Annotated in this window: 224 protein-coding genes, 6 tRNA genes and 3 pseudogenes (1 of these 233 running past the window's edge); 85 read left to right on the forward strand and 148 right to left on the reverse strand. The window is 60.4% G+C overall.

Features of this window, described 5'->3' with window-relative positions; genetic code table 11:
* From RS9916_RS15360 to RS9916_RS11820, 3 genes are all read right to left on the reverse strand, one after another.
* Positions 1-10,864 (reverse strand): hypothetical protein (locus tag RS9916_RS15360; protein WP_304412090.1); only part of this gene is annotated, 10,864 nt, incomplete at its 3' end.
* 238 nt (positions 10,865-11,102) lie between these two features.
* Positions 11,103-11,459 carry a DUF6447 family protein gene (locus RS9916_RS11815; RefSeq protein ID WP_007099665.1) on the reverse strand — a complete coding sequence of 119 codons (357 nt, stop codon included), beginning with the start codon at positions 11,457-11,459 and terminating at the stop codon, positions 11,103-11,105.
* Positions 11,456-12,325 (reverse strand): phytanoyl-CoA dioxygenase family protein, encoded by an 870-nt coding sequence (locus RS9916_RS11820; protein ID WP_007099666.1) that lies wholly within the window; start codon positions 12,323-12,325, stop codon positions 11,456-11,458. Before RS9916_RS11820 ends, RS9916_RS11815 begins: the two co-directional genes overlap by 4 nt.
* Before the next feature lie 66 nt (positions 12,326-12,391).
* Here RS9916_RS11820 and RS9916_RS11825 point away from each other — a divergent pair, with 66 nt between their 5' ends.
* On the forward strand, positions 12,392-14,335 hold the full coding sequence (locus RS9916_RS11825) for a hypothetical protein (protein ID WP_007099667.1): 1,944 nt from the start codon (positions 12,392-12,394) through the stop codon (positions 14,333-14,335).
* Here RS9916_RS11825 and RS9916_RS11830 read toward each other — a convergent pair.
* On the reverse strand, positions 14,317-14,580 hold the full coding sequence (locus RS9916_RS11830; protein WP_007099668.1) for a Nif11-like leader peptide family natural product precursor: 264 nt from the start codon (positions 14,578-14,580) through the stop codon (positions 14,317-14,319). The genes RS9916_RS11825 and RS9916_RS11830 overlap by 19 nt on opposite strands.
* A gap of 86 nt (positions 14,581-14,666) precedes the next feature.
* Here RS9916_RS11830 and RS9916_RS11835 point away from each other — a divergent pair, with 86 nt between their 5' ends.
* The 5 genes from RS9916_RS11835 to RS9916_RS11855 all read left to right on the forward strand — a co-directional run bounded on the left by RS9916_RS11835 (position 14,667) and on the right by RS9916_RS11855 (position 20,383).
* Entirely contained in the window at positions 14,667-15,581 is a 915-nt protein-coding gene (locus RS9916_RS11835) for a glycosyltransferase family 2 protein (protein WP_007099669.1), read from the forward strand.
* A gap of 22 nt (positions 15,582-15,603) precedes the next feature.
* Positions 15,604-16,941 (forward strand): histidine--tRNA ligase, encoded by a 1,338-nt coding sequence (gene hisS / locus RS9916_RS11840; protein ID WP_007099670.1) that lies wholly within the window; start codon positions 15,604-15,606, stop codon positions 16,939-16,941.
* A 19-nt stretch (positions 16,942-16,960) separates the two neighbouring features.
* Positions 16,961-17,833, forward strand: coding sequence for a glycosyltransferase family A protein (locus RS9916_RS13605; protein ID WP_007099671.1), 873 nt, complete (start codon positions 16,961-16,963; stop codon positions 17,831-17,833).
* Between the two features lie 5 nt (positions 17,834-17,838).
* Positions 17,839-19,284, forward strand: a complete 1,446-nt coding sequence (locus RS9916_RS11850) for a nucleotide sugar dehydrogenase (protein ID WP_007099672.1) — start codon at positions 17,839-17,841, stop codon at positions 19,282-19,284.
* Between the two features lie 64 nt (positions 19,285-19,348).
* On the forward strand, positions 19,349-20,383 hold the full coding sequence (locus tag RS9916_RS11855; protein ID WP_007099673.1) for an NAD-dependent epimerase: 1,035 nt from the start codon (positions 19,349-19,351) through the stop codon (positions 20,381-20,383).
* A gap of 9 nt (positions 20,384-20,392) precedes the next feature.
* Here RS9916_RS11855 and RS9916_RS11860 read toward each other — a convergent pair whose 3' ends face one another.
* The 7 genes from RS9916_RS11860 to RS9916_RS11885 all read right to left on the reverse strand — a co-directional run bounded on the left by RS9916_RS11860 (position 20,393) and on the right by RS9916_RS11885 (position 23,394).
* Complete coding sequence (locus RS9916_RS11860; RefSeq protein WP_007099674.1) at positions 20,393-20,857, reverse strand: hypothetical protein; 465 nt, start codon at positions 20,855-20,857, stop codon at positions 20,393-20,395.
* A gap of 178 nt (positions 20,858-21,035) precedes the next feature.
* Positions 21,036-21,236, reverse strand: coding sequence for a photosystem II reaction center protein J (locus RS9916_RS11865; RefSeq protein ID WP_006042408.1), 201 nt, complete (start codon positions 21,234-21,236; stop codon positions 21,036-21,038).
* 12 nt (positions 21,237-21,248) lie between these two features.
* The gene (locus tag RS9916_RS11870; protein ID WP_007099675.1) at positions 21,249-21,368 is read right to left on the reverse strand and encodes a photosystem II reaction center protein L; all 120 of its coding nucleotides are present in this window, start codon (positions 21,366-21,368) and stop codon (positions 21,249-21,251) included.
* A 23-nt stretch (positions 21,369-21,391) separates the two neighbouring features.
* Positions 21,392-21,529 carry a cytochrome b559 subunit beta gene (gene psbF / locus RS9916_RS13980; protein WP_007099676.1) on the reverse strand — a complete coding sequence of 46 codons (138 nt, stop codon included), beginning with the start codon at positions 21,527-21,529 and terminating at the stop codon, positions 21,392-21,394.
* A gap of 3 nt (positions 21,530-21,532) precedes the next feature.
* Positions 21,533-21,781 (reverse strand): cytochrome b559 subunit alpha, encoded by a 249-nt coding sequence (gene psbE, locus RS9916_RS11875; protein WP_007099677.1) that lies wholly within the window; start codon positions 21,779-21,781, stop codon positions 21,533-21,535.
* A gap of 102 nt (positions 21,782-21,883) precedes the next feature.
* Positions 21,884-22,876 carry a photosynthesis system II assembly factor Ycf48 gene (locus tag RS9916_RS11880; protein WP_038024606.1) on the reverse strand — a complete coding sequence of 331 codons (993 nt, stop codon included), beginning with the start codon at positions 22,874-22,876 and terminating at the stop codon, positions 21,884-21,886.
* Positions 22,877-22,932: 56 nt separating this feature from the next.
* Positions 22,933-23,394: a rubredoxin gene (locus RS9916_RS11885; RefSeq protein ID WP_038024608.1), complete on the reverse strand. Its 462-nt coding sequence runs from the start codon at positions 23,392-23,394 to the stop codon at positions 22,933-22,935.
* An 86-nt stretch (positions 23,395-23,480) separates the two neighbouring features.
* Between RS9916_RS11885 and RS9916_RS11890 the strand changes: the two genes are divergently transcribed.
* The 3 genes from RS9916_RS11890 to RS9916_RS11900 are packed head-to-tail and all read left to right on the forward strand — an operon-like array spanning position 23,481 to position 25,181.
* On the forward strand, positions 23,481-23,843 hold the full coding sequence (locus tag RS9916_RS11890; protein ID WP_038023768.1) for an NAD(P)H-quinone oxidoreductase subunit 3: 363 nt from the start codon (positions 23,481-23,483) through the stop codon (positions 23,841-23,843).
* A 4-nt stretch (positions 23,844-23,847) separates the two neighbouring features.
* Positions 23,848-24,615 (forward strand): NADH dehydrogenase subunit K, encoded by a 768-nt coding sequence (locus RS9916_RS11895; RefSeq protein WP_007099681.1) that lies wholly within the window; start codon positions 23,848-23,850, stop codon positions 24,613-24,615.
* An 11-nt stretch (positions 24,616-24,626) separates the two neighbouring features.
* Positions 24,627-25,181 carry an NAD(P)H-quinone oxidoreductase subunit J gene (locus RS9916_RS11900; RefSeq protein ID WP_007099682.1) on the forward strand — a complete coding sequence of 185 codons (555 nt, stop codon included), beginning with the start codon at positions 24,627-24,629 and terminating at the stop codon, positions 25,179-25,181.
* A 73-nt stretch (positions 25,182-25,254) separates the two neighbouring features.
* Here the strand turns inward: RS9916_RS11900 and yvcK are convergent, their stop codons facing one another.
* Positions 25,255-26,589: a gluconeogenesis factor YvcK family protein gene (gene yvcK, locus RS9916_RS11905; RefSeq protein WP_038023771.1), complete on the reverse strand. Its 1,335-nt coding sequence runs from the start codon at positions 26,587-26,589 to the stop codon at positions 25,255-25,257.
* Between the two features lie 275 nt (positions 26,590-26,864).
* Here yvcK and RS9916_RS11910 point away from each other — a divergent pair, with 275 nt between their 5' ends.
* Both RS9916_RS11910 and RS9916_RS11915 read left to right on the forward strand, forming a co-directional pair.
* On the forward strand, positions 26,865-27,608 hold the full coding sequence (locus tag RS9916_RS11910; protein WP_038024609.1) for an ABC transporter ATP-binding protein: 744 nt from the start codon (positions 26,865-26,867) through the stop codon (positions 27,606-27,608).
* 5 nt (positions 27,609-27,613) lie between these two features.
* The gene (locus RS9916_RS11915; protein WP_198003428.1) at positions 27,614-28,504 is read left to right on the forward strand and encodes an MlaD family protein; all 891 of its coding nucleotides are present in this window, start codon (positions 27,614-27,616) and stop codon (positions 28,502-28,504) included.
* Positions 28,505-28,584: 80 nt separating this feature from the next.
* Here the strand turns inward: RS9916_RS11915 and RS9916_RS11920 are convergent, their stop codons facing one another.
* Entirely contained in the window at positions 28,585-30,777 is a 2,193-nt protein-coding gene (locus tag RS9916_RS11920; protein WP_038024611.1) for a putative cobaltochelatase, read from the reverse strand.
* Between the two features lie 21 nt (positions 30,778-30,798).
* Between RS9916_RS11920 and folK the strand changes: the two genes are divergently transcribed.
* Entirely contained in the window at positions 30,799-31,299 is a 501-nt protein-coding gene (gene folK / locus RS9916_RS11925) for a 2-amino-4-hydroxy-6-hydroxymethyldihydropteridine diphosphokinase (protein ID WP_007099687.1), read from the forward strand.
* Here the strand turns inward: folK and RS9916_RS11930 are convergent.
* Positions 31,296-33,071: an ATP-binding cassette domain-containing protein gene (locus RS9916_RS11930; RefSeq protein ID WP_156777547.1), complete on the reverse strand. Its 1,776-nt coding sequence runs from the start codon at positions 33,069-33,071 to the stop codon at positions 31,296-31,298. The genes folK and RS9916_RS11930 overlap by 4 nt on opposite strands.
* A gap of 71 nt (positions 33,072-33,142) precedes the next feature.
* On the opposite strand from RS9916_RS11930, the gene RS9916_RS11935 reads away from it, so the two are divergent.
* Both RS9916_RS11935 and RS9916_RS11940 read left to right on the forward strand, forming a co-directional pair.
* Entirely contained in the window at positions 33,143-33,703 is a 561-nt protein-coding gene (locus tag RS9916_RS11935) for an NUDIX hydrolase (RefSeq protein ID WP_038024613.1), read from the forward strand.
* Positions 33,704-33,714: 11 nt separating this feature from the next.
* Positions 33,715-35,193: an FAD-binding domain-containing protein gene (locus RS9916_RS11940; RefSeq protein WP_007099690.1), complete on the forward strand. Its 1,479-nt coding sequence runs from the start codon at positions 33,715-33,717 to the stop codon at positions 35,191-35,193.
* Between the two features lie 21 nt (positions 35,194-35,214).
* On the opposite strand, the gene RS9916_RS11945 is transcribed toward RS9916_RS11940, so the two are convergent.
* From RS9916_RS11945 to RS9916_RS11970, 6 genes are all read right to left on the reverse strand, one after another.
* Positions 35,215-35,643: a hypothetical protein gene (locus RS9916_RS11945; protein WP_232199589.1), complete on the reverse strand. Its 429-nt coding sequence runs from the start codon at positions 35,641-35,643 to the stop codon at positions 35,215-35,217.
* A gap of 122 nt (positions 35,644-35,765) precedes the next feature.
* Complete coding sequence (locus RS9916_RS13610; RefSeq protein WP_007099692.1) at positions 35,766-37,964, reverse strand: C2 family cysteine protease; 2,199 nt, start codon at positions 37,962-37,964, stop codon at positions 35,766-35,768.
* Between the two features lie 300 nt (positions 37,965-38,264).
* The gene (locus RS9916_RS13615; RefSeq protein WP_007099693.1) at positions 38,265-40,520 is read right to left on the reverse strand and encodes a C2 family cysteine protease; all 2,256 of its coding nucleotides are present in this window, start codon (positions 40,518-40,520) and stop codon (positions 38,265-38,267) included.
* Between the two features lie 261 nt (positions 40,521-40,781).
* The gene (locus RS9916_RS13620; RefSeq protein ID WP_007099694.1) at positions 40,782-42,971 is read right to left on the reverse strand and encodes a C2 family cysteine protease; all 2,190 of its coding nucleotides are present in this window, start codon (positions 42,969-42,971) and stop codon (positions 40,782-40,784) included.
* 310 nt (positions 42,972-43,281) lie between these two features.
* Entirely contained in the window at positions 43,282-44,496 is a 1,215-nt protein-coding gene (locus RS9916_RS11965; RefSeq protein ID WP_007099695.1) for a DegT/DnrJ/EryC1/StrS aminotransferase family protein, read from the reverse strand.
* Positions 44,497-44,506: 10 nt separating this feature from the next.
* Positions 44,507-45,112 carry a thioredoxin family protein gene (locus RS9916_RS11970; RefSeq protein WP_156777548.1) on the reverse strand — a complete coding sequence of 202 codons (606 nt, stop codon included), beginning with the start codon at positions 45,110-45,112 and terminating at the stop codon, positions 44,507-44,509.
* Between RS9916_RS11970 and RS9916_RS11975 the strand changes: the two genes are divergently transcribed.
* Positions 45,111-45,722 (forward strand): hypothetical protein, encoded by a 612-nt coding sequence (locus RS9916_RS11975; RefSeq protein WP_232199590.1) that lies wholly within the window; start codon positions 45,111-45,113, stop codon positions 45,720-45,722. The genes RS9916_RS11970 and RS9916_RS11975 overlap by 2 nt on opposite strands.
* On the opposite strand, the gene RS9916_RS11980 is transcribed toward RS9916_RS11975, so the two are convergent.
* Together RS9916_RS11980 and RS9916_RS11985 are read right to left on the reverse strand one after the other, a co-directional pair.
* Positions 45,665-46,108, reverse strand: coding sequence for a hypothetical protein (locus RS9916_RS11980; RefSeq protein ID WP_007099698.1), 444 nt, complete (start codon positions 46,106-46,108; stop codon positions 45,665-45,667). The two genes, RS9916_RS11975 and RS9916_RS11980, sit on opposite strands and share 58 nt — an antisense overlap.
* A gap of 7 nt (positions 46,109-46,115) precedes the next feature.
* Positions 46,116-47,081, reverse strand: coding sequence for an FAD-binding domain-containing protein (locus RS9916_RS11985; protein ID WP_007099699.1), 966 nt, complete (start codon positions 47,079-47,081; stop codon positions 46,116-46,118).
* A 112-nt stretch (positions 47,082-47,193) separates the two neighbouring features.
* On the opposite strand from RS9916_RS11985, the gene fabI reads away from it, so the two are divergent.
* From fabI to RS9916_RS12005, 4 genes are all read left to right on the forward strand, one after another.
* Positions 47,194-47,976, forward strand: a complete 783-nt coding sequence (gene fabI, locus RS9916_RS11990) for an enoyl-ACP reductase FabI (protein ID WP_007099700.1) — start codon at positions 47,194-47,196, stop codon at positions 47,974-47,976.
* A gap of 91 nt (positions 47,977-48,067) precedes the next feature.
* Entirely contained in the window at positions 48,068-48,670 is a 603-nt protein-coding gene (gene hisB / locus RS9916_RS11995; protein ID WP_007099702.1) for an imidazoleglycerol-phosphate dehydratase HisB, read from the forward strand.
* A gap of 55 nt (positions 48,671-48,725) precedes the next feature.
* Complete coding sequence (locus tag RS9916_RS12000) at positions 48,726-50,243, forward strand: carotenoid oxygenase family protein (RefSeq protein WP_007099703.1); 1,518 nt, start codon at positions 48,726-48,728, stop codon at positions 50,241-50,243.
* 73 nt (positions 50,244-50,316) lie between these two features.
* Positions 50,317-51,054, forward strand: coding sequence for an SIMPL domain-containing protein (locus RS9916_RS12005; protein ID WP_007099704.1), 738 nt, complete (start codon positions 50,317-50,319; stop codon positions 51,052-51,054).
* Positions 51,055-51,068: 14 nt separating this feature from the next.
* Here RS9916_RS12005 and RS9916_RS12010 read toward each other — a convergent pair whose 3' ends face one another.
* The 6 genes from RS9916_RS12010 to RS9916_RS12035 all read right to left on the reverse strand — a co-directional run bounded on the left by RS9916_RS12010 (position 51,069) and on the right by RS9916_RS12035 (position 58,102).
* Positions 51,069-52,637: a BCCT family transporter gene (locus RS9916_RS12010; protein WP_007099705.1), complete on the reverse strand. Its 1,569-nt coding sequence runs from the start codon at positions 52,635-52,637 to the stop codon at positions 51,069-51,071.
* A gap of 30 nt (positions 52,638-52,667) precedes the next feature.
* A complete protein-coding gene (locus RS9916_RS12015; RefSeq protein ID WP_007099706.1) occupies positions 52,668-53,855 on the reverse strand; it encodes an FAD-dependent oxidoreductase in 1,188 nt (395 codons plus the stop codon).
* A complete protein-coding gene (locus RS9916_RS12020) occupies positions 53,852-54,907 on the reverse strand; it encodes a Glu/Leu/Phe/Val dehydrogenase dimerization domain-containing protein (protein ID WP_007099707.1) in 1,056 nt (351 codons plus the stop codon). Before RS9916_RS12020 ends, RS9916_RS12015 begins: the two co-directional genes overlap by 4 nt.
* Entirely contained in the window at positions 54,907-55,944 is a 1,038-nt protein-coding gene (locus RS9916_RS12025; protein ID WP_007099708.1) for a hypothetical protein, read from the reverse strand. The genes RS9916_RS12020 and RS9916_RS12025 overlap by 1 nt, the downstream gene beginning before the upstream one ends.
* Before the next feature lie 75 nt (positions 55,945-56,019).
* Positions 56,020-56,607, reverse strand: coding sequence for an RdgB/HAM1 family non-canonical purine NTP pyrophosphatase (gene rdgB, locus RS9916_RS12030; RefSeq protein ID WP_007099709.1), 588 nt, complete (start codon positions 56,605-56,607; stop codon positions 56,020-56,022).
* Between the two features lie 34 nt (positions 56,608-56,641).
* Positions 56,642-58,102 carry a phosphoglucomutase/phosphomannomutase family protein gene (locus tag RS9916_RS12035; RefSeq protein ID WP_007099710.1) on the reverse strand — a complete coding sequence of 487 codons (1,461 nt, stop codon included), beginning with the start codon at positions 58,100-58,102 and terminating at the stop codon, positions 56,642-56,644.
* 65 nt (positions 58,103-58,167) lie between these two features.
* Here RS9916_RS12035 and RS9916_RS12040 point away from each other — a divergent pair, with 65 nt between their 5' ends.
* Entirely contained in the window at positions 58,168-59,661 is a 1,494-nt protein-coding gene (locus RS9916_RS12040; RefSeq protein ID WP_007099711.1) for a TM0106 family RecB-like putative nuclease, read from the forward strand.
* A gap of 36 nt (positions 59,662-59,697) precedes the next feature.
* On the opposite strand, the gene RS9916_RS12045 is transcribed toward RS9916_RS12040, so the two are convergent.
* Positions 59,698-60,540 (reverse strand): folate-binding protein YgfZ, encoded by an 843-nt coding sequence (locus tag RS9916_RS12045; protein WP_007099712.1) that lies wholly within the window; start codon positions 60,538-60,540, stop codon positions 59,698-59,700.
* Positions 60,537-61,094: an orotate phosphoribosyltransferase gene (gene pyrE / locus RS9916_RS12050; RefSeq protein ID WP_007099713.1), complete on the reverse strand. Its 558-nt coding sequence runs from the start codon at positions 61,092-61,094 to the stop codon at positions 60,537-60,539. Before pyrE ends, RS9916_RS12045 begins: the two co-directional genes overlap by 4 nt.
* Positions 61,095-61,178: 84 nt before the next feature.
* On the opposite strand from pyrE, the gene RS9916_RS12055 reads away from it, so the two are divergent.
* The 4 genes from RS9916_RS12055 (at position 61,179) to RS9916_RS12065 (ending at position 64,165) form a co-directional block, all read left to right on the forward strand.
* Entirely contained in the window at positions 61,179-61,685 is a 507-nt protein-coding gene (locus RS9916_RS12055) for a hypothetical protein (protein ID WP_007099714.1), read from the forward strand.
* A gap of 13 nt (positions 61,686-61,698) precedes the next feature.
* A tRNA-Ile gene (locus RS9916_RS14625) sits at positions 61,699-61,771 on the forward strand.
* Positions 61,772-61,784: 13 nt separating this feature from the next.
* Positions 61,785-63,101: a hemolysin family protein gene (locus RS9916_RS12060; protein WP_007099715.1), complete on the forward strand. Its 1,317-nt coding sequence runs from the start codon at positions 61,785-61,787 to the stop codon at positions 63,099-63,101.
* A gap of 59 nt (positions 63,102-63,160) precedes the next feature.
* Complete coding sequence (locus tag RS9916_RS12065; protein ID WP_007099716.1) at positions 63,161-64,165, forward strand: Gfo/Idh/MocA family protein; 1,005 nt, start codon at positions 63,161-63,163, stop codon at positions 64,163-64,165.
* Positions 64,166-64,198: 33 nt separating this feature from the next.
* Here RS9916_RS12065 and RS9916_RS12070 read toward each other — a convergent pair whose 3' ends face one another.
* Positions 64,199-67,411: a glycoside hydrolase family 15 protein gene (locus tag RS9916_RS12070; RefSeq protein WP_007099717.1), complete on the reverse strand. Its 3,213-nt coding sequence runs from the start codon at positions 67,409-67,411 to the stop codon at positions 64,199-64,201.
* Positions 67,412-67,460: 49 nt separating this feature from the next.
* On the opposite strand from RS9916_RS12070, the gene RS9916_RS12075 reads away from it, so the two are divergent.
* Positions 67,461-68,195 carry a WecB/TagA/CpsF family glycosyltransferase gene (locus tag RS9916_RS12075; RefSeq protein WP_038024624.1) on the forward strand — a complete coding sequence of 245 codons (735 nt, stop codon included), beginning with the start codon at positions 67,461-67,463 and terminating at the stop codon, positions 68,193-68,195.
* A gap of 123 nt (positions 68,196-68,318) precedes the next feature.
* Here RS9916_RS12075 and RS9916_RS12080 read toward each other — a convergent pair whose 3' ends face one another.
* Positions 68,319-68,462, reverse strand: coding sequence for a photosystem II reaction center protein K (locus RS9916_RS12080; protein ID WP_007099719.1), 144 nt, complete (start codon positions 68,460-68,462; stop codon positions 68,319-68,321).
* Between the two features lie 31 nt (positions 68,463-68,493).
* Positions 68,494-69,612, reverse strand: a complete 1,119-nt coding sequence (tgt, locus tag RS9916_RS12085; RefSeq protein ID WP_038024625.1) for a tRNA guanosine(34) transglycosylase Tgt — start codon at positions 69,610-69,612, stop codon at positions 68,494-68,496.
* A 73-nt stretch (positions 69,613-69,685) separates the two neighbouring features.
* Here tgt and cobS point away from each other — a divergent pair, with 73 nt between their 5' ends.
* Positions 69,686-70,477, forward strand: a complete 792-nt coding sequence (gene cobS, locus RS9916_RS12090) for an adenosylcobinamide-GDP ribazoletransferase (protein WP_007099721.1) — start codon at positions 69,686-69,688, stop codon at positions 70,475-70,477.
* Here cobS and RS9916_RS12095 read toward each other — a convergent pair.
* On the reverse strand, positions 70,422-71,570 hold the full coding sequence (locus RS9916_RS12095) for a sensor histidine kinase KdpD (protein WP_007099722.1): 1,149 nt from the start codon (positions 71,568-71,570) through the stop codon (positions 70,422-70,424). The genes cobS and RS9916_RS12095 overlap by 56 nt on opposite strands.
* Before the next feature lie 351 nt (positions 71,571-71,921).
* Between RS9916_RS12095 and RS9916_RS12100 the strand changes: the two genes are divergently transcribed.
* Positions 71,922-72,290 carry a DUF3155 domain-containing protein gene (locus RS9916_RS12100; protein WP_007099724.1) on the forward strand — a complete coding sequence of 123 codons (369 nt, stop codon included), beginning with the start codon at positions 71,922-71,924 and terminating at the stop codon, positions 72,288-72,290.
* A gap of 30 nt (positions 72,291-72,320) precedes the next feature.
* On the opposite strand, the gene RS9916_RS12105 is transcribed toward RS9916_RS12100, so the two are convergent.
* On the reverse strand, positions 72,321-72,956 hold the full coding sequence (locus tag RS9916_RS12105) for an alpha/beta hydrolase (RefSeq protein WP_007099725.1): 636 nt from the start codon (positions 72,954-72,956) through the stop codon (positions 72,321-72,323).
* A gap of 58 nt (positions 72,957-73,014) precedes the next feature.
* On the opposite strand from RS9916_RS12105, the gene purH reads away from it, so the two are divergent.
* Positions 73,015-74,577, forward strand: coding sequence for a bifunctional phosphoribosylaminoimidazolecarboxamide formyltransferase/IMP cyclohydrolase (gene purH / locus RS9916_RS12110; protein ID WP_007099726.1), 1,563 nt, complete (start codon positions 73,015-73,017; stop codon positions 74,575-74,577).
* A 54-nt stretch (positions 74,578-74,631) separates the two neighbouring features.
* Positions 74,632-75,090 carry a DUF4079 domain-containing protein gene (locus RS9916_RS12115; protein WP_007099727.1) on the forward strand — a complete coding sequence of 153 codons (459 nt, stop codon included), beginning with the start codon at positions 74,632-74,634 and terminating at the stop codon, positions 75,088-75,090.
* Between the two features lie 60 nt (positions 75,091-75,150).
* Here the strand turns inward: RS9916_RS12115 and RS9916_RS12120 are convergent, their stop codons facing one another.
* From RS9916_RS12120 to sfsA, 4 genes are all read right to left on the reverse strand, one after another.
* On the reverse strand, positions 75,151-75,789 hold the full coding sequence (locus RS9916_RS12120) for a DUF1997 domain-containing protein (RefSeq protein WP_007099728.1): 639 nt from the start codon (positions 75,787-75,789) through the stop codon (positions 75,151-75,153).
* Positions 75,790-75,851: 62 nt separating this feature from the next.
* Entirely contained in the window at positions 75,852-77,048 is a 1,197-nt protein-coding gene (locus RS9916_RS12125; protein ID WP_007099730.1) for a 4-hydroxy-3-methylbut-2-enyl diphosphate reductase, read from the reverse strand.
* 133 nt (positions 77,049-77,181) lie between these two features.
* The gene (locus RS9916_RS12130; RefSeq protein WP_007099731.1) at positions 77,182-78,696 is read right to left on the reverse strand and encodes an ammonium transporter; all 1,515 of its coding nucleotides are present in this window, start codon (positions 78,694-78,696) and stop codon (positions 77,182-77,184) included.
* 108 nt (positions 78,697-78,804) lie between these two features.
* The gene (gene sfsA, locus RS9916_RS12135; RefSeq protein WP_050752341.1) at positions 78,805-79,593 is read right to left on the reverse strand and encodes a DNA/RNA nuclease SfsA; all 789 of its coding nucleotides are present in this window, start codon (positions 79,591-79,593) and stop codon (positions 78,805-78,807) included.
* A 112-nt stretch (positions 79,594-79,705) separates the two neighbouring features.
* On the opposite strand from sfsA, the gene murJ reads away from it, so the two are divergent.
* The gene (gene murJ / locus RS9916_RS12140; protein WP_007099733.1) at positions 79,706-81,313 is read left to right on the forward strand and encodes a murein biosynthesis integral membrane protein MurJ; all 1,608 of its coding nucleotides are present in this window, start codon (positions 79,706-79,708) and stop codon (positions 81,311-81,313) included.
* Here the strand turns inward: murJ and RS9916_RS12145 are convergent.
* From RS9916_RS12145 to RS9916_RS12155, 3 genes are read right to left on the reverse strand one after another with little or no spacing between them, the layout of a single operon-like run.
* Entirely contained in the window at positions 81,300-81,563 is a 264-nt protein-coding gene (locus RS9916_RS12145) for a hypothetical protein (protein WP_007099734.1), read from the reverse strand. The two genes, murJ and RS9916_RS12145, sit on opposite strands and share 14 nt — an antisense overlap.
* Before the next feature lie 25 nt (positions 81,564-81,588).
* Complete coding sequence (locus tag RS9916_RS12150) at positions 81,589-81,879, reverse strand: DUF3181 family protein (RefSeq protein ID WP_007099735.1); 291 nt, start codon at positions 81,877-81,879, stop codon at positions 81,589-81,591.
* Positions 81,876-82,157: a hypothetical protein gene (locus RS9916_RS12155; protein ID WP_007099736.1), complete on the reverse strand. Its 282-nt coding sequence runs from the start codon at positions 82,155-82,157 to the stop codon at positions 81,876-81,878. The genes RS9916_RS12150 and RS9916_RS12155 overlap by 4 nt, the downstream gene beginning before the upstream one ends.
* A gap of 94 nt (positions 82,158-82,251) precedes the next feature.
* Between RS9916_RS12155 and RS9916_RS12160 the strand changes: the two genes are divergently transcribed.
* From RS9916_RS12160 to RS9916_RS12190, 7 genes are all read left to right on the forward strand, one after another.
* Positions 82,252-82,325, forward strand: a tRNA-Arg gene (locus RS9916_RS12160).
* A 94-nt stretch (positions 82,326-82,419) separates the two neighbouring features.
* Entirely contained in the window at positions 82,420-83,712 is a 1,293-nt protein-coding gene (glyA, locus tag RS9916_RS12165; protein ID WP_007099737.1) for a serine hydroxymethyltransferase, read from the forward strand.
* A 90-nt stretch (positions 83,713-83,802) separates the two neighbouring features.
* A complete protein-coding gene (locus RS9916_RS12170) occupies positions 83,803-84,954 on the forward strand; it encodes an MraY family glycosyltransferase (RefSeq protein ID WP_007099738.1) in 1,152 nt (383 codons plus the stop codon).
* Positions 84,947-86,227, forward strand: coding sequence for a competence/damage-inducible protein A (locus tag RS9916_RS12175; protein ID WP_007099739.1), 1,281 nt, complete (start codon positions 84,947-84,949; stop codon positions 86,225-86,227). The genes RS9916_RS12170 and RS9916_RS12175 overlap by 8 nt, the downstream gene beginning before the upstream one ends.
* Before the next feature lie 39 nt (positions 86,228-86,266).
* A complete protein-coding gene (leuC, locus tag RS9916_RS12180; RefSeq protein ID WP_007099740.1) occupies positions 86,267-87,682 on the forward strand; it encodes a 3-isopropylmalate dehydratase large subunit in 1,416 nt (471 codons plus the stop codon).
* 53 nt (positions 87,683-87,735) lie between these two features.
* On the forward strand, positions 87,736-88,353 hold the full coding sequence (locus tag RS9916_RS12185; RefSeq protein ID WP_007099741.1) for a 3-isopropylmalate dehydratase small subunit 2: 618 nt from the start codon (positions 87,736-87,738) through the stop codon (positions 88,351-88,353).
* A 59-nt stretch (positions 88,354-88,412) separates the two neighbouring features.
* The gene (locus RS9916_RS12190) at positions 88,413-88,874 is read left to right on the forward strand and encodes a pentapeptide repeat-containing protein (RefSeq protein WP_038024628.1); all 462 of its coding nucleotides are present in this window, start codon (positions 88,413-88,415) and stop codon (positions 88,872-88,874) included.
* Between the two features lie 29 nt (positions 88,875-88,903).
* Here RS9916_RS12190 and RS9916_RS12195 read toward each other — a convergent pair whose 3' ends face one another.
* Positions 88,904-92,053, reverse strand: coding sequence for a DUF3769 domain-containing protein (locus tag RS9916_RS12195; protein WP_007099743.1), 3,150 nt, complete (start codon positions 92,051-92,053; stop codon positions 88,904-88,906).
* Positions 92,054-92,160: 107 nt separating this feature from the next.
* Complete coding sequence (locus RS9916_RS12200) at positions 92,161-92,280, reverse strand: photosystem II reaction center protein I (protein WP_006042333.1); 120 nt, start codon at positions 92,278-92,280, stop codon at positions 92,161-92,163.
* On the opposite strand from RS9916_RS12200, the gene RS9916_RS12205 reads away from it, so the two are divergent.
* On the forward strand, positions 92,279-95,404 hold the full coding sequence (locus tag RS9916_RS12205) for an alpha-mannosidase (protein ID WP_007099744.1): 3,126 nt from the start codon (positions 92,279-92,281) through the stop codon (positions 95,402-95,404). The genes RS9916_RS12200 and RS9916_RS12205 overlap by 2 nt on opposite strands.
* On the opposite strand, the gene psbN is transcribed toward RS9916_RS12205, so the two are convergent.
* On the reverse strand, positions 95,392-95,532 hold the full coding sequence (psbN, locus tag RS9916_RS12210) for a photosystem II reaction center protein PsbN (RefSeq protein ID WP_007099745.1): 141 nt from the start codon (positions 95,530-95,532) through the stop codon (positions 95,392-95,394). The two genes, RS9916_RS12205 and psbN, sit on opposite strands and share 13 nt — an antisense overlap.
* An 85-nt stretch (positions 95,533-95,617) precedes the next feature.
* Between psbN and psbH the strand changes: the two genes are divergently transcribed.
* The 4 genes from psbH to RS9916_RS12230 are packed head-to-tail and all read left to right on the forward strand — an operon-like array spanning position 95,618 to position 96,962.
* A complete protein-coding gene (gene psbH / locus RS9916_RS12215; protein ID WP_007099746.1) occupies positions 95,618-95,818 on the forward strand; it encodes a photosystem II reaction center phosphoprotein PsbH in 201 nt (66 codons plus the stop codon).
* A 9-nt stretch (positions 95,819-95,827) separates the two neighbouring features.
* Positions 95,828-96,088, forward strand: a complete 261-nt coding sequence (locus RS9916_RS12220) for a TatA/E family twin arginine-targeting protein translocase (protein ID WP_007099747.1) — start codon at positions 95,828-95,830, stop codon at positions 96,086-96,088.
* On the forward strand, positions 96,088-96,708 hold the full coding sequence (gene pth / locus RS9916_RS12225) for an aminoacyl-tRNA hydrolase (RefSeq protein WP_007099748.1): 621 nt from the start codon (positions 96,088-96,090) through the stop codon (positions 96,706-96,708). The genes RS9916_RS12220 and pth overlap by 1 nt, the downstream gene beginning before the upstream one ends.
* Positions 96,705-96,962 (forward strand): DUF3146 family protein, encoded by a 258-nt coding sequence (locus RS9916_RS12230; protein ID WP_007099749.1) that lies wholly within the window; start codon positions 96,705-96,707, stop codon positions 96,960-96,962. Before pth ends, RS9916_RS12230 begins: the two co-directional genes overlap by 4 nt.
* Here RS9916_RS12230 and RS9916_RS12235 read toward each other — a convergent pair.
* From RS9916_RS12235 to rph, 4 genes are all read right to left on the reverse strand, one after another.
* Positions 96,940-97,383 (reverse strand): hypothetical protein, encoded by a 444-nt coding sequence (locus RS9916_RS12235; RefSeq protein ID WP_007099750.1) that lies wholly within the window; start codon positions 97,381-97,383, stop codon positions 96,940-96,942. The two genes, RS9916_RS12230 and RS9916_RS12235, sit on opposite strands and share 23 nt — an antisense overlap.
* Before the next feature lie 25 nt (positions 97,384-97,408).
* Entirely contained in the window at positions 97,409-98,617 is a 1,209-nt protein-coding gene (locus tag RS9916_RS12240) for a DUF3084 domain-containing protein (RefSeq protein WP_007099751.1), read from the reverse strand.
* A 61-nt stretch (positions 98,618-98,678) separates the two neighbouring features.
* Positions 98,679-99,353 (reverse strand): global nitrogen regulator NtcA, encoded by a 675-nt coding sequence (ntcA, locus tag RS9916_RS12245; protein ID WP_007099752.1) that lies wholly within the window; start codon positions 99,351-99,353, stop codon positions 98,679-98,681.
* 114 nt (positions 99,354-99,467) lie between these two features.
* Positions 99,468-100,235 (reverse strand): ribonuclease PH, encoded by a 768-nt coding sequence (gene rph, locus RS9916_RS12250; RefSeq protein WP_007099753.1) that lies wholly within the window; start codon positions 100,233-100,235, stop codon positions 99,468-99,470.
* Between the two features lie 190 nt (positions 100,236-100,425).
* On the opposite strand from rph, the gene RS9916_RS12255 reads away from it, so the two are divergent.
* Both RS9916_RS12255 and dcd read left to right on the forward strand, forming a co-directional pair.
* On the forward strand, positions 100,426-101,034 hold the full coding sequence (locus tag RS9916_RS12255) for a cob(I)yrinic acid a,c-diamide adenosyltransferase (protein ID WP_007099754.1): 609 nt from the start codon (positions 100,426-100,428) through the stop codon (positions 101,032-101,034).
* On the forward strand, positions 101,034-101,627 hold the full coding sequence (dcd, locus tag RS9916_RS12260) for a dCTP deaminase (RefSeq protein ID WP_007099755.1): 594 nt from the start codon (positions 101,034-101,036) through the stop codon (positions 101,625-101,627). The genes RS9916_RS12255 and dcd overlap by 1 nt, the downstream gene beginning before the upstream one ends.
* A gap of 38 nt (positions 101,628-101,665) precedes the next feature.
* Here the strand turns inward: dcd and thyX are convergent, their stop codons facing one another.
* Entirely contained in the window at positions 101,666-102,391 is a 726-nt protein-coding gene (gene thyX, locus RS9916_RS12265) for an FAD-dependent thymidylate synthase (RefSeq protein ID WP_007099756.1), read from the reverse strand.
* 51 nt (positions 102,392-102,442) lie between these two features.
* Positions 102,443-103,003, reverse strand: coding sequence for a thioredoxin domain-containing protein (locus tag RS9916_RS12270; protein ID WP_038024632.1), 561 nt, complete (start codon positions 103,001-103,003; stop codon positions 102,443-102,445).
* A 95-nt stretch (positions 103,004-103,098) separates the two neighbouring features.
* Here RS9916_RS12270 and RS9916_RS12275 point away from each other — a divergent pair, with 95 nt between their 5' ends.
* A complete protein-coding gene (locus RS9916_RS12275) occupies positions 103,099-103,596 on the forward strand; it encodes a hypothetical protein (protein WP_007099758.1) in 498 nt (165 codons plus the stop codon).
* A gap of 30 nt (positions 103,597-103,626) precedes the next feature.
* Here the strand turns inward: RS9916_RS12275 and RS9916_RS12280 are convergent, their stop codons facing one another.
* The gene (locus tag RS9916_RS12280) at positions 103,627-105,663 is read right to left on the reverse strand and encodes a lytic transglycosylase domain-containing protein (protein ID WP_007099759.1); all 2,037 of its coding nucleotides are present in this window, start codon (positions 105,661-105,663) and stop codon (positions 103,627-103,629) included.
* A gap of 62 nt (positions 105,664-105,725) precedes the next feature.
* Here RS9916_RS12280 and RS9916_RS12285 point away from each other — a divergent pair, with 62 nt between their 5' ends.
* The gene (locus tag RS9916_RS12285) at positions 105,726-105,893 is read left to right on the forward strand and encodes a hypothetical protein (protein ID WP_232199591.1); all 168 of its coding nucleotides are present in this window, start codon (positions 105,726-105,728) and stop codon (positions 105,891-105,893) included.
* A 137-nt stretch (positions 105,894-106,030) separates the two neighbouring features.
* Positions 106,031-107,428 (forward strand): phosphoglucosamine mutase, encoded by a 1,398-nt coding sequence (gene glmM, locus RS9916_RS12290; RefSeq protein WP_007099762.1) that lies wholly within the window; start codon positions 106,031-106,033, stop codon positions 107,426-107,428.
* Here the strand turns inward: glmM and RS9916_RS12295 are convergent.
* From RS9916_RS12295 to RS9916_RS12310, 4 genes are read right to left on the reverse strand one after another with little or no spacing between them, the layout of a single operon-like run.
* Entirely contained in the window at positions 107,415-108,359 is a 945-nt protein-coding gene (locus RS9916_RS12295) for a BadF/BadG/BcrA/BcrD ATPase family protein (RefSeq protein WP_007099763.1), read from the reverse strand. The two genes, glmM and RS9916_RS12295, sit on opposite strands and share 14 nt — an antisense overlap.
* Entirely contained in the window at positions 108,353-109,669 is a 1,317-nt protein-coding gene (locus RS9916_RS12300; protein ID WP_007099764.1) for an IctB family putative bicarbonate transporter, read from the reverse strand. Before RS9916_RS12300 ends, RS9916_RS12295 begins: the two co-directional genes overlap by 7 nt.
* Before the next feature lie 12 nt (positions 109,670-109,681).
* Positions 109,682-110,389, reverse strand: coding sequence for a tRNA (guanosine(46)-N7)-methyltransferase TrmB (trmB, locus tag RS9916_RS12305; protein WP_007099765.1), 708 nt, complete (start codon positions 110,387-110,389; stop codon positions 109,682-109,684).
* A gap of 3 nt (positions 110,390-110,392) precedes the next feature.
* Entirely contained in the window at positions 110,393-111,676 is a 1,284-nt protein-coding gene (locus RS9916_RS12310) for an FIST N-terminal domain-containing protein (protein WP_007099766.1), read from the reverse strand.
* Positions 111,677-111,745: 69 nt separating this feature from the next.
* On the opposite strand from RS9916_RS12310, the gene RS9916_RS12315 reads away from it, so the two are divergent.
* A complete protein-coding gene (locus RS9916_RS12315; RefSeq protein WP_007099767.1) occupies positions 111,746-112,357 on the forward strand; it encodes a DUF3177 family protein in 612 nt (203 codons plus the stop codon).
* Complete coding sequence (locus RS9916_RS12320) at positions 112,347-112,655, forward strand: hypothetical protein (RefSeq protein ID WP_007099768.1); 309 nt, start codon at positions 112,347-112,349, stop codon at positions 112,653-112,655. The genes RS9916_RS12315 and RS9916_RS12320 overlap by 11 nt, the downstream gene beginning before the upstream one ends.
* Before the next feature lie 15 nt (positions 112,656-112,670).
* Here RS9916_RS12320 and ileS read toward each other — a convergent pair whose 3' ends face one another.
* Both ileS and RS9916_RS15420 read right to left on the reverse strand, forming a co-directional pair.
* Complete coding sequence (ileS, locus tag RS9916_RS12325) at positions 112,671-115,607, reverse strand: isoleucine--tRNA ligase (RefSeq protein ID WP_007099769.1); 2,937 nt, start codon at positions 115,605-115,607, stop codon at positions 112,671-112,673.
* A 25-nt stretch (positions 115,608-115,632) separates the two neighbouring features.
* A complete protein-coding gene (locus RS9916_RS15420; protein ID WP_007099770.1) occupies positions 115,633-116,454 on the reverse strand; it encodes a Ycf66 family protein in 822 nt (273 codons plus the stop codon).
* Positions 116,455-116,511: 57 nt separating this feature from the next.
* Here RS9916_RS15420 and RS9916_RS12335 point away from each other — a divergent pair.
* Positions 116,512-116,593, forward strand: a tRNA-Leu gene (locus RS9916_RS12335).
* Positions 116,594-116,649: 56 nt separating this feature from the next.
* Entirely contained in the window at positions 116,650-117,675 is a 1,026-nt protein-coding gene (gene crtR / locus RS9916_RS12340; protein WP_007099771.1) for a beta-carotene hydroxylase, read from the forward strand.
* A 53-nt stretch (positions 117,676-117,728) separates the two neighbouring features.
* Here crtR and gatC read toward each other — a convergent pair whose 3' ends face one another.
* The 10 genes from gatC to RS9916_RS12380 all read right to left on the reverse strand — a co-directional run bounded on the left by gatC (position 117,729) and on the right by RS9916_RS12380 (position 126,171).
* Entirely contained in the window at positions 117,729-118,022 is a 294-nt protein-coding gene (gene gatC, locus RS9916_RS12345; protein ID WP_007099772.1) for an Asp-tRNA(Asn)/Glu-tRNA(Gln) amidotransferase subunit GatC, read from the reverse strand.
* Positions 118,019-118,807, reverse strand: a complete 789-nt coding sequence (locus RS9916_RS12350; RefSeq protein WP_007099773.1) for a creatininase family protein — start codon at positions 118,805-118,807, stop codon at positions 118,019-118,021. Before RS9916_RS12350 ends, gatC begins: the two co-directional genes overlap by 4 nt.
* A 57-nt stretch (positions 118,808-118,864) precedes the next feature.
* Positions 118,865-119,008 carry a hypothetical protein gene (locus tag RS9916_RS14975; RefSeq protein WP_007099774.1) on the reverse strand — a complete coding sequence of 48 codons (144 nt, stop codon included), beginning with the start codon at positions 119,006-119,008 and terminating at the stop codon, positions 118,865-118,867.
* A 74-nt stretch (positions 119,009-119,082) separates the two neighbouring features.
* A complete protein-coding gene (locus RS9916_RS12355) occupies positions 119,083-119,808 on the reverse strand; it encodes a queuosine precursor transporter (RefSeq protein ID WP_007099775.1) in 726 nt (241 codons plus the stop codon).
* Positions 119,809-119,819: 11 nt separating this feature from the next.
* Positions 119,820-120,638 carry a VanW family protein gene (locus RS9916_RS12360; protein ID WP_156777549.1) on the reverse strand — a complete coding sequence of 273 codons (819 nt, stop codon included), beginning with the start codon at positions 120,636-120,638 and terminating at the stop codon, positions 119,820-119,822.
* A gap of 554 nt (positions 120,639-121,192) precedes the next feature.
* Positions 121,193-121,588 (reverse strand): hypothetical protein, encoded by a 396-nt coding sequence (locus RS9916_RS12365; protein WP_198003429.1) that lies wholly within the window; start codon positions 121,586-121,588, stop codon positions 121,193-121,195.
* Between the two features lie 314 nt (positions 121,589-121,902).
* Positions 121,903-123,105, reverse strand: coding sequence for a hypothetical protein (locus RS9916_RS12370; RefSeq protein ID WP_038023799.1), 1,203 nt, complete (start codon positions 123,103-123,105; stop codon positions 121,903-121,905).
* Between the two features lie 1,003 nt (positions 123,106-124,108).
* Positions 124,109-124,567, reverse strand: coding sequence for a hypothetical protein (locus tag RS9916_RS12375; protein ID WP_232199592.1), 459 nt, complete (start codon positions 124,565-124,567; stop codon positions 124,109-124,111).
* 368 nt (positions 124,568-124,935) lie between these two features.
* Positions 124,936-125,433 (reverse strand): hypothetical protein, encoded by a 498-nt coding sequence (locus tag RS9916_RS14630; protein ID WP_007099781.1) that lies wholly within the window; start codon positions 125,431-125,433, stop codon positions 124,936-124,938.
* Positions 125,434-125,922: 489 nt separating this feature from the next.
* On the reverse strand, positions 125,923-126,171 hold the full coding sequence (locus RS9916_RS12380) for a hypothetical protein (RefSeq protein WP_038023802.1): 249 nt from the start codon (positions 126,169-126,171) through the stop codon (positions 125,923-125,925).
* A gap of 152 nt (positions 126,172-126,323) precedes the next feature.
* Between RS9916_RS12380 and RS9916_RS12385 the strand changes: the two genes are divergently transcribed.
* Positions 126,324-126,680, forward strand: a complete 357-nt coding sequence (locus RS9916_RS12385) for a hypothetical protein (protein WP_007099783.1) — start codon at positions 126,324-126,326, stop codon at positions 126,678-126,680.
* 298 nt (positions 126,681-126,978) lie between these two features.
* Here RS9916_RS12385 and RS9916_RS12390 read toward each other — a convergent pair whose 3' ends face one another.
* On the reverse strand, positions 126,979-128,349 hold the full coding sequence (locus RS9916_RS12390; protein ID WP_232199593.1) for a DUF6165 family protein: 1,371 nt from the start codon (positions 128,347-128,349) through the stop codon (positions 126,979-126,981).
* A 36-nt stretch (positions 128,350-128,385) separates the two neighbouring features.
* Positions 128,386-128,955: pseudogene (locus tag RS9916_RS15425) on the reverse strand (tetratricopeptide repeat protein); the annotation flags it as partial.
* Between RS9916_RS15425 and RS9916_RS15220 the strand changes: the two are divergent.
* The 6 genes and pseudogenes from RS9916_RS15220 (at position 128,878) to RS9916_RS12410 (ending at position 133,682) form a co-directional block, all read left to right on the forward strand.
* Positions 128,878-129,126 (forward strand): hypothetical protein, encoded by a 249-nt coding sequence (locus RS9916_RS15220; protein ID WP_232199595.1) that lies wholly within the window; start codon positions 128,878-128,880, stop codon positions 129,124-129,126. The pseudogene RS9916_RS15425 and the gene RS9916_RS15220 sit on opposite strands and share 78 nt — an antisense overlap.
* 994 nt (positions 129,127-130,120) lie before the next feature.
* Positions 130,121-130,435, forward strand: a pseudogene (locus tag RS9916_RS12395) (DNA-3-methyladenine glycosylase); the annotation flags it as partial.
* Between the two features lie 229 nt (positions 130,436-130,664).
* A complete protein-coding gene (locus RS9916_RS12400) occupies positions 130,665-131,687 on the forward strand; it encodes a site-specific integrase (RefSeq protein ID WP_007099786.1) in 1,023 nt (340 codons plus the stop codon).
* A gap of 318 nt (positions 131,688-132,005) precedes the next feature.
* Complete coding sequence (locus tag RS9916_RS12405) at positions 132,006-132,548, forward strand: hypothetical protein (protein ID WP_007099787.1); 543 nt, start codon at positions 132,006-132,008, stop codon at positions 132,546-132,548.
* Between the two features lie 169 nt (positions 132,549-132,717).
* The gene (locus tag RS9916_RS14980) at positions 132,718-132,873 is read left to right on the forward strand and encodes a hypothetical protein (RefSeq protein ID WP_007099788.1); all 156 of its coding nucleotides are present in this window, start codon (positions 132,718-132,720) and stop codon (positions 132,871-132,873) included.
* 23 nt (positions 132,874-132,896) lie between these two features.
* Entirely contained in the window at positions 132,897-133,682 is a 786-nt protein-coding gene (locus RS9916_RS12410) for a transposase (RefSeq protein WP_038023805.1), read from the forward strand.
* A 226-nt stretch (positions 133,683-133,908) separates the two neighbouring features.
* Here the strand turns inward: RS9916_RS12410 and RS9916_RS12415 are convergent, their stop codons facing one another.
* Positions 133,909-134,163 (reverse strand): Nif11-like leader peptide family natural product precursor, encoded by a 255-nt coding sequence (locus RS9916_RS12415; RefSeq protein ID WP_007099790.1) that lies wholly within the window; start codon positions 134,161-134,163, stop codon positions 133,909-133,911.
* Between the two features lie 61 nt (positions 134,164-134,224).
* Between RS9916_RS12415 and RS9916_RS12420 the strand changes: the two genes are divergently transcribed.
* Both RS9916_RS12420 and RS9916_RS12425 read left to right on the forward strand, forming a co-directional pair.
* Positions 134,225-134,893 carry a DNA-3-methyladenine glycosylase gene (locus RS9916_RS12420; protein WP_083773068.1) on the forward strand — a complete coding sequence of 223 codons (669 nt, stop codon included), beginning with the start codon at positions 134,225-134,227 and terminating at the stop codon, positions 134,891-134,893.
* Complete coding sequence (locus RS9916_RS12425; protein WP_007099792.1) at positions 134,890-135,936, forward strand: aspartate carbamoyltransferase catalytic subunit; 1,047 nt, start codon at positions 134,890-134,892, stop codon at positions 135,934-135,936. Before RS9916_RS12420 ends, RS9916_RS12425 begins: the two co-directional genes overlap by 4 nt.
* Here the strand turns inward: RS9916_RS12425 and RS9916_RS12430 are convergent.
* The 6 genes from RS9916_RS12430 to RS9916_RS12450 form a co-directional block, all read right to left on the reverse strand.
* Complete coding sequence (locus RS9916_RS12430) at positions 135,879-137,387, reverse strand: NAD(P)/FAD-dependent oxidoreductase (RefSeq protein WP_007099793.1); 1,509 nt, start codon at positions 137,385-137,387, stop codon at positions 135,879-135,881. The genes RS9916_RS12425 and RS9916_RS12430 overlap by 58 nt on opposite strands.
* A 113-nt stretch (positions 137,388-137,500) precedes the next feature.
* A complete protein-coding gene (locus RS9916_RS12435; protein ID WP_007099794.1) occupies positions 137,501-137,842 on the reverse strand; it encodes a DUF565 domain-containing protein in 342 nt (113 codons plus the stop codon).
* Positions 137,843-138,058: 216 nt separating this feature from the next.
* Positions 138,059-138,259, reverse strand: a complete 201-nt coding sequence (locus RS9916_RS12440) for a hypothetical protein (RefSeq protein WP_007099795.1) — start codon at positions 138,257-138,259, stop codon at positions 138,059-138,061.
* Between the two features lie 43 nt (positions 138,260-138,302).
* Positions 138,303-138,428: a hypothetical protein gene (locus RS9916_RS15325; protein WP_007099796.1), complete on the reverse strand. Its 126-nt coding sequence runs from the start codon at positions 138,426-138,428 to the stop codon at positions 138,303-138,305.
* A gap of 23 nt (positions 138,429-138,451) precedes the next feature.
* A complete protein-coding gene (locus tag RS9916_RS12445) occupies positions 138,452-138,613 on the reverse strand; it encodes a PCP reductase family protein (protein WP_007099797.1) in 162 nt (53 codons plus the stop codon).
* Positions 138,614-138,635: 22 nt separating this feature from the next.
* Positions 138,636-138,708 (reverse strand) — tRNA-Ala (locus RS9916_RS12450).
* Positions 138,709-138,770: 62 nt separating this feature from the next.
* Here RS9916_RS12450 and RS9916_RS12455 point away from each other — a divergent pair.
* Complete coding sequence (locus tag RS9916_RS12455) at positions 138,771-138,983, forward strand: DUF2555 domain-containing protein (RefSeq protein ID WP_007099798.1); 213 nt, start codon at positions 138,771-138,773, stop codon at positions 138,981-138,983.
* The gene (coaBC, locus tag RS9916_RS12460; RefSeq protein WP_007099799.1) at positions 138,973-140,235 is read left to right on the forward strand and encodes a bifunctional phosphopantothenoylcysteine decarboxylase/phosphopantothenate--cysteine ligase CoaBC; all 1,263 of its coding nucleotides are present in this window, start codon (positions 138,973-138,975) and stop codon (positions 140,233-140,235) included. Before RS9916_RS12455 ends, coaBC begins: the two co-directional genes overlap by 11 nt.
* Here coaBC and RS9916_RS12465 read toward each other — a convergent pair.
* Complete coding sequence (locus RS9916_RS12465) at positions 140,232-140,555, reverse strand: hypothetical protein (RefSeq protein WP_007099800.1); 324 nt, start codon at positions 140,553-140,555, stop codon at positions 140,232-140,234. The two genes, coaBC and RS9916_RS12465, sit on opposite strands and share 4 nt — an antisense overlap.
* 111 nt (positions 140,556-140,666) lie before the next feature.
* Between RS9916_RS12465 and psbO the strand changes: the two genes are divergently transcribed.
* From psbO to RS9916_RS12490, 5 genes are all read left to right on the forward strand, one after another.
* On the forward strand, positions 140,667-141,488 hold the full coding sequence (gene psbO / locus RS9916_RS12470; RefSeq protein ID WP_007099801.1) for a photosystem II manganese-stabilizing polypeptide: 822 nt from the start codon (positions 140,667-140,669) through the stop codon (positions 141,486-141,488).
* Between the two features lie 98 nt (positions 141,489-141,586).
* Positions 141,587-142,747, forward strand: coding sequence for a sulfate adenylyltransferase (gene sat, locus RS9916_RS12475; RefSeq protein WP_007099802.1), 1,161 nt, complete (start codon positions 141,587-141,589; stop codon positions 142,745-142,747).
* 47 nt (positions 142,748-142,794) lie between these two features.
* Complete coding sequence (gene ftsH, locus RS9916_RS12480) at positions 142,795-144,642, forward strand: ATP-dependent zinc metalloprotease FtsH (protein ID WP_007099803.1); 1,848 nt, start codon at positions 142,795-142,797, stop codon at positions 144,640-144,642.
* Entirely contained in the window at positions 144,626-145,303 is a 678-nt protein-coding gene (locus tag RS9916_RS12485) for a bifunctional 4-hydroxy-2-oxoglutarate aldolase/2-dehydro-3-deoxy-phosphogluconate aldolase (protein WP_007099804.1), read from the forward strand. Before ftsH ends, RS9916_RS12485 begins: the two co-directional genes overlap by 17 nt.
* 39 nt (positions 145,304-145,342) lie before the next feature.
* Positions 145,343-146,005, forward strand: a complete 663-nt coding sequence (locus RS9916_RS12490; protein WP_007099805.1) for a hypothetical protein — start codon at positions 145,343-145,345, stop codon at positions 146,003-146,005.
* Between the two features lie 50 nt (positions 146,006-146,055).
* On the opposite strand, the gene aroC is transcribed toward RS9916_RS12490, so the two are convergent.
* From aroC to RS9916_RS12535, 9 genes and pseudogenes are all read right to left on the reverse strand, one after another.
* On the reverse strand, positions 146,056-147,144 hold the full coding sequence (gene aroC / locus RS9916_RS12495; protein ID WP_007099807.1) for a chorismate synthase: 1,089 nt from the start codon (positions 147,142-147,144) through the stop codon (positions 146,056-146,058).
* Between the two features lie 61 nt (positions 147,145-147,205).
* Positions 147,206-147,706, reverse strand: coding sequence for a cupin domain-containing protein (locus RS9916_RS12500; RefSeq protein ID WP_007099808.1), 501 nt, complete (start codon positions 147,704-147,706; stop codon positions 147,206-147,208).
* Between the two features lie 281 nt (positions 147,707-147,987).
* Complete coding sequence (locus tag RS9916_RS12505; protein WP_007099809.1) at positions 147,988-148,764, reverse strand: SDR family NAD(P)-dependent oxidoreductase; 777 nt, start codon at positions 148,762-148,764, stop codon at positions 147,988-147,990.
* A 108-nt stretch (positions 148,765-148,872) separates the two neighbouring features.
* Positions 148,873-149,952, reverse strand: coding sequence for a photosystem II q(b) protein (gene psbA, locus RS9916_RS12510; protein WP_007098908.1), 1,080 nt, complete (start codon positions 149,950-149,952; stop codon positions 148,873-148,875).
* A gap of 154 nt (positions 149,953-150,106) precedes the next feature.
* The gene (locus RS9916_RS12515; protein ID WP_038024641.1) at positions 150,107-151,636 is read right to left on the reverse strand and encodes a bifunctional orotidine-5'-phosphate decarboxylase/orotate phosphoribosyltransferase; all 1,530 of its coding nucleotides are present in this window, start codon (positions 151,634-151,636) and stop codon (positions 150,107-150,109) included.
* A gap of 71 nt (positions 151,637-151,707) precedes the next feature.
* Positions 151,708-152,220: an FUSC family protein gene (locus RS9916_RS12520; protein WP_007099811.1), complete on the reverse strand. Its 513-nt coding sequence runs from the start codon at positions 152,218-152,220 to the stop codon at positions 151,708-151,710.
* Positions 152,221-152,742 (reverse strand): hypothetical protein, encoded by a 522-nt coding sequence (locus RS9916_RS12525; protein WP_156777554.1) that lies wholly within the window; start codon positions 152,740-152,742, stop codon positions 152,221-152,223.
* A gap of 126 nt (positions 152,743-152,868) precedes the next feature.
* Positions 152,869-153,195: pseudogene (locus RS9916_RS12530) on the reverse strand (photosystem II q(b) protein); the annotation flags it as partial.
* Positions 153,188-154,429 (reverse strand): HEAT repeat domain-containing protein, encoded by a 1,242-nt coding sequence (locus RS9916_RS12535; protein WP_007099814.1) that lies wholly within the window; start codon positions 154,427-154,429, stop codon positions 153,188-153,190. The pseudogene RS9916_RS12530 and the gene RS9916_RS12535, both read right to left, overlap by 8 nt.
* A gap of 93 nt (positions 154,430-154,522) precedes the next feature.
* Here RS9916_RS12535 and RS9916_RS14640 point away from each other — a divergent pair, with 93 nt between their 5' ends.
* A complete protein-coding gene (locus RS9916_RS14640) occupies positions 154,523-154,786 on the forward strand; it encodes a hypothetical protein (RefSeq protein ID WP_007099815.1) in 264 nt (87 codons plus the stop codon).
* Positions 154,787-155,101: 315 nt separating this feature from the next.
* Here RS9916_RS14640 and RS9916_RS13995 read toward each other — a convergent pair whose 3' ends face one another.
* The gene (locus RS9916_RS13995; protein ID WP_007099816.1) at positions 155,102-156,052 is read right to left on the reverse strand and encodes a helix-turn-helix domain-containing protein; all 951 of its coding nucleotides are present in this window, start codon (positions 156,050-156,052) and stop codon (positions 155,102-155,104) included.
* Positions 156,052-157,080: a helix-turn-helix domain-containing protein gene (locus RS9916_RS12545; protein ID WP_007099817.1), complete on the reverse strand. Its 1,029-nt coding sequence runs from the start codon at positions 157,078-157,080 to the stop codon at positions 156,052-156,054. Before RS9916_RS12545 ends, RS9916_RS13995 begins: the two co-directional genes overlap by 1 nt.
* A gap of 333 nt (positions 157,081-157,413) precedes the next feature.
* Between RS9916_RS12545 and RS9916_RS14000 the strand changes: the two genes are divergently transcribed.
* Positions 157,414-157,737 (forward strand): Nif11-like leader peptide family natural product precursor, encoded by a 324-nt coding sequence (locus tag RS9916_RS14000; protein WP_007099818.1) that lies wholly within the window; start codon positions 157,414-157,416, stop codon positions 157,735-157,737.
* On the opposite strand, the gene RS9916_RS14005 is transcribed toward RS9916_RS14000, so the two are convergent.
* Positions 157,734-158,102, reverse strand: a complete 369-nt coding sequence (locus RS9916_RS14005) for a DUF2237 domain-containing protein (RefSeq protein WP_071961583.1) — start codon at positions 158,100-158,102, stop codon at positions 157,734-157,736. The genes RS9916_RS14000 and RS9916_RS14005 overlap by 4 nt on opposite strands.
* Positions 158,103-158,343: 241 nt before the next feature.
* A complete protein-coding gene (gene psbA, locus RS9916_RS12550) occupies positions 158,344-159,423 on the reverse strand; it encodes a photosystem II q(b) protein (protein WP_007098908.1) in 1,080 nt (359 codons plus the stop codon).
* Between the two features lie 220 nt (positions 159,424-159,643).
* Between psbA (RS9916_RS12550) and RS9916_RS12555 the strand changes: the two genes are divergently transcribed.
* Positions 159,644-161,251: a photosystem II high light acclimation radical SAM protein gene (locus RS9916_RS12555; RefSeq protein ID WP_007099820.1), complete on the forward strand. Its 1,608-nt coding sequence runs from the start codon at positions 159,644-159,646 to the stop codon at positions 161,249-161,251.
* Here the strand turns inward: RS9916_RS12555 and RS9916_RS12560 are convergent.
* The 3 genes from RS9916_RS12560 to RS9916_RS12570 form a co-directional block, all read right to left on the reverse strand.
* A complete protein-coding gene (locus RS9916_RS12560; RefSeq protein WP_007099821.1) occupies positions 161,215-161,958 on the reverse strand; it encodes a CPBP family intramembrane glutamic endopeptidase in 744 nt (247 codons plus the stop codon). The two genes, RS9916_RS12555 and RS9916_RS12560, sit on opposite strands and share 37 nt — an antisense overlap.
* A 107-nt stretch (positions 161,959-162,065) precedes the next feature.
* A complete protein-coding gene (gene clpS / locus RS9916_RS12565) occupies positions 162,066-162,380 on the reverse strand; it encodes an ATP-dependent Clp protease adapter ClpS (protein ID WP_007099822.1) in 315 nt (104 codons plus the stop codon).
* A gap of 88 nt (positions 162,381-162,468) precedes the next feature.
* On the reverse strand, positions 162,469-163,695 hold the full coding sequence (locus RS9916_RS12570; RefSeq protein WP_007099823.1) for an LL-diaminopimelate aminotransferase: 1,227 nt from the start codon (positions 163,693-163,695) through the stop codon (positions 162,469-162,471).
* A 97-nt stretch (positions 163,696-163,792) separates the two neighbouring features.
* Here RS9916_RS12570 and RS9916_RS12575 point away from each other — a divergent pair, with 97 nt between their 5' ends.
* The 3 genes from RS9916_RS12575 to RS9916_RS12585 all read left to right on the forward strand — a co-directional run bounded on the left by RS9916_RS12575 (position 163,793) and on the right by RS9916_RS12585 (position 169,334).
* A complete protein-coding gene (locus RS9916_RS12575; protein ID WP_038024644.1) occupies positions 163,793-166,441 on the forward strand; it encodes a TIGR03960 family B12-binding radical SAM protein in 2,649 nt (882 codons plus the stop codon).
* Between the two features lie 279 nt (positions 166,442-166,720).
* On the forward strand, positions 166,721-168,739 hold the full coding sequence (locus RS9916_RS12580; protein WP_007099826.1) for an Rne/Rng family ribonuclease: 2,019 nt from the start codon (positions 166,721-166,723) through the stop codon (positions 168,737-168,739).
* 13 nt (positions 168,740-168,752) lie between these two features.
* Entirely contained in the window at positions 168,753-169,334 is a 582-nt protein-coding gene (locus RS9916_RS12585; protein WP_007099827.1) for a ribonuclease HII, read from the forward strand.
* A 2-nt stretch (positions 169,335-169,336) separates the two neighbouring features.
* On the opposite strand, the gene RS9916_RS12590 is transcribed toward RS9916_RS12585, so the two are convergent.
* The gene (locus RS9916_RS12590; protein WP_007099828.1) at positions 169,337-169,879 is read right to left on the reverse strand and encodes a DUF1997 domain-containing protein; all 543 of its coding nucleotides are present in this window, start codon (positions 169,877-169,879) and stop codon (positions 169,337-169,339) included.
* A 29-nt stretch (positions 169,880-169,908) separates the two neighbouring features.
* Between RS9916_RS12590 and pheA the strand changes: the two genes are divergently transcribed.
* On the forward strand, positions 169,909-170,751 hold the full coding sequence (pheA, locus tag RS9916_RS12595) for a prephenate dehydratase (protein WP_007099829.1): 843 nt from the start codon (positions 169,909-169,911) through the stop codon (positions 170,749-170,751).
* Here pheA and RS9916_RS12600 read toward each other — a convergent pair.
* From RS9916_RS12600 to RS9916_RS12645, 10 genes are all read right to left on the reverse strand, one after another.
* Positions 170,721-171,287: a phosphoribosyltransferase gene (locus RS9916_RS12600; RefSeq protein WP_007099830.1), complete on the reverse strand. Its 567-nt coding sequence runs from the start codon at positions 171,285-171,287 to the stop codon at positions 170,721-170,723. The two genes, pheA and RS9916_RS12600, sit on opposite strands and share 31 nt — an antisense overlap.
* Positions 171,284-172,237, reverse strand: a complete 954-nt coding sequence (locus tag RS9916_RS12605; RefSeq protein ID WP_007099831.1) for a methyltransferase domain-containing protein — start codon at positions 172,235-172,237, stop codon at positions 171,284-171,286. The genes RS9916_RS12600 and RS9916_RS12605 overlap by 4 nt, the downstream gene beginning before the upstream one ends.
* Positions 172,237-172,887, reverse strand: coding sequence for an LON peptidase substrate-binding domain-containing protein (locus RS9916_RS12610; protein WP_038024646.1), 651 nt, complete (start codon positions 172,885-172,887; stop codon positions 172,237-172,239). Before RS9916_RS12610 ends, RS9916_RS12605 begins: the two co-directional genes overlap by 1 nt.
* 57 nt (positions 172,888-172,944) lie before the next feature.
* The gene (gene rpsJ, locus RS9916_RS12615; protein ID WP_006042265.1) at positions 172,945-173,265 is read right to left on the reverse strand and encodes a 30S ribosomal protein S10; all 321 of its coding nucleotides are present in this window, start codon (positions 173,263-173,265) and stop codon (positions 172,945-172,947) included.
* 150 nt (positions 173,266-173,415) lie between these two features.
* On the reverse strand, positions 173,416-174,615 hold the full coding sequence (gene tuf / locus RS9916_RS12620; RefSeq protein WP_007099833.1) for an elongation factor Tu: 1,200 nt from the start codon (positions 174,613-174,615) through the stop codon (positions 173,416-173,418).
* Positions 174,616-174,657: 42 nt separating this feature from the next.
* On the reverse strand, positions 174,658-176,733 hold the full coding sequence (gene fusA, locus RS9916_RS12625; RefSeq protein WP_007099834.1) for an elongation factor G: 2,076 nt from the start codon (positions 176,731-176,733) through the stop codon (positions 174,658-174,660).
* An 87-nt stretch (positions 176,734-176,820) separates the two neighbouring features.
* Complete coding sequence (rpsG, locus tag RS9916_RS12630) at positions 176,821-177,291, reverse strand: 30S ribosomal protein S7 (protein ID WP_007099835.1); 471 nt, start codon at positions 177,289-177,291, stop codon at positions 176,821-176,823.
* A 74-nt stretch (positions 177,292-177,365) separates the two neighbouring features.
* Positions 177,366-177,740, reverse strand: coding sequence for a 30S ribosomal protein S12 (rpsL, locus tag RS9916_RS12635; protein ID WP_007099836.1), 375 nt, complete (start codon positions 177,738-177,740; stop codon positions 177,366-177,368).
* A gap of 75 nt (positions 177,741-177,815) precedes the next feature.
* Positions 177,816-178,142 (reverse strand): hypothetical protein, encoded by a 327-nt coding sequence (locus RS9916_RS12640; protein ID WP_007099837.1) that lies wholly within the window; start codon positions 178,140-178,142, stop codon positions 177,816-177,818.
* A gap of 27 nt (positions 178,143-178,169) precedes the next feature.
* Positions 178,170-179,864, reverse strand: a complete 1,695-nt coding sequence (locus RS9916_RS12645; protein ID WP_007099838.1) for a phosphodiester glycosidase family protein — start codon at positions 179,862-179,864, stop codon at positions 178,170-178,172.
* 113 nt (positions 179,865-179,977) lie between these two features.
* On the opposite strand from RS9916_RS12645, the gene gltB reads away from it, so the two are divergent.
* Positions 179,978-184,576, forward strand: coding sequence for a glutamate synthase large subunit (gltB, locus tag RS9916_RS12650; protein WP_038023812.1), 4,599 nt, complete (start codon positions 179,978-179,980; stop codon positions 184,574-184,576).
* A 15-nt stretch (positions 184,577-184,591) separates the two neighbouring features.
* Positions 184,592-184,900 (forward strand): YciI family protein, encoded by a 309-nt coding sequence (locus RS9916_RS12655; RefSeq protein WP_007099841.1) that lies wholly within the window; start codon positions 184,592-184,594, stop codon positions 184,898-184,900.
* Between the two features lie 10 nt (positions 184,901-184,910).
* Here the strand turns inward: RS9916_RS12655 and lipA are convergent, their stop codons facing one another.
* The gene (lipA, locus tag RS9916_RS12660) at positions 184,911-185,780 is read right to left on the reverse strand and encodes a lipoyl synthase (protein ID WP_038024647.1); all 870 of its coding nucleotides are present in this window, start codon (positions 185,778-185,780) and stop codon (positions 184,911-184,913) included.
* A gap of 27 nt (positions 185,781-185,807) precedes the next feature.
* On the opposite strand from lipA, the gene RS9916_RS12665 reads away from it, so the two are divergent.
* Positions 185,808-185,881: transfer RNA gene (locus RS9916_RS12665), tRNA-Pro, on the forward strand.
* A gap of 63 nt (positions 185,882-185,944) precedes the next feature.
* Here RS9916_RS12665 and cobJ read toward each other — a convergent pair.
* Both cobJ and RS9916_RS12675 read right to left on the reverse strand, forming a co-directional pair.
* On the reverse strand, positions 185,945-187,711 hold the full coding sequence (cobJ, locus tag RS9916_RS12670) for a precorrin-3B C(17)-methyltransferase (RefSeq protein ID WP_007099843.1): 1,767 nt from the start codon (positions 187,709-187,711) through the stop codon (positions 185,945-185,947).
* Positions 187,712-187,830: 119 nt separating this feature from the next.
* Positions 187,831-189,216 (reverse strand): hypothetical protein, encoded by a 1,386-nt coding sequence (locus RS9916_RS12675; protein WP_007099844.1) that lies wholly within the window; start codon positions 189,214-189,216, stop codon positions 187,831-187,833.
* 418 nt (positions 189,217-189,634) lie between these two features.
* Between RS9916_RS12675 and psaA the strand changes: the two genes are divergently transcribed.
* Positions 189,635-191,938 (forward strand): photosystem I core protein PsaA, encoded by a 2,304-nt coding sequence (gene psaA, locus RS9916_RS12680; RefSeq protein ID WP_007099846.1) that lies wholly within the window; start codon positions 189,635-189,637, stop codon positions 191,936-191,938.
* A gap of 22 nt (positions 191,939-191,960) precedes the next feature.
* Positions 191,961-194,174: a photosystem I core protein PsaB gene (psaB, locus tag RS9916_RS12685; RefSeq protein WP_007099847.1), complete on the forward strand. Its 2,214-nt coding sequence runs from the start codon at positions 191,961-191,963 to the stop codon at positions 194,172-194,174.
* Between the two features lie 447 nt (positions 194,175-194,621).
* On the opposite strand, the gene RS9916_RS12690 is transcribed toward psaB, so the two are convergent.
* The 4 genes from RS9916_RS12690 to RS9916_RS12705 all read right to left on the reverse strand — a co-directional run bounded on the left by RS9916_RS12690 (position 194,622) and on the right by RS9916_RS12705 (position 199,593).
* On the reverse strand, positions 194,622-195,587 hold the full coding sequence (locus RS9916_RS12690; RefSeq protein WP_007099848.1) for a hypothetical protein: 966 nt from the start codon (positions 195,585-195,587) through the stop codon (positions 194,622-194,624).
* An 87-nt stretch (positions 195,588-195,674) separates the two neighbouring features.
* The gene (locus RS9916_RS12695) at positions 195,675-198,812 is read right to left on the reverse strand and encodes an efflux RND transporter permease subunit (protein ID WP_038023817.1); all 3,138 of its coding nucleotides are present in this window, start codon (positions 198,810-198,812) and stop codon (positions 195,675-195,677) included.
* A gap of 126 nt (positions 198,813-198,938) precedes the next feature.
* On the reverse strand, positions 198,939-199,430 hold the full coding sequence (locus RS9916_RS12700) for a photosystem I reaction center protein subunit XI (protein ID WP_007099850.1): 492 nt from the start codon (positions 199,428-199,430) through the stop codon (positions 198,939-198,941).
* 46 nt (positions 199,431-199,476) lie between these two features.
* Positions 199,477-199,593: a photosystem I reaction center subunit VIII gene (locus RS9916_RS12705; RefSeq protein ID WP_007099851.1), complete on the reverse strand. Its 117-nt coding sequence runs from the start codon at positions 199,591-199,593 to the stop codon at positions 199,477-199,479.
* Positions 199,594-199,711: 118 nt separating this feature from the next.
* Here RS9916_RS12705 and RS9916_RS12710 point away from each other — a divergent pair, with 118 nt between their 5' ends.
* Complete coding sequence (locus tag RS9916_RS12710; protein WP_007099852.1) at positions 199,712-200,182, forward strand: HEAT repeat domain-containing protein; 471 nt, start codon at positions 199,712-199,714, stop codon at positions 200,180-200,182.
* 46 nt (positions 200,183-200,228) lie between these two features.
* Here RS9916_RS12710 and RS9916_RS12715 read toward each other — a convergent pair whose 3' ends face one another.
* The 3 genes from RS9916_RS12715 to RS9916_RS12725 form a co-directional block, all read right to left on the reverse strand.
* Positions 200,229-201,188 (reverse strand): glycosyltransferase family 2 protein, encoded by a 960-nt coding sequence (locus RS9916_RS12715; protein ID WP_007099853.1) that lies wholly within the window; start codon positions 201,186-201,188, stop codon positions 200,229-200,231.
* Between the two features lie 65 nt (positions 201,189-201,253).
* Complete coding sequence (locus RS9916_RS12720; protein WP_007099854.1) at positions 201,254-201,877, reverse strand: hypothetical protein; 624 nt, start codon at positions 201,875-201,877, stop codon at positions 201,254-201,256.
* 33 nt (positions 201,878-201,910) lie between these two features.
* Entirely contained in the window at positions 201,911-202,642 is a 732-nt protein-coding gene (locus tag RS9916_RS12725) for a C40 family peptidase (RefSeq protein ID WP_007099855.1), read from the reverse strand.
* A 17-nt stretch (positions 202,643-202,659) separates the two neighbouring features.
* Between RS9916_RS12725 and RS9916_RS12730 the strand changes: the two genes are divergently transcribed.
* On the forward strand, positions 202,660-203,553 hold the full coding sequence (locus tag RS9916_RS12730) for a serine hydrolase (protein WP_007099856.1): 894 nt from the start codon (positions 202,660-202,662) through the stop codon (positions 203,551-203,553).
* Between the two features lie 222 nt (positions 203,554-203,775).
* Here the strand turns inward: RS9916_RS12730 and RS9916_RS12735 are convergent, their stop codons facing one another.
* From RS9916_RS12735 to alr, 3 genes are all read right to left on the reverse strand, one after another.
* Positions 203,776-204,060 (reverse strand): hypothetical protein, encoded by a 285-nt coding sequence (locus RS9916_RS12735; protein ID WP_156777555.1) that lies wholly within the window; start codon positions 204,058-204,060, stop codon positions 203,776-203,778.
* Between the two features lie 192 nt (positions 204,061-204,252).
* A tRNA-Ser gene (locus RS9916_RS12740) sits at positions 204,253-204,341 on the reverse strand.
* Positions 204,342-204,410: 69 nt separating this feature from the next.
* The gene (gene alr, locus RS9916_RS12745; protein WP_038024648.1) at positions 204,411-205,592 is read right to left on the reverse strand and encodes an alanine racemase; all 1,182 of its coding nucleotides are present in this window, start codon (positions 205,590-205,592) and stop codon (positions 204,411-204,413) included.
* Between the two features lie 73 nt (positions 205,593-205,665).
* Between alr and RS9916_RS12750 the strand changes: the two genes are divergently transcribed.
* Positions 205,666-206,166 carry an HNH endonuclease gene (locus RS9916_RS12750; RefSeq protein WP_007099859.1) on the forward strand — a complete coding sequence of 167 codons (501 nt, stop codon included), beginning with the start codon at positions 205,666-205,668 and terminating at the stop codon, positions 206,164-206,166.
* 13 nt (positions 206,167-206,179) lie between these two features.
* On the opposite strand, the gene prfA is transcribed toward RS9916_RS12750, so the two are convergent.
* The 30 genes from prfA to rplC all read right to left on the reverse strand — a co-directional run bounded on the left by prfA (position 206,180) and on the right by rplC (position 222,772).
* Positions 206,180-207,274 carry a peptide chain release factor 1 gene (gene prfA, locus RS9916_RS12755; RefSeq protein ID WP_007099860.1) on the reverse strand — a complete coding sequence of 365 codons (1,095 nt, stop codon included), beginning with the start codon at positions 207,272-207,274 and terminating at the stop codon, positions 206,180-206,182.
* Between the two features lie 103 nt (positions 207,275-207,377).
* Positions 207,378-207,605, reverse strand: coding sequence for a 50S ribosomal protein L31 (gene rpmE / locus RS9916_RS12760; protein WP_007099861.1), 228 nt, complete (start codon positions 207,603-207,605; stop codon positions 207,378-207,380).
* An 8-nt stretch (positions 207,606-207,613) separates the two neighbouring features.
* Positions 207,614-208,018 carry a 30S ribosomal protein S9 gene (gene rpsI, locus RS9916_RS12765; RefSeq protein ID WP_007099862.1) on the reverse strand — a complete coding sequence of 135 codons (405 nt, stop codon included), beginning with the start codon at positions 208,016-208,018 and terminating at the stop codon, positions 207,614-207,616.
* The gene (gene rplM / locus RS9916_RS12770) at positions 208,015-208,467 is read right to left on the reverse strand and encodes a 50S ribosomal protein L13 (protein WP_038023820.1); all 453 of its coding nucleotides are present in this window, start codon (positions 208,465-208,467) and stop codon (positions 208,015-208,017) included. The genes rpsI and rplM overlap by 4 nt, the downstream gene beginning before the upstream one ends.
* Before the next feature lie 193 nt (positions 208,468-208,660).
* Complete coding sequence (gene truA / locus RS9916_RS12775; protein WP_038023822.1) at positions 208,661-209,536, reverse strand: tRNA pseudouridine(38-40) synthase TruA; 876 nt, start codon at positions 209,534-209,536, stop codon at positions 208,661-208,663.
* A 13-nt stretch (positions 209,537-209,549) separates the two neighbouring features.
* Positions 209,550-209,900, reverse strand: coding sequence for a 50S ribosomal protein L17 (gene rplQ, locus RS9916_RS12780; RefSeq protein WP_007099865.1), 351 nt, complete (start codon positions 209,898-209,900; stop codon positions 209,550-209,552).
* A 36-nt stretch (positions 209,901-209,936) separates the two neighbouring features.
* Positions 209,937-210,875: a DNA-directed RNA polymerase subunit alpha gene (locus RS9916_RS12785; protein WP_007099866.1), complete on the reverse strand. Its 939-nt coding sequence runs from the start codon at positions 210,873-210,875 to the stop codon at positions 209,937-209,939.
* Positions 210,876-210,920: 45 nt separating this feature from the next.
* Positions 210,921-211,313 (reverse strand): 30S ribosomal protein S11, encoded by a 393-nt coding sequence (gene rpsK / locus RS9916_RS12790; RefSeq protein ID WP_007099867.1) that lies wholly within the window; start codon positions 211,311-211,313, stop codon positions 210,921-210,923.
* A 77-nt stretch (positions 211,314-211,390) separates the two neighbouring features.
* The gene (gene rpsM / locus RS9916_RS12795; RefSeq protein WP_007099868.1) at positions 211,391-211,756 is read right to left on the reverse strand and encodes a 30S ribosomal protein S13; all 366 of its coding nucleotides are present in this window, start codon (positions 211,754-211,756) and stop codon (positions 211,391-211,393) included.
* 87 nt (positions 211,757-211,843) lie between these two features.
* Positions 211,844-211,957, reverse strand: a complete 114-nt coding sequence (gene rpmJ / locus RS9916_RS14010) for a 50S ribosomal protein L36 (protein WP_007099869.1) — start codon at positions 211,955-211,957, stop codon at positions 211,844-211,846.
* 51 nt (positions 211,958-212,008) lie between these two features.
* The gene (locus tag RS9916_RS12800) at positions 212,009-212,566 is read right to left on the reverse strand and encodes an adenylate kinase (protein ID WP_007099870.1); all 558 of its coding nucleotides are present in this window, start codon (positions 212,564-212,566) and stop codon (positions 212,009-212,011) included.
* 96 nt (positions 212,567-212,662) lie between these two features.
* On the reverse strand, positions 212,663-213,970 hold the full coding sequence (gene secY / locus RS9916_RS12805; RefSeq protein WP_007099871.1) for a preprotein translocase subunit SecY: 1,308 nt from the start codon (positions 213,968-213,970) through the stop codon (positions 212,663-212,665).
* Positions 213,971-214,080: 110 nt separating this feature from the next.
* Positions 214,081-214,533: a 50S ribosomal protein L15 gene (rplO, locus tag RS9916_RS12810; RefSeq protein ID WP_007099872.1), complete on the reverse strand. Its 453-nt coding sequence runs from the start codon at positions 214,531-214,533 to the stop codon at positions 214,081-214,083.
* Positions 214,534-214,539: 6 nt separating this feature from the next.
* Positions 214,540-215,184: a 30S ribosomal protein S5 gene (rpsE, locus tag RS9916_RS12815; RefSeq protein WP_007099873.1), complete on the reverse strand. Its 645-nt coding sequence runs from the start codon at positions 215,182-215,184 to the stop codon at positions 214,540-214,542.
* Between the two features lie 13 nt (positions 215,185-215,197).
* Positions 215,198-215,566 carry a 50S ribosomal protein L18 gene (rplR, locus tag RS9916_RS12820; RefSeq protein WP_007099874.1) on the reverse strand — a complete coding sequence of 123 codons (369 nt, stop codon included), beginning with the start codon at positions 215,564-215,566 and terminating at the stop codon, positions 215,198-215,200.
* Positions 215,567-215,599: 33 nt separating this feature from the next.
* Positions 215,600-216,139, reverse strand: coding sequence for a 50S ribosomal protein L6 (gene rplF / locus RS9916_RS12825; RefSeq protein WP_007099875.1), 540 nt, complete (start codon positions 216,137-216,139; stop codon positions 215,600-215,602).
* Between the two features lie 15 nt (positions 216,140-216,154).
* On the reverse strand, positions 216,155-216,556 hold the full coding sequence (rpsH, locus tag RS9916_RS12830) for a 30S ribosomal protein S8 (protein ID WP_007099876.1): 402 nt from the start codon (positions 216,554-216,556) through the stop codon (positions 216,155-216,157).
* A gap of 19 nt (positions 216,557-216,575) precedes the next feature.
* Positions 216,576-217,115, reverse strand: a complete 540-nt coding sequence (gene rplE / locus RS9916_RS12835) for a 50S ribosomal protein L5 (protein WP_007099877.1) — start codon at positions 217,113-217,115, stop codon at positions 216,576-216,578.
* 47 nt (positions 217,116-217,162) lie between these two features.
* Positions 217,163-217,519, reverse strand: coding sequence for a 50S ribosomal protein L24 (rplX, locus tag RS9916_RS12840; RefSeq protein ID WP_007099878.1), 357 nt, complete (start codon positions 217,517-217,519; stop codon positions 217,163-217,165).
* Between the two features lies 1 nt (position 217,520).
* Positions 217,521-217,886, reverse strand: a complete 366-nt coding sequence (gene rplN, locus RS9916_RS12845; RefSeq protein ID WP_007099879.1) for a 50S ribosomal protein L14 — start codon at positions 217,884-217,886, stop codon at positions 217,521-217,523.
* On the reverse strand, positions 217,883-218,149 hold the full coding sequence (rpsQ, locus tag RS9916_RS12850) for a 30S ribosomal protein S17 (protein WP_007099880.1): 267 nt from the start codon (positions 218,147-218,149) through the stop codon (positions 217,883-217,885). The genes rplN and rpsQ overlap by 4 nt, the downstream gene beginning before the upstream one ends.
* A 19-nt stretch (positions 218,150-218,168) precedes the next feature.
* Complete coding sequence (gene rpmC, locus RS9916_RS12855; RefSeq protein ID WP_038023827.1) at positions 218,169-218,378, reverse strand: 50S ribosomal protein L29; 210 nt, start codon at positions 218,376-218,378, stop codon at positions 218,169-218,171.
* A gap of 3 nt (positions 218,379-218,381) precedes the next feature.
* Positions 218,382-218,858 carry a 50S ribosomal protein L16 gene (rplP, locus tag RS9916_RS12860; protein ID WP_007099882.1) on the reverse strand — a complete coding sequence of 159 codons (477 nt, stop codon included), beginning with the start codon at positions 218,856-218,858 and terminating at the stop codon, positions 218,382-218,384.
* Positions 218,859-218,874: 16 nt separating this feature from the next.
* Complete coding sequence (gene rpsC / locus RS9916_RS12865; protein ID WP_007099883.1) at positions 218,875-219,606, reverse strand: 30S ribosomal protein S3; 732 nt, start codon at positions 219,604-219,606, stop codon at positions 218,875-218,877.
* A 19-nt stretch (positions 219,607-219,625) separates the two neighbouring features.
* On the reverse strand, positions 219,626-219,991 hold the full coding sequence (gene rplV / locus RS9916_RS12870; RefSeq protein ID WP_007099884.1) for a 50S ribosomal protein L22: 366 nt from the start codon (positions 219,989-219,991) through the stop codon (positions 219,626-219,628).
* 4 nt (positions 219,992-219,995) lie between these two features.
* A complete protein-coding gene (gene rpsS / locus RS9916_RS12875) occupies positions 219,996-220,271 on the reverse strand; it encodes a 30S ribosomal protein S19 (RefSeq protein WP_006854824.1) in 276 nt (91 codons plus the stop codon).
* A gap of 35 nt (positions 220,272-220,306) precedes the next feature.
* Positions 220,307-221,170 carry a 50S ribosomal protein L2 gene (rplB, locus tag RS9916_RS12880; protein WP_007099885.1) on the reverse strand — a complete coding sequence of 288 codons (864 nt, stop codon included), beginning with the start codon at positions 221,168-221,170 and terminating at the stop codon, positions 220,307-220,309.
* 15 nt (positions 221,171-221,185) lie between these two features.
* Positions 221,186-221,488 carry a 50S ribosomal protein L23 gene (locus RS9916_RS12885; RefSeq protein WP_007099886.1) on the reverse strand — a complete coding sequence of 101 codons (303 nt, stop codon included), beginning with the start codon at positions 221,486-221,488 and terminating at the stop codon, positions 221,186-221,188.
* Positions 221,481-222,116: a 50S ribosomal protein L4 gene (gene rplD, locus RS9916_RS12890; RefSeq protein ID WP_007099887.1), complete on the reverse strand. Its 636-nt coding sequence runs from the start codon at positions 222,114-222,116 to the stop codon at positions 221,481-221,483. The genes RS9916_RS12885 and rplD overlap by 8 nt, the downstream gene beginning before the upstream one ends.
* Positions 222,116-222,772 (reverse strand): 50S ribosomal protein L3, encoded by a 657-nt coding sequence (gene rplC / locus RS9916_RS12895; RefSeq protein WP_007099888.1) that lies wholly within the window; start codon positions 222,770-222,772, stop codon positions 222,116-222,118. The genes rplD and rplC overlap by 1 nt, the downstream gene beginning before the upstream one ends.
* Before the next feature lie 371 nt (positions 222,773-223,143).
* On the opposite strand from rplC, the gene RS9916_RS12900 reads away from it, so the two are divergent.
* The 3 genes in view from RS9916_RS12900 to RS9916_RS12910 are tightly spaced (at most 47 nt apart) and all read left to right on the forward strand, a layout consistent with a single transcriptional unit that may run on beyond the window.
* Positions 223,144-223,605: an NAD(P)H-quinone oxidoreductase subunit N gene (locus RS9916_RS12900; protein ID WP_007099889.1), complete on the forward strand. Its 462-nt coding sequence runs from the start codon at positions 223,144-223,146 to the stop codon at positions 223,603-223,605.
* Between the two features lie 10 nt (positions 223,606-223,615).
* Positions 223,616-224,674: an LdpA C-terminal domain-containing domain gene (locus RS9916_RS12905; protein ID WP_007099890.1), complete on the forward strand. Its 1,059-nt coding sequence runs from the start codon at positions 223,616-223,618 to the stop codon at positions 224,672-224,674.
* A 47-nt stretch (positions 224,675-224,721) separates the two neighbouring features.
* Positions 224,722-224,877: the beginning of an AAA family ATPase gene (locus RS9916_RS12910; protein WP_038023830.1), read on the forward strand. 1,521 nt of this gene lie beyond the right edge of the window; the window shows 156 of its 1,677 coding nt (coding positions 1-156); its start codon is at positions 224,722-224,724; the stop codon falls past the right edge of the window.

Consider the following 224,877-nt stretch of genomic DNA (forward strand, 5'->3'; position numbering starts at 1 on the left):
TGGACTGGAGGAGAAGGCCGTGGGAGCCAGCGCCAGCGCCAGCAGCACCGACTGAGCCCATGGATGAGGAGGCGTTAGCGGCAGTGCCACCGCCGGTGACGATGGTGAGTGTGTCGGGGACCAGGAAGTTGATGGAGCCGGAGCTGCCGCCTTTACCGCCTTTGCCGCCCATGCCAAAGGTGGCGGATGCCGCGAATTTGGCCTCGCCTTGGGCGGATGCGGAGTTGGTGACGGAGCCACCGGCACCACCACCACCACCGACGGATTGCGCAAAGAAACCGATGGACCCAGCACCTGAGGTGGCGACGTTTCCAGAGATGGAGCCGTTGATGTCACCGGAGCTACCACCACCGCCACCGATGGCGCCTTTGCCGACAACAGCACCAAGGGTGAAGGAGGAATTGGCGGTTTTGTTGCCAGTTCCTGCAGCGACGTTGGAGGTGACCGAACCACCCTGACCACCACCACCACCGATGGATTGGAGGAGAACGCCGTAGGAGGTGTCGCCTTTGGTGATGAAGGTGCCATCGGCGTAGAAGTTGACGCCGGAGGCGTTACCACCGCCACCGCCAGTGCCACCGATGGCAAAGGAGGCGTTGAGGTTGCCGCCAGCGGAGGCGTTGTTCACCGAGCCGCCGGCACCGCCGCCACCACCGATGGATTGGAGGAAGACGGCATGGGCGTTATCGCCCTGGGTTTGGATCTGTAGATCGGCGATTTGTGCAGCGGAGCCGAGGGAAACGGAACCAGCGGAACCGCCGCCGCCGGCGTCACCACCGGAGGTGTAACCACCACCGAGGGAGAAGGAGGTGTTGGAGGTGGTTGTGGCGGAATTGGAGCCGATGACACGACCGCCGGATCCACCACCACCACCGATGGACTGGAGGAGAAGGCCGTGGGAGCCAGCGCCAGCGCCAGCAGCACCGACTGAGCCCATGGATGAGGAGGCGTTAGCGGCAGTGCCACCGCCGGTGACGATGGTGAGTGTGTCGGGGACCAGGAAGTTGATGGAGCCGGAGCTGCCGCCATCACCGCCTTTGCCGCCCATGCCAAAGGTGGCGGATGCCGCGAATTTGGCCTCGCCTTGGGCGGATGCGGAGTTGGTGACGGAGCCACCGGCACCACCACCACCACCGACGGATTGCGCAAAGAAACCGATGGACCCAGCACCTGAGGTGGCGACGTTTCCAGAGATGGAGCCGTTGATATCACCGGAGCGACCACCGCCGCCACCGATGGCGCCTTCGCCGACAACGGCACCAAGGGTGAAGGAGGAATTGGCGGTCTTGTTGCCAGTTCCTGCAGCGACGTTGGAGGTGACCGAACCACCCTGACCACCACCACCACCGATGGATTGGAGGAGAACGCCGTAGGAGGTGTCGCCTTTGGTGATGAAGGTGCCATCGGCGTAGAAGTTGACGCCGGAGGCGTTACCACCGCCACCGCCAGTGCCACCGATGGCAAAGGAGGCGTTGAGGTTGCCGCCAGCGGAGGCGTTATTCACCGAGCCGCCGGCACCGCCACCACCACCGATGGATTGGAGGAAGACGGCGTGAGCGTTATCGCCCTGGGTTTGGATCTGTAGATCGGCGATCTGCGAGGCGCGACCGAGGGAGACGGAACCAGCGGAACCGCCGCCGCCGGCGTCACCACCGGAGGTGTAACCACCACCGAGGGAGAAGGAGGTGTTGGAGGTGGTTGTGGCGGAATTGGAGCCGATGACACGACCGCCGGATCCACCACCACCACCGATGGACTGGAGGAGAAGGCCGTGGGAGCCAGCGCCAGCGCCAGCAGCACCGACTGAGCCCATGGATGAGGAGGCGTTAGCGGCAGTGCCACCGCCGGTGACGATGGTGAGTGTGTCGGGGACAAGGAAGTTGATGGAGCCGGAGCTGCCGCCTTTACCGCCTTTGCCGCCCATGCCAAAGGTGGCGGATGCCGCGAATTTGGCCTCGCCTTGGGCGGATGCGGAGTTGGTGACGGAGCCACCGGCACCACCGCCACCACCGACGGATTGCGCAAAGAAACCGATGGACCCAGCACCTGAGGTGGCGACGTTTCCAGAGATGGAGCCGTTGATATCACCGGAGCGACCACCGCCGCCACCGATGGCGCCTTTGCCGACAACGGCACCAAGGGTGAAGGAGGAATTGGCGGTTTTGTTGCCAGTTCCTGCAGCGACGTTGGAGGTGACCGAACCACCCTGACCACCACCACCACCGATGGATTGGAGGAGAACGCCGTAGGAGGTGTCGCCTTTGGTGATGAAGGTGCCATCGGCGTAGAAGTTGACGCCGGAGGCGTTACCACCGCCACCGCCAGTGCCACCGATGGCAAAGGAGGCGTTGAGGTTGCCGCCAGCGGAGGCGTTATTCACCGAGCCGCCGGCACCGCCACCACCACCGAGGGACTGGAGGAAGACGGCGTGAGCGTTATCGCCCTGGGTTTGGATCTGTAGATCGGCGATCTGCGAGGCGCGACCGAGGGAGACGGAACCAGCGGAACCGCCGCCGCCGCCGTCACCACCGGAGGTGTAACCACCACCGAGGGAGAAGGAGGTGTTGGAGGTGGTTGTGGCGGAATTGGAGCCGATAACACGACCGCCGGATCCACCGCCACCGCCGATGGACTGGAGGAGCAGGCCGTGGGAGCCAGCGCCAGCGCCAGCAGCACCGACTGAGCCCATGGATGAGGAGGCGTTAGCAGCGGTGCCACCGCCGGTGACGATGGTGAGTGTTTTGGGGACAAGGAAGTTGATGGAGCCGGAGCTGCCGCCTTTACCGCCTTTGCCGCCCATGCCAAGGGTGGCGGATGCCGCGAACTTGGCCTCGCCTTGGGCGGATGCGGAGTTGGTGACGGAGCCACCGGCACCACCGCCACCGCCGACGGATTGCGCAAAGAAACCGATGGAACCAGCACCAGCGGTTGCAATCGAGCCGGCAATGGAGCCGTTGATATCACCGGAGCGACCACCGCCGCCACCGATGGCGCCTTTGCCGACAACGGCACCAAGGGTGAAGGAGGAATTGGCGGTTTTGTTGCCAGTCCCTGCAGCGACGTTAGAGGTGACCGAACCGCCCTGACCACCACCACCACCGATGGATTGGAGGAGAACGCCGTAGGAGGTGTCGCCTTTGGTGATGAAGGTGCCATCGGCGTAGAAGTTGACGCCAGAGGAGGAACCACCGGAGCCGCCGGTGCCACCGATGGAGAAGGAGGCGTTGAGGTTGCCGCCGGAGGAGGCGTTATTCACCGAGCCGCCGGCACCGCCACCACCACCGATGGATTGGAGGAAGACGGCATGGGCGTTATCGCCCTGGGTTTGGATCTGTAGATCGGCGATTTGTGCAGCGGAGCCGAGGGAAACGGAACCAGCGGAACCGCCGCCACCGGCGTCTCCGCCTGATGAGCCGGAACCACCAAAAGAAAATGAAGAATTGGAGACCGATGTTGTGACGTTGCTGCCGATGATGGAACCCCCAGCACCACCACCACCACCGATGGATTGGAGGAGAAGACCGTGGGCACCTGTGCCCTGTGTTGTCACTTTCAGTGGTTTCGGTACCAAGAAGGAGACCGCACCACCATCACCACCACCACCGCCTTTGCCCCCAAATCCGAAGGTGGCAGAACCAGCGACGCTTACATTCCCGGAAACGGAAGCAGAATCCATCACAGAGCCTCCAGCGCCGCCCCCGCCGCCTACTGACTGGGCTTTGAATCCAAGGGAAGCCTCTCCAAAGGTCGAGATTGAACCGGATAGTGATCCGCTGACGTCGCCGGCAGAACCGCCTCCACCGCCTTTCCCGCCGACGCCTACAGAGATGCCGAAGGCGAAATTGGAGTTCGCACTACTGGCTGATGCCGAAGCGTTCGATGTCACCGAACCCCCAGCACCACCACCACCACCAATCGACTGAATCAAAACACCGTGCGAAGAGTGTCCTGTGGTGATGAACGTGCCATCAGTGAACATTTCGACATTGCCGCCATCGCCACCGTCACCACCCCTGCCTCCCATACCAAAGGCCACAGACAAGTTGCCTCCAGAAGAGCTGTTGTTGGTATTGGAGCCAATACCACCACCACCACCAAGGGACTGAATAAATAGTCCGGTGGCGTTATCGCCACGCGTTCTAATTGTGAGATCGGCAATGTCTGTAGCGCTGCCAAAGCTCACAGATCCACCTCGGCCACCGCCGCCGCCTTTGCCACCAACGGATGCAGACGCGCCGAAATTGAAGGAGGAATTCGCTTTAGTTGTAACTGTGTTTTCGGATTTGACTTCGCCAGCATTACCACCACCACCACCAAGACTCTGAACAGTGATTCCAGTGGAGGAATCCTTGAGGGTGTCAACTGTGATGGGAGATAGAGCATTGAAAATGACATTGCCTCCATCACCGCCCTTTCCTCCATCACCGCCGAGTGCGACGGACAAGGAGCCTGAGAATTTGCCGCCGCCACTTGCGGATGATTTTGAGATGGTGGAACCACCAATACCGCCACCGCCACCAACGGATTGCACATAAATGCCGTCAGATGCTTGACCTTTGGTCAAGATGGAGCCTCCGAATCCGACATTTACATCGCCGGCATTTCCGCCGCCACCACCTTCACCGCCAGTGCCTAATGAAACGCCCAGAGTGAAGGTGGAATCCTTCTCCTTTGAATCGCTCGATTTTTGATCAGGAGCACTGGAGTCAGATTGGGAAACACTACTTCCGCCTGTTCCACCACCACCTCCAATGGATTGAGCGATGAAACCGCGGGAATTGGCACCCCGAGTCTCGATGTTGGCGAGGGTGTTAACAATCACATTGCCTGCATCTCCGCCAGCGCCTCCCTGTGCTCCAAGAGCAAAAGTCACGCTTAATGAACCACCTTTGTTTTCACTACTAGCGCCGCCACCAGTTCCACCACCTCCGCCAACGGATTGGGCGAGAAAGCCTTCTGAATTATTGCCAATCGTTAGGATAGTCAGTTCAAATGGATTGCTAGCACTTGTCCCAACTGTAACGAGTCCAGAATTGCCTCCGGTTGCGCCTACTCCAGATTCATTAACGCCACCTCCAAATGTGTATTTGGATTTGCTTTTGTTGATGCTATTGCTGCTTGAGGCACCGCCTGAGCCACCACCACCTCCAATCGACTGGGCAACAAAACCTTTGGCTAATTCGCCGAATGTAGTAATCGTTAGTCCATTGCCGGTGCTGTCAGAGTTGACAGTTACGTTGCCTGCTACGCCACCACTTCCTCCATCTCCACCAAGGCCAACTTCTGCACTGCCTTGAATTGATTTATCGCCTTTGAGTGAGGCTGTGGCTGATAATGATTCAGAGCTACCTCCTGCGCCACCACCACCACCGATGGATTGGGCAAAGAAGCCATAGGCAAAATCGCCATGGGTTTTAATCTTTCCTGAAACGTTCACAAGAACATTTCCAGATCGACCTCCTTCTCCTCCCTCCCCGGAGATATTTGCTCCCAAGGTGACAGGGCTTCCTTCTTTGGAAATTGATGCTGCGTAGCTGCTGCTGCTACCACCGGTGCCGCCACCGCCACCAACGGATTGCGCTAGTAATCCATAAGAAAAATCACCACTGATGATGTTGCCGTTGGAGTCGACGTATCCAGTTGTGATATCGCTGCTGGATGTAACCGTGACATTGCCGCCACTGCTACCGGCGCCACCGGACCCGCCAAGATTGACGCTGCCACCAACGCTGACAGATTTTCCAGTGCTAACAGTGCCCTGAAGGTTTAGAGAGCTGCCGCCCGAGCCGCCGCCTCCGCCGATGGATTGAGCAACAATTCCACTTGCATGGTTTCCAAAGGTTTGAATGGTTTGTGCTGTGTTGAACACTGATACTGAACCTGCTGATCCGCCTGAACCACCAGTACCTCCGATGCTCACTGCTGCATTGACTGCTGTTTTTTTGCTGCCACCAAGTTGCCCGTTGACAGTGCTTCCACCTGCGCCACCGCCTCCTCCAACTGATTGAGCAAAGATGCCATAGGCGAAATCGCCATAAATATTATTTTCTCCATTCTCAACGTAATTAGTTCCAGTAAAAATATTTCCGCTATTCGTGATCGTGACGTCTCCTGAATTCGCCCCGCTTGCTCCTTTACCGCCAACATTGGCCCCAACGTTGGCAGCTACACCACTCTCTGAAGCTGCTAATTGAGCATTGATGACACGACCGCCGGATCCACCGCCACCGCCAAGTGACTGAGCATAAATACCGGCACTGTTATTGCCAATTGTTTTGATGACGCCAGAGTTTTTGATGCTGACATCGCCAGAGGTTCCGCCTTCTCCTCCATTCCCGCCAAGGCTTACGCCAACGTTGGCACCGACGGATCCACTGGTCGAAAGTGCACCCTGAATTGATATAGCTTCTCCGCCTGAGCCGCCACCACCTCCAACCGACTGGGCATAGATGCCGTAAGAGTTGTTGCCGTAAAGAGCGGAAAGACGGTCGTCAGTGATTCCCGTCGTGATATCGGCTGTATTGCTGACGGTCACGTTGCCAGCGCTGCCTCCTTTCCCGCCGCCCCCGCCTAAGTTCACACCAGCGCTGACAGCATTGCCGCCACCTGCACCCTGCAAGTTCACGGTGCTGCCCCCTGCACCACCGCCGCCTCCGATGGATTGAGCTAGGAGTCCGGTAGAGAAATCTCCACGCGTTTTTATTGAACCACCCGTGTTGTCAATGCTCACATTTCCAGCCGTATTTCCTGATCCAGCTCCTCCGCCAATATTGACACCGGCGTTGACTGCCGCAGTTTTGCCGACGCTGACTTGTGCTGAAAGTGTGCTGCCACCATCTCCACCACCACCGCCGACCGATTGTGCATAAATGCCATACGCGTAATTACCTTTCAGCTCGTAACCCGTATCGTTAGATTTAATAGTGCCTGTTTCAATATTGGCGGCATTAATTACTTTCACATTGCCAGATGTTCCTCCGCTGCCACCTTTTCCCCCAATATTCGCAGCCATATTGACGGTTGCTGTTCCGCCGCCGCCTAGTTGAATGTTTGTAGCGCTTCCTCCCGAGCCACCGCTTCCTCCGAGTGACTGTACGTAGATGCCTGCAGATGAATCACCGATGGTTTGAATCCTGCTGCCGGAGTTGGTGATGGTGACATTTCCAGCTGTTGCTCCCGCTCCAGCTGTTCCCCCAATTTGAGCGCCAGCATTAACTGCTGCACTGCCACCAAGAGAAAGGCTTCCTGATAATGAGTTGCCACCATTGCCTCCACTACCACCTACTGATTGGGCAAAGATTGCAGCTGAGTTGCTACCGACTGTGCTCAGATTTGAGCTGTTGGTAACGGTGACATTTCCCCCTGATGACCCGGCACCGCCTGATCCACCAATGGTGGCACCAAGGCTTACGGCACCTGTGCCACCGCCCTGGAGGGTCAAAGACATTGCTGACCCCCCGGTTCCACCACCACCGCCTAGGGACTGGGCAAAAATGGCTGAGGCATAGCTCTCGCCGAAGGTGCTAATTGATTCGCCTGATGAACTAACGGTTACATCGCCACCGGTACCTCCCGACTCTCCTTGCCCCCCAATTGTGGCTGCGGCATTGACGCCAGCAGTGCCACCCATGCCGACACTTCCACTAATGGAACTACCGCCACTTCCACCACCACCACCAAGCGATTGCGCAAAGATCCCATAAGACAAGAATCCTTCGGTTTGAATTGAGCTGGCTGAATTCACAGTGACGGAACCAGCGCTTCCACCTCCGCCACCATTACCGCCAACTGCTGCTGTTGCAGTTACACCAGCGGTACCACCTATGCTCCCCTGAAGGCTGAATGTTCCTCCGCCTGAGCCGCCTCCACCGCCAATTGATTGAGCCAAGATGCCAGCGGATTGGTCGCCTTTTGTGATGATTTGACCGCCTTTGGTGGTGACACTGACAGGACCTGAGTTTCCGCCCTTACCACCTTCGCCTCCGACACTGCCTCCGAGAGTGACACCAGCTGTTCCTCCTCCCCCCAATTGTGCGTTGACTGTTGATCCACCCTGGCCACCACCACCACCGACGGATTGAGCAAAGATGCCTTGTGACAGGTTGCCCAATGTCAGGATTTGATCTTCTGGTCTCAAATTGGCTGTAACGCTGACCGAACCGCCTTGTCCGCCTCCACCACCTTTTCCGCCAACAGCAAAGTTGGCGCTAACACCAGCAACACCACCTGCCGCAAGACTCATGGTTGTTGAGGATCCTCCAGCACCACCACCGCCACCAAGTGATTGAGCAAGGATGCCGGGGGAGTAGTCGACTGGGTTGTCTTTTGTGTTTGCGAGACCTGTCTGGATCGAACCGTCGCTGTAGCTGAGTTCCACGGAACGACCATCTCCCCCGCCCTCACCCTTGCCGCCTACTGCCACTGCTGACCCAATACTGGCGACTGGGTTGATGGACCCTGCTCCACTAACGGTTGAGCCGCCGGATCCACCACCACCACCAATGGATTGAATCAAGATTCCCGGTGAATATCCCCGGTTGGTGGTGATATTTCCCGAAATATCACCGATTGCTTGCCCCCCAGATCCGCCTGAAGCTCCATCGCCACCAAGGCCCACGCTTGCTGATACACCAAGTGAGGCAGTCATTGATATCGTGCTGCCGCCTGCTCCACCACCTCCACCAATGCTGGTGATACTGACGCCAGGTGAATTTTCAGCCTCTGTTGTAATGCTGCCCGAGAAGGTAGCTGAGGCTCTGTTGCCTTGACCCCCACCAGCTCCGCTACCACCAACTGATGTAGTTACGGCAATTCCCCCGGCAGCTGCGCCGGCAGCCGATCCACCTGAGCCACCACCACCACCGATGCTCACCACATTCAGTCCAGGAGATTGAAATCCCTTTGTCCTGATATTTCCAGCAGCCACGACATCTACAGTGCCTGCGTTTGCGCCTGTACCACCATCGCCTCCGACGTTGATAGAAACGCTAGCGACAGACGGTCCAGAAGCACTCTTTGTGCTGCCGCCTGATCCACCACCACCGCCAATACTTGTTGCAGTAATACCAGGCGAGTACTTTCCAGTTGTCGTGATATCTGCATTGAAAGGATTACCACTTTCGCCAACTTTCACAGTGCCGCCTAAGCCCCCAGATCCACCTTTGCCCCCAATGGTCAAGTTCACACTGATCAATCCACCGCCACCGCCAGCGCTGTTTGCACTGCCGCCATTGCCACCGCCACCACCAATTGCTTGCACGAGTAGGCCAGGGGAGCTCACGCCGCTTGTGCTGATAGTGACTGCGTCTGAACCCGTTGGTGAATTCACAACGGCGGTGCCGCCAACTCCACCTCCACCACCATCCCCACCAACAGCCACGCTGATATCGCCTGCGGAATTGGCGTCGCCACCATTGCCACCACCACCACCGATGGACTGCACAATCACACCAGGAGCGTAGTCCTGGAAAGTGGTGATAGATCCTTTGCTCAAGTTTGCGGTTGCTATGCCTCCGTTTCCACCTGGACCCCCTTTCGCGCCGAACGTGATGAAGCCAGAATTGGTACCTGCACTTCCGCCACCACCGCCAATGCTTTGAACAAGAATTCCTGAAGAAAGTGATCCTTTCTCCTTTGATCCGGTGGTGATACTTCCTCCTGAGAAATTGATAGTCGCATTTCCGGCATTTCCACCAGCTCCTGCTTCTGATGAGGTCCCGAGGGTAATTGCAGAAATATTGCTGCCGATTGCACCACCACCACCACCGATGGATTGAACGATGATGCCTTGAGAATTGTTCCCGCTGGTATTAATCGTGCCTGCCGACATGGAGGCCTCTGCAGATGCCCCGTCACCGCCCTTACCACCTTTGGAACCTCCAAGGTTGGCTAGCGAAATTTGGCCTGGGACTGAACCACCACCACCACCAACGCTTTGGGCGTTGATGCCAGGCATATTGTCTCCGACTGTCGTAATTGAACCGCTATTGCTGGCCTGAACATTGCCGGCAGCTCCGCCCGAGCCACCAAGGCCGCCCCAGGTGACGATCACCCCCCCTGTTCCTGACTGACCACCCTGGCCACCAACAGATTGAACAAGGATGCCGGCGCCGCCCGACCCGCCACTGTTGGACACGCTAATGGTGCCGGCATTGCTACCGGTTGCGAGGCCTGAAACGCCTCCAGTTCCTCCAGCTCCACCTGAGCCGAAGGTCCCGCTACCTCCGTTGCCTGCCGTGCCACCTGTGTTTTGAGATAACACGCCAATGGCGGCAGCGTTGCCGCCGCCTGAGCGGTTTGTGACAGAGACAGTGGCACCATTTTGAATGGTGATGCTTGCTTTTTGGTTGACGGAGCTACCGCCTGCTCCACCTGGTCCTCCACTCGCCAGGCCTGCGCCTGCTCCGTCACCTCCCTCACCGGAGACGGCGGATGCTTGAACACCTGCAACAGTGCTATTGCTTGAAGTATTGATCGAGACAGAACCACCGCTGGAGAAGGTGACTTGAACATTGCCGGGGGAGCCTCCTGTGCCGCCGGCTCCACCGTTGCCAACCGAACCGCCACCGGTACCGCCCTTTCCACCAAAGGATTTTGACCCAACTTGTGAGCTATTCGACCCTGTAACGGTCTGGGTGATGTTGGGGCCTTGTCCTCCCGAGCCACCAGTGCGTCCCGTGGTACTCCATGGGTCGTAGTTTGGTTGCGAGCCTGTCTTGCCGGTGCCTTGGAGTAAGGGTTCCGATGGAGGTGAGTTGTAGGTCCCAGACGTGACGCCCGTCTGGGCAAGAACACTCGTCGTTCGTCCCGCCATCAAAAGGAAGGCGGGCAGAAGCGCTAGGGCTGACGAGGTCTTGCGGTTCACGACATTTTGCGACCAATACAAAATAATGTTTTGTTTTTTTTTGGCAACCCTCAGTCGCGCAATTGAAACGTTGTCGAATAGTCCCTCAGTGCTGTTGCATTGGCCTCTCTAATTTCCGGAGGTTGATGCCAAAGCTTAGCCTCTGGGTCCCAGTCATAAAAAAGTCCACCCCATCAAGCTGGGGTGGACTTTTGAGATTGAAATTGTTTCTTGAAACTAGTCTAATTGCAGCTGACGATCAGGCAGCTTCTACTTCCTCAGATGCTGAATTGTCTTCCTGGTTAGGGATCCAAGGTTTGAATCCTTCGCCTTCACCTTCTCCTTCGGCAATTGGTTCGATGCCTGCGTTCTGAATGATTTGGCCCAGGGCGGCTGTCAGGCTTTGCTGTGCGGCAGCGAGCTGACGCATCCGGAAGCGATGCTCGTTGAGTTCGTTCTCCGAACGAATCAGATCGTTGAGCAGATTGATGGCTTCAGGAGGCAGTGCCTGCATGGGATAGACCCGGCCATCGAAGGTCAGGGTCTGTTGGTTGGCAGTGGTCCCCTGCTCTTCGGAACCGTTGGATTCCTGTTGATCCTGATCGAAATCGCTCATGCCTTTTGGGAGGTGTGCGAAGAGTGTATGGGGAATTTTGCGGATGGTCTGCTTCTGATCCAGGGATTGTGATACCCGGGAACAGGATCTCCTTCTTTCATCCCTGCAAAACAGGATTGATGAAGGCCTTGTCGCAGGAGTTGCACTTGACTGCGCAGGGATGTTGGGGCATGGGCCATCGATGGGTTGAGGCTTAAGACTCCTTCTCCGCAGCCGTAGACGGCCACAAAGGCGAGGCGTTGTTCAGCTGCCCGATGGCCTTGGCTGCCATGCAGGGTCCATCCATCGTGAAAACTGCAATCGCCCGGTTGAAGCCCCAGGGTGGTGAGGTGTTGCCACGTGTCGTCCTGCTGCCACTGTCTTTCGTAGTGCTTGTAGTGGCTTAGGGCACTCCCCCCTTCCAGCAGATGACAGCAGGCATGGGGCGTTTGCCAATACTCCAAAGGAGCATCGTCGATGCCCGTGATTGGGGTCAGCGGAATCCATAAGGTGAGGAACGTGCACCCTTCCACCGGTATGAATAGGGCGTCTTGATGCCAAGGGGTGTGTTCGCTGCCTGGAGGTTTGAAGTAGGTCTGATCCCTCAACAACCAGATCTGGTCGCTCTGTAGCAGATTCGCTGCTAGTTGGGCCGGCTCCTCTTCCAAAAGCCATTGCTCCAACTCGGCGTGTTGTTTCCAGAGATTTTCGCGGAAATCCCAGTGTTGGCCGAACTCCAGCACGCTGGTTTCCAAACCGCTGCTGGTGGGGCTGGCCTGGGAGTCTGCGTTCGGTGAGGCCAGCAGCGCAGCGATCTTGGCGAGCTTGCTGCGTGTACAAAAGCCAGTCGCGAGGCCTTGCAATCCTCCGAGGCCCGCGCGGGTCACTGTCGCCTGAGGCAAGACTGTCTCCCGCTGTGGCTGCCATCATGTCGCCCCAGAAGTTCTTTTGGTATGCGGGCGACCTGGCAGAGCTTTTGGACAGATGACTCCCCGATCGAGGAGTTGTTCTCGACGTTGTCGCCCTCAACATTTCAACGCCAGTTTCTCCAAGGGCTGACACCGGTGGATGCACCGGCCATCGGTTTGGAGGTTTCTAAACGGGGGCTTCGCCGCCGCCCCCATCTGGCTGCCTGGGTGCTGAATGGGCGCGTCCAACGTTGGACCAACGTTCTGCAACCGTTGCTTCGCGCGGATGGCCGCTTTGCTTCTGGTCTGCAGATCTGCGATCTGTTGCCCTTTTTGCAGGCTCAGGATTTGTTCCGTCCCGAGGCTTGGTTGGAACTGACGCAGCCGCCACGCCGTCAAGCCGGCCAATCATTTTTGCTGTTTCGTCAAACCCTTCAGGCACTCCCACCAGCAAAACTCAGGCAACAGCTCGAAGCCTTGCATGGGCAGCTGACGCCGTCGTTGCAGCAACGTCTACCCCTTCCCGATGCGGGCTGGTGGTCGGCACTGGATGCGTTGCCTCTGGCTGGCGTTGAGCAGCTCGGCCTTGATCTGGATCCACAAGGCAGTGGTTGGCGTTTTCTGTTTGCAGTCAGCGACCAAGAGGCGCTATTGGAAGCCATTACCTTCCCAGTCGCCCTGCGTGCTGGGCTTGAGGTCTTTCCTTTGGCCTTGGCGCTGGATAGTCGTCATTCCATTCAGGAGCGCTATGCCCTGGAGGTGTTTCCCCGTTATCGCCACATGCACACCATCGTTGGCTACCCCGGTGAGGTGCCTGCCGATGCGAGTCAATGGCCCGTCTGGCCGGTTCATGAGGCTCTACTGCCAGCCCGTCGTTTGCAGCAGTTGATGCAGGCCTCGGTGCATGTGCCATCGGTGAGCTACGGCTCGAACCACTTGGCGCTGCGTGGAGGTCTCAGTCACCAGAAAGTCGTTGTGGAAGCCGGCATTCCCGTGGATCACAAGGCCTATCTCGGGGTGATGGTCACGGGCAGCAAGGCAGCCTCCGAGCGCAGAAGCCCCTTTGAGTGCGCCATCGCGTGCCTTGCTGGAGCGAGCGATGGTTGGTGTGGGTTCGCCCTCAGTCCCGGTGCTTCCGATCAGTGGGTGCCGCTGGCTTGCCTCACCTTGCTGGCGCCATGGCGGGACGATGCCCGCTTACGAGTGGCTTATGCCAAGCAGGTTGACCAGCTCGAATCGCTGCTTGGGGAGCCCCGGCCGGTGGGGTACAGCCATCAGACACCGCCTGATCTCGATAGTTCCATCTGGTTGCGTCGCTGTCTGTTGGCCTTGCAGCGTCCATCGACCGAGGCCTTGGATCAGTTCCTGGCGGAGGGTTGGGTTGATGGCCACGGCATTCGCACCTACAGCGATTCACAAGCCATCGCTGATTTCATCCACCGTCCTGCGGAGGAGTTGAGCGGTTGGTGTTCCCTTCACGACTGTGTGCTCGCGAACTGGGCAGCGGACCCAGCTCTTCCTCAGGCTGCCCAGGCATTGCAGCAGTTGCGCGATCGTCTCCAGCGGCAGAAGTTTGGCGCTTATTGGTGGCCTCTTGATGCGTTGGTGTTGAGCCTGATGCCACGGGGTTCGCTTCCGCGCGGCGTGATCGAGGCTTGCCTTAACCAAAGTCTGTCTCCCGCGGTTGCAGCCGTGATGCCTGAGGCGGAACGCGAGCGAGTGCTCCGCTTCTCGCGGGCGTTGATGCTGCTCCGTCACGGCAAGGCGGAGGAACAGCAGGAAGGTCATGCCGTGTTGGAGGCGTTGATTGACAGCCCCGAGGCGTTCCGAAACATCTTGATGATGCAGTTGCCCGAGCCAGAGTGCACGGATCCCACGACGCAGACGGCCTGGAGGTGGAACGGTCCGATGGAAGGATGCCTGGCACCGGATCCTCTGGGATATCTGGCGGCAGCCCTGGTGGTGTCGGTTCAGGAGCGGTCGAGATAGGCCTGGAAGTCCTGCATATCGAACAGATCGTCGAGGCCTCCTTCGACCAGCAGATCAAGCTCGTCGTCACTCATGGCCAGGATCTGTTCGGCTTGGGCGCGCAGTAAATCAGCCGCGCGCAACTGAAATCCCTCCTTGGCTGCCAGCTGCAGCACCCCCTGGAGGTCGAGTTGGCTGAGCTGTTCCTGCAGATCGGGGTTCTGCTCCACCTTCGCGAGGAACGACTCCAGATCCTGAAGGGCCATGCTGTTACAGGCAGAGGCAATGCCAAGGATCCTGCCATCGCTTCGAAAAAATACCCATAGGATCAGTCCAATCTTGTTGTGGGCGCGTGCATATCCATTTTCTGATTCCTTGCTACGGCGGTCAGATCTCGGAAGCCACTTTCACCAGTTTTGTGCGCTTCATTGCTCGCGCACCGCAGTGGGGATTGGAGTGGAGCCTTGACACGCTCGTCAATGAAAGTTTGATCCCGCGGGGCCGCAATGCTCTGGTCGCGCGGGCGATGCACAACCCGCGTGCCACCCATTTGATGTTCCTGGATGCCGACATTGGCTTTGATCCGGAATACATCCTGATGCTGCTTCAGGAAGATGTTGATGTGATTGGTGGTGGCTATCCGAAAAAGAGCCTCCCCATCGATTACGTCATCAATCCCATCGGCGATGGGGAAGCCGATGACGGCAAGGCGGAGGTGGAACGCATTGGCACCGGTTTTCTGCTGTTGAAGCGTGATGTGTTTCAGCGCATGGCTGATGCCATGCCTGAGTTGAAATACATGGACGATTGCGGTCTGGATCCGTCCATCAACGAGCACCTCTACGCCTATTTCGAGTGCGGCCTGTTTGGCGAGAAGGTGTTTATGAGCGAAGACTGGTTGTTCTGTAACCGCTGGCGTGCGCTGGGTGGGCGCATCTTCATCTCCAAGCGTTTTGCTCTCACCCATGTGGGCAGCTATGCCTTCTCTGAGGCTGCTCAGGCAGATCTGCTCACCCGTCTTAGTGCGCAGTTGATGGCGCCAGCGGCCACGGCTGCAACGTCACCGTTGAGCTCTCCTTCGGCATCCAATGCCAGCTCCGAGACCGCTGAGAAGCCTGCAAGTCGGAGCACCAAGGCCAAGCCAGCCGCCAAAACGGTCAAGGCCAAGCGTCCTGCGGCTCGGACCAAGTCCGCACCCAAGTCGACGCCAAAACCTGCTGGTCGCACCACCCGACGCAAGGGTGCAGACAGTCCACCGGCAAACTGATCGGGTTGTTCCGACCGTTGCCATGACGCAACTGCAAAGCCTGCGCGGCATGGTGGATCTGCTGCCTGAGCAGACATGCCGTTGGCAAGCGGTGGAAGCGGTGGCCCGTGTGCATTTCCAGCGCTGGGGTTGTCGCGAGATTCGCACTCCACTGCTGGAGGTCACCGAGCTGTTCGCACGGGGCATCGGTGAAGCCACCGATGTGGTGGGCAAGGAGATGTACACCTTTCAGGATCGTGGCGATCGCTCCTGCACGCTGCGGCCGGAAGGCACGGCATCGGTGGTGAGGTCTGCCCTGCAGAACGGACTGCTGTCCCAGGGGGCTCAGCGTCTTTGGTATGGCGGCCCGATGTTTCGCTACGAGCGTCCTCAGGCGGGGCGCCAGCGTCAGTTTCACCAGATTGGTGTGGAGTGGTTGGGGGTTTCTTCTGCTGCCAGCGATGCCGAAGTGATTGCCTTGGCATGGGACCTTCTCGCTGATCTGGGTGTTGAAGGATTGGCGCTGGAAATCAACAGCCTGGGCACGCCTGACGATCGCCTGGCCTACCGCACCTGTTTGGTGGAGTGGTTGGAAGCGCGGCGCGACCAACTCGACGCTGACTCGCAGCAGCGATTGAGCACCAATCCCCTGCGCATTCTCGATAGCAAACATCCCCAGACCAAGGCCTTGCTGGAGGAGGCACCCTTGCTGGAGCAAAGCCTGGCGCCCGAGAGCTTGGCGCGTCATCAGGCTGTGCTGCAGGCGTTGGATGCATTGGCGATTCCGTATCAGTGCAATCCGCGTCTGGTGCGCGGCCTTGATTACTACGGCCATACGGCTTTTGAAATCACCAGTGATCAGCTGGGCGCCCAGGCCACGGTGTGCGGCGGCGGCCGTTACGACGGGCTGGTGCAACAACTGGGTGGTGCTGCGACCCCAGCCATCGGTTGGGCTTTGGGGATGGAGCGCTTGCTGCTGGTATTGGAAGCGGCGGCCACAGCCAATCCCGATGGACGCGCTGCTCAACTCGTTCAGGCTGCCACCCCCGATGTGTATGTGGTGAATCGCGGCGAGCAGGCGCTTCAGGCGGCTCTGGTCTTGACGCGCCAGTTGCGCTCTTGTGGCTTGGCGGTGGAGCGGGATGAATCCGGTTCGGCTTTCGGGAAGCAGTTCAAGCGTGCCGATCGGAGCGGTGCGGCCTTTGCCTTGGTGCTTGGTGATGAAGAGGCGGAGCGAGGTGTGGTGCGGATCAAGCCCTTAAAGGCTGTCCCTGATGCTGATGGCCTTGCTGATCAGCAGGACAGGAGCCTCAACGATCTTCCCGCTCTGGTCGAGGCGCTGAAAAAAGGTGCTAACTCTGTTGCGACATCAGGTGATTGAGCATGCCCTGGAGGTGTGAGTGACTGCCGCAGCTGAGGCAGCCAACGCGGTTGCCGCGATCGGCCCCCGTGGCGCTGCGGTGATCACGCCTTACTACAAGGAATCTCTCGAGGTGCTCGAGCGCTGCCATCGCAGTTGCCTCAATCAGCAGGGGGGGTGGCCTCTTCGGCACGTGATGGTCGCCGATGGTCATCCTCAGGCTGCGATCGAGGGTTGGGATGTGGACCACATCTGCTTGCCCAAAGCCCACGGGGACAACGGCAACACCCCTCGTTGCATTGGGGCGATCTCCGCCATCAACCAGGGCTACTGGCCGATTCTGTTTCTCGATGCCGATAACTGGTTTCAGCCTTGGCACTTGGAGACGGTGGTTGCCTTGTATCAGCGTCATCCCACGGCCGATGTGCTGGCGATGGGGCGGGAATGTGCTCTGCCCGATGGCACCCCAATTCCAGGAATCCCGGAGGAAGACCTGGAACATCGCCACGTCGACACCTCCTGTTATGTCTTCTATCCCTCTGCGTTTCGGGTGCTGCCCCTTTGGGGGATGATGCCCACGTATCTCGGCCCGATTTGTGACCGTTTCATTCGTGAAGCGATTACGAACTATGGTCTGGTCCTTGCTGGAACCCACCATCCCAGCGTTGTGTTCACTGCCCACTACAGCTGGGCTTACCGGGCGATTGATTGTCCTGTCCCCGGCGATGTCCACGACGTCGATTGGGCCAGGCTCTGGGGTCATTTCGATCCCGCCGAGATCTACCGCCGTACCGGCATCCTCTCAGCCCTGACGACCCCCTCGCGCGCACCGGGTTCCATCGGAACGAGTGGCCAGGGATCCAGTCTCAGCGGCCCCCGCTTGCATCCGTCAACCTCTTCCATCGCCTCCTGATTTCCGTGACAGCCATTCGCTCCATTTGCTGCATCGGTGCCGGCTATGTCGGTGGGCCGACCATGGCGGTGATTGCGGATCGATGCCCGGAGCTGCAGGTCACGGTGGTAGATCTCAATGAGCAGCGCATCGCGGCCTGGAACGACGCTGACCTCAGCAAGCTGCCGGTCTATGAGCCTGGTCTCGATGCCGTGGTGGGCCGTGCCCGGGGCCGCAATCTCACCTTCTCCACGGCGGTGGATGAGGCGATCGCGGCTGCCGACATGGTGTTCATTTCCGTGAACACCCCCACGAAGACCAAAGGCTTGGGTGCAGGCCAGGCCAGTGACCTGCGTTGGGTTGAAGCGTGTGCTCGTCAGGTGGCCAAGGTCGCCACGGGGCACACGATTGTTGTGGAGAAAAGCACCCTGCCGGTGCGCACTGCCCAGGCGATCAAGGAGATTCTGGCGGCGGCCCAGGGGGAAGGCTCTTCTGACCGAAGCTTCGCTGTGCTTTCCAATCCCGAGTTTCTGGCGGAAGGCACGGCCATCAGCGACCTCGAAGGGCCCGACCGGGTGCTGATCGGTGGTGAGGATGCGGCTGCGATTGACGCCTTGGCTTCGGTCTATGCCCATTGGGTTCCTCAGGACAAGATTCTGCGCACCAACCTCTGGAGCAGTGAACTCTCCAAGCTGACGGCAAACGCCTTTCTGGCCCAGCGGATCAGTTCGATCAATTCCATTGCCGCCTTCTGCGAAGCCACCGGAGCGGATGTGCGGGAGGTAGCAAGGGCGATCGGCACCGACAGTCGGATCGGTCCGAAATTTCTTCAGGCCGGCCCTGGCTTTGGTGGCAGCTGTTTCCAGAAAGACATCCTCAATCTTGTCTATCTCTGCCGGCATTTCGGCCTGCCTGAGGTGGCCGATTACTGGGAGAGCGTGGTGGCTCTCAACACCTGGCAACAGCACCGCATTTCCCGCTTGGTGGTGCAGAAGCTCTTTGGCACTGTGACCGGGAAGCGTTTGGCTGTGCTCGGGTTTGCCTTCAAGGCCGACACCAACGACACCCGCGAAGCCCCGGCGATCCGCATTTGCCGCGATCTGTTGGAGGAGGGGGCCCAGCTCGCCATCCACGACCCCAAGGTGGAAAGCGGTCAGATCGCCCGGGACCTGCAACAGGAGGCCAGCGCTGTGCCCGACCCCAAGGCAGGACCCTCCAGGGCAGCCCTCAGCGGCGAGGGCACCTGGTGGAAGGGGGCCGATGTGGCGGCCACCGTGGCGGGTGCTGATGCGGTATTGATCCTCACCGAATGGCAGCACTATCGCCAGCTCGACTGGTCTGCGCTTGCGCCGCTGATGCGTCAGCCGGCTTGGATTTTCGATGCCCGCTCGGTGGTTGATCCTGCGGCTGTTGCGGCAGCTGGTCTGCAACTCTGGCGTGTGGGTGACGGCGGCGATCCGGTCTCCGGCTGATCGTTTGCACTCCGCTTCTGATCACTGCATTTCCCCCTTGGTTTCTTCTTTGCGCTGATTCGCGATGACTGACACCCGCTCCCGCCCGATTCTGGTCACTGGTGCTGCCGGGTTTATCGGTGCGGCTCTGTGCCAGCGCTTGCTGCAGCGCGGCGATCAGGTGATTGGAATCGACAATCTCAACACCTATTACGACCCTGCTCTGAAGCAGGCCCGCTTGGAGGCGATTGACGCCATGGCGCCCTCTGGCGCTTGGCGCTTCGAGCAGATCGCCTTGGAGGACGGTGATGCTTTGCTGGCTTTGTTTGCCGCTGAGCGGCCCAGGGTTGTGGTGAATCTGGCTGCTCAGGCGGGTGTGCGTTATTCCCTAGAGAACCCTGCGGCGTATATCCAGAGCAATCTGGTGGGGTTTGGCCACATCCTCGAAGGCTGCCGGCATCACGGCGTGGAGAACCTCGTTTACGCCTCCAGCAGCTCTGTGTATGGCGGCAATCGCAATTTGCCGTTTGATGAGCGCCAACCGGTCAACCATCCGGTGAGCCTTTACGCCGCCAGCAAGAAGGCCAACGAATTGATGGCGCACACCTACAGCCATCTCTATGGCCTTCCGGCGACGGGACTGCGCTTTTTCACGGTTTACGGGCCTTGGGGCCGGCCCGACATGGCACCGATGCTGTTCGCCAAGGCGATCCTGGCCGGGAAGCCGATTCGCGTGTTTAACCACGGCCAGATGCAGCGTGATTTCACCTATATCGATGACATTGTCGAGGGGGTGTTGCGCTGCTGCGACAAGCCGGCGACGGCGAATCCTGACTTCGACCCCCTGGCCCCCGATCCCGCCACGGCCGCGGCACCGCATCGGGTGTTCAACATCGGCAACAGCCAGCCGACCCCGCTATTGCGTTTCATCGAGGTCATGGAGCAGGCCCTCGGGCGCGAGGCCATCAAGGATTTCCAGCCCATGCAGCCCGGTGATGTGGTGGCGACTGCCGCGAACACTGCTGCTTTGGAGGAGTGGGTTGGTTTCAAGCCGTCAACTCCGATTGAAACCGGTGTGCAGCGTTTTGCGGATTGGTATCGCGCTTTTTACGGCGTTTGAGACTCGCGTTCAGTCATAAAACCGTTTGCCGTCATCACGCTTGATCTGATTGCGGCGTGCTGCACGCCGGGTGAATTCACTCACCGTGGGGTTAGCGGCCGTGGGATCCACATGGGCGACCTGTTCCCAGAGATCCCTTGGAGCCCAGCGCACGCTGTGTTCGACTCGGTCGTGTTTGGTGATGTGGCACCAACGGCTCTGGCCGCAGAGGGGGCAGAACAGCTCCTCAAGCCACTCATCGCTGAGCACTAAGACGGGATAGGCATTAATGACGAGCTGAGCGCGTTTGGCTGACATCCCGCGCTGCTCCAGTTGCTCGGGCTGGAGCAAGTGCAAGTAGTACTTTTTGCCGTTGCCTTCGATGCGTTGCTCGGGGTGTCTTGGACAGAACAAGGCCCTTCGCTTAGGTCTGCGATTGCGTCGCGGGCGTGGTGTCTGCGTGGCTTCATTGGCAGCAGCTTGGCTCTCCTGCATTCATCCAAGTGCTGATGTGCGGAATTTTATGCCTCTCTCGGTTCCTCAATGCAGCATGCAAGGAGATAGGTCAGCGGATTGATGCGCCTTCCGCCTCCATTCGCTGGGCTTCTGGTGGCAATGAAAAAGCCCTCTGACCGCTGGCCAGAGGGCTTTCCTTCAAACATTCATTCCTGAATCAGGCAGAACCGACGCCGGTGTAGGAGCCGTAGAAGAACAGGCCCACCACGAACAGAACGGCCATGCCGCCAGCAGTGGCCACCAGCCAGAGGGGAAGGGTGCCTTCTGTCCAGCGGGAACGCCAAGCAACAGCTGGGCGACCGTCGGGAAGGCGGTCGGGAATTCGACCGTCAGGAAGATTGGATTTCTTGCCGCTCATGATTCAGATCCCTCAGTTGAAGAAGTAGCTGGAGAACAGGATCCCGCAGGTGGCAACAAACAAGATGCCGAGATAAAGACTGGTGCGGTTCAGCTCAACCGGAAGAGAGTTGGGGTTTTGATTGCGCTCCATGGTTTTTCAGCAGGTGATTGGGATCAGCGACGGATGAACTGCATGGCGGCAAGAGCGCCAATGAAGAACACAGTGGGTACGCCCAGGGTGTGCAGAGCAAGCCAGCGCACCGTAAAAATCGGGTAATTACGCGGCGTGGACGTGGAGGGTGATTGGGTCATGGTTTATTTCAGGCGAACATCGAGTTGATCTTTGCCTTCGTAGCGCTGGCTCAAGACAGGAGCTTTGGTCTCAGCGGCCTGGAAGTAAGCATCCGGGCGGGGAGTGCCAAAGGCGTCGTAGGCCAAGCCTGTGGAGACAAACAGGAAGCCGGCGAGGAAGATCGCAGGCAGGGTCACAGCGTGGATCACCCAGTAGCGGATGCTGGTAATGATCTCAAAAAACGGGCGTTCCCCGGTGGAGCCGGCAGCCATGGCTTCGGGCGTATCAGCTTGGCGATCCTAATGGTCGGGGCTGAATCTCCGGGGATCGGAGACCGTCTTGGTTACACAGAGTTGTGGGCAGAGGTGGGCTGATCAGCTCACCCAGCGCAGCAGGATGCCCCGCTCACCCAGCAGGAATCCCTTGCCATCCACCAGCTCAAAACGGGTGAAGTTGCTGGGTTGTTCGCTGCCTACGGGATCCTTCAGCCAGCTGTCGCCACCGTCATTGCTCACCAGCAGGGTGCCGTTGCCACCGGCAGCCCAGAGCGATCCATCAGGGGTCCAGGCCAGATCCAGGTACCCGTAGCCATTGGTGATCGGCACGATGGGCTTGCTCCAGCTTTCGTTGTTGCTGGCGTCGTCGTTCAGGCGAATCTGGGCACCGCGGGCCAGCATCCACAGACGACCATCCGGTTGGTAGCCAATGCTCTGCAGGCGCTGGCTGCTCACCCGTTGATGCACTTGCCAGACCGATTGACCTGGATCCCAGCTGGCGTAAAAGTTGCCCAGGCTGCTGACGCTGACGTAGCGACCGTCATCGCTGCGGCGAAGATCACGGACTGCTCCTGCCGCATCTGTCACCTTTGCGTCCCAGCTGCCGCCACCATCTGAGGTGCTGTAGACCGCGCCCACATTGGTGGCGAGTTCGGCGCTGTCACGGCCCAGTGCGGTGATCAGATAAGGCTCGCCAGGAAGCTTGGTGTCGAGGAACAGCCGGGTCCAGTTGTTGCCGCCGTCGGTGGTGTGCATCAGCAGGCCGGGCTGACCAGCGATCCAGCCATCTTGGCCGTCAAAGTCGATGCTGATCAGGCGGAAGTTTTCTTCTTCTGGCAGATCAAGGCTGCGCTCACTCCAGGAGGAGCCGCCGTCGCTGGTTTCCAGAATCATTCGATTGCTGCCCACCAGGAAGCCGTGATTGGCGTCGGTAAACGCCACATCCAGGGGGTTCGACTGGGTGTCGAGGTCAATGGCTTGCCAGGGGCTGGTGGTTGCCGCCGGCAGGCGGGTAGCCACGCATCCGCCCAGGCTGAGGCCCAGGCAGGCCACCAGCAGCAGCTGGAGGAAGGGTTTAAGCAGGCGCTTCATGGAATTGAGCATCGGTGGGCGTAAGTGGTGCAGCACGGGGAAGCGTGCGACGGGGTTCAGCGCAGGGAATAAAGGGACAGGAAAAAGGCGAAGCCCAGGGCCAGGCTGCCGAAGATCAGCACGTTCTTCTGACCTGGAGTGAGGCGGTTCACGCCGAGGCCGTAGTCGAGATTTTCTTCAAAGCCACTGGCTTTGGTGGCGGGGCCAATATCACGGAATGCGCCAACGCGGCTACGGCATACCGGGCAACGAAAGCTGATGGCATCCAGCTCTTCAAAAGCTGTGCCTGAAACAATTCCCAGCTTCTTCACCCCTTCAGCGGGGTCGTAGACGTAACCACAACTGCGGCACTCAAAGCGGTGGGTGCGGGGATCGCTGCTGGGTTCTGCCTCGGTTCCGTCTTCTGCGGGGGAGTCGGCGCTTTCGACCGCGACGGGTTGCTCTTCAGCGGAGGGTTGAACCTCCGCCTGCTTCTGCGGAAGACCGGCTTGCTCCGATCCTGCGATCTCGTCGGTCACCACTTAATAAACAGGTCTGGCAACTCTATCGGGGGCGCCAGAAGGTGGTGGTGAATGCCAGACTGCCCTCCAGGTCGGGCTTCTCCATGTTCGCGCTGCCGGGTTATGACGCCTTTCTGGGTTTTCTGCTGATCGCAGCAGCGGTTCCAGCACTGGCGTTGATCACCAACAAACTCCTCGCTCCTCGCAGTCAGCAGGGTGAGCGTGAGATCACCTACGAGTCGGGCATGGAGCCCATTGGCGGTGCTTGGATTCAGTTCAACATCCGCTACTACATGTTTGCGTTGGTCTTCGTCATCTTCGATGTGGAGACTGTCTTTCTGTATCCCTGGGCCGTGGCGTTCCATCGCCTCGGTCTTCTGGCCTTCATCGAGGCCCTGATCTTTATCGCCATCCTCGTCGTGGCCCTGGCCTACGCCTGGCGCAAGGGCGCCCTCGAGTGGAGCTGAGCTGATGTCTGAATCAATCTCCCCGTCAATTTCCGCCGTTCGCGATCTGCGCGGTGCCAGTTGTGGACCGGTGGCAGGCGCTGCTGAAGGTGCACCTGCCGTTACCACTGATCTGAGTGAGAACGTGATTCTCACCAGCCTGGATGACCTTCACAACTGGGCCCGTCTGAGCAGCCTTTGGCCCCTGCTCTACGGCACGGCCTGTTGCTTCATCGAATTTGCGGCGCTGATTGGATCACGCTTCGACTTTGACCGGTTTGGTCTGGTTCCGCGCAGTTCCCCCCGTCAGGCCGATCTGTTGATCGTGGCTGGAACGGTCACGATGAAGATGGCGCCAGCGCTTGTGCGTCTCTATGAGCAGATGCCTGAGCCCAAATATGTAATCGCCATGGGTGCTTGCACGATCACCGGAGGGATGTTCAGTGCCGATTCCACTACTGCTGTTCGGGGCGTCGACAAGCTGATTCCCGTCGATCTGTACCTCCCCGGATGCCCTCCCCGTCCAGAGGCCATTTTTGATGCGGTGATCAAGCTGCGCAAAAAGGTCTCCAATGAGTCGGTCAGCGATCGGCGCCAGCTGCAACAGACCCATCGCTATTGCACCGTCAAGCACGCCATGACGCCTGTCGAGCCGATTGTCACCGGTGCTTATTTGCAGGCGGAGACGCAGATCGCAGCTTTGAAGCCTGGTGCTGGACTGGCGATGCCGTCCTTGTCCGATACCGCCAACACCGCTGCCGAGCCAGCGTCAACTGACTCCTCCGCATCTTGAGCTGATTCGTCATGAGTGAGACCCCGAAAGCTTCGGCTCAAAAGCCTGCCGACGACAATTTGCCCGCAGCTCCTGAGCGCGGCCCTGTGAGCCAGTGGCTTCAGCAACAGGGCTTTGACCATGAGCTGTTGCCAGCCGACCATCTGGGTGTGGAAACCATCGGAGTCGATCCTGTATTCCTTCCAGTGATTGCCGCAGCACTCAAAGGAAACGGCTTCGATTACCTCCAGTGCCAAGGCGGTTACGACGAAGGTCCTGGCGCTCACCTGGTTTGCTTTTATCACCTCGTCGCCATGGCAGAAGTGACGGAGGGCAAGACCGACGCTGTGCGCGAAGTGCGAGTGAAGGTGTTCCTGCCCCGAGATGGAGAACCTTCTCTCCCCAGTCTCTACGGTCTGTTCCGTGGTGCTGATTGGCAAGAGCGAGAAACGTTCGACATGTTTGGCATCCGCTTCGATGGACACCCCCATCCCAAGCGTCTGCTCATGCCTGAAGATTGGAAGGGGTGGCCACTGCGCAAAGACTATGTGCAGCCTGATTTCTATGAAATGCAGGACGCCTATTAAGGCCTCAGCCTTGTGAGTGATGCGCCCGTGATCATTCGGTCACGGGTTTTTTGATCGTATTCATTCGCTTTGTTCAGCTGGCGAGCGACTGTTTGTCGGTTTTGTGTCTTCGGTAGAAGCGCATCACGCCTAAAGCGAGGCTCCTGGGGTCGTGCCTGAGGGTGGCGGTTGGGCGGCTGCCTTGCAGCGGGGCTTCCATTACCTCATACCCCTCTTGTTGCAAATCGCGGCGGTTGCAGATCACGGGCTCGGCCCCGCGCGATCGGTAATGGGAAATGAGAGGCGAATCGGGGAGTTCTTCCTGGGCGAGAACGGCTGTGAATAGACGCTTGCTGACCCCAAGGCTGGCCAGCTGAGCCTCGATTGCCCGCAGGTGACCACTCACGTCCAGTCCATCGGTCTCACCCGGCTGGGTCATCAAGTTGCAGATGTAGAGCCGGGGCGCTCGGCTGCGTTGGATGGCGGTCACCAGCTCCGGCACCAGCAAATTCGGGAGCAGAGAGGTGTAGAGACTTCCGGGCCCAAGGAGGATGAGATCGGCGTGAGCGATCGCTTCGAGCGCGCGCGGTAGGGCCGGCGGTTGTTCTGGAAGGCAGCCAAGTCGAACGATCGGGCTCGGAGCATGGCCGATGGCTGATTCCCCCTCAATGCGCTGACCGTTTTCCAGTTCGGCCCACAGCCGCACATCCACGTTCGTGGCCGGCACCACCTGGCCCTGCACCGCCAGCACCCGACTGGACGCGGTAATCGCTGTTTCCAGGCTGCCGGTGATGGCCGTGAGCGCTGAGAGGAACAGGTTGCCGAAGCTGTGGCCCTCGAGCCCGCCGCCCGCTGCGAAGCGGTATTGAAACAACCGCGTCAGCAGGGGCTCTTCGGTGGAGAGGGCGGCAAGGCAGTTGCGGATGTCGCCTGGAGGTAGCACTCCCAGCTCACGGCGCAGAACGCCACTGCTGCCACCGTCATCTGCCACGGTGACGATGGCGGTGATGTTGGAGCTGTAGCGCTTCAGGCCGCTCAGCAAGGTGGAGAGGCCTGTGCCTCCGCCGATGGCCACGATGTTGGGGCCACGGTTCAGACGACTTTTGGCCCGCAGTGCATCCACCAGCACGGTGTCTTTTTCTGGTGCTAAAGCCTGTTGGATCGACCCGAAGCTGCGGCTTTGGCCCCAGAGCAGCAGGCCGATGCCAATCAGCACCACCAGTGGGCCAGTGATGCCCCGCGGCAGCACCCGTGTGATCCAGCCCAGTGACTCCTGGATGGCCCACAGGGTCCAGTAGATCGGTTGCAAGTCGGCCCATACGGCAGCGCCCAGCAGGGCGAGTACTAGGCCGATGCCGGAGGTGAGCAGCCAGCGCTTCACCACGAGCCCGGGTTGCAGCCAGCGCACGGCTCGGCGAGAGCGATCCATCAGATCCCGTTGCCGCTCAGCCTGAAGCGTGCGCAGGTGATCGCGACGACTGCGGCGTCGCGACCTGGGCTGGGGCGGAGGGGGCGACGAACTCAACGGCTGGGCAGCTTTGGCGGTGTCACGGGAACTGTACGGAAGTTGCCCAGATCCACCACCCCTCTTGCAAAACCATGCAGGATGGGCATGAAGCCCTGCGAAACGATCGCGTGCAGAGCCTTGCGGCCCCATCCACTCCATCTGCGCTAACGCCGGTCGTTGAGATGCGTGATCTCACCATGCAGTGGGGACCTCGTCCCGTGCTCGATCGCGTCAATTTGAGGATGGAGCCGGGAGAGCGGTTGGCGGTGGTGGGGCCTTCCGGAGCCGGTAAGTCGACGGTGCTGCGCCTGTTGGCAGGTCTGCAGATGCCCACCTCTGGTGCACTGTCGTTGTTTGGCGAACCCCAGCAGTACCTGCGCCTTGATCAGCGCCATCCCCAGGATGTGCGTCTGGTGTTTCAGAACCCAGCCCTCTTGGCGTCGCTCACGGTGGAGGAGAACGTGGGTTTTCTCCTGATGCGCCTTGGGCGCTTCAAGCCCCGTCAGATCCGGGAACGGGTGATGGCCTGTCTGGAAGCAGTGGGCCTTCACGATGTTGCTGACAAGTATCCCGGTCAGCTCAGTGGCGGCATGCAGAAGCGCGTCAGCTTTGCCCGCGCTTTGATTGATGATCCCGACCGGGGTGAAGCCGCCATGCCGCTCATGCTCTACGACGAGCCCACGGCCGGACTTGATCCGGTGGCCTGCACCCGGATCGAAGATTTAATTGTCAAGACCACGGAGGTAGCGAAGGGCTGCTCCGTTGTGGTGAGCCATGTGCACAGCACGATTGAGCGCACCGCTGAACGTGTGGTGCTGCTCTACGGCGGGCAGCTGCGGTGGGATGGGTCGATCGATGACTATCGCCGTACTGACAATCCTTATGTCCAACAGTTCAGGACCGGTAACCTGCACGGACCGATGCAACCCAACGATCACTAATTGCTATGCGTCGCAGTGTTAGGGAAGCAATCGTCGGTTTCTCCATCGTTGGAGCGTTGGTTGGCTTTACCGGCACGATGCTGTGGCTGCGCGGGGAGCGACTGGGGGCAGAAACCTGGACCGTGACGGCCAACTTTGCTGATGCTGCTGGTTTGGCGGAACGCTCGCCGGTCACCTATCGGGGCATCGTCGTGGGTGTGGTCAAGAAGGTGACGGTGACCCCGGCTGCTGTGCAGGCCGTGCTTGAGCTGGATAACGAGGATCTGCTGCTGCCGATGCCGGTCACGGCCTCGGTTGGATCGGGTTCGCTGCTCGGTGGGGATGCGCAGGTCAACTTGATCAGTGGTGGCAATGCGGGCTCGATCACTGCTTCGACGCCTGGTCCCAAAACCTCCCGCTGCCAGGCCGCGGCTGTGCTCTGCGCCGGTGCCACCATTCGCGGTCAGGAGGCTCCAAGCCTCGACACGGTCACGGCCACGATGCAGCGTCTGCTCCAAGAGGCCGAGGACCAGAAGCTGGTCTCCAGTCTGGTGAATTCCTCCAAGCAGTTCGATGCGGTGGCCAAGGAAGCCAAGACTGTGCTCGAACAGTTGGGGGTGGAATTGGACCGGGCCTCTCCAGCTATCACCAATCTCAATGCCGCGACGGCGGAAGCGGCCCGGGCCGCGACCCACATCAGCAACATCTCCGCTGCGCTTGATAATCCCCAAACGGTGTCGGACCTGAAGCAGACCGTGTCCAATGCCCGTTCTCTCACCCAGCGCTTCGATGCGGTGGGTGGAGACATTCAAAAGCTCACCGATGATCCTGAGTTCATGAAGGCGATTCGCGATGTGGGGATCGGCTTGGGAGCCTTTTTCGAAGAGCTGTATCCGGCCAAGACCAGCAAGCCTTAAAAGGCCATGGCTTTCAGGCTTGTGGCACGGTATGGTTCCGCTGCCGCGTCGTAGACGTCACGCTCTCGTGCTCATGACGCCTAGGTCACTGTGTTGATGGCTTCCATGGCGATGGCCGCAATGGCTTGGTCGCTGGCTTTCGGCAGCTGCACATATTTGCCCCCTGCTGATTCGGCCAGATCTTTGCCCATGCCGCTGCCAATGAACTTGCGCTCGGTATCAATCACCAGCAGCTTGATGCCCAGCATCCGGTAGCGAGAGGCCACATCCAGCACTTCCTGTTTGAGGTCGGGTTTGTCCTCGCCCTCCAGTTCGGGTTGGCCCAGCGACGTGCTCAGGGGCACATTGCCGCGCCCGTCGGTGATCGCCACCACCACCACTTGCCCCAGATCCCCTGTGGCAAGGGCGTTGGCACCCACGCGCGCGGCCTGGGTGAGGCCATGGGCCAGGGGTGATCCGCCGCCGCAGGGCATCGATTCCAGCCGCCGCCGGGCGGCTGTGATCGAGCGCGTGGGGGGCAGCAGCACTTCAGCCTGATCGCCACGGAAGGGGATCAGGGCCACTTCGTCCCGGTTCTCATAGGCCTCGGTGAGCAATCGGATCACGGCCCCTTTGGCGCTTTGCATCCGGTTGAGCGCCATTGATCCGCTCGCATCCACCAGGAAAATCACTAAGGCGCCGGACTGGCGTTGCAGCAGCTTGGCCCGCAAATCCGACTCCTCCACGATCACGGAACGCTCGGGCTGACGAGCCCGGCGTGCTTTTTGGTAAGGCGCCGCAGCACGAAGGGTTGCGTCAACCGCAATCCGGCGCACCGGACCGCGGGGAAGAATCGGTTTCACATAACGGCCGCGGCTGTCGCTCAGCACCACCGAGCGGCTGCCGCTGTTGCCACTCTTGGCCTTGGCCGATGAGAAGAGCAGTAGGTCGGGATCGATCGCCACCGATTCCGGGTCGAGCATGAACTCCTCCGGCACGGAGGGAGGGGCTTCGTCCTGATCGGCTTCGTCGTCATCGTTGTCTTGCTCGTTGTCGCTGTTGTCGTCGTTGTTGTCTTCGGGTTGCTCGTTGTCGTCCTCGCCGGACCCCTCCGGCGGTGGTGGTTGATTGTCAGGTTCCTGTTCACCGGATTGGGGCGGTGGGGGTGGATTTTGGTCTTGCGGCGGTGGCGGCTCCATCTGCTCGTCTTGGGGTGGCAGTTGCAGAGCCCGAGGAGCGATCACCAAGCGCACCGCGACCTGAAGGTCGTCCGCTTCCACCCGGTCGCGGCCACTCAGGGCGGCATGGGCCTTGGCGACTCGCACCGCATAGAGCTCGGAGCGGTGTCCTTCCACGCCGCCGCGGATCGCTTCGGTCACCAGGTATTCGATCTGCTCAGTGCTGATCTGCACATCCGGAAGCCATTGACGGGCCAGCAGCAGCTGAGTCGCGAGGGCTTCGGTTTCCTCACCCCACTTGTCGGCGAAGCTGCGGCTGCACTGACCGTGAGACAGCACTGCTTCAGTGATCTCCACGCGTTGCTCGACGCTCACCAGCTGATCGGCCGATAGGGCGATGGCGAAGCGATCGAGCAGGTGATCGCGCACGGCGCCCTCTTCGGGGTTGTAGGTGGCGATCAGTAGGGGGCGGCAGGGGTGGCTCAGGCTCAGGCCTTCCCGTTCCACCTGGTTTTCACCGCTGCCGACGGCTGCCAGCATCAAATTGACGATGCCGTCATCGAGCAGGTTCAACTCATCGACGTAGAGCACACCGCGGTGGGCTTCCGCCAGCAGTCCTGGTTGGAACACGGCTGCGCCGCTGGAGAGGGAGGCCGCCACATCGACAGCCCCCACCAACCGGTCTTCCGTGATTCCGAGGGGCACCTGCACAAACGGAGCCGGCAGCACCTTGGTGGGTGGAAGCGCGTCGCTTCCGGTGGCATCGGCGTTGTCCCCCAGCGCCGCGATGCGCCGGCGCGCGTTGTCGTCCCATTCCTCCGGCCGCTGCGGGTCGAGGTTGCGCCCATGGCTCGGTGGCCCCTCGCCACGATCCACATCGAGGACGTCGATGGGGGGCAGTAGTGCATGCAGGCCCCTGGCCAGCACGGATTTGCCGGTGCCCCGGCCACCGGCAATGATCACGCCGCCGAGGCCAGGATCCACAGCGGCCAGCAGCAGGGCCAGCTTGAGGGTGCCATGGCCAGTGATCGCTGCCAGGGGAAAGGCGCGGCTGGCCTGATCCCGGGCCGCACTCCCTGCGACGCCATTCGCTGCGGCCACCCCTCCTGACACCATGAACGTTTCCAGGTCCTTTGCGTGAGCGCCAGTCTCGCTGATCAACCCCGTTGCTTGGCAGTGGCTCTGGGCGCCAATTTGCCCAGTCCGGCGGGTAACCCACGGCAAACCCTGGTGATGGTGCGCCCACGCCTCGAACAATTGTTCAGGGATTGGGCTTGTGAAACAGCGCGTTGCCGCTGGTCGCCGTTGTTTGACACCGTTCCGGTGGGAGGCCCGATCGATCAACCCAGCTATCTCAATGCTGTGGTACTGGTGGACGGTCTTCAGCGAGAGCCGCAGCAAGACGCCGCTCTGGCGCTACTTCAAGCTCTGCATCAGCTTGAGCGGGAGTACGGACGCGATCGGGGTAAGGAGCAGCGATGGGGGCCCCGCACCCTGGATCTGGATTTCCTGTTTTGGGATGAGTTGCGTTTCGATCACCCCCATCTGGTGCTCCCCCATCCCCGGCTCCATCTGCGCAGCTTCGTGCTGGAGCCCTTGCTGGCAGCGATGCAGGGATCTGCGGATTGGTCGCTTTAGACGTGTTCCGCTGCCTTGGCTTCTCCATCGCGGCCTGGGAGCGTGATCACCTGATCGGCCTGGGCCAGCAGCACGGGATCGTGGCTGCTGACCAGGACCAGGCGCTTCTGGGCGCGTTCATGGATCACGGTCCTCACGCGTTCAGCTGCAGCGGCATCGAGGAAGGCGGTGGGTTCATCCAGCACCTCCACAGGTTTGTCGCGCAGCCAGGCCCGCAGGAGTCCCAGGCGATGAATCTCTCCGCCCGAGAACGGGTCCTGCGCCAGCGCCATGGGGGCGTCCAGGCCGCCATCGCGTTGCAAGAGGTGGTCTAAGCCAAGTCGCTCGAGCCAAGGGAGGAGACGGGTGTCGTCGAGCTGGCCACCGAGCAGCAGGTTGTCGTGAAGGCTGGCTTCAAACAGCACGGCGTTCTGAGGGGCGTAGGCAATCAATTGGTGCAGCTGTTGTGCACCTGCCAGACCGGCCAGCTCCCAGATTTGATCTCCCTGCTGGATCGACCACCGGCTGTCGCTTTCTTTCAGCAGGCCGCAGAGCTGATCCAGGCAACTGGTTTTCCCGCAACCCGAAGGTCCCGTGATCGCGATCAGGCGCCCTGGTTCAAGCTGCACGCTGGAGCCAGGCGTTGTCTCGTCTGGAGTTGTCTGGGTTTCGCTCTGTTGGCCTGCGCCGAGATCGCGCCAGTGGAACAGGTCCCAAGGGGATGCGCTCAGATGTTCAAGCTCTTGCTCCGATAAGGCCACACCACTGGGTTTGTCAGAAACGGGTTGCAACTGCTCCCGTCGCCGCCGCAGGGCTTCGTAGCCCGGCAAGTTGCCGAGGCAGAGGCGGCGAGCTTGCACCACTGCACTGAGGGACACTCCGGCGCGGTAAGCCAACACCAGGGTGGTGGTAAGCACGTCGGCCTTGAGCCCATCACCCTGCAGCAGCATCCAGAGGCCGGCGATGGCCACCACCAGGGTGTCGCGCCAGGCGGTGTAGCCGGCGCGCCGGCGCACCCGTTCCCGCAGCAGCCAGCGTCCTTCGGCCGTTTCCTTGGCAAAGCGTTCCAGGAGCCAAGGCTCCGCAGCCGCTGCACGCACCGCCTTCAGGCCATGCAGTCCATCCCCCACCGTGCGCTGCAGGGCGGCATTCAGGCGACTCTGAATGCGTCCAAGGCTCCAGCTGCCGGAGCGTTGCAGCAGGGCGGCGACGGCTGTGGCCACCAGCGCAAGCAACAGGGGCCAGGCGGCCGCGCGCCCCACCACCAACACGCTGGTGAGGTAGATCCCCAAGGCCAGCAGTGCCTGTCCCATGCGCACCGCCTGATCCAGGCCCAGGGCTGTGCGATTGATGTCGACCATTAACAGGGCCAGCAGATCGCCCCGGCCGATTTGCTCCAGTTGGGCGGCGGAGGCGGCGAAGACGCGATGCAGCAGTTGTTGACGCAGTCGATCGGTAAACCCTGAGCGCAGTCGTTCACGACTGATGGCGACTCGCGCCTGAATCAGGCCGCGCAGCAGGATTAACCCCACCAGCACAGCCAGGCTGGTGGCCAGGGGCCAGGTCTCTGCCAGGGGTAGAGCGACGGTTGAAGATGTGCCCGCGCCCAGGAGCAGGGAGACGGCGAGTCCGAGTCCGGCGATGTCGAGCAGGCTGCTCATGGTGCTGAGCAAACTCAACAGGGCCAGATGGCGCCATCCGGCTTCCACAGCCAAGGCCTTCAGCAACTGCACTTGCTTCTGGCGGGGCAGCAGGCGTGGTGGGCTCGGGGTCGGGGTCCGGGAAGTGTTCACGCCTGCGTTGGGAGACACAAACGATCCTGCACTCCAGCCGCCATGCTGGTCGCCTTTGCTGCCCTGCCCCCATGGCTCCGCTGCCACCCCCTGAGCGGTTCCAGTTGCTGGAGACGATTGAAAGCGTGGATTCGCGCAAGATTCGCTTCGAGCGCAATCGCATCAAGTTGCCGATGGGCGTGGAAGGCACCTTCGGCATCATTCGCCATCCCGGGGCCTCATTGGCGGTGCCGATCACCGACGACGGCCAGGTCGTCCTCCTACGTCAGTACCGCTTTGCCGTGCAGGCCCGCTTGCTGGAATTCCCCGCTGGCACCCTCGAAGACGGCGAGGATCCGCTCGAATCGATGCAGCGCGAGTTGGGTGAAGAGGCGGGCTACAGCGCGTCCCGTTGGGATGCACTCGGCCCGATGCTGCCGTGTCCTGGCTACTCCGATGAGGTGATTCATTGCTTCCTGGCTCGGGAGCTCACGCCGTTGGAGAACCCACCTGCCGGTGATGACGATGAAGACCTTGAGGTGGTGCAGATGAGCCCCGCCGAGCTCGATGCAGCCCTGGCATCCGGTGAGGAATGGCTGGATGGCAAGAGCGTCACCGCTTGGTTCCGGGCCAAGCAGTTGTTGGGTCTTTGAGTTGCACCGTCATGAACGCTTCTCGCACCCTCTTCTGGCATCGCCGCGATCTGCGCCTGGCTGACAACAAGGGCTTGCAGGCTGCAGCGGCCCTGGGTTCTGCCGTCACCGGTGTGTATGTGCTGGATCCGGCGATCATCACGCCGCCACACCATTTGCCGCCGATGGCGCCGGCGCGCCTTTGGTTTTTGGTGGAAACCCTGCGCGAGCTTCAGCAGCGTTGGCGGGATGCGGGGAGTCGCCTGATCGTGGTGGCTGGGGATCCGGTGGCGGTGCTGCCGCGCTTGGCAGCCCTTTTGGAAGCACCCACTCTGGTGTGGAGCCGGGATGTGGAGCCCTATGCCCGCGAGCGGGACCGTCAGGTGGCCAAGGCGCTTCAGGCCGATGGCCGCAAGGTGCTGGTGGATTGGGATCAGCTGCTGGTGGCGCCTGAATTGCTGAAGACCGGTGGCGGTGATCCTTACCGGGTGTATGGCCCTTTCCTGCGCAACTGGCGTGGTCAGGTGGAGCGCACCGAGCCGAGCACAGTTGAAGCTCCCACTGGCTTGTGTGACCTCGAGTCGGAGCAGCTCGAAGCGATCAGCAGTGGCGCAGGAGACCTGGGTCGACTTTGCGCCGAAGGCCAGCGCGAACTGGAGCGGCTGCAGGTTGAGCACGGTTTCCGCGGGATGGAGCTGTGCCCATGCCGACCGGGTGAGGCCGCGGCGGCGGAGCAGTTGGCCACCTTTGTTGATGGGCCGCTCTTGGCCTATGAGCCCGATCGCAATTTCCCTGGAGTAGTGGGTACCTCTTACCTCAGTGCTGCCTTGAGTGTGGGCACATTGAGTCCGCGCCAGGCCTGGTGTGCTGCGCAGGAGATGAAAGGTCTTGCGCGCAGTGATGAGCAGCGCCAGGCCATCACGGTGTGGGAGCAGGAGCTCGGTTGGCGCGAGTTCTATCAGCAGGCGCTGTTTCACTTTCCTGAGCTGGCAAACGGGCCCTACCGCGACCAGTGGCGCCGATTCCCCTGGGAGAACAACGAGGACTGGTTTGATTTCTGGAAAGACGGCCAGACCGGCATGCCGATCATTGATGCGGCGATGCGTCAGCTCAATGAAACCGGTTGGATGCACAACCGTTGCCGCATGATCGTGGCCTCGTATCTGGTCAAAGACCTGATCTGCGACTGGCGCTGGGGTGAGCGTGCCTTCATGGAGTTGGAGGTGGATGGCGATCTAGCCGCCAACAACGGTGGTTGGCAGTGGAGTGCCAGCAGCGGTATGGATCCCAAGCCCCTGCGCATCTTTAATCCCGCCACTCAGGCGTCGAAGTTCGATGCGGACGGTGATTACATCCGCCGCTGGGTGCCGGAGCTTCGGCATGTGAACACCAAGGATTTGCTCAGTGGTGAGATCGCGGCACTTGAGCGTCGTGGCTATCCCGAGCTCCTGGTGAATCACAAAACGCAGCAGGCACGTTTTAAGGCGCTTTACGCCACGATTCGCAGCTGAATCCTGACCTCTGGATGTCTGCTATCTGCGTACGGGTACGTCCGTGGTTGTTTCCAGCATGCAGGCTTGGCCATCGACCATGAGCTGCAAGGTCACGGTGAGGGGATGTGTTGTGTTGGTCTGAATCGGTCGATGCTCAATGGTGTTGAACCGGTTCAGAGGGCTCAGGTCGGGCTGTTTATGCCATCTGAGCGGATGGGACTGTTCGTTTTGACTCCAGCTGGCTCCTAGTACTTCAGCGTTGTGGGGATTAAGGGTGGTGTTGTGCAAGCGGAGTTCCACGTGCAGCACATGGGTGTGATCGGTTGGCTCCGGATTTGGGGCTTGGTGTTCTCCAGGAGGAAGGGCGTTGTCTTGAACGATGGGTATTGGGCTTACCCAAGCCTGCAAGTCAGGGGTGACATTGCCATCGGAGCAGGTAATCGCAGCGTCTGGTGAGGAGAACTTCATGGCCATGGTCAGGATTGAAAGGAGAGCAAGTGGGATGAATGTCATGTGCATCTTTCTCCTTGGCTAAAAGAAAGAAAAGGAGGCGCGATGGCCTCCTTGTATTGGTTTGCCTTGTGCGTGATTCAGCTCAGGCTGTAGCGGATGTCCGCACCGAGTTGTCTGAGTTGAAGGTGGGTCAGGCTGAGGTGTTGGTTGTCCCAGGGATTGCGGATGTCAAATCTCCCAGTCTCAGCGTCATAGCCCACAATCGAGTAGGCGTGGCCTTGCACGCCAGAGCTGATATTGGTGGGGCCACTTCCAGAGCCTGTGGCTAAGCCGTTGAATCCTCGAACGGTCACGACGCGATCGCTGTTCACATAATTGATCAGCTCAGCATTACTGACTCCGTTAATGCCGGTGAGGTTCACAGCTTCTGATGTCGCGCTCAACCCTGTGATGTGGGTAATTGCAGTCGCAGAGTTGCCGCCGCTGATGCCTGCGTAGGAGTTGCGCCCGTTTTGGCTGATTCGACCTGATTCGTTCACCTGGGCATAAGCCTTCTCAGCAAGGGCGACCCACAGCTCATTGTTGTCAGCGACCACATTTTGGACTCCATTATCGCCGCCTGAGTTGGCATAGAGGTAGCGATCTGTCGCTGATGTGGCCATCATGCTATCGACGGTCACGTAATCGACTTTGCCGTTGGTGTAGAAGCGAACGCTATAGGTGCCATCGCCATTGTCGGTGAACATGTCTTGAATCATTTCGGCCTTGTCATTGGCCGTGCCAGCAAGAGCAGAGAGGAAATAGCAGCTTCCCACCCCTCCCTGATCGATGTCATCGGCGCTCACTCCGTCCACAAACAGGCTGCCTCCAGCTTGGGTGTACTCGCCAGCAGCCACGGGCCTGTCAAGCCCAAGCATGTGTTTGCCGATTAGAAGATTCAGGTCTTGAGTGCTGGAGCCGGCTTCGAGGTCGCCGAGATCAGTCACGATGCTGTCGGAGCCTGTATACCAAGCATTGCTGTCATCGTGGAACAGCACCTTTTCAGACAAAACTGCGAGATCAGAGCGCATTGTGCCGCTGAAAATGTTGTGGAATTGGCGTAGATCGGTTAGCTCAGTATTGGTGACAGACCCATAGTCTCCAGCACTTTTAAGAATGCCGATGATGTCGTTGCGCCCGAAGTCGCCGTCGTATTTGATGGAATTCAGTGCGGCATTCTTGACGCTGCTGTCATCGATCCAGGCTTCGACGATTTGTTCGAAGCAGTCGGCCTGGCGGCTGATGTTGAAGTTGAAGGCTGTTGCGCCATTGTTGTTCCAGAATGAGGTGTTGTAGCTGTAGATCCGGCTGGTGTAGTGGCCTTCATTGAGGAAGGTGCTGATGTTTTCGTCTTGGGTGCCTGAGTTGTTAGACCAGCTGACTAGTGATCCGCTTTCGTTGTAAAGGGCAAGGCCGACATTGGCTCCTAAGTTGGAGAGAGAGAGGTCGTAATTGCCTGCTTTCCCGGCATAGAAAGAGAAGTAATCGTTGGAGTCACGATTTCTGCCACTGCCATAGCCAATCGTTCCGATCACCTCTTTGTCGTCGCGATAGGCCACTGTGCCGATGTCGGCTGCATTGTTCTTGCTGTCGGTGATGTCGTATCCGCTGCCCTCATGAGCTGAAAAGCCGCTGCCCCAGGTGAAGTTGTAGAGGGTTTCTGTGCCTGCAGATTGATCGCGATCAAAGCGTTCTTCTGCCAGCAAATTGTTCACCTCAGCGCGTTCGCCGAGATGGGAGAGAAACTCTGGATCAATGTCAAGGATTCCCGGCATTGGGATGAAGCCAATCGCATCTTCTGAATCGCCCGTGAGTGGATCCAGTTGTTGTGGTGCCGTGTTGAGGCCAATGGAATTGGTTTGATCGAGATTGAGTGGATCAGTAGGAGCTGCGTGTTGTGCGCTGCTGATCGCGCGGCCATCAGGATGGCCTCCGGTCAGCTGATCGATTGGTGTTTGAACGCTGAGCCTTTGGCCCAAGTCGTGCATTGGCTCGGCTGTGCCTGTGAGTGCGTCGTTGTTGCTGCCTGGGTTGACGCCGCGTTGAGTGGGTTGGGCGTTGTGGCCCTGTGGCAGGGCGCTGTGACGTTGAATTCTTTCTGCGCCGTTGGTCTGACCAGCTTCATCCCAGGGAGAGATCAGGGTGTCTTCGCTGAGGGGGTTGATGGCGCCTGGGGTGAGCGGATCGTTGCTCTGGCCCAGGCCGTAGGAGGTGGCCTCGGATCCGGCGACGCGTTGATAAGCGTTGCCGGCATCGAAGTTGTTGTTGAGTTTTCCGTCGAGGTTGAATTCGAGCATGGGAGGGAAGAATGAGTGTGGAAGATCTGGGCTGGGTGTGTGACCTCTGTTGCTCAGTGTTCCCGCTCTGCTTGTTGAGCTTGATGACCAGGATCACGGCTCGCTGTGATTTTGATCACAGGTTGATGCGTGGTGATTTGTGCTTTGTTGATCGGTCGTTAATTCGTGTGCTTTGTCCTTGATGATTCGCCGTCGTTGATAGACGTGAAAAAAGGTGGCCTAAGCCACCTTTTTGTTTCTTCTGTTTTTTGCGGCTTGATTGGTATAGAACAGGAGGTCGAATGACCTCCTGTTATCGATTTAGGTATTGGAATAGTTGACAGTGCCTCCCAGGTTCCGAAGTTGGTTGTAGGTCAGGCTGAGGTCGAAGTTGCCCCAGGGATTCTGAATGTTGAATCGCTGTGTGGCGGCGTTGTATCCGACAATTGCATAGACGTGGCCTTGCACTGCTGAGCCAATGTTTGTGCTGCTGGTGCTCTTCCAGTCGATGGATCCGTCGCCGTCATCATCGGTGGAAGCGTTGCCGTTGAAGCCGTCAATAGTGACGATATTGTCGCCATTCACAAGATTGATCAGCTCGTTCTTGGTGAGCCCTGCATCCCAGCTAAAGGGATTCCACCAGGTTGATTCAACGAGGCGCTCTTGTGTTGTGTTGAGTCCGGTGATGTGGGTCGTGGTGGCGTCGGCCCAGCCCCAGCTGATCCCCTCATTCCATTGGCGCCCATAACGGTTGGTGCTTTCCTCTTGGCCGAGGCGTCCTGACTCGTTCAGTTGGGCATAGGCTTTCTCGGCAAGGGCGACCCAGAGCTCGTTGTTATCGGCAACCTGCTGCTTTCCTGCCGCTCCATCATCGGCATACATGTATCGACCATTGGAGTCGGTCGCCATCATGTTGTCGACAGTGACGTAATCAGCCTGGCCGTTTGTGTAGAAGCGGACGCTATAAGTGCCGTCGCCATTGTCTTCGAACATGTCGCGGATGATGCTTGGCTTCTCATGGGCTGTACTGGCTAATGGAGCCAGCAAGTAACAGTCTCCGGTTTGTCCTTGGTCGATATCTGTGAAGCTCACTCCATCCATGAATAGGCTTCCTCCAGCTTGTGTGTAGCTGCCAGCCACATTTCCAGAACTGTTGCTATGGATCATGGGTCTGTCGGTGCCCAGCATGTGCTTGCCGATCAGCAGGTTGAGGTTCTGAGTGCTGGTGCCCGCTTCTAGGTTGCCAAGTGAATTGCGAATGCTGTCGTAGCCGGTGTACCAGGCGTTGCTGTCATCGCCAAAGATCACTTTTTTGGAGAGGCCTGCGATGTCGGCACGCATTGTACCGCTGAACATATTGTGTATTTGGCGTAGATCGGTTAGTTCCGTGCTGCTAACGGAGTCGTAATCGCCGGCACTCTTGAGAATTCCGACCATGTCATTGCGACCAAAGTCGTTGTCATATTTGATCGAGTTGAGCGCCGCATTCTTGACGCTGCTGTCGTCGATCCAGGTTTCTATATCTTGTTCGAAAATGTCGGCCTGGCGGCTAATGTTTAGATCGAAGGCGGTGGCGCCGTTGTTGTTGGAAGCTGCGCTGTTGTGGCTGTAAACGAGACTGGTGTACCAGCCCTCATTCAGGAAGGTGCTGATGCTTTCGTCCTGGGTGCCACTTTTGTTGGAGTAGCTCATCAAGGAGCCGCTCTCGTTGTAAAGGGCCAGTCCTACGTTGGCGCTGAGCAGAGAGAGGGAGAGGTCATACGTGCCGCTCTTGCCGGCATAGAAGGAGAAGTAATCGTTGCGGTCGCGATAGCCATTGCTGGTGTAGCCGACGGTGCCAAGCACGTTCTTGTCATCGCGGTATGCAACGGTCCCGAGCTCTGCGGCGTTGCTGCGGCTGTCGGTGATGTCATAGCCGCTGCCCTCGTTGGCGCTATACCCGCTTCCAGTGGTGAAGTTGTAGAAGGTTTCTTTGCCGCCGGTTTGATCGCGATTGAAGCGTTCCTCTGCGAGCAGATCGTTGACTTCTTGGCGTTCTCCTAGATAAGAAATCAGCTCATCGCTAACCCAGTCCGCAGACAGGGTTTCTCCGATGGGTATGTAGGCAAATCCTGCTTGGGATTGATGGGATGTTCCAGTAATGGGATCTGATGTTTTGCCCTTTGGATTCCCGGCGCTTTGTTCGAATTGCTTTTGGGTGTCGATGGCAGCATCAAGAGTTACTTCCGCTGCGGGCAGTTGTCGATCTGCTTCGAGAACTGTGCCGGTGAGGGCGTCTGTGGTGTTGTGATTCCCGCTGTCCTTGCCGGGGTTGACGCCGCGTTGGGTGGCTTGGGCATTGTGGCCTTGCGGCAGTGCACCATTGCGCTTGATACCTTCTGCGTTGCTGGCCTGGCCAGCCTCGTCCCAGGGCGAAAGCAACTCGTCTTCGCTTAAGGGGTTGATTGCGCCTGGGGTGAGCGGATCGTTGCTCTGGTCGAGGCCGTACGAGGTGGTATCGGATCCGGCGACGCGTTGATAAGCGTCGCCAGCATCGAAGGTGTTGTTGAGCTTGCCGTCGAGGTTGAATTCGAGCATGGGAGGAAAGGTTGAGTGATGGAGATAGTCAGGGAATGAACCTCTGATGCACTCAGCGTTTCCGTTTTCCCGGTTGGTTTTGATGATTTGGATTTAGTGCGGCTGTGATTCTGGTCACAGGGTTTTTGTGGTGCTCTGGTTGCCGGTAATGGCGTTTTGCGTTGCTCGGTGTGCTGGGCTGTCCGTTGCTTGCAGTTTTTATGGACAAAAAAGGTGGCCGAAGCCACCTTTGTGTTGGTTGTGTTGGGCTGATGGCTGAATTCAGCTGTTGCTCCAGCTGAACTGTGCGCCCAGACTGATCAATTGTGCATGGGTCAGTGTGGAATGGTTTCGGTCATAGGGATTGCGAATGGTGTATTGGCCTGTGGTGGCGTTGTAGCCCGTGATGGTGCGAGCGTGACCGCCCCATCCTGCAGCGACGACACGGTTGCTGTTAACGAGGGTTTGCAGCTCCGAAGAGCTCACATTGGTTGCGCCGACGCCTGAGGCGCTTGCATTGCCCCAGCTGGAATTGAGTCCAGTGATATGGGTAATCGCGTCGGTGGTGAACCCCCAGCTGATGCCTTCATTACCGGCAATGCCGTAGCGGTTTGTCGCTTCTTCTTGATTAAGGCGACCCGACTCATTTAGTTGTGCATAGGCTTTTTCAGCCAGGGCAACCCAGAGTTCGTTGTTGTCGGCCACGAGGGCGTTGGTTGCGGTGCCATCGCCAGCATCAGCATGGAGATAGGTGCCATCGGCTCTGGTCGCCATCATGCTGTCGACGGTGACGTAATCAGTCTGTCCGTTGGTGTAGAAGCGAACGCTGTAGGTGCCGTCGCCGTTGTCAGTGAACATATCCTCGATGATCGACTCTTTTTTGTCGGCGGTGCCGGCAAGAGCGGAGAGGAAATAACAGGAGCCTGTCGCTCCTTGGTCGATGTCACCGGCATCAATACCGTCAACAAAGAGGCTGCCTCCAGCTTGGGTGTAGCTGCCGGTGTGAATCATCGGCCTGTCGGTGCCCAGCATGTGCTTGCCAATCAGTAGATTGAGATTCTGGGTGCTAGTGCCGGCTTCCAGATTGCCGAGTTCATTGCGAATGCTGTCGTAGCCGGTGTACCAGGCATTGCTGGCATCGCCAAAGACCACTTTTTTCGAGAGGCCGGCAATGTCAGCGCGCATGGTGCCGCTGAATATGTTGTGGAATTGCTGTAGATCGGTCAGCTCTGTATTGGTGACAGATCCATAGTCGCCAGCACTTTTAAGGATGCCGACGGTATCATTGCGATCAAACAAATTGTCATATTTGATCGAGTTGAGGACGGCATTCTTGACGCTGTTGTCATTAATCAAGCAGTTAGTGATTTGTTCAAAGCAGTCGGCCTGGCGGCTGATGTCGAGGTTGAAGGCTGTTGCGCCGTTGTTGTTCCAGAATGAGGTGTTGTAGCTGTAGATGCGGCTGGTGTAGTGGCCTTCATTGAGGAAGGTGCTGATGTTTTCATCCTGGGTGCCAGACTTGTTCGACCAGGTGACCAGTGATCCGCTGTCGTTGTAGAGAGCGAGGCCGACATTGGCTCCTAAGTTGGAGAGGGAGAGGTCGTAAGTGCCCGATTTGCCGGCGTAGAAGGAGAAGTAATCGTTGTAGTCACGATTGCTGCCGCTGCCATAGCCAATCGTTCCGATCACCTCTTTGTCGTCGCGATAGGCCACGGTGCCGATGTCGGCTGCATTGGTGCGGCTGTCGGTGATGTCGTATCCGCTGCCTTCATTAGCTGAAAAGCCGCTGCCCCAGGTGAAGTTGTAGTGGGTTTCGGTGCCTGCAGATTGATCGCGATCAAAGCGTTCTTCTGCGAGCAGATTGCTCACCTCCGCGCGTTCGCCGAGATAGGAGAGGAGATCTGCATCAAATGCGGTGATCTCCGGCAATGGCATGAAGCCAAAGGATCCGGCCTGCGTCTCGCCTGTGAGTGGATCCAGTTGTTGGGGTGAAGTGTTGAGATCAGCTGGATTGGCTTGATCGAGCTGGAGTAGATCAGCGAGAGCTGTCTGTTGTGCGCTGCTGATGGCGCTGCCGTCTTGATGGCCTCCGGTGAGCTGATCGATGGGTGCTGTCTCGCTGAGCCGTTGGGCCAGTCTTTGCCCTTGCTGGGCGGCGCTAGAGAAAGCGTCGTTGTCGTTGTGATCGCCGCTGGTGCTGGTGGGGTTGACGCCGCGTTGGGTGGCTGGGTCATTGTGCCCTTGCGGCAGTGCACCATTGCGCTTGATACCTTCTGCGTTGCTGGGCTGGCCTGCGTCTTCCCAGGGGGAGATCAGTGTGTCCTCTGTGAGGGGGTTGATGGCGCCTGGAGTGAGCGGATCGTTGCTCTGGCCTAGGCCGTAGGAGGTGGCCTCGGATCCGGCGACGCGTTGATAAGCGTTGCCGGCATCGAAGTTGTTGTTCAGTTTGCCGTCGAGGTTGAATTCGAGCATGGAAGGGAAGAGTGAGTGTGCGAGATCTTGGTCGTTGTGTGACCTCTGTCACGCAGTGTTCCCGCTCTGCTTATGGGGCTTGATGACCAGGATCACGGCTCGCTGTGATCTTGGTCACAGACTTATTGGTGGTGATCTGTGTTTTGTTGGCCGGCCGTTGATTGGTACGCTTTCGCCTTGATTGTTTGCCATCTTTGGTTGACATGAAAAAAGGTGGCCAAGGCCACCTTTTTTGATGCGGTGAGGCTGATCCTGCGAGCAAGGATCAAGTGCAGACCGGTGCCATGTCCTCGATCAGAGTTGGCTGCCCTCAGGCCACCAGCTGATTGTTGACATTTGGACTGAGAAGTTGTTTGAGCACATGGATCACCTGGTCCTGCTGCTCTTCGCTCAGCTCGGGAAAAATTGGCAGGCTCAGCACCTCGCTGCAGAGACGTTCGGTGATGGGAAGGCCGCTAGGAGCCGTGGAGAGGTCGGCATAGGCCGGCTGCCGATGGATGGGGATTGGGTAATAGATGATCGTGTTTACCCCATGTTCCTGGAGGTACTGCTTGAGCCAATCACGGCAACGGCTGCTCGGTAAGCCGAAGTTGCTTGGGCTATCCGAGCAGGACCCCGCGCAATTGGCTTGTCCCTCGGGGCAGAGCTTGACGCGTACCACGAACTGGTTCCATCCATGGCCCACGGCTGCACTAGCAGCGGGATCAGGCAATTGAATGCCGGGGAGCCCGTCGAGCGCTTCGAGGTAGCGGCTGGCAATGGCGCTGCGTTTCTCGACCCAGGTGGTGAGATGCGGCAGTTTCACATTCAGCACGGCAGCCTGCAGTGCATCGAGGCGGCTGTTGTAGCCGAGCTCGGTGTGGAGGTAGCGACGGGGCATGCCGTGCACGGCGAGCTCGCGCATGGACTGCGCCACCGCTGGATCGTGACAAGTGACGGCGCCACCATCACCCGCACCGCCAAGGTTTTTAGTAGGGAAGAAGCTGAAGCAGCCCACATCGCCCCAGCTGCCGACGGGTTTGCCATTCCAGCTGGCACCGGTGGCCTGGGCGCAGTCCTCAACGACCTTGAGGTTATGGCGTTGGGCGATCGCCATCAGTGCATCCATGTCCACAGGGCGCCCGAAGAGATGCACCGGGATCATCGCTTTGGTCGCTGGAGTGATCGCCGCCTCGATCAGGTTGAGATCGATCAGGTAGGTGAGGGGATCCACCTCCACAAATACCGGGGTGGCCCCCACGGCGCTGATGGCTTCGGCCGTTGCAAAAAAGCTGAAGGAGGCTGTGATCACCTCATCGCCAGGTCCGATGCCTAGGGCGCGTAGGGCCAGGATCAGCGCATCGGTGCCGCTGTTGCAGCCCACGGCATGGGGCGTGCCCACGCTGGCCGCAAAAGCTGTTTCAAACGTCTGAATTTCGTTGCCGCCGATGTACTGGCCGCTGCGCAGCACGCGCAGGACAGCGTGATCAAGCTCCTGCCCCAAATCGGCAAGCTGCTGACTGAGACTGAAGGGAGGCACCTGCATGAAGGGAACCTTAAGCCGTCTCTCCGAACCATCGCGGTTCCTGGCCGGGATGCCATTTGATGTTGCAGCCAATCGACGGCTGCTGCTCCATGTCTGGGTCGTCGCCCTTGAGTACTGCTTCAAGGGCCGCGCGCAGGTCGTGGCCATCAACGGGCAAGCCATTCCCTGGTCGGCTTCCATCCAGCTGGCCGCGATAGCGCAGGGTTTGGGTTCCCTCGCCGTCAGGGGCAAACAGATAAAACTCGGGAGTGCAGGCGGCCCGTAGGGCTTTGGCCAGGGTTTGCTGTTGGTCGAGCAGATACGGGAAGCGCCAACCGTTGCGCTGGGCCTGGTCGGCCAGTGCTTCAGGACCGTCCTGTGGATGGGTGATCCAGCTGTTACTGGCCACACCCAGCAGGGTCACACGGGCGCTGTAGTCGCGGTCGATCCGGCTCAGCTCGTCCTCAATGTGCTTCACGAACGGGCAGTGGCTGCAGAGCAGCATCAGCACTAATGGCCGATCCGGTAGGTGCTGGCTCCCTATGCAGTCGCGATCGCTGGTGCCCGAGGCCATTGGTAGGGCGAACTCCGGCAGTGGACTTCGCAGCGGAAGCATGGTGGAGGGTGTCAAAACCATGAAACAGCTCCGTGATGCCCACAGCATGGGTAAGCCCTTGCTGACGTGTGTTGTGCCTCTGCGCCTCGACAAAGCACGCCGATGGATTGGGCTTGGCCTCGTGCTGGTGCTGAGTGGTTGCCAAAACGCGTCAGGGCCGCAGCCCAGTTGGAAGGTGTTTGCTTTGCAGCGTCAGCAACCTCACGACGGCCTGGCAGTGGTCAATCAGCCCGATGGTTTTGGTCTGCACATCTACCTCGAGACCGATACGAGCAACCCTCAGCAGTGCAAGCCCCGATGGTTGCCGGACCCTGCTCGCCTTTTTAACGGCAATGGCACCCACCCCTTTTCCTCCGGTGTGGCCACGCGTGAGGAGTTCTTTGCTGCTGTGGGGCGCGATGCGGTGCGTCAGGTCCTGGAGAAGGAGCTGAAAGCGTTGTGTGCAGCGCGGGCACCACAAGCCCAGTGGCAGTGGACGGAACCGCCGAGAGAGGCGTCAGAGGTGACGCCCGTGCAATTACCGGCCCTTGAAGAGCGGCATCTGCTCACCGATCCAGGAGAGGAGAAAGCGCGTCAGGAGGCGCTGCTGACAAATCCCTCCCAGACCACGGATTCCGCTTCGCGCCAGTAACGGCTGAATCGCCCGAGACGGGGTGGGCGCGGGAGTTTCACGAACGGTTCAGGGTCGACCAGCTCGAGAGGGAGCTGCGCCTCAATGGCATCGGCGATCCGTTCCAGACGGGGATCGACAGGGGTACTGCTGACGATGCCATCGGCGTTGTGGCGGTTGGCGAACGCCACCACTTCGGCAGCCACATCGCCTTTGCGCAGGGTCAGAGGCAGTGCCAGGGCGCTCTCGTAAAGGAAGCCGATGCGTTTGCGACTGATGCTGGCGTCTTGAATCCAGGCACTGTCGAATACGAACAGGGCTGGGGCTTGGGGCCAGGCCAGCAGGGCTGGGTTGCGGGGGCCCAGGGCCTCGTCATGAACCCAGATGATCGGACGTTGAAAGGACATCGGGGCGTCAGCGTTTGGGGCGGGCGGTGGCGGATGAGGGACGGGCAAAGGCGGCGCCGCTGCTCCGCTGGCGTTGGTTGCCTGCGTTGCTTCGCCCGCGTCCGCGCGTTGCGCCGGTGTCGCGGATGGCGGCTTGGGGGGCAAAGAGCTGGTTCTCGAGTTGTTCGTAGCTCCCCTCAAACGGACAACAGCCCGCGCTGGGGCAATCCGTGCAGAACCGGCCTTTGCTGTACCGCTCCAGGTTGTCGCGGTTGAAGAAATAGGGCTTGTGGCTGAAGCTGCTCGCCACCCATTGCCAACTCAGGTGGTTGCTGGCTGGGTCGCCATCGAGCAGATGCTCAAGGAACCAGTCGGCCCCGGCTTTCCAGTGCACCCGTCGCCAATGCACCACGTAGGCGGCCATCCACATGCGGGCATGGTTGTGCAGCCAGCCGTGGGTCACCAGCTCTCGCTGGAACGCATCCATGCAGGCCAGGCCGGTGTTGCCCTCTCGAATGTCGGTGGGAAGGCTGCGGGCGTAGGAGGCGGGGTCGTGGCCGGTATTGAGTGCTTCCTGGTCGTCGTTGATGCCGTCGCCGAGATCACTCCACATCCGTTGCCAGAAATCTCTCCAGCCCAATTCGTTGATCAATTTGGCGCCGTCATCGCGGCGCTGATGGCGCTCGTTCAGTTGGGCGAAGACGGCATCGCGCACTTCAGCCAGGGTGAGCACTCCATGGCGGATCCAGGGTGAGAGCCCTGTGACGGCACCATCCAGATGATTGCGGCTGCGGCCGTAGCGCTTGGCTTCGACCCTCTTGAGTTGGTGTTCGGCTGCGGTGCGGCCTCCTTGGAGCGGGCTCAGCTCGCCCTCTGCTTCAGGGAACTGGGTTTCAAGCAGCTGGGCGAGGGCCTGGCGGTCGTCGAAATCGCGGGACAGGTCCCCCGGTGCCGGATCCCACGCCAGCGGTGGGGGAACGGGTTGCTCAAGCACCGAACGGAGGGACTACGGAAGAGCCGCCACTCTGACGTTTGGCGCTGGAAAGTGCGAAACCGCGCGGCGTGGGGGAGAATCACCCGAATTGTTATCCCGCGGGAACGGCTCGATGCTTCTCGATCTCACCGGCAAGAAGATCCTCGTCACCGGCATTGCCAACAACCGCTCGATTGCCTGGGGCATCGCCCAACAACTCAAAGCAGCTGGCGCTGAGCTGGGCATCACCTATCTCCCCGACGACAAAGGCCGTTTCGAAGCCAAGGTGCGTGAGCTCACCGCTCCCCTGGAACCCAGCCTGTTTCTGCCCCTCAACGTGCAGGACGCCGCCCAGATGGAATCGGTGTTCTCCGAGATCAAGGAGAAGTGGGGTGTGCTCGACGGCCTCGTTCACTGCTTGGCCTTTGCCGGCAAGGAAGAACTGATCGGCGACTACAGCGCCACCACCGCTGCAGGGTTTGCTCGTGCCCTTGAGATCAGTGCCTACTCCCTGGCGCCTCTCTGTGCCCACGCCAAGCCCCTGTTCAGCGAGAAGGCGGGTGTGGTGACCCTCACCTATCTGGGCGCTGAGCGCGCCATCCCCAACTACAACGTCATGGGTGTGGCCAAGGCGGCTCTAGAAGCGTCTGTCCGTTATCTGGCCGCAGAACTGGGCCCCGACAAGCAGGTGCGTGTGAATGCCATCAGCGCCGGCCCGATCCGCACCTTGGCCAGCTCTGCCATCGGCGGCATTCTCGACATGATCCACAACGTGGAGGAAAAAGCCCCTTTGCGTCGCACGGTGACCCAAACCGAAGTGGGCGGGACCGCTGCATTCCTGCTCAGTGACCTGGCGAGCGGTATTTCAGGCCAGACCATCTACGTCGATTCCGGCTACTGCATCAACGGCATGTGATCTCTGGCGGTGTTCCCCGCTGGTGTCCGGGCGTCCGTTCGGCATGATCGGTCTGTTGTGACTGAGTCAGCGCCCCGGGCGCCCGTGAACCATGCGCACAGGTGAGATCCATCGCGCCACCGGCGAAACCGATGTGCGGGTCAGGCTGGATCTCGATGGCACGGGGCAATGCCACGCCGTCACCGGAGTGCCGTTTCTCGACCACATGCTGCATCAGATCAGCAGCCACGGTCTGATCGATCTGCACATTGATGCCACGGGTGACACCCATATCGACGACCACCACACCAATGAGGATGTGGGCATCGCTGTGGGACAGGCCCTGTCCCAGGCCCTTGGCGACCGGCGCGGCATTCATCGCTTCGGTCATTTCGTGGCGCCTTTGGATGAGGCTTTGGTGCAGGTGGCCCTTGATTGCTCCGGCCGCCCTCACCTCAGCTTTGGCCTTCAGATTCCAAGCCAGAAAATCGGCACGTATGACACCGAACTGGTGAAGGAGTTTTTTGTGGCGGTGGCCAATAACTCCGGTCTCACCCTCCACATTCGTCAGCTCGATGGGGTGAATTCTCATCACATCGTCGAGGCTTGCTTTAAAGCGTTCGCTCGGGCGCTGCGCATGGCCACGGAAATCGACCCGCGCCGTGCTGGAACAGTGCCCAGCAGTAAGGGGGTGTTGGAGCAGGCCGGCAGCTGAACCCAAACAGCTGTCCACGCCGGACGCGCTTCACACTCCGTTACGAGAGGATGGGATGGTTGTCGCCCGCTCCACTGTGACCGTTGCATCCGCACCGACCCGCTTCAACCGCGCGGATTGGGCCAGCGCCTTCCGCAACGTTGAGCAGGAACTCAGTCAGGTGCCGGTGCGCGTGGCCAGCGGCACCGTTCCGGTTGAGCTGGAGGGATGCCTTTACCGCAACGGCCCTGGTCGTCTGGAGCGTGGTGGCCAGTCGGTGCATCACCCGTTTGACGGTGACGGCATGATCACCGCGGTGCAGTTTGCGGCTGGAGAAGCGCGCTGCAGCAACCGCTTCGTGCGCACCGAAGGCTGGGAGGCGGAGGAGCAAGCCGGCCGTTTTCTCTATCGCGGTGTGTTCGGCACCCAGAAGCCGGGCGGCGCAATGGCTAACGCCTTTGACTTACGCCTCAAGAACATCGCCAACACTCATGTCGTGCGGCTTGGGGATCAGTTGTTGGCGCTCTGGGAGGCCGCCGAACCGCATGCGCTTGATCCCGCCAGCCTGGAAACGCGCGGCCTATCGCGACTGGATGGGGTGCTGAGCAAAGGCGAAGCGTTCAGTGCTCACCCGCGTTTTGATCCAGGCCATCACGGCAGCCCGCGCATGGTCACCTTTGGGGTCAAGACGGGCCCCCGCAGCACCATCCGCCTGATGGAGTTCGCCACTGAAGACGACGCGGCCGCCGGGATCCGTGCAGGTGATCTGCTTTGCGACCGTCGCGACAGCTTCAACGGCTTTGCCTTCTTGCATGATTTCGCCATCACTCCCAACTGGGCGGTGTTCCTGCAGAACGCTGTGGCGTTTAACCCCTTGCCTTTCGTGATGGGCCAGAAGGGGGCGGCGCAGTGCTTGGCTTCGAAGCCTGGTGGCCAGGCCATGTTCTGGTTGGTGCCTCGCGATTCCGGTGCCCATGCCGGCGAAGAACCTCGCTTAGTGCCGGCTCCCGAGGGTTTCGTGTTCCACCACGTGAATGCCTGGGAAGAGAACGGGGCCCTGGTGATCGACAGCATTCACTACAGCGATTTCCCTTCCATCGGCCCTGATGTGGATTTCCGCGCTGTGGATTTCGACAGCATTCCTGAGGGGCTACTCAAGCGTTGCAGCATTGATCTGGCCAGTGGTCAATGCAGCACAGAACTGCTCGGGGAGCGCTGTTGCGAATTCGCCATGGTGAACCCTGCGGAGCAAGGCCTCAAGGCCCGCTACGCCTGGATGGCCGTTGCCGAGCGGGAGCAGGGCAATGATCCGTTGCAAGCGATCCAGAAGCGTGATGCGCAGACCGGCGCTACCAGGGTGTGGAGTGCGGCCCCGCGCGGTTTTGTGAGCGAGCCAATTGTGGTGGCGCGCCTTGGCGGCACGGCGGAAGATGACGGCTGGGTGCTGGTGCCGGTGTGGAACGGTGCCCGAGAAGCCACGGATCTGGTGATCCTGCGTGCTGATGATCTCAGTGAGCAGGCGGTGCTGGAGCTGCCGCTGGCGATTCCCCATGGCCTGCATGGCAGTTGGGTAGCTGGGCCGGTCATGGTTTGACGCAGGCCGGTCACGGTTGAGGAAGGTTTTGCCCTTCGGGCTCGTCAGCATGGAAGCCTGAAGCAAGATCGATGTGACGACCTCCAACCGTGAAGCGGCCAAGCCTCGGCTGCGCTCCCTATCCTTCGTTGCTGGCGCATTAATGGCACCTGTGGCTCTCGCCTCCAGCCTGTTGCCAGCAGCTCCTGCTTGGGCTTCGCAACGGACCTGCGGAGGCACGTTGCTGCAAATGCAGGTGCAGGAACGGGGCACCACCAGAAGCGATCGTTTCCGTTTCCGTTTGGGCCTTGAAGCGGAGGCCCGCACCAAGGCTGCGGCGATGGATCTGCTCAATGAGCGTCTGGATCAGACCCGTCTTGATGTCAAGGCCCTGGCTATGGGGCAGCTCACCATCCCTGCGCCCCGCAGCTACACCATCGGCGGAGGTAGCGCCGGACCTCGAAGGGAACGCGCCAGCACCAGTCTCAGTGGTGAGGTCAGTCGTGCCAACTACGACGCACTCATTCAGCTGGCGGGTCGCCTCCCCGCCGTGCGCTTGCACAGCATGACCTCGCTGGCCTCCAGCACCGGTTCAGCTTCCTTGGCGGATCAGTTGCTCGAGCAGGCCTTAGAGACGGGCCGCCGTCGGGCGAAGGCCACGGCGCGTGCCTTGGGGTTGCGTCGTGTTGATCTGCTGCGTATCGATCAACGCAGTGGGGGGTATCAGCCGATCGCAATGGCTGCACAGATGGGAGCCCGCAGTTTCAAGCCTGGTGAGGCGCCGAAGCCAAGCCAGTCGGTGCGCCTCGACTTGGATTATTGCTTGAACTAATCAGCCTGAACTGATCAGGGAGTGGACTGCCCGCGCTGCCATTCTTTCCAGGCCAGGCGTGGTGCGGTCCAAAGCGTCACCAGCACCAGTGGGGTCACGGGTACAGCGGCAATCACGATGAACGCTTGCAGCGCATTGATGGATGTTGGATCGGTGAGGCTGGTGCCGATGCGCAACAACACCAAGGTGAGTGTCCCGATCATCAAGGCCCAGAACAGCCGGAGGGGTGCAGGCGGCTCGTTTCTGCTGCTGACAACCATCGCGGCGGCGTAGCTCATGGAGTCGGCGCTGGTGCACATAAACAGGACCACCAGAACCAATCCGATTGGAATCAGAAGCCAAGACAGGGGCAGACCACCAAGGATGGTGAGCAATGTGGACGCTGCGGCATTGATCCCGTCGGTCTCTAAGGCACCAGTGATGTCTGCTCCGTTCAGATCGAGATACATGCCGGTGCCACCAACCAGGGTGAACCAGAGGTTGGTAACCAGTGGGCAGAGGATGGCGACCGCCAGCACCAGTTCCCTGATGCTCCGACCGCGACTCACCCCTGCAGTGAAAAGACCCATCAAGGGGGCATAGCCCAAAAACCAGCCCCAGTAGAAGACGGTCCACCAATCGAGCCAGATACCTGTCTCCTTCGTGCGAGGTAACAGGGCCATTTGGGGTAGGTGGGTGATGTAGGTGACAAGACCACCGAAGAAATGCTGGATCAACCAAATCCCTGGTCCGAGTAGTAAGAGACCAGCGGCCAGGGCAATGGTCAGCCAGACGTTGAGTTCAGACAGCCATTTGATTCCTTTTTGAATTCCACTGACTGTGGATATGGCAAACACAGTCGTTAGCAGTACGACAACGAGGGATTGAAGTCCCGCGCTGTTGGTCATCCCAGGTAGTTGTCCTGCAGCATCACTGAGTTGGAGGGAGAGGAATCCCAATGGACCAACTGTTCCTGCGATTGCGGCAACAACTGAAAGCCCGTCTGCAATGTCGCCGATGGGTCCATCCACCCAGCTGTGGGGCAGCACATTGACAAGAAGGGTTCGAGGGCGAAGTGGCTCACCCTTCTTTTCCAAGATTGAGAACGTGATGGTGGTCGTTGTGGCGACAAGGGCCCAGGCCAGAAATCCCCAGTGCAAAAAACTCACGGCGAGAGCTGGATCCACCGCCGCCGCTGTTTTTCCTTTCACACCCATCACTTCAAAGACAGGTGACGGTTCGATGAAGTGAAAAAGCGGTTCTGCCGCTGACCAAAACACACCACCGCCGGCGAGCAGAGTGCAGATCAAGACCGCACACCAATCGAACATTTTCAGGCTCGGTTTGGCGTCGTTGCCGCCAAGTCGCACTTTGCCGACGGGACTTAAGGCGATCACAATCGCAACCACGAAGAGCAGCGCCACCATCCACTGCCAAATTCCGCCGAGAAGGCTTCCGATGATGGCTTTCCCTTCGCTGGTGAAGTCTTTGGCCAGATTGAGATCAATGGCGGCTAAAACAAGGAAGGCCAGCAGTGGTCCAGCACCGACCCAAAGCGGTGGTTGCTTCCACCAAGGACGAGGATTGGAAGGGGATCCGGACATAACGTCTTTTCTGACAGCAGTTTTTTGATTTCAGGCACGCACTGCTGGACGCTTGTGGCTCCAGCAGCTCAGATTGACGCCTGGCTGTTCACCACAGGCCAGACGGGCCAGAGAGTCTCCGATCAGCGGAGCAAATTTGAAGGATTGCCCTGACCCGCCACAAAACAGGCTCAACTGCGGTGTGATCCGATCGAGCACGAAGTTCACATCGCTGGTCATCGAGTAAGGACTGATGACGGTCTCAACCCGTTCTTGAACGCCTTCGAGTTCGTTGAAGAGGAAGGTGTCGAGCAGTTCCACCAAGCGAGCCGGTGGTTCGCTAACCATGGCGTTGGGCTCAGCAACCCGCAGGTCTTTGGGAGCCCAGTCGATCCCGCATTTGATGCGGGGGCGACCATCGCTGGTGGTGCTTAAGACGGGGAAGCCGTAGTAGAGCCCGCCGTCATCGCCTCGTTCTTGCTGGAAGCAGAACCACTGGGGATAGCGATCCGCCAGGGCTGGATCGACGGTGTAGTGGGCCCAAAGCATGGGCCATACCTCCAGTTTTGGTGCGAGGCCCAGGGGGGCAAGCAGCAGCTGACTCCAGATCCCGCAGGCCACCACCAGTTGATCAGCGGCGATGTGATGCCCGTTCTCGAGGGTGACGCCCCCACCATCCGCATCCAGTTGTTGAACGCTGGTGTGCTCAATCAGCTGGTGTCCTGCGTTGCGGGCAGAACGGATCCAGTGGGCCACCACCTTGTCGCTGCGCACCGCTCCGGCGGTGGGTTCGAACAGGCCGGTGAAGTCAGCCTTGGGTTTGAGGGGGAAACGGTCTGCGATCTGCTCGGCATTCAGCGCTTCGTAGGGAATGCCTTGGTCGTCCATCACACGCCGGGCGCCTGGAATCGACCCTTCGATCGTTTCTTCATCCCAGCTTTCGCCGTAGAAGAGCAACCCATGGGTCTCGCGCAGCTGTTCCCCGGCCTGGCTTTCTTCCTCCCGCCAAAGGCGATTCGCCTCCTGGGCAAGACGGCACAACACGGGATCGGAATACATTTCCCGGAACATCCGGGTCTCTCCGTAGCTGCTGGCCCCGGCGTGGGCCAGGGTGCGTGCTTCCAGCAACACCACATCGGAAACGCCGCGTTTGGCCAGGGCCGCTGCGCAGCTGAGGCCTGCCATGCCTCCGCCCACGATCACGACGCGGGCATGGGTGGGGAGTGATGAAGAAGTCATGACGCGTCGTTGAAGCTCAGGCCAATGGGGTCCGTTCCGCTATCTGCGGCAACACTGTCGAGGGCATCGCCCACGGAGACGCCTTCGTGGCGTTGCGTGAGGTACTCGTTGGCTCTGCTGCGGACTTCCTTGCGCACGAAGGCGTACACGTCATCGGCTTGCGCGGTGCGCCAGGCATCGGGCGAGAAGCGTTCAATCGAGTCAGCGATCACCGCTCCCGCATTGACCAACGGGTCGGGGAGTACAGGAATGTTCCGGGCTCGCAGCGTTTCAGCCAACTGCGGGTCTTGGAAGGGGGCGTTCGCGGCTGGCACCACGGCTTTGGTGCGCAGGGCCTTCGTCATCGAGGCATCCAGCAATCCAGAGATCGAACAGGGCAGCAGCAAGTCCACATCCACCTCCCACCACGGGCAGTCCTCCGGCAGCGGTGTTGCCCCTTTGAAGCCAGCCCGTTCACGGCTGAGGTCAACGGTGAAGACGGTCCAACCGTGATCCGCCAATGTGCGCGCCACGGTGCCTCCCACGGCACCGCAGCCGTGCACCAAGGCGCGGCCAGGCTCGGCATCAGCCAGGTCATGGCCCAGCACAGCTTCCACAGCGCCCAGGGTGCCGTGGGCTGTTGCGGCACTGGCATCGACCGGACTGCCCACTGCTGCCAGCACGTGGGGAGTTAACGCCGTAAGGCGTTCCATGTCTTCGAGGCTGGTGTTCAGATCACAGCCGGTGATCATGGCCCCATCAAGGGACTCCAGCAGTTCGGCGGTGACGCTGATCAGCTCGTCTTTGACGGCTTCTGGATCTGCCGCGCGGGCCACGATTTTGCCGCCGGCAAACCCGGTGCCGTAGAGGTCATGTTTGTGGGTCATCAACCCAGCCAGACGCTGACCATCGGCAATGCAGGCTGCATCGCTTGGGTAGTTGAGCAACCGCAGGCCGCCGTTGGCCGGCCGTTTGGCGTCGGTGTCTTCTCCGACGACGAACACGGACAAGTGTTCGGAGACGTGCTCAGCCAGCACCGACACCGCCGGCGTGGAGGCGTGTGTTGATGTCATCAGGCGACCCGTTCCATCATCTGGTGGTGTTCGACGTAATCGAGACTCCACTCACTGGGCGCATCGGCGATGCGTTGTTCGAGCCGTTGGTAGACCGTGTCCGCAGCCTGGTCTCCGGCGGAACTGGCGAAGCTGTGGCGGCTCCAGCTGCGGATGGTGGCCATCAGCCCCGCTGCGAACGTGGCTGTATTGCCGTCCTCATCCCAGCGACGGCGATAGGGACACTTCACATACACCGTGCGTTCATCGACCAGTCGCAGGCCGTTGCGATAGGCCGGCGAATCGCTGTCCTTCAGCGGCGCCATGAACTCTGACGGCGACTTGTAGAAGTTATTCACCGTGCCGTTGCGGTATTGCTCCTCGCTGATCAGCCCCTCATCGGCCATGCCGCGCCAAATCTGGTGCAGCTGGTCGTGCACGTTGCGGGTTTCACCGCCGTTGTGACCGAGGTAAAGGCCCTGTTCATCCCGTGACAGATTCACAGTGAGCAGGCGTCCGCCCACCTGCAGCTCGCGGCTGCGCAGCTCAAGGATGTGATTCCAGTCCTTCATGGCCTGCGCGGTGAAGCGCTCCAGCGCCTCTGCGTCGTTGGAGGCCAACACGTGGGTGTGCGTGTTGAGCGGCCCAGGTGAGGCACTCAGCCAGTGCATGGCCGTGGCGGAAAAGCCAAAACTGACCGTGCCAGGAGCCACCGATGGCTCATAGAAGCTGCGGGCACTCACCAGAACCGTCGGTTTCGGCGCTCGAGGGATCTGCAGGGCCAGGTTCTCCGCCAGGGCGACGTTGTCGTTGCTCGGCAGGTCATTGCCGATCAGCGTCAGATGGGCATCGGGCTGATTGGCATGCAGGCGGTCCAGCACCTGATGCCAGAGCCCAACGGCAGTACCGCCGTCGGCGGCGCCGTAATCAATCAACACGTGGCTGCTTTGGGCAGCCAGGTTGTCCACACAAGTCAAGGCCCAGTCGGAGGCGGCTTCAATGCAGAGCAGAGCGCCTTCGGTCTGTGCGCTGTAACCCGTGGTCATGGCGATGGCCATAGACCTCGTCAGCGTCTGAAGGCACCGTACAGCTCACTCCTCTGCTTGGCAGGGGATTGCAGTTTCTGTTGTGAATTAAGACCCCGCGAGCAACTGGTGCAGCTGCGGCTCCAGCAACGTGAAGGCGCGGCCGCGGTGGCCATGGGATTTTTTGCGTTCCCGGTCCATCTCGGCGAAGGTTTGCCCTGTGCCAAGCACTTCGAAAATCGGGTCGTAGCCGAAGCCCTCAGCTCCCCGTGGCGTTGTGGTGATCACGCCATCGCAGCGTCCTTCCACTTCCACCAGCACGGAGCCATCAGGAGCGGCGATGCAGAGAGCTGCGCTGAAGTAAGCGCTGCGGTTGTCGGTGTCCCCCAGTTCCTGGAGCAGACGGGCGATCCGGGCGGGATCGCTTTCGGCGTAGCGGGCGGAAAACACACCGGGTGCCCCGTCCAGGGCGTCCACACTCAGTCCGGAATCGTCGGCCAGGGCCCAGTGGCCCGTGGCTGCAGCCACGGCCCTTGCCTTGATGCGAGCGTTCTCCGCGAAGGTCAGGCCGGTCTCCTCCACCTCCATGCCCTCAGGTTGAGGTTTCATCGTGAGCGGCAGATGCTCAAGCAGACCCGCAAATTCGCGGATCTTGCCGGCGTTGCCGCTGGCGATCACCAGAGTGCGTGCGCTCATCGGGTTACAGGGTCAGGGGGGATGCGGTTGCTGTTCAGATCGACGTGGCGAGGGCTTGGGCCCAGCTCAGCACTTCAGCGACCCGCTCGGCGTTGGGTGCTTCGCAGTAGAGGCGCAGCAAGGGCTCGGTGCCTGAGAAACGCAGCATCAACCAGTGGCTCGGGCCGAGCCGCAGCTTCACGCCATCGGTGGTGATCACCTCTTGCACCACACTCCCGGCGATCTCCCTCGGGGGTTGCTGGGCCAGCAGTTGTTCCAGCCGGTGGCGCGTGGCCATGTCGGGCAAGCGCAGGTCGACCCGGTCGTAATGGCTGCTTCCCCCGCAACGCTGTTGCAAGGCACTGACTCTGGCGCCCAGGGGTTGGCCGCCCTCGACCAAGGCCTCCAGCACCAGGAGAGCAGCAAACAGGGCATCCCGCTCAGGCAGGTGCATGCCAAACCCGACGCCGCCGGACTCCTCTCCGCCAATCAGCACCTCGCCTTCGAGCATTTCGGAGGCGATGTATTTGAAGCCCACCGGCAGCTCGAGCACCTCGCGGCCGAGGTCTTCGGCCACCAGGCGCATCAGATCGGAGCCGCTCACGGTTTTGACCACCGATCCAGGCAGCTGGCGAGCCCTGGCTAAGTGGTCGATCAGCAGTGGCATCAGCTGCTGTGTGCTGCAGAAGGTGCCGCTTTCATCCACCGCTGCGATCCGGTCACCGTCGCCGTCGAAGACCAGCCCGACCGCTGGCTGGCCGGAGGAGCCTGCCGCTTTCACTGCGGTGATCAGCTCTTGGAGGTAAGGCGCCAGGGGCTCCGGTGGATTGCCGCCGAACAGCGGATCGCGATCACTGCGGATCTCTCGCACCGGGCCGGAGATTCCGCCCAGAAGCTCAGCCATGCAGCCGGCAGCGGAGCCATGCATGGGATCCACAATCACTTGCAGTCCCATGGCCTCGAGTCCGCGCCGTAGACCGTCGAGGTCGAGCTTGGACCGGAGTCCGTTGAGGTGCTCCAGGCGGGCATCAAAGCGTTCCGTTTCCCCTTCGATCGGTGGGGTCACACCTGCTGCGGCAAGGCGCTGCTCCACAGCGGCGGTGAAGTCCCCTTCCACCGATCCACCGAATGGTCCTTTGATCTTCAGACCCAGCCATTCCGGAGGGTTATGGCTGGCGGTGATCACCAGGGCGCCGAGTGCTTGCCGTTCCACGACTGCCCAACTGCAGGCGGGGGTAGGCACGGGGGTACTGGCGAGCAGCGGCTGGAGACCACAGCCGCGCACGGCCGCGGCAATCGCCTCCGCCAACTCTGGGGCGAGGAAGCGGCGGTCGTAACCGATCACCACGGTGTTGCTGGTGTTGCCGGCTGCGGCTCGATGGGCCAGCTCCTGTGCAGAAGCGGCGGCGACGGTGAGCAGTCGCTCCACCGTGATGTCAACGCCGAGAATGCCCCGCCAGCCATCGGTGCCGAACTTGATGGCGGTGGCAGCCAGAGGCAGGGGAGCTGAAGCCATGGACTGCAGGCGGAAGGCCGGATGTCAGTTCAGGATCTAGCAGCCGGCCGGCGTACCGTCGGACGATGGGTGACACCCCTTCTGCTGACAAGCCGCTCACGGACCGTCTGCTGCGCAGTTGGGTGCGTTGTCGACGCCGTGCCTGGCTGGATGTGCACGGTGATCCTGATGCTCGGATTTACACCGCCCATCGCACCCTGCAGCTCGATGATCAGCAGCGCAGCTTTGTGGCCCTGCTGCCCCAGAAACCGGCTGCTGGTTTGGCGGGGCTTGCCGATGGGGCGCAAGGCGTCGTGGGTGTGCGCTTGCGTGGCGAGGGGCCTGAGGGCTTGCGCCTCGAAGCGCACCCAGCCTTGTTGCAGCGTGTCAAAGGGCAGAGTCGTTGGGGTGCTTTTGCCTATCGCCCTGTGCTGGCTCGGCAGGGCCGGCGGCTCACCCGTGAACACCGTTTTCCCCTGGCTCTGGCAGGACGGCTGTTGGCCGATTTGCAACAAGCCCCTGTGCCAGAGGCACTGGCTGTGGCGGGTGCTGGGCGCCGTGTGGACAAAGAACGGTTGCCCCTGAATGCGGCACTGGATAAACAGCTGAACGATGCCTTGGGCAAGCTGGCGGGCGATCTGCGCCGCTCCCAGCCCCCTGCCCTGGCGGCTGACCGCCGCAAATGCACGCTCTGCAGCTGGCGAGGGCTGTGCAATGCCGAGGCGGCAGCGGCTGGCCATCTCAGTGAGGTCAGTGGCATTGGTGCGAAGCGCCGCGAAATGCTGCAGGACTTGGGCATCCAGGGCCTGAAGGAGCTGGCTGCTGCTGATCCCACTCGCCTGGCGGGTCAACTTGAACGCTTCGGGGAACAGCACGGCGCCATGGCTGCGCCCCTGGTGGCTCAGGCCCGGGCTCAGAGGGATGGACTCGTGGAGCGTCTGGATCCGGCTTCAGCCTTGCCCGAACTCGAGTCGGCCAAGGGGGTGTTGCTTTACGACATCGAATCGGACCCCGATGCCCGCGATGACTTCCTGCATGGCTTTGTGGTCTTGCCCCGAGCTGTCGATGGCCGTTGGCAGTTGAGTCAGGCCCGCTATCACCCTCTGCTGGTGCTCCAGGAGCACGGCGACTCTGCGTGCTGGCAGCGCTTAAGGCGATTTCTGCGCCACTACCCCGACTGGCCGATTCTTCATTACGGCGAGACCGAGTCGCTGGCCTTGAAACGTATGGCCCAACGGCAGGGGGCCAGTGATCGGGAACGGGCTGCCCTGCAGCGGCGACTGGTGGATGTCCATGCCCGTGTTCGCCGCCATTGGCGCTTGCCGCTGAACAGCTACGGCCTCAAAGCGGTGGCGGCCTGGCTCGGGTTTCAGTGGCGCCAGCGCAGCGTTGATGGGGCGCGGGCCCTGCTTTGGTGGCGGCAGTGGCGAGGGTCCGGGCCTCTGGATCGGGGCCATCACCAAACCCTGCGTTGGATCTTCACTTACAACGAAGACGATGGCCTGGCGACCTGGGCCGTGGCGGCCTGGTTGTTGGCGCAAGACACAACGAAGGGGGGATTGCAGCCCCCGCAGTCCTGACGCACCATCGACGCCTGGGTTGGCGGATGGATTGGGTTAGCTGCAGTCGCGGTAGGCCGGTGGCTGATGCACGTTGACCTCTGTCTCTTGTGGTCCCCAGGTCAGGGTTGGATGGTCGAGACAACCGCGTCGAACCAAGGCCAGGCCTTGCAGGCATTGCCCTGTTTTTTGGCTTGATGTGATCACGCCAGCCCGCTCGCCTGCGACATGGAGCGTGTCTCCGGCTTGCGGGAGAGGGGTGTTGCCGTCCTGTTGCGGGATGGTCCAGCAGCGCAGCTTCTGCTTCACCCCATCGCGGGAGACGAGCTTGGCCACGGTCTCCTGGCCCAAATAGCAGCCTTTCTCCAGACTGACCCAATCGGCAAGGCCCAACTCCAGAGGATTGGTTTCGCCATTCAGTTCCTGGCTGCTCAGGGGCAGTCCATGGCTGATGCGCCATTGCTCCAATTGCTCTGGATCGGCGACAGGCAATGCAGCCCATGGGTCGGGCAGAGGGTGGCTGGCGGGCCACACCACGTCGTCCTGCCATTGCAACGGCTCGGGTGCGGGCTGTAGGCGCTGCACGCGTCGTTGGGGCTCTGCAGCGTTGACTTTCACGCGGTCCGCCGGAAAGATCACCCGGTCAAAGCCTTCCAAGACGGCGTCCGCATCGCCGCAGAGCACCAACACATCGGCTCCTTCGCCATCAAGGCGCACTTCCAGGAGTGCGCGCACGCGGCCTGTCGCTGTGAGCCAGCAGGTGTGAATCAGGCTCTGTTCGGGGGCCTGTTCGATCGCGGCACTGGTTTGACCATGCAGAAATTGGCGCGTTCCTCCACCCGTCAGCCGCAGGAGCGGAAACCTGGCATCCCAGAGCAGCTCATCAACCGCTGCGCTCATGCCGAGAGCTCCTTGGCGCGTGCCGCCACTTCGCTGAGCCTGAACAAACTCACCAACTCCAGGCCGGCGGCATCCATGGCTTCCTGGCCCCCTTCCTCCCGGTCCACGATCGTCACCACCCGTTCGACGCGGTAGCCGGCCTCTTTCAGCTGATTCACGGCCTTGATCGATGAGCCACCGGTGGTGACGACGTCTTCCAGCACCGTGACGCGAGACCCCGTGGGGGGTAGAGGGCCTTCCAGCCAAGCTCCGGTGCCGTGGCCCTTGGCCTGTTTACGCACAATCAGGGCATCCAGATCGCGCCCGGCCTGGGCCGCTGCCATGGCGACACCACTCACCAGGGGATCCGCCCCAAGCGTGAGTCCGCCGACGGCGACGGAATCGGCTTCAACCAACGCCAACATCGCTGGGCTGAGCAGGGCCAGACCACTGCCGCTCAGTGCCACGGGCTTGCAGTTCACGTAGTGATCACTGCTGCGTCCTGAAGCGAGGGTGAAGGTGCCATGGCGATAGCACTCAGTGGCCAGGCGGTTCAACAGGGTGTCGCGACTCATGGTGAGGGCTGGTCTCGCGCGGATCTTCTGCCTAGTTTGCGCTCAGCTGGGTCCCGGGTTGTGTCGCGCCTTCTTCACTCCTCTGTGGTGCTGTCGCTTTTAGCGCTAGGCGGCCTGCCGCTGCAGGCATTCGCCCGCCCGGTGGTTTGCACCACCAGCCTCGAGGCGCCTGGGTCATCGAGCGCTACAGGACCTGTGGAGGTCACCCGCTGTGGTCCGGTGGAGCGCACCGACACCTTGGTTGAAAATCGTTTTTACACCTGGACCGCGCCCTATGCCCGCGGTGTTGATGTGATCCATCAGGTCACTGACCTGCTGGGGATCGCCATGGCTGGTCCTGAGGGGAATCGGTTGATGGGTCTGGGGTTCCCCGACCAGACGATCATTTGGGACGGTTCTGCGGTGGAGAACACCACCAACGCCTTGCTGGAAGAGCAAAGTGCTCCCATCCCTTGGCGCACGGTGGATATTCTCAGTGGTTTTGACAGCAGCCTGGCCAGTGATGGATCGGCGGTGATCGCTCCTGTGGTGGTGGAGACGGAGGTTGAGCAGGTCGAGACCTTTGGTGCCCCGGTGCGCGGCCTGTGGTAAACCCTGTTGCGAAGGGGGTCTAGCAATCTGGTGAATGCAGCGAACTCATAATTCGCCTAAGGCGAGTTCGATCCTCGCGACCCCCATTCACACCGTCTGATGCGCATCCTGCTGCTGCTTGTGTTGCTGGTCCTGCCGGCATTCTTCGCAGCGGTGGAGGTCGCTTTGCTGCGCCTTCGCACCAGCCGCGTGCGCGTTCTGGATGAGCAAGGTGTGCCCGGTGCTGACGCTGTGCATCGTCTGCAGCGGCGAATGCGCCGGGCCTTGTTGATGTCGCAGTTGGGCACCGTCCTCTCGCTGCTGGCTTTGGGGTGGGCTGGCAGTGGTGTGGCCCGGGACTGGTTGCAGACCCATGCATCTGCAGACGGCCTCTGGTGGGACCTCGCCTGGTTTCTGTTGCTCGTGCTGCTCACCACCCTGGTGGCGGGGGTGCTCCCCAGGGCTTGGGTGTTGAGTTCTCCGGAACGGGCGGCGCTCACCCTGGCACCTGTGCTGGAAGCGGTGATGCGGGTGCTGCGCCCCCTTCTGTCGGTCTTGGGTGGTGTGGCATCTCTTCTGCTTCAGCTGCTGGGTTTGCCGGCCCGCTGGGATTCGCTCGGTTCGCCACTCACCGCCGGGGAGCTGGAGACCCTGATTGAGAGCGGTGGCGTCACCGGTCTGCGTCCGGATGAACGCAACATCCTCGAAGGGGTGTTTGCCCTCCGGGACACCCAGGTGCGCGAAGTGATGGTTCCGCGTTCCGGCATGGTCACCTTGCCGGTGGATGTGCGCTTCGCCGAACTGATGGAAGCGGTGCACAGCACCCGCCATGCCCGTTTTCCGGTGATCGGTCAGTCCCTGGATGATGTGCGGGGTGTCCTTGATCTGCGCTTGCTGGCGGAACCGATCGCCCGTGGCCTGCTGGACGAGAGCTCGCCCTTGGAGCCCTATCTGATTCCGGCGGAACGGGTGCTGGAGACCAGCACCTTGGCTGAGCTGCTTGCGCTGATCCGCAACGGTCATCCCCTGTTGCTGGTGGTGGATGAGCACGGTGGGACCGAGGGTTTGGTCACTGCCGCTGATCTCACAGGAGAGATCGTGGGTGAAGAACCGGAGCCGGACTCCGAAATTCCCGATTTGGAAGCGCTTCCGCAAACCCCCGGTAGTTGGCTGGTCGCGGGTGATCTGGAGATCTTTGAACTCAACCGTCAGCTGGGTTTGGAGCTGCCGGAAGCTGCCGAGCACCACACCTTGGCGGGCTTCCTGCTGGAGCGGTTGCAGCACATCCCATCCGAAGGAGAGGCGTTGCGACACCTTGGCCTTCAATTTGAAATTGTGGCGATGGATGGCCCGCGGATTCGCCGGGTGCTTTTGATCACCCCAGAAGAGACATCGGCCGTGCCCGAGGATCACAATCCTGAGATTTCGGACGTCTAGCCGCCGCTTGGTGGTCAGATGATCCCTGATAATCAGCCCAGACCCCCTTTCACCTACCGATGACCGATCCAATGGTGCCGGTGAAGGTGGGTGTGATTGGCATCGGCAACATGGGCTGGCATCACGCCAGGGTGCTGAGCCTGCTGAAAGATGCGGATCTGGTGGGAGTCGCTGATCCTGATCCTGAACGGGGGCAATTGGCCACCGAGCAATTTGATTGCCGTTGGTTTGCCGATTACCGGGACATGCTCGCGGAGGTCGAGGCGGTGTGCATTGCGGTGCCGACCCTGTTGCACCACCCCGTTGGTCTGGCCTGCCTGGATGCTGGCCTGCATGTGCTGATTGAAAAGCCGATCGCTGCCAGCCAGGAAGAGGCTTCATCCCTGATTGCCGCCGCAAACCGTAACGGCCGCTTGCTGCAGGTGGGCCATATCGAACGCTTCAATCCAGCCTTCAGAGAGCTCACCAAAGTGGTGGCCAACGAAGAAGTTGTGGTGCTGGAAGCTCGCCGCCACAGCCCCCATGCCGATCGCGCCAACGATGTGTCGGTGGTGCTCGATCTGATGATCCACGACCTCGACCTGGTGCTTGAGCTGGCTCAGGCGCCGGTGGTGAGCCTGGCGGCTGCCGGCGGTCGCACGGCTGATGGTCCGATCGACTACGTCAACGCCACGCTTGGGTTTGCCAACGGTGTGGTGGCCAGCCTCACCGCGAGCAAGATGAGCCACCGCAAGATCCGCAGTCTCAGTGCCCACTGCCGATCCAGCCTTGTCGAGACCGATTTCCTCAACCACAACCTGCATATTCATCGCAGGGCGCATGAGTGGTATTCCGCTGACCATGGTGAGTTGCTGTATCGCAACGACGGCTTCATCGAGGAAGTGAGCACCACTTCGATCGAGCCCCTCTATGCCGAGCTCGAGCATTTTCTGCAGTGTGTGCGGGGTCGTGAAACCCCGGCAGTGGACGGCCTGCAAGCCTCCCGGGCTCTCAAGCTGGCTGATTTGATCGAGCACGCCGTTGAGCACCCTGGGATCGGAGTGCCTCTCAACGATCCGATCTGACTGGGTGCCCGATCCTGAAAGGGCACGGGGTCGTCAGACCAGTCCTTCCTGTTCCGCCAGTTCCCGCAGCGCGACGATTTGCCATTGGCGGCATTGGGCTGGTGAAGAGCGATAGAACCGATCCCAGGCCGCCGCCTTGTGGTCGCCGTAGCAAGCGGGATCCTGATCCGGGTGGGTGAGCCCCCAGCCGACCCGCACGGCGTGGCCAATCACCACATCCAGGGCAATGTCGTCGTCGAACTGCACGTCAGGGTTGGCTGCTGTGAAGGCCATCAGTGACAGCAGGCACTCGCTGCAGAGCTGACGGTATTCCGGTGCATTGATCCGGCCGAGCAAGTGCTCAACCTGCGTCGCAAAGTTGCGTTCACCCGGTGTTTTCTCCAGCAACAGTGCGCTGGTCAGGCGGTTGCGCCGTTCCAGCTTGTCGCCGATCACCAGGCCGCGGCAGTGCTGAAGCAGAGACCAGATGCCGGCGTGGAAGTCCTTGGGGACCCGTTGTAGGGACCCGAGGCGGATGCGGTGCTGGAGCCAGTCGCCCCCGCTGGGTTGCTCATCGAGAGGCGCTGGCACCGTCCACTGCACTGAGCCGCTCAGGTGCAGTTGCTCATGACGTTGAAGGGAGGCTCTGGCGTGTTCCAGGTCGGCGAGCACGGTCCGTAGGCGCAGGCCGAGGGTGTGGGGTGGTTCGCAGCAGAGTGCTTCGAAGGCTTCGTCCTGGCTGCAGCGACGCTCTGCTGCCAGTTCGGAGGTGAGCAGCAGCAGCAGTTGCCCGAGCTGGAGGGTGAGGGTGCCTTTGAGCAGCTGGGGCTGTCGTCTGGCCAGGCCATCGAGGGCCAACAGCAGCTCTTGCTGGAGACTGCTTTCGCGGGCATCGGAGCCGCAGGTTCGGCGGATCAGAGAGGCGATCGAGCCGCTGCCCAAAGGCTGGCTGAGGCTGGAGTCGGTGGTGTAGTTGCGGCCCACCACCACGGTCTTCTGGCGCGCCAGCAGGTCGATCAGCGCATCTTCCAGCTGAGGGTGCACCAGGCCCAGCACGCCGGCGCACCGGCGCACCACATTCCAGTCCTGTTGCTGAAGGCCGCGGCGATAGATCTCCTCCGCCAGCACCCGTAGGCCGATCGTGGTGCTGCCAGGTCCCTCCAGTCGAGGCTGCCCCCCGAGGCGACGTTGCAGCAGTTCCAGCACTTCGGCTTGCTCCCGCAATGACGCACTGGTCCAGAGCCGTTGACACAGTTCGCTGACGGAGATGTCGTCGAGTTCCTGTTCCTGGGCTGCTGTCAGATCCGCGAGATCGGTGGAGTCCCGCAGCAGGCGGGTTGGATCAATGTCGGCCTCAGCGCTCTTGCCGTCGACTGCGGGGTTTGCAGGCGCTTCAGGAAGGTCCACCCATTGGCCTTGCTGGGCGAGTTCATCGAGTGGTGCGCACTGCACGTCAATGCCATCGATGAGCCCGTGATTCAGTTGCTCGGCGAGGGCCATCACTGTGTCGGGTGCCCGCTCAAAGACCGCTTCCGGGATGGGAATCAGCAGCAACGGAGCGCCGGCTCCACGCCAGTGGCGCTGCAGGAGGTGCAATTCATTGAGCACGGTCTCCACCAACTGGCTCGGGTCATCCGCGAGATAGAAGGTGTCGTCTTCCAGCACGGCCGGAGGGAAGGCCAGCTGGTGCTCGCCATGGCGATAGAAGCGGGCGGTGACCGCCGATTCCATCCGGATCGGTGGATATCCGCTCAGGCCAAGCCCCCCATTGGCGCCCAAGGGGCGTAGCCGCTGCCTGAGGCAGGCGGATGGTTGAACGCGCACCCTCCCGGTCTCCGGATCGGTGACGGGGATGCCCCGATCCCGCATCACCTGAGCCTGCTGCGCATTGGCTGGCACCAGGGCCACCAGCACCTGATCGGCGCCTGGCATGGCCGGCAAGCGCCGACCGCAGGGGTCCAGGTCCTCTGGCAGAAGCAGACCGCTCAGGAGCATCTCCCCCAACCAGGAGAGGCTCTGGGTCCAGAGCAGCGGCACATTGTCGTTGGCATGGCGTTGCTGGCTTCCCGGCTGGTCGCGTTCCGCTTCCAGGGCCTCTTGCGGCACCACATAGAGCTCTGGATACAGCTGCTCACCGTTTTGCTCTACCGCCAGTGGTTTCAGCCGTTCCTGCCAATGGCGGGCGTCGTTCCAGCGTTCCTCGCAGCAGGCGGTGAGCAGTTCGTAGGCCAGAAACAGGGGCCATTCCGATTCGATTCCCTCGAAGGTGGCTAGCTCATCCCGTTCGTAATGCAGCCGGCTGACGTCTTCCACCACGGTCTGGTGGCCGTCACGGAGGAAACGTTTGTAGCCATAGGGTCCGCCGAGTTCGCGGCGAACCCGTTCAAGGGTGCGGGCGACCAGCTGGGGATCCTCAACGGCCCAGGCGGGATAGCCGACGACCGACAGACAGGCACTATCGGCTTCCTTGCTGGCTGACTCCCGGGGCAGCAGTCCCTGCAGGGCGCGACGCAGGCGCACGAGGGATCCCTGGGGAATCACAACGCGCATACTGCCGTTCCCGTGAGCGCCAAACAGATCGAGGTCTTCCAGTGCTTCCAGAGCGGCTTTGGCCATGCCGATAGAGCTGGCATTGCGCTCTGGGAGGCCGTGGTTGCCTTTGTCGCCGCGCTCCCAGATGCCGTAATCGGGAATGCGATACGCCCGGGCCACGTAATACACGAGGTTCTGCACGAAATCGGCTTCGTGGCGGCTGCTCACCACCGTCAGCCCACCGCGGGTGAGCTGGGCCAGCTGCAGCAAAAACAATGAGGTCGCATCCAGCTGGAGATGGCCCCAGCCGTTGTCGGGCACCACCGTGTCCCCGCTCGCCGTGTCGTATTTGGCGTGGAGTGCGTCGAGGGGATGGAACGTGGTTTTGAACCGCTCCACCTTGTGGGCCTGGCGCATCATTGCGTTGAGCAATCCACGCATCAGGGCCAGGACGCGCTGCTCCAGTTCCCAGGAGCGGGGTGTGGTTTGGCCGAAATGCCGTCGGTGGGCAAGGGCGAGCCCCCAGACGCACTGGATCGAGTAAACGCAATCGCGAACCCAGGCATCGCCGTAATTGCCATGCACCGTGTGGGCCGTGCTGGCGGGGAGCAGGCCGGTGATCGGATGCTGGCGACTCAGCACCACCCGCGCGATCGCGTCATCCAACTGCAGCAGTAGGTCCTGCTGCTCCTGGTCTGAGCGTGCATCGGTAGGGCTGGGTTGCGTCAGAACCATGACCTCCTGGCCGACCGGCCTTAAATTCTCCCCTGTTGCCGGAACTCGGATGGACGTCCTCAGTACCGATCCGTGTGATCAACGGCGTTATCGGGTGCTGGGGGTCGGTGTTGATGCCTGCAGGGATGTGACGGCTGCGGCCATTGGCCTGCATGCGCGGGGAGGCGGCCAGATCGTCACGCTCAATGCGGAAATGACGATGACGGCACGAGCCAATCCGCAGTTGGGCGAGGCGATTGCCGCCGCTGACTTGGTGATCCCCGATGGGGCGGGTGTGGTCTGGGCCTTGTCACGCCAAGGGGTGAAGGTGCGACGCAGCCCCGGCATTGAGTTGGCTCGTGATCTACTCAGCTACGCCGAAAGTCATGGTTGGACGGTGGCGCTGATCGGTGCAGCACCCGAAGTGATGGAGCGTTTGCGTCAGCGGCTGGCCAAGGAGCTTCCTGCCCTGCGCCTGACGATGACGGAGCACGGTTATCAGTTTGCTGAAGCCTGGCCAGGGATCGAAGCACAGTTGCATGCTCAGAAGCCCGACTTGGTGCTGCTGGCCCTGGGTGTGCCACGCCAGGAGACCTGGGCTCTGCGCGTCCGTCAGGGGCAGCCTGGGCTCTGGATGGGTGTGGGTGGAAGCTTTGATGTTTGGGCTGGTGTAAAAGAGAGGGCTCCCCAGTGGATGAGTCGTTTCCAGGTGGAATGGCTCTACCGATTGGTGCAGGAGCCCAGCCGTTGGCGTCGGATGTTGTCGCTGCCAGCGTTCGCTTGGGCGGTGCTCCGCCGCGGCTAGTTGACGCTGCCTTTCGCTTCCATGCAGGCAGCGCAAAAAAAAATCCCGCCCACTGGCAGAACCAGCTGGACAGGAGGTGGAAATCGAGTTGTGAATCGGCGCTTGGTCCGATGCTTGAAGGCTTCAGCGGAAGCCGACGGATGCCTGCCAAACGAAGGCGAGAAGCAGGAAGAAGACAGGAATGATCGGCAGGATGTCGACAAGCGGACCGAAGGCTTGATAAGCCTCGGGCAGTTGGGCCAGAAGATCGAGTGTGGTGGCGGCCATCCCGGGGATGTCTAGGTTCGTTGAGCGGACGCTACCACGTGTGATGGGCCGGCGACTCCGGATCCCAGGGAGCGAAATCCTCTGAAAAACAGCCGTCTTGAATCGCTTGCCGCATGGCGGTGGTGAAGCGGATCAGATGGGTGAGGTTGTGCAGGCTGAGCAGCGTCAGTCCCAGCAGTTCTTCACTGCGGATCAGGTGATGCAAATACGCCCTGGTGTGGCCTTTACAGGCCACGCAGCTGCAGCTGGGATCCAAGGGCGTGTGGTCGTGGCGGAAGCGGGCATTGCGCAGATTCCAGCGTTCGCCTCCCACAAGGGCGGTGCCATGCCGTCCGAGGCGTGTTGGCAGCACACAGTCGAAGAGGTCGATGCCGTTCGCGACAGCCACGGCCATCTCCCGCAGCGTCCCAATCCCCATGAGGTAGCGGGGGCGATCACTGGGGAGCAACGGGGTCACCTGGCGAACGATGCGGTGCATCTCCTCCACGGGTTCGCCCACGCTCACGCCGCCAATGGCGATGCCAGGCAGGTCGAAATCCGCGGTCGTGCGTGCGCTCAGGTCGCGGAGATGGGGGTAGCAGCCACCTTGAACGATGCCAAACAGAGCTTGATCCGATTTGGTGTGGGCGTCGGCACATCGGGCGAGCCAGGCGTGGGTCCGCCGGCAGGCCTCTTCGACGTCGTTTTCCGTGGCTGGATAGGGAGGGCACTGGTCAAAGGCCATGGCCACATCGGCCCCAAGGGCCATTTGGATCTCCATCGATTTCTCCGGCGTCAGCAGGATGCGACTGCCGTCCCGGGGGTTACGGAAATCCACGCCGTGGTCGTCGATGCGATTGAGGTCCCCCAGGCTGAACACCTGGAAGCCGCCAGAGTCGGTCAGCATCGGGCCGTCCCAGCCCATAAATCGATGCAGGCCACCGGCATCAGCCACCACCTGCTCACCCGGTTGCAAATGCAGGTGATAGGTGTTCGAGAGCACCATCTGGGCGCCTGTCTGCGCCAATTGTTCAGTGGTCACCCCTTTGACGGTGCCGAGGGTGCCCACGGGCATGAATCGCGGCGTGGTCACCGGACCATGGGGTGTGTGAAAGCAGCCACAGCGCGCTTGGGTGTGGCTGCAGTGGGCGTCGATCTGAAAACGGAACACGGGCCAAACCGGGGCCATCCCTGACCCTACGGTGAGCTGGATCCCCAGCTCCGGTGCTGCACCGCTCCCGCCGATGGCCGTCGCCCCGTCCTGGTTGCGCGATCTCGCCGGAGCTTGGGTGTTTTATTCCGTGTTGCCGGCTTGGCCGCGGCTTCAGCCAGGATTTCAGCGCATCGCTCGCTTTGCGCCCTGGATTGGTCTGGTGATCGCCGCGTTGCAGATCGCTGTTTGGCTGTTGCTCCAGGGCCTGGGGTGGCCCCTGCTGGCCACGGTGCCGGTGTTGATCGCCCTGGAGGCCTGGGTCACCGGGGGATTGCATCTCGATGGTGTGATGGACACCGCTGATGGCCTTGCAGCCGGAGCCTCCCGCCGACTGGAAGCCATGGAGGACAGCCGTGTCGGGGCCAGTGGTGTGCAGGCATTGGCTTTCGTGCTGCTGCTGCAAATGGGTGCGTTGTTTTGCCTGGCAGAGCGAGTCCCGATGGGGATGCCTTGGGTGTTGGCCGCGGTGGGCTTTTTGAGCCGTTGCTCTCCTCTCTGGGCTGTGGTCCGTTTTCCCTATCTAAAACAAGATGGAACGGCTGGATTTCACCGGGAGGGAGCACGGGGCTGGCGGGAGGCTCGGCCTTCGTTGCTGGTGATTGTGGTGACCCTGACGGTGGTAGTCGCCGTCGGTCAGGGGGTCTTGTTGGGCGTGATGCTCCTGGTTGGCCTGGCCTCCGGTCTTGTCGTCGCTGAGGTGCTTGGACGCCGCTTGGGTGGGCACACCGGTGACAGCTACGGGGCTTGCGTGGTCTGGACCGCAACCCTCATGTTGGTGTTGCTGGCGCTGCTGCAGCCTCTGGCTGTGTCGTTGGCAAGGTGATCACAAACGCATTGCCCTGATCAGGAAGTGCGGGATCCAGATCGGCGGGACGATTCGCGAGGGCTAGCGTCCCGCCCCGCTCTTCGGCCAGTTGGCGTCCCAGGGCCAGTCCGAGGCCACTGCCGCTGCGGTCCTGGCTGCTCGTTCCACGGACCCCTCGTTCGAAAATTCGCTCCCGTTCTTCGACTGGAATCGGAGGGCCTCCATCCCAGAGGCACAGTCCCTGGTCGAACAAGAGCAGCCCAAGGGGAGCCCCTGAGGGGCTGTAGCGAAAAGCGTTCTCCATCAAGTTGGCCAGAATTTCGGCCACCACGGCGTCTGCGGCAGGCCGTGGTTGTTGCATCCACGTTGGCCACTGATCAGGGCCATGCCATGCCCGTCCCTGCAGGGCTGCTGTGGCGGCTGCTCTCTCAGCCAGTGGTGTCAAGAGCTCTTGCAGGGTGATTGGGGGCTGATCAGGAAGGACGGGCGGCAGTAACAGTGGAGTGGATGTGTCGCTGATCAAGCGATTCGTGGGATGACCGATGCGGTCGAGAGCGTTGACATAGCGATCCAGTTGCCCCTGCTCCTGCAGCAGGTTTTCCACGAGAGCCCGGTGGTCGCTGTCAGGGCCAAGGCGGCGGAGCAGGAGCTGGGCATAGGTGCGGAGGGCTGCCAGCGGGTTGCGCAACTGGTGCACCATCAGATTGAGCTGAAGGCGTTGCTGCTCCAGTTGCTCCAGCAGCCGGGTTCGCTCCAGATCAAGGCTGAGGCACTGGGCCATTGCACTGGCACTGGCCTGCAGACGTTGATCGAGGTCCTGACTCCATCTGTGATCGCTCTGGCGTTCAGCGCGGAGGGCGCCCAGCAAGACGTTGCCTTCCCGCAGGGGGTACCAACGACGTTCCGGGCAGGGAGTCCGGAGTGTGGGGTCTGCTTGGGCAGCCGGTAGCGGCGGGGCGGTATCGGGCCATTGGTCCACCATCACAAGGCTGGCGGCTTCATCGTGTTGTCCCTGGGCTGCGTACAGCACGACATGGGTCAGACAGCCCGCTGTGCCGAGGCTTTCGAGCTGTTGACGCACCAGTTGCAGAAAACGTTCCGTCAGCTGCATGGCGTCAATGGTGGCCTTCGATACAGACGCCCTCCAGGCTTGCCTTCTGCCAGGGGCTTGAAAAATTGGGAAAAAGTCTTAAGATCTGACCAACGACCGATAGCACGACGCCCTCGAGGCGGCTTTGCGTCACTGTCGAGCCGGCTTTGCTTGCATTTTCCGCAAAAGCAAGGCTACAGCAGAGGTTGAACACAACTCGTCTCTGTCGACGCCGATATTTTCGGTGGTGGTTTGTCACGTGTCTATGTGTGGGGTGGGGATTCCCGCACTGCTAGTCGCTCTGGCTGCTGACGTCTGGACTTTTGTCCTGCTCTTTGCTCCCTCTATCGCCCTCACAGGGTCTCCTTAATCATGTCAAAGAAGCGCAAGCGGATCAGCCGCCGCCGTTTGGCGGGACAGCGGGTCCTCGCCCATGTGCCCACCTACCATCTCGAAACTGGTGAACACAAGCCGGTGACGGCAGCGCGTCGCTATTTGGCAGAAGGCTGCATCACCCCACCAGCCTTGCTGCGTGTGCGTCGCAATGAGCACACCACTGATCATTTCTTCTGGGGCGAAAAGGGCCTGTTCAGCGCCCAATACGCCGAGGAAAATCATTTCCTCTTCCCTTCCCTGCGCTCCATCGTTGACAACGTCGGCGAAGAGGTGATTTTCGAAGGCCTGGAGCTGGCCTCCGACGATTGGGAGGAAATGGAAGAGTACGAATACGCGTTCGTCTGAAGCCGCCCTTTGGCGATTCGCCTCAGAGAGTCAGCCCTCACGCCCGGCTTGTTCAAGCCAGGTGTTGAGGGCTTTGCTGATGACGGAAAACACGCTCTCTGGAATCGTGTGGCCGCCGTCGAAGGTTGTAAGGCTCACGTCCGCACGTCCGCTGGATAGGCGACGTTGGATTTCTTCGGCGGCACTGCAAGGCACCACCTCGTCTTGGCGGCCGTGGATCAGTAGCACCGGAGGCCGTTCTGCCGGTGCGCTCCAGTGGGGATGGGGGTAGCCGCTGCAGGCGATCAGACCGGCAAGGGGTAAGTCGCAGCCGGTGGACAGGGCCATGGCGGCTCCTTGGGAGAACCCCAGCACCACAGTGCGGTTCAGGGCAACTCCCTCATCCTCCAGTGCCGTCAGCCGGCTGCGTAAGGCAGCCTCGGCGCTGGGGACGGTATCCCAGTCGGCTGGGAAGAGGCCATACCACTGACGTCCCACGCCCTGTGGATGAGGCTCCGGTGCCGGTAAGGCCACCAACTCCAGGGGGAGCTGCGTTCGCTTGGCCAAGGTCTCGCCCAGCATCAACAGATCATCAGCATCCGCACCCCAGCCATGCAGCAGCACCAGGCGCCCCCGAGGGTCTGCGTCGGGCTGAAGGCGAAGAGGGGCTGGAGCGGCTGAAGGCATCGGAGCTGCCGGAGCGTTGCTGCGTAGGTTGGCTCAGGACCGATCTTGCTGCGATCTCATGGCACCTTTCGCGCTGCTGAGTGTCTCCAACAAAACGGGCCTGGTGCCTTTAGCGGAGGCTTTGCATCGTCAGCATGGCTATCAGCTGTTGTCCAGCGGCGGTACGGCCAAGGTGCTTCAAGAGGCCGGCTTGCCTGTGACCAAGGTGGCGGAACACACAGGAGCACCTGAGATCCTGGGAGGACGCGTCAAGACGCTGCATCCACGGGTGCACGGCGGCATCCTGGCCAAGCGTGAAGACGCCTCCCATCGCGCCGATCTCGAGCAGCAGCACATTCCGCTGATTGACCTGGTGGTGGTCAATCTCTATCCCTTCAGGGAAACGGTGGCTCGGCCCGATGTCACCTGGGATCAGGCGATCGAAAATATTGATATCGGTGGTCCGGCCATGGTGCGGGCTGCAGCCAAAAACCACGCTGATGTGGCGGTGCTCACCAGCCCGGATCAGTACGACCACGTTTTAGAAGCGCTGCAAGGCTCCGGTGGGGGCGTGCCGGCTGATCTGCGTCGTCAGCTCGCTCTGGAGGCGTTTCAGCACACCGCTGCCTATGACACGGCGATCAGCACCTGGATGGGGGCTCAGGTGGAGACCGATGCCGCTCCTTGGCTGGATGCCGTGCCCCTTCGCCAGACCTTGCGCTACGGCGAGAACCCTCACCAGCAAGCCCGTTGGTACAGCCAGCCCAAGCAGGGTTGGGGCGGGGCGCTTCAGCTCCAAGGCAAGGAGTTGAGCACCAACAATCTGCTCGACCTCGAGGCGGCACTGGCCACGGTGCGGGAATTTGGTTTCGGCGTGGATGGTCGCCACCCTGCTCAGCAACCAGCGGCTGTGGTGGTGAAGCACACCAACCCTTGCGGTGTGGCCGTGGGTGATGGTGTGGCCCACGCGCTCACCAGGGCCCTCGATGCTGACCGGGTCAGCGCGTTTGGCGGCATCGTGGCCATCAATGGGGAGGTGGATGCGGCCGCGGCCCGGGAACTCACCAGCCTGTTCCTGGAGTGCGTGGTGGCTCCGGGATTCACGGCCGAAGCCCGCGAACTGCTGGCTGCTAAGGCCAATCTGCGCTTACTGGAACTCGCTCCGGCTGCGATTGACGCTGCAGGCCACAACCACGTGCGCAGCATCCTCGGCGGTGTGCTGGTTCAGGACCTCGATGATCAGCCCATTGATCCCACCAGCTGGACTGTTGCCACCCAGCGCCCTCCGACGGATCAGGAACGCGCTGACTTGCAATTCGCCTGGCAACTGGTGCGCCATGTGCGTTCCAACGCCATCGTGGTGGCCAAGGGTGGCCAGAGCTTGGGCGTTGGCGCTGGGCAGATGAACCGTGTGGGCTCGGCCCGCCTGGCTCTCGAGGCGGCTGGCGATCAGGTCAAAGGGGCTGTGCTGGCCAGTGATGGCTTTTTCCCGTTTGACGACACGGTGCGTTTGGCGGCCAGCCATGGCATCACCGCTGTGATTCACCCCGGCGGCAGCATGCGCGATGCCGATTCGATCAAGGCCTGTGATGAGCTCGGCCTGGCGATGCTGCTCACCGGTCGCCGTCATTTTCTGCACTGAGCAGCCGCTTGGAGGGGCGTGGTTCTAGCCTCCTTCAACGCAACGCTTCCTCTGATGCTGGCCGTCCTTCCTTTCAGCCTTAATTTTGTACATCCCTTGATGATGTTGATGCTGCTGGCCGCCGGTGGCTACGCCATGTTCTTGGGCATCAAGGCCAAGAAGGTGCGTACAGGCACCCCGGAGCAGCGTAAAGCTCTGATCCCCGGCAAGTTTGCTCAGCGTCACTACCTCTGGGGAAGTGCCGTATTGGCCGTGATGGTGTTCGGCACCCTTGGAGGTATGGCCGTCACTTACCTCAACAATGGCAAGCTTTTCGTTGGCCCTCACCTGCTGGTGGGCCTGGCGATGACCGGGATGATTGCAGCAGCAGCATCTCTTTCTCCGCTGATGCAGCAAGGCAATCTGATTGCCCGTAAGGCCCATGTGGGTCTGAACATGGGCATGCTCACCTTGTTCCTTTGGCAGGCCGTCAGCGGCTTCGAGATCGTCAACAAGATCTGGACCAACCGCTGACGCTGCTGGGGGCGATCACACCTGGCGCCTCAGACATCTTGATGCGAAAAAGGGCGGTGTTTAGAACGCCGCCCTTTTTCGTGCTGGGCAAGCAAGGCCATGGGTGGCATGGAAGTCTTCCTGCACTTTCCAGGTCAGCCGACGGGAGATCTGGCGAACGATTTGACGCAGCAGGTGGTCGCCGCTGGATTGCACCAGCCCCTCAGGGAGCATGGTGATCACTTTGGGGAGCTTGATCCAGACCGACAGGTCGAGGTCCCAGCTCACGCTTGTGGAGGGGCTTGCATTGCCACTGTCGTCTCTTCCGGTTGGTTGCTCCTCGAGGCGCAGCGATGCCTGGAAGTCCACGTCGTAAAGCGCATTGATGCCATCGTTGCGTCCAGGCACTGGCTCGGTGGTGATGGCATAGGTGCCTTGCTGCTGGGGCAAGAGACGCAGGCCGATGGTGGGCTCCACTTCAAAGCCGAAATTGCCAAACCGGCCGAGGCGCAGGGCATAGGCCTGAGCATCGAGCACGTCGACGTCCATGGGTTTGGCGCAACGCCGGAACCACCCCTCATGCCGATCGAGATAGGCACCCACCTCACGCGTGGTGGCGCGCATCTCCATCTGATCCGAGAAATGGCTGCTGTAGCAGCGGATCTGCGGGTCGTCGCTGTGGCGCAGGGAATCGGCTGGATGTCTCGTCAAGAGCAGCACGGATGGAGGTCCCTCTCCGGGGACAATCCCCGCATGTCAACCAATGTAAAGGGGGCTGGGGGTCAGGATTCGCTCAGGCCGATCAGTCGCTGAATCACGTGCTCCACGACCCGATCAGGGGTGGAGGCACCCGAGGTGATGCCGACATTGACGGGACCTGCTGGCAGGAAATCGGCTTCGCGGATCAAGTCTTGGCCCAGGGGTTTGTGCTCGATGCTGTTATCGGCCCCGATCCGCTCTGGAGTGTCGATGTGGAAGGAGCGGATGCCGCGACTCACGGCGATTTCCTGCAGGTGGGTCGTGTTGGAGGAGTTGTAGCCGCCGATCACCACCATCAGATCGAGGGGTTCGTCCACGAGGGAGAACATCGCGTCCTGGCGCTCCTGGGTGGCGTCACAGATGGTGTTGAACGCCAGGAAGTGTTCGTTGAGGGCGGTGGGGCCGTATTTGCTCAGCATCGTCCGCTCGAACAGGCGGCCGATTTCCTCGGTTTCACTCTTGAGCATGGTGGTCTGGTTCGCCACTCCCAGGCGTTCGAGGTCGCGGTCGGGATCGAACCCCTGCGAACAGGCATGGGCGAATTTGGTCATGAAGGTCTCACGATCTCCATTGCCCAGGATGTAGTCGGCCACCATTTGGGCCTCCTTGAGGTCGAGCACCACGAGGTAGGTGCCGGCGAAGGAGCTGGTGGCGAGGGTTTCCTCGTGCTTGACCTTGCCGTGAATGATCGAGGTGACCGTCTGTTTTTTGTGCTTCTCCACGGTGGTCCACACCTTGGACACCCAAGGGCAGGTGGTGTCCACGATGTGGCAGCCGCGTTCGTTGAGGAGCTGCATCTCCTGCACAGTGGCTCCGAAGGCGGGAAGGATCACCACATCCCCTGAGGTGACGCCGGAGAAGTCTTTGACGCCTTGATCAACGGCGATGAACTCCACGTCCATCTCCCGCAGGTGGTCATTCACAGAAGGGTTGTGAATGATCTCGTTGGTGATCCAGATGCGTTCATCCGGATAGTGCTTACGGGTTTCGTAGGCCATGGCCACAGCCCGCTCGACGCCCCAGCAGAAGCCGAAAGCCTCGGCGAGGCGAACGTTGAGCCGCCCATGGGTGAGGCGATAGTCGTTGTCGCGAATTGAGCCGATCAGACCGCTCTGATAGGCCTGCTCCAGGCTGCCGGCAACTTCTTCTGCGCGGCCGAATCCACGCCGGTTGTAGCGATCGGAATGGTGCAGCGAGCGCTTAAAGGCGTGGGTATCCATATCCGGCAAAGCAGTGGGATGACTCTATGGGCAGCCCCTGCAGGTTGACGCGCGGGGGCAACAGGGCAAAAAAAAGTCCGGCCGATGGGGCCGGACTTGAGAGGAGCTGATCGGAAACGCGGGACGCGTTGGTTCAGCTGTTGGTGGTGGCGAAGTCGGGATAGGCCTCCATGCCGTGCTCACCGATGTCGAGACCTTCGATCTCTTCTTTTTCGGTGACGCGGATGCCACCGAAGAGAGCGCCGATCACAGACCAGGCGATGAAGCAGGTGACGAGGGTCCAGATGGCGTAAGCAGCACAGCCAAGGGCCTGGATCCCCAGCTGGGAGAAACCACCACCGTTGAACAGGCCAATGCCCACGGAGAATTCGTCAGGAGCCATGCCCTTGACACCCCAGAGGCCGATCACGATCGTGCCCCAGACACCGCACACACCGTGCACAGAGAAGGCACCCACGGGGTCATCGATGCCAGCTGAATCGAGGGCCGAAACGGCAAACACCACGATGATGCCGCCGACAAGGCCAGCGACCCAAGCGCCAACCATGGTCAGGTTGCCGCAACCTGCGGTCACGCTCACCAAGCCGGCAAGGATGCCATTGATGATCATGGTGAGGTCGGGCTTGCCCGATGTGATCGTGGAGATCACGGTGGCGCCGATGGCGCCGCCTGCAGCGGCCAGAGAGGTGGTGACAGCCACGTAAGCCACGTATTGGTCCATTGCCAGCTCGGAGCCGGGGTTGAAGCCGTACCAACCGATCCAGAGGATCAAAGCGCCAAGGGTGGCGATGGCCATGTTGTGGCCAGGGATCGCCTGTGGGCGACCGTCAACGAATTTGCCGATGCGGGGGCCAAGCAGCATGGCGCCGACCAGACCAGCCCAAGCGCCCACGGAGTGAACGATGGAGGAACCGGCGAAATCGATGAAGCCGAGGCTGTCGAGCCAGCCGCCATTCCACTGCCAGGAACCGGAGATTGGGTAGATGAAAGCGGTGAGAACCAGGGCGAAGATCACGAATTCGCCGAATTTCACGCGCTCTGCAACCAAGCCGGACACGATCGTTGCAGCAGTTCCAGCGAAGGCAGCCTGGAAGAGGAAATCGACAGCTGGCACAAGCTGAACACAATCGTCAGCTTTGTCGGCTGCTGCACAAGCGATGGCTTCAGTGGCTGAAGGATCGAAGAACAGACCTTTGAAATACAGCCACCCATCAACCACAGAGCCGCCGTACATCAGCGAGTAGCCGATGAACCAATACGCCGTCACCGCAAGGGCGAACACGAACAGGTTTTTGGCGAGGATGTTGACGGCGTTTTTCTGACGGCACATGCCGGCTTCGACCATGGCGAAGCCAGCGTTCATGAAGATCACCAGAATGGTGGCGATCAACAACCAGAGGTTGTCGGCAAGGAAGCTGGTGAGTTGAAGACCAGTCAGATCTTCGAGTTTGGCGCTTTGCGCGTGGGCAGCAAGGTTGAACAGGCCCAGGCCTGCGAAAGCAACCGGAACGCAAGCGAGCCAGGTTAGTGAGCGATTGGTTCGAAAGCCGCGGATGCTTTTAAGGAGGAGCATGGGGCCCTCCAGGAGGCTTGCTTCCTGGAGACGCGGCTTGCTCCGCCTGGAAGGCGAATGCAGAGCAGATGTCATGAAAGAAGAGCAGGGCTGCAAAGACGTTCTCCGTGGTGTTCGGATGAAGTCGTCGGCACTAAGGGTGACCAATGATCTGCCTGGGTCAATGTTCGCGTTGTTACAAAGTCAAGGATTAGATGCAGAAAATGGGTTGTTTGACGCATTCGTGGATGGCTTGACTGGTCGAAGTCCTTGCCAACGCACTTGATCTACTTCGAAGCTGAAGCAGCAGGGCAGCACTTCCACACCCGCATCCAGGGCTTCGCGGAACAGTTCTCCGTAGCGGGGGTCGGCGCTGTCGCCGGGAGCAAAAGCGGCCACATCCGGTCTGCTCAGGCACGGGACGAGCACCGCGCGAGCGTCCGGCAGTACATCCATCAGCTCCTGCAGGTGCTTCTGTCCCCGTTCGGTCACGGTGTCGGGGAACAGTGCCAGATCACCATCGGTCCAGGTGGTGTTTTTAACCTCTAAGTAAATGGGCCTGGGATCTTTGGCGTTTTCTGGGGGCTGCAGCAGCAGGTCGATCCGGCTTTTTCTGTCTCTCCCGTAGGTCACTTCGGCCCGAATCGAGGCGATGTCACCCAGTTGCTCCTGGAGGCATCCGGCTTCGACCGTTGCTCGGATCAGGCGATTGGGCAGGGCGGTGTTGATGCCAACCCAGCACGGTGATCCGTCAGCACCGGTGACCTCCGCTTGCTCCCAGGTCCAGGCCAGCTTGCGGGTGGGAGAGGGCGCATGGCGCAGCCGTACACGCTGACCGGGGATCAACACGCCAGTCATTGGTCCGGTGTTGGCGCAGTGCGCCGTTACTTCACTGCCGTCGTTGAGGCGCACGTCAGCCAGAAAGCGTTTGTAGCGCTTGAGCAGCACCCCTTCATGCAGGGGTTCGAACTGAAGCAGGGAAAGACCGGACATGAGGGGCCGTGGGCGGGCCAGAGATGGTGGCCATGGTGGCCCCTGGGGGCTTCCCAATGGCGTCAGTCGGTTGAGAATGCAGCCCATCTCTGAGTCGGCTTGCTGTTCCGCCATGGCGAGATCCCTCAAGCGCATCGCCCTGGTGGTGACCTACGGCACGTTGCTCAGCAAGCTGGGCGGTCTGGTGCGCCAGCTCGTGATCGCTGCAGCGTTCGGGGTCGGTGCGGCCTACGACGCCTACAACTACGCCTATGTGTTGCCGGGTTTTCTGCTGATCCTGTTGGGAGGCATTAACGGACCCTTCCACAGCGCCATGGTCAGCGTGCTCAGCCGGCGGCCCAAAGAGGAAGGGGCACACATCCTCTCCACCCTCAACACCATGGTCAGCGCGGTGTTGCTGCTGGTGACCCTGATCCTGGTGCTGGCCGCTGATCCTTTGATCACGTTGGTGGGGCCTGGTCTTTCATCTGAGCTTCACCACAACGCTGTGATCCAACTGCAGGTGATGGCGCCGATGGCGCTTCTGGCGGGGCTGATCGGCCTTGGTTTCGGCTCCCTCAATGCGGCGGATGAGTTCTGGATTCCGGCGATTTCGCCGTTGATGTCGAGTCTGGCCTTGATCCTTGGGGTGTGCTTGCTCTGGTGGCAGCTCGGCCCTTCGATTGCTGCGCCCCAGTCGGCCATCGTTGGCGGGGTGGTGTTGGCCCTGGCCACTCTGGTGGGGGCCCTGCTGCAGTGGTTGCTGCAGTTGCCGGCCCTGGTGAAGCAGGGTCTGGCGAGGCTCCAGTTGGTGTGGGATTGGCGCCATCCCGGGGTGCAGGAGGTGTGGCAGGTGATGGGTCCTGCCACCCTCTCCTCGGGGATGTTGCAGATCAATGTGTTCACCGATCTGTTTTTTGCCTCCGGAATCCTTGGGGCGGCGGCAGGCCTGGGTTACGCCAACTTGTTGGTGCAGACCCCTTTGGGGCTGATCTCCAACGCCCTGCTGGTGCCGTTGTTGCCCACGTTTGCCCGGCTCACAGGGCCAGACGATCGTCCGGCTTTGGTGGCTCGGATTCGTCAGGGCTTGATGCTTTCCACCGCCAGCATGCTGCCGCTGGGAGCCCTATTTGTGGCACTGGGAGCCCCGATTGTCTCCTTGGTATACGCGCGTGGTGCCTTCGATCAGCAGGCGGTGCAGTTGGTCACCGGACTTTTGATGGCCTATGGCGTTGGTATGCCTGCCTACCTCGGTCGGGATGTGTTGGTGCGGGTGTTCTATGCCCTGGGAGATGGCACGACTCCTTTCCGCCTCTCGATGGCAGGCATCGGCATGAATGTGTTGTTCGACTGGCTGCTGGTGGGTGGCCCTACCCCCTGGGGCCCTCAGATGCCCTTCAACTTCGGTGCTCCGGGGCTGGTGCTGGCCACGGTGGCGATCAATCTGATCACCTGTCTGGCGTTGTTGATCGCCTTGCAAGGGCGTCTCAAAGGATTGCCTCTGCGTTCTTGGGCTGTTGATGCGCTGCGCTTGCTGCTGGCGGCGCTCCTGTCTGGGCTGGCGGCCTGGGCTCTCAGCACCTGGATCGCCTGGCCGCTTGATTTGCTCGGTCGACTTCTCCAGGTGGGTCTGTCATCAGCCCTGGGGCTGCTGTTGTTTGTGGGGATTGGCCGCAGCCTTGGGGTGCCGGAGGTGGAGGAGCTGACGGGCACCTTCACTCGGCGATTCAGTCGTCGCTGAGGATCACATTGCGGTCTTCCCGCACCTGAATGGGCAGCTCGAGTTGCTGGCGGCCCACGACTTGGGGACCCTGCACCGACAGGATCCGGGCTTCAATTCCAAATTCCTTGAACGCGTTCTCCAGCTCCTGGATCAACGCCTTCTCCACCTGCGCCTCGGCGTCGACCACCTTGCCGATCAAGCGCTCCCCGAGCTTGCCGATGCGTTGACGCATCACCTCGCGGGCATTGGTGACCTCGATGATCAGCACGGGGGCTCCCGGGTTGGCTGCAACCTTATCGGCAGTGCTCCTCGAGGATCTCCTCGAGATCACGAAGTTGAACAGCCGGGATCAGGCGGGCCAGCGGCAGTTTCGTGCTGCCACCTCCGAGGGGCACTTGAAGTGCTTCTAGGGACTGACGTGCTGCGATGGCCGCACCTTGGTCGATGCGGGCGCTGCATTCAATGGCCAGGGGTTCGGCTAGGCCAGCATCCCCCAGATACAGGTGCCAACCGGCCACCTGCAGGAACAGGCGGTCGCTGATGGCGGCGCTGAGATCGCGCAGTTCTGCGGCATCGAGACTCATGGTTGATCGCTCGGCGTGCTGGTCACTGGTGTTGTGGCTCGTTCCTCTGGCCCCGGACGTTGCACGATCACGCTGATCAGTTGCACCACCAAGACGGCAAGCCAGGCTTCCGTGATCCAGGCGAGGTGGTTCCAGGGGTGACGCATGCCCTGCACAAACCAGAGGCCGCTGTTGACGGCGGCAAAAACCCCCGCATGCAGCGTGCAATTCACGATCCGATTGAAGTGTCGATAGATCGGGTCTTCGGGGTTAGCCGGGCCGTACCAGCGGATGGGCATCGGGCAGCGTCTACGCAATGCCTTGATTGTGGCGGCCGGTTGCCCCAAACAGTTGACGTTGGGTCCCTCGATAAGGTCAGATAGTCAGGTGCAGGCGCTTGTAGCTCAGCGGATTAGAGCATCTGACTACGGATCAGAGGGTCGGGAGTTCGAATCTCTCCAGGCGCGCTTTTCAACTGTCCTTCGGGGCAGTTTTTTTTTGCCCGGCTTCGGGGTGAGACGAAGTCATTTCCTACGATTCATCAACAGCAGGCCTTCTTTCATGTCTGACCGCGCTTCCGCACCGATCAACGCCGCTCTGGCCGATGCCGATCCCGCGATCGCTGCCCTGATCGGGCAGGAGCAGAACCGTCAGGAAACCCATCTTGAGCTGATTGCGTCCGAGAACTTTGCGTCCCGGGCTGTGATGCAGGCCCAGGGCTCCGTGCTCACCAACAAATACGCCGAAGGCCTTCCTCACAAGCGCTACTACGGCGGCTGTGAGCATGTGGATGCGATCGAGGAACTGGCGATCGAACGGGCCAAGGAGTTGTTTGGTGCCGCATGGGCCAATGTGCAGCCGCATAGCGGTGCGCAGGCCAACTTCGCTGTGTTTCTGGCGTTGCTCCAGCCCGGCGACACGATCATGGGGATGGACCTCAGCCACGGGGGGCATCTCACCCACGGATCTCCTGTCAACGTCAGCGGCAAATGGTTCAACGTCGTGCAATACGGCGTCGATCAGGCGACCCAGCGCCTCGACATGGAGGCCATCCGCAAGCTCGCGCTCGAGCACAAGCCCAAGTTGATCGTCTGCGGTTATTCCGCTTACCCCCGCACGATCGATTTCCCGGCCTTCCGTGCCATCGCCGATGAGGTGGGTGCGTATCTGTTGGCCGACATGGCTCACATTGCTGGACTGGTCGCTGCGGGTGTCCATCCCAGCCCTGTGCCTCACTGCGATGTGGTCACCACCACCACCCACAAGACGCTGCGCGGTCCTCGCGGTGGCCTGATCCTCTGCCGTGACGCTGAGTTCGCCAAGCGCTTTGACAAGGCTGTGTTCCCTGGAACACAGGGTGGTCCGCTTGAGCACGTGATTGCGGCCAAAGCTGTGGCCTTTGGAGAAGCGTTGACCGACGACTTCAAGGCCTACAGCCGTCAGGTTGTGGCCAACGCCCAGGCCTTGGCCAAGCAGATTCAGGCCCGCGGCATCGACGTGGTCAGTGGTGGCACCGATAACCATGTGGTGCTGCTGGATCTGCGCAGCATTGGCATGACCGGCAAGGTCGCTGACCTGCTGGTGAGTGACGTCAACATCACGGCCAACAAAAACACCGTGCCCTTCGACCCAGAGTCGCCTTTTGTGACCAGTGGTCTGCGTCTCGGCACTGCTGCACTCACCACCCGTGGGTTTGATACCGCAGCGTTTGCTGAAGTGGCGGATGTGATTGCTGATCGGCTTCTCAATCCCAACGACGATGCCGTTCAGGCCCGTTGCAAGGAGCGCGTGCTCACCCTCTGCAGTCGCTTCCCGCTCTATGCAGGCGCAGCGGCTGTTCCGGCGCTTGCCTGACTGTCCCACTGCGGGCTGGAACTCCGGATTCAGCCTGCCTAGATTGGATTGCATTCACCCGATCTGGGTGCATCCTCACCGGAGTCTTCTGTGATCCTCGCGAGCCATCCACTCGCCGTGGCCGTGATCACGTTGTCGATCGCAGCGGGGATCACCACGTTGGTGGTTCCCCTCGTGCGCACTCTTGGCCTGCGGATGGGGCTGACGGATCAACCGGATTCCCGCAAGCAGCACACCACGCCGATGGTGCGCCTGGGCGGGGTGGGCATGGTGCTGGGCTTCTGTGGGGCTCTTGCCTTGACCTGGGCAGTCGGTGGTTTCGGGGTCTTGGCTCCGGATCGCGATCAATTGATCTGGACCACCCTGGCCGGGTCCCTCTGTTTTTTCATCATCGGCTTGGCTGATGATCTCTTCGCTCTGTCCCCGTGGCCCCGCTTGGCCGGACAAGTGGCGGTGGCCATGGTGGTGTGGTCCCAAGGCGTGCGCATTGGGGCTGTTGATTTCCCTTGGCTGAGTGATGCTTCTTCAGTCCTTGTCCTGCCAGACCTGCTGAGCCTCGCTGCCACGGTGATCTGGCTGGTGGGGATCACCAATGCGATCAACTGGCTGGATGGGCTCGATGGCCTTGCCGCTGGTGTGGCAGGCATTGCCGCAGTTGGACTGCTGTCCGTGAGTTTCTCCCTGAACCAGCCTGCTGCCGGTTTACTGGCGGCGGCTCTGGCAGGAACCTGCTTCGGCTTTTTGCGCCACAACTTCAATCCCGCCCGCATCTTCATGGGAGATGGCGGTTCCTATTTCCTTGGGTTCACCCTGGCGGCGGTCAGCATCGTTGGCCCTGCTAAAGGCCTCACCACCGTCAGCCTGTTGCTGCCATTGCTGATCCTTTCGTTGCCCCTGGCAGACATGTCCGCCGTGATCATGGGCCGGCTCAGTGATGGCCATTCACCCTTCTATCCTGATCGCCGCCACTTGCACCACCGCCTGCTGCGTGCCGGTTTCAGCCACAGGCGCACGGTGCTGTTGATCTACGTGTTTACGCAGTGGCTGGCGGCTCTCGCCATGGTGGTGGCCAATGTGGAGCTTCGTTTCCTTTGGCTGGCTTTAGCCACCGCGATCCTGGTGGGCACGGTGGTGGTTCTCCGCCGCCGCCAGATGGTCGAAACGGCGCGTAAAGCAGAGCGCCGTCGCCTCAAGGCAGAGCAGAAGTCGCGTCGTTCGCCCATTCCCCAAAACCATGCTTGAACCGGCCGAGAGCCGTGGCGTTGAGCTGCTCTGTGTCGGTACGGAGCTTCTCCTGGGCAACATCCTGAATGGAAACGCCCGTTGGATCGGGGAACGGTTGGCAGGCCTCGGCTTGCCCCATTACCGCCAGTCGGTGCTGGGGGATAACCGCGAGCGTTTGATCGCGTTCGTGCGGGAGGCGGCTCAGCGCTCCCGCGTGTTGATCACCACCGGTGGTCTCGGACCCACCCCAGATGACCTCACCACGGAAGCCATCGCTGCAGCCTTCGGCGTCCCTATGGAGGAACGGCCTGAGGTGTGGGCCGACATCCTCGCCAAATCGCGCAGTCGAGGACGAGAACCCTCCCCCAGCACCCGTCGCCAGGCCTTGCTCCCGCAGGGGGCCCAGGTGCTGCCCAACCCAACCGGCACTGCGCCAGGCATGATTTGGTCGCCTCAGCCCGGGTTCACCCTGCTCACGTTTCCTGGTGTTCCCAGCGAAATGCGGGCGATGTGGGATGTCACCGCAGGGCCTTGGTTGCAGAACTCTGGCCTTGCTAGCGGTGTGTTCACCAGCCGGCAGCTGCATTTCTGGGGTATCGGTGAGTCCACGCTCGCCGAGCAAATTGAGGATTTGTTGGCTGGGAGCAATCCCACCGTGGCTCCCTATGCCGGGGGTGGCGAGGTGATGCTGCGGCTCACCGCATGTGCCGATACCCCTGAGGAAGGGAGGGAGCTTCTCAAGCCGGTGGAAGTCGACTTGCGGCGCCGATTCGGTCAACGTTGTTTTGGTGCTGATGCCGACACGCTGGCTTCTGTGGTGATCGAGCAGTTGCGCCGTTGTGGCCAGACCGTGGCCGTCGCGGAGTCCTGCACTGGTGGTGGACTGGGCGCAGCTCTGACGGCGGTGCCGGGCTCGTCTGATGTGGTGCTGGGCGGTGTCATCGCCTATGCCAATGCGATCAAGCAGGCCTTGCTGGGCGTGCCGGCTGCACTGCTTGAGCAGCATGGGGCCGTGAGTGATCCCGTGGCGGAAGCCATGGCGGAGGGAGTCCGTCGCTGCACCAGCGCCGACTGGGGCGTGGCGATTACAGGCATTGCTGGCCCTGGGGGCGGATCGGAGGAGAAGCCTGTTGGGTTAGTGCATCTGGCCGTTGCTGGCCCCGATGGCTGTTTTGCGCAAGCGCGGCGCTACGGCGACAGCCGTGGTCGTGAGTGGGTGCGCAGGCTCAGTGCCGGAGATGCTTTGGATCAGTTGCGCCTGCGTCTTCAGACCCCGATGGAGGGCAGCTGAGGCTGGCGCGTAGGGTGAACGGCTGATCACTTGGCCGGAATGAGCAGCGGCACGCTTTACGACAAGGTCTGGGATTTGCACCGTGTCGCAGATCTCCCCGGTGGGTCCACCCAGCTGCTGATCGGTCTGCACCTCATTCACGAGGTCACCAGTCCGCAGGCTTTTGCCGCCCTCGAGGACAAGGGGCTGCCGGTGCGTTGCCCAGAGCGGACGGTGGCCACCGTGGATCACATCGTGCCCACCACCAGCCAGGCCCGCCCGTTCGCCGATCCTCTGGCGGAGGAAATGCTCAGCACGTTGGAACGCAACTGTGAGCGCCATGGCATCACCCTTCATGGTCTGGGCAGCGGCCGTCAGGGCATCGTGCATGTGATTGCTCCTGAGCTTGGGCTGACCCAGCCGGGAATGACCGTGGCCTGCGGTGACTCCCACACGTCGACCCATGGCGCCTTTGGTGCGATTGCCTTCGGCATCGGTACCAGCCAGGTGCGCGATGTGCTCGCCAGTCAGAGCCTGGCGATGAACAAGCTCAAGGTGCGGCGTCTCTGGTTCGACAACCAGCTCAGTGCCGGTGTGTTCGCCAAAGACCTCATCCTTCACGTGATCCGCACGCTGGGGGTGAAGGCAGGGGTGGGTCATGCCTATGAGTTCGCCGGTCCGGCGATTGAGGCGCTGTCCATGGAGGAGCGCATGACCCTCTGCAACATGGCGATTGAGGGTGGGGCCCGCTGCGGCTACGTCAATCCCGATCAGGTCACTTTCGATTACCTGGCGGGCCGCCCGGAAGCGCCGAGTGGCGAGGCTTGGGAGCGGGCTGTGCAGTGGTGGCATGCGTTGGCCTCAGATTCTGATGCTCACTTCGACGATGAAGTGCGCTTTGACGCTGCTGCGATTGCCCCAACCGTCACCTGGGGGATCACCCCTGGGCAGGGCATCGGTGTTGATGAAACGGTCCCCACGCCTGAGCAGTTGGATCCCTCCGATCGTCCGATCGCGGAGGAGGCCTACCGCTATATGGACCTTGCCCCCGGCTCAGCCATTGCCGGTGTTCCTGTGGATGTGTGTTTCATCGGCAGTTGCACCAACGGCCGTCTCAGTGATCTGCAGGCGGCGGCCAGCGTGGCTCGAGGCAGGCAAGTGGCGTCTGGCATCAAGGCGTTCGTCGTGCCTGGATCGGAGCAGGTGGCGCGTGCCGCCGAAGCCGAGGGCCTGGACAAGGTCTTCCGCGCTGCAGGTTTCGAATGGCGTGAACCCGGCTGTTCGATGTGTTTGGCCATGAACCCTGATCGCCTTGAGGGGCGTCAGATCAGTGCCAGCTCCAGCAATCGCAATTTCAAAGGTCGCCAGGGTTCGGCCAGTGGTCGCACCTTGCTGATGAGTCCAGCGATGGTGGCTGCTGCCGCGATCGAAGGCAGTGTCACCGACGTGCGCTGCTTGGCGCCGCTTGAGGGCTGAACCAGCCTGTTGTTGCTCTCGTTGTTCCTTTTCAAGACCGTTCCACTGCAGCCATGACCCAGACCGGCCCTTTCCCCCAGGGAGCGATCACCAGCGTCAGTGGGCGGGCCTTTGCCCTGCGCGGTGACGACATCGACACCGATCGCATCATTCCGGCTCGTTTCCTGAAGTGCGTCAGTTTTGACGCCCTGGGTGCCCAAGCCTTCGCTGATGACCGCAAGGAACTGGATGGAGCGCATCCCTTCGACCAACCGGCCCATGCCGGCGCATCGATTTTGGTGGTGAATGGAAACTTCGGCTGTGGTTCCAGCCGTGAGCATGCTCCCCAGGCGCTGATGCGTTGGGGCATTCGTGCCGTGGTGGGTGTCAGTTTTGCCGAGATCTTTCATGGCAACTGCCTGGCTCTGGGCATTCCCTGCGCCACGGCGTCACCAGAACAGATCCTTGCGTTGCAGGATGCGGTCTCGCAGGATCCAAGCGTTGCGTGGACCCTTGATCTTCAGGCCCGTCAGTGCCGCAGTGAGGGATCCGGATCCTGGGATGTCGGCTTTGATGCTGGTGCTCTCGAGATGCTGCTCAGCGGTCGCTGGGATGCCACATCTCAGCTGGTGTCGCGGGATGCTGAGTTGAAACAGACAATGGCGGCCTTGCCGTATCTGAACGGGTTCTGAGCCTGCTGGCGGCAGACACTTGCTGCAGTGTCTAAGACGGAGATAGAGGCGTGCGTCTGATGGCCCGTTCCCGACTCTCTTCTTCTGCCCTCGGGCTGCTCGCCCTTTGCATCGGTGCGGCCTCACCGATGGCAAGGGCTGTGCCACTCACGATCGAGATTGATCCGGTTCTGCAGCTGCAGTCCACCGGTCAGTGCCGAGGCTGTGATTTGCGAGGCGCTGATCTGCGCGGGGCCCATCTCATTGGGGTGGATTTACGCGAAGCGGATCTCCGGGATGCTCAGCTTGGGGATGCGAACCTCGAAGGGGCTGACCTCAGTGGCGCTCGCATGGAAGGTGCCGATCTTCAGCGGGCAGTGCTCAGCAATGCAGAACTGGCGGGTACGGATCTACGCCGCGCCGATCTGCGCGATGCGGTGGTGATCAATGCGTATGCGCCTGACGTGCGTACAGAAGGGATGCAGTACGCCGGTTCCGATCTCACCGGTAGCCACCTGATTTACGGCGGCGGGGCGGATTGAGGCATCCGCCATCGCAATCCGCTTGGTGATCAGAACAGCCGTTGATCGAGGGCGTTGTTGGGGTTGGAGGGTGAGTAAGGCACAAATGGCACACCGGTGCCGGTGAAGTTGAAGTCGTTGAGGCGGAAGCGAAAGCCGCCAATGCCTTCGTAAGGGTTGTAGTAGAACCCGAAGTCATACGAGCGTCGTTGCCAGCGCAACTCGATGTTGGAGTTGATCACGTTGCCGTAGTAATCGGAATTCGGGTCGACGTTGATCGCGACACCGGCATTGATCAGGAGAGGTCCTGCAAGTTGTTGGGTGAGTCCCACGCCCACGGTGCCCAGATCGATGGCTTGGTCGAAATCAAAGGGGCTGGAGCCTTGCTTGAGCGTGCCACCACCGGTGAGTGAGAGCTGGGTGTAATCCAGGAAGGGTTTGCTGAAGGTGCCCAGGGTCAACGTGGGCCCCCCGCTGAGGGAGATGCTGTTCTGCTGGGTCCCATTGCCATAGGCCGCGAGCAAGGTGTTCACGTTGCTGTTCAGCGTCAGGCCGGGCACGATGGCCACAGGGGAGTAGCGGTAGGCCGCTTCCGGTGTGAGTGGCGCCGGCTTCCCGCGCCAAAGGGGGAAGCTGCTGTTCACTGAGGCGTAGACATTCGCCCTCCAGAGGTCGGCGAGGTTTTCGCTTTCGAAGGTTTCAGCCTGGTAGTTGCCGACGCCGACGCGCCAGAGATAGTCGTTGGCCAGCTGACCCCACTGCCAGGCGCCTTTCTGTTCGGCGAAGCCGCCGAAGGCTGAATACACATCGGTCTGGCCGAGGGATCCATTCCACGTGCGGTAGCGGTAGGCGCCGAACAGGCGCGTTTTGACATTCCCTAGCCAGGGAAGGCCGACGGCATTCTTCAGTTCGCCCCAGTAGCGACTGCCATTGTCCAAATTGTCGGGATTCAAGGTGCTGATGTCTGCATTGAGACTGGTCTTCCAACCCCAAACGCGACCGGAGAGTTCGGCCTCCAGGCCAAAGGCATCGCCCGCGCTGATGGGTTGGGTCACGGTGCCGCTGCCCACCGCGCTGCCGGGGGCGATGTAACTGTTGGTTTGGCCATCAATCGCTCGCTGCACCAGCACCTGAGGTTGCAGATCGAACTGGAAATTGCTGCTCAGTTGGATCGGCTTGAGATTGCGACCGATAAAGAAACCATTGCGGTCGTCGTTGTCGATGCCGAGCACCCAGCGGTTCTCGACTTCTTCCTGCTTCTGGATGCGCTGACTGCGGCTGACGTTGATCGGCAAGCGTTCTTCCACGATCAGTTGATTGCGCCGTGCCTTGATCAGGATGTCGCCGTTGGGCTCCTGGGTGGCCACCACATCTTCGGCATCAATGCGGGTCTGGGCTGGGGTATAGGGGTCGTTGGTGAAACCCATACGATCGGCGCTCCAGCCATCCGGGGTCAGACGGATGCGGGCCGCTTGGAAACGCCATCGACTGATCTCGCCGGTCACCAGTTGGGCCCGACCGAGCCCCTTGAGCTGGGACGGTTGCAGGGTTCCGTAGTCGTTCTCCTCCTCGATGGTCTGTTCACGGGTTTCCTGCTTGCGCTGACCACCACCAGGCACCCCAAGTCGGCGCTCAATCGTCAGTGTTTGCTGGAACTGAATGCTGCTGATGCGCTGATCGATGGCTGCGATGGCCTTGGCTCGCAGGTCTTCCTGTTCGGCCAGTGAGAGGGTCGACTCTGTTGTGAGTCCGAGCGGTTCCTGCTGGCGAGTCGTGGTCTGAACGGGCAGACGGTCACCACCGAGGCTTCCGTACTCGAGCGCTTCACTGAGGGTCCGTTTGGGCTTGCGATTCGCGCGGTCAGGGTCAGGACAGCCGAGCGGCGGCGGAACATCGCTGGGTGTTGCCTGTGCCGGATCAGTCCCCCAGCGATAGCGAGCTCCGATGAGGTAGGCATTGCTGCCCTCACGCACGCCGCTGTAGGTGCCAAAGGCACCAGAGCGATGGTGGATGCGCCCCACCAACGACAAGCGCTTCGAGACCGCCGCTTCAAGCTCGAAGCCCAGGTAATTGAGGAACTGGGCGTAGTTCTCCCGGTACGTGCGCTCGTAATTGCTGTTGGCGGTGAAGTAGCTCACCCCTTCCACGACGCCGAGACTTAGCCAGGGCTGCATCCATAGCCGGGCCCCGATGCCGACGATGCCTTCGCCGAAGCTCTGTTGGGGAGTGTTGGCATAAGGGACGGATTGATTGAAAGCTCCGCCGGGTTGTTCGTAGGCCTGGTGGCCAAACAGATTGCCTTCCACTTCGATGGCCAGCGGTCCGGCTTTCCAGATCCGCTTTTGCACAGTCACGCCCGAGAGGTACTCCGGTCGCATGCGCCCATTGAAGAAAAACGTGTCCCCGAAGTTGGAGTCGATGCTTTGTCCGCCCCAGACCGTGGCAGCCCAGGGGTGTGGATGCCACTCCGGGATCGGTGGTAACACCGGGGGACAGGCCATCTCCAGATGGTGTTCCGAATCGGCATTGACTGGGCCTGGAACGACCCACTCGCTCGAAGCGGGTTGCTCCAAACTCCAGAATCCCCCCTGATCGCCTTGGGGACTGATGCGTTCGGCCGTACTGCCAGCCAGTTCGATCTGAAGTGCGGTCGGGAAGCCAAGCCCTGAGCTCTCCAGGGTTGGCAATGGTGCGATGTCTCCAGCTCGGTTGCTGCGCTGGGAGCGGTTCGAAGGATCGAGATCGAGGGCAGCCGTGTCGAGATCAAGGACGCCATAGACGTCTTCGAAGACTCCTTCGTTCTGGATCAGGCTGAAGCGCAGGCTTCCCGCTTGGAAATACTGGGACCCTTTGCGGTAGCGAACACTGCCTCGAGCCGCAAACGTGTTGAAGCTGGAGTCGAACTCGATTCGATCCGCCTGCAACAGACCACCATTAATCCTGGCGGTGACATTGCCCTCAGCCACGAAGAGGTTTCGCTGACCGTCGAAAACCTGACGATCCGCCTTCAGCTGGATCGCGACAGGTGCATCAAAAGCTTTGGTCGCTTTGGACCGACTACCGCTATTGCGTTCACGCTCTGGTGAGAGGGACGGGCCTGAATCACCGGCGACCGCCTGCTCAGCCGTGACGAGCATCAACGCTGCAGCCCCGATCGAAATCAGGCTGGGGCGTAGAGGCTTGGCGAATCGACCTGGCAAGCGATCTCTCCTGAGGCCGCTGATCTTGCCATGGTGTGAAGGCTGGTTTGATCAGGCGCTGACCAGTGTTCGGCGTGACCGACAGCTCTGGATCAGCGCACCAGGATTCAATCTTCGAGATCCTTCCGGCTGGGGGTGCGGCTGGGATCGCTAGCCAGGAAGCCAAACACGAAGATCCCGAGGAAGAAGAAGACGACCGAATAAACGGAGATCTTGAGGGCGAGCATGGAGACCGACCGGCGTCAGGGACAGCGCCATCATCCTATGGGGCAATGTTTGGAAGACACGATGCAGAACCGTCTTCAGGCCCGGCGATCGGAGTGGATTGAAACGTTTCGCAGTCGCGCGCGCCTGGATCTGCTGCCGCAGTGGTCTTGCATGGATGCTCCTGAGCGGGGTTCGGCCCTTGCGGACCCCTGGGCCCAGATCCATCGCCCTGACTGGGCCAAGCGTGGTTTGCTCAGTTGGCCGCGAGGTGGAATCTGGAAGCGTTTGCGGCTGCAACTTCCCTGTCCGGAGGCCTGGTGCCATTCCGCCTGCGGACAGGAGCGATTGGTGCTCAGTTGGTGGGCAGACCAGGTGCGCCTGTGGGTCGATGGGGTGCTCGTGCACGAAGGCGACCTGTTCGACACGCGTTGTCGCTGGCCTCTGCCCCCCTCTTGGCGCCAGGGGCAGGCATTGGATCTGGTGCTTGAACTGCGCAGTCCCTGCCATGACGACGGCGCCCTGATTACCAGCGATGTGGTGCGCGAACCGTTGACGGCTGCTGATGATCCGGAGCAGTTGCTGTTGCCCGAAGCGCTCGATCTGGCGCTGCCATCGCTGGATGCCCTGCCTGAGGCCTGGCTTGTCCTGGATCCGGATTCTTCCCAGGCCATCGAAGCGGTGGGCGACTTTCTTGCGTCCAGGCCTGCTGCGGCTGGTGAGGTCCATTGGGTTGGTCATGCCCACCTCGACCTGGCCTGGCTCTGGCCTGTGGCTGACACCTGGCAGGCGGCCGAACGCACCTTCCGATCAGCGCTTGATCTGATGGAGCGCTTCCCGCCATTGCGTTTTGCCCACTCGACGCCGGCGCTCTACGCCTGGATGGAGCGCTTCCGGCCAGCGCTGTGGTCGCGCCTGCAGTCAGCCAGTGATGCGGGGCGATGGGAGCCGATTAATGGGCCGTGGGTGGAGAGCGATTGTGTTCTGGTCAGCACGGCCTCGCTCTGGCAACAGTTTTCGATCGGTCAGGCTTTTAGCCGCAGGGCTTTTCCGCAATGGCGCCATGAGCTGGCCTGGTTGCCCGACAGCTTTGGCTTTGCAGCGGGACTGCCTGCTGTGGCGGTGGCGGAGGGGGTGCGCTGGTTCTGCACGCACAAGTTGGCTTGGAATGCCGGTGTTCCGTTCCCCCATCGTTTGTTCCGCTGGCGCAGTCGGGGTGGAGCCGAGCTCAAGGCGCTGATGTTGCCACCGATCGGCACCAGCGCTGAACCGGCAGCCATTGAGGCGGAGCAGCGAGCGTTTCGTCTGGCGACGGGGATGGCCAAAGCCCTTTGGACCCCAGGTGTGGGGGATCACGGAGGTGGACCGACCGCTGAGATGCTCGAGCAGATGGGCCTCTGGGAGGACCACCCCCAGGTCACACCGCGACGCCCGTCCACGGTGAGGGCCTATTTGGATGCACTGGAGCCGTCCGTCGCCACCCTTCCGGTGTGGCGGGATGAGCTTTATCTCGATCTGCATCGCGCCTGTGCGACCAGCCGTCCGGATCAGAAGCGCCACAACCGCAGCCTGGAGCGTCTGTTGCGTGAGGCGGATCTCACCACTGCTTTGCTTCGCCTGGGTGATCCCGCTGGGGTCCCTGAGGTCGCGGACTGGACCACCCTGCTGTTTCATCAGTTTCACGACATCCTCCCCGGGACCTCCATCCCTGAGGTGTTCGACCAGGCGGAACCGCTTTGGCGCCGATCACGCCGCTCGGCCTCAGCGCTGCGCAATCGTCAGTTGACCCAGCTCTTGGGTAACAGGCAAGTGGATCAATGGGCCTGGATCGGACTGCAGCCGTTGGCGCGCTGGTCCCCGGTGTTGCGTTTGCCGCGAGGGGAGTGGGCGTCTCAGGGGCAAGGCCTGGCGGTGCAGACGGCCAACCAGGGCGGCACCTGGGTGCAGCTGCCGGAACAGCACGGTGTGGCGTCGCTTCCTTTGGAACGCCGCCCATCCTCTGAACAGCGCACCGCTGTCTCGGCCCCCGCTGTTCGAGGCGCCGTAACGCTCAGCACGACGGCAGATGGTGGTCTTGTGTTGACCAACAAGCATCTGTCGGTTGAGCTGGGAGCAGCCGGCGTCGTGCAGCTCTGGGATGGAGCGGGTCGGCCCCAGCTTCAGGCTCCGATCGCCCTCTCGCGCTTTCGTGACCATGGCGAGTTCTGGGATGCCTGGGACCTGCCGGCGGACTATCGCGACCATCCCCTGCCGGTGCAGTGGGATGCGGCGTCGCTGGACGTCGTGGAGACGGGGCCATTGGTGGCACGGGTGCTCATGCGTGCCCGCGTTGGCGAGAGTTGCGTTCGGTTGGATTGTCAGCTGCGGGCCGACAGTCCTTGGCTGGAGCTCACCTGCAGCGTGGCCTGGCGCCAGACCCATGAGCTGTTGCGGCTGGAGGTGCCTCTGGCTCAGACGGCGATCCGCTGGGCTGCCGACACCAGCGGTGGTGTGATCACCCGTCCTGCGCGGGCTTGCACTCCTGGGGAACAGATGCGCTGGGAAGTGCCAGTGATTTCTTGGTGTGCCACCGAGGTTGCTTCGCCTGGCGGAGGGCTGGCCTTGTTGCTCGACGGGCCTCAGGGGGTTGATGCGACCCCAGACCGACTCGGGGTCTCCCTGGTGCGGGGGGCGACGTGGCCCGATCCTGGGGCCGATCGTGGTTGGCACCGTCAGCGCCTGGCTTTGATGCCTGCCTCTCAAGGGTGGTGCCGCGGAGGCATCCCTCAGGCGGCCATCGCCTTTCGTGAGCCCGGCTGGTGGGGGCCTGCCGGGCTCGCTGAGGCCCAACAATGGCTTCCGCCCCTGCCGGACGGCCTGGTGCCGGTGGCTGTGGAGACGCCCCGAGATGCTGATCGGAGCTTCAACCCTTCAAAGGGTTTGCGTCTGCGTGTGCTCAATCCGGGGGGGCGCCGTCAGCAATGGGGCCCCCCGGGGTGGGTGATCTCTCGACTCGCGGAAGCTGTTAATTGGCAAACAGCTGCTGATCCCAAAGGCACAGCCGATCGCGGTTGCGCCTGTGCAGCGCAAGGGATCGTCTTCAGTCCCGGAGAACTGGTGGAAGTGGTGCTGACTCCGCTTGAGGGAGACGTCGATCAGTCGTCGTGATCGTCGAAGGGATCATCGAGTTTCTTGGAGGGCGGGCCAAAAGCGGTGTAAACGCCGAATCCTGTGAGGCCGAGCAACACAGCCAGAACGGCAATAGCAACAGACAGTGCTGGTGAGGAGGTTTCCATCACATCTCTCGACAGGTTCGGCCTTATCAGGACCAGGACCCCTACAGTATCCAGACCGAACCTGAACCGAGAACCAAGCGCCGCTATGGCTCAACGCACTCGTCTGGGAGATCTCCTCCGTCCCCTCAACTCCGAGTACGGCAAGGTTGTGCCTGGCTGGGGAACCACTCCGGTGATGGGCATTTTCATGGCCCTCTTCCTGGTCTTCCTGCTGGTGATCCTCCAGCTGTACAACAAGTCCCTGATCCTCGAGGGCATCAACGTCAACTGGAACGGCCTCGGCTGAAGCTGATTCATGAACGTTTTCGGGATCGGCCTTCCTGAGATGGCCGTTATTGGCGCTGTGGCCCTGCTGGTGTTTGGGCCCAAGCGCCTCCCCGAGCTCGGTCGCACATTGGGCAAGACTCTCAAGGGTTTTCAGGCGGCCTCTAAGGAGTTCGAGCGTGAAATCAACAAAGCGATGGCAGAGCCTGAGCTGAAGGGTGATGAACCAGAGGTTCTCCCTGCAGAGGCTTCGTCTGCGCCGTCACAGGTGCCCCCCAACGAAGAGGGCTGATGCAGAGCGGTGATCTCCGCTTGCTGGTGGGGCTCGGCAATCCTGGTCAGCGCTATGCCGGCACGCGCCACAACGTGGGGTTTATGGCCCTGGAAGCCTTGGCTTCTGGCGAGTCTGCTCGCTTCAAGGCGATGGCCAAGCTGCAAGGGGAGTTGGCGGAAGTCGGTGTGGGCAGCAATCGCCTCAGGTTGCTGATGCCCCAGACCTTTATGAATGAGAGTGGTCGTTCGATTCGGGCTGCTCTCGACTGGTTTGATCTCTCCTCAGATCAGGTATTGGTGCTTGTCGATGACATGGACCTTCCGTTGGGGCGGCTGCGGTTGCGTGCCAAAGGAAGTGCCGGTGGCCATAACGGGCTCAAGAGCACGATTCAGCATCTGGGAACCCAGGAGTTCGCGCGCTTACGGATTGGTATTGGGGCTCCCGGTCGATCGGCGGAGGAGCGTCGTGCTCGCACGGTGTCCCATGTGTTGGGCAGTTTTCATCAGGCGGAGCAGTCCCTGCTCAAGGACGTGTTGGATGAAGTGTTGCGGGGTGTCGATCTGATTCAGCGTCAAGGCTTGGAGCGGGCAGGCAACCGCCTCAATGGACTGAATCTGGCTCCGGAGGAGCCTGCGTGACCCCTCTCCCAGTTACCACGGCCCATCTGCGCGTGCTGAGGCAGAGCTTCCAGGACAAGTGCCTGGAAGGTGAAGTCAGTGCCGGTGGCTTCAACTGGCAGTTTTGCTGGACATTCGAAGGGGGCGAACTCACGGTGGAGCCTTCGTTAGGCCGGGCGTTGATCCAGGACGCCCTGCTGCGGTTTTTGGTGAAGGCCGACTATCACCTGGAAGCAGGAGGCGATTACACCTTCACCGTGCGGGCACGGTTCTGAGTCCAGGTCCTTGTTGGGGAGGATGGCTCCAGGTCAAGGGATGAGGGAGCTGATCTTCCAGCAAGACCAGCGCCGCGATGCCGTCCAATTCGCCGGGGGGGAGCTGGAGGCCCTTGGGCAAGAACCGCCGCCACCCGCGAGCGGGCCAGATTTGCCAGTAACGGTCTCTGGCGCGCAGGGTCGTGCCCGCTTCCTTCACGATGCGCATTGGAGCGAGGTGTTGGAGTTGCTGCTGCCATGCCTTGCTGGAGGTGCCATCGCCGATCACCAAAGCTTCCAGGGGTGTGTGTTGGTGCCACCGCTCCAGTTGGGTGCGAGTGTCGTCTGCAAGCACCACGAGGGCATCTTTGATTTCACCCTGGCTGCAGTCAGCCAGCACAAGGCCGCATTTGCTGCGACCGGGATCAACTGCAGCGACCATGCCGCGAAGGGGTGGCTGAGTTCGCTCAGTTACGGCGTTCATTGATGCGCGCTTGGGGAATGGTGCCGACCGGCTCGATCCGCACGATCACCGGATCTGCGGTGTCGCTGCGTTGATTGGCAATCACCTTCAGTTCGATGCGAGAGGGAGAACGACGCAGCAGCGTGCTGCCGAGTTGGTTCAGGGCATTGGTATCGAACTGCAAGCCTTGCACCAGCGACCCGCGTCGCTGCGCTTCAGCGAGAGCCGATGCCAGCAGTAGGTTGAGGCGGTTGCGCACGGCTTCGCTGTTGGTTTCATCCCGTTCCAGCGCGGTTCGGGCCAGCACCGCATCGCGTTGCACCACGGTGGTGTTAGGTCTGACTTCCGGGAAGGCGTAGACCACTTCCTCTCCCAGCAACACATTGGCTGCCGAGCGGATGTTCACAACCCAGGTTCCCGGCTTTGTGATGGTGGACTCGAGGCGCTGGATGTCATTGCGGGGCACCAACAGGATCTGGCGGTCGGGGGTTTCCCCAGGGAGCACGCGTTGGTAGGCCTGGAGATTGGCTTCCCGCAGCAATTGGTCGATCACCTGTTTGGCCTGGTTGGGACGATCCAAACGGAGCGTGGCGGTCGCTAAGGGCTGGCCGCTGCTGAGCACCACATTGCCGAGGCGCAGAGCGAGTCGCTGCTGTTCCAATTCGCGCAGTTCGGCTTCGCCCTTGCTGATGCGTGATCGCACGTCGGCCAGCTCGTTCTCTGTGCGCTGGATTTCTGCATCGCGGGCCTGGACATCCCGGCTGAGGCGCTGTCGCTCAGCTTCAAGCCGTTGCCGTTCTTTCTGCAGGGGCACCAGGGTTTGGCGCAGTGCATCGGCTTTCGCTTTGGCTGTTGTGAGATCCAGGCGGGCCTGCTCACTTTCCCGCTGGGCTTGGGAGAGAGAGCGGGCTGCTCCGGCCTGGGCTTCACGGCTGCGTTCCAGTTCGCTGCGGCTGATGCGCAATTTCTCTTGAAGCGCATTGAGCTCAAACAGACCGACCCGCAGTTGACGACTCACCAGCAGCAGCAATCCCAGCGAGAGCGCTGAAATCAGGCTGCCGGTCAGCACTGTGATCACCACAGCGGTGCTGCGGGGGCGAAGGCCCAACAGGCTGAGGCGCGCCTTTCCAACGCTGGACCCCAGACGATCGCCCAGGGTGGAGAGGACTCCACCAAGGACAAGCAGGATCAGGATCAGCAGCCAGCCGGTCAACGTCGTTCAGCGGTCGGGAAACGCTCAGGCCAACCGGCGACCATTGTCACCTGAAGATCCCTCAGCTGAACTTTTTGGCCAGCGCGATCGGATCCAACACCGTGATTTTTTTGCGGTCAATCTCCACCAGCCCGGCGTTGCGGAGATCGCCCAGCAGGCGAGTGATGGTGACGCGAGTCGAACCGATGGCTTCGGCGATCGCTTGATGGGACAGGCGCAGATCGATGGTGATCCCGCGATCGCCTGGCACGCCGAAATCTCTGCAGAGCACCAGTAGAAAACTCACCAGTCGCGACGACATGTCGCGGTGGGTGAGGGTCTCGATCATCGTTTCGGTCTGCAGAATCCGGCTGGAGAGGCCCTGCAATAACAGCAACCCCACACTCGCGTCCGCTTCGATCGCCTGACGTACGGATGCGGCGGGGGCTGTCAACATCTCCACGCGGGTGAAGGCCACGGAGTGATAGAAGCGATCGGAGCGATGGCCGGTCAGCAACGACAGCACACCGAACAGGCTGTTTTCCCGCAGCAGCGCCACGGTGATCTCTTCCCCTGACTCGTAAACCCGCGACAGGCGCACAGCACCGCGACGGATCAGGTACACCCGCTCTGCAGGATCTCCAGGGAAGAAGATCGTTTTATTGCGCTCCACCATTTCCGAGGTAGCGCCATCCAGTCCACGGATCACATCCAGGAGGGTGCGCTCCTTCTTCTCGGGGGTGTTCACCAGGGTCATCGGTCCCGGTACTGGAGTAACGGTACGGCTGAAGCCGTGCATGACTCCCGGCATGGATGGCTTTGCAGGTGACTGGAAGTTACGGATCAGTTCCGTAGTGCCGTGTAGCAACCATCACGAAATCGAGCGATTACGGAGCGCCTGGCGCTGGCTGTCCATCAACTGCTGCAGGCCTGGTTCAGCCAGATCCAGCAGGCCATTGAGTTCGCTACGGCTGAAGGCTGCTCCCTCGGCAGTGCCCTGGATCTCCAGCAGATGCTGGTGCTCGTCCATCACCACATTCAGATCCACATCCGCACGGCTGTCTTCGCTGTAGTCCAGATCGAGCAGTGGGGCGCTGTTCACCAGGCCCACCGAGACGGCGGCCACCTGCTTGGTGATGGGTTGGCGCGTCACCAGTCCCTGCGCCAGCAGTTGGTCGCAGGCGTGCTTCAGCGCGACCCAGGCCCCTGTGATGGATGCGGTGCGCGTGCCTGCATCGGCTTGGATCACGTCGCAGTCGATCAACAGGGTGTTTTCTCCCAGGGCTTCCATGTCGATGCAGGCCCGCAGGCTGCGGCCGATCAGCCGCTGGATTTCCTGGGTTCGCCCCGAGAGCTTGAGCAGTTCCCGGTTTTGGCGCTCGGGGGTGGAACCCGGCAACAGGCGGTATTCGGCACTCAGCCAGCCTTTGCCTTGTCCTTTCCGCCAGCGGGGCACGCCCTCCTGGTGACAGACGCTGCAGAGCACGGCCGTGCGCCCCGTGCGCACGATCAGGGAGCTTATGGCGAAGCCCATCGGATCCCAGTTGATGGCAAAGGGGCGAAGGTCTGCGGCGCTGCGGCCGTCGTTGCGCTCCTCGCCAGGCGTTGAGTGGGTGCCGCTGCTGCTGAGGCTGGTCATGGCGTTGTGGGGCGCAGGCGTGAATGGTCTGAGCCTGGCAGGGGCCGTTTGCCGGTTTCCACAGCCGCATGGGGAGAGAAGGGTGTCGGTCGACACCGTGACACCAGGGATAGTGTCAAAAGGCTTGTGAACTGATCCGGCGGCGCTAGGTTTGAATCCAGCGGGTCACCCCCGGACGCACGAGCTCTTGATGACAGCAAGCCTCAGCACCAGTCACCGTCCCGGCGAGGTCCGCAGCGCAGATCACCGGACACTGGAGCGTGCAGGTCTGCATCCTCTGCCTCAGCTGCCAGCTCGCCCTCCCCTGCATCTGGTGTCTCCAGAGGGGCAGCTGCAGGTGCATACCGCTCCCTATCGGGGCAGCTTTGCTTCCGTTTTGAGCCAGGCCCTGCGTGCTGCAGGTCTCGGCAGCCGGGTGATGGTGGTGCAGTTTCTCAAGGGAGGGGTGGCTCAGGGGCCTGATCGCCGCCTCACCCTTTGTGGCCGGCTCCAGTGGTTGCGGCCTGATGTTGCTTGCTGTCTGGCCGAGCCCGCTTCGGAACAGGAGCCAGACACCCTGGCTGCAGTTCAGGCCCTCTGGGCTGAGTGCCGTTCCCAGCTCCTGAATGGTGAGCTGGATCAGCTGGTGATGGATGAACTTGGGCTCGCTGTGGCCCTTGGCTACCTCGATGAGCAGGACGTGCGCAGCACCCTGGAGCAGCGGCCAGGATCGATGGATGTGATTGTCACGGGGCCTGCCATCCCAGACTCTCTGATGGACATGGCTGACCAAGTCACCGAATTGCGCCGGGGTTTCTAATGCTCAAGAACGACCGCTGGATCACCGAGCAGGCCAATGCCGGAATGCTGGAGCCGTTCCAGTCGGGACTGGTGCGTCACCTTGATCCTGAGCAGCGGCAGCATCCTGTTCTCAGTTTTGGTTGCTCGTCGTATGGGTACGACCTGCGCCTGTCACCCCAGGAATTCCTGATCTTTAAGCACGTGCCCGGCACGGTGATGAATCCCAAGCGATTCAATCCCGCCAACCTCGAGCCCACCGAGCTGCATCGCGACGAAGACGGCGACTACTTCATCCTTCCGGCCCATTCCTATGGCCTCGGTGTGGCCCTGGAAAAAATGAAGGTGCCGCCCAACATCACGGTGATCTGTCTCGGCAAGAGCACCTATGCCCGTCTCGGCATCATTGTGAATACAACGCCTGCTGAAGCCAGCTGGGAGGGGCATCTCACCCTGGAGTTCAGTAACAGCTCCGGTGCTGACTGCCGCATCTATGCCAACGAAGGCATCTGTCAGTTGCTGTTTTTTGAGGGTGATCCCTGCGACACCACTTACAGCGACCGTCAAGGCAAATACCAGCATCAGCCCGAACGGGTGACCCTGGCTCGGGTTTAACGCAACCTCGGCAAACCAATCGGATCGATTCGCTTGGCTCAGGGAGCCAAGCGCGCTTTGTGCAACCTGGTTTTTTCATACCAAGCAGCGAATTCAGGCGCCCAGCTCTGCAGGTGGGGCCACATCAGGTCGCATAACTCGCGAATTTCCTGCTGGGCATCGAGCTTGGCCCGCAGATCCATGAAGTGCAGAAAGGCCCGCAGGCTGAAGCTCACCACGAAATGCTGGCGATAGTCGAAGGGAAGAATGCCTCGGGCATGCTCTTCTGCGAAGCCGGCATTGAGCAGGTCGCGGTAGCGCTCCGCTGCCTGCTGACAATGGGCGAGATCCTGTTGGCGTAGTTCTTCGCTGTAGAGATATTTCTTGCCCTGGCGATCGCTGTAGGTGCCCACGGGGCGCAGGTAGAAGACCTCTTCAAGAGGCAATTCACCGTTGGCTGCGCGGCAGATCCGCTCGCCCGTGTAGCGCATCGACTGCACATCGAAGCTCACCCCCACGCGGTGGGTGCGGGCTTGCTGCATCACGGAATGGGGAAACCAGCCCACGTTGAGAACGATCTGGGCGTGCTCGAGCGGCCCGTAATGGCCTCGCTCACCGGCGAGGAGGCGCTTGACGCAGATCTCGCCTGCCTTGGTTTCATCAGGCCATTGCTCACGGTCCCCCGCGACGAATCCCTCGCTGTAGTCCTGATGCATGCCGGCATACACGCACTGCTGGGGGTTGGGTGTGGCGGCAATCAGGTCGACCCGGAAGCGGGGATCCATGGCGTTGCGACGTGTGGGTTGACGGGTGTGGGCTGATCATGCCCGGATCCTTCAGCCGTGGCTGCGCGGACCGGCACTGGTTGGCGTGGCTGTAGCAATGCCATCGCCGTCTTCGAGACGGCTGACGCTGCCGATGCCGGCGAATTGAGGCAAGGGCGTATTGGCAATCAGGGCCGTGCTCAGGGCTTCCAGTTGTTGGGGTGTGCGCACGCCGAGGGAGCGACCGCGCAGGCTGCCATCGGCAGCGAACAGATTCAGTTGCGGGATGCCGTTGACCTCATAACGGTCAATCAGGTCTTGCCACTGGGGGTTGTCGATGTTGACCAGCACCACATCCATCTGGCCGTTGGTGCGGCGTTCGGTTTCGAGCATGGCGGGGGCCATCTCCCGGCAGGCTTCACACCAGTCGGCATAGAACTCGAGCATGGTGGGTTTCTGATTGCTCAGGGCGACTTCTGGGGCCAGAGAGCGCCGGGCCAATTGGTCCATCGGTGATTCAGCCGATAGGCCATTGCGCAGCAGGAAGAGCACCACCGCCAACACCAGCGCCGTCACCACCAACAGGCCTTTCTGGAGCCCGCTGAGACTGCTGGAGGCACTGTTTGCAGGCATGCCGCAGATCAAAGATGAGTCGTCACTCTGGCAGGCCTGCACGGCTGGCGTTGCTAGCGTTTTTTTAGGCACTACTGCTGCTGCAACTGCTGCTGATGCCGCTGCTGAGATTTCTGTTGTTGCCTTTCCGCGCGCCGTTGGTGCTGCTGCTGTTTGCGGTGGCCACGGTGATGGGGAACCACTGGACGGTGTTTCAGCAGCAGCTGTTGCAGAGCAATGGCCTTGATGCGCCTGTGTTCTGGACCGTTGAGGTGTTGCAGGCCCTGGTGGTGGTGGTGGTCTGCACCATGCCGGATCTGTTGCTGCGTCAGATCTCGATGCTGATGGCCTCGAGTCGGGTGTTCAGCCTGGTGGTGACGCTGCTGTTGGTGATCACCAGCGGCCTCTATTTGCTTCAGCTGAAGCTGCTGGCGGATGTGTTGATCCTGGCGTCGGCAGTGCTGTTGGCTCGGCTTGATCTCACACGCATCCGGGTGGTGCCTTCGCCACAGGTGATGGCGTTCTGGATGGCTGTGATTGTGTTGGCTGGGATCTGGCTTGGCCACAACCTGCCGATTCCCCTGCTGATGCAGCCGGCATCCGTTCCGATCTGATCCCGAAGGATCAGTCGCCGACGACATCACTCAGCCGGAGCAGGGTGCTTCTTCGGCGTGGAGGTAGGCCCAGAGATTCCCGAGCACTTTTTTGGTGTAGATCCGCGTCTCGGGGTAAGGAATCCGTTCGGCCCAGAGCTCAGGGTCCTGCTGCAGTTCTGGTGTGCGCCAACCGCCAGCTGCACCGGGGCCGGCGTTGTAGCTCGCCACCGTGAGCCAGGGATTGCCATCCCATTGCCTCAGCAACTGCTGGAGATAGAGGGCTCCCAGTTGGGTGTTGATGTCAGGGTTGGTGATCTCTGTTGCGCTGAGGGGGTGGCCCGCCACTTCGGCAGCGGTGGCAGGCATCAGCTGCATCAGTCCCTGCGCACCCACCGGAGATTGCACTCCTGGGGAGTAGCGCGATTCCTGTTTGGCGATCGCCCGCAGAAGGGCTTCATGCACCACCGCCTCGTCGCTGGCCGATGTGAACGCGTCCCCGAACGGCCTTGGGTGCTGCTGCTGATGCAGCGCAAAGCGGGTGCTGCAGGCTTCACCCACCAGCCGCAGACTGCTGCGCCATAGGGAATCGAGTCCGCGCCAGGCATTGCCTGTTGCCAACAGCAGCTGACCGTCGGTGATGCGTTCCGTCGGGCTGGGCTCTGCCGTCAGGCGGTCGGGATTGAGAGGTGCTTGCTGGCGGCTGTGCCACGTCTCGCGCGCGTCTTGGACCATCCCCAGTCGCCAGAGCTGGTCGACGACGGGATCGCCGCTGTTGAGAGGTTGCCAACTCGATGGTGGTGGGGGCAGTGGAGTGGCTTGCGCCAGTGGGGGCAGGGTGGATTCCCCCAGCCGAACGGCAGCGCGCCAGCTGTAGTAACCGGGTGGGTGTTGGGTCAGCAGCGCCCGCCATTGGTTCTCAGCATCCTGTGGCCGGCCCTGTTTGGCTGCGCTGAAACCGTGCCAGAACCGTTGTCGTGCTGCCAGTGGCTCAGGCAGCGTGTCGTGGGGGAGTGCCGCGAGCCAGGTCTCTGCCTCAGCCCAGCGGCCCGCCAGCAGATCAGCGCGGGCCAGATCCCACTGCAGCTGCCAGCTGGCGGGATGATCGGGCCAGCGGTTGAACACGCTGGCGGCCGTGCGCTGACCCAGCCGCACCTGGGCGGCTGCCACATCGGCGGAGTGCTTGCGCAGGGGTTCGGGCAGCTGGGCCAGCAAGGCCTGATCGGGCTGGAGAGGTTCGCTGAGCAGTCGCGCGGCCTCCAATGTGGTGCCGCTGACGGGTGGGTTGGCCGTGCGGGCCATGCGCACCAGCACTGTTTCCCCCAGGTGCCGTTGGGCTGCGTCGCCCCGCAGCAAGGAACGGCCGATGGCGACGGCTGTGGCCGGAGCTGGCGGTGCAGCCTGTAGGCAGTCGAGTCCCCTCTGCCCATCCCCGAGACGGGCGAGGGCCAGCGCCAGGTGCTGACGGTGAGTGGTGCTTGTGCTGGCTGTGGGCGCGCAGGCGGCCCGGATCACCGCAACTGCCCCTGGATGGGCGGCGCCCCAGCGGGCCAGGTGCATGGCCTGTTGCGCGTGCACGGCCTTCTCAAGAGTGGCCGGATGGGCTGGATGGTGTTTCAGCAGCCAGCGTTGGAGTGCGCTGTTTTCGCTGGAGAGTTGATAAGCAGCATCAGCGCTGAGTGGGTGGTGTGGGAATCGGGCGAGCAAGGCTCGCCAATGGCCATCAGCACTCTGCGCCTCACCCAGTTGGTCAGCTGTGCGGGCTTGCTGCACCAGCACTGCTGCTGCCACCTGCGCCTGCCCCCAGGCTTGACCCTGCAGCAGTCGCTGTCGCCGCCCAGGGGAGTCGCGGTCGCTGGCGGCCAGCAGCAAGGCGGCGTCGCGCCGCTCGGATGGGTCCCAACTCCAGCGGTAACGCCTCCAAAGTTCGGCCGGAGTGGCGGCTGGCGTCAGGGGTGGCTGCTTCCACTGCTGCAGCCACCGTTGGGCGACCACGATGATTCCCAGGCTGCCGATCACTGTCCCGGTGAGCAGCAGCAGTCCGCGGGAAGGACGCACAGGCAAGCCGTAGGCAAAGACTGCTGTCATTCTGTTGGGCGGCCAGCAGCATCGGTATGGCGAGACTGAAGCGAGCAGGAGGTCCTGGTCAGATGCAGCAACGTCGCTGCGGCCTCTCCTGGCTTGTGTTGCTGTTGGTCTGGGGGTGTCGCTGGCTTTGGCCGTTGGTCTGGCTGCCGGGCTGGGTGGTGGTGCTAATCGCCATCTGGGCCGTCCTGGAGTTGGTCGCACTGCTGCTGGCTCCGCGGCGCTGGAGCTGACCGCTTTGGGGCTGTCCGCTTTGGAACTGTCCGCTTTGGAACTGACCGCCTTGAAACTGTGCGTTTGGGGGTTCCCTGGTTTGCAAAGACTGCTTGAGCAGTCCGACTAACCTCCTGCTCTCTCCACTGCTTTGTTGATGGCCGACCACGCCACACCGCCCCTGGGGATTCCCCACCACCCGTCTCAGGCGGCCTTTGGCACCGATGGTCTGCGCGGCCGCGTGGGCTCAGCCATCACCCCGGCCTTAGCGCTGCAGGTGGGGTATTGGTGTGGTCGTGTGTTCCCCCGTGAGGGGCCCGTCTTGATCGGCATGGATTCCCGCAGCAGTGGCGCCATGGTGATGGCGGCTCTGACTGCTGGCCTCACAGCCGCTGGCCGTGAGGTGTGGACCCTCGGGCTGTGTGCCACCCCCGCGGTGCCGCTGTTGATCCGCCAGTGCGGTGCTGCCGGTGGTCTGATGGTGTCTGCCAGTCACAATCCGCCCCACGACAACGGCATCAAGGTGTTCGGTGCCGATGGAAATAAGGTGCGCCCTGAGCTGCAGCGGTCGATTGAGGCTGGGCTCAGAGGCGAGGCTGCTGAGGCTGAGGCGGCGATGACGACGGCCTGTGCACCGGCCCATCACCGTCCTGAGCTGCTCTGCCATTACCGCGATGCGCTGCTGGCCAGCGTGCCCGGTCAGGGGCTGAGCGGCGTCAAGGTGGTGCTGGATCTCTGTTGGGGCTCTGCCACTGCTCTCGGCGCCGAGGTGTTTCAGGCCTTGGGCGCTGATCTCACCGTGTTGCACGGTGAACCGGATGGCAGCCGAATCAACGTGGGATGCGGTTCCACCCACCTCGCCCCTCTGCGGGAGGCGGTGGTCAACAGCGGCGCCGAGATGGGGTTCGCCTTTGACGGTGATGCGGATCGGATGCTCGCCGTGGATGGACAGGGCCGGGTGGTGGATGGTGACCACGTGCTGTTCCTCTGGGGTTCAGCGCTGCAGGAGCAGGGGGCGCTGCCGGATCAGCGACTGGTGGCCACGGTGATGTCCAACCTGGGCTTTGAACGGGCCTGGCAGGCACGTGGCGGCGTCCTTGAGCGCACGCCGGTGGGGGATCAGCATGTGCATGCCGCCATGGTGAGCAGTGGTGCTGCCCTGGGTGGTGAGCAGTCCGGCCACATCCTGTCGTCCGCCTATGGGCTGGCTGGTGATGGCGTGCTCACGGCGCTGCAGATCGCCACGCTTTGCCACCAGCGTCAGCTCAGCCTTGGCGCTTGGCGGGATGAGAGTTTCCAGTCCTATCCCCAGAAGCTGGTGAATGTCACCGTGGCCGACAAGGGCCGCCGCACCGGCTGGGAGGCCTGTGAGCCCCTCACCCATGCGGTGAGCGATGCGGAAGCCGCCATGGCCGGCAGCGGCCGTGTGTTGGTACGGGCCAGTGGTACGGAACCGCTGCTGCGCGTGATGGTGGAAGCGGCCGAGCAGACCGATGTCGACCACTGGAGTCAGCACCTGGCCCAGCTGGCGGATCAGCATCTCAACGCTGCTTGATCAGGCCTCTGGCCAGACTCAGGGCGCCATCACAGGCATCCCCGCCGTGGTCACTCCAGTGCCAGTGGCCCAGCTGCTGGTCGAGTTGATCGCTCACCAGATCGCGTAACCCTTGCAGGTGGGTGATCGCTCCCCCTTGGGCGCTGATTGCAGGTGCTTGGAGCGAGAGGGCTTGGGCCACTGTGGTCACAGCTTCGGCCAGGGCGGTGGCGGAGCGGGCTAACACCTCCAGAGCCTGGGTATCGCCACGGGTGGCTTCGGCATGCACCAACGGGGCAAGCCGTGCCAGAGCGGCCACATCCAGCGCCGATCCAGCCGCCAGGGCTTTGACCTCTGCGGGACTGGTGCAGCCCAGGGCGTCCCAGAGTTGGCGTCGCAAGGGTGTCTCCGCAATCCGCCCATCGGCCATGCGCAGGCTGAGCTGCAACCCCTGATGGCCGATGTCGAAGGCTGAGCCGGCGCCGTCCAGACGCCATCCCCAGCCTCCGCACCGGTGCTCCCGGCCGGTCTGATCCCGTCCAAGGCAGATCATCCCGGTGCCACTGATCAGCGCGATGCCGGCGCCGGCTGGGAAGGCGCCATGCAGGGCGGTGCGTTCATCGCCGGTCACCAGCGTCTGGGTGGCGGGGAGATCCAGGACTTTGCTGAGGAGGCGCTGACCGCGTTGTTGCAGTGTTGTGCCGTGTTCAATGCCGCTGGCTCCGACGACCGCCGCGTCAAGGCGGCTGTTCAGGGGCAGTCCGGCCGCCTGCAGGGCGGCATCCAGGCTGGAGCGCAGCGCGGCTTGAAATCGCGCTTCACCCTCCGCAGCATCCAGGTGGCAGACACCACTGCCGTCGCCTTCGCCCTGAGTGGTGTCGTCCTCGGGCTCGACCCGCAGCAGGCGGCAGCGGGTGTGAGTCTGCCCGGCATCGAATCCACCGATCAGCATGGTTGATACTCAGGTGATCGCTCGAGCGGTTGGGCCAGGGTGGCCAAACAGAACAGACCAATCACCTGCACTTCGGGCCGGAAGAAGATGGTGTCGGTGGCACCTTGCACCAGCAGGCCGGCGATCGCGGCCAGGCAGGCCAGTCGTTGCAGTTGCAGTGGTCCCTCACCCTTCAGTCCTGCCAAGCCCTGGCGCAGGCTGCTCCAGGCCAGGCCAAGGCAGGCGATCAGACCGGGGATGCCGGTCTCCACAAGGATCTCGAGAGGCACCGAGTAGGCGCTCAGGGCATTGAAACGGGGCTGTTGGTAGAGCGGATAAATGCTGTTGAAGGCGTTGTTGCCAGGGCCGATACCTAGCCAGGGGCGGTCTTGCACCATCGCCAGCGCCGACATCCAGACGTTGATCCGAAAGTTGTTGGAACTATCGCCCCTGCCGGCCAACAGGCTGGCGACGCGGGTGCGCACCGGCTCCACCTGGGTGACGGCGATGGCGATCAAGGCCACACCAAGCACCAAGAGGGCGAGAGGGACCAGACGGCGCCAAAGCGGCGGCCAGTGGCGAATGCTGCGCAGCACCACCAGCAGCACCACCACGCCCAAGGCTGCGAGCATTCCCAGCCAGCCCCCACGGCTGTAGCTGAACAGGGTGGATACAGCCCCGAGCAGCAGGCTCGCCCCGGCGAACAGGCGTTGTCCCCACCCCTGCCAGCGCAGCAGGGCCACCAGGGCAAGGGGCAGCAGTGGCACCAGATAGCCCGCCAACAGGTTGGGGTTGCCGAGGGGGCCATAGACGCGGATCGTGCCCTCCGCCACGGAATTGGGATCGGCCCAGCCCGCCAGTTCTTCCGTCGGCCCGTAGAGCTGTCGCAGTGCGATCACACTGCTTAAGAGGCCCCCACTGAGCAGTGCCGCCACCAGACGATCCCACCACTGGGGGCGCTGCAGCAGCAGTTGGCGCAGCAAGGCATAGATCCCTAAGTAACTGAGCAGCTTGATCAGTCCCTTGGCCGCGGCGACTGGGACCGGCGAAAAGCCCGTGGCCAGCGTGGCGATTGCTAGGTAGAGCAGAAGCCATCCACTGATGGCCCCGATCCGGCTTGGCGGGGTGATCAGGGCCCAGAGCAGCCAGAGGGCACCGCAGGCGGTCACCACCAGGGCAAGGCCCGGTCTGCTGATGACCGGCAGGGTTGCGAGCAGGCCCATCAACACTAGGCAGGCCACGGCCTGCAGGCGCCGTTGCTGGGGCTGGGAGCTGGGAATCAGGCCCTGCCAGCGCAGTAGCAGCGGAGCCTCGGCAACCGCATCAGCCATCGGCGTGCGCCCTCACGGTGTGGGTGTGTTCTCCGCCGGATTATCGACCCGTTCCCAGCGTTGTTCGAGATCTGCAACGGATGGCAGTGGTGTGGTGTTGCGTTGGTACAGCACTCGGTAGACGGGAAGCTCCTGGTCGAGCACGTAGCGCTCCCGTTCTGTTTGCACTGGCAAGGGACTGGGGCCCCGCCAGGGCCGGGGGTCAGCCTCGGGTCGCTCGAAGCAGCCACTCAGTTCGGTGAGGGCCACCATCGGCTCGATCACTTCCAGCACATCGCTCTGCATGAACAGCTCTCGCCCTGGTTGCAAGGCCGCGGCAATGGCCAGCAACAGCGCGGGTTGCAGCACTCTGCGCTTCTGGTGGCGCTTTTTGAACCAAGGGTCAGGGAACTGGATTGAGACTCGCTGCAGGCGGTCTGGTGGCAGGGCTTCCATCCATCCCTGCACGCTCACGTTGGCGTTGCAGAACAGGAAATGAAGGTTCTGCATCTCCCGTGCATCGCGGTCACGCTGTGCCGCTGCCACCAAGGGCCGGCGAATCTCGACGCCAAGGTGGTTCCACTCGGGTTGCACGTCTGCCAGGGCTAGCAGAAACTGACCGCGGGCCGAGCCGATGTCGAGATGAATCGGTCGGTTGGGATCGTCGAACAGCGCCTCGGGACCGGGCAGCTCCAGGGGCAGCTGGAAGAAGCGGCTGAGGGGATTGACGTGCTGGCGCAAGGGTCAGGCGTTGGGGTCAACCTCTGAGATTGCCAGGGGGGCATGGCGCAGAAGGCCCCAACAGGCGGTGTAGCCGTGCAAGTGGGTGCTGCCGGCGAGGGGGCCCACTTCTCCGTTGCAGAAGGCTCCAGCGATCGGAAGATCAGGGATCACCGATCGGGCGATGGCCACATCCCCATCGGGGCATCCATACAGGCCCTCTCCTCTGCCCAGGCAGGCAAACAAAAGGCCGAAATGGGGTTCTTCGCCGCAGCGGTCCCGGGCATCGCACAGCAGCTGACGGGCTTCCTGGCGGGAGGCATCGGCTTCCCGCAGCTGAAACTGCACGTTCTGTCCCACCCGGATGCGTTCGGCCACGGCCACAGCTCCATTGCGCGGATCCACCCCGATCAGATTGCGCACCAGAAAGGCGCTGCGGGGTTCTGGGGTTCCGCTGGGGCCCATCAGCAGAGCCTGCCGTTCAACACCGAGGAACAGGGAGTCTTTGACGGCCTCGCGCTCGTCTTCGTTGAGCTCGGCCAGGACCCGTTGCAGGCACTCCACGGGGGTATTGCGCTTTTGATCGTGGCTGAGCTCCAGCAGCACATTGCGCTCGGCCTGTTCGATGGCAAACACTGGGCCGATGGGCTTGCAGCCTTGTGCCACGGCGGGCTCCAAGGTCCAGTCTCCGCCGATGGCCAGGCCCACCACCCCACTGGCCACGTTCTGGCCTTGCAGCAGAGACCCGTGGGGGGCTGCATGGGGTGCTGCGATGCCTCCAAGGCAGGGGGCGGAGGGGAAGGCGTAGTCGAGTCCACTGATCAAATCAGTGATGCCGCTGCTGGTGGGGTCGATCAAGACCACCAGCGATCGCAATTGGGAGGGATCCAGCCCCAGCCATTGCTGCCATTGTTCGTTGGAGCCGTCGAGGTCGGGCAGCTGATTGGTGTCAACGGCAAAGGGTTGCAGCACCGCCCCCGGCAGATTCAGCAGCGTCACGCTCAGAGCTGGGGTCTGCTCCAGCTCATGGGCTTCTCCGTTGCGGTCAGTGCCGACCACGCCACCCACGATGCAGCCGAGCCAGTGCTCCGCGTGCAGGGTCGCCTGCAGCAGGGGCAGCAGCCTGGGTAGATCGCTGGCGAAATGACTCGAAACGAAGACCAGGGCCAGATCGGCGCTCCCCTTGCCAAGCACGGCGCTGACCTCCTGGACGGCCGCATCCAAGGAGGTCTGACTGGACAGGGCTGTACGACAGCGGGCCTGCGCCTGGCGCGAGCGGAACCAGTTGAACGGCTGAAACGGCCCCATGGCTGGACCTTACCAACCCTGGCGGAACCGGCGCGGGCGTCGATAATGACGCCGACTTGAACCGCGCTGGTGCCTGACCTTCCCTATCGCAGCCTGGTGTGGCTGACCTATCGCCTCGGGGCCACCTTCGCGCTGGGTCTTCCCTTGGTGTTGTTGGTGTGGGCCTCCGTTCGGAGGGAGACGGCGATCTCCCGGCTGATGGGCATCTACTGGAAGGTGGCGAGCCTGCTGGTGATCACCCTGCTGCTACTAACCGATCAGCGGCCTCTGGGCTACGTCACCGCGTTGGTGGCTCCGGTGCTGATGACGGTCAGCGTCTGGTTCTGGGTGGATCTCAACGAGGAGCTGGCTGATCGACCCTTGCGGCAACCGTTGGTGCTGACGGTGCGCTTGTGGCGCTGGGCCCTGAGCGGTTTTTCCGTGATCGCTGCCGGCATGGCGATTAGCAGCCTGTCGTGTGTCTCAGCCGTCGAAGGTGCCGATTGCAAGGCCTGGCTGGAGGCTCCTCAGGGGCTTCATCTGGTGCTGGAGGGGCTGTTTGATTTCCTGTTTGGCGGCGACTGGAATGAGGCCGTGGCTGCCTTCCTTGGTTATGTGATGTTGGTGGCCTACGCCGTTGGTCTGCTCCAGTGGCTGTTGATTCGTCTTCCCCGTCAGGGGCGTGTGGCCGGTGAATTCTGAGCAGCTGCAGGCCCTCGAATCGATTAGTCGCGATCACCCCGACCGGGTGGTGCGACTGGAGGGTTCTGTGCGCCTCGAGAGCGGATCCGAGGAACCTCTCGAACTGCTGATCTTCCGCGGGTTCAGCAGTTGCATCACCCATCCCACAGCTTTCGATCCTGATCAGAGTGTGCTGCCGCATGGCGCGACGATTGAGAACGCTTACCTGCTCCAGGGGCCGCTTAATCCCGCTGCAGAGCAGCTGCTGATGGGACCAGTGCCCGTTCAACAGCTGCTCGACCCCAACGCCTGGGGGTGAACTGAGGTCGTTGGTTCAGCGGCGCTCCAGCACCGCCACGCAACGCCCGCAGAGATCGGGATGGTCACTGTGCTGACCAATATCGGTTTCGTAATGCCAGCAGCGCTCGCATTTCTGGCCGCGGGATCGGGCCACCTCGATGGCCGCCAGTGGGCTGTCTTCGCTGGCGAGCACTTCGGCCCAGGGTTCGCCGCCCAGCTGCAGTTGCGACACCAGCAGCCAGTCATGCAGTCCATCCACCTCGGAATGGCCGTGCTCCTGCAGCCAGTTCACCGCCTTCTGCAGCTCTGGATCGCGCACGTCGATGCGCACGGCAGCCTCCAAGGAGGCACCGAGCTCTCGCTTGCCCCGGCAATCCTCCAGCACGCGGTTCACGGCACTGCGCAGGTCCCGCAGTTGTTGCATCGGCGCATTGAGGCTTTCGTTCCGCCAGTTGTCCGGCACCGTGGGCCAGCCGCGGCGGAACACGGAGGGTTCTGCCACCGGGTAGGGAAGGTTCTGCCAGATGTCTTCTGCCATGTGGCAAAGCACTGGGGCGATCGCGCCCGCCAGACGCTCGATGATCAGGGCCATCACCGTTTGGCAGCTGCGCCGGCGCCTGTCGTTGGGTGCGCTGACGTAAAGCCTGTCCTTGGCGATGTCGAGGTAGAAGTTGGAGAGATCGCTGACGCAGTAGTTCTGCAGTAGTTGGAAGAAGCGGAAGAATTCGTAGTTGTCGAAGGCTTCGGAAATGCTGTCGAGCACCACAGCGGTGCGCTGCAGCATCCAGCGATCCAATAGGGGCAGGTCCTCGATGGCAACGGCATCGCGAGCGGGATCGAAGTCGTGGAGATTGCCCAGTAGGTACCGCGCGGTGTTGCGCACCTTGCGGTAGACGTCTGCCAGTTGGCTCAGGATGCCGGCACCGATCGGCACATCAGCGGAGTAGTCGACGGAGCTCACCCACAACCGCAGCACATCAGCGCCGTAGGGGGGCTCCTGCTTTTGGTTCTTGCCGCCTTCGATGATCACCATCGGATCAACGACGTTGCCCAGCGATTTGCTCATCTTGCGGCCCTTTTCATCCAGGGCGAAGCCATGGGTGAGCACGGTGCGGTAAGGCGCGTGACCGTTGACTGCGACGGACGTGAGCAGGGAGCTTTGGAACCAGCCGCGGTGCTGGTCGGAGCCTTCCAGGTAGAGATCTGCTGGATAGCTGAGGCCATCCCGCTTGCTGGCGACTCCCGCCCAGCTCGAGCCGGAGTCAAACCACACGTCCATCGTGTCGGTGCCTTTGCGCCATTGATCGGCTTCGGCCTGATGGCTGGGAGGCAACAGTTCGGACTCGTCTTTCTCCCACCACACGTCGGCCCCGTGTTGGGCGATCAGGGCCTGAATATGGGCGATTGAGTCGGCATTGAGCAGCACGTCGCCACTGCTGCGGTGGTAGAAGACGGGAATGGGTACGCCCCAGGTGCGCTGGCGGGAAATGCACCAGTCGCCCCGCTCACTCACCATCGACTCAATGCGGTTGCGACCTGAAGCCGGCAGCCAGTTGACCTGGTCAATGGCCTCGAGGGCTTCGCTTCGGAACCCCTCCACGGAGGCGAACCATTGCTCAGTGGCGCGGAAGATCGTGGGCTTCTTGGTGCGCCAGTCGTAGGGGTAGCGGTGGCCATAGCTCTCGTGCTTGAGCAGGGCCCCGGATTGCTCCAATGCCTCCACGATTGTGGGATTGGCATCTTTGAGCACGTTCAGACCGACAAACGGCCCGGCTTCATCGGTGAGGGTGCCGGCTTCATCCACCGGGCAGAGCACAGGTAGGCCGTGCTTGCGGCCGGTGTTGAAGTCGTCGACGCCGTGGCCGGGGGCGGTGTGCACCAGGCCGGTGCCCGATTCGGTGGTGATGTACTCCCCACCAACCACAACCGGGCTCTCTCGCTCCAGCAGGGGATGGCGATAGCGCAGTCCGGCCAGGTCGGCGCCTTTGACCACGGCCTTGGTCTCAAGGGTGGTTTCGAATTTGGCGGCCAGAGCGTCGCGCAGGTCGTTGGCAACGATCAGGAGGCGACCACGGTTATCGGCGCAGAGGGCGTAGTCGAGGCGATCATTGACCGACACCGCCAGGTTGGCCGGCAGGGTCCATGGGGTCGTGGTCCAGATGGAGACCTGAAGGACATCGCCGAGAGCATCGCCATCGGCCGGCAGCTCCAGGCCCTGTTGGCCGAGGCTCTGACGCAGGGCGTCCGGCAGCGCCACGGCTGGGAAGGCCACGTACACACTGGGGCTGGTGTGGCCGTCGGGGTATTCCAGTTCGGCTTCGGCCAGGGCCGTGCGCGAGCTGGGACTCCAGTGCACCGGCTTGAGGCCTCGATAGATGTGGCCCTTGAGGGCCATCGCCCCGAAGACTTCGATCTGGGCAGCCTCGTAATCCTTCTGCAGCGTGAGGTAGGGGTTCTCCCAGTCAGCCCAGATGCCCCAGCGCTTGAAGCCGGCCATCTGGCCATCCACCTGCTTGCGGGCATAGGCCGCGGCTTTCTTGCGCAGCTTCACGGGGGTGAGTGCTTTGCGCTGCTCCTGGTCCATGCCCTGGAGCACCTTGAGCTCAATCGGCAGTCCGTGGCAGTCCCAGCCAGGCACGTAGCGCACTTTGCGCCCTTGCATCACCCGGTGCTTGTTGATGATGTCTTTGAGCACCTTGTTGAGGGCGTGGCCCATGTGTAGGGCGCCGTTGGCGTAGGGCGGGCCGTCGTGGAGGGTGAACGGTTCTCCGGTGTTCTCCTCCCCAAGGCGTTGATCGATGCCCTGTTCCTTCCAGAAGGTCTGCAGTTGAGGCTCTCGCTGGGTGGCGTTGGCCCGCATGCCAAAGCCTGTCTCGAGCAGGTTCAGGGTCTGCTTGTAGGAGGGCTTGTCCGCGCCGGCCGGCTGCTGCTTCTGCGATGGGCTCTCCTGAGACCGGCTGTCCTTCGACACGGTGGCGCTGCTGCAGCTGGAATTATCAGTCCTGGTCGGTGCCGATTGGAGGCAAGGGAGAAGGTTCCTCTGTTGCGGAGGGTTGATCAGGCTCTTGTTGTTGTTGCTCCGCAGGGTCGCTGGGTTGGTCTGAAGGTGGTGTGGCTTCGGGCTCGGGGCGGACCCAGCGCTTGCCTTTTCCCTTGCCTTGCTTGCGAGGTGCGCCGAATCCCTTGGTCCTGAGCGGCTGGGGTTGCTCGGCGGCTGCCGCAGGCTGTTCGGGTTGCGTCTGGTCTTCCGTGTCTGCGGCGGTTTCGGTGTTGGAGGCTTCTGCTGAAGCTGATGGGTTGGAGGTCTCTTCGGCTGCCTTGCTTGCGGGTGTTGCGGTGCCGACCGGTGGTTCGGTCTCTGTGGGGCTGGCTTCCGGTCTCACCCAACGTTTGCCGCTCTTGCTGGCTCCTTCCCGTTTTGGGGTGGAGCCCGTCGTCGGCAAGCTTGGTTTGATGCTGCTCAGCAGGCTGCCGGCATTGCCGCTGAGACTCACCACTGCAGCGATCAGCTGTTGAACGCTGGTGCTCCAGCGCTCGCTTGAACTCAGGCGTTGTTGTTCTTCGCTGCTCAGTTGATTCCAACGGGCCTGGGCGACTTCCACACCCAAACGGCTGATCAGCAGGGCTCCACAGGCCACCGCCAACATGGGTGCCCCGCGCAGGCGGTCGCTGCTGGTCACGAGCACGAGCCCCAGCAGTAAGACAACCGCTCCCCAGACGCCGTCTCGCGGTCGACTCAGTTCGGTGGCCAGGAGGGGCAGAAGCAGGACCACCAGTCCCACCAGCAGGCAGAGGTCTCCAGTGAGGGTGGCCAGCATCAGGAGTGGGGGTCCAGGTTGGCCCCATTGTGGGTCGATGCCTAAAGTTCGGCTCTTGCCCACCTGGCGGAATTGGTAGACGCGCTGGTTTTAGGTACCAGTGGCTTCGGTCGTGGGGGTTCAAGTCCCCCGGTGGGCATCACGCTTTCCTTAGGGTCAAGCGCTTGTGACATGTTGAGAAGGCTGCGTCGACCGATGACCAACGCAACCGTTGCTGCTGTCGTTACGCCCCCCTCAGCTGAGCGGCGATTGCGCTCTGTGCCGAAGGAGTTCCTCGATCCACCGGGCCCCTGGAATCCAACGGTGGGTCTGTTTCTGGGTGGCTATGCCCTGGCAGCACTCACGGTCTGGGGCTGGTTTGTCGGGGGCTGGTCATTGCCGGTGTTGCTGCTGACTGGCTTTTTGGCCTTGCATCTGGAGGGCACGGTGGTCCATGACGCCTGCCACAAGGCGGCCCATCCGGTGCCTTGGATCAATCAGGCCATGGGCCATGGATCAGCCCTTCTGTTGGGTTTCAGTTTTCCGGTGTTCACGCGGGTGCACTTGCAGCACCATTCCCACGTCAATGATCCCAAAAACGATCCCGACCACATCGTCAGCACCTTCGGGCCGCTCTGGTTGATCGCGCCGCGATTCTTCTATCACGAGTTCTTTTTCTTTCAGCGCAAGCTTTGGAAGCGCTGGGAGTTGATGCAGTGGGGGCTGGAGCGCGCCGTGTTCATCACGATCGTGGTGGCTGCTTTCCGCTTCGAGTTCCTTCCGTTCATCTTCAACTGCTGGTTCGCTCCAGCCCTGATGGTTGGGGTCACGCTCGGCCTGTTCTTCGATTACCTGCCGCACCGCCCTTTCCTGTCCCGCAACCGCTGGCAGAACGCCCGCATTTATCCAGGGCGCACCATGAATTGGCTGATCATGGGTCAGAACTACCACTTGGTGCATCACCTGTGGCCGTCGATTCCCTGGTTTGAGTACAAGCCGGCGTATGAAGCCACCAAGCCGCTGTTGGATTCCAAGGGCTCACCGCAACGGCTGGGTTTGTTTGAGACCCGCAAAGACCTGACCAATTTCCTCTACGACATCTTCCTTGGCGTGCGCAGCCACAAGCCCCACGGCAGCAAGATGCGCCGCTTGGCACGGGTGATGCCCAGTTCTCGGATGCGCCGTGGCTGGATGGGGCTCTTGCAACGCACCGCAGTCACTCCGGCACGTCGGCGTTACTAAAAAGCGCTTTCTGTGTAACGTATTCGTGCCGGAAGTGGGTTCTGTCGCTGGCCTCAGTCGGCCAGGATTTTGGGCACTCGGAAGAAGTCGCCTTCTCGCTGAGGGGCTTGGTCCAGTAATTCTTCGCGCACGTCCGTCGACACCACGGCGTCTTCGCGGGTGACATTGACCACTTCCACGGCGCGAGTGGTCGGGGGTACGCCTTCGGTGTCGACCGCTTGCAGCTGATCCACGTAATCAAGAATGCGCTCGAGCTGACCGGTGTAGGTGGCAATCGTCTCTTCCGGCAGGTTGAGGCGCGACAGCTTGGCCACCTTGCGCACGTCGTCGGCGGTGATCTTGCTCATGCGGCGGCGAGAAAGGTTTCGAGATCATCGCGCAGCGCCGTCGCCGCCGTGGTCAGGAATTCCGCGCCATGGTCCGGCTTGGCGAGGTAGGGATCGGAGCCCATGCGGCCGTCCGGGTAACGGCGGCGAAAGTCGGCCGGACCATGGATGGAGCCACAGGGTGCAGCCTCCGGTAAGGGCCGCTGCTTCTCCATCAGGCTGTCGTGGAGGTGCAGGGTGAGAGCAATTTCGCTGGGGGTCGCGTGCTGCCCCTCACGGTTGCCGTAGAGCTCGCGGGCCCGTTGCATCACCGGTCCGGCCATGAACCAGTTGGCCATGCGACAGCGCAGGCGTGGTGCGACGGGCAAGTCGCGGCTGGTGGCGGTGCCATAGGCCTGGGCGAAGGCGGCCTTGGCGGTGGCGATGTTGCCGCCGTGGCCATTGACCACAAAGATCCGCTCAAAGCCATGGGTGGCAAGCGACAGCACCAGATCGTGCAGCACCGCCATCAGGGTGCTGGGTTGGAGGCTCATGGTGCCAGCAAACCCCAGGTGATGTTCAGCCATCCCGAACGCCTGGGCTGGTGTCACGAGCACGCCACTGCGGCGTCCGAGTTCTAGAGCCACCGCTTCAGCAGTGAGGGCATCGGTGCCAATGGCCCCCGTGGGGCCGTGCTGTTCGGTGGAGCCCAACGGAATGATCACGCCTTTGCACTGCTCGAGATACGTGTCCACTTCGGGCCAGCTGCGCAGGGCCAGGCGAATGGCATCAGAGCTGGAGACTTCTCCAGGCAGGGTGGAAGGCATGGGGATTGGTCAGTGGTGTCAGTCTGCGCAGCCGTTGAGCGCAGTGATGGAGAGCAGTCAGTGAGCGGAGCCGTTGCCGTCGTACTTATCGGTGTTGTAGTAGCCGCCCTTGGTCCCGAAATACAGGGTGGCCAGCACAAAGAATCCGCAACCGAACAGCAGCACGGTGCCAAGGTTGAACCCGGAAAGAGCTGCTTCCATTCATTCGTCGTTCGTTGGATCCCAGCCTGGCAGTTGCAGCCCAGGGCTCAAGGTCTCGGTGGGTGAATCGTCATTCAGCCTGTAATTTCACTGCCGGCGCCAGGAACCTCCAGCCATCGGCGCAACCACCCGGTGAGCCAGATGAATGGAAGGGTGTCTGCCAAGGCCGCGATGGCTTTAAACAGATAACCGCTGGCGATGAAGGCTGCTAGCTGGGGTAGCACCGGTTCTCCGCCGCGCACAGGCAGCACATGGGCGCCGTAGTGGCTGATCAGCACCACTGCCGTGGTGTCCACCAATTGGCTGACGAGGGTGGATCCGTTGTTGCGCAACCAGAGTGCTTTCCCCTCGGTGCGTTGTTTCCAGAAATGGAACAGACGCACATCGACGAACTGGGCCGTGAGATAAGCCACCATCGAGGCCCCGACGGATCCGAAGGCCAAACGCTGAATCTCAAAGAAGGTGTCTTCCGGCCCTCCACTCAGGCCTGGCATCACCCCGCCCAGCCAGAGGATCAGCACCACCCAGCCATTGAGCAGCAGTCCCACCCACACCACCTGGGCGGCTTTCTCTTCTCCCCAGAGTTCACTGATCAGATCGGTGCACAGGAACGTGACTGGATAAGGAAGGGCGCCGACGGCCACAACGATGGGCCACGAGCCGATTTGCCCTAAGGCCAGAAAACGCGTCAGGCCAAGGATGTTGAGCATCCCCAAGGTGCCCAGAAACAGGCCGGCCAGCACCAGAAACACCAGATCGCGCCGGGCCTGGATGGCATGGGTGGTCTGGGCGTCTGGCATGGGCGACAAGCTCAGCAGGGCAGATAGTGACTGAAGGACAGGTCGTCCTGCTGCCATCCACCACCCAACGGTCGCTTGATGAAACGCGTGGTGCACACCTGCCAACCTGGATGCTGTTGGCCGATGGCCGGTGGTTGCCGCTCCAGCACCGTGGACTGCACCAGGGTCTGCAGGGGTTTGGCTCCCGGTCCCAACAATTCACTGTGCACCGTGTGACTGCCGAGGCTGATGCGCAACAGCACGGGCGTTGGAAAGGGATTGCGGATCGCGAGATCCTTGGTGCCATAGGCAATGGCTGCGTCTTCTCCGAGAGCAAAGAACCGCTCTTCGCCGTAGGCATCAATGCTGTGGTTGTGGCGCTCGAGGATGCGGCAGCCGGCGTGTAGGAATAACTGATAGAGATTGGTGGCAATCAGGCAGAGGCCCCCTCCGCTGTCTTGGAGCACCTGCCCCTTCACAAAGACGGGCCCGGCCCGGTAACCAGCAGCTTCGCTGGGCTCCCCCAGTTGCTGGGACAGGCTGAATGCGCCGCCAGGAGGAATGAGCTGTTGGTGCAGGCTGCGGATCGCTAAGGCGAGGTTGTGGCGCCGATTGACGCAGGTGGTGGCATCGCCTCGGTTAGGGATCGGCGTGGAAATGCTTTGCCACAGGCTCCATTGGGCGGCCAAAGACTGAGCCGCGTCGTCATTCAGTTGCCGTTTGCGCCGTGCGTTAGAGCTGGGATACCGCCGCCATTGCGCCATGGCTTGGCAGCCTGCAAGGCGAAGTTGTCGCTTCAGAGGCGCGGGTAGTTTGCGCAACATGCTGTCGACGCGTCCCTCTCCAGCCAAGCAGACCAATGCGCTCAGGTGCCGGGCAGGGGCTTGAGTTTGAGCACTAGAGAGCAATGGTGACGGGGTATCACCCTCAAACCCTGCCAAACAACCTGGTTCTCAGTGATTGTGCTGTGCCTGTGCTTACCAAGCACACCAGTTCCCGTAACTCTTGGGGCCTCGCCGGATGGCCGTGACCCGGCCGTTGTTTCCGATTAGAAAGATTGTTTTGCCATGCCTTGAGAATCTGGAGTTTTCACAAACGGCAAAGCCATTCATCCCTGCATTGAGGGTGATTGTGGAAGGACATGCTCCGTTCATTCCCCCAATAATTTCTGTTAGAGAGGCGCCGCGTTGGTAGCTATCCAGGTGGCCAACATCGGCGCAAGCATGGGATTGAGGGGCATCGGCAAAATAGAGGCTGCTTGCTGCGACAGTCATCGCGAGGGTTTGTCTAAGCATCGTGAAAGCAGGGGATTGGTTTGCAGCTTGCCTAAGCACAATGCTCTTCGTCACTCTCGTGTTAAGCAAGATTGCCCGTGAAGGACGAACAGTCGCAGTGTGCTGTTGGTTTAGAGCTTGACTTTGCAGGCTCCTGACCAGCCACGATGTTGGACGCTATTGGCGATTGCTTCCTCGACCTCAAAAATTTTCTTGCGGCTTCCCATGATGTATGTGCTGTAATCCGTTCCGTCTTTGCTGCAAGACATCCACTTGTATCCAGGTGGGTTGTTTTTGATGGTGCAAAGCGCACGTTGTCCGCCTCGCTTGCCAGTCATATTGCGTCCGTATTCTTCTAGCTCCTGGTATTGAATTAATCGTTGCTCAAGAATGAGATCGCCACTGTTGGTCGCGATGATGGCGTCTCCCAAGGCTTCGCACTTGATTGTTGAGGTCGTTTCGGCGGCTGTGCAGGACGTCGTCAATACAGCAGTCGCTGCGAGAGATAGGGTGAAAATCTGTCTCATCATCGTGCTCTTTCATGCTTGCATCGATGCTGGCATGAATTGCAGTTTGTTGCCACTGTCTTGATGCTTGAGACTCTTCCGTTCTTTTCGGTGGCTGATTGTGCAGACGTCTTCTGCAATGCTCTGCATTGTTTCCCCTAGACGCCATGCCCTCTGCGCAAAGTTGTTGAGGCTGTGTTGTGTCTTTGCCACAAGCATTAATTGCAGGGAGCATAGGTTTGTTATGAGGAACGTGTGGTCTGCTTTTTCTTCGCTTGCCGTATCCAGTTTTTTTGAGGAATTTATTAGCTTGCGCCTCTCTGAGTTGGTGCGTTTTATGAGGTGATCCAGATCGTGACCAGAGAGGTGCACAAGGCAATAACGACCAGGAGGTTTGCCTGCGTCTCCTCGCTTCGTATTCTCTTCGCAGTTTGATCTCTCTGGTCTTCTGGGGAGCGCGAGATTTTGTTTGCATGCCAGATCGTTATTCCGAAAACTGCGAGGGTCGAAAGATACATTGAGATGTAAAATTTATCTAGCAATGTTAGGTATGAAAGTGATGGGGGAAGCATTTGTTTGTACCCATCTTGTAGGAACACCAACGTAAGGATGACGGATGCAGGAAGTGCGATCTTGGCTTCTGCGGCCCTGGCGTCGATCATGGGTGTCAGGAATGCAACGGCTGACACGATTCCGAGTGGAAGAAGTAGTTGCCATGAGCTCGATCCGAAGTTTCTTGTGTAGCTGACCTCCGCTAAGAAATTGGGATAAACTCCAATATTCGAATCGCCAAATTCTTCTATGGCGTCTGCATTAAGCCCCATAGCCGTCAAGTAGATGTGCTTCCTAGTCTGAAATGTTGCCCTATTCAGCGAGTATCCCTGAAGGGCATTTTTTTGGGAGATCCCTGATGATCCTGATGTGTCAGGCACAAAGGCTAGTTCAGTGAGCCAGAAGTCGTCTGATTCGATTTCGATTGGGAGAGTAATCGATTCAAAGGGGAAGCGTCTGAGGTCAATGTCATTGGCAAGAAACCTTCCAGAAAAGACGACTGATTGATAGGTCCAGCCATCGCTGTCTGTGTAGGGGTCTTCAGGGGATAGTTCCTTGACGAAGTCCCAGTGTTCAACAGCATTTAAGAACTCAAGGGTTAGCGCTGGATCATTTTGAGTTGCTTCGTCCCACGCCCTCACCGGTTTTTTCCACTTCACCCATGCATATCCATCTCCTGCAAACGTCTTGGTTTGGGGGTCAAAGGCTGAGATCTTTTGGATGAAGATGCCAATCGTGAATCTTGTGTCAGCCTCTCTGACTTCTTGTGGGGTGGTTGGCTCGTAGTAGTCTTTCCCGTCTGTGTTGAGTAAATTTCGCTGGGAGTTGGTCGATATTAGAGCAATGATTAGAGCAATAATTGCAAGAATGCCTACGGCGCGCAATTTGTTTGGACTCAATCTGGGAAAAGCATTTCTTGCACGTTTGCCTAGAGCGACGAAGCCCTTGAAAATATCTTTTGAGTTGACATTTCTGAGACTCTTCATGATGGCTTGGCTGGTGCTCCTCGCTAGTGCGTTGTGCTAGTCGCGTGGCTTCTGGGTTCTATTTTGCGCCATGTCCATCCTTAGTGGCCTCTTCACAGGGTATTTCCTTTCTGTGCCATGCCTTTGTCTGTCGTTTTTGGAGCTTGGTGAAGGTGAGTTTTGGGCTGCGGCCTGACGACTTGGCGCCCCTCGTTCTGGTTGCTGCTACTTCAGTTGGGCTTGAGTGAGAGTTGGAGGTCGCTGTTAACTTGATTGAGTGTGCACGTGTTGTTGTGATGCGCCAACCAGGCTCGTGTTTCGTCACCCTAGTGGTAGGTGTGATTGGCCTTCTGACAACTGCTCAGCTCCCTCTGCTTTCTCAGGTCGTCACGCATTGCCCTGGAAGAAAGTTTTATCAAACTCCCGCAAGCTCTACTCCTGTTATGCCTGAGCTTCCCTCTGGTGGTCTTGGCATGGTGAGTGCCTCAGGGGTTTCCAATGGTCTCCAACGTGACCCTCATCGCGTGAATGGTTGGGTCGAAGTGTTTGTCGTTAATGGAAGAGGTGGTGACCCCAAGGGGCCCTATTGGATGACAGAGCAAGATTTTCGTTGCGGCAAGTTTGTAGGTCGCTAGCTGTTAATTAGTACGCTTCGTTTTCGTCCAATTTGATTGGAGTCTGCCTGATGTGGTGGTGGCGATTTGGGTGGAGGAGCAGTCGACGGCTAGGCGTTGTGCAGATCTTTGAATATGTCTGATCAGGTTGGTCTGGTAATTGTGTGAGTTTATAAATCAATCTAATCCTTTATAGAGTCGCTTTCGGCTTCATTAGCTCATTCAATAGTGCATCCAGGGGGGGGGGGCTGGTTCGTCGTCAGAGAGGTGCTCGGTGAACTTGCAACCAGGCATAGTTGGCGTCTTTTTATTTCTGATTCTCCTCAAGTTTAAATCCCTTTTCTCTTCGGGCGGAAAGCCTGAGCTTTTTAGAGGTCTATGGGTTTAAGCTCCCCAATATCGGCAAAGGTCTATTGGCAGCAACTCACGGGGAATGAGCGATAGCCAAACAAATCGTTATTGATAATAAAGTCAACGTCGCCTGTGATGAATTGTTCGCTCTTTCTTCCTCGAAGGCGGAAAGTGTAGGCTTCGCTTGGTCTTAGTTCTTGGTTGATTGTATAGGAGATTGTGTTGTCAATTGGGATGTAGTCTCCGTCTATTTTTGCAAGGGGCTGCAGGCTAAGTTTTTTGTGGAGCTCGTTGTCGATATCGATGTCTGACAATGTCTTCGTTTCGCCAGAATTGTTTGTGACTGTCGCGATTAGCTCTACTCTTCCGTCTCCGAAGTCTTGAATCGTTGCGTTAAAGCCCATTTGAGAGGTGTCTGCGCACGCTGCCAGCATGGCCGCTGCCGCAACGGCTGCGCAACTTTTTAGTGATGTGCAAGCCGATTTGATTCTGTGCATTTTTGATCTGTAATTTCTCATGACTATATCCCAGGTATTCCTTTGGCTGCTACGGCTTCCTTGGCTCTTCTGTCTTTCTCTTGTCGAGGTGGCTTTCCTCGGCCCAGTTGATCAAGGTTTCGCGAATGCAATTCTTGGCTTCGCTTGGTGTATGAATCGTGAACTTCTCTTTTTCTTTGCTACTGACTTGCCCTGAAATGACACTCAGGTTCAGAGGATTTTGCTTGTTCTTTTGCGGCTTTTGAAGTTGTCGCTAGGAAGCCTGGTGAGGGCTTTGCCTTTTCGCCTATCACGCTTTGGATGGCCCCAGTGATGACGAGCAGAAGATGCTTGCTGTGGTGCAGAAGAAAGGGAAAATACGAGAGCTGCAAGGATTCATTGGCAGGGTATTAAGGCAAACTTTTTTCGCCTGCTGAGTCGGGTGGAATGATCCAGCTTGGATGCTGGAATGTGACTCCATCGGCAAGTGTATAAGCGCGGTTTCCATCCTTTAGTTCAAGTGTGGCTTTTGTCTTGTACTGCTTCTTATCCCCGTATATGACCTCAATCTCATCTTCAGAGAGCCATTCAAGATAAAAAGTTCCATGTTCAAAAATTACTGCTGATAGTGCAGCTCCACCTCTGCCCCAAGCACATGGTTGGACAGCATTATTGATGTAGCAGGCTTCGTAATCGGTGCAACGAGTCCTAGGTTGGCAAAAATGTGGTGAGGTCTGTTCCTCATAGTCTTGACTATGAGCAGGTGAGTTCAAGGTCATCGCTAGTGTGAGTGCAAGTATTTGAATCACTCTCCCATCCTTTTGAGAAGCTTTTCGATCATGTCTTCTGCTCATGATGCTTTCATACCTTAAAGCGATCTCCTCAGGAGTGCTTGTTTCGTTTCTCACGTCCTTGTCGCTAATTTTCGGTTCAGAGGCAAGCGAGAAGTCTGCGAGAAACTATCCACCGTTTTTCTACCGCTGCAACAACGGGCAGACGGTTGTTAGGCGTGCTGAGTACCAAAGAACTAAGGGCACAACTGTCTCCATTTATCCTTTTCCCGTTGAGGAGCAGTCACAGGTGCTACGGCGACGTCCTGCCAGGTTTACTGAGGGTCGCCACTCGGTTCGCTACTTCATTTCAGATCACGGTCAGGAGTACGACTGCAATCCGTGGAGTCGTTCTGATGGCGATGTCTTCGGAATCCCTGATCCTGCGGCTTTGCGACGGTATGCCAAGCGGTTCAACCCGGTGGCGAGGAACCGATTCATCTGCGCGGGCGGGCACTCTGTCGTCCTGCGGATCACGGACTTCGTGGATGCTGGACATCGCCACGGTCTGATGGAAGTGGGTGATGAAGAGCAAATCGGTCTTTACTTCACCCGAGGTATATCAGGTCACTTCAACTCCAAGAGCACCTCAACACCAGGACTTTCCTTTGCCTGGGCTGTGCATTTGGATGACGCCCAAAGGTCTGTGATCAGGTGGTTTTTGTCCATTGACGACAAGTCCTTCAACTGCAAGCCACTCCCATAGCCATCCAGCGCATCACCCAGGATTTCTCCGCCCTGTTCCACGCTTTCTTCTGTCGCCCAGGGGAAGTCATCAGAACTGGCTTGGTGTGCTGCAGGTTGATGAAATGCCATGCCGATGCAAGCCTGCTCTGAGGCGTGGGCGTCGAAACGGAGGCCTATGACAAGGCCGTCACAGCCTTTTCTGTTATTGCGAATTTTGTGAATATTGCCTGATGTCATGTTTTTTGGCTATTGATAAATGGTCTTTAATGCCTCCCAGTGTCATGACTGAAGCGGAAAAACTTCAAAAAGATGCCAAAAGAGCAGGCGTCAATTTGGTTGTAATGGGAGTTCTGCATTTCTTTTTTGCGTTCTTTGCGTCCCTTGGGTACGCGATTTATCTTGACTACTGGAAGCCGTTTTTGGTGGCTACCTTGACCGCGATTGTGTCGATTGTCGCTGCCGCCATTGTCGGTGGGGTTCTTGGGGCTGTTATTGGTGTTTCTGGTGGCACGGAAGAACTCGTAGGAGTGATTGGATTGGTGGTGGGTTTTCTGTTCGGTCTGATCGCCCCTTTGGTTTCTTTCTTGATGTTTAGATCCAGAGTCCTTGCTCTGCGTGATCGTGTGGCGAGTGCGTGATTGGAGCCGTTTGATGTGTGTGTCAGCTATGGCTCCCCCACGGCTTGAATGTGGTGACTGATCGTGCAGAGTGGACGAATGGCGTGTTGCTTGCGCCATCGCTTTTCATGGAGAGTCTGAGTGAGGCGCGGCGGGGCCTGAGCTGCTTGCCAGGCGTATGGGTATGGATCGTGCCTATGACAGCTGCTTGATGTGTGGTGAGTGAGTTGTGGGCTGGCGCCACGACCCGCAGCAGCTTTAATCCATCAGATTTGCCTGGCCTGTCAGTTGGCCTCAGGGAGATTATGTGGCTAGATGGTCAATACTGTTGGTAAGACTTCTCTTCCACAAAGACAGAGCCATAAGTGGTGTTGATCTCTTTCTTGATGGCCGCTCGTTGATCATTCTGCTGATAGACAGACCTTGCAAGGCGAATGAAGGTTTCGTCAAAGTTGTTGCGTCGTTCCTGGTCCCGAATCTCGTCTTCTATTTGCCAGAGATCTTGATTGACCTGTTTGAGGCGTTGGACGTGAGTGGGGTCAAGGTTGAGTTGGAGCTTGTTCAGTGTGGTCTCCAGGGCATTGAGCTCAGCCTTGACGTTCACCAGAGCAGCGCCTTGAAGATGCTGGGTCTTGATCTGTAGGATTGTGATCTTGTCAATCAGTTCGCCCAGAGAGATTGGGGCAAGAATGTCTTGTATTGGCTGAGGCTTTGCTGAAGGCTGAGGAGGTGGAGTTGGCTCGGTAGGCATTGCGGTGCTCCCGAATTGCTTCTGGAGTGCTTCCGCTACTCGCTCCATCAGCTCATGCCAGTTCCCTTGCTCCTTCTGACGAAAAAGGCGCATGGAGGGATACCAGAACGTCGTATCGCCTTCTAATCCCCAACGCCAATCCGGAACTTTGTGAAGTAGCAGCCAGGTGGTTTTGCCCATTCCTCCCGCCAGGTGTGCCACTGCGGTGTCGCTGGTGATGACGAGATCGCAATTGCCGATGATGGCAGCTGTCTCAAGAAAATCCCAGGTTTCGTTGATTTGATCTTGACAGCTAACGAAACGCTCCTTGAAAGAGCAGGTGTCGAGTTGTTCGCTTCCGAATCCCTTCTGCAGTGAGAGTAGTGAGATAGAGGTGTTGTTGGCGATTGGGGCAAAAGCCTCTAGGGCTAAGGAGCGGCCCCTTAGCCCTGCCTTCTCAGCTTTTGGATTCCCTTGCCAGTTGATCCCTATGACTGGATGTGCTTTCTCGCCAAGGATGTCTGCCCACTTCTTGGTGAGTTCTTTTTTGGTGTTGATATAGGGATTGGTGAAGACCGGATTGCTTGGGCTGACCTCTAGCTGCCCAGGAACTGAAAGGAGTGGCATCCACTCCCCCTCGGTCACTTGATTGGCTTGTTTTGGTGTGAGTGGTGAAGGATCAATTCCAGATGCTTTGATTAATGGGTGCAGCTTTGGCTGGGCGCAAAGTGAGATCGATATTCCTTTGTCTCTGAGGGCTATTGCATAACGCATGAACTGGAGTGTGTCTCCAAGTCCCTGCTCTGTGACTAATAGTAGTGGGTCTGATTGTCTGAGATCAAACTTGCCGCTCCTTTGCTTGCATTTGGGTATGGCATGGGGCTTTGCATGTTCTTTTTCTCCTTTGGTTCGCCATTCGTATTTCTCCCAGCCGCTCTTGTAGTCACCCCCAAGAAGCATCGTCAGCGCAGAGTTCCATTGAGCGTCGGGGAAGTTGGGCTTGAGCTGAAGGGCTTTGTTGAAGGAATCGATCGCAGCAGTTAGGTCGCCTTGTTCCTTAAGAGCATTGCCGAGATTGTTGTAGGTGTCGGCGTCGTTGGGTTTGAGCTGAAGCGCTTTGTTGTAGGAGGCAATGGCAGCAGTGAGGTCACCCTGCTCCTTGAAGGCAATGCCGAGGTTGTAGTGAGCCTCTGGGTAGTTGGGTTGGAGCTGAAGCGCTTGGTGATACGAGGTAATGGCAGCGGTTGGGTCTCCCTGCTTCTTGAGGACAACACCGAGATTGTTGTGAGTCTCTGGATCGTTGGGGTTGAGTTGAAGAGCGGAGTTGTAAGAGGCGATGGCAGCGGTTAAGTCACCCTGATCCTTGTAAGCATTGCCGAGGTTGTTGTGAGCCTCGGGGTAATTGGGCCTGAGTTGAAGAGCTTTGTTGTAGGAGGCAATGGCAGCAGTTAGGTCACCCTGCTCCTTCAGAGCAAGGCCGAGGTTGTAGTGAGCCTCGGGGTAGTTGGGCTTGATCTCGAGCGTTCGGCGCAGCAGTTTGATGAGCTCGGAAAATCTGCCTTGCATGCCGCAGAGTGCTGCAAGGTTCCCATAAACGATGTGATTGTTTGTCCCGGCTGCAATCAGTTCTCTGTAAATCGATTCTGCTTCTTGAAGCCTGCCCTGATCCATCAGAGCAACAGCCTCTTCCTCTTTGATGAAATGATCCTCAGAGCTCTGGCCAAGCTTTTTCCTTGAGGTGTGGCTTTTAGGCGTATTAGAGAAACCAGAGCTCTTCCGTTTGGACTTACTCACGCATAGTCAATGGAATTGCCTCAATGTTACGCCGGTCTTCACGCCAATCCCATAGCCACCAAGTCCATCACCCAAGATTTCCCAGCCCTGCCCCACGCCTTCTTCTGCCGCCCCGCAGAAGTCGTCGGACCAGACTTGGTGGGCTGCAGGTTGGTGAAACGCCAAACAGACATAAGTATCTAGAGGGTGTAGCTGAACTTTCCGCCGTCTACAAAGATTGTAATCGTTGCTCCTGTCTGGGAGTAAGTGCCTTGGTGGAATGATCCTTTGGTTTGCCCTGGTGCGTACAAATTAATTTGCACATTATTGCCTCTCATTTCCCTGGAGATGATCCTTAGAGTTCCGTTGGGTTCTCGTAGGAACTCTTTTGTCCACCCGCCTGCATTGGGCTTTCTGGAGATGGTGCAAGTATTGGTTGATGTTCCCTCAAATTTGCATCGTGATGTGTCTGCATTGGTGGGCAATCCATGTAATCCAATCATGCTTATTGAAGTCAAGAGTGCGAAAATAAGTTTTTGAGTGTTGAGAGTCATAAGGGTCTTGGTCTTGTAGGTCATTTCTCGCAAATTGCGTAATTGGTTGGTTTGAAGACGAGGCACTCTGGGCTTTTCCCGGTTATCCAGTTGTCTTGCCGCTCAGTCACAGTTGTTGGATTTCCTCTGCCAGGTGTATCTCCTGCAAGGTAGTTAATGGAGTGAATCTTTCCTTTCTTCCAGCTGGTTCTGTAAGATTCCCTCCTTAGTGCTTCGCCTTTGAATCAGAATAAGCACTGTATATTCTTGAAGTGTTGAGCGTGTCTGACTTCGGTGCCTGAGAGTGCCAATATCGCGAGTAATCCCACCTGGCGAATTCTACTCGTTGTTTCGGGTCTTTGTTTGTAGGAGCAGTAAGTCTTATGCAGATTATACGGTCTATGTAACGACTCTCAGTCAACCCCATAGCCAGTCAGCACATCGTCAAGGATTTCCCAGCTCTCCCTCAATCCTTCTTCTGCCGCCCTGCAGAGGTAGTGGGACCTGACTTGGTGGGCTGCAGGTTGGTGAAACGCCAGGCGGATGGCAGCTTGCTCTGGGGCGTGATTGTGGAGACGGAGGCGTATTCACAGGATGAGCCTGCCTGTCACGGTTACCGGCGCCGCTCACCGCAAAACGAAACCCTGTTTGGAGAGCCAGGGCGGTTTTATGTGTATGTGAGCTATGGCATCCACCACTGCGTGAAGCGAGCCGTGAGCTCAAGCAGCTCAGGCTGGGCTTGATTTTTGAAAGTTTGCTCTGGGTCAGTCAGCCAAGGTTCAAGCCACTGCAGCTGATTTGAGTGATTTGTCTTGCTTGCAGATGCTCAACGGCTAAGTAGGGCTACAAGCTCTGGTGAGGTTGATGGATAAATCAGTGGTGCAGCCGTAGCTCTGGTGACAGCAGCAATCCAGCACCCTGCTCAAGCCGCCATCGCTCCGCAACAACAACGGCACGCTCCAGGTGAGGGTGCGGATTGATGGCAAGGATGCGTTTATCAATCGCCTGGGACGCTGGAACGACCCAGTGGCGGTGGCTAAAGCCCACGCCATCAGCGCCCAGATTTGGAGTGATTACCAGCAGGGCAGCTTTGACCGCTCCCTGATGGCATATCAGCCGCTTGTGAATGGCAAGCAGGTGGCACTGCTGGAGGCGCTGAGGGTGAGGGCAGAGACCAAACGCCAGGCTGCTGCAGTTCACGCTCACAAGCTGCTGGAGCGATATGGAAAACCCATCCGCAATCGCAGTGAAGCAGAGGAGTTTCTGCGCTGGTTGAGAGAGAAGTGTGGATTGAGCGACTGCACGATTGCTGGGTTGATGAGCCATTACCGCCAGTGCAGTGGAGGCAATCGCCATCTCTTTTCCCACAAGCTCAAGTGGCAGCGGCGGTCGGTGCAGAGCGATGTGTTGAGCGTGGAAGAAATCCAAGCCGTGCTGGCTGACCTGGAGCGCAATGAGAGCTGGTATTACCCACTGTTTCTGCTGTGGCTCAGCACAGGGATGCGCAATGCAGAAATCAGGGGATTGACCTGGGATTGCATTCGCTGGGAAGAAGGTGAGGTGCTGGTTTGTAAGAGCTTGCGGCGTGATGGCTATTCATCAGGTCATCACAGCTGGGCAACGACGAAGACAGGGAGAGAGCGGGTTGTGCCACTGACCGCTCAGGTGCTGGAGGTGTTGAGGCAGCACAAGGCTGAGATGGAGCTGCTGGGGATTGATGACCCTTATGGGCTGGTGTTTGTAACCCCTACCAGCCACACCAACATCTACGACCACCTGGTGGGTCGTGTGTGGAAGCGGTCGCTTGAGCGTTGTGGCTTGAAGCTCCGCCGCCTTTACGCCCAGCGTCATAGCTTCCTGTCTCACGCTTTAGCGATGGGAAACTCCCCTGCTGATTTGGCAGCGGCAGCAGGGCACTCCACCAAGATGCTGCTTGATACTTATGCCAAACCAACAGGCAGATTGAAGATGCCGAGCTGGCAGACAGCTTGAAAAGAAAACTAAAAAGGATGCTTATTTCAAAGCTATAAAAGTGGGTGCGTCAGTGCTTGAAGTGCTGCGGAAATAGTAATAAAAATAAGCCTGCGTGATGTATTGCTTTCGTTGTCTTTGCCTGCGGAGATTGGAGTGTTGGTCAATCGTCAGCGACAGACCCTGTAAAAACAACAACTTGTATAAATAACTATCGCCTGCAGTGCTTACTCGGTGGATTGAGAAGCGACCGCTGCTAGCAATAGCAGAAGAGATGTGCTGGATGCCAAGGGATTGGTGTCAGGTGTCTCTGCGTGAGAAGAAACAGGAGAAACTCAAATGAAATCAATACAACAAGAAGAGCGAAAGCAAGCCCAAAGGTTGAAGCGGAATGTCAAACGCCTCATCACAGGTGAGCTCCAAAGTATCAACCCTTGGTGGTTTATTAGCTTTCACTACCGAGACCACCACGGCAAAGAAGATGAGTTGCTCCAAGATGTTGCCGACCTCAAGCGAAAACTGCATCGCATCATTTATAAGAGCCGTGATAGGAGCATCAAGGGTGCTGGTGAATATCCATACCCAAGAATGTTGTTTTTCCACGAAACTAGCCATCAGGGCACGGGTCAGTTTCACACCCATCTGATTGCAGAAAAGTTGCCAGCAAGGCTAAATACTCAAGTTGAGATGGAAGTCTTATTCCGCAAGCGATTGCCCCATAAGGTCAAGGCGTTGTCTAAGTGGAAATCCATTGATATTCAACGCATCAACCAACAGGATGATGACTACAGATGCATTAGCAGTTATTTGGGCAAACAGACGAGTTTGGAGCTGATTGCCCTTGACCCATTCAACAGCGACCTATCAGCAAGAAAGCAATGAGAAGAAATCAACTCACCATCACTTACCCAGAAGGTGATGCCCAGCAACTGCATCAGGCACTTCTGCTCCTAAAGAGAAGCCGTTGCCTGAATATTTCAGCCTTCTGTCGTGCAGCGATTGCAGAAAAGCTGGAGCGATTGGAGCCAGTGGAAACCCAAGAGCTCGTCAAATGAAGACCATCACCATTCGCCTACCTGATGTGGAGGCAGCAATGCTGGTGGAGGTGCAGAAGGTCAATCGGGCGTATAGAGACATCCAAGGTTTTCTGGTGAGTCAAATCCAGCAGGAATATGCCAAGACCGCTAAGGGCAGAGCATCAAGTTGAAAGTGTCAGCCTGATCAGCCGCAATGTCCCGCTCACCACGCCATCTGCCTCAGGGCTATTCGTTTCACATCACCTTGAGGTGCAACAGCCGTCAGTTTTTGATTGCGAAAGGATTGAGGCGGGATGTGCTGCTAGCAGTGCTCGCCAAGGCACAAGCCAAGGTGCCTCATAGGTTGTATGCCGTGTGCTTCATGGCAAATCACCTGCACTTGCTCATAAGACCTGACGATGCATCCAAGCTGCCAAAGCTGATGCATTGGTTTGGCTGGTATTCAGCGATGGCACTCAACCGCTTGAGTGGTCGTTGCGGGCATTTTGGGGAAGCGAGGTATTACGCCACTGCCATCGCAGCTAAAGACCACAGACGAGTGCTGAATACCTTGCGGTATATCCACGCCAACCCGAAAGCAGCTGGAGTGCGACAGGGGTTTTATGACCCCTATTCCAACTACGGGCACTACGGCAGGTTGGCGTGTGATGGCATCAGCGAATGGCACCCCAGCTTTCTGCAACTGGCATCAAGCCTGAAGGGATGCTCCAGGCGATATGAGCGGTTTTGCCAGAAGTATCGCCATCACGCCAAGGGAGTCGCTAAGTGCCATTGGGGCTCAAGGATGCTGAAGCGATTGGTTGGGAGCAGTAGAAGCAAGAAGAAACGGGTCTCACCAGGTCAACAGCAACTCCCATTTGCATTTGATGTGCGGCTCAATCAAATCCCTGACGAGTGGCATCAGGTGGCGGCGAGATTTCGCAAGGCGAATGGCATCCGTGATGGTGATAGGGAGCGAATTATTTGGCAGTTGCGTTGAGGGAATAAGGGTAGAAGTAGGACTAAAGAAAGCTGAGGCTTTATTTGCTCTGCCTTGTGTTTTTTGTGGATGGATTAGGCGGTTGGATGGGTGAAGCTAGTGACTATTTTATGGATAATGGTGCCAGGTATTGGGAGTTGATTGATGGTCTTTTTGGGGTGATTGAAGAAATGAAAAGCCCTTGTTAATGCAAGGGCTTTGCTGTGCTAGTTATGCAACCAAAGAATCAACAATTCCATGCACAAGTGTGATTCCAGTTGCTACAGTAAAAGTTCGTCTTCTCCCCCCCAGCCACGCCTTCCAGCTCTTCTTCTGAAACCTCTGATTGAGCGTTCTTCAAGTCATCAGCAGAGATGCTAAATCCCGCCTCTTTCGCAATCGCAAGAACAGCGTCTGAATCAGCTGCAGCTTTCAGCTTCTCCTGAAGCGTGGTGTCAGCTTTGACTTTTTCAAGGAACGCTTTGAGCTGTTCTTCTGACATCTGAGAGAAAGGGCTTCGTTCATTTCATTGTCGTTCCTCCAAGCAGCGTTGTCAGACTTCGGTGAAGAAGGTTGTTGTTCCAGCCACTCCCATAGCCAGTCAGCACATCGTCAAGGATTTCCCAGCTCTCCCTCAATCCTTCTTCTGCCGCCCTGCAGAGGTAGTGGGACCTGACTTGGTGGGCTGCAGGTTGGTGAAACGCCAGGCGGATGGCAGCTTGCTCTGGGGCGTGATTGTGGAGACGGAGGCGTATTCACAGGATGAGCCTGCCTGTCACGGTTACCGGCGCCGCTCACCGCAGAACGAAACCCTGTTCGGTGAGCCAGGTCGGTTTTATGTGTATGTGAGCTATGGCATCCACCACTGCGTGAATGTGGTGACTGATCGTGCCGAGTGGGCGAATGGCGTATTGCTGCGCGCCATCGCTCTTCCTGGCGAGCCTGAACGGGTCGCGGCTGGGCCTGGGCTGCTCGCTAGGCGCTTTGGGATGGATCGAGCGCATGACAGCTGCTCGGTGTGTGGTGAGAATGAGTTGTGGCTGGCGCCGCGACCAGCAGCTCTCGAGCACCCCGCGCTTGTGACCACCACTCGGATCGGAATTTCTCAAGCCCAGGAGTTGCCCTGGCGTTGGTATTTCCAGGCCAGTCGCAGCGTCAGCAAACGCATGCGGGGTGATCGCATGCCATCGCGATCGTCTTGTTGGATTCCTGAGGGAGCCATCGGCGCATGAGCACTTGGACCCATCGCCACATTCTCGATTTAGCGGCTTTTTCTCGCGATGATTTCGCGATGGTGCTGGAGCTGGCCCACCGCTTCCGCACCATGCCTCTCACCGGGGCCCGCAAGCTTCCTGCCCTCCAGGGGCGGCTGGTGGCAACTCTGTTTTTTGAGCCCAGCACCCGCACCCGCAGCAGTTTTGAGTTGGCAGCGAAGCGGCTATCGGCGGATGTGCAGAGCTTTGCGGCCGCCAGCAGCTCCCTCAGCAAGGGGGAATCCCTGCTCGACACCGCCCGAACCTATGTGGCCATGGGGGCTGACATGTTGGTGGTCCGTCACCAGAACACCAGCGTTCCCCAGCAGTTGGCCGAAGCGCTTGAGGCCGCAGGTGAACGCACGATGGTGCTCAACGGTGGCGATGGCCTGCACAGCCACCCCAGCCAAGGTCTGCTCGATCTCTATACGCTCGCCCACCACTTCGATCCCAGCAACGCTTCGATCGCGGCCCTGCAGGGCAAGCGTCTGTTGATCGTGGGCGACATCCTCCATTCCCGTGTGGCCCGCTCCAACCTTTGGGCCCTCACCGCCTGCGGCGTGGATGTGGTGCTTTGTGGCCCCCCCAGCCTGGTGCCCGACGCCTTTGCCGGCTTTGTGGACGCTCCGCCGCCTGGCCAGGCCAACGATCCGGTGCCCCAACGGGGGAGGGTGAGCGTCACCCGTGATCTGGATGCAGCCCTGGCGGATGTGGATGCGGTGATGACGCTGCGCTTGCAGAAGGAGCGCATGAGCCAGCACCTGCTCACGGACCTTGACCGCTACCACCGCGACTTCGGCCTGACTCACCAGCGTCTTCAGCAGTGCAAGGCCACGATCCCTGTGCTTCACCCCGGCCCGGTAAACCGTGGTGTGGAGATGAGCGGCGCCTTGCTGGATGACACCGCTCGTTGTCTGGTGGAAGAGCAGGTGCGCAACGGCATCCCGGTGCGCATGGCCCTGCTTTATCTGATGGCAGCGGCTGAATCGCCTGCCGAACCTTCCGTGGTTCCGTCGGCTTGATCCCGTTGACCTGACATCTGGTTGGAGTAGTACTCCATCGCTGCCTTGAGGGCGGCATCGGGGGCTGCAATCGAGGGGCCAGTGCCGCTGTGCATTGGGAACGGCGCATCAGGGGCATCGAGCCCGATGTGTTGGCTGGGCATGCCGGTGAGCAGCATCGAGGCCCGTTTCTGCGACACCACCGCAAACATCCACTTGATCAGCAGCGTCCAGCGGTTTTCCCGTTCGGGCATGAACGCCAGGTGCGCGAGAGCCCAGAGGATCCAGCCGATGCCGCCGCTGAATTTGAAGCCGCGCAGATCGGCCACCGCATCAACGCGGTCGAGCACGGCCATGCTGCCGAAGTCAAACCAGTTGAAGTTGGGTCGCTTGCTGCCGGCCACGATCGCGGCAATGTCTTTGCCCACAAAGCCCCCCGCCTGAGTGGCGGGACCAGCCATGCCTGGCAACGGGTTGCCGCTGCTGGTGTGGTGATACGAGCAGAGGTCGCCCACCACGCGGATTTCGGGGTGCTCCTTGATCGAGAAATCGGGTTGCACGACAACGCGGCCGTGGTTGAGCTCGCAGCCAGTGGCGTCGGCCAGTTTTTTCCCCAGGTGCGACGGGCGCACGCCGGCAGTCCAGATCACGGTGGCAGCTTGAAGGCGGAGGTCCCCCTCGGGGGTGCTCATCGTCACCTCACCGGGTTGCATCGTTTGCACCCGCGCCTTGAATTGCATCTCCACCCCCAGCTTTTCGAGCGTGGTCTGGGCTTGTTTCGACAGCGACTCGGGCATCGCTTTCAGCAGCCGTTCGCCGGGATCGACCAGCACGATCCGCGTGTGGTCGGGATTGAGCTGCTTGAACTCCCGGCGCATGGCGTTGCGCATCAGTTCAGACACGGCTCCCGCCATCTCACAGCCGGTGGGGCCACCCCCAACGATCACCACCGTCTGCAGGAATTGGCGTGCGGCTTCATCGGGTGATTGTTCCGCCTGCTCGATCGCCATCAGCAGCCGCCGGCGGATTTCTTCCGCGTGCTCGAGGATCTTCATCGGCGGCGCAAATGTGCGCCACTGTTCATGGCCAAAGAAGGTGCTCCCGGAACCGGTGGCCAGCACCAAATGGTCGTAGTCGTAGGCCTTGCTGTTGAAAACGATCTGTTTGTCTGTCGGGTTGATCTCGGTGACTTCGCCGAGCAGCACCTGCACGTTGCGCTGTTTCCCCACCAGTTGACGCAGCGGTGTCGCCACGTCTCCCCGCGATACCAGACCGGTGGCGACTTGATACAGCAGTGGCTGAAACAGGTTGAAGTTGCGCTTGTCGATCAAGGTGACGCGTACGTCGGCGTTGGCCAGAGCCTTGCAGGCGCTTACACCGGCAAAACCACCCCCCACAATCACCACGTGGGGTGCGTGGCGAAGTCGCTCTTCCGGCGGCTCCAGTTCAAGAAAAAAATGCTCTGCGGCCATAGCTGCTCGACACAACGGTCCTATTCCGAAGGGTATGGACGGTGATCAGATCTGACCGTTTGGGGTCGAAACTGTCGATTTGATTCCGAATTCCCACTTCGTTAGCCCGGGCCTTAGAGCAACTTGAATCCCTCAAGCAGCAAGCCGTAAATCAGCCCGATTCGGGTCATATCCAGCATCTGAAGGCCCAGAAGGGTGTCGGCCCGCTTGGGCCATGGTCTGCGCAGCCGCACCATGGTTTCCCAGGCCGCCACAGTGATCAGCGCTGCCACTGGATCCATCAGTCCGCTGACGCCGGCAATGGCGCCAACCGAGCTTCCGACCACAAAGCTGGACAGCATCACAATCAACAGCAGTGATGCTTTCCGCCAAGGGTTTGTCGACCAACGATTCAGCCGCTCCCATCCATTGCCGAGGCTGCGCTGTAGCCGGGTGGCCTGAAGACGCTGACTCATGAGAAAAAGAGGCAGGGTTGGAGGCCGATGGTCCCCATCACCCGGCCCAGTGCCCTGCCAAACACTGTATACACCATTTCTGGTGTTCGTGCTGTAACAGAGGACTACATGTGGGGGCAAGGGATGGTGATTCGCCCAGAGCGATCTTCCGGTCCATCTCATGCTGTGCCCCAAGCAAACCCTGGGATCGCCGGGTTGGCAAGGGGCAAGCGCGACTTATTTCGATTCCGCTTTGGCTTTGCGTGAGCCCTTGCCTTCCAGGAGCTCCAGCAGTGCTTCCATCTGAGCCATCACACCGCGAACCTCACCGGCTTCGGGAAGCAGGCCATCTTCCATGACACCTTGGTGCATTTCCCGCAGTTCTTGACGGATATATCGCAGGTGGCTGACCACCTGTTCGCGCTTCGACTGCGACATAAATGAGCTAAGGCTGTTGCCCTCCCTTTTACCGCATGAACCGTTAGTGGGTGGATCGCTTGCTGTTGAGGGTCCCTGCCAGGGCGATTAATCCAAAGGTGAGGAGCGCTGTCGGCCTGGCCAGCACAGTGACAGTGACCACAGCTGCCAAGCCTGCGAGCAAGGGCATGCGCGGTCGTCGCGACAGAGGCGTCACTTGCTGCCGAATTGGGCTCGGGCTTCGGCGTAGAACCCTTGGTCGATGCTGCTCAGACCTGCGTCCTTGGCCATTGATTCGATCCGTTTGCGCACTGCGGGACGGACAAAGAAAGGCACTTCCTTGAGGGCCTTTTCTGCATCAGCGCTCCAATTCACGGACTGAATGCATGCGTATGGATGGAGAATAGGGGACTCGAACCCCTGACCTCTGCGGTGCGATCGCAGCGCTCTACCAGCTGAGCTAATTCCCCGGCGGCAGAAACCTAGCGTCAGAGCCCAGGCACAATAAGCCTGTGTGCGGCAGTGATGCCCAGTGGCGAGCCCAGCGATCACGTCCGAGCAGTTGGAGAGTTTCGATGAAGCCTCCGTGGCCGTGCTGGCTCAGCGCCTCGAAGACGATGACTATCCCAACCCCTTTGCTGGTCTCGGAGACTGGCACCTTTTGCGGGCCCTGGCCATTCATCGACCTGAGCTCACACGTCCTTACGTCCACCTGATTGATCAGGAACCCTTCGATGAAGACTGAGTCCGGGGCGCTGCAGGGGCGCAGGATTCTGGTGGCTGTCAGCGGCAGCATCGCGGCGGTCAAGACGCCCCTGTTGGTCAGTGCTCTGGTCAAGGCCGGTGCTCAAGTGCGCTGCGTGGTCACCCCAAGTGCGGCGCAGTTGGTCAGCCCCGTGGCCTTGGCCAGTCTTAGCCGGCATCGCTGCTATCAGGACGACGATCAGTGGGATCCACGCGAGCCCAGGCCGTTGCATGTGGCGTTGGCGGAATGGGCTGAATTGGTGATCGTGGCGCCTCTCAGCGCCAGCACGTTGGCCCGCTGGACCCAGGGCATGGGCGATGGCCTTCTGGCCAGTCTGCTGCTGGCCTGTGAACGCCCCGTTGTGGCGGCGGCGGCCATGAATACAGGCATGTGGAGCCAGCCTGCGGTGCGGCGTAACTGGGCTCTGCTGGCTGACGATCCCAGGGTCCTGCGACTGGCGCCAGAGTCGGGCCTATTGGCCTGTGATCGTATTGGCGATGGGCGCATGGCGGATCCAGAGCTGATTCGCCTGGCCGCGGAGAGCGCGTTGCTCACGCAAGCCTCTAATGGTTCACTCCCTTGGGATTGGCAAGGTCGCACCGTGTTGGTGAGTGCTGGTCCCACCGTTGAGGGCATTGATCCAGCGCGGGTGCTCAGCAACCGCAGCAGTGGTCGTATGGGCGTGCTGATTGCTCAAGCAGCGCGTTTCCGCGGCGCTTCAGTGCACTTGGTGCATGGCCCACTGCAGTTGCCTCTGGCCTGGCTCGAGGGTCTGCACTGCCAGGCGATTGAATCTGCTGAGCAGATGCAGGAGCACTTGCACCGCCTCCAGGCCAATGCCGCTGCCGTGGTGATGGCGGCCGCGGTGGCGGATTGGCGTCGTCAAGGAGGAGCGTCCGTGCAGAAGGCCCCCAAGGCGGACCTGCAGCGCACCCTGGCCGAGCAGCTCGAGCCGGTGCCAGATCTGCTCAAGGAATTGCAAGCCACCAAGCCTGACGGACAGCGGTTGCTGGGTTTTGCCGCACTCAGCGGTTCAGATGACGAAATTCAGGCTCTGGCCCGTGACAAGCGCGCCGCCAAAGGCTGCGATCTGTTGATGGCCAACCCAATTGATCGCAACGGCCAGGGGTTTGGAGCGGCCATGAATGGGGGGTGGCTCGTCAAAACTGATGGCTCCACGGAAGGGGTGCCTGTCATGGACAAACTCGCTCTGGCCCACCGCCTTTTGGATCAGCTTGTTGACTGCTTCTAGGCCGCCATGTCAGCAGGCGGTTGATCGAGCATGGCGATGAACGTTTTGAGCTGAAGGCGCGGGATGTAGGGCCAGCCGCCGCTGCGCTCCATCGTCTGCAGCAGAGTGAAGAGTTGCTGGCGGTTTTCAGGCAGACTGTTTCTGAACGCATCGTCCTGGATGCTGCGATGAAGCGCTTCCAGGCTGCGCAGAAGGGTCAACAGGGCTTCCGGGTTGCCACGCAGGTCGTCGGCCAGGCCAGTCAGTTCAGCCAGCAATCCGTCCAGCCGTTCCTGCTCAGCTGCAGGACTTGCTTGGGTCTCGGAACTGGGGGCAGACAACGCGACGGGTTGTTTAGAGCTGCAAAAGGCTAACCGGAACGCTGGTTTTCCCCTTGTAAGATCCGCCTTATCGGTGGATCCCGTCTCCGTTCTGCCATTCGGCTTTATTCCATGAGCATCCGTCCCCTGCTGGCCCTGGTGCTGGCTTTCTGTCTCACCGTGGTGACCGCCTGCAGCGGTGGTGCCGATGCGGTGGAGCGTTCCAACATCACCTACGACGACATTCGCAACACCGGCAAAGCCAACGATTGCCCGGTGCTTGCTGAGTCGGCCCGTGGCTCGATCAGCCTCACGCCCGGCGGCTCCTATGAGCTCAAGGGCATCTGTATGCACCCCACTCGTGTATTCGCGAAGGGTGAGCCTTCTAACAAGCGTCAGGAAGCCCAATTTGTTGAGGGCAAGATCCTCACCCGCTTCACCTCGAGCCTCGACGAGGTCTATGGCGACCTGACCGTGAGCGACAGCGGCATCACCTTCGAAGAGAAGGGCGGCATTGATTTCCAGCCCATCACTGTCCTGGTGCCCGGTGGTGAGGAGTTCCCCTTCACCTTCTCCAGCAAGAGCCTGAATGCTTCTGCTGATGGTGCTGCAATCACCACCAGCACCGACTTTGAGGGCACCTACCGCACCCCCAGCTACCGCACCAGCAACTTCATCGACCCCAAGGGTCGTGCGTTGACCACCGGCGTGCAGTACGCCCAGGGTCTGGTTGCGTTGGGTGGCGATGAGGAAGGCCTCGAGAAGGACAACACCAAGCGCTACATCGACGGCGTTGGCCAGATGAGCCTGTCCATCACCAAGGTTGATCCTGAAACCGGAGAGTTCGCTGGTGTGTTCTCTGCGATTCAGCCTTCCGACTCCGACATGGGTGGCCGTGAAGTGGTTGACATCAAGATCAGCGGTGATCTCTACGGCCGTCTTGAAGAGGCTTGATCCTCGGCCCGTGCAGCCAACTCCGAAGGGGGGCCACCAAGGCCCCCTTTTTTAATGCCGTCTGGGAGAATCTCCCGGTTTCTCTCCGCAGGTCAGCCATGACTGTCAGCTCCGCGCCGAACGGCGTGATCGCCCCTTATGGCGGAACCCTGGTGGATCTGATGGCCCCGGATGCGGAGAAGGCCGCGATCAAGGCCTCAGCGACCAAAACACTCGAGTGCTCCGATCGCAATGCTTGCGATGTGGAGCTGCTTGTGGTGGGTGGTTTTTCCCCCGAGCGTGGCTTCATGCATCAGGCCGATTACGACGCCGTCGTGGCCGGCCATCGCACCACCTCGGGTTATCTGTTCGGTCTGCCGATCGTGATGGACACCGATAGCGACGACGTTGCTGTTGGCGACAATGTGCTGCTCACCTACAAGGGCCAGGATCTGGCGGTGCTCACCGTTGAGGACAAGTGGGAGCCCAACAAAGTGGTGGAGGCCAAAGGCTGCTACGGCACCACCTCCATTGAGCACCCTGCGGTTCGCATGATCACCATGGAGCGCAAGCGCTTCTATCTCGGTGGTCTGATCCAGGGCTTGGAGCTGCCCAAGCGTGTGTTCCCTTGCAAGACCCCTGCTGAAGTGCGTGCAGGTCTCCCCAACGGTGAAGACGTGGTGGCATTCCAGTGCCGCAACCCGATTCACCGCGCCCACTACGAGCTGTTCACCCGTGCTCTGCATGCCCAGAACGTGAGCGAGAACGCCGTGGTGCTGGTGCACCCCACCTGTGGTCCCACCCAGCAGGACGACATCCCCGGCACCGTGCGTTTCCAGACCTACGAACGCTTGGCGGAAGAGGTGAACAACGAACGGATTCGCTGGGCCTATCTGCCCTATGCCATGCACATGGCTGGACCCCGCGAGGCGCTTCAGCACATGATCATTCGCCGCAACTACGGCTGCACCCACTTCATCATCGGCCGCGACATGGCCGGGTGTAAGTCGTCCCTCACCGGTGACGATTTTTATGGCCCTTACGACGCGCAGAACTTCGCCAAGGAGTGTGCGCCTGAGCTCTCGATGGAGACGGTTCCTTCGCTCAACCTCGTTTACACCGAGGAGGAGGGCTACGTCACCGCGGAGCATGCCGAGACCCGTGGGCTGCACGTCAAGAAGCTGAGCGGCACCCAGTTCCGCAAGATGCTGCGCAGTGGTGAGGAGATTCCCGAATGGTTCGCCTTCAAGAGCGTGGTCGACGTGCTTCGCGCCGCCTGATCCCTGAGGATCTCTATTAACATTCCTTCATCAGAGGCAAGAGAACCTTGAACAAGCGTTGGCGCAACGTCGGCCTTTACGTCCTTCTGGTGGTCGTTGTGATCGCTGTGGGTACGGCCTTCCTTGACAGGCCTGACCCAGCGACTGCTGCACGAACCCTCCGCTACAGCGATTTCGTTGAGGCGGTTCAGGAGGACCAAGTCAGTCGCGTGACCATTTCCCCCGATCGGGGATCGGCTGTGATCGTCGAAAACGATGGGCGTCGCGCTGAGGTGAATCTCGCCCCTGATAAGGATCTGTTGAAGCTGCTCACCGACCACGACGTCGATATCGCAGTGCAGCCGACCCGTCAGGCTGGCGCGTGGCAACAGGCAGCGGGGAGTCTGGTGTTCCCCCTCCTCCTTCTTGGTGGCCTGTTCTTCCTCTTCCGCCGTTCCCAAGGCGGTGGTGGTGGGAACCCTGCCATGAATTTCGGCAAGAGCAAAGCCCGGGTTCAGATGGAGCCTTCCACCCAGGTCACCTTTGGTGATGTGGCTGGGATCGAGGGCGCCAAGCTCGAGCTGACCGAAGTGGTCGACTTCCTCAAGAACCCCGATCGTTTCACCGCTGTTGGTGCCAAGATTCCCAAGGGTTGTCTCCTTGTGGGCCCTCCTGGCACTGGTAAAACTTTGCTGGCCAAGGCGGTCGCTGGCGAAGCAGGGGTTCCCTTCTTCTCGATTTCCGGTTCGGAGTTCGTTGAAATGTTCGTGGGCGTTGGTGCAAGCCGCGTCCGTGATCTCTTCGAGCAGGCCAAAAAGAACGCGCCTTGCATCGTTTTCATCGACGAAATTGATGCGGTGGGCCGTCAGCGCGGCGCCGGTCTTGGCGGCGGCAATGACGAGCGCGAGCAGACCCTCAACCAGCTGCTCACCGAAATGGATGGCTTCGAGGGCAACACCGGAATCATCATCATCGCGGCCACCAACAGGCCTGATGTTCTTGACGCTGCATTGATGCGCCCCGGTCGTTTTGATCGCCAGGTCACCGTCGACCGTCCTGATTACGCCGGTCGTCTCCAGATTCTTGGTGTTCATGCCAGAAGCAAAACGCTTGCCAAAGACGTCGACCTCGACAAAGTGGCTCGCCGTACCCCTGGCTACACCGGTGCCGACCTCGCCAACCTGCTGAACGAAGCCGCCATCCTTGCGGCCCGTCGTCAACTCACTGAGGTGAGCAATGACGAGATCAGCGATGCCATTGAGCGCATCATGGTTGGTCCCGAGAAGAAAGACCGCGTGATGACTGAGCGCCGCAAGCGTTTGGTGGCTTATCACGAGGCTGGTCACGCCTTGGTCGGTGCCGTGATGCCTGATTACGACGCGGTGCAGAAAATTTCGATCATCCCCCGCGGGAATGCAGGTGGATTGACGTTCTTCACCCCGAGCGAAGAGCGGATGGAATCTGGTCTCTACTCCCGTTCCTATCTCCAGAGCCAGATGGCGGTTGCCCTTGGCGGTCGTGTCGCCGAGGAGATCATTTACGGAGAAGACGAAGTCACAACGGGTGCATCCAACGATCTGCAGCAGGTGGCGCAAGTCGCCCGCCAGATGGTGACCCGCTTCGGCATGAGCGACACCCTGGGCCCTGTGGCTCTGGGTCGTGCTCAGGGCGGCATGTTCCTTGGTCGCGATATTGCTGCAGAGCGCGATTTCTCTGAAGACACGGCAGCCACCATCGATTCCGAGGTGTCTGAACTGGTGGATGCTGCCTACAAGCGGGCCACCAAGGTGCTGGTTGACAACCAGGCCGTGCTCGACGAACTGGCAGAAATGCTGGTCGAGCGGGAAACCGTCGATGCTGAAGAGCTGCAAGAGTTGTTGATTCGCCGCGACGTGCGCGTTGCCGAGTACGTCTGACTCAGCTCTTGATGGTCAGAGCCGCTGGCGGTCATGCCAGCGGCAGCTGATCGACTCACTGCGCAGCCACCCTTTGCTGGTGGTGTTGCGTCCCTCCCAAGCCGATTGTTCAGCGCCGTTGTTGGAGCAGGCTCCCTTGCTTCGGCTGATCGATCAACTCACGGCAGCGGGTGTTATTCACCTCGAGATTGCCTGGTCTGCCCATCCCCGATGGCTGGTCTTGATGCGGGAACTCAAAGTCCGTTATCCAGGTCTGCATCTCGGGGTTGCGTCGATCACCAGCGAGGTGGCGTTGCGAAGCACTCTTGAGCTCGACTTGGCCTACGCCATGTCGCCTTGCCTCGATCTCGAGTTACTGGCCATGGCGCGTCGCCATGGCCAGTTGCTGGTCCCTGGAGTCTTCTCCCCCTCAGAGTTTCTGCAGGCCGCAAAAGCGGGATGCGAACTGGTGAAACTGTTCCCCGCCGGAACATTGGGGATCGACTATTTGCGCCAGTTATCGGCGCCGATGGAGCCTCTTCCGCTTGTGATTGCGGCTGGCGGTCTTGGCGCTGCGGATCTGGATCCTTGGCTGTCAGCCGGTTATCACGCTGTGGCTCTTGGTCGGGGTGTGATTCGAGGTGATGAACTCGATCCCCACCTCTTAGCGTGGTTATCTTGAGAATCAGATGCTACAGATGAGATAGATATTGTTGCTTCGATGTCTCAGTTGTCGATCAAGCTGTCCGATAAGGCTGATGCCTTGATCGCTCAGCTGCAAAAAGAGATTTTCAATCGCCGCCGTAAGAAGGTCACCGCTGCAGGTGTGGTGGAGACCCTGGTGGAAAGTGGGGCTCGCTCCCAATCCGACAAGCGTTTCTCAACGTCGTGGACCAATCTGATCAAAGACATTGAGAAGGCGGCCAAGCTGGCCAATGCCCATGGCAGTAAGCCATCCACGCTTAGCGACGCTGAGTGGGCGATGGTGCTGAGTCATCGGCAGAAGGCGGCAACCGCGGCACCGGCGAAATCGGCTGCTCGCAAGCGCACCGCCAAGGCTGCTGCACCAGCCAAGACTGCGGCGAAAGCGAAGACGGCTGCCTCAGCAAAGACCACCGCTGCTGCGAAGACCACCGCTAAACCGAAGGCCGCCAAGCCGAAAGCTGCTGCCAAGCCCGCCAAGACGGTGCGCAAGGCAGCTGCCACGTCGGCAACAACAACCAGCACCGCAGCTCGCAAGCCCAGGCCAGCGAAGCGAGCCCGCAAAACCACCACGGGCAGTGGCACCACATCGGTCGCCAAGCGCATGGCCAAAGCCGCAGGCCGACTGAGCAGTGGATCGTCGCTGTCAGCGAGCGGTATCAGCTCACCGGCTCGGAGCTGATACCGCTTGGCGGGTTTCTGTGGGGATTGGTCAGTGCGGCCTGGTGCGACTCACCAGAGGCTGCACTGACCCTGCTGGCGTAGGAGGTGGTCGGCGAGCACCAGATTCACCATCGCCTCCACCATCGGCACAGCGCGTGGCAACACGCAGGGGTCATGACGCCCCTTGGCCGCCAGGGTGGTGGCTTCGCCTGCGGCGTTAATGGTCTGCTGCTCTTTGCGGATCGTGGCGGTGGGCTTGAAGGCCACGCGAATCACGATCGATTCGCCGTTACTGATGCCGCCCTGGATCCCACCGGAGTTGTTGGTGACGGTGCGAAGGCGACCGTCTTCACTCGGTAGGAATGCATCGTTGTGTTCGCTCCCTTTCAGGAAGGTGCCTGCGAAGCCGGAGCCGATCTCAAACCCCTTGGTGGCCGGCAGCGACATCACTGCTTTGGCCAGATCCGCCTCGAGCTTGTCGAAGACCGGCATGCCCAGGCCGACGGGCGGACGGCGCACCACGCATTCGATCACGCCGCCGCAGGAATCACCATCGCGGCCAATCGCCTCGATCCGCTCGATCATGCGGTCCGCCATCGGCTGATCCGGGCAGCGCACGATATTCGCCTCCACCGCTTCGCTCGACACCGTGCTGGGGTCGATCACGGCTTCCAGGTCGTGGATGCGCTTGACCCAGGCGATCACTTCCGTGCCCGCCACCTTCTTCAGCAGCTGCTTGGCGATCGCACCGGCGGCGACACGGCCGATGGTCTCGCGAGCCGACGCACGGCCACCACCGCTGCGGGCTTGGATCCCGTATTTCACCTGGTAGGTGGCATCGGCATGGGAGGGGCGGAAGGCCACCTCCATTTCCTTGTAGTCCTGTGGGCGCTGATCCTTATTGCGCACCACCATCGCGATCGGTGTGCCCAGCGTTTCGCCATCGAGCAGACCGCTGAGAATTTCCACCTGATCCGCTTCTTTGCGTGGAGTGGTGATCTTGCTCTGGCCGGGTTTGCGCCGGTCGAGCTCGGCCTGAATGGCATTGAGATCGAGCGCTAGGCGGGGGGGGCAGCCATCCACGATCACGCCGACCCCACCACCGTGGGATTCGCCGAAGGTGCTGATCCGAAACAGATCGCCGAAGCTGCTACCCATGCCGCTCTCCTGATCCGTCGAGCGTAATGACTCGTCTGCGCTGTCGCCCTAGCACCTTGTGTCAGACCAGCTCGGGGCGTGCCCCTGAGGGCCAGTCCTCCTGCGGGAGGTTGTGCAGCATCGTGAAATCGTCGAAGTCGAATCCTGGGCCGACGCAGCAGCTCACCAGGCAGTAGGGGCCTTCCGGTGTTGCCGCTTGCCAGTGATTGGCCGGGATGACCTGAATGGGCTGTTGCAGGGAAAGCATCTTGTGGGTCGCTGTCCCTCCGTGCTCAGGCAGATCCCAGAGGCTCAATGGAGAACCCTGAAGGTGGATCCACACTTCATCGGCATGGCGCACCTGGTGCCATCGACTGATGGAGCCGCGTTCGAGCAGGAACAGGATGGTGGTGAAGCCCGATCGCTGGGCACCATCGCTGCGCGTAACGCTCTCAGAACTGCGGTGCATTTCGCGGTACCAGCCCCCTTCGGGATGGGGCTGCATCTGCCATTCCTTGATCAAACCGTCGATCACAGCCTGGGCACTGTGCTCGTTTGCTCCGGGAGCCTTGGCGTTGGTCATGCTCTTGCTCCCATCAACCTGTCTTCTTGTAGCCCCTTTTGGAGGGTCTGGTGATTAGCCGTGTTTGCTCTCTGCAGTAGCCAGGGCCTTGGCAGGATCGCCTTTGAGATCCGCAGCTCGGGCCCGTTTGCGATCCACTGATTGCGGTCTGCGTGGGTGGGACCGATGTGGAGCCGTGGTCATGGCCATGGATGCCGGAATGGTTCGCTCACCATGACCACAGGGCTGAAGTGGTTTTCGCCCCGTTTTGTTTTTTTTGGTTTGTGCCTGTCGAGGTGGCGTTAGGCGTTGTGTTGCACCATGAATCCCCCATCCACCAGCAGCATGGATCCGGTGATGAACCCCGCCTGATCCGAGAGCAACCAGGTCACGGCATGGGCCACATCGGCGGGCATGGCCATGCGCCCGAGGGGATGCAGACGCTTGGCTTTTGCCCGTAAGGCCTCGGGTTCGGGGCAGGCCCTCAGGGCCTGATGGGTGAAGCCACCATCGACCCAGCCAGGGGCGACGTTGTTCACCCGGATGCCGCGACTGGCGAGTTCACCGGCAGCGGCGTAGGTGAAACTCAAGACGGCACCTTTGGATGTGGTGTAGGCCCCGCCGTCACTGGAGCCGATGAAGGCCGACACGCTGCCCAGGGTGACAATCGCTCCTCGGCTTGCCGTGAGATGGGGAATCGCCGCTTGGACGGCATGAAGGGTTCCGTTCACATTGACGGCCATCAACTCCTGCCAATCGCTGCTGTTTTGTTCAGCGAGCGGCCCGGTGTGCAGGATGCCGGCCGCCGTGACCAGGCCGCGCAAGCATCCCAACTGCTCCACGGCCTGTTCGGTGGTTGCAACGACGTCGTCGCGGTTGCGCACATCGATGGGGAAGGCAACCGCAACACCTCCTTGGCAGCGGATCGCGGCGGCCACTGTTTCTGCAGCCTCCTGGTTGCTGTCGCAGACCGCGACAGCGGCGCCAGCTGCTGCTGCATCGATGGCGATTGCACGGCCAATGGCACCGGCTCCACCGGTGACCAGCACCAGTCCACCACTGAGATCGATCGTTTTCATGAAGGCTGGCCACCTCTTCCGGCTTAGCCACGCCGCACAACAAAAAGCCCCCACCTTGCGGAGGGGGCTTTCCGATTCAGTTGACCTGAATCGTTTGTTGATTCCAGATCAACCGATGGCGGGAGCTTGCAGAGCCACAGGAGTGGACTCAGCAGCAGCCAGGTCGAGGGGGAAGTTGTGAGCGTTGCGCTCGTGCATCACTTCCATGCCGAGGTTGGCGCGGTTCAGCACATCAGCCCAGGTATTCAGGACGCGGCCCTGACCATCAAGGATGGACTGGTTGAAGTTGAAACCGTTGAGGTTGAACGCCATGGTGCTGACGCCCAGGGCAGTGAACCAGATGCCAACGACAGGCCAGGCAGCCAGGAAGAAGTGAAGGCTGCGGCTGTTGTTGAAGGAGGCGTATTGGAAGATCAGGCGACCGAAGTAACCGTGGGCAGCCACGATGTTGTAGGTCTCTTCCTCTTGGCCGAACTTGTAGCCGTAGTTCTGGGACTCGCTCTCGGTGGTTTCACGCACCAGGGAGGAGGTCACCAGGGAGCCGTGCATGGCGGAGAACAGGCTGCCACCGAAAACACCAGCCACACCCAGCATGTGGAAGGGGTGCATCAGGATGTTGTGCTCGGCCTGGAACACCAGCATGAAGTTGAAGGTGCCAGAGATGCCCAGGGGCATGCCGTCAGAGAAGGAACCCTGACCGAAGGGGTAGACCAGGAAGACTGCAGAAGCAGCGGCCACGGGTGCGCTGTAAGCAACGCAGATCCAAGGACGCATGCCGAGGCGGTAGGAGAGTTCCCACTCGCGACCCATGTAGCAGAAGATGCCGATCAGGAAGTGGAAGACAACCAGCTGGTAAGGACCGCCGTTGTACAGCCACTCATCGAGAGAAGCAGCTTCCCAGATGGGATAGAAGTGCAGGCCGATGGCGTTGGAGGAAGGAACAACAGCACCGGAGATGATGTTGTTGCCGTAGATCAGGGAGCCGGCGACGGGCTCACGGATGCCGTCGATGTCGACGGGGGGAGCTGCGATGAACGCAACGATGAAGCAGGTGGTGGCGGCCAGCAGGGTGGGGATCATCAGCACACCGAACCAGCCCACATAGAGGCGGTTGTTGGTGGAGGTGACCCACTCGCAGAACTGCTGCCAGCCAGTGGCGCCGGAGCGCTGCTGAATGGTGGTGGTCATGAGAACGGAAAACGCCGTTGGGCTTGCGCCCGATGGCAAATAAGGAAGGTCGGATAATCCGACTAAACAAATGTAAAGGCGTTTTGCGCAATGTGTACAACTTGTCCGCTTGTTGGCGGTCAGCCCTGCTGATTTCACTGATCAGCCCCGCTGATCAGTGCTGGGAGGTGCGCAGTTCTTGGGCTTGCTCGGGGCTGATCCGTCCAGCCGCTTCGAGCACATCGCCGATGGTGTCCAGCGTCAGCACCGCTTGGAGGTGAAGACCCTGGTCTTCCAGTCGTTTCTTGGCGCGGGTGTCATCACGGCCGCCATGGTCGAGAAACACCACCACATCCTTCACACTCAGGCCAGAGTCTTTGAGTTTGGCGATCCCTTCCAGCACGCTGCCCCCGGTGATCAGGATGTCGTCGACCACCGCAACGGTTTCTCCTTCGTTGAACTCACCTTCGACGAGTCGCCTGGTGCCATGGGCTTTGACTTCCTTGCGTGGGTAGATCAGCGGTTTGTGCAGCTGCAGTGACAGACCGGTGGCGGTTGGTAAGGAGCCATAGGGGATGCCGGCGATGCGATCGAAGCTCAGCGGTCGCAGCACCTGGGCGTAGCAGTCGAGAACCCGGTGGAAGAGCGCTGGATCGGAAATGATCTGGCGAAGATCCACGTAGTAATTGAAGATTGCCCCACTGGCTTGCTTGAACTCGCCGAACAGCAGACAGCGGATGTCGAACAGATCAATCACCAGCTCCCGCAGTTCTGGGTCGATGCTGGTGGTGACTGCGGAGCGGTTGGAATCCGCTAACGCAGGTGGGGTTTGCTCGGCATGGGGCCAGATCCTGCATTGATCGGAAGGCGCGTCCGGTTGTTGCTGATGGCGCAGGTGGTCTTCCCGTATCTGGTTGATCCTCTGTTTGAGCGCCTTGGTTTGGCCGTTGATATCGCTGTCATTGAGGAGGCTTTGGGGTAGAGGCAGCAGAAGTCCATCCCCGGCTTGGTTGAGGCCGCTGGCCAGAAGGCGTTGCAGGTTGCCTTCTTCTCCCCAGAGCGAGCGGAGCATGACAAACCGTTCTGGAGCGGCCTGGCGAACCCGCTCCAGGATTGTGGGGTCACTCGTGCCAACCTCCAAGAGCAGTTGATCCGGGGTGCCCCAGCTCTGGCTTTCTTTCACCAGCTGCAGATACAGAGGTCGGTCCTCATCGGGGTGATGTTGCAGCACCCGTGCAGCGGGATTGGAGCTGTGGCAATTGATCACCACTCCCTTTCCCGGGTAGAGCAGAAACGGGGCAGCGATGTCTTGGCCGGCCAGCGGATTGAGAGTGACAGCGTCTGCCTGCAGGGTTTTGAACAGGTAGGCCGCAATGGCGCTGGAGCTGTTCAGGTCACCGTGCTTGATGTCGATGATCAGAGGTAGATCGGGAGGGAGCAGTTCGCGCACCTCCATCAGAAGTTCAACCCCCGCCGATCCCATGGCTTGATAGAAGCCAAGGCTGGGCTTGTAGGCGCAAACGTGATCCTCCGTGGCTTCAATGACTGATTTGCACCACGACCGGGCCTGACTCAGCAGTGAGCTCCCGCCTAGGCCTCTCGGGGATGCCCAGTTGCGCAGCATTTCCGGGTTGGGATCAAGGCCGGTGACCAGGAGCGACTGACGGCTAGTCATGGCCTCGGTGAGTGCCGTGAAGAATCCCATGGCCCTCGCTGTGGGTCTCATCAGATTGCGCGCTTGCTCGAGCTCATGTCCCATTCCATCCAAGAAATGAATCAATTGGCGCGCGCGTCGATCCATACCGCCAGAAGCACGATTGTGGCGGCGATGGTGGTGTCGATCATGCGGTTGCTGATGCTGTTGGCCACCGGATCTCCCACCAGGGCAAAAGCGGCGACGATCCAGATGGTCACACCAACGACAGCTGTGGCGTAGTGCACCCAGACGTAGGCGATCAACAGTCCTGCTCCCAGGAGAGAGAGCGGTAACCAGTCCGCTCCTTGTGGGTTGCTCCACCGCACCACCAGTTCGATGAACCCCAGTCCCAGGAGGGTGCCATGCAAGCGATGGGCCACACGATTGCAGGTGCTGGGCAGCTGGGCTCTGCTCATCCAGGCCACCGACATGGGCAGCCAGTACTGATGGGGCCAGCCTGTCGATTCCGAGATGGCTGTTGCAACCATGAGGCTCATGGCCAGTCGAATGCCATGACGCACGTGCACGTCTGACGGATTGAAGGCCTTCAGATCAGTCCAGAGCGGAGGGCTGCGCAGGCGTTCATGCTTCACCTATTGGCAGGCAAGAACCACTGCGCAGCCAATGGTTTGAAGCAATCTCCCCAGCAGAATCAGCCCCATGTCGTGCAGAGCCGAGACCATCGGGCCGGGATAGCCCACGTAAATCGTGAACACCACCAACGTGAGCAGGCTGGTGACAGCCGTTCGCGTGTGGTGGGTTGCTGCAGAGGCGCAGATCAAGTCCATGGCGCCACTGGCGAGAACGGCCAGTGGCGCGTTTTCACCAACAGCGGCCCCGAATCCAGTGGCGAGTGTGAGCCAGCTGGTGGTCCAGGTCATCGTGCGCCAGGGATGCTCGCGTCCCTGGCCGGTTTCGGCGATTGCCGTGAACACCGACCCCAGGGTGAGGGGCAGCAGGGCCCGGGGGGCATTCAGGGTTAGAGCGATCCAGCCCAGCAGGGTGGTGATGCCAGCTCCACGCACCACATCAGCCCAGGCGGCATGGGAGGGCCTGGCAAAGTCCAGCAGTGAAGGAAGGTCCCAGAGGCCATGGCCGCCTTCAGGTCGGTGCATCGCTGCGGCCTTCATCGTGGCCGTGTATCGATCGCCGCATAACAAAAAGCCCCCACCTTGCGGAGGGGGCTTTCCGATTCAACCGAAGCTGAATCTTTTGGAGACTTCAGCCTCAGGCTGTCTCGATCAACCGATGGCGGGAGCTTGCAGAGCCACAGGAGTGGACTCAGCAGCAGCCAGGTCGAGGGGGAAGTTGTGAGCGTTGCGCTCGTGCATCACTTCCATGCCGAGGTTGGCGCGGTTCAGCACATCAGCCCAGGTGTTCAGGACGCGGCCCTGACCATCAAGGATGGACTGGTTGAAGTTGAAACCGTTGAGGTTGAACGCCATGGTGCTGACGCCCAGGGCAGTGAACCAGATGCCAACGACAGGCCAGGCAGCCAGGAAGAAGTGAAGGCTGCGGCTGTTGTTGAAGGAGGCGTATTGGAAGATCAGGCGACCGAAGTCACCGTAGGGCAAGGTCATCAGAAGTTTGCTGCTGATCCACCAACTGAGCAAATGCCTGTTGACAAGCCCACCGCAGAGGAAACCAAGGCGATGAGTTGGATAACTCATAAAGCAGTTCCAGCTGATCATCAAGCTGCAACTCAACGCACGCCCAAGCAGCAGCAATCCTGGATTTTGTGTACTGAGGCGTAGTTTCGGCCAAAGCAGATCGAACCAGATAGCTTTTCTCGTGAAGAGCGCGCAAGCCAATAACACAAGTCAAGTAGTAATGCGTGACGTAGTCTGACCATAAACGTTCTTGCATACTGTCAATTAATTCAAGGCATTCACGGCGATCTATCTGCATCAAACTTGCCGCAGCTCCATACTGACGAGCCTCATCACGATGGCTCAGATTTCGCTCAATATCCTCTGGATTTAGCGTACACTTCCATTCATCATCGAGATCCAGGAGCAACGGATCGTCTAACAAAAGGCGCTTAAAAAGCTTTTGATATTTCTCTGTCTTCAGCAGGTGACCATCTTCGTCAACCTGCAAAAAACTCTTCGCTCTTAACGACATTGAAACTGGTGCCCTAACCAAGTCAAACAGAAGGCTGTGATCGCCAGAGTCCCCAATGTCGATAACTGCTGAACGCCGTTTACCTGCAACGAGATCCGTTAACTGTGATAGCAACGGCTGCATCAGATGTTTTTCTCCGTACAACTTAGAAAGGCAAGATCGAGCAGCACCAGAGACCAAGGCACTTTCATGATCGCAGAGCTCCCTGATTCGAGATTTAGACGCTGCGCTCTTAATCGACAGTCTTCCAAAGGCTTGAATAACAGCTCGAGACTGAGTTACATCCTCACCGTCAAGCAGGCGCAAGAGTTGATCATGCTCCACCTGGGATGGAGACCATCCAATTCTGATTAATGCAGAGATCGCATTAATTACAGCCTCAGTATCGGTGCAGCCCAAAACATCAACGAGAGCAGAAACAGCCTTGGCATCTTTCCTACGCCCTAAAGCTTCAATCGCCTTACGTCGTGTTATTCTATCAAACAGCTCGTCAATTTTAAGCTCATATGTTGCGCGAATAAGTGCATCAAGTGTCGCGCCACTAGAACACAAGCCTAAGCGAGTAGCAGCAAAATAACGATCTGAGGGGCGTGGCACATCAGCAGTTTTTGCGAACAATAGCGAGAGCGCTTCGGCTTCAGAAATGCCTTCGACCAAAACATCAAAACGCTCAGCCATTTGCCAACGCTATCCAAACCTAAAGCTAACAAAAATGCCACCTGAATATCAGAAAAAAAGCAACTCATAAAAGCAAACCATCAGACCCATGATATGAACATCCACAAACTAAAATTTCCCAAAAAGAGAAAAAGCAAAAACAAGAACCGCACAACTGCGCCGACTCACAACTGCGCTCATCGCTACACCTCCGAACAAGCCAAGCTACTCAATGCCAACGTAATGCTGGCAGAATCAAGCAGCCCCGAACTTAGGCGACTACTTAACTCGCTTATCGATTATCTCAATCAAATGAGCATCATGCTTGGCACAAAAATCGACCACGCACTCACGAAGAATATGACCTATAGAAACTGATTCTGTATAACAAAGAAGCTTTAGTTTCTTGTGGAGCTCATCACTAAGCTCAAAGGTCACCCTTTTCATACCAAGACGAGACGACGATGAGCCAAAGGGATCAACTCCCAGGTTGAACCCATTTTACTTCTTCTGATAAGAAGTGGATAGGCACCTCGCCCTGCTTTACAAAGCGCAATAGCCAGGTAAGTAAAAATACTTACCCCATGCAGCAATCCCGAACTCCTGAGTCATCGATCCATCAAAGGCTGACCGTGAATGGCCTACTCCCCAACACCAAACAAAATCATGATTCCAAGGATCAACATCGATAAACTACGAGGCTTGGATAGTTTGACTGGGAAGCTCACCAAAACTTGTGAAATACCTTCGCGCGAAACGACCTGCATGCTTAAAGCCATAGCGTATTGCAACTGCACGGATAGTGGATTCATGGGATTGTGAATGATTGCCTTGCATCAACAAAGCTCTCCGAGACTCTTCTAACCTGACCTGCATCATCATCTCCATGATTCCCATACCAAAATATTCCTGACAAACTCTGTAGAGGGAGGCTTGGCTAGCGCCTAAATGCTTACAAACATCAGTCAATGACATTGGCGATTTCATAGCATCATAGCTATGAGAAAGATGTACGATTTCAGACAGCAAGCCTTGATTTCTTAACTCGGCTTTCCTATATCGCCTTACTGTTCCTTCTTCTAAACAACAAGTGATCAGGTCATAGTACTTCGTAGCATTGACAATCCCTTGGTGCATATCTTTTCTTGCCAACTTTCTAAGTTGCAAGGCAGCGGGATGATCCACATCAAGCCCTCGCTTGTTGGTGAGATTATCTAGAGCGACTTGGGCATTACAAGCTTTTAATGAATCAATTAAAAGAGCTTTATCAAGCATGCATGCCGTAGATGAACAAAATTCTGAATATTTACCCCAAGAGCTTGCAGTCGTGGAATTAAGAGTATTAAGACCTCCAATACTATTGGAACGCATCTCATAACCTTCACAATAACCAAGAGGATCAGCAGAGCTTTTCAACGGCGTAATCCAATTAAAATCAATTGACCAATCCGTACCCCAGCCTTCATAAAGAAGGGTTTTTGAAGCCTTGATTTCAGCAATTGAGACACCTGATGCGATTGCATGGCTCATGGAGTAGGTCCCTTCACCACGATCTAATTGTGTGATTCTTGTCTGCTGACCTAACTCAGCAAGGGTTTCTGACAAATGAAGGGGATCTTTATAAGAGAGAGAGAGTTTTATCATTATCTATACCGCATAAGATCAGAAACCAAAACCGATACACTCCCAGCCTTATCAATAGTTTCTTCTGGGCTTTCGCCAAATGTTGCAAAGTAAAGCTTGCAAAATGTGTTCCAGTTGTTAAAGCCGTAATACAGGGCATTCTGCTTCATTGTAAATATACGCAATCCCTTGGGAACATGTGGATTTAAATATGATTTTTTTACTTGTTCTAGCCTGATACTCTTGATAAGACCAAGAATGCTCATGTCAAAACTAGCTCGACAAGACTCTCTCAGTGATTTTGCGTCTGAATTAAGGTATTTAGTAATTTGAGAAATGGTCAAAGGGGGTAATCCCGGACGGTCCTCATGAAGGAGCTTGACCAAGTCCTCAATCAAATCAGTTTTGTCAGACCTAACCGTACACAGATTTTCAATCTCTGGCGATTCTTCTAATGTTGCGATTGCTAGGTCATAGAAACTTTGACTGCATTTAACACCCTGCTTAAAATGCTTTTCAAAAAGTGCTTTTAACTGAGAGCTTGATGTAGCTTCTGAATCAATGCCAATACACTCCTCAAGTCTGGCATATGCGTTGTAGGCATTCATCTTATCTATTTGCTCTTTCAACTTATCCCACTTCAGACTCATGCAACACAAGACAGTGTTGGCACCAACAATGTCCCATGTATTGCCGCCAGTTTTATTCAAGCGATTAAATCCAGCGATGCTGAATTCCCGCATTTTGTGGCCACCAATAATTGTGTTACTTTTAGAAACGCCGTTCGGATCGTTGATCCAGCAAAATGCAACCGAATTCTGATTGGCATCCTCTTCGTAGAGAAGAGTCTGGTTTGACTTAAAGATCTCAAGATGCACATGATTAATTGGCGCACAAATCGAGCTTGTCAAAAGCTCGCCTTTGGTTAACTGGGTGACATTGCAAGAGAAATTAGACTTGGAGTAATATTCAGCATAGTGACTCTTGCAGTACTCCTCCATGCCCAATAAATCGCTAAAAATATATTCTTTTGCCTTTTTTGATCTCATGCTGATGTTCGCTGAAAGTGTGGCACCTCAGCAAAAACTATTATTTAATTTTAGCCAGTTTAGCTTCAGCAACAAGATTTATGTATTTCCCTAAAGGGGGCGCTCCGATCACGACGCTGTGCTTGCGCCAGGAGCTAAGCATTTCTTGATATAATTTCTTGTTAATTGACTGCCTGCCTGCAGAGTCTCGTGTTACAAGTCAAAGCGGAATGGGTCATTGTGCCAGGTCGCAATTCATAAGTGCGGTATTGCATTCCTATTAATTGTAATACTGTATTTCTTGTCCTCGTTTAAGCATGAAAAGCGGTAGAAGAGGCAGAGGCTTTAATTCAGGTGTCAAAATCCGAATTGCATGCGTTTATCGACAGAGGGCTTTCTGACGAGGCGTTTAGGAATGGGTTAAAGGAGCTTGGACCAGAGGAAATTATTGACTATGCCGCCAAAAATGGATTTAGCTTTTCAGATGAAATCAAAGGTCGGTTCATCAACCGCTGGAAAGGTGTTTATTTCTGTCCTCAGGCAATCATCGTAGGAGAATTGTGCCCAGGGCTTATACCAGCAGGTTACAAGAATCTCATTCATTACGCTCAAACAACATGTAGCTCTTCAAATTTAAAAGAGGAAGAGGGCGATTTTAGATCAGGAGCTCGATACTAGCCTCTTGAATAAGCATGGCCTTGCAGGATCTCCAGAGAAATCGCCCGTAGCGTTGAGACATGAGTAGATTCAAGAATCACTGGAGGTGCCATGCAATCATTCCTTGCCTCCTTCCAGCGAGAGACGCACAAACACCAATGGTCGCCAGCTTTTAATCCGTCAAACTGAAATATCGGATTTGGATCAATAAGATTATTCCCTTGCGCAAAGGTGTATGTCAGGAAGCCTTCGGTCATGACGCTGCAAATTGCATGTTGACCAATGTCTGAATCATCTGTTCTGCAAAATCCGTCTTGGTACCAGCCCGCCATTGTCCGACAGCCGCATGGTCGGAGCGTCTCTCCTAAGACATTAATTAGCTCCATATTCAAGCAATCGTGCGATTTGCTTCTCGGTTAAGCATTCCTAGTGATAAGTCGGCTCGAGCGATTTCTTCAATCTGTATAACCACTCACAGCACAACTTAGCACTGCACTAACGCATCGCTGCATGTGCAGCAGGCAAGCGCTAATCGACTTCTTCGGAGGCGTTTAAGCAACAAAAAGCCCCCACCTTGCGGAGGGGGCTTTCCGATTCAGTTGACCTGAATCGTTTGTTGATTCCAGATCAACCGATGGCGGGAGCTTGCAGAGCCACAGGAGTGGACTCAGCAGCAGCCAGGTCGAGGGGGAAGTTGTGAGCGTTGCGCTCGTGCATCACTTCCATGCCGAGGTTGGCGCGGTTCAGCACATCAGCCCAGGTGTTCAGGACGCGGCCCTGACCATCAAGGATGGACTGGTTGAAGTTGAAACCGTTGAGGTTGAACGCCATGGTGCTGACGCCCAGGGCAGTGAACCAGATGCCAACGACAGGCCAGGCAGCCAGGAAGAAGTGAAGGCTGCGGCTGTTGTTGAAGGACGCGTATTGGAAGATCAGGCGACCGAAGTAACCGTGGGCAGCCACGATGTTGTAGGTCTCTTCCTCTTGGCCGAACTTGTAGCCGTAGTTCTGGGATTCGCTCTCGGTGGTTTCACGCACCAGGGAGGAGGTCACCAGGGAGCCGTGCATGGCGGAGAACAGGCTGCCACCGAAAACACCAGCCACACCCAGCATGTGGAAGGGGTGCATCAGGATGTTGTGCTCGGCCTGGAACACCAGCATGAAGTTGAAGGTGCCAGAGATGCCCAGGGGCATGCCGTCAGAGAAGGAACCCTGACCGAAGGGGTAGACCAGGAAGACTGCAGAAGCAGCGGCCACGGGTGCGCTGTAAGCAACGCAGATCCAAGGACGCATGCCGAGGCGGTAGGAGAGTTCCCACTCGCGACCCATGTAGCAGAAGATGCCGATCAGGAAGTGGAAGACAACCAGCTGGTAAGGACCGCCGTTGTACAGCCACTCATCGAGAGAAGCAGCTTCCCAGATGGGATAGAAGTGCAGGCCGATGGCGTTGGAGGAAGGAACAACAGCACCGGAGATGATGTTGTTGCCGTAGATCAGGGAGCCGGCGACGGGCTCACGGATGCCGTCGATGTCGACGGGGGGAGCTGCGATGAACGCAACGATGAAGCAGGTGGTGGCGGCCAGCAGGGTGGGGATCATCAGCACACCGAACCAGCCCACATAGAGGCGGTTGTTGGTGGAGGTGACCCACTCGCAGAACTGCTGCCAGCCAGTGGCGCCGGAGCGCTGCTGAATGGTGGTGGTCATGAGAACGGAAAAGAAGGTCTCCGAAGAGACGGGTTACGGAAGGGCAGGAAGCCCTGCCGTCTTGCACTGTAACGGAAGATTGAGCGTTGTAACGCAAATGAGATCTCGCCCACGCAAGGGGTGAAAAGCGCCTCTCCGGCTCGGTCGTCGCTGTGAGGTGCCAGCGATTGTTAGCGTCGATTCCTGTTTGAGCCGCTGCTGAGACGCCGCGACCCGCTGCATGGTTTCCGCTTCGTCGTCTTCAGCATCAGCGCCCGCTGCAGGCGAGCGCGTCCTGCTGGTACGCCTCCCTTGCAATCCGATCTTCCCGATCGGCCCCATCTACCTGGCCGACCATCTGCACAAGTGTTTTCCAGGGTTGCCGCAACGGATTCTTGACCTGGCTGCACTGCCCGTTCTGGATGTGGAGCGGGTGCTTCGCACCGTGGTCGATCAGTTCCGCCCCACGTTGTTGGTGTTTTCGTGGCGCGATATTCAGATTTATGCGCCCGTCGACGGACGCGGTGGCAATCCGCTTCAGAACTCGTTTGAGGTGTTTTATGCCCGCAATCCGCTAAAGCGTTTGCGGGGTGCCCTCGGCGGCCTGCGTTTGATGACCAGCCACTACGGCGAGCTTTGGCGCAATCAGCGCTTGGTCAGTCAGGGGTTGCAGATGGCCAGGCGGCATCACCCGGATGCTCGTGCCGTCTTGGGCGGTGGTGCCGTGAGCGTGTTCTATGAGCAGCTCGGCCGCTCGTTGCCCAAGGGCACGATCGTCTCGCTGGGTGAAGGGGAGCCTCTGCTTGAGAAATTGCTCTCAGGAGGTTCGCTGGCTCAGGAGCGTTGCTTTGTGGTGGGTGAGTCTCCACGTCCTGGTTTGATCCATGAGCAGCCGGAGAGTCGCCCAAAAACGGCTTGCGATTACGACTACATCGCCTCGATCTGGCCCCAGCTGAATTGGTATCTGGAAGGTGGTGATTTCTACGTGGGCGTGCAGACCAAACGAGGTTGCCCCCATAACTGTTGCTACTGCGTCTATACCGTGGTGGAGGGCAAGCAGGTGCGCCTCAACCCAGTGGCTGAGGTCGTGAAGGAGATGCGTCAGCTGTATGACCGGGGAGTTCGGGGCTTCTGGTTCACCGATGCCCAGTTCATTCCGGCGCGGCGTTACATCGAGGATGCCAAGGAGCTTCTGCGGGCGGTCAAGGCGGAAGGGCTGACAGGGATTCGCTGGGCTGCCTATATCCGTGCCGACAATCTGGATCCCGAATTGGCTCAGCTGATGGTGGAAACCGGCATGAGCTATTTCGAGATCGGCATCACCTCAGGCTCCCAGGAGCTCGTGCGCAAAATGCGCATGGGTTACAACCTGCGCACCGTGCTCGAGAGCTGCCGCATGTTGGCTGCCGCCGGTTTTCGTGATCACGTGTCGGTCAACTACTCTTTCAACGTGATTGACGAGCGTCCGGAGACGATCCGACAGACCGTGGCGTATCACCGTGAGATGGAGCGGATCTTTGGTGCCGATCGGGTTGAACCCGCCATCTTTTTCATCGGCCTGCAGCCGCACACCCACCTTGAGCAATACGGCTTCGATCAGGGCCTAATCAAGCCGGGCTACAACCCGATGAGCATGATGCCCTGGACAGCCCGCAAGCTGCTCTGGAATCCGGAGCCCATGGGCAGCACCTTTGGTCGGATTTGTTTGGAAGCCTTTGACCGTGATCCCAGCAACTTCGGTCGCACTGTGATTGACCTGCTCGAGAGGGATTACGGCAAAGCCCCTCTCGAGCAAGCCCTGCGCGCGCCTGTTCAGGGACGCGCTGCCCTCGCCAACGCTGTGAGCTGAACGCCTAACAGCAGTCCCATCGCCAGGATTCCCACCAGCCCCCCAAGGGGATTACCCCCTGGGCCGACCAACCAGAGCGGGGCTTGTGGTGACCACTGCAGCAGTCCTGCCTGCAGCACAAACCAGCCTCCAACCAGGCCGCCGTGCAGTCCGACGCACCCCCACAGCGATCCCTGGTCGAGGCGCCGACGGGTGGCCAGTGCCATTCCTAGCAGGAAGAGGCCGAGCAGGAGCCCGAGCATGGGCCAGACCCCCAGGTTGAAGCGGGTGTGCACCAGGCTGAAAATCAGAGCCTGGGCCGGCACGGCACGACGCGCACCGATCAGCAGCGTCAATTCTCCCCAGAGCCATCCGCGAAACAGCAGTTCCTCGGCCAGGCCCACGCCGAAGCAGAGCAACAGTGCGTTCAACCACTGTCCTGGACCGGTATCCCCAAGCCAGTAGGCCCAGCGTCCAGCGAAGCTGATCAGGCTGATCAGCAGCAGCAGGCCGGCGGCAGACGTCAGGCCAAAGATCAACCCCAAACGCTTGGCCGGCGCATCGTTGGATCGCTGCAGTCCCAGTTGCTTCCAGGGGTGACGGGTGCTCCAGCGGATGCGGACCCAGCTCGGCAGCACGACCAGGAACAGCACAAAACTGATCACGGTGCCCAGCAGGTCCCGGCTGGCGGTGGGCAGGGTTGGAATTAGGCGCGCCACCGGTTGCATCACCAGCCAGCCCAGTCCGTAGAGCAGTGGGATCAGAGTGATGGTGGGAATCCAGCGCCAGCGTTGGCCGAGCCAGCTGGTCCAAGCTGGATGAAAACGAGGGCTGCTCAGCTCTCTGGCTCCAGCGTGCTGGTCAGTCCCTTGGCCTTGAGGGTTTCGCAGTAGAACTCAGCCGGTTCGAGGTCGCAGACGATCACCAGACCGACACCTGAGTTGTGGGCTTCGAGCATCACGGCCATCGCATCCTGCTCACTCAGCTGGGGAACCACCTGCTGAAGGGTGCTCACCACATATTCCATGCTGTTCACCGGATCGTTGTGCAGGAGCACCTTGTAGCGGGGTGACCGCTTGCGGACCCGTTCGGTTTGCTTGTCGAGAACGGCAGCCCCACCTGGGCCTGGGCTCGTGGTGTTCACCGCCATAGCCGACTCCCTTCGAAGGCTCCAATCTACGTGGCGGGATTAAGGAGGAACCCCTCCCTACAGGGATTGGTGGGGAGGGGGCGATGGCTCAGAGGGCGCGGATCCGGCGCATGGCCTCGTCAACATTGGCGCGGCTGTTGAACGCGGAGAGTCGGAAGTAACCCTCACCGGCGGCGCCGAAGCCGCTGCCAGGCGTTCCCACCACGTGGGCTTTGTTGAGCAGGTGATCGAAGAAGCCCCAGGAGTCCATGCCAGTTGGGGTTTTCAGCCAGACGTAGGGCGCATGCTCACCACCATGAACCTCGATGCCTGCGGCACTCAGTTCCCGACGAATGATGGCAGCGTTCTCCATATAGAAGCCCACCAGCGCTTTGATCTCTAGTTGGCCCTGATCGGAGTAGACCGCCTCAGCCCCTCGCTGGATGATGTAGCTGACGCCGTTGAACTTGGTGCTCTGACGGCGATTCCACAGGCCCCAGAGTTCAACGTCGGAGCCGTCTTCAGCTTTTCCTTTCAGCCCCTTGGGCACCACGGTGAGAGCACAGCGGGTGCCGGTGAAACCGGCGTTCTTCGAGAAGGAGCGGAACTCGATGGCGCACTCGCGAGCACCCTCAATCTCATAGATGGAATGCGGCAGTTCGGGGTCCTGGATGAAGGCCTCATAGGCCGCGTCAAACAGGATTAGCGCCTTGTTGGCACGGGCGTAATCCACCCAGGCTTTGAGCTGGGCCTTGGTGGCCACCGCGCCTGTGGGGTTGTTGGGGAAGCACAGGTAGATCAGGTCCACCGGCTCGCTGGGGATCTGGGCGGTGAACCCGTTCTCGGCACTGATCGGCAGATAGGTCAGACCGCCATAGCGACCGTTGTCGCCGGCGTCGCCGGTGCGGCCCGCCATCACATTGCTGTCGACGTAAACGGGATACACCGGGTCGGTGACCGCGATGCGATTTCCGCTGCCCAGGATGTCGAGGATGTTGCTGCTATCGCACTTCGAGCCATCGGAGACAAAGATCTCTTCCGCCGTGATGTCGCAACCGCGTGACTGGAAATCGTGCTTGGCGATGGCTTCCCGCAGCCAGCCGTAGCCCTGCTCAGGGCCATAACCGTGAAAGCCTGCATTGGTGCCCATCTCGTCGACGGCGGCCTTCATCGCCTCGCGGCAAGCGAGGGGCAGGGGCTCGGTGACATCGCCGATGCCCAGACGGATCAGAGCCGCATCAGGGGTCGCCTCGCTGAAGGCCTTGACCCGCCTTGCAATCTCGGGGAAAAGGTATCCGGCCTTGAGTTTGAGGTAGTTGCTGTTGACCTGAACCACGGAATAACGGGATGTCTTGCCCGGCATCCTGCTACGCGGCGCGGCGTGCTGTCGGTTTGCGGTCGGTCCATACGATGGAATCACTGCCCTGCTGGCCATGACCGTCGCGTCCCCGAGTCTGGAGCCGGTCGATTTCGACAGCCTGGTGAATGCCGGCATCAATCGACCTGCCCGCTACATGGGCCATGAACTGGGAGTCGAGCCTCGCGATTGGTCGGCTGCCCGTGTGCGCTGGGCTCTCACTTATCCCGAGATCTACGAGGTGGGCTCCAGCAATCTGGGCCACATCATTCTGTATTCGATTCTTAACGCCGTACCTGGCCAGCTTTGTGACCGTGCCTATCTGCCGGCCCCGGATCTGGCGGAACGGTTGCGGGAGCGGCAGCAACCGTTGTTTGCGGTCGAAAGTCGCCGTCCCTTGCCGGCTTTCGACATCCTCGGCTTCAGTCTCAGCTACGAGCTCGGGGCGACCAACATCCTGGAAATGTTGGATCTCGCGGCAGTGCCTCTGCGCGCTGCTGACCGCGGCGATCTCCCCCTCAGCGATCCCGAGGCGCCACCGCTGATCTTTGCCGGTGGTCCAACGGCGACCAGCAATCCTGAGCCCTATGCGGCCTTCTTTGACTTCATCGCCCTTGGAGACGGGGAGGAGCTGCTGCCGGAGATCGGTCTGGTGGTGGCGGAAGCGAAGGCTGCCGGTTGGTCCCGTTCACGCCTGCTACGTGATCTGGCGCAGGTGCCTGGGGTCTATGTGCCGTCTCTGTATGCGCCCGGAGCGGATGGAGTCACGGTGGAGCCGTTGCACCCAGAGCTGCCATCCCGCCCTCTGCGGCGGGTGGCCACGCCCATGCCCCACTACGCCATGGGCCTTGTGCCCCATGTGGAGACGGTGCATGACCGACTCACGGTGGAGATTCGACGCGGTTGTACCCGTGGGTGCCGTTTTTGCCAGCCCGGCATGCTCACCCGGCCTGCTCGCGATGTTGAGCCCGAGGCGGTGATTGAAGCGGTTGAAACCGGCATGAAGCAGACCGGCTACAGCGACTTTTCGTTGCTCTCGCTGAGTTGCAGCGACTATCTGGCGCTTCCGGCCGTTGGGGTGGAGCTGCGCAATCGGCTCGCGGATCAGAACGTGACGCTGCAGCTTCCCAGCCAGCGGGTGGACCGGTTTGACGACGACATCGCCCACATCCTCGGTGGTGGTCGTCAGGCTGGGCTCACCTTCGCTCCCGAGGCCGGCACCCAGCGCCTGCGCGACATCGTCAACAAAGGACTGACGGATGACGACCTGCTGAATGGCATCCGCACGGCGATGCAGAACGGCTACCGCAAGGTGAAGCTCTATTTCATGATCGGTCTTCCTGGCGAGACCGACGCCGACGTCCTCGGCATCGCCGAGACCTGCGTGATGCTTCAGCAGCGGTGCAGAGATCTGGGGCGGCTGAGCCTCAACATCACGATCAGCAATTTCACGCCGAAGCCCCATACACCGTTTCAATGGCACAGCGTTTCCACCGCTGAATTTCAGCGACGGCAGGGCTTGCTGCGGGAGGCTACCCGCCGGTTGCGTGGGGTGCGCTTCAACTTCACGGATGTCCGTCTGTCGGCGATGGAGGACTTCGTGGGCCGTGGCGATCGCCGCTTGGCTCCAGTGATTGAGGCTGCCTGGCGGGCCGGCGCGGGCATGGATGCCTGGTTTGAAGCATTGGATCGCACCTACGAGGCCTGGACCGGTGCCATCGCTGCGGCCGGATTGGACGGGCGTTATCGCGCGTTGGAGCTGGGGGGCTGGGGCGCGGCCAATGCGCTGAGCCCGGAGGATCTCGACAGTTTTTGTGCCCAGCCGCTGCCCTGGGATCACATTGACTCAGGCATTGATAAAAGCTGGCTGGCGGAGGACCTGCAGCGGGCGCTGGCGGCGGCTGTGGTGCCTGATTGTTCCTTCGATGGCTGCAGCACCTGCGGGGTGTGTGGCCCTGACCTGGGTCACAACGTGGTGGTGCCGCCACCGGTGATCCCGACCCAGGTGCCCACCCAGCCGCCGGCCAGTGAACGGGTTTCCCGGTTGCGTTTCCGGTTCAGCAAGACCGGAGCGATGGCGTTGCTCAGCCACCTGGACGTGGTGCGCATGCTTGAGCGATCCCTGCGCCGTTCCGGGTTGCCGGTGAGTTTCACCGGTGGTTTTCACCCTCTTCCCCGGCTTCAGCTGGCTCTCGCACTTCCTCTGGGGGTGGAAGCCCATGGCGAATGGATGGATCTGGAGTTTCTGAAGGCCATGGACCCTGAGGAGGTGATGCAGGCATGGCAACAGACCCTCCCCGATGACTTTCGGTTGTTGTCAGCCCAGTCGGTGCCTGTGTCGGATCCCAGCCTGTCGCAACGTTTGGCTTCGGCCCAATGGCGATTCAGCCTGTCACCGGCATCCAGTGATGGCGGGCGGGATGCGTTTGTCGAGAGTGTTGCGTTGGCTTGCCGGGGCCTGATGGAAAGCGGTCAGTTGATGTGGCACGACACCGACAAGAAGGGTCGGCCTCGGGAACGGGATTGTCGACCGTCGCTGCTTGATCTGCGCTGTCAACCCTGCAATGGGGTGGGTGCCCCTGTGGCCGAACTGGAGCTGCACGCTGCGATCGATGCCATGGGACGCAGCCTCAAGCCATCTCAGATTCAGCATTGGTTGCAGGAGCAGCTCAACCAGGATCTGCAGATGGAGCGGGTGCAACGCCTTGCGCTGCTGCTGCAGTGAACAAAGATCCCCGGTGCTAAGTTGACTTCAAGACGAAAGGCTTTGGGCGTTTGCGCCACTGCCGCGTCCCGGTCTTTCTATTCCCAGATCCTGAGGAACGAGAGGCCCATCGCCTCCGGTACTTCGACCCGTTCGCGTCGAAGCCGAGTGCTGATTCTCAGAGGAGTCACGACTCCGTTTCATTCCACGGCTCCGGCCTCAATCTTTTTTTCACCCGATTGATCGACCGCGTGTCGTCGATCGGATTTACGTCCCTGCGGGCGATCGACCGACTTATCCATGCCTCAACAGATCATCATCGCCGAGCAGCTGCGTATCGCAGCAGTGCTCTCTGATGAACGGGTTGATGAACTGATCGTTGCCCAGGGTCGCTATCAAATTGGCGATGTGTATCTGGGCACGGTTGAGAACGTGCTTCCCGGCATCGATGCCGCCTTTGTGAACATTGGCGAGAGTGAAAAAAACGGCTTCATTCACGTCACGGATTTAGGCCCCTTGCGGCTGAAGAAAGGGGCCGCAGGCATCACGGAGCTCCTGGAACCACGCCAGAAAGTGCTGGTTCAAGTGATGAAGGAGCCCACCGGCACGAAGGGCCCCCGTCTCACAGGCAATCTGGCCTTGCCGGGTCGCTACCTGGTGCTTCAGCCCAGTGGTCAGGGGGTGAACATCTCGCGGCGGATCTCTGCAGAAGGGGAGCGCAACCGTCTGCGGGCCCTTGGAGTTCTGGTCAAACCCCCTGGTGCTGGCCTGTTGATTCGCACTGAGGCGGAGGGTGTCAGCGAAGAGTTGCTGATCGATGACCTCGAAACGCTTCTGCGCCAGTGGGAAGCCATCCAAAAGGCGGCGGAGTCAGCGGTGCCACCCGTGCTGCTCAACCGCGATGAAGATTTCATCCATCGCATCCTGCGTGACCATGCCGGTCCCGACCTGGTGCGGGTGGTGCTGGACGATCCCGGCGCTGTCGACCGGGTGCGTGACTTCCTGGGCCAGGACGACAACAACGTGTTGGTCGAGGCCCACAGTGAACCCGCTGAGATCCTCGAACATTTCAAGGTCAATGCCGCGATCCGCGATGCTCTCAAGCCTCGTGTGGATCTTCCTTCTGGCGGCTACGTGATCATCGAGCCCACCGAGGCGCTCACGGTGATCGATGTGAACTCCGGTTCATTCACCCGCTCGGCCAACGCCCGGGAAACGGTGCTTTGGACCAATTGCGAAGCGGCCGTTGAAATTGCCCGCCAGCTCAAGCTGCGCAACATCGGTGGCGTGATCATTGTCGATTTCATCGACATGGATTCCCGTCGTGATCAGCTCCAGTTGCTGGAGCATTTCACCGCGGCGATCCGTGATGACGCGGCGCGCCCACAGATCGCGCAGTTGTCTGAATTGGGCCTGGTCGAGCTCACACGCAAGCGTCAAGGCCAGAACATCTACGAACTGTTCGGACGGGCTTGCCCCAGTTGCGGTGGCCTGGGCCATGTCGCGGTGCTGCCGGGCAAAGATCTGATGCAGCCTCTGGCTGCGGCGACCGGTCTGGTGCGTTCGGCGGCCTCGGCCCGTGCCGAAGCGGCTCCACCAGCGGAGTCCGGCGGTGGCCGCCGCCGCCGTGGTGGTCGCGGTCGCGCTGCAGCTGCAGCCGTCTCTGCGCTTGATGAAGGGGTGGATTCGTCCACCAAGGCTGATGACGTCACGGGATCGTCTGCCGAGTCCAATGGGGCTTCGCTCAGCGCAGCTGTCGAGGCTCCCGTGCGTCGCCCTGAGCCTGAACTCCTGGCAGTGCCCATGAGTGATGCGCAGGAGCAGGTGTTTGGCTGGCTGGGCCTCAACCCGGCTTTGCTGCTCGATACCCCGCCCGACAGTGACAACCTGATGGTGCGGGTGGTGCGTCCCGGAGAACGTGAGGAGGAGGTTCTCGAGCAGGCCCGTCAACAGTTGGCGGCGAACTCCGGACGCCGTCGTCGTCGCGGTGGCCGCGGTGGTGGTCGTTCCGGTGGAGGCCGGTCCAGTAGTGCCGCTGAAGGTGCGACCAAAGCCAACGCCTCCGCATCCGAACCGTCCACACCGCTGTTGGTGGAAATCACTCCTCTGGAGGTCACAACGTCCAGTTTTGAAGAACCATCCATCACGATCACGCCGGCTCCTCATGACGCTGTGGCCTCTTCTGTGAAGGCCACCCCTGTCGCTGCGACGGTGACGAAACAGGCCTCACCTGAACTTGCTGCTGATGGCGATGCCGACGCCGGAGATCAGGAACCGCGCCGCCGTCGCCGCCGATCGTCGGCTGCTGTCGCTGACTGAATGAGGCCCCGAGATGGTGGCCTGGGAAGCGGGTGTGGATGAAGTGGGACGGGGCTGTTGGTTTGGTCCCGTTTTTGCTGCTGCGGTTGTGCTCTCCGAGGCTGCAGCGTCTGCGCTGACCGCCGAAGGACTCACCGACAGCAAGGCCCTGACAGCCCGACACCGGGCTCGGCTCGTGCCCCTGATCGAAGACGCGGCCGAGGCCTGGGCTCTGGGGCAAGCTTCAGCCCGGGAAATCGATCATCACGGCATCCGCAGGGCCACTGAACTGGCCATGCTGCGGGCGTTGCAACGGCTGCCGCAGCAGCCCGCCCTGGTGCTGGTGGATGGGGTGCTGCCGCTGCGGCTCTGGCCGCACTCGCAGCAGACGATTGTGCGGGGAGACAGCAGCAAGGCCTCAATTGCTGCCGCCAGCGTGCTGGCCAAGGAGTCTCGGGATGCACTGATCCGTCGCCTGGCCGAACGCTTTCCGGGTTACGGATTGGAACGTCATGCCGGTTACGGCACGGCAGTGCATCGCCAGGCTCTGCTGGCCCATGGGCCGACTGCCATGCACCGATGTTCCTTTCTGAAGAAGGTGCTGCCCCCAGGCTGATGTCAGGCCGCCTGCTCGGAGCTGCACCAGTCGCGGAAGTCACCCACCAGTTGCTGACCAACACGACCTTTGATGGTCAGCAGGATCCCGTTCAGAATCGATTCCCCCGTGCTCTCAAGCACTTTGCGGGGGATCAGACGCAGCAAGGGGGGTTGGCTCACTTTCACCCCCAGGGTGGCCACACCTTTCAGCCCGGTGCCGCTCGCTTCCAGCACGGATTCCAAACTGAGCGCGAAATCATCGACTAAACCCAGCCCTTCAAGTTGGGCATCCACCGCGCGCATGATCAGGGTCTGACCTTCCCTGTGCACGTTGAGCGACACCACCGGTTTGACCTGCAGCTGAAACACCTGAATCGTGGTCACGGTGTAGCGGTACCGCCCTGGCTCCAGTCGTTCGAGCTGACTGGGATCGAGCAGGGCCTTCACCACCCGGTCTTCTTCCTGCAGGTAGGCCGGCAGGCGGTCGATCTGGGTCTGAACAGGCAGATCCAGCTTCTGGCTGGCGCTGAAGGCCAGGGGCATGGGCGGTGGCTGACGCGGCATGATCCTATCGAGTGTTTCTGCGCTGATCGATGCCCATCTCTGTGGCGTTCCTGGGCCCTGTGGGCACCTACGGAGAGAAGGCGGCTCGGGCGCTGCTTCAGCTCGAGCATCAGGACGAGGCGCGCTTGGTGCCCTGTGTCGGCCTGCGGTCTGTCGTGGAGCATGTGGCCGATGGTCGTTGTGACGCGGCCGTGGTTCCGGTCGAGAACTCTGTGGAGGGGGGCGTGACCGCCAGCCTGGATGCGCTTTGGTCGAACCCAGACCTTTGCATTCGAAGGGCCCTGGTATTGCCCATTCGTCATGCCCTGCTCAGCAGTGGTCGGATGGAAGAGATTTCCGAGGTGTTGTCCCATCCGCAGGCACTTGCTCAATGCAGTGGGTGGTTGGCGCGCCATCTCCCCAATGCACTGCAGCTGGCTACCACTTCCACAGCTGAGGCTGCCCGCATGGTGCAGGGCAGTCGCTTCCGGGCCGCAATCGCCAGTCGTTCACTACATCAGGAGTGTGAACTGACTGAGCTGGCCTATCCGATTAACGATGCGGCAGGCAACTGCACCCGGTTTCTGTTCCTGCAGCGTGGTGAGCGGCGCCCCCATGGTGATGTCGCCAGTTTGGCATTCTCGCTGCACCGCAATGCGCCAGGGGCGCTGCTGGAGGCCCTTGCAGCGGTAGCGGATCTGGGGCTCAACATGAGCCGGATTGAATCCAGACCGTCCAAGCGGGAACTGGGTGAGTACGTGTTTTTTGTCGATGTCGACCTCCCCGCAGGTGAAGGCGGCCATCTGCAGCAGCTCACCGAGCGGCTGATGCCTCTTTGTGAGCACTTAGCCCAGTTCGGGGCTTACCCCAGCAGCGAATGGGTCGAGGACTGATGGGTGCCAATGGGCTCGAGCTGTTGGGGGCGCAGCTGATCCCAGTGTTCAAAGGGCTGCAGCACCCAGGGGTTGTGGGGAAGCTCCATGGCCCAGAAGTCCGGTTGGACGGTGCTGCTGGCTTTGTGCCAGAGCACGGCAGTTTTGATCTCGGCGCCTGGGAGGGTGTCGGCTAGCCATTGGCGGGCTGCGATCAGAGTGGCGCCACTGTCGGCCAGATCGTCCACTAACAAGAGTCGTGGACCGAGCTTGCTGCAGGTGTGGGCTAATTGGCTGCCAAGCGTCAGGGACCCTTGGTTGCGATCACCTTCGCCTTCGTAACTGCTGGCTGCCATCACAACCAGTGGCGTCTGGAAGATCCGGGACAAGGCATCGCCCACGCGCAGGCCACCGCGGGAGAGGGCCACGACTTGATCGAACCCGGCTTGCGCGTTGTGGACTTGCAGGGCCAGATGTTCGATCAACCGGTGGTACTGCTCCCAAGTGATCGCCAGTTCACCGCTGGTGTGATCCACCAGGGGAGGGGCTTGGGTCATGGCTCCTGCTGGCGGGTGGTGCGGAACACTCCGAACTGCATCAGACCGGTGGCGAAAGCCCAGTGCATCAGCAGCAGGGTGGGTGTTTCGCGCAGGCCCTGAAGCACGGCGGAAGGACCAAGGCCGAGCACTGCTCCGGGGCGCCGAAGGCCTTCAACGACGGAATCGATCCACGAAGGAAGTGTGGCTCGGGTCCAGTCACCCACCTCAATGGTCCCGCGCTGATGGGGGCTGGCCTCCAGATTGCGATGGAATCCTTTGATGCTGGAAAATTCGGGGTGGGCCCATTGGGTGAGCAGTTGGTGCATCACCCAGCGTTCGCGGCGATTCATCTCGCCGTCACTGGGATCACGCCTGTTCCAGTCGGCCACCGCCAACGTTCCACCGGGCTTGAGCACGCGCAGCAATTCGTCGGCGTAGCGCTGCTTGTCGGGCATGTGCGGTCCTGCCTCCACGCTCCACACCGCATCAAACTGTTGGTCTGCCAATTGCAGATCAAGGGCATCCATCACAGCGAAGCGGCAGCTGAGTCCTGCAGGCGTTAGGGCTGTGGCCCTGGCCACCTGGGCGGGACTGATGCTGATGCCCAGCACATCGAAGCCATAGTCGCGGGCCAGGATGCGCGCACTGCCGCCAATGCCACAGCCCACATCAAGGATCTTCGTGCCTGGTGATAAGCGATCCAGGCCACTCCAGTGCACGAGAGCATGCACAAAATCGGCTTTCGCTTCGCGAAAATCCCGTTGTCGCGGTGGATCTCCGTAGTGGCCGAGGTGGACGTGCTCACCCCAGAGGTTCTCCAGTAAGCGATCTTCGGTCCAGGCGTCATAGGCCGCGGCGACGCTTTCACTGGAGTGATAGGCGCGGTTGCGCTTCGCCCACAGCAGAACGCCAGCAGCAACCGCCACGGGCAGGCCGATCACCAGCCCAAGAACAGCAGAGGAACTCATCAGTCGACGTTGGCCAGGGTGTCGCGCAGCACGGTGCGTGCCGCCAGTTGGCGCCGGGTCTCATCCAGCATTTCAAATTCAAGCTGCAGACGCTCACGGGTGTCGGTGAGTTCCAGAAGCTCCTGCTGCTGTTCTGCGACGGGGCCTCCCAGATGGGCACCGATCCAGAAGGACAGCTCCCGGGGCAGATCGGGAAGATCGTCGGGAAGAGATGCTGCCGAACCGGTCAGTTTGCCGGTGAGTTCGACCACGTCCTTCAAGGCTTGATCGACGCTCTGCGACAGGGTCTTGAGCTGCTCTGAGTCCTCCACGGGCTCATCTTCGATCCAGCTCACCATCGCCGTGCGGAACGGCGTCTCCCTCACCACATCCAGCACGCGAAAACGTTGCTGTCCCAGCGTGACGATGTTGCTGCGACCGTCTTCCGCAGTCTGATGCTGGAGCACTTCCGCACAACAACCCACCGTGGCCATGGTCTGGGTCTGAGGATCCCAGCGCACCACGCCAAAGCGGCGATCATCTTCAAGCACGCTCTGCAACATCATTCGGTACCGCGACTCGAAGATGTGCAGTGGCAGGACATCCCTCGGAAACAGGACAACATCCGGCAGAGGGAAGAGGGGCAACTCTCTGACGGACAGGTCAGCCACGCAGAACAATTTCAGAAGAAATAATCCTAGGCAGCTGACCTGGGCGACGGCTGAAGCTCAGAGCTTCACTTCAATATCAACACCACTGGGGAGGTCCAGCTTCATCAGGGCGTCGATGGTTTTAGCCGAAGGGCTGTAGATATCGATAATGCGGCGATGGGTGCGCGTCTCGAAGTGCTCACGGGAGTCCTTGTCCACGTGGGGAGAACGCAGCACGCAATAGATCTTGCGCTTGGTGGGCAGGGGAATGGGGCCGATGGCGGTTGCAGCCGTGTTATCGGCGGTTTCAATGATTTTGTCGCAGGACAGATCCAGCATGCGGCGGTCAAACGCCTTCAGGCGAATGCGGATCTTCTGCTGAGCAATAGCGGTGGACATAGGGGGCGCAGAACGGGTCCTGTCAAGGACGAAAAGGGTGAATTGTCGAGGTTCAATCTGTGCTGGAGCTCAGCTCACTAACACCAGAAAAATTTAAAGGATGGGCAGGTCGCGAACGACCCACCCATCCCGTCAATCAAGCGACTGGGATCACTCGATGATCTTGGAGACCACGCCAGCACCGATGGTGCGGCCGCCTTCGCGGATTGCGAAGCGCATGCCTTGCTCGATGGCCACAGGGCAGATCAGCTCACCGGTCATCTTGATGTTGTCACCAGGCATCACCATTTCGACGTTGGAGCCGTCTTCAGCGGTGAAGGCAGTGATCTGGCCGGTCACGTCCGTTGTACGGATGTAGAACTGCGGGCGGTAGCCAGCGAAGAAGGGGGTGTGGCGACCACCTTCTTCCTTCTTGAGCACATACACCTGACCCTCGAACTTGGTGTGAGGGGTGATGGAGCCGGGCTTCACCAGCACCATGCCGCGCTCGATGTCTTCCTTCTGGATGCCACGCAGCAGCAGACCCACGTTGTCGCCAGCCATGCCCTCGTCGAGCAGCTTGCGGAACATTTCCACACCGGTGACGGTGGTCTTGCGGGTGTCCTTGATGCCGACGATTTCGATTTCTTCGCCGACCTTGACCATGCCGCGCTCGATACGGCCGGTGGCCACGGTGCCACGACCGGTGATGGAGAAGACGTCTTCAACGGCCATCAGGAAGGGCTTGTCCACCTCGCGCTCAGGCTCGGGGATGTTGGCATCAACAGCTGCCATCAGCTCTTCGATCTTGGCTTCCCATTCGGCTTCGCCTTCGATCGCCTTTAGGCCGGAGACCTGCACCACGGGGATGTCATCGCCGGGGAAGTCGTAGCTGGAGAGCAGTTCGCGGATCTCCATCTCCACCAGTTCGATGATCTCTTCGTCATCGACCATGTCGCACTTGTTCAGAGCGACAACCAGAGCGGGCACGCCCACCTGCTTGGCCAGCAGGATGTGCTCCTTGGTCTGGGCCATGGGGCCGTCGGTGGCGGCACACACGAGGATGGCACCGTCCATCTGAGCGGCACCGGTGATCATGTTCTTCACATAGTCCGCGTGACCAGGGCAGTCAACGTGGGCGTAGTGACGAGTCTCGGTTTCGTACTCAACGTGAGCGGTATTAATGGTGATACCGCGCTCACGCTCTTCAGGAGCACCGTCGATGTCGGCGTAGTTCTGAACTTCAGCCTGACCCTTTTTGGCGAGCACGTTGGTGATCGCAGCGGTGAGGGTGGTCTTGCCGTGGTCAACGTGGCCAATGGTGCCGATGTTGACGTGGGGCTTGTTCCTTTCGAACTTCTCGCGTGCCATTTTGGTTAAAGAATCGGGGGTGAAATTAGGGTTGGGTAGAGATCAGGAATTGCCCTGATTCTTGGAGATGATGGCTTCTGCCACGTTGCGAGGAACATCCTCGTAGTGGCTGAATTCCATCGAGAAAATACCCCGACCCTGGGTCATGGATCGGAGCTCGGTGGCGTAGCCGAACATCTCGGCCAAGGGCACCTTGGCCGAGACCTTTGACGTGCCGTCGTCAATGGCCTGACCTTCAACCTGTCCCCTGCGGGAGGACAGGTCGCCGATGATCGAACCGAGGAACTCCTCGGGGACCTCGACCTCGACCTTCATCATCGGCTCAAGCAGAACAGGGTTGCACTTCTTGACCGCATCTTTGAAGGCCATGGAGCCGGCGATTTTGAACGCCATCTCCGACGAGTCCACATCGTGATAGGAACCGTCAACCATGGTGACTTTGATGTCAATCATGGGGAATCCAGCGATAACACCGGACTCACAGGTCTCCTTCATGCCCATTTCAGAGGGCTTGATGAATTCCTTGGGAACGACGCCGCCAACGATTTTGTTGACGAATTCGAAACCGGATTCGGGCTCGCCCGGCTCCATTTCGATCACCACATGGCCGTACTGGCCCTTACCACCGGTCTGACGGGAGAACTTGCCCTCGCCCTTGGACGAAGCACGGATGGTTTCTCGGTAGGAAACCTGAGGAGCGCCAATGTTGGCTTCCACTTTGAATTCGCGCAGCATTCGGTCCACCAGAATTTCCAGGTGGAGTTCGCCCATGCCGGCGATCACGGTCTGGCCAGTTTCCGCATCGGTGTTGACGCGGAAGGTGGGATCTTCTTCCGCCAGAGCGACCAGAGCTTTGGAGAGTTTCTCCATGTCTCCTTTGGTCTTGGGCTCGACAGCCACGGAGATCACCGGTTCGGGGACGAACAGGGTCTCAAGGACGATCGGGTCGTCGGCCGAACAGAGGGTGTCACCGGTGGTGGTGGCTTTCAGGCCCAACACAGCACCGAGATCGCCAGCACGCAGTGCGTCAACTTCCTCGCGGTCGTCAGCCTTCAGCACCACCAGGCGGGAGATGCGCTCCTTCTCGCCTTTGGTGGAATTGAGCACGTAGCTGCCTTTCTCAAGGACGCCGGAGTACATCCGGACGAAGGTGAGCTTGCCGTAAGGATCGGCCATCACCTTGAAGGCCAGAGCGCTGAAGGGAGCCTTGTCGTCGGAAGGACGGACTGCTTCCTTGCCGTCGGGCAGCACGCCCTGAATCGGGGGGACGTCGACAGGAGCAGGGAGGTAATCAACAACCGCGTCGAGCACCAGCTGCACGCCTTTGTTCTTGAAGGCAGAGCCACAGAGAACGGGAACGAGACCGTGCTTCAGCACGCCTTCGCGAATGCCCTTCTTCAGCTCTTCAGTACTGAGTTCGCCTGATTCCAGGAACTTTTCGATCAGGGCCTCGTCGGTCTCGGCAACGGCTTCCATCAGCACATTGCGCCATTCCTCAACCTGGTCCTGCATGTCGGCAGGGACTTCGGTCACCTCGATGTTCTGACCCAGGTCATCCTTATAGATGTGAGCCTTGTTCTCAACGAGGTCGATAATGCCGCTCAGTTCACCTTCAGCACCGATGGGGAGCTGGATGGGAACAGCATTCGCCTTAAGGCGATCCTTGATCTGGCCGTGGACTTTCAGGAAGTCAGCGCCGGTGCGGTCCATTTTGTTGACGAACACCATCCGGGGCACGGAATAGCGATCGGCTTGGCGCCAGACAGTTTCTGACTGAGGCTGCACGCCACCCACGGCGCAGAACACTGCAATCACGCCATCGAGCACGCGCATGGAACGCTCCACCTCGATGGTGAAGTCCACGTGACCGGGAGTGTCGATGATGTTGATCCGGTGGTCATTCCAGCTCGTGGAAATGGCCGCAGCGGTGATGGTGATGCCCCGCTCACGCTCCTGGGCCATCCAGTCGGTCACAGCTGCACCGTCGTGCACCTCGCCGATCTTGTGCACCACACCGGAATAGAACAGGATCCGTTCGGTCGTGGTGGTTTTGCCCGCGTCAATGTGGGCAGCAATACCAATATTTCTGACGCGTTCCAGGGGAAAGGCGCGAGCCACAGAAAACTCCGGGGTGGGGCGTAAAAAGGCGGTGGAGATCCTACAGGTCCGTCCCGGCTGATCGAGGCTGCCGGGACGACTGCTGGATCAGTAGCGGTAGTGGGCGAAGGCTTTGTTGGCTTCGGCCATCTTGTGGGTCTCTTCGCGCTTGCGAACAGCGTTACCGGCTTCGTTGGCGGCATCCATCAATTCGCCGGCCAGTTTCTGGGCCATGCTGCGGCCGTTGCGGGCACGGGAGAAGCTCACCAACCAGCGCAGGGCCATCGCAGTGCCGCGCTCCTGGCGAACTTCCATGGGCACCTGATAGGTGGCACCACCAACGCGTCGGGCGCGTACTTCCACCAGAGGAGTGGCGTTCTTGACGGCGGTTTCGAACAGCTCGATGGGGTCATTGCCAGTGCGTTCGCCAATCAGGCCGAAGGCGTCGGACAGGATCCGCTGCGCAGTGGACTTCTTTCCGTGCTTCATCAGACGGGCCACCATCATCGTGGCGAGACGGCTGTTGAACTGAGGATCGGGAAGGATCGGGCGCTTGACTGCGGTGTTACGGCGTGACATGAACTGTCAGTGGAAGGGAACTTGATCTGCGTTGGGATGGGTTGGGGCACCGCTCATCGGGTGCCCTTCGCGCATCACTCCTTAGGCGTCTTGGCGCCGTACTTGGAGCGGGACTGACGACGGTCCTTGACACCGGCGGTGTCAAGGGTGCCGCGGATGATGTGGTAGCGAACACCGGGCAGGTCCTTGACCCTGCCGCCGCGAATCAGCACCACGGAGTGCTCCTGGAGGTTGTGACCGATGCCACCGATGTAGGCGGTCACCTCGAAGCCTGAGGTGAGGCGCACACGGGCCACCTTGCGCAGGGCCGAGTTGGGTTTCTTCGGCGTGGAGGTGTACACGCGAGTGCACACGCCGCGGCGCTCAGGGCAGGAACGCAGAGCAGGCGATTTGGTCTTCGCCTTGACGCTCTGGCGCTCGTTACGGATCAGTTGTTGGATAGTTGGCATCGACGGTCGGGTTGCGGCCGGAGACCCGACCTGGTTCGACAATCCACCACCATACCGGGTCGCCTGATCCCCACCTCAGAGGCGCGTGAAGGCACTGCCGCAGGCGCAGCTGCGGATGCCGCTGCGTGCTGTGACGAGGAAGCCGCCGCCGCTGAGATCACTTCTGTAATCAAGGCAGAGGCCCCCGAGCTTGGTCACTTGTGCTGCCGGGGCATGCAGGGTGATCCCATCGCCACGGGCCACGGGAATCCCGCCCATGGCGCCTGGTTGCAGGCGGATCACGTGGGCTTCACAACTGCCTGAAACCAGATCAAGATGCATCTGGCCCGGGGTTCCCGCAACGGCAGCCTGGCGACCCAGTTCGGCGGCGGCGGCGGGTGTGATCTGCAAATTGGCGCCCATCGGCCCGGAGTCAGACAGGGAATGCCCTCACTTTGACACCAGTCCAACAGCGTTTTGCACCCTTGGGGCGATCCCTCGACCGGTCATGACCAGCCGATTGGCGACCAGGAGCGATGTGGAGCTGCCTCCATCGAGGTTCAGGGCATCGCTGATGCCGAGTTGGCGGAGGGCAAGGCTGCTCTCCAGAAGGGTTGGATCACTGCCGCCGGCACCTTTCAGCGTCAGCAGCCACAGACGGGATTGGTCCTGAGCGATCACCGTGCGGGGTGCTCCTTGGTTCAGGAATCCAGCGCTGAATCCTTCCTGTCGGCCATTCAGGACTACCCGACCGTCTTTCAGCAGCAGCGGACCCCCGCCCAGCACATTCGGTTGGTTGCCCAAAGGGTCTGAACTCGTGGTGCGGATCGTGACCTGTTGACCCAGTTGGGCTGGGAGTGGAGCGCCAGCACGGGCCACCACCAAATCGCCTTCCCGAGGAATCGGTACGCCTCGACTGAGCGCTGCGCGGTCATGAACGGAGCTCACGCGCCCATCGATCACCGTCAGGGCCTGTTCATGGCCGCTCAGGGCCCGATAGACCGGGCCCCATGCCCGGTCGTAGCGGCTGAAGCCCCGTTGTACGTAGCCGCTGTTCAAATAGCCAAGGCCCCATTTGCGCCCACCTTCGACACGCAGTTCCTGATACAGACGCAAGCGGCCGAACTGCAGGCGGTTGTCATTGCTCCATCCCACCGCTCCTCTGTTCAGGATTGGTCCTGATAGCCAGCTGCCATCACGTTTGACAGCGCCCAGTGGGATCTGACGCACTCTGTTGAAGAAGCCACCGTTGATGGACACAAGGGCACCAGCGGGCTGGGATAGCTGGTTCAAGAAGCGCAACCCCTGTTGCCCACTGGTGGGTGCGAGGGGACGCAAGTCCAATCCCTGAATATCTGGATCAGTGCCAACCCTGTAGATCATCAAGGGTTTGACTCCCACCTTCACGACGCGCCGATCGAGCACCAGTCCCCGGCGCATCAATCCTTGAATCGTCGGGTTGAGAAGCGAGCTTGCGAAGGGGTCTCGCCCATGACGGGGCGCTTGCCCCGCTGTGCTGAGTCCATCCAGCACGATCCGCCAGGGGCGCGACAACGTGAGGGTGGAGAGGGCGGTGCCTTGCCCCTCCAGGGTGAGGGTGTTGTGCCGACGCCGTGGCTTCAACCCCATCGCCCGCAGCTGGCCTTCCTGTGTGGGTGTGGCGCGGAGCCCCAGCAGCAGATCATTTCCTTGACGTTGCAACAGCGCTGGCCCATTGAGGTCGAGCACCAATCGGTTGGCTGTGCTCCCTTTGCCTCGCCTCAGGCCAGTCACTCGCGGAGCCGAGAGCTCGATGGAGAGGCTGTTGCCGCTGCGATGGAAGCGCACGCCAGTGCTGCTGAGCCATCGACTGACATCGATCCCCACTTCGTCGTCGATGGTGCGTTGGGGCAGGCTGCTTAGCAGGGCTTTATTGCCGTACCACTCCAGTTGTTCCCCGGCCCGGCTCTGCTGGCGTTGAAAGCCGAAGCGGCCGACCAGCACATCGAGCGGTAGCCACAACTGCTCGGGCTGACGTTGGTCGCTGCCGACCCACAGCCATGGGCTCTTGATGATGGCTCCGCCAAGGCGCAGTTGGGATCCCCGCGTCGGTTGGGCGGCCCGGACTTCCGGGATCGGCGTGGGAAGCGGCGGAGGCGAAACCATGGCTTGGACGCTAGCCGGATTTCGTGAGCGCACCATGCCTCCTTAGGATCATCAATCGCGTCAGCACCGACAGGTGCATGCGTTGCGGCTGACGAACGATTCGACCGAAAGACATGACCCAATTTTCCTCCTCTGTTTGGCCCCACTGCGATACCCCCGCTCCTGCAGCGGTGGCCGGAGAGAAGGACGCCTGTGGCGTGGGTTTTCTGGCTCAATTGCAGGGCCAAACCAGCCATTGGTTGCTTCAGCAGGCCCTGCGGGGTCTCGGCTGCATGGAGCACCGCGGTGGTTGCGGAGGAGATAGCGATTCCGGGGATGGTGCCGGCGTGCTTTGTCAGATCCCTTGGGCTTTCCTGAGAGAGGTCTGGCCTGAGGCAGAAGCGGCCAAGGGACTGGGCATGATGTTTATGCCGACGGATGCCGTCGGTCGTGAAGACGTCCGCCGCCTTTGCGGCGAGGAAGCCAAGGCGCTTGGCCTGCGTTCGTTGGGCTGGCGCGTGGTTCCGGTGGATGCTTCGGTTCTGGGCCCCCTGGCCCGGGCGACGGCCCCGGTGATCGAACAGTGGGCGCTCGACACCGATGCAGGCGATGCCGACTTCGAAGGATTGCTGCTGCGTCTGCGCCGTCGCATCGGAGCTCGCATCCGTGCCGCTTTTGGGGGCGACCCTGCCCATGAGCTCTACGTCGCCTCCTTGAGCAGCCGCACCGTCGTTTACAAGGGCATGGTGCGCTCTGAGGTGCTGGCGCAGTACTACGCCGACCTCCGCGATCCCCGGTTCGCCGTGAGCTTCGCGGTGTATCACCGCCGTTTCAGCACCAACACGCTGCCGCGCTGGCCGCTGGCCCAGCCCATGCGTCTGCTTGGTCACAACGGTGAAATCAACACTCTCCTGGGCAACCTCAACTGGGCGAAGGCGTCCGAAGCCAGCCTGGAGAACGTCTGGGGCGATGCCGCTGACGACCTCATTCCCGTCGTGAATCCTGCGTTCAGTGATTCGGCCAACCTGGACGCCACGTTGGAGCTGATGGTCCGCAGCGGTCGTTCGATCACCGACAGCCTGATCACGTTGGTGCCGGAAGCATTCCGCAATCAGCCCGATCTCGACAGCCGTCCAGATGTGACGGCCATGTATGAATTCAATGCCGGCATTCAGGAGCCCTGGGATGGCCCGGCCCTGCTGGTGTTTGCCGATGGCAAGCGGGTCGGCGCCACCCTCGATCGCAATGGTCTGCGTCCCGCCCGCTGGTGCACCACCGCTGACGGTTTCGTGATCATGGGATCCGAGACCGGTGTTGTTGATCTCAGCGACAAAACCGTTGTGCAGAAAGGGCGTCTCGGCCCTGGTCAGATGCTGGCCGTTGACCTGGAGAGCGGTCAGTTGCTGGATAACTGGTCCGTCAAGGAGGACGCAGCAAGTCGTTTCCCTTACAAACAGTGGCTGCAGCAGCACCGCCGCAGCGTTGCGCCGCAGCCCTGGACCCAGACCCGTCAGGTGGGCGAGCTTGATCTGCTTCGGCTGCAGACCGCCATGGGTTTCACGGCTGAGGACTTCGATCTGATCATCGAAGACATGGCGGCCCTCGGGAAAGAGCCCACCTACTGCATGGGAGATGACATCCCACTGGCGGTGCTCTCCGACAAGCCCCATCTGCTTTACGACTACTTCAAGCAGCGCTTCGCCCAGGTCACGAATCCGCCGATTGACCCGTTGCGCGAGAAGCTCGTGATGAGCCTCGAGATGCATCTGGGGGAGCGTCGCCCGGCGCTCAAGCCCCAGCCCGAGGCGGCTGCCGTGATTCATCTCGAAACCCCTGTTCTGAACGAAGCCGAACTGACCGCGATCGCTCAGCAGGGCCTGCCGGTGACAACCCTTTCAACCCAGGTGGCGGTGGAAGCCTGCACCGGTGGTCTGAAGGCATCGCTTGATGCGCTTTGCCAAGCCGCGGAACAGGCGGTGCGCGGTGGTGCCCAGGTGCTGGTGCTTTCGGATCGGGTTGATGCCTCCGGAGCCTCTGCTCAGCTGAACGCCACCACGGTGGCGATGCCGGCTCTGCTGGCCGTCGGTGCGGTTCATCACCATCTGCTGCGTCAGAAGCTGCGCCTGCAGTGTTCGCTCGTAGCGGACACTGCCCAGTGCTGGAGCACCCACCACGTGGCCTGCTTGATCGGCTATGGAGCCAGTGCGGTCTGTCCCTGGCTCACCTGGGAGACCACGCGTCACTGGCTGGAGCACCCCAAAACCAAGAAGCGGATCGAGCAGGGCAAGCTTCCCGCTCTGGATCCCGATCAGGTGCAGGCCAATGTCCGCATCTCCCTGGAGAACGGGCTACGCAAGATCCTTTCCAAGATCGGCATTTCACTGCTCGCCAGCTACCACGGCGCGCAGATTTTCGAAGCGATCGGTCTCGGTGCCGATGTGATCGAAACCGCCTTCAGCGGCACCACCAGTCGCGTTGCCGGCATGACCCTGGCGGAGCTGGCTAACGAAACCCTGTCGATGCATGCCAAGGCGTTCCCCGAGCTGGATCGCACCAAGCTCGAGTTCATGGGTTTCGTGCAATATCGCAGCGGTGCGGAATACCACCGCAATAACCCGGAACTCTCCAAGGCCCTGCATAAAGCGGTGGCCCAAGGTCCTGGTTACGACCATTTCTCCACCTACCAGGGGCTGCTCGAGAACCGTCCAGTGATGGCCCTGCGGGACCTCCTGGAGTTCCAGCTGGCTCCCACGCCGGTGCCGCTCGACCAGGTGGAGAGCGTGGAGAGCATCTGCTCTCGCTTCTGCACCGGGGGCATGAGTCTCGGAGCTCTGTCCCGGGAAGCCCATGAAGTGCTCGCGGTGGCGATGAACCGCATCGGTGGGAAGAGCAACAGCGGCGAAGGGGGAGAGGATCCCGCCCGTTTCCAAGTGCTCAACGATGTCGACAGCGAGGGACGCTCCGCCTCCTTCCCGAGCATCGGTGGCCTGCGTAATGGCGACACCGCCTGTTCCGCCATCAAGCAAATCGCCTCAGGTCGTTTCGGTGTCACGGCCGAATATCTGCGCAGCGGTAAACAGCTGGAAATCAAGGTGGCCCAGGGGGCCAAGCCCGGAGAAGGCGGCCAGCTGCCTGGCCCGAAGGTCGACAAGTACATCGCCTGGCTGCGCAACAGCAAGCCGGGGGTGGCACTGATTTCCCCCCCGCCGCACCACGACATCTATTCCATCGAAGATCTGGCACAGCTGATCCACGATCTGCACCAGGTGCATCCCGCCGCTCCAGTCAGCGTCAAGCTTGTGGCCGAGATCGGTATCGGCACCATCGCTGCTGGTGTGGCCAAGGCCAATGCCGACGTGATTCAGATTTCCGGTCACGACGGCGGCACCGGGGCCTCACCGCTGAGTTCGATCAAGCACGCCGGTGGGCCCTGGGAGCTGGGTCTCACTGAGGTGCATCGCGCCCTGCTGGAGAACGGTCTGCGCGACCGGGTGCTGCTCCGGGCCGACGGTGGTCTCAAGACCGGCTGGGACGTGGTGATCGCTGCGTTGCTGGGGGCTGAGGAATATGGCTTCGGTTCGATCGCGATGATCGCCGAGGGCTGTGTGATGGCCCGTGTCTGCCATACCAACAACTGCCCGGTGGGCGTGGCCACGCAGAAGGAGAACCTGCGCAAGCGCTTCACCGGTGTGCCCGAGCACGTGGTCAATTTCTTCTGGTATGTGGCCGAAGAGGTGCGCCAGCTGATGAGCCTGTTGGGCGTGACCCGCCTCGAGGAGCTGATTGGTCGCACCGATCTGCTCAAGCCCCGTCAGGTGTCTTTGGCCAAGACCCAATCCGTGGATCTCTCCAGCCTGCTGGCACCAATCTCCGGCTCGGAAGACCGCAGCTGGTTGCGTCACAGCGCCGAGGCCCATGGCAACGGTGTGATCCTGGAGGATCAGCTGTTGGGGGATGCCGAGCTGATGGCCGCTTTGGAAAACCATGGCAGCGTCAGCCGCACGATCGAGATCATCAACACCGATCGCAGTGTCTGCGCTCGCCTGGCGGGTGAAATTGCCCAGCGTCACGGCAACCGTGGCTTCAAAGGACAACTGGATCTCAACTTCCGTGGTGCCGCCGGCCAGAGCTTTGGAGCGTTCCTGGTGCAGGGGCAGAACGTGCGTCTCGAAGGAGAAGCCAACGACTACGTCGGCAAGTGCATGAACAGTGGCCGCATTACCCTGGTGCCAGCCGATGGCTGTGCTGCCCCTGGCGAGCAGGTGATCCTTGGTAATACCTGCCTCTATGGCGCAACCGGTGGTGAGTTGTTCGCCCATGGCCGTGCCGGTGAGCGCTTCGGTGTCCGCAACAGTGGAGCTCGCACTGTGGTGGAAGGAGCCGGTGATCACTGCTGTGAGTACATGACCGGTGGTGTGGTGGTGGTGCTGGGCAGCACCGGCCGCAACGTCGGCGCCGGAATGACCGGTGGTGTCGCTTTCATCCTCGATGACAGCGGCGGCCTCAACGCGCGTGTGAATCACGAAATCGTTGAGGTCTGCCCCCTCAGCACCTCTGAGCAGGAGTCCATGCTCAAAGGCCTGCTGGAGTCGCATGTGGAGGCGACGGGCAGTGAAAAAGCGTCCGCACTGCTGGCCGACTGGGGTGCGGCTAAGGCCCGCTTCAAGGTGCTGGTGCCTCCGAGCGAGCGTGCTGCCATGGGTCTTGTGGATCGGGCGGCCGTTGCCGCCTGATCCGGCAGCGCTGCCGTGCCCTGGTTCATCAAACAGGAAACCTTCACGACGGCCATGACGACGCTGCCCGCTGAGCAGCGTCGTCAGCATTGCGAGGACCATCGCGCCTGGGTTGAGGCTCAGCGGAGTTCGGGTCTGCGCATCGCTACTGGTTTTCTGGTGGATGGGGACCACAAGCCCGGTGGCGGAGGCCTGCTGGTGTTTGAAGCTTCCAGCTATGCGGCTGCTAAAGAGCTGATCCAGCAGGACCCGATGATCGCCCGCGACCTTGTCGAGTGGAGCCTTCACGCCTGGAGGCCGGTGAGCGGTGATTTGCAGGCCTGAAGGGCTCAGCTCAGCGAGGGTGCGCCAGCATCAACCGCTGTACTTCGCCAGCGTGATAGCTGCTGCGGGTCAGTGGGGTGCTGACCACCTGGAGAAAGCCCAGATCGGCTTCTCCGGTGTGGCGATACCTGTCGAATTGCTCAGGCGTCACAAACCGATCCACCGGCAGATGTTTGGGCCCGGGTGAGAGGTATTGCCCGATGGTGACGATGTCGACCCGATGGTTCCGCAGATCGCGCAACACGTCGATCACTTCGGCGTCGGATTCGCCGAGGCCCACCATCAGTCCTGATTTGCTGTAGGCCCGTGGCCAGCCATCGCGAACTCTCTGGAGCAGCTCCAGGGAACGCTCATAGATCCCTTGAGGCCTGGCTTTTCGGTAAAGCCTGGGCACGGTCTCGATGTTGTGGTTCAGCACATGGGGGGTCGCCTCCATCACAGTGGCGAGGGCATCCCAATTGCCGCAGAAGTCGGGGATCAGCAGCTCGATGGTGGTGAGCGGTGAGCGCTGTTTGACCTGTTCGATGCAAGCCACGAACTGGGAGGCTCCACCGTCCTCGAGGTCATCGCGGTTCACCGAGGTGATCACCACGTGCTTCAGGCCAAGCCTGGCGACCGCTTCGCCGAGCCGTTCGGGCTCCGATGGATCAAGCGTGCGCACGCTCTTGTCGAAGTCGATGTCGCAATAGGGGCAAGCCCTGGTGCAGCCCGGGCCCATGATCAGGAACGTGGCGGTGCCCCCGGCAAAACACTCGCCGATATTGGGGCAGCTTGCTTCCTGGCAGACCGTGTTCAGGTTCAGGTCGACCAGCATGTCGGCGACAGCGCCGATGCGCTCCCGTTGCGGTGCCTTCACGCGCAGCCAGTCGGGTTTCTGCAGGGAGGTCATCTTCTAAAGTCCCGTCATCGGGATGTAGCGCAGCTTGGTAGCGCACTTCGTTCGGGACGAAGGGGCCGCAGGTTCGAATCCTGTCATCCCGACTGCACGGTTCAGTCGAGCCGATCCGTCGCTCCCTTGTTGTGAGCTCGGTTGATTGGTTCTACTTAGCTCAGCTCGGCGCCGGGGTAACCCCGTGGTGTGACCAGCTTTCCTGCGGAGGCGCGGCTACTGCTATTGCCGATCACCAGCACGGTGAGCATGTCGACAGCCTCCACGGGCAGTGAACCCAGTTCCTGCAGTTCCACGGACTCCTCACGCCGACCCAACTGCCGTGCCAGGACTACTGGTGTGGATCCGGGGCGTCCTTTGAGCAGAATCTGGCGGGCCTTCTCAAGCTGCCAGTCACGGCCCTTGGAGCGCGGGTTGTATAGGGTGACCACGAAATCTCCGGATGCGGCGGCTTCTAGCCGTTTCTCAATCACGTCCCAGGGGGTCAGTCGGTCGCTAAGGCTGATGGTGCAGAAATCGTGCATCAGCGGTGCTCCGGCCCTGGCGGCGGCTAGTTGCAGGGCGGAAATTCCAGGGTGCACCGTGAAGCGAGGCCGCTCCTGCTCCGGAAGAGAAAGCCAAAGTTCCAAGGCCAGGCCGGCCATGCCATAGATGCCGCTGTCGCCCGATGACACCAGCGCCACCTTGGTGCCCTGGCGGGCCAGCTCCAGAGCCTGCAGACAGCGGTCCCGTTCCCGGGTGAGTTGCCCATCGATCCGCACTTGATCGGCACGGCGCAAGGGTTCGAGCAGATCGAGATAAAGGCCATAGCCCACCCAGGCCACGCAGCGGCTGAGGGCACTGCGGGCATCCGGGGTCAGCAAGGCCAGATCACCAGGCCCGCTGCCGATCAGGTGCAGCTCACCGCGTTGGGGTGCAAAGGGTTCCGGGGCTTCCGCGATGGCCACGGTGACGGCTCCCTGCTCACCCGGGCCGGCTTTTTCAATCCGTTTGGGCAGTCGCAGTTGGGCTTCGGGCCCGGCGGCTCGCAGGGCGGCCGCTTCGGCCACCGATCCCGTGCCCATCTCCGCCTGCACCACCGGGGATGGCGTGGGCACTGTGATGGCGTCCAGCTCAGCAGCGGTGTGAAGTCTGAGGGGCCATTCCCGCTGGTTGGTCAGTTCCAGCAGCGCGGTTTCATCCCCCTTGCGGTCGATGGTGCTCAGGCCTGCCACCGCTTGCTGTGCCAGTCCCGCCTCCTTCAGGGCCGCCGCGATGGCACGTTCGATCAGGCTGAGGCTGGTGTTGCGTTCACACCCCACTCCGAGCCAGAGCACGGGGGGGTGCCAGCGACACGGTATTGCCCCACGGCCGGTGGCCCGTTCACTCGTGATCAGCAAGCCTTGCTGTGGATGCGTGCTCTCGGTGCTGTTTGCGCTGTCGCTGAGGCTGGCCGCGGCGCCCTTGGATTGGCGCCAGAGCAGGCTTCCGCAGTTCTGCTCGGCCGCCAGCTGCTCTCCCTGAGACTGCCCCACCATCAGCTGCCGCCAGCTGCTGCTGTCGCCGCTGGGTGTCCAGCCCCAGTCGCGCCCGAAGGCATCGAGTGCCAAGCGCTGCTGGCTGGTGCAGTCGCCGGTGATCACCGCTGTCGCACCCAAGAGGCTGGCGAGTTCCTGGGCCAGGGCTTCTCCTCCAGCCTGATGCCCTCCCAGCAGTGGCACCACCATCTGTGCCGATGCATCCAGCACCAGCACCGCTGGATCCTCTTGCTTGGTGCCGATCAAGGGCGCAATCAGTCGGGTCACGGCCCCGATCGCCCCAATCACCAGCACAGTCCCGTGCCAGTGCTGCTGCAACAGCTCCGCAGCCTTGCCTCGAATCAGATCGCTGGGAACTGTCGTCAGTGTTGAAGCGGCCCCTGCGCTAAGGGCGATTTGATCCACCTGGCCGGCCTGCTGAAGACGCTCCAGCAGGGGCAGGGCACTCCGCGATAGGCCGAGGGCAAAGCGATGGTTCGCCAGGGAGGGAGAAGTGGGGGCGTTCAGGGCGGCAGGCTCGTAACTCAGCGCTGGGTGCCGTCAGGGTTCAACAGCTCCCGCGCTGATCCTCCCAGGCTGCTGGTGGGCCCCAAGCGCTCTTCCTTGGAGTCGGGCGTCAAGGGTGCGGGTGGGCGAGGCTTGCTGCTGGTGGTGTTCTGTGGTGCAGCGATGGCAGCTTCCTGCTGCTGTGGCTCCGGCCTGGCCTGATTGTTGTTGTCAGTGGTCTTGGCTTGCGCATCCGCATCGGACCCTTTCGCTGTTGCTGTCTCCTCGTTCTTCAAAGGGTCTGCTGCCTTTGTGGGTGCTGCGTCCGCCGCCGGGACTTTGTTCCCGTCAGGGCCAGTGCCGGCGTCATCCGGAGCGGCGCTGGTCGGGCTGGTCTTTTGCGGTGCGACCTGCGTTGCAGGCAGACTCTCGTCGTCTGTTTGGGGTTCTGGTTTGGGTTCTGGTTCGCCCAGAAGGCGCGCCAGTTCGTTCTCCGTCAGTCGCGACTGCAGCCAAATGGGCCGTTGCTTCGGCCGCTCTGGGATCGCCCGCAGTTGATTGTTGAAACTCGGCGTGATGGGATCCCCTAAACCGTCCAGTAGCTCCATTTGCACGCTGCCCTGGGTGGTGCTGCTGCCGCTTTGGCGGATCCAAACGGCTTCCTGACGGTCGACCAGGAAACTGTCTCCATTCACGGTCAGGCGTAGGCGCCAGCGCCCATCGCCTTCGCGCAGGTTCTGCAGCGGGGCATTCCACACCAGCCAGTCGAGCAGCAGAGGATCTCCACTCCTCAGATCTGCAGGGCTGACCATCACGAGCCAGGGTTCGTCACGCTCTGGTTGGGTGCCCTTGAGGGCCTGTAGTTGATGGAGGCGCCATTGCAGGCTGGCTCCAGGGCTTTTGACGGCTTCTCCCCAGGGGTAGGCGGCATAGGCGCTGAGCCTATGGCTGCCGGGAGCTAAGGCGGGAAGGGTGATCTGGATGGACGAGCCGCCGCCAGGTTTCGGGCTGGCTTCGCTGAAGCGCAGCGGTGGCTGGTCATCGATCTGAAGGGCGACATGGGGGCCGATGCCCAGATCGGGGTCACTGGCGAGGGGCCAGTCCTCCACGTCGAGCTCCAGGGTCCACTCCGCCCCTTGAATCACGCTCCCATCGCTGGGGGCTTTCACGGTCAGCCGCGGTTGATGGCTTGCCAGGTGATTGCGGAGCTGCTCCACACCTCCCGGGGCGGCCACTTCCTGGAGGCGACCACTCGGTCCAGCGGCGGGAATGGGCCTCCCGGCCTTTGCGCGGGGCACGGTTGTGCTGCGGTCCCCCCAGGGAAGGCCGGGCAAGGCGAGTGCTGGTGGTGGAGCCATTCCTGCTATGGCGATCAGCAAGCTGATCAGGATGGCGGCAGCGCGGCGTCGTGCCAGCGGGGCCATGGAGGCTGAAGCAGTTCAAAGACATTCTGATCAATCCATCAACCCTCGATCGCAGTCGCCGAGTTTGTGTTAGCGAAGCCTTAAAAGTGGGCGTTTGAATATTATTGATTGGTCAAAAGTGCCTGCCTGGCGATGTTAGTCATCCTCAGGCAGACCCCCTGCCCCGACTGGCGCGCAGACGGATTGAACCTTTGTAACTCCCTGGGTCTTTGGGTAGGGCTCCGCCTCTATGCTTCCGCCAGCGGTCCCCTCTTTGGGGCCCTAAAGCTCCAGTGGTGGTAAGGGGTTTCGGCTTCTGAAAACCACTGGCGCCCGGATGCGGCAAGGCCATGCCGAGCTGCGACCGGGGCCCCGATGAACTCCGGTTCGTCGGAGGGGTGGCCCTCCACCTCGATCCCGTCCCTCGAGGAACGACTCGATGACCAAAAGCCCACCAGAGCGTGGGAGCACTCGCAAGAGCAAATTCGTCAAGGTCGACAACCCTGCGACCTTTGAGCTGTTCGGCAAGCCCGGACACTTCGACAGAGCTCTTGCGAAAGGTCCCAAAACCACCACCTGGGTTTGGAACCTCCACGCCAATGCTCACGATTTCGACTCACACACGAGTGACCTCCAAGAGGTTTCTCGCAGAATTTTCAGTGCACACTTCGGCCACCTTGCCGTTGTGTTCATTTGGCTGAGCGGCGCCTTCTTCCATGGTGCCCGCTTCTCCAACTACTCCGGCTGGCTCGCCGACCCCACCCACGTGAAGCCAAGTGCTCAGGTGGTGTGGCCGGTGTTCGGTCAGGAGATCCTCAACGGTGACATGGGTGCCGGTCATCAAGGCATTCAGATCACCTCCGGCCTCTTCCATATGTGGCGCGCCTGGGGCATCACGACTGAAACTCAGTTGATGGCCCTTGCAATCGGCGCTCTGGTGATGGCCGGCCTGATGCTCAATGCAGGTGTCTTCCACTACCACAAGGCAGCTCCAAAGCTGGAGTGGTTCCAAGACGCTGAAGCCATGCTGAACCACCACCTGGCGGTTCTGTTCGGTATGGGTTCCTTGTCATGGGCCGGTCACCTGATCCATGTCTCGGCTCCCACGACCAAGTTGATGGATGCCATTGATGCCGGCCAGCCGCTGGTGCTCAACGGCAAAACCATCGCTTCCGTGGCAGACATTCCTCTGCCCCACGAATTTTTCAACCAGGATCTTCTGGCTCAGCTTTATCCGGGAATTGGTTCCGGTATCGGTGCCTTCTTCAGTGGTAACTGGGCTGCTTACAGCGACTTCCTCACCTTCAAGGGTGGTCTGAATCCTGTGACTGGAAGCCTCTGGATGACGGACATCGCGCATCACCATCTGGCGATTGCTGTGATGTTCATCGTTGCTGGTCACATGTACCGCAACAACTACGGCATCGGTCACTCCATTAAGGAGATTCACGAAGCCCATCAGGGAGATCCTCTTCTCTTCCCTGCAAGCAACGGCCACAAAGGCATTTACGAGTTCATGACGAACTCCTGGCATGCCCAGCTGGCCGTCAACCTTGCAATGGGCGGCTCCGTTTGTATCGTCGTCGCCCAGCACATGTACGCGATGCCTCCGTATCCGTACATCGGTATCGACTACCCGACTCAGATCGGTCTGTTCACCCATCACATGTGGATTGGTGGATTCTTGATCGTTGGTGGTGCAGCACACGCTGCGATCGCCATGATCCGTGACTACGACCCCGCGCAGCATGTGGACAACGTGCTCGACAGGGTCCTCAAGTCTCGCGATGCCATCATCAGCCACCTGAACTGGGTTTGCATCTGGCTTGGAGCCCACAGCTTCGGCCTCTACGTCCACAACGACACGATGCGTGCCCTGGGCCGTCCCCAGGACATGTTTAGTGATTCGGCGATTTCCATTCAGCCGATCTTCGCTCAGTGGATCCAGGGAATCCATGCTGCTGCAGCCGGCAGCACCGCTCCCAACGCCCTCGCCGGTGTGAGCGAAGTGTTCAACGGGTCCGTCGTCGCTGTCGGTGGCAAGGTCGCCGCTGCTCCGATCCCCCTGGGCACTGCGGACTTCATGGTCCACCACATCCACGCCTTCACGATTCACGTGACGGTGCTGATCCTGCTGAAGGGTGTTCTCTACGCCCGTAACTCCCGCCTTGTGCCCGATAAGGCGAACCTCGGCTTCCGCTTCCCTTGCGATGGCCCTGGTCGTGGCGGCACCTGTCAGGTTTCGGCTTGGGACCACGTGTTCCTGGGTCTGTTCTGGATGTACAACTCCCTCTCCGTCGTGATCTTCCACTTCTCCTGGAAGATGCAGAGCGATGTGTGGGGCACGGTGAATGCGGATGGTTCCGTCCAGCACATCACCAATGGCAACTTCGCCAACAGCGCCATCACCATCAATGGCTGGTTGCGTGACTTCCTGTGGGCTCAGGCCGCACAGGTGATCAACAGCTATGGCTCCAACACCAGCGCCTATGGCCTGATGTTCCTTGGTGCCCACTTCGTCTGGGCATTCAGCCTGATGTTCCTGTTCAGTGGCCGTGGCTACTGGCAAGAGCTGATTGAGTCCATCGTCTGGGCTCACAACAAGCTGAAGGTGGCTCCTGCCATCCAGCCCCGTGCGCTGTCCATCACCCAGGGCCGTGCCGTGGGTGTCGCTCACTACCTCTTGGGCGGCATCGCGACCACGTGGGCCTTCTTCCACGCCCACATTCTTGTGGTCGGCTGACCTCTCCTGACCTTTCCCTCTAATGGCAACGAAATTTCCTTCGTTTAGCCAGGGTCTGGCACAGGACCCGACAACCCGCCGCATCTGGTACGGGATCGCCACGGCTCACGACTTCGAGAGCCATGACGGAATGACGGAGGAGAAGCTTTATCAAAAGCTCTTCTCCACTCATTTCGGTCACCTCGCGATCATCGGCCTCTGGGTTTCGGGAAACCTGTTCCACATCGCCTGGCAGGGCAACTTCGAGCAGTGGGTCGCCGACCCCCTGCACGTTCGCCCGATCGCTCACGCAATCTGGGATCCCCACTTCGGTCAAGGCGCTATCGACGCCTTCACTCAGGCGGGTGCTTCCTCCCCGGTGAACATCGCCTATTCAGGCCTGTATCACTGGTTCTACACAATCGGCATGACCACCAATGCCGAGCTGTATCAGGGATCCATCTTCATGATGATCCTGTCGGCTTGGGCACTGTTTGCCGGTTGGCTTCACCTTCAGCCCAAGTTCCGTCCTTCCCTGGCATGGTTCAAAAACGCTGAATCACGCCTCAACCACCACCTCGCCGTTCTCTTCGGCTTCAGCTCGATCGCTTGGGCCGGTCACCTGGTTCACGTGGCCATCCCTGAATCCCGCGGTCAGCACGTTGGTTGGGACAACTTTCTGAATGTTCTGCCCCACCCTGCAGGTCTTCAGCCCTTCTTCACCGGTAACTGGGGTGTGTATGCCCAGAACCCTGACTCCACAGGTCAGATTTTTGGCACCGCCGAAGGTTCTGGCACCGCGATCCTCACCTTCCTGGGTGGCTTCCACCCCCAGACCGAAGCTCTGTGGCTCACCGACATCGCCCATCACCATCTGGCCATCGGTTGCCTCTTCGTGATCGCTGGTCACATGTACCGCACCAATTTTGGTATCGGTCACTCCATCCGCGAGATCCTCGAAGCCCACAACCCACCCAAGGGCACCCCTGGTGACCTTGGTGCTGGTCACAAGGGTCTCTACGACACCCTCAACAACAGCCTGCACTTCCAGCTGGGTCTTGCCCTCGCCTGCCTTGGCGTTGTCACCAGCCTGGTCGCTCAGCACATGTACGCCATGCCGTCGTACGCCTTCATTGCGAAGGACTACACGACTCAGGCAGCGCTGTACACCCATCACCAGTACATCGCCATCGCCCTGATGTGCGGTGCCTTTGCTCACGGTGCGATCTTCTTCATCCGTGACTACGACCCCGAAGCCAACAAGGACAACGTCCTGGCTCGGATGCTCGAGCACAAGGAAGCGATCATCAGCCACTTGAGCTGGGTCTCCCTCTTCCTCGGATTCCATACCCTCGGCCTCTACGTCCACAACGACGTGGTTGTTGCCTTCGGTACTCCCGAGAAGCAGATCCTGGTTGAACCTGTGTTCGCCCAGTTCGTGCAGGCCGCCTCTGGTAAGGCCATGTACGGCATGGACGTGTTCCTTTCCAATGCGTCTAGTTCTGCAAGCCTTGCTTCCCAGAACATCCCTGGTGAGCATTACTGGCTCGATGCCATCAACGGCAACACCGATGTGTTCCTGCCGATCGGCCCTGGTGACTTCCTCGTGCACCACGCCATCGCCCTCGGACTGCACACCACCACCCTGATTCTGGTCAAGGGTGCTCTGGATGCCCGTGGCTCCAAGCTGATGCCCGATAAGAAGGACTTCGGTTACTCCTTCCCCTGCGACGGCCCTGGCCGTGGCGGCACCTGTGACATCTCTGCCTGGGACGCCTTCTATCTGGCTGTCTTCTGGGCCCTGAACACGGTGGGTTGGCTGACCTTCTACTGGCACTGGAAGCACCTCGCCATTTGGCAGGGCAACGTTGCTCAGTTCAACGAATCCAGCACCTACCTAATGGGTTGGTTCCGTGATTACCTCTGGCTCAACAGCTCGCAGCTGATCAACGGCTACAACCCCTTTGGCAGCAACAACCTGGCAGTCTGGTCCTGGATGTTCCTGTTCGGTCACCTGGTTTGGGCAACCGGCTTCATGTTCCTCATCTCCTGGCGTGGCTACTGGCAGGAGCTCATCGAGACCATCGTTTGGGCTCACCAGCGCAGCCCCATCGCCAACATGATGGGATGGCGTGACAAGCCTGTGGCTCTGTCCATCGTTCAGGCTCGTGTTGTGGGTCTTGCTCACTTCTCAGTTGGCTACGTGCTCACGTACGCGGCCTTCCTGATCGCCTCGACTTCAGGCAAGTTCGGCTAGGTCTTTCGTCCAAGCCGTCCGATTCTTCAAGAGTCGTTCCTTGAGCCCCGTCCAGTTATCTGGACGGGGTTTTTTCATTGGCTTCACTGGCCTGTCTTTCGCTTCAAAGGCGGCGGGGGCCAGTCAATGGGATCACCTCTTGCGGCACATTGGCGAATAGCACGGCACCTATGCGTCGCTTGATTCCCAGCAGCAGGAGCCGTGACGCATCAGGTCGATTCTCAATCGGGAGCCAGGAAATGAGACCAAGACCGTCTCAGGTCGCGCTGTCCCATCCAGTGCCATACGGCACGTCATGCCGGCACTGATGCAACTGCTGCATCTTCAGCGCCTCTGACGAGGCGTTTGGCTACATGAATGGCGACCGTCGACAGTGACTGGTCTGGTGCGACGACGCGAATGGCGCCTGGCCTTCGCTCAGCCAGGCGGTGCTGACGGGGCTCTGAGTCAGGGATTTAGTGAAAGGGTGCGTTGTCCGCCCTTGCCGCTGCGGCTAAAGGCGATGTCCAGCGTGCGCAGATAGGTGTGCAGCCCCGCGTCCTGAATCGGCAGCACATAGGCATCGGCCCCAGATTCATTGTGGTGCGAATGCCAGTAACCAGGAGGTGTCACGAAGGCGGCGCCGGCGACCCAGTCTTCCCGGTGGCCGTTGCGGATCATGCCGTTGTCATCTAGCTCGGTGCCGATCATGGTGTAGCAACCGGGTTTGCAGGCCACAGCGAAATCGAGGGCAATCGATTGGTGGCGGTGCGGGCGTTGCACCTGACCCGCCGGCAGGATGCCGAGCATGGCCCATAGGGTGTGGGTGACGGTGCGGGTCTGGGGGAAGGCGTTATTGCCCAGCAGCACGCTGACGCGATTTGCATTGGCGCCACGGGGATTGCTTGCAATGGCCTCCAGTTCGGCGCGAGCGTCGCGGTGGCTGTAGAAGCAAGGTTCGAACACGGGCTTCACCGTGCTCACCCCGAGATAGCGCAGCAGGGGGGCGTCATGAACCCAATACAGGCCCGCTTTGTCATCGCTGCTGTGTACGGCTTCGCCACCGGCGGGCAGCACAAATGTGTCGCCTTCGCTCCAATGGAAGGTCTGGCCGCAGGCCTCGGTGCACCCTTCCCCTCGCGCGACAAAGAACAACTGACTGGTCGCGTCGGCACTCGTGCGTAGGGATCCCTGATCGAGACGGATGAAATTGCCGCAGAGTGACGGACCGGTGGCAGGCCCCTCGCAGCCCAGCTGGGTGCTCAGATCGAGGGGCTGCAGTTCGGTGCCGTTCCCGTCGAAGAAGCTGGCCGAGAAGCTGTAGTAAGGAATTCGGCTGATCAGGCCCTTCTGCAGGGGATTGGCAGCGGAGCCATAGTCGAAGAATTGCGCCTGAGAGCTGGTGGCCGTTGTTGCCCGTGGGGTCAGGGTCATCGCTCCTTCAGGCCGCTATAACTGCGACAAATGAGAATGGCACGTCACCTTAAAGGTTTGTTGAACAGTCCCCCCCCCTGTTCAGCGTTAACGCGAGGCTTGGAGGATCTCCTGTTGCGGCCTTTGTGGCCGTTTGAGGAGCCAATACATCGCCGGAACCACAAACAACGAGAGCAGCGTCGACACCAAAAGCCCGCTGAAGACCACCGTGCCAATGCTGATGCGGCTGGCGGATCCAGTGCCGCTGGCCAAAAGCAGAGGTAGAAACCCTGCGAGTGAGGTGATGGCCGTCAACAGGATGGGACGCATGCGGTTGACCGCTGCCGACTGAATCGCTTCCAGCAGTTCCATGCCCTGAGCCAGACGCTGGTTGGCAAATTCCACGATCAGAATGCCGTTTTTTGCTGCCAGGCTCACGAGCACCAGGAGACCCATCTGGCCATAGACATCGAGCGCCAGGCCTCGCAGTTTCAATCCGATCAATGCCCCGAGAAGGGCGAGTGGAACTGTCAGCAGGATGATCAGCGGGTCAAGAAAGCTCTCATACAGACCGGCCAGCAGGAGGTAGACCACCACAAGACTGAGGCTGAACAACACCCATGAGACGCTTTCGGCCTGGGTTTCCTCCCGAGCGAGCCCGGTGAAACTGAGCCCGAGGTTGGAGCCCCCATTGGCTTGATTGATGGCTTCCAGGCGGTCAATGGCCTGGCCACTGCTGATGCCATCGGCAGGAATGGCTGTAATGCGGATGGAGCGGTCCTGGTTGAAGTGATTGATGCTGCTGGCCCCTTCCTCGGGCACCAGGCGCATCACGGTGCTGACACTCACCAGTTCCCCCTGGCGGTTGCGCACCATCAGATTGGTGAGATCGGCGGCCTGAGAGCGCTCATCTCCCTCCAATTGCACGTAGATGGTGCGGATCTTCCCTCCTTCGAAGGTGTCGTCGATGTAGCGACCGCCAATGGCAGTGCCGATGTCTCGCAGGGTTTGGCTCAGGGGGAGATCCAGAGCGGCCATGGTGTCGCGGTCAATCTCCAGTCGCCAGCGGGGAGAGGAGGCATCGAAGCGGGTGCTCACCCGTTCAAAGACTCCACTGTCTTGGGCTGTCTTGATGAAGCGTTGGGCTTGTTGCTCGAACTCCGCCAGGGTGAGTTGGCCGCCACTGCGATCCAGCAGTTGCATCTGCAGTCCCGATTCGCTGCTGAATCCCCGCACGGTGGCCGGTGTCGTCACGATCACGCGCGCGTCCTCGACCTGGCTGCGCAACGCTGCATTGAGTCGATCTTTCACCGATTCGTTGCTGTTGCTCCTTCCAGGACGCTCCGTCAGGGGCACCAAGCGCAAATAAAACGAGCCGGTGTTCTCACCGCTCTGCCCAAAGGATCGACCGGCGTAGAAATTGCCAGTGCGGACCAGGGGTTCTGCTGCCACCACCTGGCGGACCGTCTCCATCACGGCTTCGGTGCGTTCCAGGCTGGCTCCATCCGCCAGGGTGAAGTAGCCCCTGACTTCGCCCTGGTCTTCATCAGGGATGAAGGCTGTGGGCATGGTGGTCAGGCCGATGGCGGTGATGATCAGGCCACTGAGCAGCAGGCTGAGCACCAGCCGACCACGGCCAAGCCAATCGGTTAACAGCACCGCATACCGCTCCTGGAGCCCATTCATCCCACGGCGTAGCCCTGCGCTCAGTCGTCGAACAGGGCCAGGAAGGCGGCCTCCGCCGGGCCCCAGCACCCTGGCGCAGGCCATGGGCGTGAACGTGAGGGCATTGAAGGTGGAGAACACAATCGCTCCACTGATGGCCAGCGCGATGGGCTCATACAGCCGGCCAATCGATCCTGGGATCAAGAGGACCGGCACAAAGACAGCGGCCAGCACCAGCGAGGTGGCGATCACGGCGCCTCCCAGCTCGGCCATGGCATCGTCGGCGGCCCGTTGGGAACTGGCCCCCTGTTCAATGCGTCCGGCGATGTCTTCGCTCACGACGATGGCGTCATCCACCACGATCCCGGTGGCGAGCACCAAGCCGAACAGAATCAAACTGTTGAGGGTGGACCCGCTCAGACGGATCACCACCAGGCTCCCGATCAGTGCCACGGGCACAGCGATGCCAGGGATCAGGGCGAGGCGCCAGCGTCCGAGAAACAGCAACAGCAGCGCCAGCACCAGAAGCACGGCATCGCGAAGGGTGGCGGTGGTGCGATCGAGATTGGCCTGCACCGTGTCGGCCACGTCCACAATCGTTTGCATGGTCAGGCCTGGAGGGAAACTCTCCTCCAGGCGCTTGAGTTCGCTGCGCACGGCCCGGCTCACAGCCAGGGCGTTAGCACCATCGCGTTGGTAGATCCCGACGGCCACCGTTCGTTCCCCTTGCAGATTCAGGGCGCTGCTGCCATAGCTGGTGGTGCCCAGCTCGACGCGACCCACATCGCCCAAGCGCACCAGGCCTCCTTGGTCAGTGCGGTTGACCACCATCGCTTCGAAGTCGCTTTGGCTGCGCAGGCGTCCCTCCGCTTCCACCGGCAGGCTGAAGGCCTGGCCACGCGGGGCCGGGGCCTCACCGATGCTGCCGATCGCTGCGAGAACGTTCTGCTCGGCCAGTGAGGCAGTGATGTCGTTGCTTGTGAGGTTGAACTGTTCGAGCTTCTGCGGATCCAGCCAGAGCCGGAAGGCCAAATCGCTGCTGCCGAAAATTCGGATATCACCGACTCCCGGCGTGCTGCGAAGGGCGTTGCGGAGGTTTTGGTCGAGCCAGCCGCCCACGAAGGTGGGGGCATAGAGCTCTTTCGGCGTACTGAACCCGAGGATCAGCAGGATGTCGTCAGAGGAGCGCCGCACCGTGATCCCTTGGCGGCTGACGGACTGAGGCAGGCGGCGGGTCGCCAGGCTCACCTCGTTTTGCACCTTGATGGCATTGAGCTCTGGGTCCCCGCTGTCAAAGCGAAGGCTGAGGCTGGCTCCTCCCTGGCGGCTGGTGGAGCTCATGCTTTCCAGACCTTCAAGTCCGCTGAGCTGCTGCTCAAGGACTGCGGTCACGCTTTGCTCAACGACTTCCGGTCCGGCCGCGGGAAACGTTGCACGCACACTGACGCGAGTCGGTGCCAGTTGTGGAAGATCTTCGAGCCCGAGCCCGGCCAGCGAAACAAGTCCGGCCAGTAGAACCAGAAGGCTGCAGACCACTGTGAATACAGGGCGGCGCAGAAATGGACCAGAGATTGACCGCACCGCCTGCGATTTTTTGGATCAAACTCAATCAATCCTGCCAGTGAAAAGCCCCCGATGCGTGAAACGCATCGGGGGCTGAGGGATCGTTTTGAAATCCCTTTTCGGAGAATCCTTTAAGGCAAGGATTCAGCCGACGCTCCAGACACCACCGGCGATTTTCACGAGGTCCTGAACGTGCAGGGTGTCGCAAAGAAGCCAAGCGAACACGGCGCCGCCGCAACCGCCAAGCCAGAAGCCACTGGTGAACTCAGACCAACCGTTTCTGGTGAAGAGATCCGAAGGGGGATTCTCGACGGTGACGTCAGCGGGAGGAATGTGAGGTTGCTTACCGGGCTGGTTGTAAAGCAGGAACAGCAGAGTCAGCAGATGAACCGCGCCGATGGCAGCAAGGAGGCCTGCTGTCGCGGAATACTCAGTGTTTCTGAGGGGGCCACAAATCGTGTAGGGGCCGTAGAGCAGATATCCGAAGGCAGCGCCTGTCTCAATTCCTCTGAAATTGGGTGAGATTCCCTGGCGGTAAAAAGGCAGGTTATTGATCAGCCACTTCATGAAATACCCGCTGTTCACGGGAGTGGCGAGGTTGCCGACGCAGGGATCGGAAGGAGGAGTGACAGTCATTGACTTAGAAGGCTCGAATCAAATGGATCGATTGGGTTTTGAATGCTTATTCGGCTGCGGTAATCGCACGGCCGACCAGAACAATGAAGACCGCGGGAAACACGATTCCGATCATTGGCACGAACATCACAGGCAGCCAGGCTGCTGCAAAATCTCCAGTCATGATCAAGCCCAGGGTGTCGTCAGGATTTTAGAGTCGGCTCGCTGGGGTGACCCTTTCGGGTGATTCCCCACGACATAAAAGTTCAACTCCGCCGGTCCGATCGTGGGCCGCTTCCCTGATGTCCCAGGCTTACGTCGGTGGTGCTGCTGCCGTTGTCCTTGCTGCTGTTCTTTATGCGGTTGGACGCAAGCCGAGCAAGCCATTTCTGCGCAACCCAGACGTCACGTCCGTCGCCGCTTTGAATCGCGCCCAAGTGGAGCTTGTGCAAGCTGCAGTGGCTGATGCTGAACGTGGTGAGGGGGATGAGGATGACTGGCAGCCTCCCGCGAGTTCAGGCGAGGTGCTCGCCCTGCAGAAGCAACTTCGCGCAGCGATGAACGCTGGTCCCGATCAGCGCCTTGAGGCGGTGACCCTTGCTGGTCGTTGGGGGCATCGTGCGTTGCTCCCGTTGCTGCGCCGCGGCCTGCGGGATTCCGACAGCCGTGTGGTGGAAGCAGCAGCTGCTGCCCTTGATGGTCGCCGAGGTGCCTCTGTACAGCAGGTCGCCAAAGCGGGTCGTCCCCCACGGAATGTGGCCCGGCTTGCGTGAGCAATAGCCTTCGGTTCTGTCTGAATGATCGCTTCGGGTTGCTTGCTTACCGAAGCGTTTCCCGGATCCGATAGATCGGCCTGTCCTGGCTTTCGTGGTACGTGCGGATCAGCAGCTCGGCCAACAGGCCGAAGCAGAACAGCTGAATGCCTGCCAGCCCCAGGACCACAGCCAGGGTGAGCAGGGGCCGATTGCCGATATCGGCGCCCATCAGCTTGATCACCAATAAATAGGTGCTGGCGATCAGGCTGCCGGCAATGGCCACCAGTCCCCCGAAGCCGAACACGTACATCGGACGGGTCAGGAAGCGCTTCATAAACCAGACCGTCAGGAGGTCCATCAACACCCGGAAGGTGCGATCGATCCCGTACTTGCTTGTGCCGTACTGGCGGGCCCGGTGATTGACCTTCACCTCGGTGATCCGGGCTCCCTCGATGAAGGCGAGGGCCGGCAGGAAGCGGTGCAGTTCGCCGTAGAGACGCATGTCGGACAGCACCTCGCGCCGGTAGGCCTTGAGGGAGCAGCCGTAGTCGTGGAGCCGCACGCCTGTGACCCGGCCAATCAAGCGGTTGGCGATCTTGGAAGGAAGCTTGCGCTGCAGTGCAGCGTCCTGACGTTGATGGCGCCAGCCGCTCACCAGGTCATAGCCCTCCCGCAAGGTGCTTAGCAGCAACGGGATGTCTGCAGGATCATTCTGCAGGTCACCATCCAGGCTCACGATCACGTCGCCCTGGGCCTCATCAAAGCCGGCTGCCATGGCAGCGGTCTGGCCGTAGTTTTTGCGCAGCAGAACCCCCACCAGTTCCGGCACCTCTCTGCTCAGGCGTTCGAGCACCTCAGCTGTGCGGTCGCTGGAGCCATCGTTCACCAGAACCAACTCAAAGCGTTCGCCCGTCGGACGGAGCGCTTGGAGAAGTTGTTCAACGAGATGGGGAAGGCTTTCCTCTTCGTTGTAGAGGGGAACCACCACGGAAAGATCGAGCGTGGAGGCGGGGCTGGGGACCATCCCATCAGTGGATCAGTAACAGCAACCTAGGCCCAAGCGCTTTGGCCCTTGGTCAAGCCTCGGGATCACCAATAGGAGTAGCGGCGGTAAATCGTTCGCCTGCCCAGTTGCACTTTCGTGCCGTCCGGGCAGACGCCCTCCCGCTCTTCCACGTAGGAGCGACCGGGACAGCGATCGAGAGGAGTTCGATTCCAGGTGTTGTATTTCTCCCCAGTGCAGTAAGCGTCCTCGTTGATGCTTCTGAAGTCTCGATAGCGCGTGCGTTCATCAATGCGGATATCGAGCCAGGCTTCGCCTTCCGTCGGCAGGCTGCTGTCGACAGGGTTTTGCACCGACCAGGTGAAGCGGTTTTCTCCCGGCTGAACGGAGAGAAAGCTGCCGTGTTGGCGGTTGCCAATGCTGATCCAGAAACTCTCCGAACGATTGCGCCCTTCGTTGTATTCCCGGTCCGTGAAGCCGCCGGTGCGTTGGTTGCGCACCACGATGCGTTGTCGTCCGCCGGGAGGGGTGGGTGCCAGGAAGCTGAGGTTTTTGATCGGTGTCACGCTTTCCCCAGGGCAATCCCCTTGGAAGATCGTGCGCACCAGGGTCAGATGGTTGATCGGCTGGCGATATTGAAGGAACTCACCTTCGACGAAGGCCTCGGCCTGGGCGATGAGGGCAGAGGCCATCAGGGAGAGCGGTTCCATGGCGGATCGTTCATCTCCTTTCCATCTTCGCCCTCAAGGCAAGGTGCTCCCGTCATGGCAGCGTTCCACCCTTCCGGCGCCTCTGAGTTCGCCTCGGTAGTGGCAGGCCACTGGATGCTGGTCATGGGGATGGATGCTGTCGACGCCGATTCCATTGCGGCCATGGTCTTGACCGGAACTGTGCCAATAGCGCCCCGCGCCCTGGTGGATCGCTACGTGGGTGCAGCGTCGTGGCGTTCCAAAGAACAGCAGGTCTCCGGGCTGTAGTAAGTGGTCATTGCCGGGATGGACCGCCACCGGGGTGCAGAGGCGCTCCTGCTGGTAAGCGTCACGGGGGAGCCAGATGCCTTGGCTTGCAAAGGCCGTCTGCACCAGGCCGGAGCAGTCAAGGTCAGGGCCGATGGTGCCCCCCCAGAGGTAAGTGTTGCAGCTGTGGGCCGCTGCCTCCACCCAATCCAGCACCGCTGGGATGCGAGCGGCAATGGTTGTGGCGTCCAGCAACCGCGGGCGCCAGGCATCACAGGCACGTGCGCTTCCCACCACGGCATCGAGATCCAGCCAGCAGGGGTAGCCGTCCTCTAGCAGCCGTACCGCCACGCGCCCGTGGCTGGGGGGAGCGACCACCTTGAAGCGTCGGCCTGATGCGGCCTGGGTGGCCAAGCCTGAGCCGTCGACGCGCGCATAGCCGTTGACGCCGCGGGTCAGGATCCAGCAGCTGCCGGGATGCAGCAGTTCAGGAGCGAGAGGTGTGCCTAGGGTCAGCATTGCCAGCTGCCATTGCTATGGCGTTCTACCGCCCCGACCAGGTCATGCAGGAGTACCTGGTGGCCCAGATCAAGCGATTGGCTGCCGATGGTCGCGACGGTTTGTTGGAGCGCCTGGCGGTGACTTGGGTTCGCTACGACACCGATCAGCCTGTGACGGGTAGTGGCCAGGGGGCTGCCTGGGGGGATCAACGGCAGATCTACCCAGCCAGCGTCGTCAAGCTTATTTACGCCATGGCTGCTGAAGCCTGGCTTCAACAGGACTTGCTGCCGGAGGAGCCGGAATTGCGTCGGGCCATGCGCGACATGATTGCTGATTCCAGCAATGACGCCACCGGCTTGCTTGTGGATCTGCTTACCGGCACCACCAGTGGACCAGCGCTCCAGGGGGAGGCCTGGGAGCTTTGGCAACGTCAACGTCGCCTGGTGAATGACTGGCTTCAGGGGTTGGGTTGGCCTGAGCTGGAGCACGTCAATTGTTGCCAGAAAACCTGGGGAGACGGCCCTTTTGGCCGTGAGCGGGTGTTCTACGGAGTTGATCTAGAGAACCGCAATGCTCTGAGCACCGCGGCCACGGCGAGGGTCTTGGAGGCGGTGATGACCGATGGGCTGCTGTCTCCCCCCGCCTGTCAACGGCTTCGGGAGCTGCTGGCACGTTCCCTCGATCAAGCGCAGCGGGCGGCAGATCCGGAGAATCAGGTGGATGGCTTTCTTGGTGCAGGTCTGCCCGAAGGCAGTCGGCTGTGGAGTAAGGCCGGTTGGATGAGTAAGGCGCGCCACGATGCTGCTTGGTGGCGTGCTCCTGACGGTTCTCCAGCCTTGTTGGTGGCTTTTTCCGACGGAGCGGCCTGTGCCAAAGATGAGCAGCTTCTCCCTGAGCTGGCCAGGCAGTTGGCTGCCTTCAAGGGGTAGCGAGGGCAGGTGTCCTCGCTGCGATCCGAAGAAGCAGTGTTTTGACCCATGCGCGGACCTCAACAGGCTGTCTAGACCGAAGGCATCCCCAGTGAGACCGCCACAACTGGTTCGACAAAGGAGGTCTCAAGGGCAAGGGGTGGTTCTCCCACCCCTTTTCACTGTCAGCGCCGGGGCAGGCTTGCCTTTCGCCGGGATCTGCCGCAGTGGTGACGTTGACGCTCAGAGCTTGGGCGTGTGCTTGGGTTCATCGCGAGGGGATCCGAGCCGTGTTTCCAGCGCTTCCACGCGATGGATCAGCACCTCGAAGGCGTGCACAAATTCGCGGTCGTCGCACTCCAGTCGTTCGATTCGTTCAATCAGTTCGCTGGTGGTTTCCTCTGGCAGGGGAACCGGCGCTGGAGGAATCGAGTGATGGCCACCTTCGAGGCCTGAGGCCTGAAGCACGGATCCCTCGGAATTCACATACAGCTCAGCGAGCTGATCGAGCACCGAGCGAGGCGACAACCCTCGCGAACGGCAAAACTCCTTGAATTGTTTGCGGGAAGGAGACACGAGCAAGGGTTCGCGGGGATTGAACAATCCCGAGAAGGAACACAAATCAATCGTCTTTGGTGCTGGGACGATCCCAGGTCAGCCGTTGCCGATTGATACGCCAGAAGTGTCTGAAGGCCGGTGGCCTCCAGGACTTCAATTCAACGGAGAGGGAGGGATTCGAACCCTCGACAGAAGTTGCCTCCTGTAACTCCTTAGCAGGGAGCCGCTTTCAACCACTCAGCCACCTCTCCAGCGGCTCGCACAACATACCAAGCGGTTGGCCCCTCCAGCTCTTTCGGTGGTCGGAAGAGGGCCTCAAATCAGACCGTCACCCTGGGTAGGCGGTGTTTGAAGCCGCAAAGCACCTCCCAGGGAATCGATTCGCTGAGCTCACTCCAGGACCGAGGGCTGATCTCCTGGTCTCCATCACGGCCCAGGAGGGTCACCACATCTCCGCTGTCGAGATCGGGATGATCGGTGGCGTCGAGAATTAACTGATCCATGGTGATGGCCCCCACCTGGAGCAGCGAATGTCCCCTATGTAGAGCGGTGATTTTGCCGGAAAGACAGCGGCTGACCCCGTCGGCATAGCCGATGCCCACGACCGCCAGACGACTGGGGCGTTGGGTGACGAAACGATGGCCGTAACTCACACCGACACCAGTCCCCACCTCGCGAATCAGGGTGACGCGTGCTTTGACGCCCATGGCGGGTTGGAGCGGAACAGCAGCGTCGAGATGGGGGCTTGGGCTGTGGCCGTAGAGGGCGAGTCCCACGCGCACCAGATCGTGATGCAGGCCCGGATCCCGCAGGGTGCCGGCGGAGTTGGCAAGGTGGTGAAGGGCTTGGTGCTCGGGCAAATGGTGCAGCACCTCGTTGAAGCGGGTCTGCTGTAGGCGGGTTACGCGATCTCCATCACCTTCCGGGTCACCATCCGCCAGGGCCAGATGGCTGTAGATGCCGCAGAGGTGCAGCTGGTTCAACTGCTGGATCGCCTCCGTCAGACGGGGAGCGTCCTCCCAGGCGCAGCCCAGCCTGTTCATGCCGGTGTCGAGCTTGAGTTGCACGGCGAACTGGCGGCCACTGCCATCAGCAAGGTTCTGGCAGAGCAAGGCCTCACGCATGCTGCTCAGGGTGGGCATCAGCTGCCACTGAAGACAGGCGCGCAGGTCATCCGGCTGAGTGAGATTGCCCAGCACAAGGATCGGTTGTTCCAGGCCGGCGCGGCGCAGGTCGATCCCTTCCTGGAGGGTGGCGACTCCCAGTTGCGCAGCTCCTCCCTGAACAGCAGCGCGGGCCACGGTGGTTGCGCCATGGCCATAGCCATCGGCTTTGACCACCGCCATCAGGGCACAGGTTGGCTTCAGCAGCCGCCTGAGGGCGCGCGCATTGCTTTCAATGGCCGCGGGCGAGACCTCCAACCAGGCCCGTTGGCGCGGGTCGAGCGTCTGCTGCTCGCTGAAGCCGGAAGGCTCCTGGCCACTGCTGATCAGGTCACGCATGGAGCGATGGTCGCGCAGGCCACGGACCAAACCGTGGATTGCCTCTAGCATGCCTTGGAATCTGGGGGCTGGCATGGGCCAGGTTCTCGTTCTCAATGCGTCCTACGAGCCGCTCAACATCACCTCCTGGCGACGCGCCACCGTGATGATGTTGAAAGGCAAGGCTGAAGGGTTGGAGCACGACCCCCACCATTGCCTGCGGGACGATTTTCATGTGCCCACGGTGATCCGGTTGCGCCAGTTTGTGCACGTTCCGTTCCGCCAGCTGGCGCTGACCCGTCGCAACCTGTTCCAGCGCGATCACCACTGTTGTCAGTACTGCGGCAGTCGTGGCGGGCAGTTATCGATTGATCATGTGCTGCCCCGTAGCCGCGGTGGTGCTGACACCTGGGAGAACGTGACCACTGCATGCCTGCGTTGCAATGTGCGCAAGGGCAATCGCACCCCTCAGGAGGCCAACATGCCCCTGCGCCATCAGCCCCATCGCCCTGCTGGTCACCTCAGTTTTGAGGCGCGCCGTCAGATCCAGTCTGGGCAGCGGGCCGACTGGGCGAAATACATGATCGGCAGTTAAGACTGCCGATCGCTCAGTCGTCAGCGCGGCTGAGGGCTTCCAGCTTCTCGCGTTGCTCTTCGGCGATGCAGGCGCCGATGACATCGTCCATCTGGCCCTCCAGCATTGGATCAAGGCTGAAGTTGCGGCCAAGACGGTGATCGGTAACGCGATTGTCTTTGGCGTTGTAGGTGCGGATTTTCTCGCTTCGATCACCGGTACCGACCTGGGCTCGGCGGGCCGAGCTCTCCGCGGCATTGGCTTCCGCTAGTTGGCGTTCGTAGAGCTTGGCCCGAAGGATTTCCAGGGCCCGTTCGCGGTTTTGCAACTGCGATCGTTCCTGCGTGCAGAACACGCGGATTCCGGTGGGTTTGTGCAGCAGGTCCACGGCTGTCTCCACTTTGTTCACGTTCTGGCCACCGGCTCCTCCGGAGCGAGCGGTGCTGATTTCAAGCTCGGTGGGATCGATTTGCACCTCCACAGGATCTGCTTCTGGCATCACGGCAACCGTGGCGGTGGAGGTGTGAACCCTCCCCTGGGATTCGGTGGCTGGCACCCGTTGAACGCGGTGCACGCCAGCTTCAAACTTCAATTGACTGAATACGGCGTCGCCTTTCACCGAAAGAATCAGCTCGCGGTACCCGCCAAGATCAGCCGCATTGGCGCTGACTGGCTGGACATTCCAGCCCTGTCGACTGCCATAGCGTTCATACATGCGGGCCAGATCCCCGGCCCAGAGACAGGCTTCGTCACCACCAGCCCCGGCTCGGATTTCCAGCATCACGCTGCGTTCATCGCGGGGATCACTGGGAAGCAGCGCCAGCGTCACGCGTTCGATCAGGGTCGCCTGGCGTTCATTCAGATCCTGAATCTCAAGACGAGCGAGCTCTTCCATGCCGCTGTCCCCGCGGCTCTCCTTGAGCAGGCTCTCAGCTTGCTGGCGCTCCTCCTCCACCTGCTGAAGGCTCTGATAGTCCTGCACCAGAGGTTCAAGGCGCGATCGCTCACGGGCGATTGATTGCAGCCGCTTGGGGTCGGATGCCACGTCGGGATCCGCCAGTTGCCGCTCCAGATTGTGAAAACTGTTGGTAGCCGCATCAAGCCGGCTGATCAGGGTTTCGAGGTCCATCCCGTTCGGCAAGCAGTGATAAAAACACCCCCGATCGCAGAACGAACTCTGCGGTCGGGGGCAAGAGGATGAACAACGGCGTCGGATCCGTTGCGGGTTGAGCTCAGGCTTCGGCCTTGGTGGCGCTGCCCATGCCGTACTTCTTCATGAAGCGATCCACACGACCCTCGGTATCGAGAATCTTTTGGGTGCCAGTGAAGAAGGGGTGGTTGCCGCTCCAGACGTCGACGTGAATCTCGGGCTGGGTGGAGCCAGTGGTCATCACCACTTCTCCGTTGCAGATCACCTTGGCATCGGGGTACCAGGTGGGATGAATGTCGGACTTGGGCATGACAGGGATCAGCGCTTGGAGAACTGAGGAGCTTTGCGGGCTTTCTTGAGGCCGTACTTGCGACGTTCCTTGGCGCGGGGGTCGCGGCTGAGGTGACCCTCAGTTTTCAGAGGCTTGCGGTTGTCGGCGGACAGCTCGCAAAGGGCGCGGGCTGCACCCTGCTTGATGGCATCGGCCTGGCCGGTGAGGCCACCACCGCGCACATTCACCAACACGTCGTACTCGCCAGTCAGACCCAGGGTTTGAAGGGGAGCTTTGACCGCTGAGATGTAAGCGGGGTTGTAGTTCAGGTAATTGTCGCCAGGGCGACCGTTGATGGTGATCGTGCCGTTGCCGGGGACAAGGCGAACACGAGCCACGGAGGTCTTACGACGACCGGTGCCCCAGTAGACGACGGAGTTGGAAGTGCTCATTGGGCAGAAGCGGCGGGATCGAGCTGGAGGGGCTTGGGCTGCTGGGCGGCATGGGGATGCTCGCTGCCCTTGTAGACCTTGAGTTTGCGGAACAGCTGACGACCAAGAGCGTTGTGGGGAAGCATGCCTTTGATGGCTTTCTCCACGATGCGCTCAGGCAGGCGCTCCTGCAGGTGCTCAAACGTTTCCACCTTCATGCCGCCGGGACGGCCGGAATGGCGGCGATACAGCTTCTGCTGAGATTTGCTGCCGCTGACGCGAATCTTGTCAGCGTTCACCACGACGACGAAATCGCCGGTGTCGAGGTGGGGGGTGTAGGTGGCCTTGTTTTTGCCACGCAGGACAGAAGCAACCTCTGTGGCCAGGCGGCCGAGGGTTTGATTCTCAGCGTCCACCAGGTACCACTGGCGGTCGATTGAATCGATTGAGGGAACGGATGTCTTGTTCATCGCGCCGGCGTGCCGGTTCGGGTATGCCCCACCTGAGCTGGCGGAGCTGGGCAAAAAGGATCGGTCCGCCCAGGGCGTCCTGATCAAAGCTCAATGAATGAGCTTACCTCGTGGGGGGTCTCAGTCTCGATGAGAGCTGAGACAAGAGGTGTGCGGGCCGATTGCGCCGGTGCAGTTCTGCGGCCGGCAGAGTTCAGTCTGTTTTCGGCAGTGGAGGAGGATCCTGCGCTGCCAGAAAATACCGCGGTTGGCAATCGTACCACCCGCCTTCACTGAAGATGGGCTCGCCGTAGCCAGCCCTGAGCAAGCAGAGGCCTTGCGGTGGGGCGGCGTCTTTGACCTCGCTGCGGCGCCGTTCTCGCCAGCGTCGTTCGAAGGCTTCAAGGCTGAGGCGATGTTCCCCCACGGCCACCAGTTGGCCCATCAACAGTCGCACCATGCCGTAAAGAAAACCGCTGGCCTGGATTTCCACCGTGACCAGATCACCCTCCCGCTCGAGACTGACGTCTTGAATCGTGGTGCGCGAGTGGGCTCGGCGACTGCCGGCGCGCATGAAAGCGCCGAAATCATGGAGTCCGAGCAGACCCTGCAGCGCCTCGCCCATCAGGCTGTCATCGAGGCGGGCTTGGTAGCGATGCCACGTCCAGGGAGTCAGAAACAGGTTCGGTCGCCGCCCGTTGTAGATGGTGTAGCGATAACGCCGGTAGGTGGCTGAGTAGCAGGCATGCCAGTCCAGTGGACGTTCCACTGCTTCACGCACACGGATCGTCCCCGGCAAACGCCCATTCAGAGCTGGAGCCCAGCGCCAGGCTGGAATCGGCCCGCAGCAATCGAAATGCACCACCTGCCCGGCGGCATGGACGCCTGCATCGGTTCGACCTGCGGCAACCGTGTGCACTGGGCGGATGGGGTCCAATTGGCTGATGGCTTCGTCCAATGCGGCTTGCACACTGTTGCCTTGGCGTTGCCGTTGCCAGCCACAAAAAGCAGAACCCTCGTACTGCAGGCTGAGGGCAATCCGTCGAATCAACGGAGGCTCAGTTGCAGTCGAGGGTTCTGAAGGATTCAGGAGTCAGTCCTGATCAGACCAGTTCGATAATGGCCATTTCGGCATTGTCACCACGACGAGGCACGGTGCGGGTGATCCGGGTGTAGCCGCCCTTGCGATCGCCATAACGATCCTGCGCCTTGTCGAACAGGGCGTGCACCAGCTGCTTGTCGTACATGTAGCCAATGGCACGACGACGAGCGGCGAGGCTGCCGTCTTTGGCCAGGGTGATCATGCGCTCAGCTTCATCACGCAGAGCCTTAGCTCGCGCTTTGGTGGTGGTGACGCGACCTTCACGGATCAGCTGGGTGGTCAAGCCACGGAGCATGGCTTTGCGCTGGTCAGCCGGGCGGCCCAGCTGGGGAACTCGACATTGGTGACGCATGGTTCTGGCAGACGCTGGTTAAAAAGAACGAAAAAATCAGGCGCTGGTGCGGCTCTGAGGGATCGAGATGCCGATGCGCTCGAGAGCTTCGATCACCTCGTCGGCCGACTTGGAACCGAAGTTCTTGATCTCCAGCAGGTCTTCGTAGCTGAAGCCCATCAGGTCGGACACGGAATTGACCTGTGCACGCTTGAGGCAGTTGTAGGCCCTCACGGACAGGTTGAGCTCTTCCAGGGGAATCTGGGCCTCTGCGGAAGGCTCAGGCTCCAAGCCGGGCTCTTCCACCATGGTGACAGTGGCGAGGGGCTGGAACAGTTCGATCAGCTGGTTGGCTGCTTCAGCGATGGCATCATCAGGGGTGATGGAACCATCGGTGACCACTTCCATGCGCAAACGCTCACGGGCGGAGCCGCCTTCGGCAACAGCGGTTTCATCGATGGAGAAGTTCACCCGATGCACAGGCATGAACACGGCATCGATCTGGAGGAGATCGATGGCATTGGTGTCTTCGCTGTGGCGGTCAACCGGGCGGTAGCCGATGCCTCGCTCAACATGCAGTTCGAGCTCGAGGCTGTGGCCATCGCTGACCGTGGCGATGGTGCGCTCGGGGTCGACCACCTGAACCTGGGAGGAGAACTGCAGATCGCGAGCTTTCACTTCCGAAGGGCCGGCCACCACAAGGCGACCGATTTCCAGTTCGGAGGAACGGCTGTTGACGCTCAGCTGTTTGCAGTTGAGCAGGATGTCGAGCACGTCTTCACGCACACCGGGAACGGTGGCGTATTCGTGATTGACACCAGCAATGCGAACGGCGGTGACGGCACTGCCTTCAAGGCCTCCCATCAGCACACGACGCAGGGAGTTGCCCAGCGTGGTGGCCTGACCGCGCTCCAGCGGACCGATGAGGAACACGCCGGTTTGGGCGCGATCGTCAGCGATCTGATGCTCGATACGGTCGATCTGGTATTGCAGCACGATCTGAAGCGGGGTTAAGGGAGAAATCCAGGAGGACGTCGCGAATCAGACGCGACGACGCTTGGAACGACGGCAGCCGTTGTGGGGCAGAGGTGTGACGTCGCGAATCAGGGTGATTTCCAGGCCGGCCACTTGAAGGGCGCGGATGGCGGTTTCACGGCCTGAACCAGGGCCGCGCACCAGTACTTCGATTTGACGCATGCCTTGCTCAAGAGCACGGCGGGCAGCAGCTTCAGCTGCGGTCTGTGCAGCGAAAGGGGTTCCCTTACGGGCGCCCTTGAAGCCGCTGGCACCAGCCGACGACCAGGAGATCACTTCTCCGGTGGTGTCGGTGATGGACACGATCGTGTTGTTGAACGTGCTCTGAATGTGGGCAACGCCGTTGGGGACATTGCGCTTGGCCTTTTTGGGGCCAGATTTTTTGACGGTCTTGGCCATGAACTGGGGCCTGAAGGCAGGGAAAGGGGGACGATCGAAGTGGGGAGTGGCTCACCTGGAAGGTGATGCCGAACGCCTTACTTCTTCTTACCGGCCACGGTTTTACGAGCGCCGCGACGGGTGCGGGCATTGGTACGAGTGCGCTGACCGCGAACCGGAAGGCTCATGCGGTGGCGACGGCCGCGCACGCAACCGATGTCCTGCAAGCGCTTAAGGGCCATGCCCTCCTGACGGCGCAGGTCACCCTCGATCGTGAAGCCTTCAGTGGCACCACGCAACTTCTGAACGTCGCCGTCCTCAAGGTCCTTGACGCGGGTGTCGGGGTTGACTCCGGTCTGGGAGAGGATGGTGCGGGCCCGGGTGGGTCCGATTCCGTAGATGTAGGTGAGGGCGACTTCAACACGCTTGTCGCGGGGAATGTCGACACCAGCAATCCTTGCCACTGAGCAAACAATCGAGGGGGGACGGGGGCCGCCTTCAGGCGGCTGTTGAGGCGATGGTCAGCGGTCGGCTGACCGGCAGTCGGGGGATCAACCCTGGCGCTGCTTGTGCTTGGGGTTGGCGCAAATGACCATGACCCGGCCGTGACGGCGAATCACGCGGCACTTTTCGCACATTTTCTTGACCGAGGCGCGCACCTTCATGGGGTGTGGCTCTCCAAAATTCCAAACAACTACCTTACCACAGGAGGGTAATCAAGACCCTGTCAAGGCTTGTTGGATGCGGTCGGTGATGGCCTCGATGTTGCCCTGGGCTTCCACCGAGATCAATTGGCCCTTCTGACGATAGTGATCGATCAGCGGAGCTGTCTTGTCGCGGTAAACCTCAAGGCGGTGGCGGATCACGTCTTCGTTGTCGTCTTCGCGTCCGCGGCTGAGCATCCGCTCCATCAACACGGCGTCGTCCAGCTCGAGAAGCACCACGGCTTCCAGGGGTTGACCAATCTCCGTCAGCAGCGGCTCGAGCGCTTCGGCCTGGGCCACGTTGCGGGGGAAGCCGTCAAGCAGCCAGCCTCCATCGCCAAGGGCGCCGAGCTGCCCTTTGACGATTGCCAGTACTAAAGCGTCGCTCACCAGTTCGCCGCGATTCATCACGGCTTTGGCTTCTTTGCCCAGGTCGGTGCCGGCGGCTACTTCGGCTCTGAGTAGGTCGCCGGTGGAGAGGTGCTTCATGCCGTGCTGTTCGCACAGGCGTGCGGCCTGAGTGCCTTTGCCTGCACCGGGAGGGCCAAGGAAAAGAAGGCGTTTTTTCATGGATGACATTCGGATGAAACTGAACTTGCAGAGCTTGAGGTACGTTTTCGTCTCGCTAGCGTGTTGGCTGCGTAACTTTTTTGTCTCGGGTGCTGCTTATCCGCGCACCATGCCTTCGTAGCGCTGCGACACCACGTAGGTCTTGACCTGTTTGGCTGTTTCAATCGCCACGCCCACCAGGATCAGCAGCGATGTGGATCCAAGGCCGCCGAGAACAATTCCGCTTGAGTTCTCCAGCAATGAGGGAATGATCACCACGGCGCCGAGGAACAGACCGCCAAGAAGGGTCAGACGGGCCTGTACTCCAGAGATGTAGTTCGCTGTCGCGGTACCGGGACGGACACCAGGGATGGCCACACCGCCGCGTTTGAGGTTGCTGGCAATGTCGGTTGGATTGAGCGTTAGGGACGCATAGAAATACGAGAACCCCAGGATCAGTGCGAAATAGAGCACGTAATAGGCCGTTTTGCCGGGCTGGATCGCTCCGACGGCTTGGGCCAGCCATTCTTGCTTCGTGACCTGGGCAAGGGTTGCCGGAAGGAAGAGCATGGCTGAGGCAAAAATGATTGGCATCACGCCACCAGCATTGAGCTTCATCGGCAGGTAGCTCTGGCGGCTGGGCAGGGTTCCCGTGCCACCGATTTGTCGCTTCGCGCTCACGATGGGCAGGCGCCTTGACGCTTCTTGCACGAACACGATCCCCACAATCGTCGCCAGAAACACCAGCGTGAGAGTGGCCAGGCCGATCACAGCCTGGCGGCCCCCAAGCTGCGCCTGAGAAATGGCATTGCCCAAAGTGCTGGGCAGGGTGGCCACGATGTTCAGAAAAATCACCAGCGAGGCTCCCTGACCAATGCCCCGCTCGGTGATCACTTCACTGATCCACATCACCACCATGGCCCCTGTCACGAGGGCCAGAGCGGTCTGAATCACGAACACCACTTCGCTCAACCCCTCCGTGGCGTACTGCTTGAGGATCAGAGCGAACACGACGCTCTGAATCAGACCCCATCCCAGGGCCACATAGCGGGTGATCTGGGCGATCTTGCGTCGGCCGGCTTCCCCCTCGTTTTTCTGCAGGTCTTCGAGCTGAGGCAGGGATGCCGTCAGCAGTTGCATGATGATCGAGGCGTTAATAAACGGCAGGATCCCCAGGGCAAACACGCCAAGGCTCGAGACGCCTCCTCCCGTGAAGATGTCGAGGAACCCGATCAGGTTGCCTCCACCTTGGAGAAACTCTTGGAACCGGACGCGATCGATGCCTGGCATCGGGATGTAGATCCCGATGCGGACCAGCAACAGCAGGCCGATGGTGGTGAGGATCCGGTTTCGCAGCTCCGGGCTGGTCACCGCCTGGCTGATCACTTCTCCGGCGCTGGGGTTGCGTCCCCGACTGACGAGCATGACTGGGTGAGGGTGGGGTGAGAGGGGCTTGCTACCAAAAAGCCGTCCGATGACCGAAGTCATGCGGACGGCTCAGACCTTAGATCTGCTTGGGCAAATCAGACTGAAACTCAGTCGAGCAGTTCGCAGCTGCCACCGGCAGCTTCGATCTTGGTGCGGGCTGATGCAGTGAAGGCAGCCGCCTGAACGGTCAGCTTGACCTTCAGCTCACCATTGCCAAGCACTTTCAGGGGATGCTTGGGGCTGGTGACCACGCCGTCCTTGACCAGAGAGTCGAGGTTGACGGTGCTGCCTGCCTTGAGCTCATTGAGAGCAGACACGTTCACCACCGTGAAGAACTTGGGGTTCACCAGGGGGAAGTGCTTGAGCTTGGGCACCCGGCGGTAGAGGGGCATCTGGCCACCTTCGAAGCCGGGGCGGGTGGGACGACCCGAGCGGGACTTCTGACCACGCATGCCGAAGCCGCAGCTGGCCCCCTGGCCGGCGGCGATGCCACGGCCCTTGCGCAGTTTGCGGCGACGGGCGCCTTTGTTGGCTTGGAGGGAATCGAGACGAAGGGTCATGGGGAATCAGGAATAGATCTGCTCGAGGGAGATCCCCCGTTCCTTGGCGGTGTCCTTGTGGGTACGGAGCTCAGACAGGGCCACCATCGCAGCGCGAGCGTTGTTCAGGGGCGTCTTACTGCCGAGACGTTTGGCCAGCACATTCTTAATGCCGGCAAGCTCGAGCACCGTGCGGATGGAACCACCCGCGATCACACCGGTACCAGGGGCTGCGGGACGGATCAGCACGCTGGCTGCACCGTCGCGACCGTTGGAGAGGGTGGGGATGGAGTTGTGACGGGTGAGAGGCACCTTGACCAGGTGCTTCTTGCCGTCGGCAACGCCCTTGCGGACGGCACCGATCACGTCACCAGCCTTGCCGACACCAACGCCGACCTGGCCGCGCTCATTGCCGACCACGACGATGGCGCGGAAGCTCATCTTCTTACCGCCTTTGACGGTTTTGGACACGCGGCGGATCTGCACCACGCGCTCCTGCCATTCGGAGTCACGCTCCTGTCCACGGCGGTCGCCGCGGCGGCCACCACGACGGTCGCCACGGTCACGGCCACCGCGACGCTGCTCCTGCTGCTGCTGGCCTTCGGCCGCTGCAGGAACGTCGGATGCTGCCGGGACGTCGTTGGGGTTGGTCTGGGAGTTGGTTTCGGTCATGTTGAGAGCAGGATCAGAACTGAAGGCCCGCTTCCCGGGCGGCGTCGGCGAGGGCTTTCACCCGACCGTGGTACAGGTTGCCGCCGCGATCGAAGACCACCTGTTGGATGCCCTTGGCCAGGGCACGCTTAGCCACCAGTGCGCCAACGGCAACGGAGGCATCGCAGCTGCTGCCGTCAGCCTTCAGGCTGGTGCGCAGCTCCTTGTCAATCGTGGATGCAGAGCACAAAGTGCTCTGGGCATCGTCGTCGATGACCTGGGCGTAGATGTGGTTGTTGGAGCGGAACACGGCGAGACGAGGGCGCTCGGCGGAACCGATGAGATGACGACGCAGGCGCCGGTGGCGCTTCTGAGTCTGCTGTTTGCGGGAAAGGGTCGACATGGTGGGAGAAACGGAGGGTTGCCTGGCAGGGGATTACTTCTTGCCTGACTTGCCTGCCTTGCGCAGGATGCGCTCGCCCGCATATTTGATGCCCTTGCCCTTGTAAGGCTCAGGGGGACGAATGGCGCGGATCTTGGCAGCTTCGTTGCCGACCAGTTCCTTGTCGGTGCCGGAAACGGTGACGTTGGTGTTGTTCTCCACGGCGAAGGTGATGCCTTCGGGGGGAACGACCTCAACGGGGTGGCTGTAACCAGCACTCACCACAAGGGTCTTGCCCTTGACCTGAGCACGGTTGCCCACACCAACGATTTCGAGCTTCTTGCTGAAACCGTTGTTCACACCCTCGACCATGTTGGCCACCAGGGTGCGGCACAGGCCGTGACGCTCGCGGGAGCGACGCTTGTCGCTGCTAGGAGCCACAACAATGGTGTTGTCCACCTGGCTGACGGTGACACCATCAGGAAGGGTGCGCTTGAGTTCACCCTTAGGGCCTTTCACCGTGACGGCGAGGCCGTCGAGGGTGACATTCACCTTGTCGGGAATGGGAATTGGGGATTTACCAATACGAGACATAGTTCTGGCTCCGGATCAGTACACGTAGCAGAGCACTTCACCGCCGACGCCCTGCTTGCGGGCATCGCGGTCGCTCATCACACCTTTGGAGGTGGAGATGATTGCCACCCCCAGACCGCCAAGGACCTTGGGAAGGCCGCGGGTGTTTTTGTAGATGCGCAGGCCAGGCTTGCTCACCCGTTGCATGGAACGGATGGTGGGCTGACGGTGCTTGCCGCTGTACTTCAGCTCGAGCACCAGGTTGCTGTGAATGCCTTCGCCTTCTTCGCTGATTTCAGCGATGAAACCCTCCTGTTGAAGCACCTTGGCGATGCTGCGCGACATGCGCGAGGCGGGGATTTTCGTGGATTGGTGACGTTTCTCACTCGCATTGCGAATGCGGGTGAGCATGTCGGAAATAGGGTCGTGGTTGGCCATAGTGGTTTCCGAGGGGGGCTCAGTTGCTGCGGAATGGCATTCCCATCTCGCGGAGGAGGGCCCGGCCCTCTTCATCCGAACGGGCAGTGGTCACGATGGTGATGTCCATGCCCCTGATGGCGTCGATTTGATCGAACGAGATTTCAGGGAAAATGATTTGTTCCCTCACCCCCAGGGTGTAGTTGCCACGTCCGTCGAAGCTCTTGGGGCTGACGCCGCGGAAATCGCGGATGCGGGGCAGCGCCAGGTTGATCAGGCGCTCCAGGAAGGCATACATGCGGTCGCCGCGCAGGGTGACGGCACAGCCGATCGGCATGCCCTGGCGGATTTTGAAGCCTGCGATGGCCTTCTTGGCGCGGGTGACCACAACCTTTTGGCCGGTGATCTGCGCCAGCTCATTCACCGAAGCCTCAAGAGACTTGGCGTTTTGAGCAGCTTCACCGAGGCCCCGGTTGACGGTGACCTTGAGAACCTTGGGAACTTCGTGAACGTTGGAGAGAGACAGATCCTTCAGCAATTTGGGCTGAATGGTCTCCCGATAGCGCTGTTTCAGTGACATAGCTGGGGGATGGACTTCTGGGCTTGGTCAGAAGACGGGTCGAGTGATCAGTCGATCACTTCGCCGGTTTTCTTGAGGCGACGCTTTTTGGTGCCGTCTTTTTCGGTGATCAGCTCAACGCGGCTGGCCACTTTCTTGTCGGTGGAATACAGCATCACGTTGGAGGCATGGAGGGATGCTTCCTCAGTGACGATGCGACCGGACTCACCCTCCTGGGTGGGCTTGACGTGACGGGTGCGCAGGTTGATGCCCTGAACGATCACGCGGTTTTCGTTCGGCAGGGTGCGCAGCACCTCACCGGTCTTGCCCTTGTCCTTCCCGGAGATCACCTGGACGGTGTCGCCTTTGCGCAGACGCATCTTGATGCGCTGGGTCGTGCTGGATTTAGGGGTTGCGGTAGCCATCTCAGATCACCTCCGGTGCGAGGGAAACGATCTTGGTGAAGTTGCGCTCGCGCAGTTCACGGGCAACGGGACCAAAGACGCGGGTTCCCTTGGGGTTGTTGTCGGCGTTGATGATCACCGCCGCGTTGTCGTCAAAGCGGATGGAGTTGCCGGTGTCGCGACGCATGGTGGCTTTGGTGCGCACCACAACGGCCTTGACCACATCGGACTTCTTCACACCCATGTTGGGCATGGCGTCCTTGACGGCAGCCACGATCACATCGCCCACGTGGGCGTAGCGACGGTTGCTCCCCAGCACGCGGATGCACTGGATGCGCTTGGCGCCGCTGTTGTCAGCGACGGTGAGGAAGGTTTCCTGCTGAATCATTTCGCGGCCTCCTCAGCCTTGGGGCTGTGGCTGAGCACCTCGGCGATGGCCCAGCGCTTGTGACGGCTCATGGGACGGGTCTCAGTAATGCGAACCCTGTCGCCAACGCGGCAGTTGTTGCCTTCGTCGTGAGCCTTGTAACGGGTGGTGCGGCTCACCGTCTTTTGATAGATGGGGTGGGGGAAGCGGTTCTCCACCGCGACCACCACCGTTTTGTCCATCTTGTCGCTGACGACGGTGCCGACCCTTTCTTTGAGTGCCATGGATGGTTCTCCTTAGGGATCAGGAAGCAGTGGAGCGCTGGCGCTCCGATTGCACCGTCAGCAATTGAGCCAGCTTGATGCGGCTCTCCTTGAAGCGGTGCGTGTTGCCCAGCTGGCGCGTGGCCTGCTGAAAACGGAGTTCGAACAGTTCGCGACGCAGGCCGTCGATCTGATCATTGATGTCTGCGTCGGAGAGTTGACGCAGCTCGGATGCGTTAGGGCGTGCCATCAATCAGGCCTCCACGGATGCGGTGGACGCAGCCTTGGCATCACTGCCTTCGGCGGCTTTCTCCTGGTCTTCCAGGGTGATGAACTTGGTCTTCACAGGCAGCTTGTATTGCGCAAGGCGCATGGCTTCCCGTGCGATTTCGGGGGTGATTTCATCACCACCCATCTCGAACAGAATCCGGCCCGGCTTGATCACGGCCACCCAAAATTCTGGGTTGCCCTTACCGGAACCCATCCGGGTTTCAGCAGGACGCATGGTGATCGGCTTGTCGGGGAAGATCCGGATCCAGATCTTGCCGCCCCGCTTGACGTAGCGGGTCATGGCACGACGGCTGGCCTCGATCTGACGCGAGGTGATCCAGCCGCACTCCTGGGCCTGCAGTGCGAACTGACCAAAGGCAATGGTGTTGCCTCTGGTGGCGACGCCGCGCATGCGGCCGCGCTGCTGCTTACGGAATTTGACGCGTTTTGGACTCAGCATGGTTCAGGCCTCCTGTTCAACCCTCGTTAGAGCGGTCTTCGAACTGTTGGGGCCTGCGACCGGCCCGGCGCCGCGGGGTTGCCCCCACTGGCAGTTGCTGCCGGGCTTCATCACCCAGCACCTCGCCTTTGAACACCCACACCTTGATGCCCAGCACGCCGTAGGTGGTGCTGGCCACTTTGGTGGCGTAATCAATGTCTGCGCGGAGGGTGTGCAGAGGCACACGACCTTCGCGGGTCCATTCGGTACGGGCGATTTCCGCACCATTCAGACGGCCACTCACCTGAATTTTCAGGCCGAGGACGCCAGCGCGCTGGGCCCGTTGCACGGCCATGCGGATGGTGCGGCGGAAGGCCACGCGTTTTTCCAGTTGCTGGGCGATGTACTCAGCAAGCAGGAAAGCGTCAGCGTCGACGCGTTCCACCTCAACGACATTGATGCGGACCTGACGGCTGTTATCACCGACGGTCTTCTGGATGCCGCTGCGCAGCTCTTCAATGCCGCTGCCTTGGCGGCCTACCAACACGCCGGGGCGTGCTGTTTTCAGCTCAACCTCAAGTTGATCAGCTTTGCGAGCGATCAGCACATCGCTGATGCCGGCGGAGCCGTACTTCTTGTGGATGAACCTGCGGATCCGATCGTCTTCCTGAAGAAGAGAGGGATAGTTTTTGCTGGAGGCATACCAGCGGGACCGGTGCTCCTGGGTGATCCCCAGGCGTAAGCCGGTTGGATGGATTTTGTGTCCCATCAGTCGGTGTGCTCGGGGGTCAGGAGTCGGTCTGGGCTGCCACAGCGATGCTGATGTGGCAGGTCTGCTTCTTGATCTGGTAAGCCCGGCCTTGGGCACGGGGCCGATACCGCTTCATGGAAGGACCCATGTCGGCGGTCGCAGTGGTGATCACCAGGGTGGAAGGATCCATGCCCAGGTTGTGTTCGGCGTTGGCGACTGCCGAACGCAGAACTTTGGTGATCGGGCCAGTGGAGCGGTAAGGCATGAACTCGAGCATGATCAGCGCGTCGCGATAGCTGCGACCGCGGATCTGATCGAGGACCCGCCGCACCTTCGACACGGAACCGCGGATGAAGCGACCGTGGGCCTGAGCGGTGGGGGCTGTTGGGGATGACGTGGTCATGGTCTCAGCGGCCTCCTTTCTTGTCTTTGATGTGGCCCTTGAAGGTGCGGGTCGGGGCGAATTCGCCCAGCTTGTGACCCACCATTTGCTCGGTCACGAAGACCGGCACGTGGGTCCTGCCGTTGTGGACGGCGATGGTGTGGCCGATCATCATCGGCAGGATGGTCGAAGCCCGTGACCAGGTCTTGATGACGGACTTGTCGTCGGCCGCATTTTGCTTTTCAACCTTGCGAAGCAGGCTGTCAGCGATGAAAGGGCCTTTTTTGAGTGAACGTCCCATGGCGGTTTAAGCGAAAAGCAGAACAGTGATTTGCATCAGGAATCGCGTCCGCCACGGCTCCGCTTGGAGGTCTTACGACGCTTGCGGAGGACGAACTTATTGCTGGGCTTGTTCCGCTTGCGGGTCTTGAGGCCGAGGGCGGGTTTGCCCCAGGGAGTCACAGGACCGGAGCGACCGATGGGTGCGCGTCCCTCACCACCACCGTGGGGGTGATCGCAGGGGTTCATCACACTGCCTCGGACCTGAGGACGACGGCCGAGCCAACGACGACGTCCGGCCTTGCCGAGGCTGGTGTTGCGGATTTCGGAGTTGCCCACTTCGCCGAGGGTGGCGTAGCACTCGCGGCGGACAAGGCGCACCTCAGTGGAGGGCAACTTCAGAGCGACATAGTCGCCTTCCTTGGCCATCACCTGGGCGCTGGCACCGGCGGTCCGCACCATCTGTCCACCACGACCGGCATAGAGCTCAACGCAGTGAACGCTGGAGCCGAGGGGGATGGCGGAGAGGGGCAGGGCGTTGCCGTTCTCGATCGGTGACTCGGGTCCGGAGACCACGGTCTGACCGACGGTCACACCAGCAGGAGCCAGGATGTAGCGCTTTTCCCCGTCTGTGTAGAAGAGCAGCGCGAGGTGCGCATTGCGGTGCGGGTCGTAGTGGATGGCTGCGACCTTTGCGGGAACGCCGTGCTTGTTGCGGCGGAAATCCACCACGCGATACAGGCGCTTGTGACCGCCGCCACGGTGACGGCAGGTGATCACACCGCGGTTGTTACGACCCTTGCGGCGGTGCTTGGCCACCACAAGAGAGCGTTCCGGCTTGCGGCCGGTGACTTCGCTGAAGTCGGTGACCACCCGGGTGCGGGTACCGGGGGTGTAGGGGCGGAATGTACGGATTGCCATGACGTTTCAGACCCCTCAGGACTCAGGGAAGAGTTGGATGGAGTTGCCCTCGGCCAGGCGCACCACAGCCTTCTTCACCTGGGCGCGTTTGCCGGCGAAGCGACCGACGCGACGGGCGCGACGGGGTGGGTTCATGGTGCTGATGCCTGTGACCTTGACATCGAACAGCTGCTCAATGGCGGCTTTGATGTCGGGCTTGGCGGCGCGAGGATCCACCTCGAAGGTGTACTGGTTCAGTTCCAGTGCGCGGGTGGCCTTTTCGGTGATCAGCGGGCGGCGGATCACATCGGCCAGACGTCCGGTGAAGCGCTCAGTCATCGCCGTAGACCTCCTGAATCGTTGCGAGTGCGGTCTCACCCACCACCAGGTTGTTGGCGTTGAGCAGATCGAAGACGTTGAGTTGATCCGCGGCAATCAGCTTCACCTTCTCCAGGTTGCGCACGGAGCGGCGCACCACTTCGGAGGGATTGGTGAGAACGAGCAACACCTTTGCGTCTGCGGCGATGCCGAGACGACCAAGGGCGTCGGTGATTTCGCGGGTTTTGGGGGCCTCAAGGTTGGTTCCGAAATCCTTCACCACCACCAGGTCCTCAACACGCGCCATCAGTGCGGTGCGCAGGGCAAGACGACGTTCCTTGCGGTTCATCGCCAGGTTGTAGGTCCGGGGCTTCGGTCCGAAGACGATGCCGCCACCGGGGCGAAGGGGAGTGCGGATCGAACCCTGACGGGCGCGGCCAGTTCCCTTTTGCTTGTAGGGCTTGCGGCCGCCACCACGAACTTCAGCTCGGGTGAGGGTGCTGGCGGTTCCCTGACGGCTGTGGGCCTGCTGACGCAGCACAGCACGGTGCATCAGGTCGTTGGCGGTGGTTTCCTTGGCCACCTTCAGCTCGAGGCTGGCCTTGCCAGCGTCTTTGCCCTGCCAGTCTTTTACGACGCAATTAGCCATCACTTACCTCCATTGGCAGGCTTGGCACCCACCCGGTTTGCGGGGCGGATGTTGAGCAGGGAACCGGGCTTGCCGGGAACGCTGCCTTTCACCACCAGCAGGTTGCGCTCGCTGTCCACCTTGATGATGGTCAGGCCACGAGTGGTGATTTTCTTGCCGCCGTAGCGACCAGCCATCCGCTTGCCTGGATAGATCCGGCCGGGCGTGGTGCCGGCGCCGGTTGAACCAGGCTCGCGGTGGTTCTTGGAGCCGTGGGTCATTGGACCGCGGCTGAAGCCGTGGCGCTTCTGATAACCCGCGAAGCCGCGACCCATGCTGTCGCCGCTCACGTCCACTTTCTGGCCAGCTTCGAAATCACCAACGGTGACTTGGTTGCCCAGTTCGAAACCGCTGACGTCATCGACGCGGTATTCGCTGAGGTGGCGCAGAAGTTCCTCGCCGGACTTGGCGAGGTGACCCTTGGCGGGTTTGTTGATCAGCTTGTCGCGCGTTTCGCCGAAGCCGATCTGAACGGCGGAATAGCCGTCTGTTTCAGATGTTTTGAGCTGGGTGATGCGGCAAGGGCCCGCCTCGATCAAAGTGACCGGGACGGCTTTGCCTTGCTCGTCGAAGAACTGGGACATACCCAGCTTCTTCCCAAGGATGCCGATGGACATGGGGAGGTAAGAACGCCAGCGTGGACGGCCTCCGTTCCAGGAACGGGGGCTGGGGTGCTGATCGTGGTGACGCAGTCGTGACCGAAGGAGTGCGCTCGCAAAGCGAGGCATTTCTTCTGGATGGAGCTAGCGAGCGAATCAGCGGGCTGGGACTTTTCCGAAGTTGTCGGTCAGTTTCCCGGCAGATTGGGCGAACCCTCACTGCTCTGGCCTGGGATCCGGCGCAATCGCCGAACCTGCTTTGCGATCTGGAGGCCCGGCTAGCGGACGGGCACAGAAACACGAAGCAAACAAAAACACTACACCACAGCCCGACACCTCTCTTAGTGGGCTCTTCAACTGCCAGACTCCCAACCAGCCGTTTTGGGTCCATGCCTCTGCTCCTCTCTGGCCGGGGATTCCGCCGCGAGCTGGAGGCCGCAGGCTGCATGGCGGTCCACGTTCCACTGGAAGGTGGAGCGGAAACCAGGCTGCTCCGTCGTTTGCGTGCTGCTGGCTACAACACTCACATCACCTCGGCGCGTGGACTTGGAGATATAGAGGTCTACTTATTCGAGAAGCACGGTGTGCGACCTCCTCACCTCGGGCATCAGAGCGTGGGGCGTGGTGCCGCTGTCGGTGAGGTGCAAGAGGTCATGCCTCTTCTTGGAGAGCGCCTTCTTGGCGAGAAGCCAGTTGTGATCTGGTTGCTTGAAGGCCAGGTTCTTTCGCGCTCTGAATTGCTCTCGCTCTGTTCCCTGTGCGAGCGCGAGCCCCGTTTGAAAGTGGTGGTTGAGATGGGCGGTGCCCGCAACCTGCGTTGGCAATCCATGCCCAGTCTTCTTGGTGCTTGAGCGATAACGGGTGACCCGCTCCCGTCCCTGTCGTGCCGAGCAGGCGCTTCTGAATGGCACCTGGGTGAAGCTGATTTGTGGTGCCAGCAATCAAGACCTCCTCAGCATTGGCGATCTCTGCGCTCTCTATGCATGCGCAGGAGTGCATTGCGTTGATGTCGCTGCTGATCCTGCCGTTGTGCGGGAGGCCAGAGCAGGGCTCTCTTGGGCGAAGACGCACGGTGCCGCTGATGTGTGGCTGATGGTGAGCGTCAGTGACGGCCGTGATGCTCATTTTCGCAAGGCCAGCTTTGATCCTCAGCAATGTCCAACGTCATGCCCGCGTCCCTGCATGCGGGTCTGCCCTGCTGAAGCGATTCCTTCACTCCCCTCCACTGTGGGGGTAGATGCCGCCCGTTGTTATGGCTGTGGTCGTTGCTTGCCTGCTTGCCCGCTGGGGTTAATCGTGGCCCATGATCACCAGCAGAGCCGTGAGGATCTGGGCAGTTTGTTGGCCACCCTGACCCCTGATGCGGTGGAGGTCCATACCGCTCCAGGGCGGGGGCTGGAGTTTTCCCACACGATCGATGCGCTGCTCAGTACACAGCAGCCTTTGAAGCGGCTTGCTGTCAGTTGTGGTCTTGAGGGGCATGGTCTGACGACTTCGCTGTTGGCCCAGGAGCTCTGGCAGCGTTATTCCGTGTTGCGCAGGCATGGCCTGCGCCCCCTGTGGCAATTGGATGGACGACCGATGAGTGGGGATGTGGGCCGCGGAACGGCTCGGGCTGCGATTCAGCTCTGGCAAAGCCTTCGGCCGATGGCGCCGCCAGGGCCCTTGCAGCTGGCGGGAGGTACGAATGCGAGCACTTGGAGGTTGCTGCAAGAGGCGCCGCATCCGATGGGGTGGCATCCCGCAGGTGTTGCGTTTGGGGGGCAGGCACGCGCTCTGGTTCAACCCTGGTTGCAACAGGCTTTGGAGCGGGGGGAGAGGTTGGTGGATTGGCCTGAAGGTTGGGCACAGGCCCTTGCGCAGGCGCGCACACTTGTGGATCCCTGGCTGAAAGCCCGTGCGGGGTCACCAGCCTGCTAGAAGGCGGTCAAAGCGACGTTCGTCCCTGGGGGGCGCTGGGCTTGGCGATGATCACGGAACGCATCACCGACGATCTCGATCGCTTGCTGGCTTTGTTGCCGGCTCCGTTGCAGGTGGCGCTGGAACCTGCGTCCAGCCGGGATCAGCTGCTGGAGGTGGTCTTGGATCTGGGACGGGTTCCGGAGGCCCGTTACCCAGGCCGC

Source organism: Synechococcus sp. RS9916, from assembly GCF_000153825.1.
In the GTDB taxonomy this organism is placed as follows: Bacteria; Cyanobacteriota; Cyanobacteriia; order PCC-6307; family Cyanobiaceae; genus Synechococcus_C.

Coding starts and splice junctions, on each gene's coding strand:
- RS9916_RS11815 (WP_007099665.1), bottom strand. CDS start 11,459: ATGAGCGATTTCGATCAGGATCAACAGGAATCCAACGGTTCCGAAGAG.
- RS9916_RS11825 (WP_007099667.1), top strand. CDS start 12,392: ATGCGGGCGACCTGGCAGAGCTTTTGGACAGATGACTCCCCGATCGAG.
- RS9916_RS11830 (WP_007099668.1), bottom strand. CDS start 14,580: ATGGCCCTTCAGGATCTGGAGTCGTTCCTCGCGAAGGTGGAGCAGAAC.
- hisS (WP_007099670.1), top strand. CDS start 15,604: ATGACGCAACTGCAAAGCCTGCGCGGCATGGTGGATCTGCTGCCTGAG.
- RS9916_RS11855 (WP_007099673.1), top strand. CDS start 19,349: ATGACTGACACCCGCTCCCGCCCGATTCTGGTCACTGGTGCTGCCGGG.
- RS9916_RS11860 (WP_007099674.1), bottom strand. CDS start 20,857: ATGCAGGAGAGCCAAGCTGCTGCCAATGAAGCCACGCAGACACCACGC.
- RS9916_RS11865 (WP_006042408.1), bottom strand. CDS start 21,236: ATGAGCGGCAAGAAATCCAATCTTCCTGACGGTCGAATTCCCGACCGC.
- RS9916_RS11870 (WP_007099675.1), bottom strand. CDS start 21,368: ATGGAGCGCAATCAAAACCCCAACTCTCTTCCGGTTGAGCTGAACCGC.
- psbF (WP_007099676.1), bottom strand. CDS start 21,529: ATGACCCAATCACCCTCCACGTCCACGCCGCGTAATTACCCGATTTTT.
- psbE (WP_007099677.1), bottom strand. CDS start 21,781: ATGGCTGCCGGCTCCACCGGGGAACGCCCGTTTTTTGAGATCATTACC.
- RS9916_RS11880 (WP_038024606.1), bottom strand. CDS start 22,876: ATGAAGCGCCTGCTTAAACCCTTCCTCCAGCTGCTGCTGGTGGCCTGC.
- RS9916_RS11890 (WP_038023768.1), top strand. CDS start 23,481: ATGTTCGCGCTGCCGGGTTATGACGCCTTTCTGGGTTTTCTGCTGATC.
- RS9916_RS11895 (WP_007099681.1), top strand. CDS start 23,848: ATGTCTGAATCAATCTCCCCGTCAATTTCCGCCGTTCGCGATCTGCGC.
- RS9916_RS11900 (WP_007099682.1), top strand. CDS start 24,627: ATGAGTGAGACCCCGAAAGCTTCGGCTCAAAAGCCTGCCGACGACAAT.
- yvcK (WP_038023771.1), bottom strand. CDS start 26,589: ATGGATCGCTCTCGCCGAGCCGTGCGCTGGCTGCAACCCGGGCTCGTG.
- RS9916_RS11910 (WP_038024609.1), top strand. CDS start 26,865: ATGCAGTGGGGACCTCGTCCCGTGCTCGATCGCGTCAATTTGAGGATG.
- RS9916_RS11915 (WP_198003428.1), top strand. CDS start 27,614: ATGCGTCGCAGTGTTAGGGAAGCAATCGTCGGTTTCTCCATCGTTGGA.
- RS9916_RS11920 (WP_038024611.1), bottom strand. CDS start 30,777: ATGGTGTCAGGAGGGGTGGCCGCAGCGAATGGCGTCGCAGGGAGTGCG.
- RS9916_RS11935 (WP_038024613.1), top strand. CDS start 33,143: ATGGCTCCGCTGCCACCCCCTGAGCGGTTCCAGTTGCTGGAGACGATT.
- RS9916_RS11940 (WP_007099690.1), top strand. CDS start 33,715: ATGAACGCTTCTCGCACCCTCTTCTGGCATCGCCGCGATCTGCGCCTG.
- RS9916_RS11945 (WP_232199589.1), bottom strand. CDS start 35,643: ATGAAGTTCTCCTCACCAGACGCTGCGATTACCTGCTCCGATGGCAAT.
- RS9916_RS13610 (WP_007099692.1), bottom strand. CDS start 37,964: ATGCTCGAATTCAACCTCGACGGAAAACTCAACAACAACTTCGATGCC.
- RS9916_RS13615 (WP_007099693.1), bottom strand. CDS start 40,520: ATGCTCGAATTCAACCTCGACGGCAAGCTCAACAACACCTTCGATGCT.
- RS9916_RS13620 (WP_007099694.1), bottom strand. CDS start 42,971: ATGCTCGAATTCAACCTCGACGGCAAACTGAACAACAACTTCGATGCC.
- RS9916_RS11965 (WP_007099695.1), bottom strand. CDS start 44,496: ATGCAGGTGCCTCCCTTCAGTCTCAGTCAGCAGCTTGCCGATTTGGGG.
- RS9916_RS11975 (WP_232199590.1), top strand. CDS start 45,111: ATGAAACAGCTCCGTGATGCCCACAGCATGGGTAAGCCCTTGCTGACG.
- RS9916_RS11970 (WP_156777548.1), bottom strand. CDS start 45,112: ATGGTTTTGACACCCTCCACCATGCTTCCGCTGCGAAGTCCACTGCCG.
- RS9916_RS11980 (WP_007099698.1), bottom strand. CDS start 46,108: ATGTCCTTTCAACGTCCGATCATCTGGGTTCATGACGAGGCCCTGGGC.
- fabI (WP_007099700.1), top strand. CDS start 47,194: ATGCTTCTCGATCTCACCGGCAAGAAGATCCTCGTCACCGGCATTGCC.
- hisB (WP_007099702.1), top strand. CDS start 48,068: ATGCGCACAGGTGAGATCCATCGCGCCACCGGCGAAACCGATGTGCGG.
- RS9916_RS12000 (WP_007099703.1), top strand. CDS start 48,726: ATGGTTGTCGCCCGCTCCACTGTGACCGTTGCATCCGCACCGACCCGC.
- RS9916_RS12010 (WP_007099705.1), bottom strand. CDS start 52,637: ATGTCCGGATCCCCTTCCAATCCTCGTCCTTGGTGGAAGCAACCACCG.
- RS9916_RS12015 (WP_007099706.1), bottom strand. CDS start 53,855: ATGACTTCTTCATCACTCCCCACCCATGCCCGCGTCGTGATCGTGGGC.
- RS9916_RS12020 (WP_007099707.1), bottom strand. CDS start 54,907: ATGACATCAACACACGCCTCCACGCCGGCGGTGTCGGTGCTGGCTGAG.
- RS9916_RS12025 (WP_007099708.1), bottom strand. CDS start 55,944: ATGGCCATCGCCATGACCACGGGTTACAGCGCACAGACCGAAGGCGCT.
- rdgB (WP_007099709.1), bottom strand. CDS start 56,607: ATGAGCGCACGCACTCTGGTGATCGCCAGCGGCAACGCCGGCAAGATC.
- RS9916_RS12035 (WP_007099710.1), bottom strand. CDS start 58,102: ATGGCTTCAGCTCCCCTGCCTCTGGCTGCCACCGCCATCAAGTTCGGC.
- RS9916_RS12040 (WP_007099711.1), top strand. CDS start 58,168: ATGGGTGACACCCCTTCTGCTGACAAGCCGCTCACGGACCGTCTGCTG.
- RS9916_RS12045 (WP_007099712.1), bottom strand. CDS start 60,540: ATGAGCGCAGCGGTTGATGAGCTGCTCTGGGATGCCAGGTTTCCGCTC.
- pyrE (WP_007099713.1), bottom strand. CDS start 61,094: ATGAGTCGCGACACCCTGTTGAACCGCCTGGCCACTGAGTGCTATCGC.
- RS9916_RS12060 (WP_007099715.1), top strand. CDS start 61,785: ATGCGCATCCTGCTGCTGCTTGTGTTGCTGGTCCTGCCGGCATTCTTC.
- RS9916_RS12065 (WP_007099716.1), top strand. CDS start 63,161: ATGACCGATCCAATGGTGCCGGTGAAGGTGGGTGTGATTGGCATCGGC.
- RS9916_RS12070 (WP_007099717.1), bottom strand. CDS start 67,411: ATGGTTCTGACGCAACCCAGCCCTACCGATGCACGCTCAGACCAGGAG.
- RS9916_RS12075 (WP_038024624.1), top strand. CDS start 67,461: ATGGACGTCCTCAGTACCGATCCGTGTGATCAACGGCGTTATCGGGTG.
- RS9916_RS12080 (WP_007099719.1), bottom strand. CDS start 68,462: ATGGCCGCCACCACACTCGATCTTCTGGCCCAACTGCCCGAGGCTTAT.
- cobS (WP_007099721.1), top strand. CDS start 69,686: ATGGCCGTCGCCCCGTCCTGGTTGCGCGATCTCGCCGGAGCTTGGGTG.
- RS9916_RS12095 (WP_007099722.1), bottom strand. CDS start 71,570: ATGCAGCTGACGGAACGTTTTCTGCAACTGGTGCGTCAACAGCTCGAA.
- RS9916_RS12100 (WP_007099724.1), top strand. CDS start 71,922: ATGTCAAAGAAGCGCAAGCGGATCAGCCGCCGCCGTTTGGCGGGACAG.
- RS9916_RS12105 (WP_007099725.1), bottom strand. CDS start 72,956: ATGCCTTCAGCCGCTCCAGCCCCTCTTCGCCTTCAGCCCGACGCAGAC.
- purH (WP_007099726.1), top strand. CDS start 73,015: ATGGCACCTTTCGCGCTGCTGAGTGTCTCCAACAAAACGGGCCTGGTG.
- RS9916_RS12115 (WP_007099727.1), top strand. CDS start 74,632: ATGCTGGCCGTCCTTCCTTTCAGCCTTAATTTTGTACATCCCTTGATG.
- RS9916_RS12125 (WP_007099730.1), bottom strand. CDS start 77,048: ATGGATACCCACGCCTTTAAGCGCTCGCTGCACCATTCCGATCGCTAC.
- RS9916_RS12130 (WP_007099731.1), bottom strand. CDS start 78,696: ATGACATCTGCTCTGCATTCGCCTTCCAGGCGGAGCAAGCCGCGTCTC.
- sfsA (WP_050752341.1), bottom strand. CDS start 79,593: ATGTCCGGTCTTTCCCTGCTTCAGTTCGAACCCCTGCATGAAGGGGTG.
- murJ (WP_007099733.1), top strand. CDS start 79,706: ATGGCGAGATCCCTCAAGCGCATCGCCCTGGTGGTGACCTACGGCACG.
- RS9916_RS12150 (WP_007099735.1), bottom strand. CDS start 81,879: ATGAGTCTCGATGCCGCAGAACTGCGCGATCTCAGCGCCGCCATCAGC.
- RS9916_RS12155 (WP_007099736.1), bottom strand. CDS start 82,157: ATGCCCATCCGCTGGTACGGCCCGGCTAACCCCGAAGACCCGATCTAT.
- glyA (WP_007099737.1), top strand. CDS start 82,420: ATGTCTGACCGCGCTTCCGCACCGATCAACGCCGCTCTGGCCGATGCC.
- RS9916_RS12175 (WP_007099739.1), top strand. CDS start 84,947: ATGCTTGAACCGGCCGAGAGCCGTGGCGTTGAGCTGCTCTGTGTCGGT.
- leuC (WP_007099740.1), top strand. CDS start 86,267: ATGAGCAGCGGCACGCTTTACGACAAGGTCTGGGATTTGCACCGTGTC.
- RS9916_RS12185 (WP_007099741.1), top strand. CDS start 87,736: ATGACCCAGACCGGCCCTTTCCCCCAGGGAGCGATCACCAGCGTCAGT.
- RS9916_RS12190 (WP_038024628.1), top strand. CDS start 88,413: ATGGCCCGTTCCCGACTCTCTTCTTCTGCCCTCGGGCTGCTCGCCCTT.
- RS9916_RS12205 (WP_007099744.1), top strand. CDS start 92,279: ATGGAGACCGACCGGCGTCAGGGACAGCGCCATCATCCTATGGGGCAA.
- RS9916_RS12200 (WP_006042333.1), bottom strand. CDS start 92,280: ATGCTCGCCCTCAAGATCTCCGTTTATTCGGTCGTCTTCTTCTTCCTC.
- psbN (WP_007099745.1), bottom strand. CDS start 95,532: ATGGAAACCTCCTCACCAGCACTGTCTGTTGCTATTGCCGTTCTGGCT.
- psbH (WP_007099746.1), top strand. CDS start 95,618: ATGGCTCAACGCACTCGTCTGGGAGATCTCCTCCGTCCCCTCAACTCC.
- RS9916_RS12220 (WP_007099747.1), top strand. CDS start 95,828: ATGAACGTTTTCGGGATCGGCCTTCCTGAGATGGCCGTTATTGGCGCT.
- pth (WP_007099748.1), top strand. CDS start 96,088: ATGCAGAGCGGTGATCTCCGCTTGCTGGTGGGGCTCGGCAATCCTGGT.
- RS9916_RS12235 (WP_007099750.1), bottom strand. CDS start 97,383: ATGGTCGCTGCAGTTGATCCCGGTCGCAGCAAATGCGGCCTTGTGCTG.
- ntcA (WP_007099752.1), bottom strand. CDS start 99,353: ATGACCCTGGTGAACACCCCCGAGAAGAAGGAGCGCACCCTCCTGGAT.
- rph (WP_007099753.1), bottom strand. CDS start 100,235: ATGACCAGCCTCAGCAGCAGCGGCACCCACTCAACGCCTGGCGAGGAG.
- RS9916_RS12255 (WP_007099754.1), top strand. CDS start 100,426: ATGACAGCAAGCCTCAGCACCAGTCACCGTCCCGGCGAGGTCCGCAGC.
- dcd (WP_007099755.1), top strand. CDS start 101,034: ATGCTCAAGAACGACCGCTGGATCACCGAGCAGGCCAATGCCGGAATG.
- thyX (WP_007099756.1), bottom strand. CDS start 102,391: ATGGATCCCCGCTTCCGGGTCGACCTGATTGCCGCCACACCCAACCCC.
- RS9916_RS12270 (WP_038024632.1), bottom strand. CDS start 103,003: ATGCCTGCAAACAGTGCCTCCAGCAGTCTCAGCGGGCTCCAGAAAGGC.
- RS9916_RS12275 (WP_007099758.1), top strand. CDS start 103,099: ATGCCGCTGCTGAGATTTCTGTTGTTGCCTTTCCGCGCGCCGTTGGTG.
- RS9916_RS12280 (WP_007099759.1), bottom strand. CDS start 105,663: ATGACAGCAGTCTTTGCCTACGGCTTGCCTGTGCGTCCTTCCCGCGGA.
- RS9916_RS12285 (WP_232199591.1), top strand. CDS start 105,726: ATGCAGCAACGTCGCTGCGGCCTCTCCTGGCTTGTGTTGCTGTTGGTC.
- glmM (WP_007099762.1), top strand. CDS start 106,031: ATGGCCGACCACGCCACACCGCCCCTGGGGATTCCCCACCACCCGTCT.
- RS9916_RS12295 (WP_007099763.1), bottom strand. CDS start 108,359: ATGCTGATCGGTGGATTCGATGCCGGGCAGACTCACACCCGCTGCCGC.
- RS9916_RS12300 (WP_007099764.1), bottom strand. CDS start 109,669: ATGGCTGATGCGGTTGCCGAGGCTCCGCTGCTACTGCGCTGGCAGGGC.
- RS9916_RS12310 (WP_007099766.1), bottom strand. CDS start 111,676: ATGGGGCCGTTTCAGCCGTTCAACTGGTTCCGCTCGCGCCAGGCGCAG.
- RS9916_RS15420 (WP_007099770.1), bottom strand. CDS start 116,454: ATGCTGGCCACCCTCACTGGAGACCTCTGCCTGCTGGTGGGACTGGTG.
- crtR (WP_007099771.1), top strand. CDS start 116,650: ATGACCAACGCAACCGTTGCTGCTGTCGTTACGCCCCCCTCAGCTGAG.
- gatC (WP_007099772.1), bottom strand. CDS start 118,022: ATGAGCAAGATCACCGCCGACGACGTGCGCAAGGTGGCCAAGCTGTCG.
- RS9916_RS12350 (WP_007099773.1), bottom strand. CDS start 118,807: ATGCCTTCCACCCTGCCTGGAGAAGTCTCCAGCTCTGATGCCATTCGC.
- RS9916_RS14975 (WP_007099774.1), bottom strand. CDS start 119,008: ATGGAAGCAGCTCTTTCCGGGTTCAACCTTGGCACCGTGCTGCTGTTC.
- RS9916_RS12355 (WP_007099775.1), bottom strand. CDS start 119,808: ATGCCAGACGCCCAGACCACCCATGCCATCCAGGCCCGGCGCGATCTG.
- RS9916_RS12365 (WP_198003429.1), bottom strand. CDS start 121,588: ATGAGACAGATTTTCACCCTATCTCTCGCAGCGACTGCTGTATTGACG.
- RS9916_RS12370 (WP_038023799.1), bottom strand. CDS start 123,105: ATGAAGAGTCTCAGAAATGTCAACTCAAAAGATATTTTCAAGGGCTTC.
- RS9916_RS12375 (WP_232199592.1), bottom strand. CDS start 124,567: ATGAGAAATTACAGATCAAAAATGCACAGAATCAAATCGGCTTGCACA.
- RS9916_RS12380 (WP_038023802.1), bottom strand. CDS start 126,171: ATGGCATTTCATCAACCTGCAGCACACCAAGCCAGTTCTGATGACTTC.
- RS9916_RS12385 (WP_007099783.1), top strand. CDS start 126,324: ATGACTGAAGCGGAAAAACTTCAAAAAGATGCCAAAAGAGCAGGCGTC.
- RS9916_RS12390 (WP_232199593.1), bottom strand. CDS start 128,349: ATGCTTCTTGGGGGTGACTACAAGAGCGGCTGGGAGAAATACGAATGG.
- RS9916_RS12405 (WP_007099787.1), top strand. CDS start 132,006: ATGAAATCAATACAACAAGAAGAGCGAAAGCAAGCCCAAAGGTTGAAG.
- RS9916_RS14980 (WP_007099788.1), top strand. CDS start 132,718: ATGAAGACCATCACCATTCGCCTACCTGATGTGGAGGCAGCAATGCTG.
- RS9916_RS12410 (WP_038023805.1), top strand. CDS start 132,897: ATGTCCCGCTCACCACGCCATCTGCCTCAGGGCTATTCGTTTCACATC.
- RS9916_RS12415 (WP_007099790.1), bottom strand. CDS start 134,163: ATGTCAGAAGAACAGCTCAAAGCGTTCCTTGAAAAAGTCAAAGCTGAC.
- RS9916_RS12425 (WP_007099792.1), top strand. CDS start 134,890: ATGAGCACTTGGACCCATCGCCACATTCTCGATTTAGCGGCTTTTTCT.
- RS9916_RS12430 (WP_007099793.1), bottom strand. CDS start 137,387: ATGGCCGCAGAGCATTTTTTTCTTGAACTGGAGCCGCCGGAAGAGCGA.
- RS9916_RS12435 (WP_007099794.1), bottom strand. CDS start 137,842: ATGAGTCAGCGTCTTCAGGCCACCCGGCTACAGCGCAGCCTCGGCAAT.
- RS9916_RS12440 (WP_007099795.1), bottom strand. CDS start 138,259: ATGTCGCAGTCGAAGCGCGAACAGGTGGTCAGCCACCTGCGATATATC.
- RS9916_RS15325 (WP_007099796.1), bottom strand. CDS start 138,428: ATGCCCTTGCTCGCAGGCTTGGCAGCTGTGGTCACTGTCACTGTGCTG.
- coaBC (WP_007099799.1), top strand. CDS start 138,973: ATGAAGACTGAGTCCGGGGCGCTGCAGGGGCGCAGGATTCTGGTGGCT.
- psbO (WP_007099801.1), top strand. CDS start 140,667: ATGAGCATCCGTCCCCTGCTGGCCCTGGTGCTGGCTTTCTGTCTCACC.
- sat (WP_007099802.1), top strand. CDS start 141,587: ATGACTGTCAGCTCCGCGCCGAACGGCGTGATCGCCCCTTATGGCGGA.
- RS9916_RS12490 (WP_007099805.1), top strand. CDS start 145,343: ATGTCTCAGTTGTCGATCAAGCTGTCCGATAAGGCTGATGCCTTGATC.
- aroC (WP_007099807.1), bottom strand. CDS start 147,144: ATGGGTAGCAGCTTCGGCGATCTGTTTCGGATCAGCACCTTCGGCGAA.
- RS9916_RS12500 (WP_007099808.1), bottom strand. CDS start 147,706: ATGACCAACGCCAAGGCTCCCGGAGCAAACGAGCACAGTGCCCAGGCT.
- RS9916_RS12505 (WP_007099809.1), bottom strand. CDS start 148,764: ATGAAAACGATCGATCTCAGTGGTGGACTGGTGCTGGTCACCGGTGGA.
- psbA (WP_007098908.1), bottom strand. CDS start 149,952: ATGACCACCACCATTCAGCAGCGCTCCGGCGCCACTGGCTGGCAGCAG.
- RS9916_RS12515 (WP_038024641.1), bottom strand. CDS start 151,636: ATGGGATTCTTCACGGCACTCACCGAGGCCATGACTAGCCGTCAGTCG.
- RS9916_RS12525 (WP_156777554.1), bottom strand. CDS start 152,742: ATGCACCGACCTGAAGGCGGCCATGGCCTCTGGGACCTTCCTTCACTG.
- RS9916_RS12535 (WP_007099814.1), bottom strand. CDS start 154,429: ATGGCTGAGCGTTTTGATGTTTTGGTCGAAGGCATTTCTGAAGCCGAA.
- RS9916_RS14640 (WP_007099815.1), top strand. CDS start 154,523: ATGAACATCCACAAACTAAAATTTCCCAAAAAGAGAAAAAGCAAAAAC.
- RS9916_RS13995 (WP_007099816.1), bottom strand. CDS start 156,052: ATGATAAAACTCTCTCTCTCTTATAAAGATCCCCTTCATTTGTCAGAA.
- RS9916_RS12545 (WP_007099817.1), bottom strand. CDS start 157,080: ATGAGATCAAAAAAGGCAAAAGAATATATTTTTAGCGATTTATTGGGC.
- RS9916_RS14005 (WP_071961583.1), bottom strand. CDS start 158,102: ATGGAGCTAATTAATGTCTTAGGAGAGACGCTCCGACCATGCGGCTGT.
- psbA (WP_007098908.1), bottom strand. CDS start 159,423: ATGACCACCACCATTCAGCAGCGCTCCGGCGCCACTGGCTGGCAGCAG.
- RS9916_RS12555 (WP_007099820.1), top strand. CDS start 159,644: ATGGTTTCCGCTTCGTCGTCTTCAGCATCAGCGCCCGCTGCAGGCGAG.
- RS9916_RS12560 (WP_007099821.1), bottom strand. CDS start 161,958: ATGCAACCGGTGGCGCGCCTAATTCCAACCCTGCCCACCGCCAGCCGG.
- clpS (WP_007099822.1), bottom strand. CDS start 162,380: ATGGCGGTGAACACCACGAGCCCAGGCCCAGGTGGGGCTGCCGTTCTC.
- RS9916_RS12575 (WP_038024644.1), top strand. CDS start 163,793: ATGACCGTCGCGTCCCCGAGTCTGGAGCCGGTCGATTTCGACAGCCTG.
- RS9916_RS12580 (WP_007099826.1), top strand. CDS start 166,721: ATGCCTCAACAGATCATCATCGCCGAGCAGCTGCGTATCGCAGCAGTG.
- RS9916_RS12585 (WP_007099827.1), top strand. CDS start 168,753: ATGGTGGCCTGGGAAGCGGGTGTGGATGAAGTGGGACGGGGCTGTTGG.
- RS9916_RS12590 (WP_007099828.1), bottom strand. CDS start 169,879: ATGCCGCGTCAGCCACCGCCCATGCCCCTGGCCTTCAGCGCCAGCCAG.
- pheA (WP_007099829.1), top strand. CDS start 169,909: ATGCCCATCTCTGTGGCGTTCCTGGGCCCTGTGGGCACCTACGGAGAG.
- RS9916_RS12600 (WP_007099830.1), bottom strand. CDS start 171,287: ATGACCCAAGCCCCTCCCCTGGTGGATCACACCAGCGGTGAACTGGCG.
- RS9916_RS12605 (WP_007099831.1), bottom strand. CDS start 172,237: ATGAGTTCCTCTGCTGTTCTTGGGCTGGTGATCGGCCTGCCCGTGGCG.
- rpsJ (WP_006042265.1), bottom strand. CDS start 173,265: ATGTCCACCGCTATTGCTCAGCAGAAGATCCGCATTCGCCTGAAGGCG.
- tuf (WP_007099833.1), bottom strand. CDS start 174,615: ATGGCACGCGAGAAGTTCGAAAGGAACAAGCCCCACGTCAACATCGGC.
- rpsG (WP_007099835.1), bottom strand. CDS start 177,291: ATGTCACGCCGTAACACCGCAGTCAAGCGCCCGATCCTTCCCGATCCT.
- rpsL (WP_007099836.1), bottom strand. CDS start 177,740: ATGCCAACTATCCAACAACTGATCCGTAACGAGCGCCAGAGCGTCAAG.
- RS9916_RS12640 (WP_007099837.1), bottom strand. CDS start 178,142: ATGGGCGCCAATTTGCAGATCACACCCGCCGCCGCCGCCGAACTGGGT.
- RS9916_RS12645 (WP_007099838.1), bottom strand. CDS start 179,864: ATGGTTTCGCCTCCGCCGCTTCCCACGCCGATCCCGGAAGTCCGGGCC.
- gltB (WP_038023812.1), top strand. CDS start 179,978: ATGACCCAATTTTCCTCCTCTGTTTGGCCCCACTGCGATACCCCCGCT.
- RS9916_RS12675 (WP_007099844.1), bottom strand. CDS start 189,216: ATGGCCCCGCTGGCACGACGCCGCGCTGCCGCCATCCTGATCAGCTTG.
- psaA (WP_007099846.1), top strand. CDS start 189,635: ATGACCAAAAGCCCACCAGAGCGTGGGAGCACTCGCAAGAGCAAATTC.
- psaB (WP_007099847.1), top strand. CDS start 191,961: ATGGCAACGAAATTTCCTTCGTTTAGCCAGGGTCTGGCACAGGACCCG.
- RS9916_RS12690 (WP_007099848.1), bottom strand. CDS start 195,587: ATGACCCTGACCCCACGGGCAACAACGGCCACCAGCTCTCAGGCGCAA.
- RS9916_RS12700 (WP_007099850.1), bottom strand. CDS start 199,430: ATGACTGTCACTCCTCCTTCCGATCCCTGCGTCGGCAACCTCGCCACT.
- RS9916_RS12705 (WP_007099851.1), bottom strand. CDS start 199,593: ATGACTGGAGATTTTGCAGCAGCCTGGCTGCCTGTGATGTTCGTGCCA.
- RS9916_RS12710 (WP_007099852.1), top strand. CDS start 199,712: ATGTCCCAGGCTTACGTCGGTGGTGCTGCTGCCGTTGTCCTTGCTGCT.
- RS9916_RS12715 (WP_007099853.1), bottom strand. CDS start 201,188: ATGGTCCCCAGCCCCGCCTCCACGCTCGATCTTTCCGTGGTGGTTCCC.
- RS9916_RS12720 (WP_007099854.1), bottom strand. CDS start 201,877: ATGGAACCGCTCTCCCTGATGGCCTCTGCCCTCATCGCCCAGGCCGAG.
- RS9916_RS12725 (WP_007099855.1), bottom strand. CDS start 202,642: ATGCTGACCCTAGGCACACCTCTCGCTCCTGAACTGCTGCATCCCGGC.
- RS9916_RS12730 (WP_007099856.1), top strand. CDS start 202,660: ATGGCGTTCTACCGCCCCGACCAGGTCATGCAGGAGTACCTGGTGGCC.
- alr (WP_038024648.1), bottom strand. CDS start 205,592: ATGCGTGACCTGATCAGCAGTGGCCAGGAGCCTTCCGGCTTCAGCGAG.
- RS9916_RS12750 (WP_007099859.1), top strand. CDS start 205,666: ATGGGCCAGGTTCTCGTTCTCAATGCGTCCTACGAGCCGCTCAACATC.
- prfA (WP_007099860.1), bottom strand. CDS start 207,274: ATGGACCTCGAAACCCTGATCAGCCGGCTTGATGCGGCTACCAACAGT.
- rpmE (WP_007099861.1), bottom strand. CDS start 207,605: ATGCCCAAGTCCGACATTCATCCCACCTGGTACCCCGATGCCAAGGTG.
- rpsI (WP_007099862.1), bottom strand. CDS start 208,018: ATGAGCACTTCCAACTCCGTCGTCTACTGGGGCACCGGTCGTCGTAAG.
- rplM (WP_038023820.1), bottom strand. CDS start 208,467: ATGAACAAGACATCCGTTCCCTCAATCGATTCAATCGACCGCCAGTGG.
- rplQ (WP_007099865.1), bottom strand. CDS start 209,900: ATGCGTCACCAATGTCGAGTTCCCCAGCTGGGCCGCCCGGCTGACCAG.
- rpsK (WP_007099867.1), bottom strand. CDS start 211,313: ATGGCCAAGACCGTCAAAAAATCTGGCCCCAAAAAGGCCAAGCGCAAT.
- rpmJ (WP_007099869.1), bottom strand. CDS start 211,957: ATGAAGGTGCGCGCCTCGGTCAAGAAAATGTGCGAAAAGTGCCGCGTG.
- RS9916_RS12800 (WP_007099870.1), bottom strand. CDS start 212,566: ATGAAAAAACGCCTTCTTTTCCTTGGCCCTCCCGGTGCAGGCAAAGGC.
- secY (WP_007099871.1), bottom strand. CDS start 213,970: ATGCTCGTCAGTCGGGGACGCAACCCCAGCGCCGGAGAAGTGATCAGC.
- rplO (WP_007099872.1), bottom strand. CDS start 214,533: ATGACCCTTCGTCTCGATTCCCTCCAAGCCAACAAAGGCGCCCGTCGC.
- rpsE (WP_007099873.1), bottom strand. CDS start 215,184: ATGACCGAAACCAACTCCCAGACCAACCCCAACGACGTCCCGGCAGCA.
- rplR (WP_007099874.1), bottom strand. CDS start 215,566: ATGTCGACCCTTTCCCGCAAACAGCAGACTCAGAAGCGCCACCGGCGC.
- rplF (WP_007099875.1), bottom strand. CDS start 216,139: ATGTCTCGTATTGGTAAATCCCCAATTCCCATTCCCGACAAGGTGAAT.
- rpsH (WP_007099876.1), bottom strand. CDS start 216,556: ATGGCCAACCACGACCCTATTTCCGACATGCTCACCCGCATTCGCAAT.
- rplE (WP_007099877.1), bottom strand. CDS start 217,115: ATGTCACTGAAACAGCGCTATCGGGAGACCATTCAGCCCAAATTGCTG.
- rplX (WP_007099878.1), bottom strand. CDS start 217,519: ATGGCTACCGCAACCCCTAAATCCAGCACGACCCAGCGCATCAAGATG.
- rplN (WP_007099879.1), bottom strand. CDS start 217,886: ATGATTCAGCAGGAAACCTTCCTCACCGTCGCTGACAACAGCGGCGCC.
- rpsQ (WP_007099880.1), bottom strand. CDS start 218,149: ATGGCACTCAAAGAAAGGGTCGGCACCGTCGTCAGCGACAAGATGGAC.
- rpmC (WP_038023827.1), bottom strand. CDS start 218,378: ATGGCACGCCCTAACGCATCCGAGCTGCGTCAACTCTCCGACGCAGAC.
- rplP (WP_007099882.1), bottom strand. CDS start 218,858: ATGCTGAGTCCAAAACGCGTCAAATTCCGTAAGCAGCAGCGCGGCCGC.
- rpsC (WP_007099883.1), bottom strand. CDS start 219,606: ATGGGACACAAAATCCATCCAACCGGCTTACGCCTGGGGATCACCCAG.
- rplV (WP_007099884.1), bottom strand. CDS start 219,991: ATGACCACGTCATCCCCAACAGCCCCCACCGCTCAGGCCCACGGTCGC.
- rpsS (WP_006854824.1), bottom strand. CDS start 220,271: ATGGGACGTTCACTCAAAAAAGGCCCTTTCATCGCTGACAGCCTGCTT.
- rplB (WP_007099885.1), bottom strand. CDS start 221,170: ATGGCAATCCGTACATTCCGCCCCTACACCCCCGGTACCCGCACCCGG.
- RS9916_RS12885 (WP_007099886.1), bottom strand. CDS start 221,488: ATGACTGAGCGCTTCACCGGACGTCTGGCCGATGTGATCCGCCGCCCG.
- rplD (WP_007099887.1), bottom strand. CDS start 222,116: ATGGCTAATTGCGTCGTAAAAGACTGGCAGGGCAAAGACGCTGGCAAG.
- rplC (WP_007099888.1), bottom strand. CDS start 222,772: ATGTCCATCGGCATCCTTGGGAAGAAGCTGGGTATGTCCCAGTTCTTC.
- RS9916_RS12900 (WP_007099889.1), top strand. CDS start 223,144: ATGCCTCTGCTCCTCTCTGGCCGGGGATTCCGCCGCGAGCTGGAGGCC.